General features: G+C 65.5%; 222 protein-coding genes and 1 tRNA gene (2 of these 223 cut by a window edge). 135 read left to right on the forward strand and 88 right to left on the reverse strand.

The genetic code is table 11. From position 1 onward, the window contains the following. The 4 genes from ACLD02_RS01585 to ACLD02_RS01600 form a co-directional block, all read right to left on the reverse strand. Positions 1-284, reverse strand: partial view of an NADPH:quinone oxidoreductase family protein gene (locus tag ACLD02_RS01585; protein ID WP_203104111.1) — the 5' end (the start) only. Its footprint begins 694 nt before the window's first position; the window shows 284 of its 978 coding nt (coding positions 1-284); the start codon lies at positions 282-284; the stop codon falls past the left edge of the window. A 193-nt stretch (positions 285-477) separates the two neighbouring features. Beyond that, complete coding sequence (locus ACLD02_RS01590) at positions 478-3,603, reverse strand: penicillin acylase family protein (protein WP_410297762.1); 3,126 nt, start codon at positions 3,601-3,603, stop codon at positions 478-480. 234 nt (positions 3,604-3,837) lie between these two features. Next, positions 3,838-4,683, reverse strand: coding sequence for a MerR family transcriptional regulator (locus ACLD02_RS01595; RefSeq protein WP_203104107.1), 846 nt, complete (start codon positions 4,681-4,683; stop codon positions 3,838-3,840). A 70-nt stretch (positions 4,684-4,753) separates the two neighbouring features. Next, positions 4,754-6,484, reverse strand: coding sequence for an SDR family oxidoreductase (locus ACLD02_RS01600; RefSeq protein ID WP_410297763.1), 1,731 nt, complete (start codon positions 6,482-6,484; stop codon positions 4,754-4,756). Between the two features lie 305 nt (positions 6,485-6,789). Here ACLD02_RS01600 and ACLD02_RS01605 point away from each other — a divergent pair, with 305 nt between their 5' ends. After that, complete coding sequence (locus ACLD02_RS01605; protein ID WP_410297764.1) at positions 6,790-9,081, forward strand: mechanosensitive ion channel domain-containing protein; 2,292 nt, start codon at positions 6,790-6,792, stop codon at positions 9,079-9,081. A gap of 141 nt (positions 9,082-9,222) precedes the next feature. Here the strand turns inward: ACLD02_RS01605 and ACLD02_RS01610 are convergent, their stop codons facing one another. Then, positions 9,223-10,065: a metal-dependent hydrolase gene (locus ACLD02_RS01610; RefSeq protein WP_203104102.1), complete on the reverse strand. Its 843-nt coding sequence runs from the start codon at positions 10,063-10,065 to the stop codon at positions 9,223-9,225. An 88-nt stretch (positions 10,066-10,153) separates the two neighbouring features. On the opposite strand from ACLD02_RS01610, the gene ACLD02_RS01615 reads away from it, so the two are divergent. Then, positions 10,154-11,140: a hypothetical protein gene (locus tag ACLD02_RS01615; RefSeq protein WP_410297765.1), complete on the forward strand. Its 987-nt coding sequence runs from the start codon at positions 10,154-10,156 to the stop codon at positions 11,138-11,140. Positions 11,141-11,155: 15 nt separating this feature from the next. On the opposite strand, the gene ACLD02_RS01620 is transcribed toward ACLD02_RS01615, so the two are convergent. Next, the gene (locus ACLD02_RS01620; protein ID WP_338015204.1) at positions 11,156-14,023 is read right to left on the reverse strand and encodes an EAL domain-containing protein; all 2,868 of its coding nucleotides are present in this window, start codon (positions 14,021-14,023) and stop codon (positions 11,156-11,158) included. Between the two features lie 156 nt (positions 14,024-14,179). On the opposite strand from ACLD02_RS01620, the gene uvrD reads away from it, so the two are divergent. Together uvrD and ACLD02_RS01630 are read left to right on the forward strand one after the other, a co-directional pair. Continuing rightward, entirely contained in the window at positions 14,180-16,339 is a 2,160-nt protein-coding gene (uvrD, locus tag ACLD02_RS01625; protein ID WP_203104567.1) for a DNA helicase II, read from the forward strand. 63 nt (positions 16,340-16,402) lie between these two features. Beyond that, a complete protein-coding gene (locus tag ACLD02_RS01630) occupies positions 16,403-17,560 on the forward strand; it encodes a TRAP transporter substrate-binding protein (protein ID WP_410297766.1) in 1,158 nt (385 codons plus the stop codon). Positions 17,561-17,590: 30 nt separating this feature from the next. On the opposite strand, the gene ACLD02_RS01635 is transcribed toward ACLD02_RS01630, so the two are convergent. The 3 genes from ACLD02_RS01635 to ACLD02_RS01645 all read right to left on the reverse strand — a co-directional run bounded on the left by ACLD02_RS01635 (position 17,591) and on the right by ACLD02_RS01645 (position 19,976). Continuing rightward, entirely contained in the window at positions 17,591-17,980 is a 390-nt protein-coding gene (locus ACLD02_RS01635; protein ID WP_203104096.1) for an acyl-CoA thioesterase, read from the reverse strand. Between the two features lie 62 nt (positions 17,981-18,042). Further along, positions 18,043-19,422 carry a TRAP transporter large permease subunit gene (locus tag ACLD02_RS01640; protein WP_203104094.1) on the reverse strand — a complete coding sequence of 460 codons (1,380 nt, stop codon included), beginning with the start codon at positions 19,420-19,422 and terminating at the stop codon, positions 18,043-18,045. Then, positions 19,413-19,976 carry a TRAP transporter small permease subunit gene (locus tag ACLD02_RS01645; protein WP_238400965.1) on the reverse strand — a complete coding sequence of 188 codons (564 nt, stop codon included), beginning with the start codon at positions 19,974-19,976 and terminating at the stop codon, positions 19,413-19,415. Before ACLD02_RS01645 ends, ACLD02_RS01640 begins: the two co-directional genes overlap by 10 nt. Before the next feature lie 362 nt (positions 19,977-20,338). Between ACLD02_RS01645 and ACLD02_RS01650 the strand changes: the two genes are divergently transcribed. The 8 genes from ACLD02_RS01650 to arsB all read left to right on the forward strand — a co-directional run bounded on the left by ACLD02_RS01650 (position 20,339) and on the right by arsB (position 27,752). Beyond that, positions 20,339-21,337 (forward strand): substrate-binding domain-containing protein, encoded by a 999-nt coding sequence (locus ACLD02_RS01650; protein ID WP_203104092.1) that lies wholly within the window; start codon positions 20,339-20,341, stop codon positions 21,335-21,337. A 102-nt stretch (positions 21,338-21,439) separates the two neighbouring features. Next, positions 21,440-22,816 (forward strand): phosphate ABC transporter permease subunit PstC, encoded by a 1,377-nt coding sequence (gene pstC / locus ACLD02_RS01655; RefSeq protein WP_203104091.1) that lies wholly within the window; start codon positions 21,440-21,442, stop codon positions 22,814-22,816. Continuing rightward, the gene (gene pstA / locus ACLD02_RS01660; protein ID WP_238400964.1) at positions 22,816-24,177 is read left to right on the forward strand and encodes a phosphate ABC transporter permease PstA; all 1,362 of its coding nucleotides are present in this window, start codon (positions 22,816-22,818) and stop codon (positions 24,175-24,177) included. The genes pstC and pstA overlap by 1 nt, the downstream gene beginning before the upstream one ends. Positions 24,178-24,203: 26 nt before the next feature. After that, positions 24,204-25,007: a phosphate ABC transporter ATP-binding protein PstB gene (gene pstB / locus ACLD02_RS01665; RefSeq protein ID WP_410298622.1), complete on the forward strand. Its 804-nt coding sequence runs from the start codon at positions 24,204-24,206 to the stop codon at positions 25,005-25,007. 25 nt (positions 25,008-25,032) lie between these two features. Further along, positions 25,033-25,749: a phosphate signaling complex protein PhoU gene (gene phoU, locus ACLD02_RS01670; protein WP_203104089.1), complete on the forward strand. Its 717-nt coding sequence runs from the start codon at positions 25,033-25,035 to the stop codon at positions 25,747-25,749. A gap of 118 nt (positions 25,750-25,867) precedes the next feature. Then, positions 25,868-26,209, forward strand: coding sequence for an ArsR/SmtB family transcription factor (locus ACLD02_RS01675; protein ID WP_410297767.1), 342 nt, complete (start codon positions 25,868-25,870; stop codon positions 26,207-26,209). Positions 26,210-26,238: 29 nt separating this feature from the next. After that, positions 26,239-26,733 carry an arsenate reductase ArsC gene (locus ACLD02_RS01680; protein ID WP_410297768.1) on the forward strand — a complete coding sequence of 165 codons (495 nt, stop codon included), beginning with the start codon at positions 26,239-26,241 and terminating at the stop codon, positions 26,731-26,733. Then, entirely contained in the window at positions 26,733-27,752 is a 1,020-nt protein-coding gene (arsB, locus tag ACLD02_RS01685) for an ACR3 family arsenite efflux transporter (RefSeq protein WP_203104083.1), read from the forward strand. Before ACLD02_RS01680 ends, arsB begins: the two co-directional genes overlap by 1 nt. Positions 27,753-27,766: 14 nt before the next feature. Here arsB and ACLD02_RS01690 read toward each other — a convergent pair whose 3' ends face one another. Together ACLD02_RS01690 and ACLD02_RS01695 are read right to left on the reverse strand one after the other, a co-directional pair. After that, a complete protein-coding gene (locus ACLD02_RS01690; protein WP_203104081.1) occupies positions 27,767-28,321 on the reverse strand; it encodes a YaeQ family protein in 555 nt (184 codons plus the stop codon). Positions 28,322-28,340: 19 nt separating this feature from the next. Further along, on the reverse strand, positions 28,341-28,889 hold the full coding sequence (locus tag ACLD02_RS01695) for a TMEM165/GDT1 family protein (RefSeq protein WP_203104079.1): 549 nt from the start codon (positions 28,887-28,889) through the stop codon (positions 28,341-28,343). Between the two features lie 311 nt (positions 28,890-29,200). Between ACLD02_RS01695 and ACLD02_RS01700 the strand changes: the two genes are divergently transcribed. Together ACLD02_RS01700 and ACLD02_RS01705 are read left to right on the forward strand one after the other, a co-directional pair. Next, the gene (locus ACLD02_RS01700) at positions 29,201-29,797 is read left to right on the forward strand and encodes a TetR/AcrR family transcriptional regulator (RefSeq protein ID WP_338015203.1); all 597 of its coding nucleotides are present in this window, start codon (positions 29,201-29,203) and stop codon (positions 29,795-29,797) included. 21 nt (positions 29,798-29,818) lie between these two features. Then, positions 29,819-30,025: a SlyX family protein gene (locus ACLD02_RS01705; RefSeq protein ID WP_203104077.1), complete on the forward strand. Its 207-nt coding sequence runs from the start codon at positions 29,819-29,821 to the stop codon at positions 30,023-30,025. Positions 30,026-30,060: 35 nt separating this feature from the next. On the opposite strand, the gene phoR is transcribed toward ACLD02_RS01705, so the two are convergent. From phoR to ACLD02_RS01725, 4 genes are all read right to left on the reverse strand, one after another. Next, positions 30,061-31,377, reverse strand: coding sequence for a phosphate regulon sensor histidine kinase PhoR (phoR, locus tag ACLD02_RS01710; RefSeq protein WP_410297769.1), 1,317 nt, complete (start codon positions 31,375-31,377; stop codon positions 30,061-30,063). A 36-nt stretch (positions 31,378-31,413) separates the two neighbouring features. Then, complete coding sequence (gene phoB, locus ACLD02_RS01715; RefSeq protein WP_203104074.1) at positions 31,414-32,118, reverse strand: phosphate regulon transcriptional regulator PhoB; 705 nt, start codon at positions 32,116-32,118, stop codon at positions 31,414-31,416. Between the two features lie 89 nt (positions 32,119-32,207). Beyond that, on the reverse strand, positions 32,208-33,095 hold the full coding sequence (gene ubiA, locus ACLD02_RS01720; RefSeq protein WP_203104072.1) for a 4-hydroxybenzoate octaprenyltransferase: 888 nt from the start codon (positions 33,093-33,095) through the stop codon (positions 32,208-32,210). Between the two features lie 3 nt (positions 33,096-33,098). After that, complete coding sequence (locus tag ACLD02_RS01725) at positions 33,099-33,626, reverse strand: chorismate--pyruvate lyase family protein (RefSeq protein WP_203104070.1); 528 nt, start codon at positions 33,624-33,626, stop codon at positions 33,099-33,101. A 228-nt stretch (positions 33,627-33,854) separates the two neighbouring features. Here ACLD02_RS01725 and rd point away from each other — a divergent pair, with 228 nt between their 5' ends. The 4 genes from rd (at position 33,855) to ACLD02_RS01745 (ending at position 36,296) form a co-directional block, all read left to right on the forward strand. After that, positions 33,855-34,019, forward strand: a complete 165-nt coding sequence (gene rd / locus ACLD02_RS01730) for a rubredoxin (RefSeq protein WP_138773523.1) — start codon at positions 33,855-33,857, stop codon at positions 34,017-34,019. A gap of 48 nt (positions 34,020-34,067) precedes the next feature. Next, a complete protein-coding gene (locus ACLD02_RS01735) occupies positions 34,068-35,219 on the forward strand; it encodes an NAD(P)/FAD-dependent oxidoreductase (RefSeq protein WP_203104068.1) in 1,152 nt (383 codons plus the stop codon). Positions 35,220-35,241: 22 nt separating this feature from the next. Then, positions 35,242-35,613 (forward strand): hypothetical protein, encoded by a 372-nt coding sequence (locus ACLD02_RS01740; RefSeq protein ID WP_410297770.1) that lies wholly within the window; start codon positions 35,242-35,244, stop codon positions 35,611-35,613. 80 nt (positions 35,614-35,693) lie between these two features. Then, positions 35,694-36,296 (forward strand): hypothetical protein, encoded by a 603-nt coding sequence (locus ACLD02_RS01745; protein WP_410297771.1) that lies wholly within the window; start codon positions 35,694-35,696, stop codon positions 36,294-36,296. An 87-nt stretch (positions 36,297-36,383) separates the two neighbouring features. Here ACLD02_RS01745 and ACLD02_RS01750 read toward each other — a convergent pair whose 3' ends face one another. The 9 genes from ACLD02_RS01750 to znuC all read right to left on the reverse strand — a co-directional run bounded on the left by ACLD02_RS01750 (position 36,384) and on the right by znuC (position 45,056). Next, positions 36,384-37,691 carry an MATE family efflux transporter gene (locus ACLD02_RS01750; RefSeq protein WP_410297772.1) on the reverse strand — a complete coding sequence of 436 codons (1,308 nt, stop codon included), beginning with the start codon at positions 37,689-37,691 and terminating at the stop codon, positions 36,384-36,386. A 13-nt stretch (positions 37,692-37,704) separates the two neighbouring features. Continuing rightward, positions 37,705-38,454 (reverse strand): GntR family transcriptional regulator, encoded by a 750-nt coding sequence (locus ACLD02_RS01755; protein ID WP_203104060.1) that lies wholly within the window; start codon positions 38,452-38,454, stop codon positions 37,705-37,707. A gap of 117 nt (positions 38,455-38,571) precedes the next feature. Continuing rightward, positions 38,572-39,843 carry a TRAP transporter large permease gene (locus ACLD02_RS01760; protein ID WP_203104057.1) on the reverse strand — a complete coding sequence of 424 codons (1,272 nt, stop codon included), beginning with the start codon at positions 39,841-39,843 and terminating at the stop codon, positions 38,572-38,574. Continuing rightward, entirely contained in the window at positions 39,843-40,409 is a 567-nt protein-coding gene (locus tag ACLD02_RS01765) for a TRAP transporter small permease (RefSeq protein WP_203104055.1), read from the reverse strand. Before ACLD02_RS01765 ends, ACLD02_RS01760 begins: the two co-directional genes overlap by 1 nt. A 9-nt stretch (positions 40,410-40,418) precedes the next feature. Continuing rightward, positions 40,419-41,441 (reverse strand): TRAP transporter substrate-binding protein, encoded by a 1,023-nt coding sequence (locus ACLD02_RS01770; protein ID WP_410297773.1) that lies wholly within the window; start codon positions 41,439-41,441, stop codon positions 40,419-40,421. Positions 41,442-41,711: 270 nt separating this feature from the next. Then, on the reverse strand, positions 41,712-42,578 hold the full coding sequence (locus tag ACLD02_RS01775) for a polysaccharide deacetylase family protein (RefSeq protein WP_203104051.1): 867 nt from the start codon (positions 42,576-42,578) through the stop codon (positions 41,712-41,714). Position 42,579: 1 nt separating this feature from the next. Continuing rightward, the gene (locus tag ACLD02_RS01780) at positions 42,580-43,293 is read right to left on the reverse strand and encodes a fumarylacetoacetate hydrolase family protein (RefSeq protein WP_338015202.1); all 714 of its coding nucleotides are present in this window, start codon (positions 43,291-43,293) and stop codon (positions 42,580-42,582) included. A gap of 184 nt (positions 43,294-43,477) precedes the next feature. Beyond that, the gene (znuB, locus tag ACLD02_RS01785; RefSeq protein ID WP_203104049.1) at positions 43,478-44,263 is read right to left on the reverse strand and encodes a zinc ABC transporter permease subunit ZnuB; all 786 of its coding nucleotides are present in this window, start codon (positions 44,261-44,263) and stop codon (positions 43,478-43,480) included. Next, positions 44,256-45,056, reverse strand: coding sequence for a zinc ABC transporter ATP-binding protein ZnuC (znuC, locus tag ACLD02_RS01790; RefSeq protein WP_203104047.1), 801 nt, complete (start codon positions 45,054-45,056; stop codon positions 44,256-44,258). The genes znuB and znuC overlap by 8 nt, the downstream gene beginning before the upstream one ends. 93 nt (positions 45,057-45,149) lie before the next feature. Between znuC and ACLD02_RS01795 the strand changes: the two genes are divergently transcribed. After that, on the forward strand, positions 45,150-46,025 hold the full coding sequence (locus tag ACLD02_RS01795; RefSeq protein ID WP_410297774.1) for a metal ABC transporter substrate-binding protein: 876 nt from the start codon (positions 45,150-45,152) through the stop codon (positions 46,023-46,025). A 91-nt stretch (positions 46,026-46,116) separates the two neighbouring features. Continuing rightward, on the forward strand, positions 46,117-47,250 hold the full coding sequence (locus ACLD02_RS01800; protein ID WP_410297775.1) for a cellulase-like family protein: 1,134 nt from the start codon (positions 46,117-46,119) through the stop codon (positions 47,248-47,250). Positions 47,251-47,260: 10 nt separating this feature from the next. Here the strand turns inward: ACLD02_RS01800 and ACLD02_RS01805 are convergent, their stop codons facing one another. Further along, positions 47,261-48,184, reverse strand: a complete 924-nt coding sequence (locus tag ACLD02_RS01805; RefSeq protein WP_203104041.1) for a homoserine kinase — start codon at positions 48,182-48,184, stop codon at positions 47,261-47,263. A gap of 107 nt (positions 48,185-48,291) precedes the next feature. On the opposite strand from ACLD02_RS01805, the gene ACLD02_RS01810 reads away from it, so the two are divergent. The 4 genes from ACLD02_RS01810 to tmpT all read left to right on the forward strand — a co-directional run bounded on the left by ACLD02_RS01810 (position 48,292) and on the right by tmpT (position 53,391). Further along, entirely contained in the window at positions 48,292-49,338 is a 1,047-nt protein-coding gene (locus ACLD02_RS01810; RefSeq protein ID WP_410297776.1) for an alpha/beta hydrolase, read from the forward strand. Between the two features lie 103 nt (positions 49,339-49,441). Next, positions 49,442-52,207, forward strand: coding sequence for a DNA polymerase I (gene polA / locus ACLD02_RS01815; RefSeq protein ID WP_410297777.1), 2,766 nt, complete (start codon positions 49,442-49,444; stop codon positions 52,205-52,207). 2 nt (positions 52,208-52,209) lie between these two features. Beyond that, positions 52,210-52,713, forward strand: coding sequence for a hypothetical protein (locus ACLD02_RS01820; protein WP_410297778.1), 504 nt, complete (start codon positions 52,210-52,212; stop codon positions 52,711-52,713). 15 nt (positions 52,714-52,728) lie between these two features. Then, complete coding sequence (gene tmpT, locus ACLD02_RS01825; RefSeq protein ID WP_410297779.1) at positions 52,729-53,391, forward strand: thiopurine S-methyltransferase; 663 nt, start codon at positions 52,729-52,731, stop codon at positions 53,389-53,391. Between the two features lie 44 nt (positions 53,392-53,435). Here tmpT and ACLD02_RS01830 read toward each other — a convergent pair whose 3' ends face one another. Further along, positions 53,436-55,787, reverse strand: coding sequence for a helicase-related protein (locus ACLD02_RS01830; RefSeq protein ID WP_410297780.1), 2,352 nt, complete (start codon positions 55,785-55,787; stop codon positions 53,436-53,438). A 173-nt stretch (positions 55,788-55,960) separates the two neighbouring features. Here ACLD02_RS01830 and ACLD02_RS01835 point away from each other — a divergent pair, with 173 nt between their 5' ends. From ACLD02_RS01835 to ACLD02_RS01850, 4 genes are all read left to right on the forward strand, one after another. Next, a complete protein-coding gene (locus tag ACLD02_RS01835; RefSeq protein WP_410297781.1) occupies positions 55,961-58,048 on the forward strand; it encodes a VIT and vWA domain-containing protein in 2,088 nt (695 codons plus the stop codon). A 324-nt stretch (positions 58,049-58,372) separates the two neighbouring features. Further along, on the forward strand, positions 58,373-58,846 hold the full coding sequence (locus ACLD02_RS01840; protein WP_203104029.1) for a peroxiredoxin: 474 nt from the start codon (positions 58,373-58,375) through the stop codon (positions 58,844-58,846). A 357-nt stretch (positions 58,847-59,203) separates the two neighbouring features. Next, entirely contained in the window at positions 59,204-61,204 is a 2,001-nt protein-coding gene (locus tag ACLD02_RS01845) for a hypothetical protein (RefSeq protein WP_203104026.1), read from the forward strand. A 185-nt stretch (positions 61,205-61,389) separates the two neighbouring features. Further along, entirely contained in the window at positions 61,390-62,217 is an 828-nt protein-coding gene (locus ACLD02_RS01850) for a mechanosensitive ion channel family protein (protein ID WP_203104024.1), read from the forward strand. Between the two features lie 28 nt (positions 62,218-62,245). Here the strand turns inward: ACLD02_RS01850 and ACLD02_RS01855 are convergent, their stop codons facing one another. Then, positions 62,246-62,587: a DUF3301 domain-containing protein gene (locus ACLD02_RS01855; RefSeq protein ID WP_410297782.1), complete on the reverse strand. Its 342-nt coding sequence runs from the start codon at positions 62,585-62,587 to the stop codon at positions 62,246-62,248. A gap of 198 nt (positions 62,588-62,785) precedes the next feature. Here ACLD02_RS01855 and ACLD02_RS01860 point away from each other — a divergent pair, with 198 nt between their 5' ends. Then, positions 62,786-64,246 (forward strand): catalase, encoded by a 1,461-nt coding sequence (locus ACLD02_RS01860; RefSeq protein WP_410297783.1) that lies wholly within the window; start codon positions 62,786-62,788, stop codon positions 64,244-64,246. An 84-nt stretch (positions 64,247-64,330) separates the two neighbouring features. Here ACLD02_RS01860 and ACLD02_RS01865 read toward each other — a convergent pair whose 3' ends face one another. Together ACLD02_RS01865 and ACLD02_RS01870 are read right to left on the reverse strand one after the other, a co-directional pair. Continuing rightward, positions 64,331-65,092: an ABC transporter permease gene (locus ACLD02_RS01865; RefSeq protein ID WP_410297784.1), complete on the reverse strand. Its 762-nt coding sequence runs from the start codon at positions 65,090-65,092 to the stop codon at positions 64,331-64,333. Position 65,093: 1 nt separating this feature from the next. Continuing rightward, the gene (locus tag ACLD02_RS01870; RefSeq protein WP_410297785.1) at positions 65,094-66,029 is read right to left on the reverse strand and encodes an ABC transporter ATP-binding protein; all 936 of its coding nucleotides are present in this window, start codon (positions 66,027-66,029) and stop codon (positions 65,094-65,096) included. Positions 66,030-66,145: 116 nt separating this feature from the next. Between ACLD02_RS01870 and soxR the strand changes: the two genes are divergently transcribed. After that, complete coding sequence (gene soxR / locus ACLD02_RS01875) at positions 66,146-66,631, forward strand: redox-sensitive transcriptional activator SoxR (RefSeq protein ID WP_203104016.1); 486 nt, start codon at positions 66,146-66,148, stop codon at positions 66,629-66,631. Between the two features lie 5 nt (positions 66,632-66,636). Here the strand turns inward: soxR and ACLD02_RS01880 are convergent, their stop codons facing one another. Then, positions 66,637-67,566 carry a hypothetical protein gene (locus ACLD02_RS01880; protein ID WP_410297786.1) on the reverse strand — a complete coding sequence of 310 codons (930 nt, stop codon included), beginning with the start codon at positions 67,564-67,566 and terminating at the stop codon, positions 66,637-66,639. A 200-nt stretch (positions 67,567-67,766) separates the two neighbouring features. On the opposite strand from ACLD02_RS01880, the gene ACLD02_RS01885 reads away from it, so the two are divergent. The 3 genes from ACLD02_RS01885 to ACLD02_RS01895 are packed head-to-tail and all read left to right on the forward strand — an operon-like array spanning position 67,767 to position 72,402. Next, the gene (locus ACLD02_RS01885; protein ID WP_238401024.1) at positions 67,767-68,951 is read left to right on the forward strand and encodes an NAD-dependent epimerase/dehydratase family protein; all 1,185 of its coding nucleotides are present in this window, start codon (positions 67,767-67,769) and stop codon (positions 68,949-68,951) included. A gap of 8 nt (positions 68,952-68,959) precedes the next feature. Further along, a complete protein-coding gene (locus tag ACLD02_RS01890; RefSeq protein WP_410297787.1) occupies positions 68,960-70,573 on the forward strand; it encodes a hypothetical protein in 1,614 nt (537 codons plus the stop codon). Next, positions 70,567-72,402 carry a glycosyltransferase gene (locus tag ACLD02_RS01895; RefSeq protein WP_410297788.1) on the forward strand — a complete coding sequence of 612 codons (1,836 nt, stop codon included), beginning with the start codon at positions 70,567-70,569 and terminating at the stop codon, positions 72,400-72,402. Before ACLD02_RS01890 ends, ACLD02_RS01895 begins: the two co-directional genes overlap by 7 nt. On the opposite strand, the gene ligD is transcribed toward ACLD02_RS01895, so the two are convergent. Then, positions 72,399-73,319: a non-homologous end-joining DNA ligase gene (gene ligD / locus ACLD02_RS01900; protein ID WP_410297789.1), complete on the reverse strand. Its 921-nt coding sequence runs from the start codon at positions 73,317-73,319 to the stop codon at positions 72,399-72,401. The two genes, ACLD02_RS01895 and ligD, sit on opposite strands and share 4 nt — an antisense overlap. Beyond that, positions 73,312-73,923, reverse strand: coding sequence for a DNA polymerase ligase N-terminal domain-containing protein (locus tag ACLD02_RS01905; RefSeq protein WP_410297790.1), 612 nt, complete (start codon positions 73,921-73,923; stop codon positions 73,312-73,314). Before ACLD02_RS01905 ends, ligD begins: the two co-directional genes overlap by 8 nt. A gap of 144 nt (positions 73,924-74,067) precedes the next feature. Between ACLD02_RS01905 and ACLD02_RS01910 the strand changes: the two genes are divergently transcribed. The 3 genes from ACLD02_RS01910 (at position 74,068) to thpD (ending at position 77,469) form a co-directional block, all read left to right on the forward strand. Next, positions 74,068-74,898 carry an HAD family hydrolase gene (locus ACLD02_RS01910; RefSeq protein ID WP_410297791.1) on the forward strand — a complete coding sequence of 277 codons (831 nt, stop codon included), beginning with the start codon at positions 74,068-74,070 and terminating at the stop codon, positions 74,896-74,898. Between the two features lie 84 nt (positions 74,899-74,982). Beyond that, complete coding sequence (locus tag ACLD02_RS01915) at positions 74,983-76,413, forward strand: amidase (protein ID WP_410297792.1); 1,431 nt, start codon at positions 74,983-74,985, stop codon at positions 76,411-76,413. A gap of 120 nt (positions 76,414-76,533) precedes the next feature. Further along, positions 76,534-77,469 (forward strand): ectoine hydroxylase, encoded by a 936-nt coding sequence (gene thpD / locus ACLD02_RS01920; protein WP_410297793.1) that lies wholly within the window; start codon positions 76,534-76,536, stop codon positions 77,467-77,469. Here the strand turns inward: thpD and mmsB are convergent. The 4 genes from mmsB to ACLD02_RS01940 form a co-directional block, all read right to left on the reverse strand. Further along, positions 77,450-78,346, reverse strand: coding sequence for a 3-hydroxyisobutyrate dehydrogenase (gene mmsB, locus ACLD02_RS01925; RefSeq protein ID WP_203104002.1), 897 nt, complete (start codon positions 78,344-78,346; stop codon positions 77,450-77,452). The genes thpD and mmsB overlap by 20 nt on opposite strands. 10 nt (positions 78,347-78,356) lie before the next feature. After that, complete coding sequence (locus ACLD02_RS01930; RefSeq protein WP_410297794.1) at positions 78,357-79,508, reverse strand: acyl-CoA dehydrogenase family protein; 1,152 nt, start codon at positions 79,506-79,508, stop codon at positions 78,357-78,359. A gap of 80 nt (positions 79,509-79,588) precedes the next feature. Further along, the gene (locus ACLD02_RS01935; RefSeq protein ID WP_410297795.1) at positions 79,589-81,094 is read right to left on the reverse strand and encodes a CoA-acylating methylmalonate-semialdehyde dehydrogenase; all 1,506 of its coding nucleotides are present in this window, start codon (positions 81,092-81,094) and stop codon (positions 79,589-79,591) included. Between the two features lie 43 nt (positions 81,095-81,137). After that, the gene (locus tag ACLD02_RS01940) at positions 81,138-82,448 is read right to left on the reverse strand and encodes a GntP family permease (protein ID WP_410297796.1); all 1,311 of its coding nucleotides are present in this window, start codon (positions 82,446-82,448) and stop codon (positions 81,138-81,140) included. Between the two features lie 141 nt (positions 82,449-82,589). Here ACLD02_RS01940 and ACLD02_RS01945 point away from each other — a divergent pair, with 141 nt between their 5' ends. From ACLD02_RS01945 to ACLD02_RS01955, 3 genes are all read left to right on the forward strand, one after another. Beyond that, a complete protein-coding gene (locus tag ACLD02_RS01945; RefSeq protein ID WP_410297797.1) occupies positions 82,590-83,504 on the forward strand; it encodes a helix-turn-helix domain-containing protein in 915 nt (304 codons plus the stop codon). 371 nt (positions 83,505-83,875) lie between these two features. Then, positions 83,876-84,334, forward strand: a complete 459-nt coding sequence (locus ACLD02_RS01950) for a hypothetical protein (protein ID WP_410297798.1) — start codon at positions 83,876-83,878, stop codon at positions 84,332-84,334. A 28-nt stretch (positions 84,335-84,362) separates the two neighbouring features. Then, complete coding sequence (locus ACLD02_RS01955; protein WP_410297799.1) at positions 84,363-85,382, forward strand: ankyrin repeat domain-containing protein; 1,020 nt, start codon at positions 84,363-84,365, stop codon at positions 85,380-85,382. A 124-nt stretch (positions 85,383-85,506) separates the two neighbouring features. Here ACLD02_RS01955 and ACLD02_RS01960 read toward each other — a convergent pair whose 3' ends face one another. The 3 genes from ACLD02_RS01960 to ACLD02_RS01970 are packed head-to-tail and all read right to left on the reverse strand — an operon-like array spanning position 85,507 to position 88,496. Then, positions 85,507-86,922 carry a GTPase/DUF3482 domain-containing protein gene (locus ACLD02_RS01960; RefSeq protein WP_410297800.1) on the reverse strand — a complete coding sequence of 472 codons (1,416 nt, stop codon included), beginning with the start codon at positions 86,920-86,922 and terminating at the stop codon, positions 85,507-85,509. After that, positions 86,919-88,244 carry a DUF2868 domain-containing protein gene (locus ACLD02_RS01965; protein WP_203103982.1) on the reverse strand — a complete coding sequence of 442 codons (1,326 nt, stop codon included), beginning with the start codon at positions 88,242-88,244 and terminating at the stop codon, positions 86,919-86,921. Before ACLD02_RS01965 ends, ACLD02_RS01960 begins: the two co-directional genes overlap by 4 nt. After that, positions 88,245-88,496, reverse strand: a complete 252-nt coding sequence (locus ACLD02_RS01970) for a hypothetical protein (RefSeq protein ID WP_203103980.1) — start codon at positions 88,494-88,496, stop codon at positions 88,245-88,247. 161 nt (positions 88,497-88,657) lie between these two features. Here ACLD02_RS01970 and ACLD02_RS01975 point away from each other — a divergent pair, with 161 nt between their 5' ends. From ACLD02_RS01975 to ACLD02_RS02005, 7 genes are all read left to right on the forward strand, one after another. Then, positions 88,658-89,422 (forward strand): ATP-binding protein, encoded by a 765-nt coding sequence (locus ACLD02_RS01975; RefSeq protein ID WP_203103978.1) that lies wholly within the window; start codon positions 88,658-88,660, stop codon positions 89,420-89,422. A 209-nt stretch (positions 89,423-89,631) separates the two neighbouring features. After that, a complete protein-coding gene (locus tag ACLD02_RS01980; protein WP_410297801.1) occupies positions 89,632-92,427 on the forward strand; it encodes a monovalent cation/H+ antiporter subunit A in 2,796 nt (931 codons plus the stop codon). After that, positions 92,427-92,762, forward strand: coding sequence for a Na+/H+ antiporter subunit C (locus tag ACLD02_RS01985; RefSeq protein WP_203103974.1), 336 nt, complete (start codon positions 92,427-92,429; stop codon positions 92,760-92,762). Before ACLD02_RS01980 ends, ACLD02_RS01985 begins: the two co-directional genes overlap by 1 nt. Further along, positions 92,762-94,243 carry a monovalent cation/H+ antiporter subunit D gene (locus ACLD02_RS01990; protein ID WP_203103972.1) on the forward strand — a complete coding sequence of 494 codons (1,482 nt, stop codon included), beginning with the start codon at positions 92,762-92,764 and terminating at the stop codon, positions 94,241-94,243. Before ACLD02_RS01985 ends, ACLD02_RS01990 begins: the two co-directional genes overlap by 1 nt. Beyond that, positions 94,243-94,728, forward strand: coding sequence for a Na+/H+ antiporter subunit E (locus tag ACLD02_RS01995; protein ID WP_410297802.1), 486 nt, complete (start codon positions 94,243-94,245; stop codon positions 94,726-94,728). The genes ACLD02_RS01990 and ACLD02_RS01995 overlap by 1 nt, the downstream gene beginning before the upstream one ends. Beyond that, the gene (locus tag ACLD02_RS02000) at positions 94,722-94,991 is read left to right on the forward strand and encodes a K+/H+ antiporter subunit F (protein ID WP_203103968.1); all 270 of its coding nucleotides are present in this window, start codon (positions 94,722-94,724) and stop codon (positions 94,989-94,991) included. Before ACLD02_RS01995 ends, ACLD02_RS02000 begins: the two co-directional genes overlap by 7 nt. A gap of 18 nt (positions 94,992-95,009) precedes the next feature. Continuing rightward, entirely contained in the window at positions 95,010-95,342 is a 333-nt protein-coding gene (locus tag ACLD02_RS02005) for a Na+/H+ antiporter subunit G (RefSeq protein WP_203103966.1), read from the forward strand. A gap of 460 nt (positions 95,343-95,802) precedes the next feature. On the opposite strand, the gene yihA is transcribed toward ACLD02_RS02005, so the two are convergent. Next, entirely contained in the window at positions 95,803-96,435 is a 633-nt protein-coding gene (yihA, locus tag ACLD02_RS02010) for a ribosome biogenesis GTP-binding protein YihA/YsxC (RefSeq protein WP_203103964.1), read from the reverse strand. 205 nt (positions 96,436-96,640) lie between these two features. Between yihA and ACLD02_RS02015 the strand changes: the two genes are divergently transcribed. The 5 genes from ACLD02_RS02015 to ACLD02_RS02035 all read left to right on the forward strand — a co-directional run bounded on the left by ACLD02_RS02015 (position 96,641) and on the right by ACLD02_RS02035 (position 101,032). After that, positions 96,641-96,937 carry a c-type cytochrome gene (locus ACLD02_RS02015; RefSeq protein ID WP_203103962.1) on the forward strand — a complete coding sequence of 99 codons (297 nt, stop codon included), beginning with the start codon at positions 96,641-96,643 and terminating at the stop codon, positions 96,935-96,937. Between the two features lie 24 nt (positions 96,938-96,961). After that, positions 96,962-97,618, forward strand: coding sequence for a c-type cytochrome (locus ACLD02_RS02020; RefSeq protein WP_203103960.1), 657 nt, complete (start codon positions 96,962-96,964; stop codon positions 97,616-97,618). A gap of 172 nt (positions 97,619-97,790) precedes the next feature. After that, positions 97,791-98,435, forward strand: coding sequence for a thiol:disulfide interchange protein DsbA/DsbL (locus ACLD02_RS02025; RefSeq protein WP_203103958.1), 645 nt, complete (start codon positions 97,791-97,793; stop codon positions 98,433-98,435). A 17-nt stretch (positions 98,436-98,452) separates the two neighbouring features. Then, positions 98,453-99,352: an endonuclease/exonuclease/phosphatase family protein gene (locus ACLD02_RS02030; RefSeq protein ID WP_203103956.1), complete on the forward strand. Its 900-nt coding sequence runs from the start codon at positions 98,453-98,455 to the stop codon at positions 99,350-99,352. A gap of 117 nt (positions 99,353-99,469) precedes the next feature. Beyond that, the gene (locus ACLD02_RS02035; protein WP_410297803.1) at positions 99,470-101,032 is read left to right on the forward strand and encodes a purple acid phosphatase family protein; all 1,563 of its coding nucleotides are present in this window, start codon (positions 99,470-99,472) and stop codon (positions 101,030-101,032) included. A 5-nt stretch (positions 101,033-101,037) separates the two neighbouring features. Here the strand turns inward: ACLD02_RS02035 and ACLD02_RS02040 are convergent, their stop codons facing one another. Continuing rightward, complete coding sequence (locus ACLD02_RS02040; RefSeq protein WP_410297804.1) at positions 101,038-102,213, reverse strand: helix-turn-helix transcriptional regulator; 1,176 nt, start codon at positions 102,211-102,213, stop codon at positions 101,038-101,040. Between the two features lie 192 nt (positions 102,214-102,405). Between ACLD02_RS02040 and ACLD02_RS02045 the strand changes: the two genes are divergently transcribed. Further along, entirely contained in the window at positions 102,406-103,176 is a 771-nt protein-coding gene (locus ACLD02_RS02045) for an alpha/beta fold hydrolase (RefSeq protein WP_410297805.1), read from the forward strand. Here ACLD02_RS02045 and ACLD02_RS02050 read toward each other — a convergent pair. Further along, positions 103,170-104,522 carry a deoxyguanosinetriphosphate triphosphohydrolase gene (locus tag ACLD02_RS02050; RefSeq protein ID WP_203103952.1) on the reverse strand — a complete coding sequence of 451 codons (1,353 nt, stop codon included), beginning with the start codon at positions 104,520-104,522 and terminating at the stop codon, positions 103,170-103,172. The two genes, ACLD02_RS02045 and ACLD02_RS02050, sit on opposite strands and share 7 nt — an antisense overlap. A 139-nt stretch (positions 104,523-104,661) precedes the next feature. On the opposite strand from ACLD02_RS02050, the gene ACLD02_RS02055 reads away from it, so the two are divergent. Beyond that, positions 104,662-105,336, forward strand: coding sequence for a type 1 glutamine amidotransferase domain-containing protein (locus tag ACLD02_RS02055; RefSeq protein ID WP_203103950.1), 675 nt, complete (start codon positions 104,662-104,664; stop codon positions 105,334-105,336). A 9-nt stretch (positions 105,337-105,345) separates the two neighbouring features. On the opposite strand, the gene ACLD02_RS02060 is transcribed toward ACLD02_RS02055, so the two are convergent. Next, positions 105,346-105,771, reverse strand: a complete 426-nt coding sequence (locus ACLD02_RS02060) for a DUF3617 domain-containing protein (RefSeq protein ID WP_203103949.1) — start codon at positions 105,769-105,771, stop codon at positions 105,346-105,348. A gap of 200 nt (positions 105,772-105,971) precedes the next feature. Between ACLD02_RS02060 and ACLD02_RS02065 the strand changes: the two genes are divergently transcribed. The 18 genes from ACLD02_RS02065 (at position 105,972) to ACLD02_RS02150 (ending at position 120,823) form a co-directional block, all read left to right on the forward strand. Continuing rightward, a complete protein-coding gene (locus tag ACLD02_RS02065; protein ID WP_410297806.1) occupies positions 105,972-106,310 on the forward strand; it encodes a hypothetical protein in 339 nt (112 codons plus the stop codon). A 250-nt stretch (positions 106,311-106,560) separates the two neighbouring features. After that, positions 106,561-107,502: a hypothetical protein gene (locus ACLD02_RS02070; protein WP_410297807.1), complete on the forward strand. Its 942-nt coding sequence runs from the start codon at positions 106,561-106,563 to the stop codon at positions 107,500-107,502. 110 nt (positions 107,503-107,612) lie between these two features. Beyond that, on the forward strand, positions 107,613-107,840 hold the full coding sequence (locus tag ACLD02_RS02075) for a Flp family type IVb pilin (protein WP_238400956.1): 228 nt from the start codon (positions 107,613-107,615) through the stop codon (positions 107,838-107,840). Between the two features lie 59 nt (positions 107,841-107,899). After that, a complete protein-coding gene (locus tag ACLD02_RS02080) occupies positions 107,900-109,294 on the forward strand; it encodes a pilus assembly protein TadG-related protein (protein WP_203103941.1) in 1,395 nt (464 codons plus the stop codon). After that, positions 109,291-110,094, forward strand: coding sequence for a hypothetical protein (locus tag ACLD02_RS02085; protein ID WP_203103939.1), 804 nt, complete (start codon positions 109,291-109,293; stop codon positions 110,092-110,094). Before ACLD02_RS02080 ends, ACLD02_RS02085 begins: the two co-directional genes overlap by 4 nt. Before the next feature lie 2 nt (positions 110,095-110,096). Beyond that, a complete protein-coding gene (locus tag ACLD02_RS02090; protein ID WP_410297808.1) occupies positions 110,097-110,762 on the forward strand; it encodes a hypothetical protein in 666 nt (221 codons plus the stop codon). Next, positions 110,759-110,932 carry a hypothetical protein gene (locus ACLD02_RS02095; protein ID WP_203103935.1) on the forward strand — a complete coding sequence of 58 codons (174 nt, stop codon included), beginning with the start codon at positions 110,759-110,761 and terminating at the stop codon, positions 110,930-110,932. The genes ACLD02_RS02090 and ACLD02_RS02095 overlap by 4 nt, the downstream gene beginning before the upstream one ends. Before the next feature lie 16 nt (positions 110,933-110,948). Further along, positions 110,949-111,842, forward strand: a complete 894-nt coding sequence (gene cpaB / locus ACLD02_RS02100) for a Flp pilus assembly protein CpaB (protein ID WP_203103933.1) — start codon at positions 110,949-110,951, stop codon at positions 111,840-111,842. Then, positions 111,832-113,142: a type II and III secretion system protein family protein gene (locus ACLD02_RS02105; protein WP_203103931.1), complete on the forward strand. Its 1,311-nt coding sequence runs from the start codon at positions 111,832-111,834 to the stop codon at positions 113,140-113,142. The genes cpaB and ACLD02_RS02105 overlap by 11 nt, the downstream gene beginning before the upstream one ends. Positions 113,143-113,148: 6 nt before the next feature. Beyond that, a complete protein-coding gene (locus ACLD02_RS02110; RefSeq protein ID WP_410297809.1) occupies positions 113,149-114,840 on the forward strand; it encodes an ATPase, T2SS/T4P/T4SS family in 1,692 nt (563 codons plus the stop codon). After that, the gene (locus ACLD02_RS02115; protein ID WP_203103927.1) at positions 114,830-115,684 is read left to right on the forward strand and encodes a type II secretion system F family protein; all 855 of its coding nucleotides are present in this window, start codon (positions 114,830-114,832) and stop codon (positions 115,682-115,684) included. Before ACLD02_RS02110 ends, ACLD02_RS02115 begins: the two co-directional genes overlap by 11 nt. Further along, positions 115,677-116,564, forward strand: coding sequence for a type II secretion system F family protein (locus ACLD02_RS02120; protein WP_238400955.1), 888 nt, complete (start codon positions 115,677-115,679; stop codon positions 116,562-116,564). Before ACLD02_RS02115 ends, ACLD02_RS02120 begins: the two co-directional genes overlap by 8 nt. Beyond that, complete coding sequence (locus tag ACLD02_RS02125; RefSeq protein WP_410297810.1) at positions 116,561-116,920, forward strand: DUF192 domain-containing protein; 360 nt, start codon at positions 116,561-116,563, stop codon at positions 116,918-116,920. Before ACLD02_RS02120 ends, ACLD02_RS02125 begins: the two co-directional genes overlap by 4 nt. Then, positions 116,877-117,332, forward strand: a complete 456-nt coding sequence (locus ACLD02_RS02130; protein ID WP_203103924.1) for a tetratricopeptide repeat protein — start codon at positions 116,877-116,879, stop codon at positions 117,330-117,332. The genes ACLD02_RS02125 and ACLD02_RS02130 overlap by 44 nt, the downstream gene beginning before the upstream one ends. Further along, entirely contained in the window at positions 117,329-118,126 is a 798-nt protein-coding gene (locus ACLD02_RS02135; protein WP_203103923.1) for a TadE/TadG family type IV pilus assembly protein, read from the forward strand. The genes ACLD02_RS02130 and ACLD02_RS02135 overlap by 4 nt, the downstream gene beginning before the upstream one ends. 3 nt (positions 118,127-118,129) lie before the next feature. Then, the gene (locus tag ACLD02_RS02140) at positions 118,130-119,119 is read left to right on the forward strand and encodes a hypothetical protein (protein ID WP_410297811.1); all 990 of its coding nucleotides are present in this window, start codon (positions 118,130-118,132) and stop codon (positions 119,117-119,119) included. A gap of 4 nt (positions 119,120-119,123) precedes the next feature. Continuing rightward, positions 119,124-120,305, forward strand: a complete 1,182-nt coding sequence (locus ACLD02_RS02145; protein WP_410297812.1) for a hypothetical protein — start codon at positions 119,124-119,126, stop codon at positions 120,303-120,305. A 41-nt stretch (positions 120,306-120,346) separates the two neighbouring features. Then, positions 120,347-120,823, forward strand: coding sequence for a glutathione peroxidase (locus ACLD02_RS02150; RefSeq protein ID WP_203103920.1), 477 nt, complete (start codon positions 120,347-120,349; stop codon positions 120,821-120,823). 12 nt (positions 120,824-120,835) lie between these two features. On the opposite strand, the gene ACLD02_RS02155 is transcribed toward ACLD02_RS02150, so the two are convergent. From ACLD02_RS02155 to trhA, 4 genes are all read right to left on the reverse strand, one after another. Continuing rightward, entirely contained in the window at positions 120,836-121,243 is a 408-nt protein-coding gene (locus ACLD02_RS02155) for a DUF6691 family protein (RefSeq protein WP_203103919.1), read from the reverse strand. After that, complete coding sequence (locus ACLD02_RS02160; protein WP_410297813.1) at positions 121,240-121,680, reverse strand: YeeE/YedE family protein; 441 nt, start codon at positions 121,678-121,680, stop codon at positions 121,240-121,242. The genes ACLD02_RS02155 and ACLD02_RS02160 overlap by 4 nt, the downstream gene beginning before the upstream one ends. Continuing rightward, positions 121,680-122,015, reverse strand: coding sequence for an ArsR/SmtB family transcription factor (locus ACLD02_RS02165; RefSeq protein WP_410297814.1), 336 nt, complete (start codon positions 122,013-122,015; stop codon positions 121,680-121,682). Before ACLD02_RS02165 ends, ACLD02_RS02160 begins: the two co-directional genes overlap by 1 nt. 133 nt (positions 122,016-122,148) lie before the next feature. Then, positions 122,149-122,808: a PAQR family membrane homeostasis protein TrhA gene (gene trhA / locus ACLD02_RS02170; protein ID WP_410297815.1), complete on the reverse strand. Its 660-nt coding sequence runs from the start codon at positions 122,806-122,808 to the stop codon at positions 122,149-122,151. Positions 122,809-123,070: 262 nt separating this feature from the next. Between trhA and ACLD02_RS02175 the strand changes: the two genes are divergently transcribed. Continuing rightward, on the forward strand, positions 123,071-123,520 hold the full coding sequence (locus ACLD02_RS02175) for a Dps family protein (protein WP_203103911.1): 450 nt from the start codon (positions 123,071-123,073) through the stop codon (positions 123,518-123,520). Positions 123,521-123,752: 232 nt separating this feature from the next. Next, positions 123,753-124,619, forward strand: a complete 867-nt coding sequence (locus ACLD02_RS02180) for a metal-dependent hydrolase (protein WP_410297816.1) — start codon at positions 123,753-123,755, stop codon at positions 124,617-124,619. Here ACLD02_RS02180 and ACLD02_RS02185 read toward each other — a convergent pair. Then, positions 124,616-125,449: a mechanosensitive ion channel family protein gene (locus ACLD02_RS02185; RefSeq protein ID WP_410297817.1), complete on the reverse strand. Its 834-nt coding sequence runs from the start codon at positions 125,447-125,449 to the stop codon at positions 124,616-124,618. The genes ACLD02_RS02180 and ACLD02_RS02185 overlap by 4 nt on opposite strands. Beyond that, positions 125,442-127,427, reverse strand: a complete 1,986-nt coding sequence (locus tag ACLD02_RS02190; RefSeq protein ID WP_410297818.1) for an AAA family ATPase — start codon at positions 127,425-127,427, stop codon at positions 125,442-125,444. The genes ACLD02_RS02185 and ACLD02_RS02190 overlap by 8 nt, the downstream gene beginning before the upstream one ends. A 102-nt stretch (positions 127,428-127,529) precedes the next feature. On the opposite strand from ACLD02_RS02190, the gene ACLD02_RS02195 reads away from it, so the two are divergent. From ACLD02_RS02195 to ACLD02_RS02210, 4 genes are all read left to right on the forward strand, one after another. Further along, complete coding sequence (locus tag ACLD02_RS02195; protein ID WP_203103903.1) at positions 127,530-127,931, forward strand: CBS domain-containing protein; 402 nt, start codon at positions 127,530-127,532, stop codon at positions 127,929-127,931. Positions 127,932-128,010: 79 nt separating this feature from the next. After that, the gene (locus tag ACLD02_RS02200) at positions 128,011-128,511 is read left to right on the forward strand and encodes a DUF962 domain-containing protein (RefSeq protein ID WP_203103901.1); all 501 of its coding nucleotides are present in this window, start codon (positions 128,011-128,013) and stop codon (positions 128,509-128,511) included. A 51-nt stretch (positions 128,512-128,562) separates the two neighbouring features. Next, positions 128,563-129,258 (forward strand): helix-turn-helix domain-containing protein, encoded by a 696-nt coding sequence (locus ACLD02_RS02205; protein WP_203103899.1) that lies wholly within the window; start codon positions 128,563-128,565, stop codon positions 129,256-129,258. A gap of 155 nt (positions 129,259-129,413) precedes the next feature. Continuing rightward, a complete protein-coding gene (locus ACLD02_RS02210; protein ID WP_410297819.1) occupies positions 129,414-130,685 on the forward strand; it encodes an O-acetylhomoserine aminocarboxypropyltransferase/cysteine synthase family protein in 1,272 nt (423 codons plus the stop codon). 18 nt (positions 130,686-130,703) lie between these two features. Here ACLD02_RS02210 and ACLD02_RS02215 read toward each other — a convergent pair whose 3' ends face one another. Continuing rightward, the gene (locus tag ACLD02_RS02215; protein ID WP_410297820.1) at positions 130,704-131,663 is read right to left on the reverse strand and encodes an AraC family transcriptional regulator; all 960 of its coding nucleotides are present in this window, start codon (positions 131,661-131,663) and stop codon (positions 130,704-130,706) included. A 153-nt stretch (positions 131,664-131,816) separates the two neighbouring features. Between ACLD02_RS02215 and ACLD02_RS02220 the strand changes: the two genes are divergently transcribed. The 6 genes from ACLD02_RS02220 to ACLD02_RS02245 all read left to right on the forward strand — a co-directional run bounded on the left by ACLD02_RS02220 (position 131,817) and on the right by ACLD02_RS02245 (position 137,171). Further along, entirely contained in the window at positions 131,817-133,106 is a 1,290-nt protein-coding gene (locus ACLD02_RS02220; protein ID WP_410297821.1) for a flavin-containing monooxygenase, read from the forward strand. A 102-nt stretch (positions 133,107-133,208) separates the two neighbouring features. Next, on the forward strand, positions 133,209-134,054 hold the full coding sequence (locus ACLD02_RS02225; protein WP_203104545.1) for a bile acid:sodium symporter family protein: 846 nt from the start codon (positions 133,209-133,211) through the stop codon (positions 134,052-134,054). Next, entirely contained in the window at positions 134,051-134,986 is a 936-nt protein-coding gene (locus ACLD02_RS02230; protein ID WP_410297822.1) for an SDR family oxidoreductase, read from the forward strand. The genes ACLD02_RS02225 and ACLD02_RS02230 overlap by 4 nt, the downstream gene beginning before the upstream one ends. Before the next feature lie 5 nt (positions 134,987-134,991). Next, positions 134,992-135,771 carry an SDR family NAD(P)-dependent oxidoreductase gene (locus ACLD02_RS02235; protein WP_238401021.1) on the forward strand — a complete coding sequence of 260 codons (780 nt, stop codon included), beginning with the start codon at positions 134,992-134,994 and terminating at the stop codon, positions 135,769-135,771. Further along, complete coding sequence (locus ACLD02_RS02240) at positions 135,772-136,512, forward strand: TSUP family transporter (RefSeq protein ID WP_410297823.1); 741 nt, start codon at positions 135,772-135,774, stop codon at positions 136,510-136,512. A gap of 56 nt (positions 136,513-136,568) precedes the next feature. Continuing rightward, complete coding sequence (locus ACLD02_RS02245) at positions 136,569-137,171, forward strand: GNAT family N-acetyltransferase (protein ID WP_203103885.1); 603 nt, start codon at positions 136,569-136,571, stop codon at positions 137,169-137,171. Positions 137,172-137,383: 212 nt separating this feature from the next. Here ACLD02_RS02245 and ACLD02_RS02250 read toward each other — a convergent pair whose 3' ends face one another. Both ACLD02_RS02250 and ACLD02_RS02255 read right to left on the reverse strand, forming a co-directional pair. Next, positions 137,384-138,028, reverse strand: a complete 645-nt coding sequence (locus tag ACLD02_RS02250; RefSeq protein WP_410297824.1) for a class I SAM-dependent methyltransferase — start codon at positions 138,026-138,028, stop codon at positions 137,384-137,386. After that, positions 138,025-139,122, reverse strand: a complete 1,098-nt coding sequence (locus ACLD02_RS02255) for an esterase/lipase family protein (protein WP_410297825.1) — start codon at positions 139,120-139,122, stop codon at positions 138,025-138,027. The genes ACLD02_RS02250 and ACLD02_RS02255 overlap by 4 nt, the downstream gene beginning before the upstream one ends. A gap of 131 nt (positions 139,123-139,253) precedes the next feature. Here ACLD02_RS02255 and ACLD02_RS02260 point away from each other — a divergent pair, with 131 nt between their 5' ends. The 9 genes from ACLD02_RS02260 to nfi all read left to right on the forward strand — a co-directional run bounded on the left by ACLD02_RS02260 (position 139,254) and on the right by nfi (position 146,019). Next, on the forward strand, positions 139,254-140,330 hold the full coding sequence (locus tag ACLD02_RS02260; protein WP_203103881.1) for an HlyD family secretion protein: 1,077 nt from the start codon (positions 139,254-139,256) through the stop codon (positions 140,328-140,330). A 3-nt stretch (positions 140,331-140,333) separates the two neighbouring features. Next, a complete protein-coding gene (locus tag ACLD02_RS02265) occupies positions 140,334-141,356 on the forward strand; it encodes a DUF2955 domain-containing protein (RefSeq protein ID WP_203103879.1) in 1,023 nt (340 codons plus the stop codon). A 92-nt stretch (positions 141,357-141,448) separates the two neighbouring features. After that, positions 141,449-141,685, forward strand: coding sequence for a hypothetical protein (locus tag ACLD02_RS02270; protein ID WP_203103877.1), 237 nt, complete (start codon positions 141,449-141,451; stop codon positions 141,683-141,685). 271 nt (positions 141,686-141,956) lie between these two features. After that, the gene (locus ACLD02_RS02275; RefSeq protein WP_203103876.1) at positions 141,957-142,556 is read left to right on the forward strand and encodes a hypothetical protein; all 600 of its coding nucleotides are present in this window, start codon (positions 141,957-141,959) and stop codon (positions 142,554-142,556) included. Further along, the gene (locus ACLD02_RS02280) at positions 142,553-143,116 is read left to right on the forward strand and encodes a hypothetical protein (protein WP_203103874.1); all 564 of its coding nucleotides are present in this window, start codon (positions 142,553-142,555) and stop codon (positions 143,114-143,116) included. The genes ACLD02_RS02275 and ACLD02_RS02280 overlap by 4 nt, the downstream gene beginning before the upstream one ends. A gap of 74 nt (positions 143,117-143,190) precedes the next feature. Continuing rightward, positions 143,191-143,481, forward strand: a complete 291-nt coding sequence (locus ACLD02_RS02285) for a hypothetical protein (protein ID WP_410297826.1) — start codon at positions 143,191-143,193, stop codon at positions 143,479-143,481. Further along, the gene (locus tag ACLD02_RS02290) at positions 143,478-143,732 is read left to right on the forward strand and encodes a hypothetical protein (RefSeq protein WP_410297827.1); all 255 of its coding nucleotides are present in this window, start codon (positions 143,478-143,480) and stop codon (positions 143,730-143,732) included. Before ACLD02_RS02285 ends, ACLD02_RS02290 begins: the two co-directional genes overlap by 4 nt. Further along, the gene (locus tag ACLD02_RS02295; protein ID WP_203103868.1) at positions 143,732-145,306 is read left to right on the forward strand and encodes a PepSY-associated TM helix domain-containing protein; all 1,575 of its coding nucleotides are present in this window, start codon (positions 143,732-143,734) and stop codon (positions 145,304-145,306) included. Before ACLD02_RS02290 ends, ACLD02_RS02295 begins: the two co-directional genes overlap by 1 nt. Continuing rightward, positions 145,306-146,019 carry a deoxyribonuclease V gene (gene nfi, locus ACLD02_RS02300; protein WP_410297828.1) on the forward strand — a complete coding sequence of 238 codons (714 nt, stop codon included), beginning with the start codon at positions 145,306-145,308 and terminating at the stop codon, positions 146,017-146,019. The genes ACLD02_RS02295 and nfi overlap by 1 nt, the downstream gene beginning before the upstream one ends. Before the next feature lie 19 nt (positions 146,020-146,038). Here nfi and ACLD02_RS02305 read toward each other — a convergent pair whose 3' ends face one another. The 4 genes from ACLD02_RS02305 to ACLD02_RS02320 form a co-directional block, all read right to left on the reverse strand. Beyond that, the gene (locus ACLD02_RS02305) at positions 146,039-146,905 is read right to left on the reverse strand and encodes a hypothetical protein (RefSeq protein ID WP_410297829.1); all 867 of its coding nucleotides are present in this window, start codon (positions 146,903-146,905) and stop codon (positions 146,039-146,041) included. Positions 146,906-147,074: 169 nt separating this feature from the next. After that, positions 147,075-148,442: a hypothetical protein gene (locus ACLD02_RS02310; RefSeq protein ID WP_203103862.1), complete on the reverse strand. Its 1,368-nt coding sequence runs from the start codon at positions 148,440-148,442 to the stop codon at positions 147,075-147,077. A 605-nt stretch (positions 148,443-149,047) separates the two neighbouring features. Next, positions 149,048-150,490, reverse strand: coding sequence for a pyruvate kinase (gene pyk / locus ACLD02_RS02315; RefSeq protein ID WP_203103860.1), 1,443 nt, complete (start codon positions 150,488-150,490; stop codon positions 149,048-149,050). Between the two features lie 103 nt (positions 150,491-150,593). Beyond that, positions 150,594-150,670 (reverse strand) — tRNA-Arg (locus tag ACLD02_RS02320). A gap of 235 nt (positions 150,671-150,905) precedes the next feature. Here ACLD02_RS02320 and ACLD02_RS02325 point away from each other — a divergent pair. The 4 genes from ACLD02_RS02325 (at position 150,906) to ACLD02_RS02340 (ending at position 155,289) form a co-directional block, all read left to right on the forward strand. Beyond that, complete coding sequence (locus tag ACLD02_RS02325; RefSeq protein WP_203103858.1) at positions 150,906-151,595, forward strand: response regulator; 690 nt, start codon at positions 150,906-150,908, stop codon at positions 151,593-151,595. A 213-nt stretch (positions 151,596-151,808) separates the two neighbouring features. Then, complete coding sequence (locus ACLD02_RS02330; protein WP_203103856.1) at positions 151,809-154,406, forward strand: CHASE2 domain-containing protein; 2,598 nt, start codon at positions 151,809-151,811, stop codon at positions 154,404-154,406. A 134-nt stretch (positions 154,407-154,540) separates the two neighbouring features. Beyond that, a complete protein-coding gene (locus ACLD02_RS02335) occupies positions 154,541-154,936 on the forward strand; it encodes a c-type cytochrome (protein WP_338015199.1) in 396 nt (131 codons plus the stop codon). 2 nt (positions 154,937-154,938) lie between these two features. Next, the gene (locus ACLD02_RS02340) at positions 154,939-155,289 is read left to right on the forward strand and encodes a c-type cytochrome (protein WP_203103851.1); all 351 of its coding nucleotides are present in this window, start codon (positions 154,939-154,941) and stop codon (positions 155,287-155,289) included. Positions 155,290-155,326: 37 nt separating this feature from the next. Here the strand turns inward: ACLD02_RS02340 and rep are convergent, their stop codons facing one another. Then, on the reverse strand, positions 155,327-157,348 hold the full coding sequence (gene rep / locus ACLD02_RS02345) for a DNA helicase Rep (protein ID WP_410297830.1): 2,022 nt from the start codon (positions 157,346-157,348) through the stop codon (positions 155,327-155,329). An 85-nt stretch (positions 157,349-157,433) separates the two neighbouring features. Between rep and ACLD02_RS02350 the strand changes: the two genes are divergently transcribed. Continuing rightward, the gene (locus ACLD02_RS02350; protein WP_203103847.1) at positions 157,434-158,126 is read left to right on the forward strand and encodes a pseudouridine synthase; all 693 of its coding nucleotides are present in this window, start codon (positions 157,434-157,436) and stop codon (positions 158,124-158,126) included. A 9-nt stretch (positions 158,127-158,135) separates the two neighbouring features. Here ACLD02_RS02350 and ACLD02_RS02355 read toward each other — a convergent pair whose 3' ends face one another. Genes ACLD02_RS02355 through ACLD02_RS02365 form a run of 3 tightly spaced genes read right to left on the reverse strand, consistent with a single transcriptional unit; the run spans position 158,136 to position 160,247 of the window. Then, positions 158,136-158,657, reverse strand: a complete 522-nt coding sequence (locus ACLD02_RS02355) for a DUF1415 domain-containing protein (RefSeq protein ID WP_338015209.1) — start codon at positions 158,655-158,657, stop codon at positions 158,136-158,138. A 5-nt stretch (positions 158,658-158,662) separates the two neighbouring features. After that, complete coding sequence (locus tag ACLD02_RS02360; protein WP_203103843.1) at positions 158,663-159,142, reverse strand: MOSC domain-containing protein; 480 nt, start codon at positions 159,140-159,142, stop codon at positions 158,663-158,665. 43 nt (positions 159,143-159,185) lie between these two features. Beyond that, entirely contained in the window at positions 159,186-160,247 is a 1,062-nt protein-coding gene (locus ACLD02_RS02365; RefSeq protein ID WP_410297831.1) for a fatty acid desaturase family protein, read from the reverse strand. A gap of 129 nt (positions 160,248-160,376) precedes the next feature. Here ACLD02_RS02365 and ACLD02_RS02370 point away from each other — a divergent pair, with 129 nt between their 5' ends. From ACLD02_RS02370 to ACLD02_RS02380, 3 genes are all read left to right on the forward strand, one after another. Next, positions 160,377-161,405, forward strand: a complete 1,029-nt coding sequence (locus ACLD02_RS02370; protein ID WP_203103839.1) for an AraC family transcriptional regulator — start codon at positions 160,377-160,379, stop codon at positions 161,403-161,405. A gap of 100 nt (positions 161,406-161,505) precedes the next feature. Continuing rightward, complete coding sequence (locus ACLD02_RS02375) at positions 161,506-162,264, forward strand: SDR family NAD(P)-dependent oxidoreductase (protein WP_410297832.1); 759 nt, start codon at positions 161,506-161,508, stop codon at positions 162,262-162,264. A gap of 53 nt (positions 162,265-162,317) precedes the next feature. Beyond that, complete coding sequence (locus tag ACLD02_RS02380) at positions 162,318-163,205, forward strand: DMT family transporter (RefSeq protein ID WP_203103835.1); 888 nt, start codon at positions 162,318-162,320, stop codon at positions 163,203-163,205. Here the strand turns inward: ACLD02_RS02380 and ACLD02_RS02385 are convergent. Next, a complete protein-coding gene (locus ACLD02_RS02385; RefSeq protein ID WP_410297833.1) occupies positions 163,177-164,664 on the reverse strand; it encodes a YifB family Mg chelatase-like AAA ATPase in 1,488 nt (495 codons plus the stop codon). The two genes, ACLD02_RS02380 and ACLD02_RS02385, sit on opposite strands and share 29 nt — an antisense overlap. 80 nt (positions 164,665-164,744) lie before the next feature. Then, positions 164,745-165,392, reverse strand: coding sequence for a substrate-binding domain-containing protein (locus ACLD02_RS02390; RefSeq protein WP_410298623.1), 648 nt, complete (start codon positions 165,390-165,392; stop codon positions 164,745-164,747). 17 nt (positions 165,393-165,409) lie between these two features. Here ACLD02_RS02390 and ACLD02_RS02395 point away from each other — a divergent pair, with 17 nt between their 5' ends. Further along, positions 165,410-166,309, forward strand: a complete 900-nt coding sequence (locus tag ACLD02_RS02395; protein ID WP_410297834.1) for an alkyl sulfatase dimerization domain-containing protein — start codon at positions 165,410-165,412, stop codon at positions 166,307-166,309. A 108-nt stretch (positions 166,310-166,417) separates the two neighbouring features. Continuing rightward, the gene (locus tag ACLD02_RS02400; protein ID WP_410297835.1) at positions 166,418-169,387 is read left to right on the forward strand and encodes an autotransporter domain-containing protein; all 2,970 of its coding nucleotides are present in this window, start codon (positions 166,418-166,420) and stop codon (positions 169,385-169,387) included. A 24-nt stretch (positions 169,388-169,411) separates the two neighbouring features. Here the strand turns inward: ACLD02_RS02400 and ACLD02_RS02405 are convergent, their stop codons facing one another. Further along, positions 169,412-169,663 (reverse strand): accessory factor UbiK family protein, encoded by a 252-nt coding sequence (locus ACLD02_RS02405; protein ID WP_410297836.1) that lies wholly within the window; start codon positions 169,661-169,663, stop codon positions 169,412-169,414. A gap of 320 nt (positions 169,664-169,983) precedes the next feature. Here ACLD02_RS02405 and glnK point away from each other — a divergent pair, with 320 nt between their 5' ends. The 5 genes from glnK to ACLD02_RS02430 all read left to right on the forward strand — a co-directional run bounded on the left by glnK (position 169,984) and on the right by ACLD02_RS02430 (position 173,887). After that, entirely contained in the window at positions 169,984-170,322 is a 339-nt protein-coding gene (gene glnK / locus ACLD02_RS02410; protein WP_067612559.1) for a P-II family nitrogen regulator, read from the forward strand. A gap of 73 nt (positions 170,323-170,395) precedes the next feature. Beyond that, positions 170,396-171,655 carry an ammonium transporter gene (locus tag ACLD02_RS02415; protein ID WP_203103825.1) on the forward strand — a complete coding sequence of 420 codons (1,260 nt, stop codon included), beginning with the start codon at positions 170,396-170,398 and terminating at the stop codon, positions 171,653-171,655. 280 nt (positions 171,656-171,935) lie between these two features. Further along, entirely contained in the window at positions 171,936-172,577 is a 642-nt protein-coding gene (locus ACLD02_RS02420; RefSeq protein ID WP_203103823.1) for a paraquat-inducible protein A, read from the forward strand. Beyond that, a complete protein-coding gene (locus ACLD02_RS02425) occupies positions 172,561-173,067 on the forward strand; it encodes a paraquat-inducible protein A (protein WP_203103821.1) in 507 nt (168 codons plus the stop codon). The genes ACLD02_RS02420 and ACLD02_RS02425 overlap by 17 nt, the downstream gene beginning before the upstream one ends. Further along, positions 173,045-173,887 carry an intermembrane transport protein PqiB gene (locus ACLD02_RS02430; RefSeq protein WP_203103819.1) on the forward strand — a complete coding sequence of 281 codons (843 nt, stop codon included), beginning with the start codon at positions 173,045-173,047 and terminating at the stop codon, positions 173,885-173,887. Before ACLD02_RS02425 ends, ACLD02_RS02430 begins: the two co-directional genes overlap by 23 nt. A 4-nt stretch (positions 173,888-173,891) precedes the next feature. Here ACLD02_RS02430 and ACLD02_RS02435 read toward each other — a convergent pair whose 3' ends face one another. Both ACLD02_RS02435 and ACLD02_RS02440 read right to left on the reverse strand, forming a co-directional pair. Continuing rightward, complete coding sequence (locus tag ACLD02_RS02435; RefSeq protein WP_410297837.1) at positions 173,892-174,644, reverse strand: SDR family oxidoreductase; 753 nt, start codon at positions 174,642-174,644, stop codon at positions 173,892-173,894. Between the two features lie 22 nt (positions 174,645-174,666). Beyond that, entirely contained in the window at positions 174,667-175,344 is a 678-nt protein-coding gene (locus ACLD02_RS02440) for a histidine phosphatase family protein (RefSeq protein WP_410297838.1), read from the reverse strand. An 88-nt stretch (positions 175,345-175,432) separates the two neighbouring features. Here ACLD02_RS02440 and ACLD02_RS02445 point away from each other — a divergent pair, with 88 nt between their 5' ends. Further along, positions 175,433-176,347 carry a LysR family transcriptional regulator gene (locus tag ACLD02_RS02445; protein ID WP_203103813.1) on the forward strand — a complete coding sequence of 305 codons (915 nt, stop codon included), beginning with the start codon at positions 175,433-175,435 and terminating at the stop codon, positions 176,345-176,347. A 207-nt stretch (positions 176,348-176,554) separates the two neighbouring features. Here ACLD02_RS02445 and ACLD02_RS02450 read toward each other — a convergent pair whose 3' ends face one another. Further along, positions 176,555-177,097, reverse strand: coding sequence for a winged helix-turn-helix transcriptional regulator (locus ACLD02_RS02450; RefSeq protein WP_410297839.1), 543 nt, complete (start codon positions 177,095-177,097; stop codon positions 176,555-176,557). Between the two features lie 100 nt (positions 177,098-177,197). Between ACLD02_RS02450 and ACLD02_RS02455 the strand changes: the two genes are divergently transcribed. Next, entirely contained in the window at positions 177,198-177,923 is a 726-nt protein-coding gene (locus ACLD02_RS02455) for an SDR family oxidoreductase (RefSeq protein ID WP_203103809.1), read from the forward strand. Between the two features lie 23 nt (positions 177,924-177,946). Beyond that, the gene (locus ACLD02_RS02460) at positions 177,947-178,543 is read left to right on the forward strand and encodes a 2-hydroxychromene-2-carboxylate isomerase (RefSeq protein WP_203103807.1); all 597 of its coding nucleotides are present in this window, start codon (positions 177,947-177,949) and stop codon (positions 178,541-178,543) included. Positions 178,544-178,621: 78 nt separating this feature from the next. On the opposite strand, the gene speE is transcribed toward ACLD02_RS02460, so the two are convergent. Continuing rightward, positions 178,622-179,488 carry a polyamine aminopropyltransferase gene (speE, locus tag ACLD02_RS02465; RefSeq protein ID WP_203103805.1) on the reverse strand — a complete coding sequence of 289 codons (867 nt, stop codon included), beginning with the start codon at positions 179,486-179,488 and terminating at the stop codon, positions 178,622-178,624. A gap of 133 nt (positions 179,489-179,621) precedes the next feature. Between speE and speA the strand changes: the two genes are divergently transcribed. Next, complete coding sequence (speA, locus tag ACLD02_RS02470) at positions 179,622-181,499, forward strand: biosynthetic arginine decarboxylase (RefSeq protein ID WP_410297840.1); 1,878 nt, start codon at positions 179,622-179,624, stop codon at positions 181,497-181,499. A 19-nt stretch (positions 181,500-181,518) separates the two neighbouring features. Beyond that, positions 181,519-181,971, forward strand: a complete 453-nt coding sequence (locus tag ACLD02_RS02475; RefSeq protein WP_410297841.1) for a DUF4112 domain-containing protein — start codon at positions 181,519-181,521, stop codon at positions 181,969-181,971. Positions 181,972-181,978: 7 nt separating this feature from the next. On the opposite strand, the gene ACLD02_RS02480 is transcribed toward ACLD02_RS02475, so the two are convergent. Continuing rightward, positions 181,979-182,641, reverse strand: coding sequence for a DUF523 domain-containing protein (locus ACLD02_RS02480; protein ID WP_410297842.1), 663 nt, complete (start codon positions 182,639-182,641; stop codon positions 181,979-181,981). Positions 182,642-182,680: 39 nt separating this feature from the next. Between ACLD02_RS02480 and ACLD02_RS02485 the strand changes: the two genes are divergently transcribed. Both ACLD02_RS02485 and ACLD02_RS02490 read left to right on the forward strand, forming a co-directional pair. Next, a complete protein-coding gene (locus ACLD02_RS02485; RefSeq protein WP_410297843.1) occupies positions 182,681-183,640 on the forward strand; it encodes a D-2-hydroxyacid dehydrogenase in 960 nt (319 codons plus the stop codon). A 17-nt stretch (positions 183,641-183,657) separates the two neighbouring features. After that, positions 183,658-184,080, forward strand: coding sequence for a secondary thiamine-phosphate synthase enzyme YjbQ (locus tag ACLD02_RS02490; RefSeq protein ID WP_203103795.1), 423 nt, complete (start codon positions 183,658-183,660; stop codon positions 184,078-184,080). 93 nt (positions 184,081-184,173) lie between these two features. Here ACLD02_RS02490 and ACLD02_RS02495 read toward each other — a convergent pair whose 3' ends face one another. The 5 genes from ACLD02_RS02495 to ACLD02_RS02515 form a co-directional block, all read right to left on the reverse strand. Then, complete coding sequence (locus tag ACLD02_RS02495; RefSeq protein ID WP_410297844.1) at positions 184,174-184,929, reverse strand: DUF2057 domain-containing protein; 756 nt, start codon at positions 184,927-184,929, stop codon at positions 184,174-184,176. An 81-nt stretch (positions 184,930-185,010) separates the two neighbouring features. Further along, positions 185,011-185,346 (reverse strand): hypothetical protein, encoded by a 336-nt coding sequence (locus tag ACLD02_RS02500; RefSeq protein ID WP_203103791.1) that lies wholly within the window; start codon positions 185,344-185,346, stop codon positions 185,011-185,013. Then, the gene (locus tag ACLD02_RS02505; RefSeq protein WP_202552878.1) at positions 185,343-185,621 is read right to left on the reverse strand and encodes a BPTI/Kunitz domain-containing protein; all 279 of its coding nucleotides are present in this window, start codon (positions 185,619-185,621) and stop codon (positions 185,343-185,345) included. Before ACLD02_RS02505 ends, ACLD02_RS02500 begins: the two co-directional genes overlap by 4 nt. A gap of 45 nt (positions 185,622-185,666) precedes the next feature. After that, positions 185,667-186,020 (reverse strand): DMT family protein, encoded by a 354-nt coding sequence (locus ACLD02_RS02510; RefSeq protein ID WP_203103789.1) that lies wholly within the window; start codon positions 186,018-186,020, stop codon positions 185,667-185,669. Between the two features lie 347 nt (positions 186,021-186,367). Further along, positions 186,368-187,744 carry a cytochrome P450 gene (locus tag ACLD02_RS02515; protein WP_203103787.1) on the reverse strand — a complete coding sequence of 459 codons (1,377 nt, stop codon included), beginning with the start codon at positions 187,742-187,744 and terminating at the stop codon, positions 186,368-186,370. Positions 187,745-187,918: 174 nt separating this feature from the next. Here ACLD02_RS02515 and moaB point away from each other — a divergent pair, with 174 nt between their 5' ends. The 5 genes from moaB (at position 187,919) to ACLD02_RS02540 (ending at position 192,259) form a co-directional block, all read left to right on the forward strand. Beyond that, positions 187,919-188,437, forward strand: coding sequence for a molybdenum cofactor biosynthesis protein B (moaB, locus tag ACLD02_RS02520; protein ID WP_410297845.1), 519 nt, complete (start codon positions 187,919-187,921; stop codon positions 188,435-188,437). 2 nt (positions 188,438-188,439) lie between these two features. After that, positions 188,440-189,657 carry a gephyrin-like molybdotransferase Glp gene (glp, locus tag ACLD02_RS02525; RefSeq protein WP_410297846.1) on the forward strand — a complete coding sequence of 406 codons (1,218 nt, stop codon included), beginning with the start codon at positions 188,440-188,442 and terminating at the stop codon, positions 189,655-189,657. A gap of 24 nt (positions 189,658-189,681) precedes the next feature. Then, positions 189,682-190,452 carry an SDR family oxidoreductase gene (locus ACLD02_RS02530; RefSeq protein WP_203103781.1) on the forward strand — a complete coding sequence of 257 codons (771 nt, stop codon included), beginning with the start codon at positions 189,682-189,684 and terminating at the stop codon, positions 190,450-190,452. Between the two features lie 19 nt (positions 190,453-190,471). Next, on the forward strand, positions 190,472-191,104 hold the full coding sequence (locus ACLD02_RS02535) for a TetR/AcrR family transcriptional regulator (RefSeq protein ID WP_410297847.1): 633 nt from the start codon (positions 190,472-190,474) through the stop codon (positions 191,102-191,104). A 186-nt stretch (positions 191,105-191,290) separates the two neighbouring features. Beyond that, positions 191,291-192,259 carry an NAD(P)H-dependent flavin oxidoreductase gene (locus ACLD02_RS02540; RefSeq protein WP_203103777.1) on the forward strand — a complete coding sequence of 323 codons (969 nt, stop codon included), beginning with the start codon at positions 191,291-191,293 and terminating at the stop codon, positions 192,257-192,259. Between the two features lie 282 nt (positions 192,260-192,541). Here the strand turns inward: ACLD02_RS02540 and ACLD02_RS02545 are convergent, their stop codons facing one another. Continuing rightward, a complete protein-coding gene (locus tag ACLD02_RS02545) occupies positions 192,542-194,161 on the reverse strand; it encodes a glucan biosynthesis protein (RefSeq protein ID WP_410297848.1) in 1,620 nt (539 codons plus the stop codon). Between the two features lie 79 nt (positions 194,162-194,240). Next, a complete protein-coding gene (locus tag ACLD02_RS02550) occupies positions 194,241-195,404 on the reverse strand; it encodes a YbfB/YjiJ family MFS transporter (RefSeq protein ID WP_203103773.1) in 1,164 nt (387 codons plus the stop codon). A 111-nt stretch (positions 195,405-195,515) separates the two neighbouring features. On the opposite strand from ACLD02_RS02550, the gene ACLD02_RS02555 reads away from it, so the two are divergent. Continuing rightward, positions 195,516-196,409: a LysR substrate-binding domain-containing protein gene (locus ACLD02_RS02555; protein ID WP_203103771.1), complete on the forward strand. Its 894-nt coding sequence runs from the start codon at positions 195,516-195,518 to the stop codon at positions 196,407-196,409. Between the two features lie 7 nt (positions 196,410-196,416). Here ACLD02_RS02555 and ACLD02_RS02560 read toward each other — a convergent pair whose 3' ends face one another. The 7 genes from ACLD02_RS02560 to ACLD02_RS02590 all read right to left on the reverse strand — a co-directional run bounded on the left by ACLD02_RS02560 (position 196,417) and on the right by ACLD02_RS02590 (position 203,730). Beyond that, positions 196,417-197,592: a DcaP family trimeric outer membrane transporter gene (locus tag ACLD02_RS02560; RefSeq protein ID WP_203103769.1), complete on the reverse strand. Its 1,176-nt coding sequence runs from the start codon at positions 197,590-197,592 to the stop codon at positions 196,417-196,419. 273 nt (positions 197,593-197,865) lie between these two features. After that, positions 197,866-199,179, reverse strand: a complete 1,314-nt coding sequence (locus ACLD02_RS02565; RefSeq protein WP_203103767.1) for a TRAP transporter large permease subunit — start codon at positions 199,177-199,179, stop codon at positions 197,866-197,868. A gap of 1 nt (position 199,180) precedes the next feature. Beyond that, complete coding sequence (locus ACLD02_RS02570; protein ID WP_410297849.1) at positions 199,181-199,684, reverse strand: TRAP transporter small permease; 504 nt, start codon at positions 199,682-199,684, stop codon at positions 199,181-199,183. A gap of 30 nt (positions 199,685-199,714) precedes the next feature. Next, positions 199,715-200,740, reverse strand: coding sequence for a TRAP transporter substrate-binding protein DctP (dctP, locus tag ACLD02_RS02575; protein ID WP_203103763.1), 1,026 nt, complete (start codon positions 200,738-200,740; stop codon positions 199,715-199,717). A 26-nt stretch (positions 200,741-200,766) separates the two neighbouring features. Further along, a complete protein-coding gene (leuD, locus tag ACLD02_RS02580; protein WP_410297850.1) occupies positions 200,767-201,372 on the reverse strand; it encodes a 3-isopropylmalate dehydratase small subunit in 606 nt (201 codons plus the stop codon). 4 nt (positions 201,373-201,376) lie between these two features. Then, complete coding sequence (gene leuC / locus ACLD02_RS02585; RefSeq protein WP_410297851.1) at positions 201,377-202,780, reverse strand: 3-isopropylmalate dehydratase large subunit; 1,404 nt, start codon at positions 202,778-202,780, stop codon at positions 201,377-201,379. 143 nt (positions 202,781-202,923) lie between these two features. Then, entirely contained in the window at positions 202,924-203,730 is an 807-nt protein-coding gene (locus tag ACLD02_RS02590) for a GntR family transcriptional regulator (RefSeq protein ID WP_410297852.1), read from the reverse strand. Positions 203,731-203,928: 198 nt separating this feature from the next. Here ACLD02_RS02590 and ACLD02_RS02595 point away from each other — a divergent pair, with 198 nt between their 5' ends. From ACLD02_RS02595 to ACLD02_RS02615, 5 genes are read left to right on the forward strand one after another with little or no spacing between them, the layout of a single operon-like run. After that, the gene (locus ACLD02_RS02595; protein ID WP_410297853.1) at positions 203,929-204,801 is read left to right on the forward strand and encodes an oxaloacetate decarboxylase; all 873 of its coding nucleotides are present in this window, start codon (positions 203,929-203,931) and stop codon (positions 204,799-204,801) included. 11 nt (positions 204,802-204,812) lie between these two features. After that, entirely contained in the window at positions 204,813-205,481 is a 669-nt protein-coding gene (locus tag ACLD02_RS02600; RefSeq protein WP_410297854.1) for an isochorismatase family protein, read from the forward strand. Further along, a complete protein-coding gene (locus ACLD02_RS02605) occupies positions 205,478-206,422 on the forward strand; it encodes a polysaccharide deacetylase family protein (RefSeq protein ID WP_410297855.1) in 945 nt (314 codons plus the stop codon). Before ACLD02_RS02600 ends, ACLD02_RS02605 begins: the two co-directional genes overlap by 4 nt. Further along, a complete protein-coding gene (locus ACLD02_RS02610) occupies positions 206,419-207,348 on the forward strand; it encodes a polysaccharide deacetylase family protein (RefSeq protein WP_203103749.1) in 930 nt (309 codons plus the stop codon). The genes ACLD02_RS02605 and ACLD02_RS02610 overlap by 4 nt, the downstream gene beginning before the upstream one ends. Positions 207,349-207,351: 3 nt before the next feature. Next, on the forward strand, positions 207,352-208,764 hold the full coding sequence (locus tag ACLD02_RS02615; protein ID WP_410297856.1) for an FAD-dependent oxidoreductase: 1,413 nt from the start codon (positions 207,352-207,354) through the stop codon (positions 208,762-208,764). Positions 208,765-208,860: 96 nt separating this feature from the next. Here ACLD02_RS02615 and ACLD02_RS02620 read toward each other — a convergent pair whose 3' ends face one another. Then, positions 208,861-209,349 (reverse strand): peptidylprolyl isomerase, encoded by a 489-nt coding sequence (locus ACLD02_RS02620; protein WP_203103748.1) that lies wholly within the window; start codon positions 209,347-209,349, stop codon positions 208,861-208,863. A gap of 162 nt (positions 209,350-209,511) precedes the next feature. On the opposite strand from ACLD02_RS02620, the gene moaA reads away from it, so the two are divergent. Further along, positions 209,512-210,507, forward strand: coding sequence for a GTP 3',8-cyclase MoaA (gene moaA, locus ACLD02_RS02625; protein ID WP_203103746.1), 996 nt, complete (start codon positions 209,512-209,514; stop codon positions 210,505-210,507). Positions 210,508-210,612: 105 nt separating this feature from the next. Beyond that, positions 210,613-211,251 (forward strand): carbonate dehydratase, encoded by a 639-nt coding sequence (gene can, locus ACLD02_RS02630; RefSeq protein WP_203103744.1) that lies wholly within the window; start codon positions 210,613-210,615, stop codon positions 211,249-211,251. Positions 211,252-211,264: 13 nt separating this feature from the next. Here can and ACLD02_RS02635 read toward each other — a convergent pair whose 3' ends face one another. Continuing rightward, the gene (locus ACLD02_RS02635; protein ID WP_410297857.1) at positions 211,265-212,074 is read right to left on the reverse strand and encodes an EAL domain-containing protein; all 810 of its coding nucleotides are present in this window, start codon (positions 212,072-212,074) and stop codon (positions 211,265-211,267) included. A gap of 211 nt (positions 212,075-212,285) precedes the next feature. On the opposite strand from ACLD02_RS02635, the gene ACLD02_RS02640 reads away from it, so the two are divergent. The 6 genes from ACLD02_RS02640 (at position 212,286) to ACLD02_RS02665 (ending at position 217,344) form a co-directional block, all read left to right on the forward strand. Next, a complete protein-coding gene (locus tag ACLD02_RS02640) occupies positions 212,286-213,296 on the forward strand; it encodes a porin (RefSeq protein ID WP_203103740.1) in 1,011 nt (336 codons plus the stop codon). Between the two features lie 33 nt (positions 213,297-213,329). After that, positions 213,330-213,500 carry a YezD family protein gene (locus ACLD02_RS02645; RefSeq protein WP_203103738.1) on the forward strand — a complete coding sequence of 57 codons (171 nt, stop codon included), beginning with the start codon at positions 213,330-213,332 and terminating at the stop codon, positions 213,498-213,500. 76 nt (positions 213,501-213,576) lie between these two features. After that, complete coding sequence (locus ACLD02_RS02650; protein ID WP_203103736.1) at positions 213,577-214,575, forward strand: sulfate ABC transporter substrate-binding protein; 999 nt, start codon at positions 213,577-213,579, stop codon at positions 214,573-214,575. A gap of 9 nt (positions 214,576-214,584) precedes the next feature. Beyond that, positions 214,585-215,403, forward strand: a complete 819-nt coding sequence (gene cysT, locus ACLD02_RS02655) for a sulfate ABC transporter permease subunit CysT (protein WP_203103734.1) — start codon at positions 214,585-214,587, stop codon at positions 215,401-215,403. Between the two features lies 1 nt (position 215,404). Beyond that, positions 215,405-216,298, forward strand: a complete 894-nt coding sequence (cysW, locus tag ACLD02_RS02660) for a sulfate ABC transporter permease subunit CysW (RefSeq protein ID WP_203103732.1) — start codon at positions 215,405-215,407, stop codon at positions 216,296-216,298. Beyond that, positions 216,295-217,344 (forward strand): sulfate/molybdate ABC transporter ATP-binding protein, encoded by a 1,050-nt coding sequence (locus tag ACLD02_RS02665; protein WP_410297858.1) that lies wholly within the window; start codon positions 216,295-216,297, stop codon positions 217,342-217,344. Before cysW ends, ACLD02_RS02665 begins: the two co-directional genes overlap by 4 nt. 8 nt (positions 217,345-217,352) lie before the next feature. Here ACLD02_RS02665 and ACLD02_RS02670 read toward each other — a convergent pair whose 3' ends face one another. From ACLD02_RS02670 to ACLD02_RS02685, 4 genes are read right to left on the reverse strand one after another with little or no spacing between them, the layout of a single operon-like run. Next, positions 217,353-218,075 (reverse strand): copper resistance protein B, encoded by a 723-nt coding sequence (locus ACLD02_RS02670; protein ID WP_203103728.1) that lies wholly within the window; start codon positions 218,073-218,075, stop codon positions 217,353-217,355. Further along, positions 218,075-219,970, reverse strand: a complete 1,896-nt coding sequence (locus tag ACLD02_RS02675; RefSeq protein ID WP_410297859.1) for a copper resistance system multicopper oxidase — start codon at positions 219,968-219,970, stop codon at positions 218,075-218,077. Before ACLD02_RS02675 ends, ACLD02_RS02670 begins: the two co-directional genes overlap by 1 nt. Positions 219,971-220,029: 59 nt before the next feature. Beyond that, entirely contained in the window at positions 220,030-220,395 is a 366-nt protein-coding gene (locus ACLD02_RS02680) for a hypothetical protein (protein ID WP_410297860.1), read from the reverse strand. Between the two features lie 34 nt (positions 220,396-220,429). Beyond that, positions 220,430-221,047 carry an RBBP9/YdeN family alpha/beta hydrolase gene (locus ACLD02_RS02685; protein ID WP_203103722.1) on the reverse strand — a complete coding sequence of 206 codons (618 nt, stop codon included), beginning with the start codon at positions 221,045-221,047 and terminating at the stop codon, positions 220,430-220,432. Between the two features lie 286 nt (positions 221,048-221,333). Between ACLD02_RS02685 and ACLD02_RS02690 the strand changes: the two genes are divergently transcribed. Next, the gene (locus ACLD02_RS02690; RefSeq protein WP_338015196.1) at positions 221,334-221,843 is read left to right on the forward strand and encodes a sigma-70 family RNA polymerase sigma factor; all 510 of its coding nucleotides are present in this window, start codon (positions 221,334-221,336) and stop codon (positions 221,841-221,843) included. Positions 221,844-221,846: 3 nt separating this feature from the next. Then, on the forward strand, positions 221,847-222,777 hold the 5' portion of the coding sequence (locus ACLD02_RS02695; RefSeq protein WP_410297861.1) for a FecR domain-containing protein. Its footprint extends 74 nt past the window's final position; the window shows 931 of its 1,005 coding nt (coding positions 1-931); its start codon is at positions 221,847-221,849; its stop codon lies off the right edge, out of view.

Below are 222,777 nucleotides of genomic sequence, written 5' to 3' on the forward strand. Positions count from 1 at the left end.
GCGAAGGCGCCGTAGCCGGTCAGGCCCATGACCCGCATGCCGGGCTTCAGATGTTTCACATCCGGGCCCACTTCGACGATCTCGCCGGCCATTTCACCCCCGGGGGAGAACGGCAGCTCCGGTTTGATCTGGTACTTGCCCTCGATGATCAGGGTGTCCGGAAAGTTCAGGCCGGCGGCCTTCACCTTTACCTTCACCCCGTCACCGCTCACCTCCGGCGAGGGCACGTCCTCGATGACCAGCTTGTCCGCCGGTCCCAGTTCCTTGCACAGAATGGCGCGCATGCGTCTCTCCCGAACTTTAATACAGTGAAACGGACACGCTAAACCCGGGCCCCGGATTAAACAAATGCATAAGGCTCATCAGGGGGCATGAATGGAATGAATAAAGAAAAGCGATACAGGCGGGCAGGATACAGGATGCAGGAACGGCTCTACGCCATCACTTCATCTTGTATCCCGGCCGCCAGGCCGCTATCTATCGATGGTTGGTGAACTCCACCACCTGCTGGAAGGTGGGCCGGTTCTGCCAGTGAATACCCGGCACCGACGACAGGCCGATGGCCCGGTGCTGGATGTTGTCGGCGCTTTCGTCCACGTCCCAGTTGTCCAGGTTGGCCAGCCCGCCCAGGTCATCCAGGGCCTGGCTCAGGCTCCGGGCGAGGGCCTGGCGGCAGCTTTCCACCTGCTCGCTGTCGGCGCAACGCAAGGCCCGGTAGGGCGTTTCGCTGGTACCCAGCGCTTGCTCCAGCACCCGCTCCAGGTAGCCGTAGTAGCCGCTTTGGTATGCCGAGCCCATGTTCCCGGGCTTGTTGTCGCGGCCCATCAGTGAGCGGTTGTGGCCGCCCACGTCCTCCACGGCGGTGAGCTGGGGCAGCAGGGCGTCGATCATGCGCGGATACCAGGCGTCCATCAGCGCCACCGCCGCTTCCGCGTCGTAGTCGCCGTCGCCGTCCCGGTCGCGCCGGAAGGCGCCGCCGGCGACCCAGTCACGCATCAGCTCCAGCACCGAGGCTTCGTCGCCGGTAAGCGGCGTGGTTTCCAGCAGATCAAGCGCGCGCGGCAGCACCTCCTGGCCACGCAGGTCCACCACCGCCGCGTCGCCCATGGCCTCCACCAGGTTGGCCAGGGTCACGCCGCCTTGATCCACCAGGTCGCTCAGGCGGACTTCCAGCATGTCGTTGCGATGGGTGGGGCCGTAGCTGGCGTTGGCGTCGGCGGCCCACCAGTCCCGGGCCGGGCGATTGTTCCAGCTCGCCAGGTAGCCGCGTGCCGGATTGGCGTCGTTGGGGTGCGCCTCCAGGGGCAGGAAACCACGCCAGTCGAATTGCCCGTTGCCCCAACTGGGCAGTTCCGGATGCACGCCCGGTGCCCGTTGCGGATAGAGGCCGGAATGGAAAAAGGCAATGTCGCGGTCGTCGATGTAGAACCAGTTGAAACTGCCGGTGGTGTTGTTGAAGACCTCCTGGAAGCTGCGCACGTCGTGGACGTCGTTGCGGGTGGCCTGCATGAACGGCAGGGCGGTATCCAGCTCGGCGAAATAGGTGCTGCGCTGCCGGGTCAGGGCCACCGGCTGGCCGCCGACGGCGGCGAAGCCGATCACCGGGCCGTATTCGGCGGTGCGGATCACGCGCCGGTGCACGGCGAAGTTCTGCCCGATGCTGGCCGGGTCGTCGGTGGGCACCGCCAGGTTCCAGCGCGCCGGCCAGCTGTCCTCGATCACGTCGAAGGGCTGGCATTGTCCGTTCACCCGGTAGCCGCCTTCGCCGTGGGCCGGCGGTTCGGCGGGCTGGCACAGCGATACCGCGCGCACGTCGGTGAGGTCGGAGCTGCCCGACGTGGCGCTCCAGGCGAAATCCGGGCCACGACCGATCACCACATAGGGCAGGCCGGTGAAGGTCATGCCCCGGGTATTGATGTCGCCGCCATGCACCGACATTTCCAGCAGCAGTTGCGGCACGAAATAGCTGGTTTGCGGGCCGAATACCGCCAGTGGCCGACCGCTGGCACTGTGTTCGGCGGTCAGCAGCAGGGCGTTGGAAATGGCGTTGGGGAAGCCCTCGCGCAGACCGGCCACGCCGGTGGCCAGCCGTTGCACGCGTTCGCGCACGGCCAGGCGTTGTTCGTCGCTGAGCGCCCCCGGTGCCGGGCTCGCCGCCGGCTGGTCGTGGCCCAGCCGGTCCACCTCGATGCGCACGCGCGCCCAGCGTGCCGCCAGCTCGCCGTCGTCCAGGGACGACAGCGACAACAGGCCGCCGAGCAGATCTCCCACCGCCTCCAGCAGGCCGCCCACCACGCCGGTGCCGGGCAGCGCCGGCAGGTTGCCCGCCGCCGTGGGGCAGGTGTCCTGGCCGGGCCGGCCACAGGGGGCGGTGGTCAGGGGTTCGTAGGGCTGCCAGGTGCCGGCGTCGAACAGCACCGCGCCGGGGAAGCGTCCCGCCAGCTCGCCGGACAGCGGGCACAGATCCTGATCAATGGCCGGTGGTGACTGGGTAGCGAAAGAGCGGTCGGTGGTGACCGTTGAATCCGCATCGGTGGCATGGCGCAAATCCCGCCACAGATCACAAGCGGCCTGGTCGGAGCCGGTTTCCTGGCGCAACGCCTGGAGCAGCAGCACATTGGCCTGCTCGTTGCCGCCACCGCCGGCGAAGATGCCCTGGATCAGGGTGGCGATGGCCACCACGTCCTCGATGACGAACGGCTCCAGTTGCACGCCCAGGCCCAGATATTCGATGGGCGCTTCCAGCAGGCCGCTCTGTACCTTGGCCACGTAGTTGTTAAGCCCTTCCACGTAGTGAACCGCGTCCTGGTAGACCTGGGCCCCGTCGTCGCCGAAGCGGGCCACGGTGTTGGCGATCTGGGCGGTGCGGTCTTCTTCCCGGTAAGGCGCGTCGACGGCAATATCGCGGTCGAAGGAGAAATCCGCCGGGCCCAGGAAGCGGGACAGTTCACCGCGCCCGGCGCGGCGCAACACGTCGAGCAGGAACAGGCGGTCCGCGGCGGTCACGTAGCCAACGCCGAACAGAGCGTTGGCGCGGCTGTCACCGAAAATGTGCGGCACGCCGTAGTCGTCGCGCTTGATGGTCACGGTGCGGCCCTCGCCGCTGACCGTGATCTCGCTTTCCCAGGCGCCGCCGTCCGGGGCGCTCAATGGCGCCGACTTGAAGTAGCCGGTCAGATCGTTGTCGGTGAGCCCCTCCGGGCTGCGTACCAGGGCGTCGTACAGGCCCAATTGGTCGTCGAAGTGAGGTTCCTTGGTGAGCGCCGGTACCAGGCCGGTCTCCGCCACCAGGTCGTCGAGCAGACCGCTGATCAGGTCCGACAGCCCGGGAATGTCGGCGGTCAGGTTGCTCAGGCCACCGTTGTCGTCCTGACCCGGGGGGAGGATGTTGAGCACCCGGCCATAATCCGCGTAGGGGGCGCTTACCGTTGCCGGGCGGTCCTCGGGCAGGGCCGGCTCCTCCGGTTCCTGGGGCTGTTCGGGCTCCTGGGGATCGGGTTCGTTGGGCTGGGGGTCGGCGCCCCCGCCACCTCCACCGCCTCCGCCACAGGCGGTCAGCAGGCCCACCAGGATCAGCCCGAACAATAATGTGGATATTTTCATAGTGCCTCCGGATTTCTTGTTTTTCAGGGAGGGAGTTGGTTATGGACTGATCAGATTTGCACGAACGTGCGAGGAAGGGGAGGCAGTGCAACAAAAGTGCAGCGAAACGCTACCGGTTGTAATACCCGGGGCAGGAATCAAGAGGGGATTGTCGGCGAGGCATCGCGGCTGAAGGCGCTCCTACTAAGGAATGCTCCGATTCGAAGGAGCGGCTTCAGCCGTGATCGGCGTTGATCAGGGTTGCTTGCGTTCCAGATGGTCGAGCACGTTCTCGAGCCGGTCCACCAGCACCTTGTTGATGCTCTTTTCCAGCACCCGGCCCAGCTCGTCGTTGACCACCGCTTCGGCAAGCGGGCGGATACGGGTGATGAACTCCGCCAGCCGGGCCACGTCGTCGCCTTCCGGCAGGCTGTTGGGGCCGTATTTTTCGTCCACCAGATGCTCGACGATCATGTCGATGAAGCGCTCGGCGAGCTTGTCCACTTCACCGCGCACCAGGCGTACATGGGTGAGTACGGCGTCCAGGGGCACGCCGTTTTCCACCAGCTCCTTGCCGGCGTTGTAGATGCGCGGGTAGGGCACCCGCAGGCGCGTGCCCTCGGGGATGATGTAGCCCAGCGTCACCGCCTTGGTCATCACCTCGGGGGTGATGTCCTCGCCGAAATCGTCGATCAGATCCTGGTAGTCCAGGTAGGAGGGCACACTGGGGTTTTGCCAGGAGGTCACCGCCACCTCCAGGCCGAGAATATCATTGAGGTCGCGGCCTTCTTCCCAGGCGCTGAGCAGGTCGCGGATATTGTTGAGCGTGTAGCCGCGCTCCAGCAGGGCGCCGATGATTTTCAGCCGCGCCAGATGCACGTCGGTGTAAATGCCGGTGCGGCCGCGCTTCTCCGGCGGCGGCAGCAGGCCCCGGTCCTGGTAGGCGCGCACGTTGCGCACCGTCGAGCCGGCCTCGCGGGCCAGCTTGTCGATGGTGAATTCCTGGCGCTCCCGGAGCGCCTGATCCACCTCCGGGGTATCCGGAGCATTCTGGGTCAGGCGGCGCAGGATGGCCGCCGGGGATTTGCGGGAAGCAGTCATGCCGAAATCATAGACCGGTTCGTCTTCACGCGCCACGAACGGCGTGGCGACCCATGGGCGGGATGCCGGTTCACGGCGCCACGTCCAGCCGCGCCAGGCGCCGGGCCAGCGGTGGCGCCAGCCGGCCCAGCCAGCGCATGCCGCTGGCCTCCACGCTTACCGGCACCTCGGCCAGGTTGTCCCGCACCGCGCCAACGATTGCCCGGGCCACCCGGTCCGGGGTGAACCCCCGGCGCCGGTAAAGGCGCTGCGCCGCTTCGCGGCGGCGGCTTTGCTCCTCTTCGTCGACGCCGACGAAGCGGGCGCGACCGGTGATCGGGGTGTCGATCAGGCCCGGGCAGATCGCGGAAACGCCGATGCCCTGTTCCGCCAGTTCCGCGCGCAGGCACTCGGTGAGCATCAGCACCGCCGACTTGCTGGTGGCATAGGCGGGCAATGCCCGGGACGGCAGATAGGCGGAGGCCGATGACACATTGACGATATGCCCGGCCTTGACCTGATCGATCATCTGCCGGCCGAACAGCCGGCAGCCGTGGATCACGCCCCACAGATTCACGTCCAGCACCTGCTTCCAGTCCTGCACGCTGGTGTCCAGCAGCGGCCCGGCCAGGCCAATGCCGGCGTTGTTGACCACCACGTCCGGCGCGCCCAGTTCGCGCTCCACGTAGCGGGCCAGCGCTTCCATGGAGCGGGCGTTGGCCACGTCGGTCTTGCGGCTCAGCGCGGTGCCGCCGGCCTGCCGTACCGCCTCGGCGGTGGCCGCCGCCGAATCCGGATCAATATCGGTGCACAGCACGGTGGCGCCGCGCTCGCCGAACGCCAGGGCGGTTTCCCGGCCGATGCCGGAGCCGGCGCCGGTGATCACCACTAGTTTGCCGGCGTCCGGGCCGGCATCGGCGCGTACCCGGGCCCGGGCCAGACGGGCGCTCTCCGGCGCGCCTTCCACGTGGGCGATGAATTCCTTGAGATAGTCGGCGGTCACCGGGGCGTGGGTCAGCAGCGGGCCCCAGTGACCGGTGTTCAGCTCCCGGCGCCACAGCCGGCTGGTCCACTCCGGCAGGTTCTCCAGCAAACCCGGCCCCACATACCGGTCGCGGCGCGCCACCATCAGTTGCACCGGGATATTGGTGCGGCGTTCCCGGGGGCGCAGCAGACGCGGCAGCATGTTGGCGCGGTACAGTGCCACGCCCTGGGCGCCGTCGCGGCTCTGGGTGGCGCTGGGGCTGGCCTTCACGCCCTCGGTGCGGCGCAGCACGCCGGGCCAGGCGTCGCCCAGGCCCAGCTTCCAGGCCAGCGGCGCCAGTCCTGGCAGATGAAAGGCGCCGATGTACCAGCTCTTGGCCAGTTGTCGCAGGCTGGCCAGCGGGTCGCCGGCGGCGCGCAGACTTTGCCCGACATGGTCCAGGCAGGGGCCGGACAGCGTGGTATAGGAGGCGATACGGCGCTCCGCGCCGGGCTCGGTGACCGCCTCCCAGCTCTGGATCGAGCCCCAGTCATGGGCGACCAGGTGCACCGGGCGCTCCGGACTCAGGGCGTCGATTACCGCGAACAGATCGTCGCGCAGTTCGGCCAGGCGGTAGGCGGCCAGGGGGCGGGGGGCGGAGGAGGCACCGGCGCCGCGCACATCATAGGTGACCACGCGGTAGCCATTGCCGAGGGCATCGGCCAGGGCGTCCCACACCTCGCCGGTGTCCGGGTAACCATGCACGCACAGCACCGTGGGCGCGGCGGGGTCGCCACGACCCCGCACGGCCAGATTGATCCCGTCGCGAATCACCGTGCGGTGTTGCCACTGATCCATCATTGATCCTCTTTCGCGTTACCGGCGTGAGGGCCCATTCTGCGGGCTGGGCGCCGGGCGACCATTCGCCGGTGCGCCGGGGTGCGACCGTGAATGAGCCATTGGCCGATGTCAATTTTGCGCTCTTTTACCTTCTGGTGGGAGCCCCGTGAGGGGCGGTTGTGTTCTCGTTGTGCCCTGTATCGGGGCATCGTTCGCGACCGCTCCTTGCCGTGGCCTTCACCCGATGATGCCGCCGGCCTGCTTAGGGTCCCCCCGGAATCACGCTCCGCAAGGCGTACCGTTGAAAAATGAGGAGGGTAAGCGTGCCTACACACCGTCTACTGTGCGCGGGCCTCGCCGGCCTGCTGTCCCTGCTGATCCTGATGTTCGCGCCGCCGGCGCTGGCGGAACCGGCGACCGACGCCGGGCCGGCCTACGGTACCCTGGCGAACCTGCTTGAGGACGAGGCATCGCGCACCGCCCTGATCGAGGAATTGCGCCACCTGGAGGCGGCCCGCACGGAACCGTCTCCGGCGCCGGAAGGCACGCCGCCGCCGGCGGACATCGCCGCCGAAGCGCCCAGTAACCAGCGCCCTGAACAGGTTTCCTTCGCCCGCCGCATGGCTGCCACCACCGGCCATCTGGCCGCCAACATGGGCGACCAGTTCGCCGCGCTGGGGGCCGCTCTGGGCGGGCTGTTCGGCGCCGGCGAGGCGGTCGACGAACGCGCCGGCCTGGCGCCGGTGGACATGCAGGAAGCCGGCGCCGCCGCGGTCAACCTGGCGATTCTGGTGATCACCACCTTCCTGGTGTTCCTGGTGTTGCGCGCGGTGGCGCGCCCCTCATTCCGGGCTCTGAGTGGCTGGGCTCTGCGTGGCTCGGAAAAGTTCGCCATGTTGCGCACCATCATGGCCGTGGCGGTGGCCGCCCTCGTCGATGTGGTGGTGGTGGCGCTGGCCTATCTGGCCGGTGGCTTCGTGTCGTCGTTGCTGGTCAACGAGGTGAACGCCGACGCCACCCGTCTGGCCCTGTTCCTCAATGCCTTCCTGGTGGTGGAGTTGTTCAAGGCCGGCCTGCGCATGCTGTTTTCCTCCGGCTATGAAGGGCTGCGCCTGGTGCCGGTGGCCGCCGATCAGGCGCGCTATTGCAACCGCTTCCTGGCCAGCCTGGCGGGTTTCATCGGTTACGGCATGCTGGTACTGGTGCCGGTATTGAATTTCAACCTGTCGCCGACGCTGGGTTCCGGCGTGGGTACCCTGATCATGCTGCTGGCGCTGATTTACGCGGTGGCGGTGATCCTCCGCAAACGCACCGTCCTGCGTGACCGCCTGTTCGCCCGTGCCGAGCAAGGTTCCGGTCCCGGCGCCTTGCTGTTGAGGCTGCTGGGCCGCCTCTGGCACGTACTGGCCCTGGCCTATGCGGTGCTGGTGTTCGCGGTGACGGTGGTGGACCCGGAGTCGGCGTTGCCCTTCGTGGCCATGGCGACCCTGCTGACGGTGGTCTACGCCGGTCTGGGTCTGTTGATTTCCGTGGTGCTCAGTCAGTTGATCGGCAAGCAGATCCATCTTTCGGAGCGCCTCAACACGGCCATGCCGCGTCTGCAGGCCCGGGTGAATACCTATGTGCCCACCGGGCTGAAGATCATCCGCGCCCTGCTGCTGGTGCTGGTGGCGGTGCTGGTGCTGGACGCCTGGCGGGTCTATGACCTGGCCGCCTGGTATGCCTCCGAGGCCGGCGGTCGCACCGTAAGCGCGGTGATCGACGTGCTGGTGATCCTGGCGGTGGCGGCCCTGGTCTGGATCGGGTTGGCCAGCCTGCTTGAGCACAAGCTCAGCCCCAAGGAGGGCGCCGACCCGGCCGCGGCGGCCCGTGCCGAAACTCTGATGGGCCTGTTTCATACCACCCTTGCCATCGCCATCATCATCATGACCTCGATGATCGTGCTCTCCGAGATCGGCATTGATATCGCGCCGCTGATCGCCGGCGCCGGCGTGCTTGGCCTGGCGGTGGGTTTCGGCGCCCAGAAGCTGGTTCAGGATGTGATCACCGGTGTCTTCATTCAGCTCGAGAACGCCATGAACACCGGCGATTTCGTCAGCGCCGGCGGCAATTCCGGCACCGTCGAGCGGGTCGGCATCCGCTCGGTGGCCATGCGCGATCTGGCCGGCACCTATCACATCGTGCCGTTCTCGGCGGTGGGCGCGGTGTCCAATTACACCCGCGAATTCGGCAACCATGTGGGTGAGTACGGCATCGCCTATCGCGAGAGCATCGATGACGCCATCGTGCAGTTGGAGGCGGCCTTCGAGGAGCTCAAGGAAGGGCCCATGAAGGAGCACATCCTGGCGCCGCTGACGGTGGCCGGCGTCACCGCCCTGGCCGACAGCTCGGTGAACATCCGCGTGGTGATCAAGGCGTCCCCGGGCATGCAGTGGGCGGTGGGCCGTGCCTATAACCGGCTGGTCAAGAAGTACTTCGACGAGGCCGGCATCGAGATCCCGTTCCCGCACACCACGCTGTACTTCGGCGAGGACAAGGACGGCTCCGCGCCGGCCGCCAATGTGCGCCTGCTCGGCGACGGCAGGGTGGTGGATACCCAGGACGGTGGTCGCTGATCCGAGTTTGCCCTCTCCATCCGGGCCGTTACGCTATGGAGGTAGCGTCGCGCGCGATGAACAAAAAAAGCCGGCGTGAGCCGGCTTGGAAAACGGGATCGCCGGGGGGGACGATCACCGGGGGAAAGTGAACCGTCGCGGTCAGGCCGCGTCCTTCAAGGCGTGGGCCACCAGTTCGTCGAACTGCTCCAGGAACTGGCGGTTGTCGTGGTCCCAGGGGTGGAATCCCGGTTTGAACCAGTCCAGCCAGGCCTTGGCGGTGTAGCGGAAGATGCCCCGACGGCCCAGGCTGTGGCGCCAGACCGCGCGCCAGCCCTGGCGGTCGAACAGGCCGCCACTGACCCGTACGTTGTGCAGGTAGAACGGCAGGAACAGGGCGAAGAACACGCTGGTGGAAAGCACCAGGGCGAAGCAGCGCAGTGCATAGGCGGAAGCCTGGTCATCGGTGCCCACCGCGAGCTGGTAAACATCGAATGCCACCGCCTTGTGTTCGGTTTCCTCCAGAGCGTGCCAGTTCCACAGGGCCTTGTAGCCCTCGTCGGCGCCCTCGAGAATGTCCGGCAGACTCAGCAGGCCATCGGCGAGAATGGCGGTGAGGTGCTCCAGGGCCACGGTACCGGAAAGCTGGAACGCCTTGGGCGTGGATTTCTGGATGCTCGCCAGCAGGGCGGCCACCAGTTTTTCCTGGGCGGCGACCGGCACGCCGGCATCGTTGACGTATTGGTTGTATTCCTCGTGCTCGCGGCCGTGCATGGCCTCCTGACCGATGAACGCGGTCACCGCCGCTTTCAGGTCCGGGTCCTGGACGAGGTTACGATAGTGGCGCACGCTGTCGATGAAAAAGCGTTCGCCCACCGGGAAGAACAGGCTCAGGGTGTTCAGGAACTGACTCACGTTGCGCCCGTCCCGATGCCAGGACAGTGCCTTGCTGGCGTCCAACTTGAAGCGCAGGTTGCGGCGCGTGGGGAGAATGTTGATCGCCATGGTTCTGTACCTCTCGTGATTGTTACATTGATCAATGATACATTCTGGCCGCGATAGACGCTTGGCTTTACGTAAAGGAAGGAATGTCGTGACGGCTAATAAACAAAGTAAGGCGGATCGTTTACTTGATGCCCTGGTGGCCCATTTCCAGGAGACCCTGGACCCGGACCGGCTCGATGGCTGGCTGGAGGCGGAACTGGATTTTCTGCTTGAGCAGGCCGGGGCTCTGACCCTCAACGAGGTGGTGAGCGCCGACCAGATTCTGGATACCGCCCGCAAGTACGCGGTTGGCACCGAGTTGGGTGGTGGTATCCCGGAGCTGGTGGGGGAGATGGTGGAGCGATTCTACGATCAGGGTATTCAGGGCGAGCGCCGCATCGGCGAGGTGGTGGATGAGGCCACGGTGACGGCACTGGTGGACAAGGCCCTGGAAATTCCCCTGTCCCGGCGCGGCATCGGCTGGCTGAGCAGCAACCCGGTGTTGCTGGCGGTGCTGGCCGGTGGCACCCAGCTGGGCCTGAAAACCTGGTTCCACCAGGGTGTGCCGGAGTCGGTGCGGGGGCTACTCGGTCGGCGCGTGCCGGAGCGTTGGCGGGCGAGCCTGGAGTTGCGGCTGCAGGATTGGCTGCAGGAGCGGATGGCGGCGCTGCTGGCGGACCCGTGGCTGTACAGCGACGACAACCTGGACGGGTTGCGCGATCTGGTGCTGGTGGCCTGGCAGGACTTCGCCGAACGACCGCTGCGCGACCTGCGTGACCTGCTCGACAGCGAGGACATCCAGGAATTGTTCGTGATCGGTTACGACTTCTGGCGGGATTTCCGCCACAGCGATTATTTCGCCACCCTGCTGGACACCGGCGTCACCGCGTTCTTCGACAAGTACGGCGAGCACACCTTGCGCGAGCTGATTGACGAGGTGGGGCTGACCCGGGAGCAACTGCTCGATGACGCGCTGCGTTTCGGGCCACCGGCGGTGCGGGTACTGCGCGAGCGGGGCATGCTGGAGAACTGGCTGCGCCGGCATCTGGCGCCGTTCTTCGCCAAGCCGGAGACTCTGGCGATCCTGGGCGCCTAGCGGTCTTCGGCCGCCTCAGGCCGGCCCGTCACTGGCCTGGTGATGCTGGTGCTTGAGCAGGGTGAGTAGCTGATCCTCCGCCACCGGGCGGCTGATCAGGTAACCCTGGATGCTGTCGCAGCCCATGTCGCGCAGGATGTTCAGGTGCTGTTCGGTTTCCACCCCCTCCGCCACCACGCTCATGCTGAGGCTGTGCGCCATGTCGATGATGGCCCGGGTGATGGCCGCGTCCTCGGAGCTGTGGTCCAGGTCGGTGATGAAGGTGCGGTCGATCTTGAGGGTGTCCACGGGGAAGCGTTTCAGGTAGTTCAGCGACGAATAGCCGGTGCCGAAATCATCCAGGGACAGCCCCACGCCCCGTTCGCGTAATCGCTCCAGCAGCGCGATGTTCTGCTCCATGTCTTCCATGATCAGGCTTTCGGTGAGTTCCAGCTCCAGCAGGTGGGCGGGCAGCTCGGTGAGGTGCAGAATGCGGTCCACCACGTCCGCCAGGTTGCCCTTGCGGAACTGGTGAGCGGACAGGTTCACCGACACGCGGATATCGCCCAGGCCACGCCGGTGCCACTGTCTTGCCTGGCGGCAGGAGCGTTCCAGCACCAGCTCGCCGATGGCGGAAATCAACCCGGATTCCTCCGCCAGGGGGATGAATTCCGAGGGCGGCAGCAGGCCCATGGTCGGGTGCTGCCAACGCACCAGGGCCTCCACCGAGGAAATGGTGTCGCTGGCCAGGTCCATTTTCGGCTGGTAATGCACCACGAATTCGTTCTTGAAGATCGCCTTGCGCAGGCTGGTTTCCAGGGCCAGCTGTTCCACCGAGGCCATCTGCATGCCCATGCGGTAGAACTGGAAGTTATTGCCGCCGCCGCGCTTGGCCTGGTGCACCGCCATTTCCGCCTGGTTGATCATCGCCTGGGCTTCCTGGGCGGTGCTCGGGAACACGCTGATGCCAATGCTGGCGCCCAGTAGCAGCTCGTGGCCGTCGATCAGGAACGGCTTCTTCATCATGTTGATCAACTTCTGGCAGAGCACGCCAATCTGGGACTCGCCGCCGCAGTCCTCCAGCACCAGGGTGAATTCGTCGCCGCCCACCCGGGCCAGGTTTTCATCGTTGACGCCGCAGGAGCAGATGCGCTCGGCGGCTTGCTTGAGCAACCGGTCGCCGATTTCATGGCCCAGGCTTTCGTTGATCGGTTTGAAGCGGTCCAGGTCGATCATAAGCAGGGCGGCTTTTTCGCGGTTGAGCCGCGCCAGGGTCAGGGCGCGCTGCAGGCGTTCGCGGAACAGGGTGCGGTTGGGCAGGCCGGTAAGACGGTCGTAATTGGAGAGGAACTGCACCCGCTCCTCGGTTTCCTTTCGCGAGGTCAGATCCGAAAGCATGCCCACGTAGCGAATCACCCGCTGCTTCTCATCCAGCACGCTGCTGATCTGCAGCCACTCGGGGAACGGCTCGCCATTGCGGCGCCGCTCGCTGATCTCGCCTTCCCAGAAACCGGTGCGGCGCAGGGCCAGGGTGATGCTGCGGTAGACATCCCGGTTGCGTTCCATGTGCGGGTTGTCGGTCATGGTCAGGCCCAGTACCTCCGACTCGCGGAAGCCGGTGATTTGCTCGAAGCGGGCATTCACCGCCAGGAAACGGAAATGGCGATCGAGAATGAAAATGCCCTCCGGGGCGTTCTCGAACACGGTGGCCGCGAGCCGCTGTTGTTCCTGGGCCTCGCGGGTGGCGGTGATGTCCCGGCGGGTGCCGATCATGCGTAATGCGCGGCCGTTGTCGCTCCACTCCACCACCCGGCCTTCGTCCTCGATCCAGCACCAGGGGCCCTTGGCGTGGCGCAGCCGGTAGAGGGCGTGGTAGCGGTCGGTCTCGCCCTTGAAGTGGGCCACCATGGCGCGGCGGATATTGGGGAAATCGTCCGGGTGCACCAACTGCTGGAGATCGCCGAAGAAGTTGCGGAAGTATTCGCTCTCGTAGCCAAGAATGCGGTCGAAATTGGTGTGATAGTTGGTGCCGGTCTGCAGATCCCAGTCCCACAGGCCGATATTGCTGGCGTCCAGGGCCAGCTGCAGGCGCTCGCCGGTGGCGCTGAGTTCCTTGTTGGCCTGCTCCAGGGCATGGGTACGATCGCTGACCATGGATTCCAGGCGGTCGTTGGCCTCCTGCAGGCGGCGGCGCGCCTCCTTGCGCTCCATGATCTCCTCGGCGAGCTTCTCGTTGAGGGCCTCGGCGTTGGCCCGGGCGCGATCCAGGTAGTCGATCAGGGCGGTATTGCTGGTCTGCAGATCCAGGGCCTGGTGGGTGGTCTGGTTGATACGGCGCGCGGTGATGAACAGAAACCCCAGGGTCGCCAGCAACATGGCGGCCAGGGCCGGCTCATTATCGTGGGTGAGCACCAGTTGCACGCAGGCCGGCCCCAGCAAGCAAGTCTGATAGAGCAGCACGGTGGGCAGGTGGCTGCTATAGGCGGCCAGCGCCAGGATGCTCAGGCCGGTGCCCAGGCTGCTCATGGTCAACTGCGCGTAGAGCATGGATTCCGACAGAATGGTGTCGGTGGGGTTGAACAGGAATCCGGCGGCGCCCATGCACACCGCGCTGGTCAGAATCGACAGCGACACCCGCCACAGATCCCCGGGACCATTACCGTAGCCGGCCCGGGAGACCAGCAACCAGCCCAGCCGTACCGCCACCAGGCTCAGCACCGCCACCGTCCAGGCCACCAGCGAGAAGCGCGGCACCGGGGTACTCCAGTACGCCCACAGCACGGCCACGACGGCGAGGGATTCCAGCACGTTCATGCTCTTCACACCGGTGGTCAGGTGCTGGCACTGAGCGCGGATCACCGCCTTCTGCTGCTTGCTGGTATGTGGCTCGGATGACGTCGACACAGATTCTTCCAGGCTCGTGGCCTCGGGCGCCGCTCGCGGGGCGCGCCGGCTTTTTGTTTGGCAGTTTACCCAGCCCCATCGCTGAGGGAAACCGGATTGCGAGTTACCGTTCACATCTGCCGCGTCCGGGCGGCGGTTCTGATAAACTTCGGCGCCATGGATGACGTGACCCCCCTGATCGAAGGCCTCAACCCCGCCCAGCGTGACGCCGTGACCGCCGAGGACCCGCACCTGCTGGTGCTGGCCGGCGCCGGCTCAGGCAAAACGCGGGTCCTTGTGCACCGCATTGCCTGGCAAATCGCCACTGGCCAGGCGTCGCCGTTCGGCGTGCTGGCGGTGACTTTCACCAACAAGGCCGCCGCTGAAATGCGTGGCCGTATCGAACAGCTTCTGGACATGCCCGCCGGCGGCATGTGGGTGGGCACCTTCCACGGCATTGCCCATCGCCTGTTGCGGGCGCACTGGCAGGAAGCCGGGCTGCCCCAGAACTTCGAGATCCTCGATGCCGAGGACCAGCAGCGCCTGGTCCGCCGGGTGATTCGCGAGCTGGGCCTCGACGAGCAGCGCTGGCCCCATCGTCAGGCCACCTGGTTCATCAACGGCCAGAAAGACGAGGGTTTGCGCGCCGCTCATATGGATATCGGCGAGGGCGACCTTTTTCTTAAGACCATGCAGAGCATCTACCAGGCCTATGAGGATGCCTGTGCCCGGGGCGGGTTGGTGGATTTCAACGAGATGCTGCTGCGGGTGCTGGAGCTGTTCCGCGACAACGATGACCTGCGAGGCCATTACCAGCGCCGCTTCCGCCACCTTCTGGTGGACGAATTCCAGGACACCAATGCTATCCAGTATGCATGGCTGCGGCTGCTGGCCGGTGCCGGCAACTCGGTCACCATCGTTGGCGACGACGATCAGTCGATCTACGGCTGGCGCGGCGCCAAGATCGAGAACATTCACAAATTCAGCCGCGACTTCCCGGACACCCGCACCATTCGTCTGGAGCAGAACTACCGCTCCACGGGCACCATCCTGCAGGCCGCCAACGCGGTGATCAGCCATAACAGCGACCGCCTCGGCAAGGAGCTCTGGACCGACGGCGGGCACGGTGAACCGATCCGCGTATACGCCGGTTTCAACGAGGTGGACGAGGCCCGCTTTATCGCCGCCAAGGTGGAAAGCCTGGCCCAGGAGGGCATGGCTCGCCGGGAAATGGCGGTACTGTACCGCTCCAACGCCCAGTCCCGGGTGCTGGAGGAGGCCTTCCTGCAGGCCGGCATTCCCTATCGCATCTACGGTGGCCAGCGTTTCTTCGAGCGCGCCGAGATCAAGAACGCCCTGTCGTACCTGCGGCTGCTGAGCAACCGGCGCGCCGATTCCGCCTTCGAGCGGGTGGTCAACACGCCCACCCGGGGCATTGGCGCCAAGACCCTGGAAGCGTTGCGTCAGATTGCCCGGGAGCGCTCGCTGCCACTGTGGGACGCGGCGGCGGCGATGATCAACGAGCGCCTGCTCAGCGCCCGCGCCGGCAACGCCCTGCTGGCGTTCCTGCAACTGGTTGACCGTCTCGCCGAGGAGACCGCCGGGCTGGATCTGGCGGAAACCGCCGAACACGTGATCGCCGCCAGCGGCTTGCTCGAATTCCACGGCCAGGAGAAAGGCGAAAAGGGCCAGCAGCGCCAGGAGAACCTGCGCGAACTGGTCTCCGCCACCCGCCAGTTCGGCGATGAGGAAGGCGACGACGATCCCCTGGCCGCCTTCCTGGACCACGCCGCTCTGGAGTCCGGCGAAGGCCAGGCCGATGCCCACGAGGACGCGGTGCAGATGATGACCCTGCATTCCGCCAAGGGTCTGGAATTTCCGGTGGTGTTCATCTCCGGCGTGGAGGAGGGGCTGTTCCCGCACCAGATGTCCGCCGAGGACCCGGCCCGGCTCGCCGAGGAGCGGCGGCTGTGCTACGTGGGCCTGACCCGCGCCATGCGCGAGCTTTATCTCACCCATGCCGAGAGCCGCCGGCTTTACGGCAATGAGACCTTCAACCCGCCGAGTCGCTTCCTGCGCGAGATCCCCGGCGAACTGGTGGAGGAAGTGCGTGCCCGTGCTGGCGTCAGCCGGCCCATGGGCGGTGGCGGTGGGACGCTGCGCCAGGAGGACGCCAATGGTATTGTGCTGGGGGCGCGGGTGCTGCATCCGAAATTCGGCGAGGGCACGGTACTGCATTTCGAGGGCCAGGGCCCCAACGCCCGCCTGCAAATCAACTTCGATGGCGCCGGCACCAAGTGGCTGGTCAGCCAGTACGCGCGCCTGGAAGTGATCTGACACCACCCGCGATCAGTGGCATAACAACCAGTCGCACAACAACAATACGATCGGGAGATACCAATGGATCGTCGTAAATTCGTTTCCGCCCTGGGTCTGGGGCTTGGCGCCGCCGCGCTGGCCGGCTGTGGCCAGGATGACAACAACACCACCAAGGACGCCGCCCAGGCCGGTGCCGCCACCGACGGCGCCGGGAGCGGCGCCGCCGAGACCATGGAGTGGAAGCTGGTCACCGCCTGGCCGAAGAACTACCCGGGCCTGGGCACCGGCGCCAACCGCTTCGCCGAGCGGGTCACCGCCATGTCCGGCGGCCGCCTGAAGGTAAAGGTCTATGGTGCCGGCGAGCTGGTACCGGCCATGGGCGTGTTCGACGCGGTTCGTGACGGCAGCGCCGAAATGGGCCATTCCGCTTCCTATTACTGGAAGGGCAAGCACCCGGCCACGCCGTTCTTCACCGCCGTTCCGTTTGGCCTCACCGCCCAGGAAATCAACAGCTGGATGAACTTCGGCGGTGGCCAGGAACTGTGGGACGAGCTGTACGGCGAGTTCGGCATCAAGCCGCTGCCCTGCGGCAACAGCGGTACCCAGATGGGCGGCTGGTTCCGCAAGGAAGTAAACAGCCTGGAGGACATCAAGGGTCTGAAGATCCGGGCCCCCGGGCTGGCCGGCGAGATCATGCAGCGCATCGGCGCCACTCCGGTTCAGATGCCCGGCGGCGAGGTGTTCACCTCCATGCAGACCGGTGCCCTGGACGCCGCCGACTGGGTCGGCCCCTACAACGACCTGGCGTTCGGCCTGCACAAGGTGGCCGATTACTATTACTACCCGGGCTGGGCCGAGCCGGGCGCCATGCTGGAAATGATGATCAACAAGGACAAGTGGGAGGCCCTGCCGGATGACCTCAAGGCGATCGTGAAGAGCGCCGCCGAGGCGGAAAACCAGCACATCTATGACGAGTTCACCGCCCACAACGCGGAGGCGTTGCGGCAGTTGGTGGACGAGCATGGCACCCAGCTGCGCCGTTTCCCGGACGAGGTGCTGATGAAGCTGCATGAAACCAGCGAACAGGTGATCCAGGATCTGGTGGCCGGCAACGATCAGGCGCGCCGCATCTACGAATCCTACAAGAGCTTCCGGGAGTCGGTGGTGCCCTATGTGGCGGTGGCCGAGCAGTCGGCGCTCAACGTCCGTTCCATGGTGCTGGGCCAGAAAACGCCCTGAGCCGACAGGCGCCCTTCGGGCGCCGATTTTTCAGTCCCTGGGCACCGAGCGGGTGCGGCCGTTCTGGTCGATGGCCACGAAGGTGAAATGCCCCTCGGTGACCTTGGCCAGCTCACCGCTGTCCTCCACGATCCACACCTCCACCAGAATCTGCATGGAGCTGCGGCCGATGTCCTGCATGCGCGTGTAGCAGCTCACCACGGCGCCCACGGGCACCGGGCGCAGGAACGCCATGGAATCGATGGCCACGGTGGCCACCCGGCCTTTGGCGCGGGCGCGGGCGGTCACCGCGCCGGCCAGGTCCATCTGCGAAACCAGCCAGCCGCCGAAGATGTCGCCGTTCCAGTTGGCGTTCTCCGGCATGGCGATGGTTTGCAGGGCCAGGGTGCCCTGCGGCCGAGGAGTGTCGTCGTTGGTCATGTTATTGGAATCCGATGCGTGTCGTATGCGTTGATGTCGGGATTGTCTGAATCATAATTGTCCTAACCATACAGCACGCCCGGCAGCCAGGTGGCCAGTTGAGGGAAAAGGGCCAGGATGCCGAGCATGAGCAGTTGGATAAGGATAAAGGGTATCACGCCTTTATAGATGTGCGCGGTCGGCACTTCCGGCGGTGTCACCCCGCGCAGGTAGAACAGCGCGAAGCCGAACGGCGGAGTCAGGAACGAGGTCTGCAGGTTCAGGGCGATCATCACCCCCAACCACACCGGGTCCACGCCCATGGCCAGCAGCACCGGGCCGACGATGGGCACCACCACGAAGGTGATCTCCATGAAGTCGAGGATGAAGCCGAGCAGGAACACGATCAGCATCACCACCAGGATGGCGCCCACGGTGCCGCCGGGCAGGGCGTCGAACAGGTGAGCCACGGTTTCGTCGCCGCCAAAGGCGCGGAACACCAGGGAAAACAGGCTGGCGCCGATCAGGATCATGAACACCATGGCGGTGACGCGGGTGGTGCCGCGCACCGTCTCGCGCAGGATATGCCTGTCCAGCTGGCGGTTGAGGGCGGCCAGCAGCAGCGAGCCGAAAGCGCCCACGCCGGCGGCCTCGGTGGGCGTGGCGTAGCCCGCGAGGATCGAGCCCAGCACCGCCACGATCAGCAGTAGCGGCGCGACCAGGCCGCTGAGCAGGGAAGCGCTCTCGGGCACGCCGTCGACGCGGGCATCCTCGCGTTTCATGGCGGGGGCCATTTCCGGGCGCAGGGTGCTGATCGCCAGCACATAGAGCAGGTACAGACCCACCAGGATCAGGCCGGGAATCAGCGCGCCCACGAACAGGTCGCCCACGGACACCGTGTCCAGGGACCAGTTGCCCTGGCGTAGCTGGGCCTCCTGGTAGGCGGTGGACAGCACATCGCCGAGCAACACCAGGGCGATGGACGGTGGGATGATCTGGCCCAGGGTGCCGGTGGCGCAGATCAGGCCGGTGGCCAGCCGTGGGCTGTAGCCATGGCGCAGCATGGTGGGCAGCGACAGCAGCCCCATGGTGACCACGGTGGCGCCGACGATACCGGTGCTGGCGGCCAGCAGCGTGCCCACCAGCACGATGGCCAGACCCAGGCCGCCCGGGAATACCGCCAGCAGGCGGCCCATGCTGGCCAGCAGGCGCTCCGCGACCCTGGATTTCTCCAGCATCACGCCCATGAACACGAACAGGGGCACCGCCATCAGGCTGGTGTTCTCGATGATGCCGAACAGGCGACCGGGCAGGAAGGTCAGCTCGGAGACACCGAACTGGCCGGTAAGCAACCCGCCGATGCCGAACATCAGCGCCACGCCACCCAGGCAGAACGCCACCGGGTAACCGCTGAGCAACACCACGCCCACCGCCAGGAACATCAGCAGGGGGATCAACTCCATGCGTCCCCCTCATCCTCCAGTTCCGGCTCCGGCGCACGGGTGCCGGCCAGGGTCAGGCCGTTGTGAATCAACTCCGCCACGGCTTGCACGGTGAGCAGGGCGGGCAGGGCCAGCAACAGGCTCTTGAGCACGAACACCAGCGGCAGGCCGCCGTTGTCGGAGCGCTCCAGCCCGGCCCAGCTGCGCAGCACGTACTGGAAGCTCAGGGCGAAGATGGCGATGCACAGCGGCAGCAGCAACAACAGGGTGCCCAACAGGTTGACCAGGGCTTTGCGGCGGGGGCTGAAGTGCTGGTAGAAGACGTCCACCCGCACATGCTCGTCCAGGGCCAGGGTATAGGCCGCGCCGAGCATGAACAGGGCGCCATGCAGGTAGGTGATGCTCTCCTGGAGGGCGATATTGCCGATGCCAAAGCCGTAGCGGAGTACCACCACCAGCACCATCAGCAACACCATGGCCATGGCGAACCAGGCGCAGAAATGGCCCACCCCGCAGGTAAAGGCGGTCAGCCGCTGCTGCCAGCGCATCAGAATGCGTTGTTGTCGTGAAGTCAAAATTGCCTCGCCGGGTCCCGGGTCCGGCGCGAATTATACGGATGATGGGCCTTCAGGTCAGCAAACACGCGGCCTGCGCGTCATTTTCGTATCACTTTGGCCGGTTGGCGGCGGTTCCGGGGGGTGATTTGTCATCTTAGTGTCATTTGCCGGTTGCATACTGCCCCGCGACTGGAAAACCGGGTGGCGACCGTCGCGAACCGTGTCACAGTTCCACCGTGTCACATTGTTGCAATGGTCCTTGCCCACAATCGACCTCCCCTGGCCCGGGCACCGTCGGGGGATCCGGATCAGCGAGCCCGGGCAAGGGCGGCATCGAGGGCGATGTCGCTCCATTCGCAGATGCAGACGAGGATTCAACAATGCGTTTCAAGAAAGCTCTTGGTTTGGCCTTCGCCGCCGCTTCCATGACCGCCGCCGCGGCGCCGGCCATGGCCCGTGACACCATCCAGATCGCCGGTTCTTCCACCGTGCTGCCCTACGCCAGCATCGTGGCCGAGCAGTTCGGCAACGCCTTCCAGTTCAAGACCCCGGTGGTCGGCTCCGGCGGTTCCAGCGGTGGCCTGCGTCAGTTCTGCCAGGGCGTCGGTGAAAACACCATCGACATCGCCAATGCGTCCCGCCCGATCAAATCCAGCGAGATCGAGAGCTGTGGCAAGGCCGGCGTGAAACAGATCCTGGAAGTTCGTTTCGGCTACGACGGCATCGTGTTCGCCTCCAACGCCAGCAAGGGCACCTTCAAACTCAAGCCTGAATACGTGTACAAGGCGATCGCCGCCGAAGTGCCGAAGGACGGCAAGATGGTCTCCAACCCGTACACCAACTGGTCGCAGATCGATAAATCCCTGCCCGATCAGGAAATCGTACTGGTGATCCCGGCTTCCAACCACGGCACCCGTGAAGTGTTCGAGGAGAAAGTGGTGGAAGAAGGCTGCACCGCGAAGGATGAGGACGCCTGCCTGCAGTTCCGTCAGGACGGTCGTGTGATCGAGATCTCCGGTGACTACACCGAAACCCTGGCCCGTCTGCAAGCACAGGCCGACGCGGTGGGTGTATTCGGTCTGGGCTTCTACGAGCAGAACCGTGACCGCCTGAAAGTGGCCACCATCGACGGCGTGACCCCGAGCCTGGAAACCATCGGTTCCGGCGAGTACCCGGTATCCCGCCCGCTGTTCTTCTACGTGAAGGGCGAGCACATCGGCAGCATTCCGGGTATCGAGGAATACGTGCAGTTCTTCCTGAGCGAAGACGTATCCGGTTTCGGTAGCCAGCTCGAGGAAGCCGGTCTGATCCCGCTCAACGACGAAGAGCGCGAGCAGGCGGTCGCCAACTTCGAAGACCGTAAGGTCGTAAGCAAGTAACATAGGCGCCCATGCCGATCCTCGGCCCCCGTCGGCAAAACGCTTACGGGGGCCGTTGTTTACCTGGCTTGAAGCATCGGAACACGGGTTACTGGAGTCACGATGGATAACATGACGCTGATCGTTCTGCTCCTGATCCTGATGGGCGTGGCCTATCAACTGGGTCTGACGCGGAGCCGCGCGATCGCTCGCAACACCACCGGGCGCATGAACTCCCGCCCCGGCTACTACGGATGGCTGGTGGCGCTTTGGTGCGGCCTGCCGGCGCTGTTGGTATTCATCCTCTGGACCCTGCTCGAGCCCTCGGTAATCCGTTCCGTGGTGCTCAATCAATTGCCGCCGGAGATGGCGGACCTGACCGCGCAACAAGCGGATAGCCTGATGCGGCGGCTCAATGACATCGCCAGTGGTTACGGCGTCGCCGGTGATCCGGCCGCCTACGAAGTGGCGGCGGCGGAAACCCTGTCGCGGCTGCGCTCCATTGGTGAGTTGGCCAAGATCGCGGTGATGGCGTCCCTGGCGCTGGCCGGGCTGTTCCTGGCCCGGGGTCGTATTCATGCCGACATGCGCGCCCGCAATCATGTGGAAAAGGTGATCAACGTCGGCCTGCTGCTATGCTCCGGCGTGGCGATCCTGACCACGGTGGGCATCGTCTTCTCCATGTTCGGCGAGGCGATGCGCTTCTTTTCGTTCGTGCCGCCCACGGACTTTTTTTTCGGAACCAACTGGAACCCCCGCTTCAGCAGCACCGGTGGCAACGCCTACGGTGACTTCGGCCTGCTGCCGCTGCTCTGGGGTACCTTGATGGTCAGCATCATCGCCCTGCTGGTGGCGGTGCCGCTGGGCCTGATGACCGCCATTTTCATGGCTGAATACGCGCCTGGCTGGTTGCGCTCGTTCGCCAAACCGGTGATCGAGGTGCTGGCCGGCATCCCCACCATCGTCTACGGCGTGTTCGCGCTGATGGTGGTGGGCCCGTTCTTTTCCGATCTGGGTGCCCTGGTGGGTATCCAGGTCCGTTCCACCAGCGCTCTCACCGCCGGCTTCGTGATGGGCGTGATGATCATCCCGTTCGTGTCGTCGCTGTCCGACGACATCATTACCCAGGTGCCGCAGTCGCTGCGCGACGGGTCCCTGGGCCTGGGCGCCACCAAGTCGGAAACGATCCGCCAGGTGGTGCTGCCGGCGGCCTTGCCCGGCATCGTCGGCGCCTTCCTGTTGGCCGCCAGCCGCGCCATCGGTGAAACCATGATCGTGGTGCTGGCCGCCGGCAACAGTCCGATTCTGCATGCCAACCCGTTCGAGGCGGTCTCCACGGTGACGGTGACGATCGTCAACCAGCTCACCGGCGACACCGACTTCGCCAGCCCGCAGTCCCTGGTGGCGTTCGCGCTCGGCCTGACCCTGTTCGTGATCACGCTGGGCCTGAACGTGGTGGCCCTGTACATCGTCCGTAAATACCGGGAGCAATACGACTGATGAGCAGCACGATGGATTCGGCGGCGGACAAGCGCGATCAGATACAGAGCCGGGTGGCCAGCAGTCTGCGGCGCCGTCACGCCAAGGAAAGACGCTTCAGGATGTTCGGCCTGGCGGCGGTGATGATCGGCCTGGCGTTCGTGGCGGTACTGTTCGTCAGCATCTTCTCGCGGGGGCTGCCGGCGTTCTGGCAGTCCAGCATGACCCTGGACGTCTACTTCAATCCGGAGATCCTCGATGTCGGTCCGGCGCCGGTGCGGCAGCAGGATGAATCGCCCCGGGACTTCGAGCAACGTCAGCAGTCATGGCGCACCCGGCTCACCATGGCCAACTGGAACAAGGTGATGCAGGACGCGCTGATCGCCGCCAAGCCGGAGCTGGAAGAACACCGGCGCTCGCTGCGCAAGTTGTTCACCAACGGCGAGAAATACCGGCTGCGCGACATGGTCGCGGAAGACCCGTCGCTGATTGGCCAGACCCATTCCGTCAAGCTGCTCGCCGACGCCGAGGTGGATGTCTGGGTACGCGGCAACATCGACCGCAGCCTGCCGGACTCGCGCCTGCAACTGAGCCCGGAAGTGCGTCGCATCGCCGATCAGTTGCATGACGAGGGCATCCTCAAGGTGGCGTTCAGCACCGTGCTGTTCACCAACCCGGATTCGCGCAGCTCACCGGCCTCCGCCGGTCTGGCCGGCGCTTTCATGGGCTCGCTGTTCATGATGATGGTGGTGATCTGTCTGGCGGTGCCGGTGGGCGTGGCCAGCGCCATCTACCTGGAGGAGTTCGCGCCACAGAACAAGTTCGTGGACCTGATCGAGGTGAACATCAACAACCTGGCGGCGGTGCCTTCCATCGTGTTCGGTCTTCTGGGTGCCTCGATCTTCATCAACTACCTGAGGCTGCCGTTGTCGGCGCCGCTGGTGGGGGGGCTGGTGCTGAGCCTGATGACCCTGCCCACGGTGATCATCACCACCCGCTCGGCGCTCAAGGCGGTGCCCCCTTCGATCCGCCAGGCGGCGCTGGCGCTGGGCGCCTCGCGGGTGCAAACGGTGTTCCAGCAGGTGCTGCCGCTGGCGGTTCCCGGCATTCTCACCGGCTCCATCATCGGCATCGCCCAGGCGCTGGGCGAAACGGCGCCGCTGCTGCTGATCGGCATGAACGCCTTCGTGGCCAATATCCCGGCCACCCCGTTTGAACAATCCACGGCCCTGCCGGTCCAGATTTATCTCTGGCAGGGTAATGAAATGCGCAATTTCTTCGAGGCGCGCACCTCGGCGGCGATCATCGTGCTGGTGCTCCTGATGATCACCCTCAACGCGCTCGCCATCTGGCTGCGCAAGAAATTCGAGACAAGGTGGTGACAATGAAGATGGTTGATCCGGATGTAATGGTGCGCCGCGATGACGACCGGCAATCGCAGCGCGCGGCGTCCCAGGGCGCCAAGATGAGCGCCCGCGATGTGAAGGTGTTCTATGGTGACAACGAAGCCATCAAGGGCATCGATCTGGATATCATGGAAAATGAGGTGATCGCTTTTATCGGCCCTTCCGGCTGCGGTAAGTCCACCTTCCTGCGCACCCTCAACCGCATGAACGACACCATCGAGAATTGCCGCATCGAAGGCAAGGTGACGCTGGACGGCGAGGATATCTATGATCCGTCCCTGGACGTGGTGTTGCTGCGCGCCAAGGTGGGCATGGTGTTCCAGAAACCGAACCCGTTCCCAAAGTCGATCTACGACAACATTGCCTACGGCCCGCGTCTGCATGGCCTTGCCAAGCGTAAGTACGATCTCGATGAGATCGTCGAGAGCAGCCTGCGCAAGGCCGGCCTGTGGGAAGAGGTCAAGGACCGTCTCGATCGTCCCGGCACCGGCCTGTCCGGCGGCCAGCAGCAACGTCTGTGCATCGCCCGCGCCATCGCCGTGAGTCCGGAGGTGATTCTCATGGATGAACCCTGTTCGGCACTGGACCCGATTGCCACCGCCAAGATCGAGGAACTGATCGACGAGCTTACCGAGTCCTACACCATCGCCATCGTCACCCATTCCATGCAGCAGGCGGCGCGGGTTTCCCATCGCACTGCTTATTTTCACCTGGGTGAGCTGGTGGAAGTGAACGACACGGAGACGGTCTTCACGAATCCGGAACACGAGCTCACCGAGGCTTACATCACCGGCCGCTTCGGCTAATACCGCGGTTCCCAGGAGAACAAACATGGATCGCATGCATTTTGGTCAGCACAGCTCCTCGCAGTTCAATGAAGCGCTGGAGTCGATTCGTAACCGCCTCATGGAAATGGGCGGCCTGGTGGAAAAGCAGGTGGTGGACGCTCTGGAAGCGTTGCTGCGCGCGGACTCCGGCCTGGCCGAAAAGGTGCTGCAGACCGAGGACCGGGTCGACCAGCAGGAAATCCTCATCGACGAGGAATGCGCCCGGGTGCTGGCCCTGCGCCATCCGGCGGCCTCGGATCTGCGCCTGATCATCGCCGTCTCCAAGGCGGTGTCCGACCTGGAGCGTATCGGCGACGAGTCCGCCAAGATCGCCGCCATGGCGTTGCAGCTGGCCGAGGAAGGCGAGTCCCCGCGAGGCTACGTGGAAGTGCGCCACATCGGCAACCATGTGCGCAACATGCTGCGCGACACCCTGGATGCTTTCGCCCGCTTCGATGCCGACAAGGCGGTGGAAGTGGCCGCCGAGGACTCCGAGGTGGATCTGGAATACCGCTCCGCCATGCGCGCCCTGGTCACCTTCATGATGGAAGACCCGCGCGCCATTTCCCGGGTGCTCAACATCATCTGGTCGCTGCGCGCCCTGGAGCGCATCGGCGACCACGCCCGCAATATCGGCGAGCAGGTGATCTTCCTGGTGAAGGGCACCGACGTGCGCCATATCTCCGTCGATGAGATGGAGAAAGAGGTGAAAAAGACCTGATTGACCCGTAGCATGGCGCTGTTTTCTGCCATAAAAACTTCATGGACCCGGCCTTGCGCCGGGTCTTTTTTCGTCTAATATATTCGTATATCCGAATATAAAGATATGAGGAAACAGAATGCACGCCGTTCAAGCCGCCCCCGTCCCGCTCTCCGTCGCCGGCCTCTGCAAATGCCTCGGCGACGAGTCGCGCCTGAGCCTGCTTTGCCTGATGCGCGTGGACCGGGAGGTGTGCGTGTGCGACCTGGTGGCTGCCCTGGATGCGCCGCAATCGACCATCTCCCGGCACCTGGCGCAGTTGCGCCAGTGTGGCCTGGTGGTGGCGCGACGGCAGGGCACCTGGATGCATTACCGGGTCAACGACGAACTTCCTGAGTGGGCGCTTACTACCATCGAAACCCTTGTGAATGAAGCGCGGGACCAGCTTGGCCTGCAACCGCAACAAGTGCGATGCAAGTAGTGTTAACAGGCCCTAACAGGAAGACCGACATGAAAACGCCGCTGAAAATACTGTTCCTGTGCACCGCCAACTCCTGCCGCTCGATCCTCGGCGAGGCCCTGGCCAACCATCTGGGCGAGGGGCGCTTGATCGCGCGCAGTGCCGGCAGCTACCCCTCCGGCCGGGTTCATCCCCGGGCCCTGGCGGTGCTGGAGCGCCACGGGGTGCCGGTGGGCCGACCGGTTTCCAAGTCCATGGATGACCTGGAAGACGAGTGGTTCGACGTGGTCATCACGGTGTGCGACGCCGCCGCCGGGGAAGCCTGCCCGGTGTGGCTGGCCGAATCCGCCAAGGTGCACTGGGGCATCCCCGATCCGGCCGCCGCCGAGGGTGACGAGGCCGATATCGAAGGGGCGTTCGAAACCACCTACCAGCGGCTGCGCGGCCGGTTGGAGAAGCTGGTGGCGCTGGAGCTGGAATCCATGACGCCGCCGGGGCTCACCGCCTCCCTGCAAAAAATCCACCGGGAAGCGGGCGAGCACTGATGCCGTTCTTCGAGCGTTTTCTGAGTGTCTGGGTGGCCCTGGCGATCGCCGTCGGTGTCGCCCTGGGACTGGCTACGCCGGGCCTGTTCCAGGCGGTGGCGGCCTTCGAGGTGGCCCATGTGAATCTGGCCGTGGCGGTGTTCATCTGGGTGATGATCTACCCGATGATGATCCAGATCGACTTCGCCGCCATGAAGCAGGTGGGCGACAAACCCAAGGGGCTGCTGCTGACCCTGGTGGTGAACTGGCTGATCAAGCCGTTCACCATGGCCGCCCTGGGCTGGCTGTTCTTCAAGGTGCTGTTCGCCGACCTGGTGGACCCGGCCACCGCCAGCGAATACATCGCCGGTATGATCCTGCTGGGCGTGGCGCCCTGCACCGCCATGGTGTTCGTGTGGAGCCAACTGACCCGGGGCGACGCCAACTACACCCTGGTGCAGGTGTCGGTGAACGACATCATCATGGTGTTCGCCTTCGCCCCCATCGCCGCCCTGTTGCTGGGGGTCAGCGACATTACCGTGCCCTGGGATACCCTGGTGTTGTCCACCGTGCTGTACGTGCTGCTGCCGCTGGCGGCCGGCGTGATCACCCGGCGCGCCCTGAGCGGGCGCGGTGGCGATGCCGCCGTGGACGCCTTCGTGCACCGGCTCAAGCCGGTCAGCGTGCTCGGCCTGCTGGCCACCGTGGTGCTGCTGTTCGGCTTCCAGGCGGAAACCATTCTCGCCAAGCCCCAGGCCATCGTGCTGATCGCCGTGCCGCTGCTGATCCAGACCTATGGCATCTTCCTGATCGCCTTCGTCGCCGCCCGCTGGCTGCGCCTGCCCCACCGTATCGCCGGCCCGGCCTGCCTGATCGGCACCTCCAACTTCTTTGAGCTGGCGGTGGCGGTGGCCATCAGCCTGTTCGGCCTGTCCTCCGGCGCCGCCCTGGCCACGGTGGTGGGCGTGCTGGTGGAGGTGCCGGTGATGCTGTCGCTGGTGGCCATCGTCAATCGCACCCGACACTGGTTCGAGGCGTAGTTGTAACGTTCAACTTATAACCAGGCAGCGCCGGCGTACCAGGTGGCGAGGCCCACTTCGGTGGAGCCGGCGGTGTCGCCGAACCAGAGCTGGCCGTCCTGGATCATCGCCTGCAGTTGCATGGCGCGCTGGCAGTAGCCGGCCAGCGCCGCTTCACTGGCGGGGTCCACGTGGACGATGCGCAGGTTGCCGAAACGCCGGACCTTGTCGCGCATGCCTTCCCACCATACCTGGGGGCTCCGTTGTCCGTAGACGTAAACGGTGACCCGGCGCGCCAGGCCGCAGGCCTTGCGCAGCCGCTTTTCGTCGGGCATCCCCAGCTCAATCCAGTGTGCCAGGGTCTGATCCGGATCGTGTTGCCACAGGTCCGGCTCCTCGGTGCTGGAAAGGCCCCGGGTAAACGACAGGTCCTCGTGGGCATTCAGGGCGAAGGCCATCAGCCTCAGCATCATGCGCGACTCGGTCTCGGACGGATGCAGCGCCACGGTCAGGTTGTGGGTGGCGTAGTAGTCGCGATCCAGGTCCGAGACGGTCAGCTCGGCTTTGTGAATGGTGGCGGTCAACGCCATCGATGGCTCCCCTCTTGGTTCAAAGCAGCGCCCAGACACCGAATACGATGAACAGGGCGGCGCTGATTCGGTGCGCCCAGGTTTCGAAACGCTCGCTGGCGAAGCGGTGCGCCACCCAGATCACCGGCAGGTTGGCGGCGATCATACCCGTGGTGGTGCCCAGAAGCACCGGCCAGAATTCCTGGAAGCGCACCGCCAGGGCCACCGTGGCCACCTGGGTCTTGTCGCCGATTTCGGCGATGAAGAACAGTACCAGGCTGGTCAGGAAGGGGCCGAAGCGGTATTTGTCGCCGACCTCTTCGTCCTTGTCCGGAATCAGCATCCACAGGCCCAGGGCGATGAAGCTCAGACCGAGAATCCACTGCAGCCAGTTTTCCGGGATGGCGCCTGCCAGCCAGTCACCGAACCAGACGCTGATGCCGTGGTTGATCAGGGTAGCGACGATCACGCCGGCGAGAATCGGCCAGGGTTTGCGGTAGCGCACCACCAGGGCCAGCGACAACAATTGGGTCTTGTCACCGATTTCGCCCAGGGCGACCAGCAGGGTAGAGGTAAAAAAGGCGTCCAATGGAGTTCCTTAGGGGGGCGGGATCGACCAATAACCGGAGACATCGCCCGTCGATCCCGCCCCCGCGGAATACGGACAATGCCTCAGGTCTCGTCGATACCGCCTGCACGGTGATGCGTGCGGCGGGACACGATCGCCATGCGCATTGAGGCGCAAATATGTTGACGACCGTCCAGAGCGGGGTGGCTCGGCGACTACTCCCCCAAGACGGCGCCAACCATAGCCGGGTGCGCCGGGCATGGCAAGTCCGGCTGCGCCGGCGCGGCTTCATGTGTAGGCTGTGAACATCTCGAGATGGAGGAGCCGAAAGCGTGTCCACATACCACCATGGCAACCTGCGCCCGGCGCTGGTGGAAGAGGGGCTGGCGTTGCTGGCGGAAAAGGGCGGCGACGGCTTCAGCCTGCGCGAGCTGGCGCGCCGGGTGGGTGTCACCGCCAACGCCAGCTATCGGCATTTCGCCAACAAGGAGGCCTTGATGCTGGCCCTCGCCGCGGAGGGATTCCGGCGCCTGCGCGCCGCCCAGGAGGCCGCCGAGGCGGCGGCCGACAGCCCCGGGCGGCAATTGCTGGCCGGTGGTCTCAGTTATCTGCGCTTCGCCCATGCCAACCCGGCCCTGTTCCGCCTGATGTTCGGTGCCGCCGCCGCCGCCCGGCGTGGCGGTGACGATGATGATCCCGAGCTGACCGATACCTCCAACGCCGCCTTCGAGACCCTGCGGCGGGCGGTGGCCCGCGCCGGCGACGCCGACGAAGCCACGGTACGACGGACCGCCCTGCGTGCCTGGGCCATGGTGCATGGTTTCAGCCAGTTGCTGCTGGATGGACAGCTCGATCATCTTGGCGACGATCCCCTGGCCGAGGCGGAAGCCGCGCTCACCGACGCCATTCGCGCCGCCGGCCCGGTATAATCCCGCTCCCGGAGGAACCCCATGAGCGAAAACCGTTTTCTTGATATCGAAACCAAGCTGGCCTACCAGGAGGATCTGGTGGCCAGCCTCAATCGCATCGTCAGTGACCAGCAGCGCAAGCTGGACGAGATGGAAGCCGCTTACCGGAAATTGGTCGACCGGGTGGTGGAGCAGGGCGAGGAGCTGGCGGCGCTGCGTATCCAGGACGCGCCGCCGCCGCATTACTGATGCCCCGTCCCGCCAGGATGGCTGTAGGAGCGGCTTCAGCCGCGAATCGGCGTGTCAGCGGGCGGCCCCGCCACCCGGGCCGGCGGGAAGTGACAGGTGAAGGTGCTGCCCTTGCCCAGGGTGCTCTGGATTTCCAGTTTGCCGTCGTGACGCAGCATCACGTGCTTGACGATGGCCAGGCCCAGGCCGGTGCCTCCGGTCTGGGTCACGCGGCTGTTGTCCGGCCGGTAGAAGCGTTCGGTGAGCCGCGGAATGTGCTGCGGATCAATGCCGGGGCCGTCGTCGCTGACCGAGAGATGGCCGCCCTGGTTGTCCTGGCGCCATTCGATGTGAATGTGCCCCTGGGCCGGCGTGTATTTGACCGCGTTGGTGATCAGGTTGCCGAAGGCGCTTTCCAGCTCCGCCGGATTGGCCACCAGGCGCGCGTCCTCGGGCACCGTCAGGGTAATCTCGTGATCCTTCTCCCGGGCCAGGGCCAGGGCGTTTTCGCGCATGCGGTGCAGCATGCCGTGCACCGCCACGGTCTGGCCGGTGTTGTCCGCCTTGGTGTTTTCCAGCCGTGACAACAGCAGCAGGTCGTTGACCAGCGCCTCCATGCGATGGCTCTGGGTATCCATGTGATACAGCGCCCGGCGCAGGCGGGTCTGCTCCTCGGGCACGGTGTCGAGCAGGGTCTCCAGGTAACCCTTGAGCACGGTGAGCGGCGTTTTCAGCTCGTGGCTGACATTGGCCACGAAGTCCTTGCGCATCTCTTCCAGGTGGTGGAGCCGGGTCATGTCCCGGGCCAGGATCAATTGGTCGCCCTCACCGAACTCGGTGATGCGGAATTGCAGGATGCGGTTGTCGTCCACCGGCGCCGGGATTTCCAGCGGCTCGTTAAAGCGGCCCTTGGCGAGATAATGGGTGAAGCGCGGGTGGCGGATCAGGTTGGTGAGCGGCTGGCCCAGATCCTTGTCCGGGCGCAGGCCAAGGTGTTTCTGGGCGGCGTGGTTCCAGTATTCCAGGTGGCCGTGCTGGTCGATCATCACCACCACGTCTTCCAGGGCGTTCACCGACTCCTGGGCGCGCTGGATGATGCCCTGAAGGTTGTCCTGGGCGCGCCGTTCCTGGCGGAACAGATGCTCCAGGCGGGTGTAGAATTCGCCCCACAGGCCGCCGGCGTCCGGCGGGTCGGTGTGCTCCTCGCGCACCAGCCAGGTGTACAGGGCGAACAGTTGCCGGGTGCTCCAGATGATGTACAGCCCCAGGCCCGCCACCAGCGGCCAGATGGTTCGCCATAGCAGACACAGCAGCAGGGAGGCCGCCACCAGGATCAGGATGCGGTTGACTTCCTTGGCCAGACTGGCCCTCATTCCCGAGGGGTGCTTCATGCAATGAACCTTAAACCATCAGGATGCCTGGCTGGTCTTCACCGAGAACCGGTACCCCGTGCCGCGCACCGTTTGAATGAAACCGTCGAAGCCGTGCGGTGCCAGGGCCTTGCGCAGGCGGCGGATGTGCACGTCGATGGTGCGGTCCTCCACATACACGTTGGCGCCCCACACCTGATCCAGCAACTGGGTGCGTGAGTAGGCGCGCTCCTGGTGGCTCATGAAGAACTCCAGCAGCCGGTATTCGGTGGGGCCCATGTCCACCGGATTGCCGTGGGCGCTGATGCGGTGACTGACCGGGTCCAGGCACAGGCCCTCCACGTCGATGGCCTTTTCCGCAGCGGCCACCGAGGAGCGCCGCAGCACCGCCTTGATGCGGGCGATCAACTCGCGGGTGGAGAACGGCTTGGTGATGTAGTCGTCGGCGCCCACATCCAGGCCCTGGATCTTGTTGTCTTCCTCGCTCTTGGCCGTGAGCATGATGATCGGCACCTCGGTGGTGGCGTCCTCGCGCTTGAGGCGGCGTGCCAGCTCGATGCCGCTTACCGACGGCAACATCCAGTCCAGCAGCACCAGATCCGGGCGCTCGTCGACGATGCGCTCATGAGCGACCTGGGCGTTCTCCGCCTCCAGTACATCGAAGTCGGCCAGTTCCAGGGCCACGGCCACCATTTCGCGGATGGCCGGTTCATCGTCAACGATCAGAATGCGGTTTCGGGACATGGCTGCAATCTCTAATTTTTCGCCGTTTTTGAATTGTCCCCTATTACATTGCCTTTTTATGACATCCCGATGACAAATTTGCACCCTTTTCAGCTTCCACCGGCAACCAGGTATTGCAGGTACAGCCCAATGAACACGCAGCCTCCGGCCCAGTGGTTGCTCAAAAAGGCGTGGAAGCAGGGCCAGCGCTCGCGGTAACGAATACGCCATTGTTGATGCACGAAACTGGCCGCCATGGCCGCCAGTCCCAGATACCAGGGCCAGGCGAAACCGAGCCGCTGGCCCACCAGCCAAAGCGCCACCAGGGTGAGCCCCTGCAGCACGCCGATGATCAGCTTGTCCAGGTCGCCGAACAGAATCGCGGTGCTCTTGATGCCGATCTTCAGGTCGTCCTCCCGGTCGCACATGGCGTACTCGGTGTCATAGGCCACGGTCCACAGCAGATTGGTGGTGAACAGCAGCCAGGCGATCTCCGGCACGGCGCCGGTTTCCGCGGCGAACGCCATCGGCACCGCCCAACTGAAGGCGGCGCCCAGAAACAGCTGGGGCAGATAGGTGAAGCGTTTGGTGAACGGGTAGAGCAGAGCCAGCCCCAGGCCGCCGAAGGACAGCAGAATGGTGAAGCGGTTGAGGAACAGCACCAGCACGAAGGCCAGTAACCCGAGCCCGGCGAACAGCGCCAGAGCCTGCTTCGAGGACAGCGCGCCGGTGGCCAGGGGGCGCCCCTCGGTGCGCTCCACATGGCCGTCGAAGTCCCGGTCCGCGTAGTCGTTGATCACGCAGCCGGCGGCGCGCATCACGTACACACCGAGCACGAAGATGATGATGTGCTTGAGGCTGGGGGTGCCGTCGCCGGCGATCCACAGCGCCCACAGAGTAGGCCACATCAGCAGCATGCTGCCGATGGGTTTCTCCAGGCGCATCAGCTGGATCCAGGGCCACAGGGCCGGGTAGCGGTGTTCCACGAAAGCGAGCATAGGTCAGCGGTCCGGTTCGAGCAGCAAATCCCAGAGCGCGGGCAGGAAATGCTCGGCCACCAGCAGCGGCCGACCGCGCTTCACGAACCGGGATTGTCGCCCCCAGCACGGCCCCTGGCCAGAGGGGCTGTCACCGAAGCGTACCCATACCTGGTCGCGGTGGGCCGCCGGTCGCCGGTACAGCTCGCTGCCCAGGGAGCGGCTGCCCATGTGCGCCAGGCTGCGGTTGGCGCCGGCCAGGGTGGTCAGCGGCAGCACGCTGCGGGCCTCCACCACGGGGCGCTCGTGCACCAATAAGGTGACCTCGCGGATCAGGGCATGGCGCCGGCCCACCTGGCCGAGCTGGCGCTGCTCCTCGAGGTCCGGCGCGCCGATCAGGCGCCGCGACGGCGCCACCCGGAACGGGCCCAAGCCTCGCAGCCGTCGGGTCAGAGAGCCGGGGTCGGCCAGCCAGTCGCGGATCAGCGGGGGCAGCACAAGGCGTTCCTGGGCGCGCCAGCGGGCATCGGCGTGCAAGGCGGTATCGGGCATGATTCGGGCTCGGTCGCGACGGGCGCGGGGACTATGGCCCAGGATGACCGTTCAATCAAGCATCGGCACGAACCCTGCTTATCGCTACGGCGGCGGCTCATCGTGACCCGAGGGCAAAGTTGCCATTACTGACTGTCATTGATTTTTGTAACGCCCGTGGCTACGTTAGCGGGCCCCTGGAACGGCCCGTTTACCCGGGCCCGGATTCCGACGAAACGAGGTTTTAGCATGAAGAAATGGGAATGCGTGGTGTGTGGCTTCATCTACGATGAAGAGGAAGGCCTGCCCGAGGAAGGCATCGAACCCGGTACCAAGTGGGAAGACGTCCCCGAGGACTGGGTGTGCCCCGACTGTGGCGTGGGCAAGGAAGATTTCGAGATGATCGAGATCTGAGCCGCGCTCCCAGCCCGTCCCTCCCTTTCCCCGATCTAAGGACCCGCCATGAACCCCATCGTCGTCATCGGATCCGGCCTGGCCGGTTTCAACACGGTCAAGGAATTCCGCAAGCTGGACAAGGAGACCCCGGTGGTGGTGCTCACCGCCGACGACGGGCGGAATTACTCCAAGCCCATGTTGTCCACCGGTTTCACCAAGGAAAAGAGCGCCGACGAGCTGGCCATGGCCACCCCGGAGCAGGTGGCCGAACAGTTCAATGTCACGGTGCGCACCGGCGTGCACGTGGCCGGCATCGACACCGGCAAGCAGCGCGTGCTGCTGCCCGATGACCACCTGGACTACAGCGCTCTGGTGCTGGCCCTGGGCGCCGATACCTGGACGCCCCCCCTGGAAGGTGACGCCGTGGGCGAGGTGTTCTCGGTCAACGACTTGATGGACTACGGTCGCTTTCGCCAGGCCCTGGACGGCAAGAAGAGCGTCACCATTCTGGGCGGCGGCCTGATCGGTTGCGAGTTCGCCAACGACCTGTGCAACGGCGGTTTCCAGGTGAATCTGGTGGAGCCGCTTGGCCGCTGCCTGCCCATGCTGCTGCCGGAAGCCGCCTCCGCCGCCGTGGGGCGTGGCCTGGAAAGTCTGGGCGTGAACTTTCACTTCGGCCCCCTGGCCAAGGCGGTGCATCGCAACCGGGACGGCGAGGGCCTGGTCACCGAGCTCTCCGACGGCACCCACCTGGAGTCCGACGTGGTGCTCTCCGCCATCGGCCTGCGCCCGCGTATCGACATCGCCAAGGATGCCGGCCTGCGTACCAACCGGGGCATCCTCACCGACCAGCAACTGCGCACCAGCGCCGATAACGTCTATGCCCTGGGCGACTGCGCCGAGGTGGAAGGCCATGTGCTGCCCTATGTGCTGCCGCTGATGGCCGGCGCCCGGGCCCTGGCCAAGACCCTGGCCGGCGAGCCCACCCCGGTGAGCTACGGCGTCATGCCGGTGACCATCAAGACGCCGGCCTGTCCGGTGGTGGTGTGCCCACCGCCGGAAGAGCTGGACGGCGACTGGGAGGTGGAGGAAGACGGCGACACCGTGCGCGCCCTGTTCCGCGACCGTGACGGCGCCCTGCGCGGCTATGCCCTCACCGGCGAAGCGGTCAAGGAGAAGCTCAAACTCAACAAGGAACTGCCGGCGCTGATGCCGTGAACCGCGGTCACCTGGAGAGCCGATGAAATTCCGTCTGATCCTGCTGTTGCTGGGCTGGCGTCTGGCCTGGCTGGCCCGCCGCCACCCGGGATTCCGCCAGCAGCTCGAGCACCGTGACGTGGTCATGCAGTGGCGCACCTTCGACGGCCGCGCCGCCCGCTGGTATCACTTCCAACCGGGTCGGGTGCGCCGCCACGCCGGGCTGCACCCAAGCCCCACGGTGACGCTTAACTTCAAGGACGCGCGGTACGCCTTCCGCACCCTCAAGGCGTCCGGTAAGAACCAGATGGTATTCATGGAGGGCATGCAGGCCGGTGACATCAAGGTGGAAGGCGACCCCGGCCACTTGATGTGGTTCATGACCCTGATGAAATTCATCATCGGCAAGGCCTGAATCGCGGGCGCTTGATACAGGTCGGTTGCGTCCCCCGGCGGGACGATTAGGATGGGGGCATTCAACCCAAAGGAAGCCCCATGATTGCTCTGCGACGTACCGTTCTGGTCCTGCTGACCCTGGCCCTGGCCGCCTGCGCCACTCCCACCGAGGTGAGATCCGGCTGGAACCCGCCCGCCGGCGAGCGCCCGCGTTTCGAAAACCTGTTCGTGATCGCGCTGGTCAACGACAACCAGGGCCGCGTCGCCGTGGAGGACGCCCTGGGCGACGCCCTGCGCGACCGCATCCGCCACGTTTATCTGGCCCACCGGCAACTGGACGCCGCCAACGATGGCGACGACCTGCGCCAACGGGTGGAAAAAGCGGTGGCCCGCACCGGCACCGACGGCGTGCTGGTGGTTTCCTTCCTCAAGGCCGAAGTGCGCGCCGACTATGTGCCGCCCCGCCTGCAGGGCTTCGGCCCGTCACTGGGCGCCGGTTACGACACCGTCTACGCGCCGGGCTATTACACCGAAAGCCGGGACTACTACCTGCAAAGCACGCTCTACCAGGTGGGCCTCGACAGCCCGGTGTGGCAGGCCCAGTCCAGGGTGATCAATCCCACCAGCCTGCGTAACGCCGTGCGCGGCTACGCCGGCGACCTGGCCAAACGGCTGCACGAGGACGGCGCGCTGGCCCGCTGATCCCTGACCCATCGCGGCTGAAGCCGCTCCTACCGCGCACCTTGTAGGAGCGGCTTTAGCCGCGATCGCGCCGTGCGGATTTCCGCTTCAGCCGCGATCACGCCGCCGCCAGACCAGCGCCATCAGCAGCCCCCGGCTCGCCATCCAGACGTTCATGGCCAGCCACAGTCCGTGATTCCCCCAGCCGGTGGTAAGCCACCACACCGGGAAGAACAGGGCGGTGGCCACCACCATGGTATTGCGCATGGCCCGGGCCCGGGTGGCGCCCACGAACACCCCGTCCAGCCAGAAACCGGCGCTGGCGGTGAGTGGCAGCAGCAGCATCCACGGCAGATAGGTGGTGGCGGTGTCACGCACCGCCGGCAGGTCGGTGAGCAGGCGGATCAGTGGCGCGCCGCCCAGGGCGAACACCGCCAGGGCCAGGGCGGCGACCAGAACCGTCCAGCGTCCGGTGGCCTTCACCGCCGCGTCCAGGGCGCGCCGGTCGTCGCGACCGGTGGCGTCGCCCACCAGCGCCTCGGCGGCGTTGGCGAAGCCGTCCAGGGTGTTGCTGAGCAGCAGCAGGAAGGTGATCAGCACCGCGTTGGCGGCCAGGATGGTGTCCCCCAGCCGCGCCCCCTGGGCGGTGAAAAAGAAAAACACGGTGAGCAGGGCGAGGCTGCGCAGGAAGATATCCCGGTTCACCGCCAGCAGGCTCAGCATCGGTGCCAACCGCCGCAATGCCCCGGCGGGCAGGGCACGCCAGGCGTCGCCGAAGATTTCCCGGCGCAGCCAGAACAGCCCACCGGCCAGGCCCAGGTATTCGGACAGCGCACTGGCGGTGGCCACGCCGCGCACGTCGAAATGCCACACCTGCACCAGCAGAAAATCCAGCAGGGCGTTGCTGGAATGCATCAGCACCGTCATCTTCAGCGGCACGCTGGTGCGGTGCAGGCCGATGGCGAAGCCGATCAACGCGAAGTTGCCCAGCGCCGCCGGCGCCCCCAGGATGCGGATGCCGATGTAATCCCGGGCCAGATCCTGGACCTCCCCGCTGCCGCCCAGCAGCCACAACCCCAGCTCCCGCAGCCCCGGCTGCAGCACGATCAGCAGCCCGCCCAGCACCGTGGACAACAGCAGCGCCCGCGCCAGCACCATCAGGGTCGCCTCGCCGGCGCCGCGTGCCTGGGAAGTGAAGCCGGTGGTGCCCATGCGCAGGAAATTGAACGAGAAATACAGGAACATGAAGAAGTTGGCGCCCAGCGCCACCGCCGCCAGATACACCGGTGAATCCAGATGCCCGACCACGGCGGTGTCCACCAGCCCCAGCAACGGGGCGGTGATGTTGGACAGCAACAACGGCCAGGCCAGCGCCCAGATGCGACGGTTCAGGTGGGTGTCGGCGCCGGTACGCAAGGGCGACGCCCGATCAGAGCGGGTGGTCGTCGCGCGCCGGCTGATCCTTGGCGGCCAGTGCCCGGACGATCCCTTTGCGCACGCCGATCACGTGGTTGAACATGCGTTCCTCCGCCTCCTTGGGGCGGCGGGCGAGAATCGCTTCGTAGATCAGGCGATGTTCCTGACCGCGCTTTTGCACGTCCTCCAGGGTGAAGGCCATCACATTGCGGGTGAGCGTTTGCGGAATGCGGTGGCACAGGGCGATCACGTCGGACACCAGCCGGGAACCGGCGGCGGACTGGATCACGCTGTGGAACAGCTCGTTGGAGCGACTGTAGAGGTGACGGGCCTGCTCGATGTCGGTGCTTCGCAGGGCTTCGTCGGTCAGGCGGAGCGATTCATCCAGTTCCAGCTCCTCGTGGGCGGACAGGCCGCGCTCGGCGGCCAGGCGCGCGGAGAAGGCTTCCGCCAGCGCGCGCATCTCGAAGGCGTCCAGCACCTCCGAGAGATTGAATTCGCGAACGAAATAGCCACGGTTGCGGATATAGGTGATCAGGCCTTCGCCGGCCAGCACGTGCAACGCCGCCCGGATGGGCGTTCGTGACACCTCCAGCCGCTGTGCCAACTGGCCCTCGTTGATGCGCGAGCCAGCGGCGAGATCACCGTCCAGAATGGCATTGCGGATGGTCTCAATCACATGATCGTTGGGGAGCTCACCGGCGCCGGACCGTCGATCGCGCCTTGTCGGTGTCGCGGAGGAGTGATTCGGCTCCTTGGTCATGCGTTGTTCTCCATGGTGGTCTGGACGACGCGCCGGTCGGGTGGCGATCGTCCCTTTCGCGGCAGGCATGATAATGGAAGCACAGCCAGGATTCGATCACCACGCCGCCGCCCTCAATCAGCCCAGATGGGCCGGTAGCCACAGGATCAGCTCCGGGCTGAGATTGATGATCAACAGCGTGATCAGCGCCAGCAGGATGAATGGCAGCGTGCTCTTCACCAACTGGATATAACTCACATTGAAGGTCACCATGCCCACGAAAATATTGATGCCGAAGGGCGGCGTGATCATGCCGATGGCGATGGTCATGGTGACCACCGCGCCCAGATGCACCGGGTCCATGCCCAGTTGCATGGCCGCCGGGTAGACGATCGGGGTGAGCACGATCACGGTGGAATTGGGGTCGATGAACATGCCCGTGACCAGGAATACCAGGTTCAGGTAAAGCATCACCTCGAACGGTGAGCGCCCGGCCAGCAGCTCCGCCACCAGGCCCGGGATATTCTCGAGGGTCAGGTAGTAGCTGAGCGCCGCGCCGGCGGTCAGCAGGATCATGATACCGGCGATGATGCTGGCGGACCCGGTGGAAACCTTCAAAAGGCTTTTCAGATCCAGATTCCGGTATACCACGCACTCCACGAAGATCGCGTACACGCAGGCGCAGGCGGCGGCCTCGGTGGGCGTGAACACGCCGGAATAGATGCCGCCGAAAATGATCAACGGTAACCCCAGTGCCCAGCCGGCGCGGCGTAATGCCTCCAGGCGCTGATGCCAGCTTTGCCGCTCGGCGCCGCGCAGCCCCTTGAGACGCGCATAGACGTAGGCGTACAGCGACATCACCAGAATAAACAGCAAACCGGCGGCCAGCCCGGCCAGGAACACATCGCCCACTGAACTCATCGACTGCAGAGAATAGAGAATCATGGCGATGCCCGGCGGGATCAACATGGACAACGTCGAGGCACACAGCAAAAGCCCCACGGAGAAGCCGGGACTGTAACCCTGGCGGATCAGTAGCGGATAGACGATCGGGCCGATGCTGACGATAGCGGCCTGGCCGATGCCGGAAAGCGCGCCGAACAGACCGCAGCTGACGATGGTGGCGATGGCCACGCCACCGGTGAGATGGCCGAGACAGCTTTCCACCAGCGCCACCAGCCGTTTGCCGATCTGCCCATTAGAGATGATCGCCGCCGCGTAGATGAAGAGCGGCACCGCCAAAAGGCTGAACTTGTTGATGCCCTGAACCATCTTCTGAACCAGGGTGAAGGCGGGCAGCCCCGGGCCGAACAGGTCGAAGGTCAGCAGGGTGGGCGCCAGAATCGCCACGAACACCGGCACGCCCACGGCCAGCAGAATGGCGGCGCCGATCAAAAGAACGAACGGCATCAGAGCGCTCCTTCGTTAAAGTCTTCGGCTTGCGGGTCATCGGGCCGGGCCTCACCGGCCAGAGCTCGCAGCGTGGCGCAGGCGAACGCCAGAGTGATCAAGCCACACCCCACCGGTACCGGCAGATAGAAGTGCGCGGTTTTTATCGGCAGCAGCTGGTCCATCTGTCCGGATTGAAAGCGCTGCACCGTGTAGGTGTAGCCCAGCCAGGCAAGATAGCCCGTGGTGATCATCGACAGCGTGCCGGACAACGCCATCAGCCCGCCGTACCAGCGGGCCGGTACCAGCCGGGGCACCATGTCGACCACGATGTGGCTGCCCGAACGCGCGGTCAGGTAACCGCCCACGAACGTCAGCCAGATCACCAGAAGACGGGCCAGGGAAGAACCGCCTTCGTAGGAAACGCCCAGGGTTCGACCCAGGGCGTTGAAGAACAGAATCGCCGCCACCAGCAGCAGAGCCAGCGCCATCGCCACGCCGAGTACCCGGTCGAGCACCCTCAGCGGCGCGTCGAGGGCTCGGGCGGCGGTGGCGAAAACGCGGCGGGATCGGACCAGAGCACTCATGGCGCGCCTTTAAAGGTTGGAGAATTCGTCTTCGAAGGCGTCGACGATGGCCTTGCCCCGGTCGCCGTTTTGCTCGATGTAGAAGCGCTTGACGCCCGGCAACACCTGATCGCGCATGGCGGCGAAATTCTCATCGCTCACCTCCACCACCCGGGTGCCGGATTCACGGATCGCCGGCAGCGCCTTCTCGTCGATCATCTTGTAGACCAGCTTGGCGGTCAGCGCGCCGCCATCGGCCACCGCTTCGCGCACCGCGGTCTGGCAGCCGCCGTCGAGCTTGTCCCACCAGAGCTTGGAAACCATGATCACCTGATCCAGCGTGCCGTGGTTGCTCAGGGTCAGGTAATCCTGGACCTCGTGAAACCGCATCAGGTAGTTGGTGACCACCGGATTTTCCTGGGTATCGATGGCGCCGTTCTGCAAAGCCACATAGGTCTCGGAGAACGGCATGGCCACCGGTTGCATGCCCAGCAGCTTGTCCTGTTCACGGATGATGGCGGAGGGCATTACCCGTGCCTTCAGGCCCTTGTACGCCGCCACGGTGTCCAGAGGCTTGTTGGCGGTCCAGGATTTGTAGCCGGTGTGCCATACCGACAACGACACCACGCCCTTCTCCTCGGTGGTGTCGAGCAGCTTGCGCATGGCGTCGCTTTCGATGACGGTTTTCAGCTTGTCGTAGTCGGTGGGCCAGAAGTACGGGAAATCCATGATGCCGATCAACGGCTGAAAGCCGACCAGAAACGAGCCGGGCAGAATCGCCACTTCCAGGGCGCCGGTCTGCAGGTTCTCGATCAGGTCCGTGGTGCCGCCCAATTGGGAGTTCGGGAACACCCGGGCATCGATATTGCAGCGTTCATCGTTGCTGACTTCCTTGGCCATCAATTCCGCGCCCTGGCCGCGCGGCGCCTCGCCGGGTACCAGGTGGGCGATCTTCATCGGCGTGGCGGCCTGTACGGTGCCGGCCAGACAGGCCCAGACGGGCAGGGTGGCGAGCAGAATTCTGGCGGTGCGAAACAAATAATCGTGCTTCACGGGCTGTTCCCCTTGTATCACATGCATTCCCAAAAAACGTAAATTGTATACGTTTTTCCTGTGGATCAAGTAATAGCAGTAGGAAAAGTGCCTGTAAAGCTTTATTGGATTCAATCTGTGCTTATAAACAGAAGCTCGTATTGTGTTGCTTTATTCTGGTGCCGGATTGCATCCCATTTGCTCTGTTTGCCCCTTTCGGGGGCGCGATGAACAAAAAAAGCCCTTCCAGGGGAAGGGCTTTCGGTGAAGCGTGAGCGCGGGTGAACGCCATCAGCGCTGCTGTTGGTACCAGTCGAAAATTTCCTCGCCGGTCATGAAGCACACATCCTCCCGGGCGGCGATGTGTTCCAGCGCCTTGCGGAAGTAGGGGGCCCGATGGGGCGCGCCCATGATGTAAGGGTGCACCACCAGCGCCATGACACGGGCGCCGTCCTCGGCGTCCTCGTGGATCTGTTCGAACTGATCAATGGCCCGCTGGGCGTACTCCGAAGCCGGGTGATGCTGGATCAGCATCATCGCCACGTCATTGCATTCCTGGGTGTAGGGCACATTGACGATGGGGTCGGTGCGGGTCTTCAGGACCACCGGTTGATCGTCGAGCACCCAGTCGCACACATAGTCGTACCCTTCTTCCACCAACAGGTCCGGGGTTTCCCAGGTTTCGGTGAGGCCCGGTCCGAGCCAGCCACGTGGCCGCTTGCCAGTGAATTCCTCGATGGCCCGGGTGGTCTTGCGGATGTCGTCGTGTTCGTTCTCGACCTTCTGCATATTGCGCTGGGTGTAGCCGTGGCCCATGAATTCCCAGTCGCGATCCAGGGCCGCCTGGCTGATCGGCGCGTAGCTGTTCACCGCGGTGCCATTGATGGCCAGCACGGCACGGATCGACAGCCGGTCCAGTGTTTTCAGCAAACGCCAGAACCCTACCCGGTTGCCGTATTCATGCCAGGCCCAGTTGGGAATGTCCGGCGAGGGCGCGCCACCGGCGGGAGGCGTCAGGACGGTACGCGGCATCGGCGAATTGATGTCCCACTCTTCAATATTGACGATCACCCACACCGCCATTCGCTTGCCGTCGGGCAACGACAGGCGGGGGCGGTCGGTGATCGCGGAATAATCAATGCGTTGTTTCGGCTCCATGTCAGGCTCCTTGGCTGAGAGGCGGGTCGATGCGTACGTGCAGGTCTTCGAGGCCATCGATGCGGGCCACCAGCTGGTCGCCGGGGGACACCGCGGCGACGCCGGCCGGCGTGCCGGTGAAGATCAGATCACCAGGCTTGAGTTCATACTGGGTGGACAAATTGGCGATGATTTCGTCCACGTTCCAGATCATCAGCTCCAGCTCACCGGCTTGGCGCGGCTCGCCGTTCACCTCGACGGAGATGGCACCGGAAAGCACATGCCCCTCGGCGGCGGGGCGCAAGGTGCCGCAGGGGGCCGAGTGATCGAATGATTTGCCCATTTCCCAGGGGCGCCGCATATCCCGTGCCTCGAACTGACGATCCCGCCGGGTCATGTCCAGGCCGACGGCATAGCCGAACACCTGGTCGAGAGCCTGCTCCCGGCTCAGATCCCGGCCGCCGCCGCCAATCGCCACCACCAGCTCCACCTCATGCTGAAAGTCCTGGGTGTCCTGGGGGTAGGGAATGGCGGCGCCGTCGGTGACGATGGCGTCGGTGGGCTTCTGGAAAAAGAACGGCGGATCGCGTTCGTCGCCTTCTTCCATCTCTCGAATGTGGGCCACGTAATTGCGGCCGACGCAGTAAATGCGGCGCACCGGGAAGCGGCGCCGGTCGCCGGATACTGGCAGGGAGGGTTGGGGCAGGGCAAAGAAACTGCCTTCGGATTGGGTCACATTGGCTCCATTGTCTGGCCTGGGGGTGAATCAGCACAAAATCCACGTCAAAAGCAGGCTATTAAAATACGATAATATTTGTCAAACGATTAATCGTATACGATTTTGGGCGAAAGGACGTGGATCGACCCCCTGTGGCGGCGGAGCCGCCATGGGTCTGGGAGGGAAAGCGGGTTGAAAAGCGCTAGGAGGTGGGGCGGCGCAGCAGGGTCAGGCCGAACAGCACCGCCGCGGCCACCACGATGGAGGGGCCCACCGGCGTGTCCGCGTGCCAGCTCAGGGTCAGCCCCAGCATCACCGACACCAGGCCGATCAGGCTGGCGAAGCCGGCCATCTGCTCCGGGGTACGCGCCAGCCGGCGGGCGCCGGCGGCGGGCATCACCAGCAGGGAGGTGATCAGCAGCACGCCCACGGTGCGGATGGCGCCGGTGATCAGCAGCGCCAGCAGCAGCATCAACAGCAGGCGGGTGGCCGGCACGGCCACGCCTTCCACCCGGGCCAGATCCTCGTTGACGGTGATGCTCAGCAATGCCCGCCAGCGCCACGCCAGCAGCGCGAGGATCACCGCGGCGCCGGCCCACAACACCACCACGTCGCGCCAGTCCACCGCCAGCAGGTCGCCGAACAGGTAGGCGAACAGGTCCACCTGCACGCTGTCCTGCAGGCTCAGGGCGATGATGCCCAGGGCCAGGGTGATGTGGGCAACGATGCCCAGCAGGGTATCGTCGGCGATCTGCCGCTGGCGCTGCAGGCCCACCAGGGCCACCGCCACCACCAGGCAGGTGGCGATCACCGCCAGGTAAAGATTGACCTGCAAGGCCAGGGCCAGGGCGGCGCCGAGCAGGGCGCTGTTGGCCATGGTGTCGCCGAAGAACGCCATCCGCCGCCACACTACGAAGGCGCCCATGGGACCGGCCACCAGGGCCACCGCCAGCCCGGCCAGCAGGGCCGGGGCGAGAAGCTCAATCATGGTGGTGCCCCCCATCATGGCTCGCGCCATGGTCATGGGCGCCGTGATGATGCTCGCCGCCGTGCACGTCGCCACTGAGATCGTGGTCGTGATCATGGTGGTGGGTGTAAAGGGCCAGGTTGGCCATGCCGTGGGTGCCGAAAAGGCGCTGATAGGCCGGGTCCCGGCTTACCGCCTCCGGCGTGCCCGAGCAGCACACATGGTGGTGCAGACACACCACTTCGTCGGTACGCGCCATTACCAGATGCAGGTCATGGGAAATTAGCAGGATACCGCAGCCGGTTTCGTCGCGGACCTGGCCGAGCAGGCCGTAGAGGGCATCCTGGCCAGCCACGTCCACGCCCTGGGCGGGCTCGTCCAGCACCAGCAGGTCCGGTTTGCGCAGCAACGCCCGGGCCAGCAGCACCCGTTGCATCTCGCCGCCGGAGAGCTGGCGCACCGCGCGCCGGCGCAGGTGGGCCACGCCGGTACGCTGCAAGGCATCGCGGCGGGCCCGGGTATGGCCCGGCGCCGCCAGCCACAGGAAGCGGTCCACGGTGAGCGGCAGGCTTTCGTCCACGCGCAGATGCTGGGGCATATAGCCCAGGGTCAGCCCCGGGCGGCGTATTACCCGGCCCCGGTCGGGGCTCGCCAGGCCCAGCACCAGCCGCGCAAGGGTGCTTTTGCCGGCGCCGTTGGGGCCGATCAGAGTGGTGATGCGCCCCGGTTCCAGGGTCAGGGAGACGTTTTCCAGCACCGCCTGGCCGCCCAGGGTAAGGGCGGCGTCTTCCACGGTGACCAGTGCTTGGGTCATAACAACGAAGTTCCGGCCAGGCCAAAGAGGTAATGATATACTATTTCATTCGTCAAACGCCCGCCGTCTCCACGCGGCTTGCAGGAAGTGCTCATGCGTTATTCCATCATTGCCCTGCTGCTGATTCTCAGCGCGCCCCTTTCCGCCCGCACCCTGGTGGCCAGTGTCGAACCCGTGGCCATGGTGCTGCGGGATCTGTACGGCGACAGCGCCCAGGTGGAAACCTTGCTCGCCCCCAACCAGAGCCCGCATAACCCGATGCTTTCGCCGCGTCAGATGCTGACGTTGCGCCGGGCCGACCTGGTGGTCTGGTTGGGCGCCGAGGCGGAACCGGCGGTAGCGGATCTGATGGCGCGCCGCGAGGGGCCCTCGGTGGCGCTGCTGTCGCTGGCCGGCGTGACCCGACGCCAGGGCGGCCACGATCACGGTGACGAGGATCATGGCGCTGACGATCACGATCACGGCCATGACCACATGGCACGTCTGGACCCGCACCTGTGGCTGGACCCGGCCAACATGGCGGCGCTGGCCCGGGGGCTGGCGGAACGGGACCCCGACGGCCTGCCGGAAGGGCAACCGGCGGCGTTCCTGGCCGGCCTGGAGCGCGCCACCGAGGCGGCCCGAGCCCGGCTGGCGCCGCAGGCCGGGCGCGCCTGGCTCAGTTTCCACAATCCCTGGGGCTATTTTCAGCATCGCCTGGGCCTGCGTGAGCCGGTCACCGTCAGCGAACAGCTCGGCGCCGGCCCCGGCAGCCGCCGCTTCGTGGCCCTGGCGGATCAGGTCAAGACGCAGCAGGTGCATTGTGCCATCGCCGAGCCCGAGGCCCAGCGCGAGATGCTGGCCCGGCTGTGTCCGGACTGCCGGCGCGTGGACCTGGACCCGCTGGGTCGCGACCACCCCGGCTCCGGGTATGGTGCCTGGCTGGATGGCGTGGTGGCCGCCGGCTTCCAGCGCTGTCTGGCACCCTGAACCGGGTTCCGCCGCCCTTCGGCCAACGGCGCCCATTGAGCCGGCGCCCGAAACCGTTATCCTGAACCGTTTCTTGGGTTGAGGTGACTACATGGGGCAGCGGCAGGGAGAGACCGGGCGTCTCGCCATCACATGCTGGGATTACGCCTGGCCGCTGGGTCCCGCCTACGGCGCGGTGCCGGGCGCCGTTGAGGCACGCCTGGATGACGTGGTGGCGCGCGGCTTCAACGCCGTGCGGCTGGACCCCTACCCCCATCTGCTGGCCACGCCGGCCAATAGCGTTCATCTGGACCACTGCGAGATTCTGGCCGAGCCGGACCGGCGGCGCGGTTTGCCCGGTGGCGCCGTCACCGTGCCCATCCGCAAGGCGTTCCGGCGCCTGCTCGATGCCGCCGCCGAGCGCGATCTGAAACTCTGGTTGAGCGGCTTTTTCCTGCCCGACAGCCGCGCCCGGCGCTCCTTCGTGAGGCGGCCCGGTGATTTCGTCGACGTCTGGGTGGAAACCCTGGATCTGATTCGCCAATGGGGGCACCTGGATACGGTGGTGGCGGTGGATTTCTGCCACCATTTTCCCTTTCCGCCCTGGAGTCACGGTCCGGTTCGTCGCCTGTTTGGCCAGTCCGGCCAACGACCGTTGCCGGAACGCTGGAGCCGCGATCAGGAGGCCGGGGTGGAGCGATACTTGCTGGAGGTGCCGCGGGCTCTGCGCGCCCACTTCCCGGAGATTCGTTTCGGGCTCAGTGCCGCCGTCGCCGACAGCGAGCACCTGCGGCAGTTGGACACCAGTGAACTGGATTTCCTCGATCTGGGATTGTGGCTGGACGACGATCCGCGCTTCCGTCTGGCCACCGGCGCCGATCTGCCCGTGCCCGGCGTCCTTGGCCGGCGCCTGGCCGGTCCGCTGCGTGGCGCGCTGTTGGATGTCAGCGGTGATCACTGGCGCGGTCGCCTTCAGGAGCAACTTAACCGCAGGCTGGCGTTCGCCCGGGTGCGGCGGCTGCAGCCGGTGCTCGGCGAGGGCTGGCTGACTTCTCCGGGCGACCCGGGCCGTCTGCCCCGGCGCTGGGCGGGCTTCACCGAAACCGTGGTGGCCCAGGCGGTGGCCGGCGGCGTCGGCGCGCTCACCCCCACCAGTCTGGCGGCGCCGCACAACGACTGGTTATGGCGGGAGGCGGACTGGCTCGCCCATCTCAACCATCTGATTCTGACCGGCCCGGGCCGTTAACCGCGTTGCTTTACAGCTCGCCCAGCGCGTCGAACCGGTAGCCGAAAATGCGCGCGAACTCCGCCGGGTCCTTGCTGCCCTGGCCCTGGGCCTCGTCGGACACCGGGCCGACCAGCCGTGACAACCAGAAGCGCAGCGCCGCCACCGCCATGGCCAGGTTCAGCACCTCGGCGTCCCAGTCGCCGCCGGCATCCCGGTAGCCTGCCAGCAACGCCGCTTCGCGGCGCGGTACCGGGCGGCCTTCGGCGGCCACCGCCCAGTCGTTGAGCGCCACCGCCAGATCGTACTCCGGCCGTTCCAGGCAGGCGTTGTAGAAATCCAGCACACCGGTAAGCCGGCCCTGGCGGTCGAACAGGGCGTTGTCGCGGAACAGGTCGGCGTGCACCAGGGTGTCGCCGGGCTTGATGTCCCGCCAGCGTGCCAGTACTTGCTCCGCGTGGCGCTGGTCGCCGTCGTTCAGGCGGCACAGATGGCGGGCGAACTCCGCCAGCCGCTCGCGCTCGTCGGGCAGCGCCCGGGCGGGCTCGGCGGGTTGGCGGTGCAGGTCGGCCAGCAGGGCGCCCAGCTGGCGGCAATGCTCCGCTTCCGGCTGGAAACAATGGGCGCCGGGCAGGCGCGGCACCAGCACGGCGGGTTTGTCCGCCACCCGGCGCAGCACCTTGCCGGCCCGGTCCGCCAACGGTGCCGGCACCGGCAGCCGGGCTTCCGCCAGGGCGGTGAGCAGATCCAGATAAGGGCGCAGGGTGTCGGCGTCGAAGCGCTCGAACACGGTGAGCACCACCGGCCGGTCGCGATCGAGGCCGTCCCGGGCATCGATCAGCCAGGTGCTGTTCTCGATGCCGTGGCGGGCCGCCTCGGCGGCCTCCAGGCGCAGGTCATAGGCGGCCAGCAGCGAAGCCAGCGCATCGTCGTCGAGACGGGTGTAAACGGACATCAATTGATCCTGGAGAGAAAAAAGGCCGGGGATGACCGGGCCCAGTACCTCCGGCGATGGTATAACCCCGGACATTCCGTGAACAGGCCCGTTTTTCGAGGAGCACCATGTCCCTGCAAGAGAAGATAGAACGTACCTCGGTGCGCGCAATGATGGCCCTGCCCGCCCCCGTCGCGGGTCGCCTGGCCGGCCTGGTGGAGAAAGTCGACCGCTCCACCCTGGACCCGCGTCTGCGCCTGCTGCTGGCCCTCGCCGATGGCCGCAAGGGCTTCCATGAACTGCCTCTGCCCAAGGGGCGCGCCCTGTACGGGCAGATGATCGGCATGCTCGACGTACCCGAGGAAGCGGTGGCCGAGGCGCGTGACATCCAGGTGCCGGTGGCGGGCGGCACCATCCTGGTGCGCCTGTACCGGCCCAAGGAACGGGTCGGGCCGGCCCCGGCGAACGGCGCTCCGGCGATCCTGTTCTGCCACGGTGGCGGCTTCACCATCGGCAGCGCCCGGGAATACGACCGGTTGTGCCGTCATATCGGCAACGCCACCGGCGCGGTGGTGCTCAACGTGGATTACCGGCTGGCCCCGGAACATCCGGCGCCCACCGCCGCCGATGACGCCGTCGCCGCCTGGCGCTGGCTCACCGGGCAGGCCCGCGACCTGGGCATCGACCCGGACCGCATGGCGGTGATGGGCGACAGCGCCGGTGGCAACCTGAGCGTGGTGGTCGCCCAGCAGGCGCCGCTGCAAGGCCTGCCGGCACCGAAGCTGGTGGTGGCGGTGTATCCGAAAACCGACGGCGAGAACCGGATGCCCTCCGCCACCGTGCTCGGCGGCGGCCAGGGCGGTCTCGACCGGGACATGATCGACTGGTTCCACAATCACTACGTCCAGGACGAAAGCCTGGTGGAGGACTTCCGCGTCTCGCCCCTGCGTAACCCGGACCTGGCCGGCCACCCGGACACCCTCCTGATCACCGCCACCGATCCCCTGCGCGACGAGGGCCTGGCCTACGGCGAACGGCTGCGCGAAGCGGGTGTGCCGGTGGTCAACCTGGACTACCCGAAACTGGTGCACGGTTTCATCACCATGGGCGGCGCGCTGCCCGCAGCTCGCCGGGCGGTGGACGAGATCCTCGCCCACGCCCGCGAACGGCTGTAGGAGCGGCTTCAGCCGCTCCTACGATATCCGCACCCCGACCCTGACCCGGGACCTTGGTGGCGCTACACTGTGGCTTTCCGAATTTGCCCGACCAAGGACCCCCATGGCCGACCCCAAACCGATCATTCTCGTCGATGGTTCTTCTTACCTGTACCGTGCCTTTCACGCCCTGCCGCCGCTGACCACTTCCGGCGGCCGGCCCACCGGCGCGGTGCGCGGCGTGGCCGCCATGCTGCGCAAGATGATCAAGGACTATGAGCCCGACTACATGGCGGTGGTGTTCGACGCCAAGGGCAAGACCTTCCGCGACGAGCTGTTCGAGCAGTACAAGGCCAACCGGCCGCCGATGCCCGATGAACTGCGTGAGCAGGTGCAGCCGCTGCATGACCTGATTCGCGCCATGGGGCTGCCGTTGATCATCGAGGAAGGGGTGGAAGCGGACGACGTGATCGGCACCTTCGCCCGCCAGTTCGGCGCCGAGCAAAAAGCGGTGCTGATTTCCACCGGCGACAAGGACATGGCGCAGCTGGTGAACGACCACGTCACCCTGATCAACACCATGAACGACGCCCTCTACGACGTCGAGGGCGTGAAGAAGAAGTTCGGCATCGGCCCGGAGCTGATCATCGATTTCCTGGCGCTGATGGGCGACAAGGTGGACAACATCCCCGGCGTGCCCGGCGTCGGCGAGAAAACCGCCCTTGCCTTGCTCAAGGGCCTGGGCTCGCTGCAAAACATCTACGACAACCTGGACAAGGTGGCGGAGCTGGAATTCCGTGGCGCCAAGAGCATGGGCAAGAAGCTCGAGGAACACCGCGAGCAGGCGTTCCTCTCCTATGAACTGGCCACCATCAAGGTGGATTGCGAACTTCATGAAGGGCTGGACGAGCTCAAGCTGCGGCAGCCGGACACCGGGCAACTGGCCCGTTATTACCGCGACCTGGAGTTCAAGGGCTGGTTGACCGAGCTGCTGGAAGGGCAGGACCCGACCGCCGAAGGGCTCGCCGGCGACGCGGCCCTGGACGACGAGGCCGGCATCGATCGAAGCGGCTATGAGACGGTGCTCACCGAGGATGCCCTGGACGCCTGGCTGGACAAGCTCAAGCAGGCGGAGCTGTTCGCCTTCGATACCGAAACCACCAGCCTGAACTACATGGACGCCGCCCTGGTGGGTGTCAGCGTGGCCACCGCCCCCGGCGAGGCCGCCTATATTCCGTTCGGCCATGACTACGCCGGCGCGCCCGAACAGCTCGACGAAAAAACCGTGCTCGAAAAGCTCAAGCCGCTGCTGGAAGACGATGGCCTCAAGAAAGTCGGCCAGAACCTCAAGTACGACATGAGCGTGCTGGCCAACGCCGGCATTACCCTGCGTGGCGTGCAATTCGACACCATGCTGGAATCCTACGTGCTGGATTCCGTGGCCACCCGCCATGACATGGATTCCCTGGCGCTTAAATACCTGGGCCACAAGACGGTGAGTTTCGAGGAGATCGCCGGCAAGGGCGCCAAGCAGCTCACCTTCAACCAGGTGGGCCTGGAGGAAGCCGGCGAGTATGCCGCCGAGGACGCCGACGTCACCCTGCGTCTGCACCAGACCCTGTGGCCGCGCCTGGAAGAGATCGACGGCCTGAAGAGCGTGTTCGAGAACATCGAGATGCCGCTGCTGCCGGTGCTCAGCCGCATTGAACGCAACGGCACCTACGTGGATGCCGACATGCTGCGCAAGCAAAGCCAGTCCCTGGCCAAACGCATGATGGAACTGCAGGAACAGGCCTACGAAGTCGCCGGCCAGGAATTCAACCTGGGTTCGCCCAAGCAACTTGGCGAGATCCTCTACCAGAAACTGGAAATCCCGGTGATCAAGAAGACGCCCAAGGGGGCGCCGTCCACCGCCGAGGCGGTGCTTCAGGAACTGGCCCTGGACGGCCACGCCCTGCCGGAAGTGATCATGCAATACCGGGGTGTTTCCAAGCTCAAGAACACCTACACCGACAAGCTGCCGGAGCTGATCAACCGCCGCACCGGCCGCGTGCACACCTCCTACCATCAGGCGGTGGCGGCCACCGGCCGGCTCTCCTCCAGCGACCCCAACCTGCAGAACATTCCGGTGCGCAGCGAGGAAGGCCGCAAGATCCGGCTCGCCTTTTCCGCGCCCCCTTCCGATAAAACAGGGCGCCGCAAGATCGTTGCCTGCGACTACTCACAGATCGAACTGCGCATCATGGCCCACCTGTCCGGCGACAAGGGCCTGCTCGACGCCTTCGAACACAACCTGGACATTCACCGCGCCACCGCCGCCGAAGTCTGGGGCAAGACCCTCGACGACGTCAGCGACAATGAGCGGCGCAACGCCAAGGCCATCAACTTCGGCCTGATCTACGGCATGAGCGCCTTCGGCCTGGCCCGCCAGCTCGGCATCCCGCGCGGCGAAGCCCAGGAATACATCGACCGCTACTTCGAAAAATACCCCGGCGTAAAACGTTACATGGAAAACACCCGCGCCGACGCCGCCGACAACGGCTACGTGGAAACCCTGTTCGGTCGCCGCCTCTACCTGCCGGAAATCAACAGCCGCAACGGCCAGCGCCGCCAAGCCGCCGAACGCACCGCCATCAACGCGCCCATGCAGGGCTCCGCCGCCGACATCATCAAACGCGCCATGGTCCAGGTGGACAGCTGGCTCACCGACAGCGACTTCGACGCCCTGATGATCATGCAGGTGCACGATGAGCTGGTGTTCGAGGTGGCGGAAAGCCAGGTGGACGCCCTGGTCAAGGAAGTGAAGCAACGCATGGAAGCGGCCGCCGACCTCAAGGTGCCGCTGACCGTCGACGCCGGCACCGGCGATAACTGGGAAGAGGCACACTGACCATGACATTGAAATCCCGCGTGCCCTCCGCGCGCACCCTGAACCTGCTCTGGTTCGTGACCCTGTCCGCGCCCCTGGTGATCGGCGTGGCGTTGTGGGGGCTGATCCGGTTCGCGGACTATCAGTCCGCCGGCGAGCTGCTGCCCCAGGAGATGCTCTGGCAACTGGCCCTGGGCGCCATGGCGCTGAGCCTGCTGGTGGCCCGGCCGCTGCGCAATTTCATCATGAGCCCGGAGGCGGTGGCCCGCCGACCGCTCACCGGCCGCAAGGCGGACACCGATCCCTCGGCCCTGGCCGCCGCCAAGGTGCACACCAGCATGTTCGTGCTGCTGGGCATGCTGGACGCGGTGGCGTTCATCATCGTGGCGTTCAGTTTTCTCCACTCCGACGCCGCCCTGGCCCTGCTCAACGGCGTCTATGCCCTGGTGCTGGCGGTGATCGCCAAACCGGATTTCGTCACCCTGACCCGCGACACCGAACGGGCCCTGCGGCAAGGGACCCCCTGACTCACTGGAGACCCCATGGAATCAGCGTTCTGGAAAGAAAAATGGCAAAAGCAGGAGTTGGGTTTTCACCTGCCGTTCGTGAACCCGGTGCTTAAGCGCAACCTGTCGGCCTTTGACCTGGCGGCGGGGGCCCGGGTGTTCGTGCCGTTATGCGGCAAGACCCTGGACATGGGCTGGCTGCTGGCCCAGGGCCACCGGGTGGTGGGCGCCGAGCTCAGCGAGCTGGCGGTGCGCCAGTTGTTCGAGGAGCTGGGCGTGGCGCCGGAGGTGGACGACTGGGCCGGCGGCCAGCGCTGGCGCCACGGCGAACTCACCGTGTTCCAGGGCGACCTGTTCCAGCTCACCGCCGAGCAACTGGGCCCGGTGGATCTGGTTTACGACCGCGCCGCCCTGGTGGCCCTGCCCGAGGCCATGCGCGCCCGCTACGCGCCGCACCTGCGCGCCCTCACCGGCGCGGCGCCGCAACTGCTGATCGCCTTCGAATACGACCCGGCGGAAATGGACGGCCCGCCGTTCCCGGTGTTCGCCGAGGAAGTGCGCCGCCTCTACCAGGACCATTATGCCCTGCGGGAACTGTCCCGCCAGGACGTCATCGAGAACCAGGACCGCTTCAAGGAAGCCGGCGTCACCGCGTTCGTGCAGGTAGCCTGGAAGCTGAATCCGCTAGCGGCTGTTTGAAGAAATCCAGAGGGCTTGGCGCGGTTCCCCATCATTAAACCATCTCACACCACGTCCACCACCCGGCTGGCCTTGCGGTAGCGCACCCGCCAGCCGGACCAGGCGGGCAGCTCCCAGCGGCGCGGGGCGGCCTTGCGGTTGCCGCTCTGGTGTTCCAACTCCACCCGCCGTTGGGCAATTTGGTAGTGCACCCGCATGTTCAGATCGCTGAGCGTCACGAAGCGCGGGTACTTCTCGTCGAAGCGCTCCCGTTCCCAGTCCGGGATGCCGGGGAAGCACAGGTCCTCCGGTTCCAGGAGGGCACGGTCATCCAGGCTTTCCACTCCCATTTCCGCCAGGCGTTGTTCCAGCCAGGGTGCTGGTTCCGGGGCTTCTCCCTGATCGTGGCCCAGGGCCAGGTACAGGCGCCAGGCGTCCAGGTCGTCCATCAGCCGTTCGCCGGCCGGGGCCAGGCATTCGCCGTCCAGGATCAGGTGGGCGAGCACCTGGCGGGCGGCGGCGCCCTCCGGGCGGGTGGTGTCGGTGTGGATGCGCCGACCGGCGTAGCACCAGTGACGGGTCACCACCGGCTCGCCGCCGTGCCATTCCACGTCGCCGGTTTCCGGCTGCGCCAGGCCCTGGGTTACCAGCTCGAGCACGGGCACCGGCGCCAGGCAGGTGGCCAGGGTCAGGGTTTGGCGGGTGCCCTTGCCGGGCAGGCTGTGGCTGTCCAGCACCAGGGCCGCCTCGGCGTCCTCGGGGAAGCGGGAATCCTCACCGACGCGGACTTCCTCGCCGCCGTTGCCCATGGCGTCCCGGCGGCGTTCTTTTTCCCGGCGTAGAAACACCGCCCGGGGATTGGCGGCGATGGCGGCGGCGAGGATCGCCGGCACGTCCTCGTCCAGGGAGGCGGGCAGGGCGGGCAGATCGAGCAGGGCGCGCATCCGGGTGGCGAGCTGGCGCGCTTCGTCCCGGGCCGCCCGGTTCGGTTTGAGGCTCTCCGGCGGCGCCTGGCGCACCGCCCGCACCAGGGTGGTGGCGTCGCAGGGGCGCGGCTCCCAGTCCGCCAGGGCGCGGCGGCCGTCCTCGTCCCGGGGCAGGGTGAGCGGCCGCTGGCGGGCGCTCAGGGCGGCGGCCAGGTCCACCATGAAACCCTGGGCGGTGGCGTCCGGCATGGCCACGATCAGGTGCGCGAAGAAGGTGTCCACCGGCAGGGCGAACAGGGCCCGACCGCGCTCCGTGGCCAGGTCGTGGTCGTCCAGAGCACCGAGCCGGTGCAGTTGCTGGCGGGCTCGTTCCAGGGTGTGCGCCGGTAGCGGGTCGGGGAAATCCAGCGCCGTCGCCGGGCTACCGGCGCAGGCCGCCGCCAGCACCAGCTCGCCGAGTTCCTCGCGCTGAATCTCCGGCGGCGTGAGCGCCTCCAGGGGCGCGTTCTCGCCCCACAGCCGGATCACCCGGCCCGGCGCGGTGCGGCCCGCCCGCCCCCGGCGCTGGTCGGCGCTGGCCTGGGAAATCGGCGTCAACGACAGCACGGTGCGGCCGTTGCGCTGGTGGGTGCGGCGCTCCAGGCCGGCATCCACCACCAGGGTGACGCCAGGGATGGTGAGCGAGGTCTCCGCCACGTTGGTGGCCAGGATCACCCGGCGCCGGGGGCCCGGGGTCAGGGCGTGCCGCTGCGCCTCGCCGGTGATGCCGGCATGCAGCGGTAGAATGTCCGCGTTCAGGTCGCCGAGGGCGGCGGCGGTGCGTTGGATTTCACCACGGCCGGGCAGGAACACCAGCACGTCCCCGTCGTCCCGCGCCACCAGGCCGTTGCGTACCGCCACGCGTACCCGGGCGGGCAGGTCGCGGGCATCGGGCATGCGGCGGTCGTTGTCGGCGTGGTGGTGGACGCTCACCGGGTAACCCCGGCCCTCGGAATGCAGCGCCGGGGCGGCCAGGTAACGGGCCAGGGCGGGGCCGTCCAGGGTGGCGGAGGTGACCACCAGGCGGTGGCCGCCGTGCTGTTTGAGCAGGGCGAGCAGCAGGTCCGTGTCCCAGCGCCGTTCGTGGAATTCATCCAGCATGATGGTGGTGAACCGGGCCAGCCGCCCCTCCTGCAGCCAGCGCAGCGCGATACCCGGGGTCACGAATACCAGCCGGGTCCGGTCCGTGCAGGCCTGGTCGAAGCGCACCGCATAGCCCACTTCGTCGCCCGGGGCCTGGCCGCGCTGGCCGGCCAGGAAGCCCGCCAGGGCGGTGCAGGCCACTCGCCGGGGTTCCACCACCAGCACCGGGCCGCGCGCCATCGCCCACACCGGCAGCCGGGTGGACTTGCCGGAGCCGGTGGCGGCGGATACCACCACCGGGCCCTGGTCCAGGGCGTCCAGGAAGCGCTCCTTGAGCGGGTCGATGGGCAGGGTGTCGGCGTGGCTCATGGGCTCCAGGGGGCGGTCCGTCGTGGGCGGCAATGGTAACGGGCGCCGCCGGCGCCGGCCAACGGGCCGGCTGTTGAACACCCGATGACACATCCTGTTAATGAACAGTGTTTAGTAAAAGGTGCCTTCTCCTGTATCAATTGAACGGCGTTTAATAACTACAGGAGAACGGCATGGTTTCCTTTACCTCTTGGGCGCGGCGCCTGGCCGGTGGCCTGGTGTTGCTGCTGGCTGCCGCCACCGCCCAGGCGGCGGGCCTGATGACCCCCACGGACGGCGGCGTGCCGCCACTGAAGCTGCGTGAGCAGCATGTCACCGTGGATGTGGAAGACGGCTACGCCATTACCGAAGTGGAGCAGGTGTTCCACAACCCCAATGATCGGGACCTGGAAGCCCACTACCGTTTCCCGGTGCCGGCCAAGGGCACGGTGGCGGAGTTCACCGTGTGGATTGATGGCAAGCCGGTGGTCGGTGAGATCCTGCCTCGGGACAAGGCCCGCCAAGTGTATGAACAGGAAAAAGCCGCCGGCCGTGAAGCGGGACTCACCGAGAAGGACGAGTACAAGGCGTTCGACGTGCTGGTGAACCCGGTGCGCGCCGGCGGCGACACCCGGGTGCGGCTGGTCTACATGCAGCCCGCCGGGGTGGACACCGGCGTGGGCCGCTACGTTTATCCCCTGGAAGAGGGCGGGGTGGACCAGCGGCAACTGGACTTCTGGACCGCCAACGAACGGGTCGAGGAGCACTTCACCTTTACTCTCAACCTGCGCGCCGGCTATCCGGTGGCGGCGGTGCGGGTGCCGGACCAGCCCGGTGCCGCCATCACCCAGCAGGGCCCGCGCCAATGGCGGGTAACCCTGGACAACCGGGCTGCTGCGTCGCAAGCCGGGGGGACGGCCAGAGAGCAGGGCATGGAGCAAGGCGCCGAGCGGGAAACCGCCGCCGGCGACGGCAAGCCGGCGTTCCAGCTGGATCGGGACGTCGTGGTCTACTGGCGCCACCCGAAGGACCTGCCAGGCACCGTGGATCTGGTGGCCTACAAGGCGCCGGGCTCGGACCGGGGTACCTTCATGATGAGCCTGACCCCCGGTGATGATCTGCCGCCGGTCAGCGGTGGCCGCGACTGGGTGTTCGTGCTCGACGTGTCCGGTTCCATGGCCGGCAAGCTGGCCACCCTGGCGGACGGCGTCGGCAAGGCCCTGGGCCGCCTTCGCCCGGAGGACCGCTTCCGCATCGTGCTGTTCAACGATGGTACCCGGGAGCTCACCAACGGCTTTGTGGCGGTGACGCCGGAGGCGGTGAACGACTACGTGAAGCGGGTGGCCGGCCTGCAGTCTTCCGGCGGCACCAACCTGTACGACGGCCTGAAAAGCGGCCTTAAGTCCCTGGACGCGGACCGCCCCACCGGCATCGTGCTGGTCACCGATGGCGTCGCCAATGTGGGCGTCACCGCGCAAAAGCGCTTCCTGGAACTGCTCGATAAGCGGGATGTTCGCCTGTTTACCTTCATCATGGGCAACAGCGCCAACCGTCCGCTGCTCACCGCGCTCACCGATGCCAGCAACGGCTTTGCCCTGAGCGTCTCCAACAGCGACGACATTGTTGGCCGGCTGATACAGGCCACCGGCAAGCTCACCCACCAGGCCATGAACGACGTGCGCCTGGACATCGACGGCGTGAAAACCGCCGACCGTACACCGGCGCGCATCGGCTCCGTATACCGGGGCGAGCGCATCGTGGTGATGGGGCATTACTGGGGCGACGGCCCGGCGGATGTGACCCTGAACACCCGGGTGGGCGGCCAGGAACGGCAATACCGCAGCCGCTTCACCTTCCCGAAAGAGGGCGGCGACAACCCGGAACTGGAACGGCTGTGGGCCTACGCCACCATCCAGAATCTGGCCCGGGAACGGGATAACTTCGGCGCCGACGCCGACCTGGAGGACGCCATCACCGACCTGGCTCTGGAGTACGGCCTGGTCACCGATTACACCTCCATGGTGGTGCTGCGCGATGAGGTGTTCGAGAAATACGGCATCGAGCGCCGCAACGCCGACCGCCGCGATCTCGAGCGGCTCGCCAAGGCCCGCCGCGAAGCCAGCGCGCCGGCCTCCAACCGGGCCGACCAGAGCCAGCCCATGTTCCAGCAACCGCGCGCTTCCATGGGCGGCGGTGGCGGCAGCGGCGGCGCCGCCGGCCCCTGGTCCTGGCTGCCGTTCCTGGTCATGGCCGTGGCCGGCCTGCTGCGCCGCCGGCGCTAGCCCAGCCAGTCCGGAAAATTACCGATCGGGAAAATTTGCGCCTGCAGGACATGCAATCAGCGAAATATTCCCGGTCGGTATGATTTTCACCAGGGCAGCACCGAGCCGTCGGAGTGCCAGAAGGTGCCGGTGTTGTCCAGGTTCAGCTCGTCCATGCGCTGCACCAGGCGATGGGCGGCCTGCTCCGGGGTGATGTGGCCGGCGGCGCCAACGGCAACACTCTTTTACGTTGCGGGCTCCGCCTGGACGGCTGGCCGGGCTCGGCGCGGCGGGCCCGGGTCTGGTACATTCGAGGTCCTTTTCCGCAAACCACAGGACACGACCATGACCATTGCCGTAGGCGACAAACTCCCCGACGTGACCATCAAGACCAACGGCGCCCAGGGCCCGGAGGATCTGTCCACCGGTGAGTTCTTCAAAGGCCGCAGGGTGGTGCTGTTCGCGGTGCCCGGCGCGTTCACCCCGGGCTGTTCCAACACCCATATGCCCGGCTTCGTGGTGCACGCCGACGAAATTCTGCAGAAGGCCGATGCCATCGCCTGCATGGCGGTGAACGATGCCTTCGTGATGGGCGCCTGGCAGGACAACCAGAACGCCGAGAAAATCACCATGCTGGCGGACGGCAACGCCGAGCTGACCAAGGCCCTGGGCCTGGAGCTGGACGCCTCCGGCGCGGGCCTGGGCCTGCGCTGTAAGCGTTTCGCGCTGATCGCCAACGATGGCGTGGTGGAATACCTGGGCGTGGACGCCAAGGGCGTGGAAGAGAGCAGCGCCGAGACCGTGCTCAAGCAGCTCTGAGCGCCACGGCCGCGATAGAAAAACGGCGCCCGGGGCTTCCCGGGCGCCGTTTTTCATGACGCGGCGATTGTGGTTGCACGACAGTGCCAGAATGGGTGATGCCTTAACACGAAAATGGTTATAAAGAAGGGGTTCTTCAGCACGTCATAATATTTTGGCCCGATCGGATCGTAAAAGACGACAAAATTGTTACACGCCGCACACCGTCCGGTTTCCTTATGTTGCGGTTGAGTGCCCCCGTAACAGCTCTTAAAGCACGGTCTACATAGTTTCATAGCCACCCTTTGTACATTCCATTCATGCATTACCGGCGCGTGGGGCGTCAGGCGATGGATTCCTTTCATGGAGGGTGGAAACATGGTCAGCTCACTGGCTAAACAACTATTACTGATTCTCATGGTGGCGGCGTTGGCCGCCTGTGGTGGCGGTGGCGGCAGCAGTGGCGGCCCCAGCGACAACGGCGGCGGCGGAAGCTCGGAAACGCCGAACACCCCGGACAATCCCGATAATCCGGATAACCCCGACAATCCGGATAACCCCGACGACCCGGACAATCCGGATGAGCCTGGCGACCCCGACGACGGTCTGGACGACGAGGAACAGGCCGAAGCGCTGTCCCTGATCGACACCAGCAACCATTTCACCGCCTCGGTTTGCCCGGGCACCGTGCTGGACGTGCCCCTGGGCAACGCCATCGACACCGTGACCTGCGAGAACGAAGCGCTGGAGAACATTTCCCTGGGCAACGACAACCTGCTCGGCCTGGTGTGCGCGGATACCGTCGCCGGCACCGACACCGCCTTGGTGGAGAGCCTGGCGGACGTGGAGTTCCTGCCCAACTGTGTGATGGAAAGCACCGTTTACCTGAAGGACACCATCACCGGCCTGCTTGATGGCACCAGCCCGGTGACCCAGGAGCTGTGCCCGGACGCGGACAACCCGGTGACCTGCGTGGTGGACGTGCTGGAAACCACGCCGGAAACCCTGCAGAGCGTGTTTACCGTGCTCGGTTGCGAGGATGCTCTGAATCCGCAGACCTGCCTGACCGGCGTGGCCAACAACCTGGCCAGCGGCGAACTGCTGATCACCACCGCCAACACCTTGTCCACCGCGGTCTGCCCGGTGGCCAGCAACGAAGGCGAGTTCGATCCTCAGGCCTGTGTCACCGAAGTGCTGCAGGGCGTGGGTTCGGTGCTCAACCTCAGTGGCCTGCCCGGCGTGGACGAAATCTGCGGTGATACCGCCGACCCGCTGACCTGTCTGCTGGCGTCCGGTGAATTGCTGGCGCCGGTCACCGATGCCCTGGGTGGCGTGCCGGTGGTGGGCGAACTGGTCAACAGCCTGATGGGCGCCATCGAAACCGACCCGGGCAACCTGGACCTGCTGGAAACCCTGCCCGGGCTACTGGCCAATATTCCGGTGCTTGGTGATCTGATCGGCGATGCCCTGGCCGGCGGTGGTGGCGGAGACGCCAACCCCTTGTTCGCCCTGCTCGAACAGCTTCAAGGCCTGCCGGAACTGGTGGCCGAGGTACCGGTGCTGGGCGATCTGCTCAATGGTCTGGCCGGTGGCGACAGCGGCGGCCTGCCCCTGGATCAGCTCGACCTGGAAGCGCTGGCCGCGGCCCTGACCAGCGGCGACTTGAGCCAGCTCAGCGCCCCGGTGCAGGAACTGCTTGATCAGGTGCCGGTACTCGGCCCGCTGGTCGGCCAATTGCTGGGCGCGGTGAACTGCGAGTCCGGCGACCCGCTTACCTGCCTGACCTCGGCCAGCGACCAGCTCGGGCAAATCGGTGACCTGGTCGGCCAGGTGCCGGTGCTGGGCGACCTGCTCAACCCCCTGATCGCGACCCTCCTGGACGCCACCGGCGGCGGTGAAGGCGGCGACCCCCTGGCCGCGCTCACCGACGCCCTGGAGCAGCTGCCGGTGGCCGGCGATCTGCTTAACCAGGTGCTCGGCACCCTGTTGGGCGGTGAAGGTGGCGTGGACCCGTCCAACCCCGGTGATCTGCTCAGCCCGGCCACCGATTTGCTCGGCCAGGTACCGGTACTCGGCGAGCTGACCACGAACCTGCTCGGCGGGTTGATGGACGGCGGCGCCCTGGAAGGCGAAGCCGGCCTGGAAAACCTGCTCGGCGGTCTGATTGGCGACAATGGCGCCCTGATTCCGGCCCTGGGTGATCTGCTGGCGCAGATTCCCGCCCTCGGCGAGCCCCTGGTGACCGTGCTGGATGCGGTGGCCGGCGATGACGGCCTGCTGGAACAGCTGCTCAACCCGATTGCCGACGTGTTGGAAGGCATTCCGGGCCTGGGTGACCTGCTCGGCGGCCTGCTGGATGGCCTGTTCGGCTGGACCTGATCCTCTTTGCCTCACTGAAGTGCTGTTATGCCCCGGCTCCGCCGGGGCTTTTTTTTGTGTAGCGGTAACACGGTAGGAGCGACCGGGGGGCGTCATTTGTAAAATGCGGCGCGGTATCTGGACAGCGGCGCCGGGCTCCGTAAGGCTTAACGCTTTCTTCACGGCTTGAACGGAGCACGCATCTGATGGACGACTACATGGGGCAGTTGCAAACCTTCTTTAATGAGAACCTGGTGCCCTACGCCTGGAACATCATCGCCGCCCTGCTGATCTTCGTGATCGGCCTGTGGGTGGTGGCCAGGCTGAGCAAATGGCTGCAAAACCTGATGGGCAAGCGGCTGGATGGCACCATCGCCAAGTTCCTGGGGCGCATTATCCACGTCACGTTGTTCCTGTTCGTGGTAATCGCCGCCCTGGATCGTCTGGGCGTGAAGACCACCTCCCTGGTGGCCATTCTCGGCGCCGCCGGCCTGGCGGTGGGCCTGGCACTGAAGGACTCGCTGAGCAACTTCGCCGCCGGCGTCATGTTGATCCTGTTCCGTCTGTTCCGGGAGGGCCATTACGTGGAAGTGGCCGGCACCAGCGGCACGGTGAAGGAAATCCGCATTTTCGCCACGGTCCTCACCTCGCCGGACAACAAGGTCATCACGGTGCCCAACGCCGAGATCCTGTCCAACAACATCGTCAACTATTCGGAGAAGCCCACCCGCCGCGTGGACATGGTGTTCGGCGTCTCCTACGACGCCGATATGAGTCAGGTGAAAAAAATCCTCGAGGAAGTGGTGGCCGAGGACGAACGCTGCCTGAAAGACCCGGCGCCTACCATCGTGGTCGGCGAGCTGGCGGACAGCTCGGTGAATTTCCTGTGCCGGCCCTGGGTGAACAGCGCCGACTACTGGGCGGTGAAGTGGGGCATGACCGAGGAAGTGAAGCGCCGTTTCGACGCCGCCGGCATCGGCATTCCTTACCCGCAGATGGATGTGCACCTCAACAAGCTGGACGCCGAACAGTAACCACCAACCACCGTGTCGCCCGGGCCGGTCAGTGAAGCTGATCCGGCTCGGGGCTGAAACGGTGGGGCGGCAGGGTGACGCGAACGACCCGGTCGCCGGCCACCAGCGTCTCGCCCCGGTAGCGCTCGCCACCGGTGACCGTGAATTCGAACTCGTAGAACCGCCACAGGCGCAGCCGGCCTTCGCCATCACGGCGCAGGCGCAGGCGCTTGAGCCCCACGGTCTGATCCAGCAGAAGCACCTCCTCCCGCTCGCAATGCCGGCGAGTGACGCGCAGCGCCGTCTCACGGATGCGCTGCGCCCGCCAGAACAGGGCCGCTCCGATCATCAGGGCGGCCAGCAGCAGAAGGTCGGTGAGAGCCAGGTTCACGTCGGTTTCAATCCGCGGTCGTCGTTATCGGTTCATGGTAAGCGCCGCCCGCGGGGAAGGAAACCTGCACCAGCCCCCGGTGCTGAAGATCAAACTTTGTAAAGCTCGCCATGGGCCCCTTCCCGGTCCCGCGCCACCTTGAGACGTTAGGGGAATTCCCCGACAGATCATGCGGACTTCAAGGAAGGTGACAGCACCATGAGCGATCAGCATCGTAATCCGACCACCAACGACGCCGGCAACCCGGTGGCCAGCGACGAACACGCCCTCTCCGTGGGCGCCGACGGTCCCATTGTCCTCCATGACCACTACCTCATGGAGCAGATGGCCGCCTTCAACCGGGAAATGATTCCCGACCGTCAGCCCCATGCCAAGGGCGGCGGCGCCTTCGGGTATTTTCAGGTCACCCAGGACGTGAGCCGTTATACCAAAGCGAAATTTCTGCAAAAGGGCACCAGGACCGACGTGGTGATCCGTTTCTCCACCGTGGCCGGCGAGGCGGGCAGCCCGGACACCTGGCGCGACCCGCGCGGGTTCGCGGTGAAGTTCTACACCGAGGACGGCAACTTCGACATGGTCGGCAACAACACCCCGGTGTTCTTCGTGCGCGACCCGATGAAGTTTCAGCACTTCATTCACTCGCAGAAGCGTCGCGCCGACAACGGTCTGCGCGACAACGACATGCAGTGGGATTTCTGGACCCAGTCGCCGGAGTCCGCCCACCAGGTGGCCTGGCTGATGGGTGATCGGGGCGTGCCCGCCACCTGGCGGCATATGAACGGCTATTCCAGCCACACCTACATGTGGGTCAACGAGGCCGGTGAGCGGTTCTGGGTGAAGTACCACTTCAAGACCGACCAGGGCATCAAGTGCATGACCCAGGAGCAAGCCGATCAGATGGCCGGCGCCGACGCCGATTACCACCGGCGGGATCTGTTCAAGGCCATCGAGCGTGGCGATCACCCGAGCTGGACCCTGCACGTTCAGATCATGCCCTTCGAGGACGCCAAGACCTATCGCATCAACCCCTTCGACCTCACCAAGGTGTGGCCCCACGAGGACTATCCGCTGCACGAAGTGGGCAAGTTGACCCTGGACCGCAACCCCACGGACTTCCACAGCGAGATCGAACAGGCCGCGTTCGAGCCCAACAACATGGTGCCCGGCACCGGTCTGTCACCGGACAAGATGTTGCTGGCCCGTTCGGTGTCCTACGCCGATGCCCACCGGGCAAGACTGGGCGTCAATTACAAACAGATTCCGGTGAACGAACCCAGGTGCCCGGTGCACAGCTACAGCAAGGGCGGTGCCATGCGCATCCGCAAGGTCGCCGATCCGGTGTACGCGCCCAACACCAAGGGTGGCCCGGCGGCGGACCCGCATCGTTATCCGGAGCAGGCGGTGTGGTCCGCGGACGGCGAGCTGGTGCGCGCGGCTTACACCCTTCGCCCGGACGATGGCGACTTCAACCAGGCCCACGACCTGGTCACCAAGGTCATGGATGACGCCGCCCGGGAGCGGCTGGTGAACAACGTCACCGGCCATGTGCTTGACGGCGTGGAAGAGCCGGTGCTGTCGCGGGTGTTTGAGTACTGGCGCAACATCGACCAGGACATCGGCGAGCGCATCGAAAAGGCGGTGCGCGCCAAAAAGCAATAAAGGCCCAATCCGTAGGAGTGGCTTCAGCCGCGATCCCGCGATCCGGCAATCGCGGCTGAAGCCGCTCCTACAAATATCAGGCGATCAATCGCGCAGCCGGTAACCGGTTTTGAAAATCCAGGTGATCAATCCGGCGCACACCAGCATGAACACCAGCGTCATGGACAGGCTGACGCCAAGGTGTACGTCCGCCACACCATAGAAACTCCAGCGAAAGCCACTTACCAGATACACCACCGGATTGAACAACGTCACCGTCTGCCAGAATGGTGGCAGCATGGTCACCGAATAGAAGGTCCCGCCCAGGAAGGTCAGCGGCGTGACGATCATCATGGGAATGATCTGCAGCTTCTCGAAGCCGTCCGCCCACACCCCGATGATGAAACCGAACAGGCTGAAGGTCACTGCGGTGAGCGCCAGGAAACCGACCATGGCGAACGGGTGGGCAATCTGATAATCCACGAACAGCCGCGACGTGGCGAGAATCAGCAGGCCCAGAATGATCGACTTGCTGGCGGCGGCACCCACGTAACCGAGCACGATTTCCAGCGGTGAGATCGGCGCCGACAGTACTTCGTAGATGGTGCCGGTGAACTTGGGCATGTAGATGCCGAACGAGGCATTGGAAATGCTCTCGTTGAGCAGCATCAGCATCACCAGGCCCGGGATGATGAAGGCGCCGTAACTGATGCCGTCGATTTCCACCATGCGCGAGCCAATGGCGGAACCGAACACCACGAAATACAGGGAGGTGGAAATCACCGGCGAAGCGATACTTTGCAGCAGGGTGCGCCAGGTGCGCGCCATCTCGAACCGGTAGATGGCCTTTACGCCGTGCAGATTCATGTCAGTCTCCCTTGCCGCCGTTGTGGACCAGGTCCACGAAAATTTCCTCCAGCGAACTCTCGCGGGTGCGCAGGTCGCGGAACTCGATGCCAAGGTCAGCAAGCCGGCGAAGCAGGCCGGCCACATCGCCCTGATCGCGCCGTGCGTCGAAACGGTAAACCAGTTCGTGGCCATCCTCCTCCAGGCTCAGCGACAGCCCGTCCAGGGCTTCGGGCAGTGTCTCCAGGGGAGAGGTAAGCTGCAGGCGCAGCTCCTTGCGGCCCAGCTTTTCCATAAGATCCCGGGTCCGTTCCACCAGTATGATCCGGCCGTGGTTGATCACTCCCACCCGGTCCGCCATTTCCTCCGCCTCCTCGATATAGTGGGTGGTTAGGATGATGGTCACGCCCCGCTCGCGCAGGCCGCGTACCAGGTTCCACATATCCCGGCGCAGCTCCACGTCGACGCCGGCGGTGGGTTCATCAAGGAACAGGATGTCCGGTTCGTGGGCCAGGGCCTTGGCGATCATAACGCGCCGCTTCATGCCGCCGGACAGCGCCATGATCTTGTCCTTGCGCTTGTCCCACAGGGACAGATCGCGCAGAACCTGCTCCACATAGGCCGGATTGGCGGGTTTGCCGAACAGCCCGCGGCTGAACGTCACCGTGTCGCGCACGGTTTCGAAGGCATCGGTGGACAACTCCTGGGGCACCAGGCCGATGCGCGCCCGGGCCGCCCGGTAGTCGCGGCGGATGTCATGGCCGTCGGCGAGCACGGTGCCCGAGCTGGCGTTGACGATCCCGCAGATAATGCTGATCAGCGTGGTCTTGCCGGCGCCGTTGGGGCCCAGCAAGGCGAAGATCTCTCCTTTGCGAATACTCAGGTTGATGTCACGCAGCGCGGTAAAACCGGATTCATAGGTTTTGTTGAGCCGCTCGATCTCGATGACGTTGGACACGAAAGCTCCTTGCCAATGGGCTGGACCCGACATTCTAGAGAGGTCTTGTGAATCGGGCGAGGAGTGTGCAGCATGCAACCTAAACCATTGTTCAGGTCAATCTTCGGAGCCTTTCCATGAGCAGAGTCACCGCCGCCAACATCGACAAGGCCCTCACCGTGGGTGAAGTGGCGGAACGCAGCGGCGTGGCCGTCTCGGCGCTGCATTTCTATGAACGCAAAGGGCTGATTCACAGCCAGCGCAGCGCCGGCAATCAACGCCGCTACCATCGTGACGTGTTGCGTCGGGTGGCGGTGATCAAGGTGGCGCAGCGCATCGGCATTCCGCTGGCGGAGGTGGCGCGGGCGCTGGCCGGTTTGCCGGAAGCACGCAGCCCCAATGCCCGGGACTGGTCACGGCTGTCGGAACGCTGGCGCCAGGAACTGGACGAACGCATCCAGCGCCTGACCCAGCTGCGTGATCAGCTTAGCGACTGCATTGGTTGTGGTTGCCTGTCGATGACCGCCTGCCGGTTACGCAACCCGGGTGATGAGTTGTCCGAGCAGGGGCCGGGCGCACGCCGTTGGGAGGGGCCGCGAGAGCAACCCGGTGATGCCGGCTAGCGGTATCAAAGCAGCCCGATACGCAGTTCAAGACCGGCCAGGGTGCCACGGTAATCCTTGATCGACACCGTGGACAGGTTGGTTTGATAGCCGAGATAGGCGTTCAGGAAGAGGCGTTCACTCCAGGTTCTTTCCAGGCCCAGTGTCAGCCGCAGGCGGCGGTCGCGCCGCTCGCCGTCATCATAATGGCGGCTGAACAGGCCAACGCGGGGCACCAGCTCGGTCCGCTCGTCGAGGCGGCGCCGTAGTGCCAGCCGCGTGCCCGCCTCATCGTAGCTGAAGCGGTCCGCGTCCGCGGAGCGCCGCTCCACGTACAGGAAGGCGGCGCTGCGCCAGACCCGCTCCGCGCCGCGCCACAGGTGCATCATGTCCAGCAGGTATTCGCTCTGGTCGTAGCCGGGAAAAGTGTTCGCATCATTTTGTTCGCGGTAGCCGAAGCGGGTGCGAAATTGCAGGATCTGGCGAGGCGCCGGGGTCAGTCTGAGCGCTGGGGCCAGCCGTATCCGTGAATAGACTTCCCGGGCGGGGTCGCGGGCGTGGCGCGCCTCGGCGGCGAAACGGAACTGATCCCAGGGCCCGTGTCGCCATGGCGCGGCATGCAACAGAGCGGCATCGTAGAACAGACGATCATTGTTGTCGGCATCCGGAAATCGTTCGCGCATGACACCAAGATCGACCCGGGTCCAGCGTCCGGCCTGGCCGTCGAAACGCCGCCATGCGTTCAGGCCGTAACCGAAACGTGTCTCGATACGCAGGTCTTCCGGGCCCAGGTCGTAAAGCGGGGCGCGGCCGGCCTGCAGCAGCGCGTCGAGGTGCCAGTCCTGGTCGGCCCTTGCCACGGAGGACGGACCAAGGGCAACCAGCAGCAGAGTCGCGAACCAGGTTCGCCGGAAAGCGGGTCTGTTGGTAACGCCTTCACGTTTCCCTCCCTTCATTCCTTATAAAACCTCCATGAAAAAAGTCGCAAATTATTTCGCCGGGGTTTTACGGCAAGCGGCTGGACCAATATCGGTAAAGCGGCTGCTCTTCGCACGCGAAGGCAATATATATATGATCCCCGTCCGCTGAAAGCTCGCTGTTTTTTTGTTTTATGAAAATAAATTGTTATTAAGAGGTTGATGTGTCGCGTTCCGTAATGGTGTTGGGTGGCGATGGTTTTTGTGGTTGGCCCACCGCGTTGTCGCTGTCCAGCCGGGGGTGCGATGTAACCATCATTGATAATCTTTCCCGTCGGGGGATCGATGCTGAATTGCAGGTGTCGAGCCTGACACCGATCACTTCGATGGAAGAACGTCTGATCGCCTGGGAAGAGGTGTCGGGTAAACGCATAGCGTTCCACAATCTGGATATCGCTCGGGACTACGAGGGGCTGCGGGAGGTTCTTGACCGCCGCCGGCCGGAGGCCATCGTCCACTTTGCCGAGCAGCGCGCCGCGCCCTATTCCATGAAGTCGCCGCGAACCAAACGCTACACCATGGATAACAACATCAGCGCGACGCACAACCTGCTGGTGGCGCTGGTCGATCTGCAACTCGACAGTCACCTGGTGCACCTCGGCACCATGGGCGTTTACGGTTACGACCAGGCGGACACGGAAATTCCGGACGGTTATCTGGACGTCAAGATGCCTGGCCCCGGGGGCGAATGGCAGGATCGCCAGATCCTGTTCCCCACCACTCCGGGCAGCGTCTATCACCTGACCAAATCCATGGATCACCTGATGCTGCAGTTCTACGCTCGCAACGATGGGCTGCGCATCACCGACCTGCATCAGGGCATTGTCTGGGGCACTCAGACCGAAGAGACCCGGAAGGACCCGCGATTGGTTAATCGCTTTGACTACGACGGCGATTACGGAACCGTGCTTAACCGCTTTTTGATGCAGGCGGCGATCGGCCACCCGCTGACCGTGCACGGTTGTGGCGGGCAGACCCGCGCTTTCATCAATATTCAGGACACTACTCGCTGCATCGGCATCGCTCTGGACAATCCGCCTTGCCGGGGCGAGCGCGTGCAGATTTTCAATCAGGTGGCGGAGACCCTGCAGGTGCAGGGCCTCGCCGAGCTGGTGGCCGAACTGACCGGCGCCGACATCGCTCACGTCCCCAACCCGCGCAAGGAAGCCGCGAAGAATCATCTTTGTGTTTCCAACGCTGGTTTTCGCAGTCTCGGCTTTGAGCCGATCCTGTTGCGTGAGCAGTTGTTGGAGGAAACCGTCGAGATCGCCCGGCATTACCAGGCACGTTGCGTGGAAGAAGCGATCCCGGCCCGCTCGCTGTGGACCCCGGACAACCAATCCGGTGTTCTCGAAGGGGAGTAACCGGAATCATGAATGAGTTCGTGCGGCTGATCGCGCTGGCCATTGTCACCTTTCTGGTCGCCATGGTGGTAACCATCATTTCCAACCCGGATCTGGCCCGCGCGGTGGCGGCCCGGGTCGGGTTCGAGTATGGCGTTGACGATGAATTCGGCGCGCGCATGCCCGTACCTTTGATCGCTGGCGAGCAGGTGCTGCCGGTGCGCCGTCCGCGCCCGGATCATTGGGTGGGCGTGGCCGGTTTTCCCGACAGCGCGGAAGTGCGTTTCCCGCTGCCGCCGGATACCGGCGTGGTGGAGGGGCAGCTGCAACTGGTGCTCAATAGCCAGATGGTGGAGGGCGGGGACGGGCAGCTTTCCGTCTGGATCAACGGCGTGGAACGGGACGTGGTGGTGATCCGGCCTGGCGAGGAACGGCGCACCCTGGTGTACCGGCTCTCCGACCTGGACCTGAGCGGCGCCGCGGTAAGGGTACGGCTTAGCGGCGCCGGCAGTACCAACCGGGGACGAATCTGTCCCGCGCACACTACCGACCTGGGCGTGGCGGTGGAGATTGATCCGGCCAGCGCTTTGATGCTCGATCTCGGCGAGCGCCGGCTGGGGGCCGATGGCGTGCTGGCCACCCGGGTGGCGCCCCTGTGGCTGGCGGGCGCCGGGGATGACGAGGCCGGCGCCATGGCGCTCTGGGCGGCGCAATACCTGCCCCGCCTGGGCGTGCCGGCGGGGCTCGATGACCGGCCCGGGTCGGTGCGGCTGGAGGCGGGGGCGACCTCTCTGCTTACTCTGGACCGGGACGGCGGAGTGCGCGTCCAGGCGTCGCCGGACGGCATTGACCGGGTGGCCCGATTGCGCGGTGGCGCCCTCCCGCCGCTGTACCAGGCGCGGTGGCCGGTCTCCGCCACCGTGCTGGGGGCGGACACGGATACCCTCAGCTTTCGTGGCAGCCGCCGCTGGACACTGAACTATCGCCTCGCCGATCTGCCGGGGGGCATCGCGCCGGATCGGCTCGATCTGGCGTTGGCGGTGAGCCGCCTTCCGGAGCCCAACGACTGGAATTTGCGTGTCACCCTGAACGGGGCGCTGGTGCACTCCTCCAGCGCCGATGGGCGCGGGGATCGTATCGAGCGCGCCGTGCCGCTGCCGGCCTGGCGCCAGGCGCTGACCAACACCATCGAAATCACCCTGGTGGACCCGACGCCGAATCAGGGTATTTGCCGCCCCGGCGCGGATGCCGCGGCCCAGCTTCTGGCCGCCAGTGAAATGCACTGGGTGGGCGCCGATCCGGTCAATCCCCGCGAGGCGTTGGTGCGCTCGCTGGCAACCGCCGATACCGTCAGCCTGGTGGTTCCCGCCGCGCTGAAGCCGGCGATCACCCGGTCCGCGTCGGCGCTGCTCGGCCAGATCCTGCCATTGCACACGCGACCGGAAAGCGGTGGCGCCGGCCCGCGCATCACGGTGCTGGACGCCGAGACCCTTGATCAGCACCCGGAACGGGACCTCGTCACCCGTTTCCTGGTCCGCGGTGGCCTGGCCGGCCAGCCCGGGGCCAGGGTGGAGCGGCTTGAATCGGGGCAGTCGTTGCCCGCCCCCGCTCCGGGTGAAGCCGCGCTGTTGATCGAATGGTGAATCGCGGCGCGCCACCATCGAGTCATCACAAGGCGCTGTCGCGGGAGCAGTTTGCCTCGGTGGACAGCGCGCCGCGCCGGTTAACCCGGCGCGTGCCCGTGCATGCCGGCGTCCAGGTACTGAGCGTTACCCTGATCCTGGCGATGATCGGCACCTGTCTGCTGCACCAGGTGCCTGCTCTGATCCGCCTCTTTCCGGAAGGCGACCTGTATCTGTCCCGCTATGAGGGTGCGTACACCATCCCGATACGGCTGTTCCTGTTCAGCTTTTACATCGCCTACGCCAGTGCCATGGCGGCCTCGATAAAGGGGCGCGTGCTGTATGCCGTGGACCTGTGTCTGACCTTCGCCCTGGTGTGCGTGATTTTTGACTGCCTGGCGTTGCTGGCGCGGCTGCACCTGGGTGTTCCGATGCATCTCTACATGGCTCTGCCGATTTCGGGGCTGGCCGGGCTGTTGATTTTTTCCGCGCGTATTCTTCGTCACGGTGACATGCCCCGCCGCGATGACAGTCCGTTGCGCAAGCGGATTCATCCCACCCAGTTCCTGGTGGCGTCGGCCACCGTGTCGCTGGCGGCGGGTTGGTCCATGGCGGTGGCGCGGCAGGAGCTGAGCGGCGTGGAGCAATTGCGTCATCTGGCATTGCTGGGCGGCATCGGTACCGGTGTGTTCCTGTTCCTGCCGTTGCTGTTCGTGTTGCTGAACTGGGTGGCGGCGTTTCATGCGCTGCTGTTCCCGCCGGGCCGGTTCGCGCCGCCGTTGACGGTGATCGTGCCGGCCCATAACGAAGCGCACATCATTGCCGAGACCATCGCTTGCCTGGATGCCGCCGCCCTCCGGTATGACAACAGCGTGCTGTTGCTGGTGGTGGACAATAACTCCCACGATGGCACCGGAGAGGTGGCGCGCGCCGCGCTGGCCAGCGCGCGCAAGATCCAGGGGCGCGTGGTGATCGAGCGGGAGCCGGGTAAGGCCCATGCCCTGAACCGGGGCGTGGCGGAAACGGACACCGAGTTCGTGGTGCGCATCGATGCCGATTCCCAGGTGTCGCCGGAGGCGCTGGCCCGGGTCATGCGGCACTTCTCCAATCCTTTGGTGGCGGTGGTCGGTGGGCTGGCACTGTCTCCCGGCGGCGGTCTCTTCGACGGCGTGCGCATGCTTGAGGTGATTCTCAAGGTGGGCCTGGACCAGGTTGCCTACGGCGCGGCGGATGCCATCATCGGCATCCCCGGAATGTTCGTGGCCTACCGCATAAAAGCGCTGCGCGCGGTGGGCGGGTTCGCCAGCAACATGAACGGCGAGGACACCGACGCGGCGACGCGAATCGGCGAATCCGGCTGCCGGTTGGTGGTCGATCCCACCGCTACCTTCGTGTCGGAGGTGCCGCGCACCTTCGAGCACATGCGCGAGCAGCGCCACCGCTGGTTCCGCTCGTTGTTTCATGTCATGGCCCGCAACCGTCAGCATTTCCAGATGCGTAATTTTTCCATTCGCAGCAAGCTGCTCATGCCCTACATGCTGATCAACACCGCGCGGCGGGCCATCGCCCTGCCGTTTTTGTTGTTCGCGCTGCTGTTCCTGCTGATGTCGCCGGACCCGCGTAGCACCATCAGCACCCAGGCCATCCTCGCGTTTTTGATGGGCGCGCCGATGGTCATGGTCATTTTCTCCGCGCTGGTGATGCTGCGATTCCGGGCGCTGCTGAGCCTGCCACAGTATCTGCTGTTCCGGATGTACCGCTCCTACCTGACCCTGGAATCCATGTTGTCGATCACCTTCAACGGTTTCAGTGAACGCTGCCAGGGCCGCCGCCGGGGACGAAAGCGCTAGCCCTGGTCCCATTCCTCCAGGGCGTGTTCCAGCACCGCCGGGTCCGCCGCGTGGCGGGCCATGCCGGCCCAGGGGTCGTCCTTCTGGCCGAGCCGGCGGAACAGGTTGCCGAGGGTGTAGCGGCGCGGGCCCAGGGCCGGGTCGTCCAGTTCGTGCCAGTCCAGGGGCGTGGCCACCGGCGCGCCGGGGCGGGCGCGCACCGCGTAGGGGGCCACGGCGGTCTGCCCGAAGGCGTTGCGCTGGATGTCCAGGTAGAGCCGGCCGCGCCGTTTGTTCTTGCGTTGCTCGGTGGTGAGCTGGTCCGGGTGGCGCGCCGCCAGATGGTCCGACAGCCGTCGGCAGGCGCGCCGTATCCGGTCGAAATCGGCCACCGGTTTGAGCGGCGCCACCACGTGCAGGCCCCGGGAGCCGGTGGTTTTCAGAAACGGGGTCAGGCCGGCCTGGCGCAAGGCGTCGCGCACCTGGCGAGCGGCCTGGCGTACCGGCTCGAAATCGTCGCCGGGCGGGTCCAGGTCGAGCACTAACTGGTCCGGCCGGCGCGGGCGGTCGGCGTGGCTGAGCCAGGCGTGCAGGGTGAGGGTGCCCTGGCCGGCCAGGTAGACCAGGTCGGCGGGCCGTTGGCACAGGATATGGTGGACCACGCCGGTGGCGCCGCCATGGTCCAGGCGCCGGCCTGGCAGCCAGTCCGGGAAGTGGTCGCCACGGTTTTGCTGGTAGAAGCCGTCCGCGCCGATGCCGTCCGGGAAGCGGTGCAGGGTGAGCGGCCGCTCGGCCAGATGCGGCAGCATCACCGGCGCCACCCGGCGATAGTAGTCCGCCAGGTCCGCCTTGGTCAGGCCGTCGTCCGGGAACAGCACCTTGTCCGGGTGGGAGAAGGGTACGGCGCGGCCGTCCACATCCAGGGTGGCGTCAGTCATGGTGGTCTCCCTCGTCCTGTTCCCGCCGGGCCTCCCGGGCGATGCCCGCCAGGGTACGGCCGCTTTTCACCGAGCGGTTCTCGGTGGACACCGGGTTGCGCCGGGCGTCCGCCTGCTCGTCGTCCATCTTGATCAGCAGCCATTGGGGTTTGTCGCCGTCGCGGAAGCGCTTCAGGGCATAGCCGCCGCGCAGCTTGTCGCCCTCCAGCCACACCTCCAGCAGGCCGTCGCGCCAGCCCTCGGCCATGGTTTTCGGCGGGTCCTTGTCGGCCAGCAGATTCCGGTAGTCGCCCCGGTCCCAGACCATCACGGTGCCGGCGCCATAGTGGCCCTCGGGGATCACGCCCTCGAAGTCGGCGTAGTCCAGGGGGTGATCCTCCACCTGCACCGCCAGGCGCTTGTCGCGGGGATCCGTGGACGGCCCTTTGGGCACCGCCCAGGATTTCAGGGTGCCGTCGAAGGCCAGGCGGAAGTCATAGTGGAGGTGGCTGGCGTCGTGTTTCTGGATCACGAATCGCGGCGCCCGGTCCTCGCCGCCGGCGGGTTCGCGGCTGGCCTCCAGGTTGCGTTTGCGGCGGTAGTCTTGAAGCCGGTCCTTGCTCATGGAAGGAGCATAGAACGGGGGCGCGGGAGATCGCCAGCGACGCGCGTCAAGAAAACCACTTCGCGGTCCGTCTTCACGCCGCTGTGGTACCGTTGGGCTTCCGGCATGGCACCCGTGCCGGTGGGCACAAGGAGACCCGCGACCATGAGTATCCTGCAATTGCCACACGCGCCGCCGGCGGCCGTTCTGATCGACTGGCACGCCACCCTGGTGGATACCCACGACGCCATGTACCACGCGGTGGACGATGTTCTGCCGCGCCTGGAGGAGCTGGGCCTGTGGGAGCGGCTGCTGACGCCGGAGCAGTCCAAGACCATCGAGGACGCCAAGCTGGTCAAGTACGTGCGTGAGCATCATCGCCTGCACCCCAAGATCACCGCCCAGCGCAAGATTTCCCGCACCGATATCTTCGAGGTGCTGTTCGGCGCCGACGGCGACGCCAAACGCCGCATTCACCGGGCTTTCGACGAGTGCTACAAGAACTACGTGGATGAAGTGCATCCCCTGGAGCCGGACATTCGCGTGCACCTGGAGCGATTGCGCGCCGCCGGCGTGCCGGTGGGCGTGATCTCCAATCGCAAGAGGGACTTTTTTGAACACGAACTGGCCATTGTCGACGGCACCGGCTGGCGGGATCTGTTTGACGTCACCGTGTGTGGCGATGACGTGGCGCACCGCAAACCGGCCCCGGACATGCTCTTCAAGGCGCTGACGGAACTCGGCCTGGAACCTTCCGAGCGTTGCTGGTACGCCGGCGACAGCACCACCGATGTGATCGCCGCCAAGGACGCCGGTGTCACGGCGATCTTTTACAACGGCGCGCACTGGTCCCAGAGCTGGCTGGACAAGATCTTTCCCGGCACGGTGAGCCATCCGCACCGTCCGGACGCGGTGGTTGACAGCATCGGCGAGCTCTCCCGGTTGGCGCGCCGGATGCTGGCCAACGGCAAGCGGGTGGAGAGGGCGCGGGCCTGACCGCGAATTGGCCCGTTCTGAATTTGGCACCATGGTACAGTCCCGGCTCCTGGCGACATCGAATAACACCAAGGAGCCTCGACCATGGGAACCCCAATGAACGACCCGAGCTGGCGCCTGCATGCCTTCACCGACGACGCTCTGGGCGAGGACGACGCCACCGCGCTGGCGGAGCGAATCCGCCGTGGTGAGCGGAGTGCAAAGGAAGTGGCGGAAGCGGCCCTGGAACGCATCGGGCGGGTGAACCCGGTGCTTCAGGCGGTGGCCTGCCAGGCCTGGGACCGCACCGTTGAAGAAGCCGCCGGACCGGGTCGGGGCGCGTTCGCCGGCGTGCCCACCCTGATCAAGGACAACATCGATGTGGCGGGCATGCCCAGCGGCCATGGGTCGCGAGCCGTGCGGCCGCGGGTGATGGAAAAGGACAGTGACTTCGCCCGCCAGTTTCTCGACCAGGGCTTTACCCTGTTGGGCAAAAGCCGGCTGCCGGACTTCGGTTTCAGCGCCAGCACCGAGTTCATGGATCAGCCCCCGACCCGCAACCCCTGGCACACCGACTATTCCTCCGGCGCTTCTTCCGGTGGCGCCGCCGCTCTGGTGGCCGCCGGGGCCTTGCCCATCGCTCATGGCAACGACGGCGGCGGCTCGATCCGTATTCCCGCCGCCTGCTGTGGCCTGGTGGGCCTTAAACCCACCCGTGGCCGGCTGGTGAAATCGGAAGCCTCCCAGGCCCTGCCGGTGGATCTGATCGGCGAGGGCGTGTTGACCCGCAGCGTGCGGGACACGGCCCGTTTCTTCGCCGCCGCCGAGCGCTACTACCGCAACCCCGCGTTGCCGGCCATCGGCGACGTCACCGTCCCGGGCAAACGGCGTCTCAAGGTCGGGCTGGTGGTGGATTCCATCACCGGTCGCGCCACCGATGCCGAGACCCGGGCGGCGGTGGAAGACGCCGCCCGCCTGCTGGCGGATCTGGGGCATCATGTGGAGGAGGCGCCGATTCCCCTGAAGCCGTCGTTCATCGACGACTTCGTCACCTACTACGGCATGATGGCGTTCATGGTGCGCACCTTCGGCAAGCGGCTGTTCGGGCCCGGCTTCGACCGTGCCCGGCTGGACGATCTGACCCTGGGGCTGGCCGCCCATTACCGCAAGCGCATGCTCAAAACACCGGCGGTGCTTTACCGGCTGCGGCGCAGCTGGCGGGAGTACGCCCGCGCCTTTGACGATTACGATGTGGTGCTCACGCCGGTACTGGCCCACACCACGCCCGAACTCGGCTACCTGAGCCCCACCCAGCCGTTCGAAACCCTGATCGAACGGCTGATCCACTACGCCAGCTTTACCCCGGCCAACAACGCCTCCGGCAGCCCGGCGATCTCCCTGCCCCTGGGGGCCACGGCGCAAGGGCTGCCCATCGGCGTGCAACTGGCGGCGGTGCAGGGCGGCGAGCGTACCCTGCTGGAGCTGGCCTACGAGGTGGAGGCGGCCCGCCCCTGGCGACGCATTCAGGACGCCTGATCGCGCCCCTTGAAACCGCTTTCAGCGTCTTTATATTCACTCCGCGAGGTCGGTTCCGGGATCCCTGAGCCGGCTTTAACATCGTTGCCAATCTGATTCCAAATCTCAGGAGGTGATTTGATGTCAGCGCAGACGCAAGCCCGCCCCGCCCAGGTCGACGCTCGGCGGGATGATCCATACCCCACTCGCCTGTCTCGTCGCCCGGACCTGCCTTGGCTGAGCCGTCGCGAGCCGGTGGTCAAGGGCCGGCCCGAGGACGGACCACTGAGCCGGTCGCAACTGGATGAGTTTGAACGTCGGGGCTTTCTGTTCGAGCCCGGTTTCCTGGACGAACGGGAAGTCGCGGACCTTACCGGTGCCCTGCATGATCTGCTTGGTCGTGATGACTTCCGAGGCCGCGATTTCAGTGTTACGGAACCGGGCAGTAAGGAAATTCGCTCCCTGTTCGCCGTGCATGTCTTGTCTGAACGATTTCGCGAACTCGCCGAGGATCCGCGCCTGCTCGGTCGGGTACGCCAGATTCTTGGCGGCGACGTTTACGTGCACCAGTCCCGCATCAATTACAAGCCCGGTTTCCATGGCAAGGGCTTCAACTGGCATTCGGATTTCGAGACCTGGCATGCCGAGGACGGGATGCCCGCCATGCACGCGGTGAGTGCCTCCATCGTGCTCACCGACAATCACGCCTTCAATGGGCCGCTGATGCTGATCCCCGGCTCACATAAGGTGTTCGTACCTTGCCTGGGAGAAACCCCGGACGACCATCACAAGCAGTCCTTGAAAACCCAGGAGTTCGGCGTGCCCGATAACCAGGTGCTCCGCGAGCTGATCGACCGGGGCGGCATCGAGGCGCCTACCGGCAAAGCCGGCGGTTTGCTCCTGTTCGATTGCAACACCCTGCACGGGTCCAACGCCAATATGTCGCCGGATCCACGCAGTAATGTGTTTTTCGTCTACAACCGCCGTGACAATGTCTGCGTGACGCCCTACGGGGCCCGTCGTCGGCGGCCCTGGTTCCTGGCCCACGAGCCCGGCGCTAGTCGTCCTTGCGCTTGAACTGGGCCAGGATGCTGGAGAAGTCCTTGTCGCCATGGCCCTGGTTGGCGTGGCCGGCGTACAGGCTGCGCGCCAGGGCGCCCATGGGCGTGGCCGAGCGGCTGGCCAGGGCGGCGGTGAGGGCCAGGCCCAGATCCTTGTTCATCAGATTGACGCCGAAGCCGCCCTCGTAGTTATTGGACGAGGGCACATTGGGCATCACCCCGGGCCAGGGGTTGTACACCTGCAGTGACCAGTTGTTGCCGGAACTGGCCTTCATGATCTCCGACAGCACCGCCGGATCAAGACCATGGTCGGCGCCCAGTTGCAGCGCCTCGGCGGTGCCGATCATGTGTACCGCCAGCAGCATGTTGTTGCAGATTTTCGCCACCTGGCCGGCGCCGCTGTCGCCGGCGCGGAACACATTCTTGCCCATGCATTCGAGTATCGGGCGGGCCTGTTCCACCGCCGCCTCCGGACCGCCGCAGATAAAGGTCAGGGTCCCGGCCCTGGCGCCGCCCACGCCGCCGGACACCGGCGCGTCGATCATGGCGAGACTCCGTTGGGCCGCCGCGTCCGCCACCCGGCGGCTGGTGTCCGCGTCGATGGTGGAGCAGTCGATGATCAGGGTATCCGCGGCGATGCGTTCCAGTAGCCCGGGCTCGTCGCCGCCCAGATAGAGGCCGGTGACCGCCGCCGCCGAGGGCAGCATGCTGATCACCACCTCGGCGCCTTCCACCGCCCGCGCCGGTGAATCGGTGGTGTGCACGCCGCCTTCCTCGGCGGCCACCAGCAGGGCCGGTACCAGATCGAAGGCGGTGACGTCGTGGCCGGCGGCGGCCAGATTGGCGGCCATCGGGCCGCCCATGTTGCCGACACCGAAAAATCCGATCTTCATGTTTTTCTCCTTATAAAAATGACAAGTCCTTGAGCACCCGGCGGGCGATGATCACCCGCATGATTTCGTTGGTGCCCTCCAGAATCTGATGCACCCGGCTGTCACGCACATAACGTTCCAGCGGGTACTCCTTGATGTAGCCGTAGCCACCGTGCAGCTGCAGCGCCTGATTGCAGACGTCGAAACACAGATCGGTGGCGAGCCGCTTGGCCATGGCGCAGTAGGTGCTTTTGTCCGCGTCGCCCTGATCAAGCTTCCAGGCCGCCAGGCGCACCATCTGTTGCGCCGCCACCAGATGGGTGGCCATATCCGCCAGGGCGAACTGGGTGTTCTGGAACTCGGCGATGGGCTGGCCAAACTGCTTGCGCTCGCCTACGTAGCCCTGGGCCTGGGTGAGCGCGGCGGTGGCGGCGCCCAGGGAGCAGCTGGCGATGTTGATGCGGCCGCCGTCCAGGCCGGCCATGGCGATGCGGAAGCCCTGGCCCTCGTCGCCGATGCGCTGGTCCGTCGGCACCCGCACGTTCTCCAGAGTAATGGCCCGGGTGGGCTGGCTCTTCCAGCCCATTTTTTCCTCGTTGCGGCCATAGCTGACGCCGGGCGCGTCCGCCGGGATCGCGAAGCAGGAAATGCCGCCGGCGCCGGTGCCGCCGGTGCGCGCCATCAGCACCAGCACATCGGTGTCGCCGGCGCCGGAGATGAACACCTTGGCACCGTTGATGACATAGTCATCACCGTCGCGCTTCGCCGTGGTGGCCAGGGAGGCGGCGTCGGAGCCGGCGTTGGGTTCGGTGAGGCAGTAGGAGGCCAGCGCCTCGCCGCTGATCAGTGGCGCCGCCCAGCGTGCCCGCACCGCGTCGCCGCCGAAGCGGGTCAGCATCCAGGTGGCCATGTTATGGATGGTGATAAAGGCGGTGGTGGAGGTGCAGCCGGCGGCCAGCTGCTCGAACACCAGCGCCGCGTCCAGCCGGCTCAGTCCCAGACCGCCATGTTCCTCGTCGCAGTACAGGGCGCAGAAGCCCAGCTCGCCGGCGCGGCGGATGGTGTCCTTGGGAAACACACTGCCGGCGTCCCAATCGGCGGCGAATGGCGCCAGTTCCTTATCGGCGAACTGGCGCGCGGTGTCCCGGAACGCCAGTTGCTCTTCGGTGAAGGCGAAATCCACGTTATTGATCCTCGGGATTCGCGGCTGAAGCCGCTCCTGCAATGGGGGAGCCCCCGTAGGAGCGGCTTGCGCTGCGATTCTTATTTCAGGTTAATGGTCATGTTCGGTCCGCCGTGGGCGGCGTCCGGAATGTCGTCATCGAACCAGCGGCTGGTGACGGTCTTGGTTTCGGTATAGAAGCGCACCGCCTGTTTGCCGTAGGCGTGCTGGTCGCCGTAGAAGGACCCCTTCCAGCCGGTGAAGCTGAAGAACGGCAGCGGCACCGGAATCGGCACGTTGATGCCCACCTGTCCCACTTCGATGCCATGCTGGTAGCGGCGCGCGGCGGCGCCGCTGGCGGTGAAGATGGAGGTGCCGTTGCCATAGGGGCTGTTGTTCACCAGCTCGATGGCCTCCTCCAGGGTGTCCACGCACACGCAGCACAGCACCGGGCCGAAGATCTCCTCCCGGTAGAGGGCCATCTCCGGCTTCACGTCGGTGAACAGGGTGGGGCCCACCCAGTTGCCATCCGGCAGGCCGTCCACGCTGCAGTCGGAGCCGTCCAGCAGACAGGTGGCGCCTTCCTCCTTGCCCTGCTTGATCAGGTCCAGCACCCGGTCCCGGGCCTTGGGGCTGATCTGCGGGCCATAGGCGGCCTTGTCATCGTCCCAGGCGCCGGGCCGGATGGCGGCGAACTCGTCTTTCAGTTCCTCGATCCACTGTTGGGAATCGCCCACGAACACCGCCACGCTGATGGCCATGCAGCGCTGCCCGGCGGCGCCGCAGGCGGAACCCACCAGGTTGCTGATCACCTGGTCCTTACGGGCATCGGGCATCACCACCATGTGGTTCTTCGCGCCGGCGAAGCACTGGGCGCGCTTGAGGTGATCGGTGGCGGTGCGATAAACGTGCTGGCCCACCGGCACCGAGCCGACGAAGGACACTGCCTTGATGTCCGGATGAGTGAGCAGGGTATCCACCTGCTGCTTGCCGCCGTGGATCACTTGTAACAGGTTTTTGGGGGCGCCGGCATCCAGGAACAGCTCGGCGAGAATGTTGGGTGTCATCGGGTCCTGCTCGGAGGGCTTGAGCACGAAGCTGTTGCCGCAGGCGATCGCCATGGGGAACATCCACAGCGGAATCATCGCCGGGAAGTTGAACGGCGTGATGCCGGCGCACACCCCCAGCGGCTGGGTCCAGGAATGGCTGTCGATGCCCCGCGCCACGTTCTCCACGGTCTCGCCCATCATCAGCGAGGTGATGTTGGCGGCGTGCTCCACTACTTCGATGCCGCGCCACACGTCGCCCTTGGCATCGGCGAACACCTTGCCGGTTTCTTTCGCCAGCACCTCGGCGATCTCGTCGTGGCGCTCCTTGAGCAAGTGCTGGTAACGCAGCATCAGCCGTGCCCGCTCGGACACCGGCACCTCGCGCCACTCCAGAAAGGCCGCCTTGGCGGCGGCGATGGCGCGTTCCATTTCGGCGGCGGTGGCCGCCGGCGCTTCGCACAATACTTCCTGGGTAGCCGGGTTGGTCACCGGGATCCAGGTGTCGGTGTCACTGGGGCGGAATTCACCGTCGATCAATTGGGGCAGTCGGGTGGTCATGGGGCTCTCCATCATTATTGGCCGTATAGGGAAGCCGGTGTCTCTACACCAGCGTATATAGAACCACCGCCATTACCAGTACCACCGAGGGCACCAGCACACTGGCGATGAACACCGTCGGGTAGGCCCGCTGGTGGGTTTCCTTGCAGATCGCGCGAATGGTGGTCACCACGTAGCCGTTGTGCGGCAGGGAATCCAGCCCGCCGGAGGCCAGCGCTGAAATACGGTGCATGGCACCGTTGTCCAGCCCCATGCCCTGGTAGATCGGTGCCAGGATCGGTAGCGCGATACCCAGGCCGCCGGAAGCGGACCCGGTAATGCCGGCGATTACCGTTACCGCCATGGCCAGGCCGGCGTACTCCAGGCCGGGCAGGTCGGTGAGCACCGCCACGATTTCCTTGAACGCCGGCGTCAGCGCCGCCACCGCGCCAAACCCGACCACCGCGCAGGTATTGGCGGTGGCCACCAGCGCGTTGTCGGCGCCGGTGCCCAGGGTGCGGGCACGCTCATGCAAATGGCGATGAAACAGCACGAAGCCGAGCAGCAGGCTGGCGCCCATGGCCACCAGCAACGCTTCCACCGGGCGCATGCCCAGCGCCAGCGACAGCAGATTAAAGCCGCCCACCAGCACCAGCAGCGGCAATAACGCCGCCCAGGTGGGCACCTGCGCGCCGTCGCTCTGCTCGTGCAACTGGCGCGCCGCCGCCGGCGGATCGAAAGTCTCGCCAGCGTGCACCGCCCGCCGCACGCAGCGACGGATCGCCCAGGCGCCCAGCACCAGAATGGTGAGCGCGCAGATCACCCCGATCACGCCGCCGGCCACCGCGGTGGTGCCGAAATGCTCGGTGGGGATCAGGTTCTGTACCTCCGGCGACCCGGGCGAGGTCATGGTGAACGAAATCGACCCGAACACCATGGCGCCGGGGATGAAGCGGTGCGGCAGGTTGGCGTGCTTGAACAGTTCGAAGGCGATCGGGTAGACGCTGAAGCCGACCACGAACACGCTCACCCCGCCGTAGGTAAGGATCGCGGAGGCGCCCACCACCGCCATGATGGCCCGCTTCTCGCCGAACCAGCGGCTGGACTGGCGGGCGATGGCCTTGGCGGCGCCGCTGTCGTCCATCAACTGACCGAAGATGGCGCCCAGCAGAATCGCCGGGAACCAGGTGGTGAAGAAGCCGGTGAAGCCGGCCATGTAACTGTCCAGCATGGCGTCGTTGAGGGGCAGGCCGCTGCACACCGCCACCAGCATGGCGCAGAGTACCGCTGAGATGATGATGTTGACGCCGCGCATGGTCAGCACCACCAGTAAGGCCAGGCCGGCGAACAGTCCGAGGAAGCTGGCTACAAGCATGAGCTCTCCCTGTTTCTCGTGTTGTTGTTCTGGTGGCATGCCGGACCCGGCAACACCACGTTTTTCAATTATTGCTATGGTGTACCACAGCGTAATGCTGGATAAGATGGCTTTAATTGATTGATGATGGATAAAATTGCGATGCGCGGAACCAGTCCACAGGTGGAAACGTCCCGTTGGCCATTACCGGAAAGCGGCCGGCGCGTGGTGATCCCGCAGAATCTGGTGGCGGAGCTGGCGGGGCACCCCTTGTGCCGTGATTGCCTGCCCCACGGCGCCGGGTTCTATCCCAGTGCCGCCGGACATCACATGGACCGTGACGCGCCCCGCGACCACTTGCTGATCTACTGCCTGGCCGGCTCCGGCGAAGCGGAGCTAGAAGGTCGCCGCCAACCGGTGGAGGCCGGTGATGCGCTGCTGTTCCGGGAAGGGCGGCCGCACCGCTACCGGGCCAACCCGGACGATCCCTGGACCATCTATTGGGCGCACCTGGGCGGGGACCGGGTGGATGATTACTTCGACGCGGTGCTGGAGGGCCCGGATACCTTCGTTGCCCCGGTGGGCTTGCACCCCCGCCTTACCGAGGACCTGGACGCCCTACTGGCAACAGTTACCCGCTTTCGCGGCCACCACCTGATCTACGCCGCCAACTTGCTGAAAAGCCTGCTCAGCTACATGGCCCTGATGCGCCGCCAGCGCGAGGACCGCAACGACGCCCTGGACGTGGCCCGGGTGCAAGCCTGGCTGCGCGCCCGGCTCCATCAACGGGTGGACCTGGATACCCTGGTGGCGGCCACCAGTGACCTGTCGCGCTACCACTTTATCCGCGCTTACAAGCGCCAGACCGGGCAGACCCCGATGCAGGCGTTCCAGCACCTCAAGATCAGCCGTGCCTGCTACTTGCTCGATATCACCGACCTGAGCGTGGCGGACATCGCTCAGCAAATGGGCTTTGACGATCCGTACTATTTTTCAAGGATGTTCAAGAAAGTGATGGGCATGGCGCCCCGGGACTACCGGCGGGAGCACCTGGCCGGCGGCCAACTTCCTACATAATATTAAGAATGATTTTTCTTTGCATTTGCACTTGTGGATTCTCTGATGTATTTTTTATTGCTGACCGTCCTGCTGGTCGAATTTTGGTTGTGGTTTTAATCAACGGCATCCCGGAGTTTATATAATTATAATGTGAACGGGTTTTGAAATGAAGGTAATCGACCAATAAGTGTGCCGATTCCGCTAATGTTTGGTTTTCAAAGAATTTTGCTGGGCTACGATAAATGATAAACCTTGCATGAGGGTGGGTCGATAACGAAAATGATTTTGTTTTGTCAATATTTCGAGGTTCTTGCCGATGGATGTACTTTAGTTGATGTTCTAATATAGAAATAAAATTTACCACCATAAAAAATAAAGAGGATTTTTGAATGAACGGAATCGTTATACCTGTTAATAATATTACAGAGGATGATGCTGATAAGGGGGTGACCAGGAGAGACTTCGTGGTTCTGGGTGCTTCTGTTCCGGTATTGTCGGCGCTGTTATCGCTTAGGAATGAGGCGCATGCGGGCAAAAAGAATTATACAAGTGGCGCTGTGAGAATGCTTAGTGTCCTTTGGGATGTGGTAGAGAGCTTTATAGAAGATGGAGAGAGTCATGAAGGAGAGGATGAGAACGGGAGTTCTCCGGGGCCATATGTAAAAGTTGGAACGGGAATTCATATAGAAAATAATATTGAGGTTAATGTTTATATTAATAAGACGGAGTGTATACACTGCCAAGCATGCGTGCTCGAATTCGTTGAACCAGATCCGGATGATTGCTGTAATGATCTGCCTGCAACTCCTGCAACTGTTTGCCCGGTAGATTCTTTTTATATGGAATAATTATGAGTGTTATTGCGGGGGATGTGGTATGCCCAGTTTAGGTTTTTTTTCCTTTATCATTGTCATTGTGTGTGCAGCTTTTTGGGGTGGCTTTTTCTGGGGGCAAGACTTTGAAGGTGGTCGCAACGAAGGAAGATCTAGCCAAGATGGTTATCTTTCTTCTAGCTATTCCATCGATGAGAATAAAAAAATACCGCCGCCTCGTGGTGATGGCTTCGTCGGTGATGTTAAGGGGGCTTGGTTTTCTAAGACGTTTCAAGGTGACACCCTTTTACATATAGCTGCTAAGGTAAGCAACGAAGAACTAATTAATGAGTCATTGAATGCTCGGATGATTGTCGATGAAAAGAACGGTCGAGGAATGACACCTTTGGTGTTGGCGTTTAAGTACGGAAGCATGGAGGCGATAGACAAACTAGTGGGAGCCGGGGCGAATTTAGCTGTGACTGCGGATGGCCACGATATGATGTGGTTCGCCCAATATTGTCAGTGCGACTCGGATTTGAGGGCAAAAAAAATCGAATTTTTATTGGGCCGGGGCTTTCCGGTTATTGGTGCGGGCCGAGCTGCTGAACTGCTGCCATTGATAAAAGATGAAAAAATAAAAGCCTTTTTGGTGGCTGAAATTAATCCTAACGAAAAGGGGCCTAAGGGTGAGGATAATTTTACAAAAGCAATACGCGGTGGAGCCGATGAAGAAAGCTTAAGGGCTATGATGTCGGCCGGCTATGACTTGCATAACACCATTTTAGGCTTTAGCGCTTTGCACGCGGGTGTTATGAGAAATGCGGAGGTCTCTGATGAATTTTACAGGGAGATGATCGAGGCCGGAGCCCCCGTAAATAGCCGAATAAAGGGTGTGGGTATCACTCCATTGATGTACGCTGTTTCTCGTGGAAATTTATCTAAAGCGCGAATGTTGTTGAACTATGGTGCCGATCCTCGGGCTCAAGATTCTAAGGGACTGTCCGTCGTCGATTACGCTGAAAAAATAAGAAATAACAAAGAAAGAGAGAGTATGCGAAGTCTAATTTATGGGTTTATGTAGGGGCTTTCCTCTTGTTATATTTAAAAGCTTGGCTCGGCATGATATGAGCTGGCTCGTCAGTTATTCCCCCCGCTTTTTGGGGCACTGATTTGACAGAATAGTAAGGAGGCCTGGGCGGTATCGGCTACTTTTCCCGCCATTCCAGAAACGCGGCGCCGGCGTTTTCCACGGCCTGCTCCAGGGCTTGGCGGCGCTTGCCGTCGCCGGGGTGGCGGGGCGGGTTTTGCAGCGCTTTTTGCAGGCGCTGGCGGTCGCCGCGCGGCAGTTGTTCGAGCCAGTGGCGGTCGCCCTGGTCGAGGGTGAGCGGGTCGCGGCCGGCGTGGTTGCGGTGGCTGACCTGGAACCAGTGCTCCAGGGCGCGGCCGAGCACCACATAGCCGAATTGCGGGTCGCGCACCGGGCCGAATTCCGCCCGGCGGCCGCCGCCGGTGAGCGGTGCCAGCAGTTTCAGGGCGGCCAGTTTGCCGGCGTATTTTTCCCCGTAGTAGAGGCTGCCGGCGGCGCCGAGCACGCCGCCGATCAGCGCGCCGGTGCCCAGGGAGTGGCCGGCGGCCAGGGCGTCCACGCCGGCGCCGCCCAGGGCGCCGGCGCCGAAGCCGGCGGTGGCCAGGTAGGCGCGGCTCACGCCCCAGGCGCGGCGGGTCTGTTCGCTGAACAGGTCGCCGCCTTGCCAGTCCAGGGCTTGCTCGCGGCGGTGCAGGTGGCGGTGTTGGTAGAGGGCTTCCACGTCCCGCCGCAGGTGCTGCTCGCGCTGGCGCTGTCGGTCCCGCCAGCGCCGCGCCAGGTCGTGTTTCAGGGCGTCGCGGTTGGCGTCGTCGGCGAGGCGGGCGCTTTCCACGTGCAGCAGCATGTCGGTGAGCGCTTCGGCGATCAGAGCCATGGCCCGGTGTTGGCGATGGCCGCGCTGGTCGCGCAGATAACCCACCGCTTCTTCCAGGGGCGCTTCCCATTCCGGGGCCAGCTGGCCGAAGCCGCGCAGCAGGCTCAGGTGGGTTTCGAAGGGGGCGTGCACGGCGTCGAAGTCGCGCACGATCTGGAAGTACTGACCGAGAGCGGCGCGCCAGTCGTCCAGGTGGTCGCCTTCGCCGATGCGGTTGATCAGCGCCAGGCTGGGCCGGCCGGTCCAGCGCAGGATCTCCATCTCCGCTTCCTGTTCCGGGCTATAGGGCACGGCGCCGTCCACCACGTAGAGAATGCCGGCGCCTTCCAGAATCGGTGTCAGCAGTTCGCATTCGTCATGGAAACGCGGGTCGTCGCGGTGCTGGGTGACGAAGGCGCGCACCGTGTCCGCCCGGTCCGAGGCGCTGGCGCTGTGGGCCTGCAGCCAGGCCAGCACCCTGCGCGGGCGCTGGAAACCGGGGGTGTCGATCAGCTCGTAGAGCGGGCGATCGTCCACGCTCAGCGGGTAGCGTTGGCTGTTGCGGGTGGTGCCCGGTTCCAGGGCGATGGCGATGCCGTCGTTCTGGGCCAGGGTGGCGACGATGCTCGATTTGCCCTTGTTGGGATGGCCGACCACGGCGAAGCGGGGCAGGGTGGTCATGGGCGCGCCTCCTCGCTGACCGGCGCCGGCGGCGGGCACAGCAGCAGGGCCGCATCGCCCCGGCGGGCGATAAAGCGGCGCCAGGGGGCCAGGGCGGTGTCGTTGTCCGCCAGGGGCAGCACCGCGATGGGGGTGTCCGGCCCCCAGTGGGCGCGGGCGTCATCAAGAAAATCCGCCAGATCGCCGGTGGGCGGTTCCCAGGCGCGCACCAGCAACCACACCGGTCGCGTCGGGTCGGCCTGGTTGAGGGTGTCCCGGTCCTGCTCCAGGCTGGCGCTGCCGCCGGCGTCCAGGACTCGGGGCGGGCGCCCGGGCAGGGGATGGTCGGCGCCGGCCCAGCGGATCAGGGTGCCGGCGTCGTCCGGCGGTGCCGGTGCCGGGTTGTCGCCGAGCCGTGGTGGTGGCGCGCTCGCCGGCCCATCGTCGCCGCTGTCCACCCAGGGAGTGGTGAGACGCTCGCGCAGGGCGGCATGGCCGGGGTGGTCGCGCAGCAGGCGGCGGGCCCGCCGGTTCAGGTGCCAGCGGCTGAGCACCAGCAGCGCCAGCCGTGGCAGTACCACATAGCACAGCCACAGCATGGTCAGGAACGGCCACCAGCCACCCAGCAGCGCCGGGTCCGTCGTCGCCCCGCCCTCCAGGCGGAAATAGCGGGACTGGGCCACCAGCTCGGGGCCGGGCACGGCGGCGGGCAACCAGGCCCGCCAAGGCCAGGCCAGGGTTTCCATCAATTGCTGGTAGGCCGGTGCCGAGGTTTGCAGGGTGGTGCTCCAGCCGAAGGCCAGGTCGCGTATCAGCACCTGGATCAGCAGGGTGGCCAGGGCGGTGAGCGCGAACGCCAGGCCGCCGGCCTGGGCCGCCCGGGCCGCCAGTTGCGGTTGCAGTTGCCGCAGTACGGGTGCTTCGCCGTCTTCGCCTCGGTCGAACAGGGCGCCCCAGGGGCGCCAGCCAGCCAGGGCCTGGCCGGCGGTGGCCAGGGCCAGCATCAGTTGCAGCAGGGCCAGGGCCACGAACAGGGTCACGTTGATGCGCGCCGGGCCGGTGACATAGAGCAGGCCGAGCATGGTCAGCACGCCGAGCACCGCGCCGGCGGCGGTGAATGCCAGGGTGGCCCGGCGCCAGCGGCGCAGTGGCCGCTGGTCGTGGCGGTCGCCGGCGTCCACCGCATGCAGCCAGTCCGTCACCGACAGTGCCCCGGCGCCGCGTTCCTGCCGGGCCAGGGCCAGGCGCCGGTCACGGCGATGCAGGAACGCCGGCGTCTGGTTCCGGTCTCGTTGGTACTGGGCGTCGAAATCCAGCAGAAGCGACAGGGGCGAGCGGGACAATTAACGTGTCTCCCCGTCCTCGGGCAGGGTGTAGTAGACGCCGTCCTGGCCGCAGGCGTGGCAGGCGTTGCCGAACTTGCCGACCTGCTTGCCGGTTTTGTCGTAGCCGATGGCCGGGCGGTACTCCATGGTACAGGCCTGGGGGCGGGGCTCCGGACAGAGGTTGGCGTCGGCCGGCGGCGCCACGGCCTGTTGGGCGCAGCCGGTGGCGAGGGCGGCCAGGCCGCCGAGCAGGGCAATGGAACGCAGCATCGGAATACTCCCTTGGACAATGAAATCTGGCCGCCATGGTACCGCGTGAACCGGCGTCGTGGCGCGGTCATTGCGGAGAACGGATCAAGACGGGTGCCATGACAAGCCTATTGACCCTATCATTGTCCGTCTGTGTAAACGGTGAAAAGGAAACAGGCATCATGAACGAGGTGGACTGGCGCGACGAGGTGGCGGCGATCTGGCGGCCCCGACAACAACGGCTGCGTCCGGTGCGGCATCTGGACCCGGTATCCCTGGATGACCTGCTTGGCATCGAGACGCAGAAGGCCAAGCTGATCCAGAACACCGAACGTTTCCTGGCCGGCAAGCCCGCCAATCATGCGCTGCTGTGGGGCAGTCGCGGCACCGGCAAGTCTTCGCTGGTGAAAGCCTTGCTCAATGCCTACGCACCCAAGGGGCTGCGCGTCATCGAGGTGGAAAAGCACGACCTGGTGGATCTGCCGGAGATCGTCGACGACATTCGGGAACGCTCCCAGCGTTTCGTGATCTACTGTGATGACATGGCGTTCGAGGACGGCGACAGCCATTACAAGCACCTCAAGAGCGTGCTGGAAGGCTCCCTGGAGCTGCCGCCCTCGAACGTGAAGCTCTACGCCACCAGCAATCGGCGCCATCTGGTCAGTGAGTATCTGAGCGACAATGAGCAGAGCCGGGTGGTGGGTCGTGAAATTCACCACGGCGACGTGGTGGAAGAGAAGATCTCCCTGGCGGACCGTTTCGGCCTGTCGCTGAGCTTCTACCCGATCAACGAGGAGCGTTATTTCGAGATGGTCGACCACCTGTTCGGTCCGGTGGCCGATCCGGAGCAACTGCACATTCGCGCGCGCCGCTTCTCCATGGAGAGAGGGGTGCGTTCCGGGCGCACCGCGCGCCAGTTCTACAATCAGTTCGTCGGCGAGTTCTGACAGACCCCCGGGGCTCGTGGCATACTGTCGATCCACATTCGAAGAGTCCCGTCCATGGCGCGTCATTCGCTGTACAACAGAATGATGATCACGCCCGCGCATTGTCCTCGCCGCGGGCGTCGCCCCTATTTTCCCGATCCGCCCGTTGTTGCCGAGTCTTGACCTGTTAAGCTCAAAGCGGCTTTGCCGCGACGGATAACGGATACTCTATGAATCTTGCCATTCTGGTGCTGTTGCCCTTCCTGGGCGCGGTGTTGCCGCCTCTGGCCGAGCGGCTGAGGGCGCCGCGTACCCTGCTGGCTCTGAGCGCGGCCCTGATGCCGGCGCTGGCCCTGGTGCTGCTGATCACGCCCGCCGGCCAGGTGTTCGATGGCCAGACCGTGCGCAACAGCCTGAGCTGGATGCCCAGCCTGGGGCTGGCGCTGGCGTTTCGCCTGGACGGTTTGGCGCTGCTGTTCGCGTTGCTGGTGCTGGGCATCGGCCTGCTGGTGATCCTCTACGCCCGCTATTACCTTTCCGCCAAGGAAAAGGCGGGTCGCTTTTACGCCTTCCTGCTGTTGTTCATGGGCGCCATGCTGGGCGTGGTGACCAGCGACAACCTGCTGCTGCTGGTGTTGTTCTGGGAGTTGACCAGCCTCAGTTCCTTCCTGCTGATCGGCTTCTGGTCGCACCAGAGCGCCGCCCGCAAGGGCGCGCGCATGGCGCTCACCGTTACCGGCATGGGCGGCCTGGCGTTGCTTGCCGGGGTGTTGCTGATCGGCCAGGTGGTGGGCAGCTATTCCCTGGATCAGGCCCTGGCCAGCGGCGATCTGATTCGCGCCAGCGGGCTCTATCCATTGATTCTGGTGCTGGTGTTGCTGGGCATCTTCACCAAGAGCGCTCAGTTCCCATTTCATTTCTGGCTGCCCCACGCCATGGCGGCACCAACGCCTGTGAGTGCTTACTTACATTCCGCCACCATGGTCAAAGCCGGGGTCTTCCTGCTGGCCCGCTTCTACCCGATGCTGGCGGGCACGGATCTTTGGTTCGATCTGGTCACGCTGGCGGGCATGGCCACCTTGCTGTGGGGGGCGGCGGCGGCGCTGTTCCAGCACGATCTGAAGGGGCTGCTGGCGTACTCCACCATCAGTCATCTGGGGCTGATCACCCTGCTGTTCGGCCTCAACACCGAGCTGGCGGCGGTGGCGGCGGTGTTTCACATCATCAACCACGCCACCTTCAAGGCATCCCTGTTCATGGCCGCCGGCATCATCGATCACGAGACCGGCACCCGGGACATGCGGCGTATCAACGGCCTGTGGAAGTACATGCCCTACACCGCGGTGCTGGCCATGGTGGCCTCGGCGGCCATGGCCGGGGTGCCCTTGCTGAACGGCTTCCTGTCCAAGGAGATGTTCTTCGCCGAGACCCTGCAGTCCGGTCGGCTGGGCGCCATGAGCTGGGTGCTGCCCTTGGGCGCCACCCTGGGCGGGGTGTTCTCGGTGGCTTATTCGGCGCGCTTTATCCACGACGTTTTCTTCAATGGCGAGCCGGTCAATCTGCCCAAGTTTCCGCCCCACGAGCCGCCGCGCTACATGAAGGTGCCGGTGGAGATCCTGGTGGCGTTGTGCGTGGCGGTGGGCGTGTTGCCCTCGATCACCGTGGCCGGGCTGCTGGCGGTGGCCGGCCGCGCCACCCTCGGTGGCGAGCTGCCGGACTATCATCTATCGATCTGGCATGGCTTCAATATCCCGCTGCTGATGAGCGTGGTGGCGCTGGTGGGTGGTGTCGCCGTGTACAGCCTGCGCCGCTGGCTGTTCGCCCAGTACGACCGATTGCCGGCGATCAACGCCAATCTGATCTTCGAGGGGCGGGTGCAGGCCCTGGTCCGGGCCGCGACCGCGCTTGGTGGCGCCCTGCGCAACGGCTCGCTGCAAAGCTACGCCGCCTGGCTGCTGGCGCTGGTGGCCCTGGTGTTGTTGGTGCATCTGTCGCCGGCGGTCATCGATGGCACGCGGTCAATGCTGCCACTGGACGGGGTGGCGCTGCTAGCCGGGACCATGCTGGTGGTGGCGGCCGTGATCACGGCGGTGCTGCACCGTCACCGCATGACCGCGATCATGTCGGTGAGCGTGGTGGGCCTGGTGGTGTCGCTCACCTTCGTGCGTCTGTCGGCGCCGGATCTGGCGTTGACGCAGCTGTCCGTGGAAGTGGTCACGGTGTTGCTGTTGATGCTGGCCATGTACTTCCTGCCGGTGCGCACGCATATGGAGTCCGGCGCCTTGCGGGTAACCCGGGACCTGGTGCTGGCGGTGGTGATCGGTGGCGGCGTGGGCCTGATGGCATTCGCCATGATGACCAGTGATCTGCAGAGCATCAGTGGCTATTTCCTGGATAACGCCAAGCCTGGTGGCGGTGGTACCAACGTGGTCAATGTGATTCTGGTGGATTTCCGTGGTTTCGATACCTTTGGCGAGATCACCGTGCTGGGCATCGCCGCCATGGGCATCTACGCCCTGCTGCGCGACCTGGACCTGCTGTCCGCGCCCAGCGATTCGATGGGCCGCCCCTGGGCCCGGGATGCCCATCCCCTGGTACTGGTGACCATCTCCCGGCCGCTGTTGCCGCTGGCGCTGCTGATCTCGGTGTACATCTTCCTGCGCGGACACAACCTGCCCGGCGGTGGTTTCATCGCCGGCCTGATCACTTCGGTGGCGCTGCTGTTGCAGTACGTGGCTTCCGGGGTGGAATGGGTGCACCGGCGCATGCCTGGCGATTATCACCCGGTGGTGGCGGTGGGGCTGCTGCTGGCCGGCATCACCGGGCTGGGCTCCTGGTTCTTCGGCCATCCGTTCCTGACCAGCACCTTCGACCATGTGCACTGGCCCCTGGTCGGTGAATTCGAGCTGGCCAGCGCCATGTTGTTCGATACCGGGGTGTTCCTCACCGTGGTGGGGGCGACACTGTTGATGCTGGCCAACCTGGGCAAGTTGTCCTTGCTGGACGATAAGAAGGGAGGGGCGTGATGGAAGCCATGGTCGCCATCATGATCGCGGTGCTGGTGGGCACCGGAGTCTATCTGGTGCTGCGCGCGCGCACCTTCCCGGTGATTCTGGGTATTACCCTGCTCAGCTACGGGGTCAATCTGTTCGTGTTCGCTTCCGGTCGGCTGGCGCTGGATCAGGCGCCCATCGTCGGCGGTGGGCCCTCCACCGACCCGCTGCCCCAGGCGCTGGTACTCACCGCCATCGTCATCGGTTTCGCCATGACCGCCTTTCTGGTGGTGCTGGCCCTGCGTGGCCAGGGGGAGACCGGCACCGACCATGTGGATGGCGACGCCGATGAGGGAGGGGAGCGCTGATGGAACACTTGATCATCGCGCCGATCCTGATTCCCGCCTTCGCCGGCATGTTGCTGCTGCTGGAGGTGCGTGAGCGCCAGCCGCTGCGCCGTCTCACCGGACTGGTCTCCGCCCTGGCACTAATCCCGGTGGCGGTGTCGCTGTACTTGCGGGCCGCCGGCGGCGATATCCAGGTCTATCAGCTGGGTGACTGGGCGGCGCCGTTCGGCATCGTACTGGTGCTCGACCGGCTCAGCGCCCTGATGGTGCTGCTTACTTCGTTGCTGGCGTTGCCGGCGCTGCTGTACGCGAGCCGAGCGGACGATAAGCGTGGCGCTAACTTCCATGCCCTGTTCCAGCTCCAGCTGATGGGCATTAACGGTGCTTTCCTGACCGGCGACCTGTTCAATCTGTTCGTGTTCTTCGAGGTGTTGTTGATTGCCTCCTACGGGCTGGCTCTGCACGGGCGCGGCCCGGCCCGGGTCAAGGCGGGCATCCATTACGTGGTGCTTAACCTGATCGGTTCGGCGTTGTTTCTGGTGGCGCTTGGGCTGGTGTATGGCACCACCGGCACGCTCAACATGGCGGATTTCGCCGTCAAGCTGGGCCAGCTCGACGGTGGCGCCCTGGAGCTGGCGCGCATCGCGGGCCTGCTTATGTGGGTGGTGTTCGGACTCAAGGCGGCGCTGTTCCCGCTCTATTTCTGGTTGCCGGCCGCCTACGCCAATGCCACCGCCGGGGTGGCGGCCCTGTTCGCGATCATGACCAAGGTGGGGGTTTATGCGATCGCCCGGGTCCAGGGACTGGCGTTCATGGACGGGCCCCTGGCCGGTCTGGGCCGCGATGCGCTCTGGGTGTTGGCGTTGCTGACCCTGCTGCTGGCGGCCATTGGCGTGCTCGGCGCCCGCCGCCTGGGGGAGATGGTGGCGTACCTGGTGGTGATGTCCGTGGGCACGTTGATGGCCGGTCTCAGTTGGGGCTCGCCGGAGGCCATGGGGGCCCTGCTGTATTACCTGATCCATTCCACCCTGGTGTGCGGCGGTTTGTTTCTGCTCGCCGATCTGGTGGCGCGGGGGCGCGGCAAGCTGGGCGATCAGTTGGTGGCCGGGCCGGCGCCGGCGGGCCGGGCCGGGCTGGCGGCGCTGTTCTTCCTGGGCGCTATAGCGGTGATCGGGTTGCCGCCGTTGTCCGGGTTCATGGGCAAGGTGGCGTTGCTGCAGACCGTGCCGTCGCCGTTGTACTGGCTGTTTTTGCTGGGCGGCGGCCTGCTTGGCGTGGTGGGCATGAGCCGCGCCGGTTCCACCCTGTTCTGGCGCGCCACCGGCGATGGTCGGGCGCGGCGCCTGGACCGGCCGCGCCTGGTGGCCACCGTGTTGCTGCTGGGCGCCGCGCCGGTGCTGGCGATCTGGGGTGAGCCGGTGCTGGAGGCCACGGTGGCGGCGGCCGCCCAGTGGGCCCGGCCGGAACTGTATATCGAGGCGGTGCTGGGAGGAGGCGCGTGATGAGTCGTTTACTGCCGTTTCCAATGCTGAGCCTGCTGCTGTGGTTATCCTGGCTGCTGCTCAATGGTTTTTCCTGGGGGCATGGCCTGCTGGGGCTGGTGCTGGCGGTGGTGCTGCCCCTGGGCACCCGGCCATTCTGGCCCAACGTGCCGCGGCTGCGGGATTTCCCCAAGCTGGTGCGCTTCGTGCTGGTGGTGCACTGGGACATCATCACCGCCAATCTGGTGGTGGCGCGCCTGATTCTGGGGTCGCCGCGCAAGCTGCGACCCGCGTTCGTGGAGATGCCGCTGGAGCTAACCGATGACTTCGCCATCACCCTGCTCACCAGCACCATTTCCCTGACCCCGGGCACCGTCAGCGCGGATGTCAGCGAGGACCGCCGCACCCTGCTTATCCATGCCCTGGATATGGACGACGAGGCGGCATTGGTGGCGCAGATCAAGCAGCGCTACGAGCGGCCCCTGAAGGAGATCTTCGAATGCTAGCCATCGCGTTACCGGTGGGGTTCGGCCTGATCGTACTGGCCCTGCTGCTCAACCTTTACCGGCTTTTGCGCGGCCCCACCCTGCCGGACCGGGCCCTGGCCCTGGACACCATGTACATCAACGCCATCGCGTTGATCGTGCTGTACGGCATCGCCACCGACGGCAAGCTGTACTTCGAGGCGGGCATGTTGATCGCCCTGATCGGCTTCGTGTCCACCGTGGCGGTGGCCAAATACATGACCCGCGGCGATATCATCGAATAGCGGTCGGGAGGAAAAATCATGAACCAAGTGGTTGAGTTTCTGGTCAGTGCCGCCATCCTCGTGGGAGGCGTATTCGCCCTGGTGGGGTCGATTGGCCTGGCTCGCCTGCCGGACTTCTATTTGCGGCTGCATGGGCCGACCAAGGCCACCACCCTGGGCGTGGGCGGGACCATTCTGGCCTCGCTGTTGTTTTTCTCCTGGCGGGAGCAGGCGTTGCAGTTGCAGGAAGTGTTGATTGCCCTGTTCCTGTTCATCACCGCTCCGGTGTCGGCGCACATGCTGGCCAAGGCCGCCATGCACCGCGAGCTGAAACGCCGCGAGGACACCCGCGGGCGCCCCTGGAAACAGTAACCCCGGGGTGGCCAGGGCGCCTGAACAGAGAAGGTTTCGGAGACGAAAAGTGAAATTTGTAAAAGGTGAAAGCACCGGGAAACTTTTTCGAAAGGCGGCCGGTCCTAACTAATGGCTACGGACCGGTACCCCCGATCCCCCAGTACCCTCGCCGGTTCGTAGCTTCTGGACACCCCGGTCTCTCCCCCAGGAGGCCGGGGCGGCAAGCCTCCCTGGCAGCGCAGTCGTTCCCTTCCCCCCACTTGCTGCCAGGGATTTTTTTTGCCTGCTGAAAAGCAGGTGCCGGCTCCGGGCCGGACTTTTCCCCTATCCATCCTATCTATAGCAAACCCCGTGCCGTACCGGCCGATACAGAAAAACCGGATACAAATCATGAGGTTACGGTATCGGAACCGGAATGGACCCGTGTTGACGGGAATCAATATAGTGCCGAAAAGCGTCGAAAGTGTGACAGAGAGGGTCAGTTGCCCTCGGCCGGTGGCGGCACCCGCAGCCAGTCGCCGAGACGGTCCCAGGCTTCGTCGCAACCGGTGCCCGCGGTGGCGGAGAACAACTGGGCGCTGAGCGGCGCCGGGTGGTCCTTGAGGGTCTTGCGCACCTGCAGGAGGGTGGATTTGGCGGCGCCGAATTTGAGCTTGTCGGCCTTGGTGATGAGAAGGTGCAGCGGCATGCCGGCCTTGGCGGACCAGTCCAGAATGAGCCGGTCGAAGTCCTTGAGCGGGTGGCGGATGTCCATCAGCAGCACCAGGCCCGCCAGGCAGGCCCGACGGGCCAGATAGTCATCCAGGTGATGCTGCCATTGCTGGCGGGTCTGTTTGTCCACCTTGGCATAGCCGTAGCCGGGCAGATCCACCAGCCGGCGCTCTTCATCCAGCTCGAAGAAGTTCAGAAGCTGGGTGCGACCGGGTGTCTTGGAGGTGCGCGCCAGGCTGCGTTGACCGGTGAGACGGTTGATGGCGCTGGATTTGCCGGCGTTGGAGCGGCCCGCGAACGCCACCTCGTAGCCCTCGTCCGGTGGGCATTGCTCCACGGTCTGGGCGCTCTTGAGGAAACGGGCCTGGTGCAGCAGGCGCTGGGTCGGGTGTTGGGGCATGGGCCGGGTCTCACACTGGGCGGATTGGAAAAACCGCACCGTTAATAAGGCATATGACGGGAGCGGACCTCTGGTATATAATGCGCGCCGTCGCGCGTTCGCCGCGTGGCCGACGTTCTACAGGTCTTTGTCTTTAAAGGCAAATACCGGATAAAGACCACAATAAAGCCAGCAGCATGTCGCCAGCTCCACGGGGAGATACCGCATGAAAGGTTTGATCGCAGGGCTCGCCCTGACTCTGGCCTTGGGCCTGACCACCGGTGCCCAGGCCGATGCCGTTAAGGAACGCTACGATCAAAGTTGCACCTACTGCCATTCCAGCGGCGCCGCGGGCGCACCCAAGACCGGTGACCAGGCCGCCTGGAAACCGCGCCTCGAGAAAGGCATGGACACGCTGCTCAAGCACGTCAAAGAGGGTTACAACGCGATGCCGCCGGGGGGCATGTGCGGAGACTGCTCCGACGAGGAATACCGCGCCCTGATCGAACACATGTCGAAGTAAGTCGCTGTTTTTGAAGGAAAGGCCATGAAGTGTATCAAGCTGATCGTGCTGCTGGCGGCCGTGGTTGCCGCCCCTTTCGCACTGGCTGAGGGGAACCCGGAAGCCGGCAAGGAAAAATCCCAGCCGTGCGCCGCCTGCCACGGCCCGGACGGCAATTCACCGTCCGGCATGTACCCGAGCCTGGCGGGCCAGGGGCAGAAGTACCTGCTGGAACAGCTCAAGGCGTTCAAATCCGGCGCCCGGGAAAACGCCATCATGGCGGGCCAGGTGGCCAACCTGAGCGAGCAGGACATGCAGGATCTGGCGGCGTACTTCGCCGAACAGGCGATCACCACCGGTCAGGCCAGCCCGGACTGGGTCGAGCAGGGCGAGCGGCTCTATCGTGGCGGTGACGTGCAGGCCGGTATTCCCGCCTGCTCCGGTTGCCACGGCCCGGCGGGTCAGGGCATCGACGCCGCCGGTTTCCCGGCGTTGGCGGGCCAGCACGCCGACTACGTGGAATCGCAGCTCAAGGCGTTCCGCGCCGCCGGCAGCGAGGCCATCGGTGACATGGCCAAGCGCGCCAACGATCCGCAGGCGATGATGCGCACCGTCGCCGCCAAGATGAGCGATGCTCAGATCAAGGCGGTGGCGAGCTTCGTTTCCGGGCTCTCCGCGGACGAAGGTGGCGCCGGGGAATAAGCCCCGACCCGCCGGCAACAACAAAAAAGGCAGCCAGGGGCTGCCTTTTTTGTTGCCTGTCTTTATGCAAGAGGGCGAAGTTGTGGTCATAATGAAGATCTTTCCGATCGTCGGGAGCATTTTCGCCCCGGGACGGTCACAGAGTGGACTAGCCTACAACAAGGAGAATTTCATGTTGCGTAAGCTCATGACGGCAGCGGCTTTGCTGGTGGGTCTGGGCCTGGCCGGCGGGGTCGGGGCGGCGGAATCCGGCGGCCATGCCCGCTATGCGGAAGGGACGCATTACAAGGTGCTCGAAGCGCCGGGTAGCGTGGAAAACCCGGACAAGGTGGAAGTGCGCGAGTTCTTCTCCTACATCTGCCCGCATTGCTACAGCCTGGAACCGCTGGTTCACGAGTGGCTCGAAAACAAGCCGGATAACGTGGACTATGTGCGCACCCCGGTGACCTTCCTGCGCAATGCCGAGCCGTTGGCGCGGGCCTACTACGTGGCCGATATCCTGGATATCGTCGACAAGGTGCATCAGCCCGTTTTCGACGCTATCCACAAGCACCGGGAACCGTTGTTCACGCCCACCGCGCTGGCTGATTTCTTCGCCAAGTACGGGGTCGACAAGGATGAGTTCAACCAGCTTTACGGCTCCTTCGGGGTGTCCACCAAATTGCGTCAGGCGGATGCCCTGGCCCGGGACTATCAGATTCGTGGCGTGCCCTCCTTCGTGGTCAACGGCAAGTACCTGATCCTGCGCGACGGGCTCAAGAGCAACGCGGAAATGTTCGACGTGATCGACTACCTGGTCGAGCAAGAGAGCAAGTAACCGGAGTCCGAGCGTCCATGCTGCTGGACCGCGCCCGTATCGCCTATCAATCCTGGAAAGCCCGCCCGGCGGGCTTCTCCCTGGCCCGGGAAGGGCACCGGCGCACCCGGCGGGTGCGCGAGGTGACCCTGCCCGAGGACAGCCTCAAGCTGCTCAGTTTCAACATCCAGGCGGGCATCGGCACGAGCCGCTTCCGGGAGTACCTCACCGGTAGCTGGAAGCACCTGGTGGCGCACCCGCGCAGCGTCGAGACCATCGAGCAGATCGCCGAGGTGGTGCGCCACTTCGACGTGGTGGGCCTGCAGGAGGTGGATGGCGGCAGCCTGCGCTCGCGCAACGTCAACCAGCTGGTGCACCTGGCCTCGATGGCGGACTTTCCGTTCTGGCACCAGCAGCTTAACCGTAACCTGGGCCGGCTCGGGCAATTCAGCAATGGTTTCCTGAGCCGCCTCACGCCGTTCGCGGTGGAGGACCACACCTTGCCCGGCCTGCCCGGTCGCGGCGCCATCCTGATCAAGTTCGGCCATCCGATACAGCCACTGGTGGTGGCGGTGGTGCATCTGGCCCTGGGCGAGAAGATGCGCAACACCCAGCTTGGTTATGTGGGCCGGTTGCTGCGCCCCTACCGCTACACGGTGGTGATGGGGGATTTCAATTGCCGGCTTGAGCACCTCGCCCATTCGCCCCTGGCGGAACTGGACCTGGTGCCGGTTGAAGGCGAACTGTTCACCTTCCCGAGCTGGGCGCCGGACCGGCACATCGACCATATCCTGCGTTCGCCGGAGCTGGAGGTGCGCCACACCCGCGTGCTCACCGACTGCCGGCTCTCCGATCATCTGCCCCTGGCCACGGAAATCCGCATCCCCGACGCGGTGCGCGCGGCCACCCTGGAACACCGCCTGCCCCTGATCGACTGAGCCCGTTTACAAGGCCTCACTGAACGCTACCAAAAGCCCACCGTCGCGGCGGGGTATTGTCAGCCAACCGACATATGCAGCGGCCATGCTCCCGGCATTTCGCCAAGGAGCACAACGATGCAGCGTGATGACGAACGTTTCCCGACCGGTCTCGACCACCGGCGCCGGTGGTTGCTGAAGGGCATGGCCGGTTCCGCGGTGGTGTTGGCGGGTTGCGGCGGCGGTGGTGGCGATGGCGACCAAAGCGCGTCGTCTCCCGGGGCGCCCGCGCCGAACCAGCCGGATGCGCCGGACCCGACCACCCCGGGCACGCCGGGCCCGACGCCGGAACCGGCTACCCATCCGCCCCGGGGGCTGCATGTCAGTGTGCAGGACAACAGCAACCGCACCCGCACCCTGACCTGGTTCACCGATGGCGCCGAGGCGCCCCGCCAGCGGCTCGAATACGATCAGCCCGATGGGTCCTGGGATGAGGCGCGTATTCAGAGCCGACCGTTGCTGAAGTGGGTATACGCTTTTTCCGAGCAGACCTTCGGCGTGGACGCTCGTACCCATCGGGCCATGGCGCCGGCCCTGGACCCGGACAAACCGTTCCGCTATCGGGTCGGCTCGCCGGAGGGCGGCTGGTCCCGGGTTTACTGGCTCGATGCCATCCCCAGGGACAACTGGGCCTTCATCCACTATGGCGATGTGGGGGTCAACGAGCGTGCCCGCCGCGTGATCGACGAGAGCCAGCGCCATCAACGGGATCTGCTGGTGCTGGCCGGTGACCTGTCCTACGCCAATGGCGATCAGCCGGTGTGGGACCAGTGGTTCGACATGGCGGAACCATTGCTCGCCAGCACCCTGACCATGGCGGCGGCGGGCAACCACGAGGGCAAGGACGGCCAAGGGCTGACCGCCGGCAAGGCGTTCAAGAGCCGGCTCACCCATCCGGACCCGCTGCTGGACAATCTCAACCCCAATCCAGGAAGCACCTACTACGCCTTCGACATTAATCGCGTCCATTTCTTCGTCAGCAGCGCCGGCGCTCTGATCGAGGATTTTTCCCTGGCCGAGGAACTGGTCAATCTGGAAATCGATCTGGCCAAGGCCGCCGCGCGCCGCGCCCGGGGCGAAATCGATTTTATCGTGCTGGTTCAGCATTATCCGATCTGGACCGATCAGGATGGCCGCAGCCCGGCCAACTTCGCCCTGGTCACCCTGCAGGAGAATATCCTGCTGCGTTATGGCGTGGACCTGCTGCTGGTCGGCCACGACCACGTCTATCAGCGTTCCAGGCGCATGGCCTACGGCGTCGAGTCGTCGCTGGGATATGTGCAGGTGCTGTGCGGTACCGGCGGTGCCTCGGTGCGTCTGTTCGACGAGGCTCCCCAGGGATGGTCGGCGAAACAGTTCGTGGGCATCGGCCTGGTGCGTTACCAGGTGGAGCCGGGCCGTATCACCGGGGAGTTCTGGGGCGCGGCGCCGGAAGGGCTGGAGGACGACAAGCGCCAGATCGTCACCGCGCCCTTCCGGTTGGAGGACCGGTTCGTGGTCGAGAAACGGGACCATCTGGCCTGCCTGGAATGCGTGCAGCCGGCGCGCCCGGCGTCATGGCTGTTGCGTGACTATCCCAAAGTCGTGGCGCACACCCGGGAGCGTAACCGCCGCCATCTGATGGAGGAGCACGGCGGCTGACGGAGTCAGGCCAGGCTGATCGGTGGGGGCTCCGCCGGTCTCAGGGCGGGAGATTTCAGAATGCGGGCGGCCAGTTCATTCTGGCGCGAGGTGCCGGTTTTACGGAACACCGACTTGAGCTGGCCGCGCACCGTCTCGATGGCGACGCCCTGGTCGCCGGCCAGGGAGGCGAGGTCGCGGCCCTCCGCCACGCCCCGGGCGACCCGGGCTTCCGCCGGGGTAAGGTCGAACAGAATGGCGACCTGCTGTTCATCCACCCGTGCTTCCTGCTCCGGAAGATGGAAATAGACCAGCGCCCGCCCGCTGCCGGGCAGCAGGGCGCGGCTCACTTCCGGCGCCAGCGGGCTGACCACGCACACCAGCGGCCGCTGGCCGGGGCGGGGCACGGCCAGCGCGCCACCGGCGTGGTTCCAGCCACGGCCGGCACCGGCCAGTACGCCGTCGAGGAGCTGCTGAAAGCGGCCTCGCAGGGCCGGCTGGCGCGGAGTCAGGCGGCCATGGTGATGCACCAGCTCCGGTTCGTTGGCGATCAGCGCCTCCGCCCGCTCACACAGATACTCCACCCGTCCGGCGGCGCCCACGATGGCGTAGGGCCGGTGGCCGGCCAACGAGCCCGCCTCGCCACGCCAGCGCAGACGTTCGCCATGGCGGGTCAGCTCGATGGCGCGGCGAACATGGGGAACCAGGTGGTTGAACCAGTCCGTGTCGGACTGATCATAGGGGCCCTGGCCGCCGGTGCGCTGGACCAGGAGTTGGATGGTGTGCTCCCCGGCCTGGTGGACGGTGCCGCAGACGCCGTGATGGATGTCCAGTTGCCGGGCCCAGTCGTTGTAGAACTCGGTATGGTAGAAGCGTTTTTGGCGGCAGGAGAAATCCAGGTAGGTGGAGTACAAACGTCCGTCGGGTTTGTCGCGAAGTTCCGGCCGCCAGGGGCAGGCATTGACGAAATAGTCCACGTAGTCGCGGTGGGCACCGTCGTCGATGTTCACCTTGGCGCTGGAGGTGACCTGCTCGGCGGCCCGATCAAGCACCAGCATGCGCGCTGAGCGGGAGCGGCTGATCCGCACCAATTGCTCCAGGAAGGCGGGCCAGCATTGCTGGTCCACCGGCGTGGCGTAGAGCGTGTCCAGAAGCTGTTCGTAGGCCGCTCCGCGATATGGAAGGAGTCTTGACGCTTCCATGTAAATCCCCGATGTATCCTTGTTCCCCGATGTCGACTATGTCACAAATTAATCGTTGCCACGAGAACCAGGTAACAAAACGCTACGCTCCCGGGGGCGTTCATCAGGGCAGTCGTGCGCGGCACCATGTTGAACGGGGAGCTCAACCATGGCTTGCCAGGCCTTTGCCTGAACCGTTTTGGGGAACACGGAATGATTGAAACCACTGTCACCCTTTCCGATGGCCGGGCGCTTCGAGCGTCGGAAACCGGCGCCGGCGCCGACCTGGTGGTGCTGCTGCACGGCTGGACCTGCCGACGGGGCCATTGGGACGCCTTCCTGGAGGGGCCGGGGCGTGATTACCACTGCCTGGCGCCGGATCTGCCCGGCCATGGTGATTCGGCGACCACGGACGGCGTGTTCAGCGTTGCCGGGCTGGCCGCCGACGTGGCCGATCTGGTGGCTTCCAGGCGACCGGCGCGGGTGGTGCTGGTGGGGCATTCCATGGGCGGCGCGGTGGCCATGGAGGCGGCCACCCGCCTGCCCGATGTTGCCGCCGTGGTGTTGGTGGATACCTTCGTCATTCCCTACGGCGACCTGGCCGAAGCGGATGCTTCCGCCATCGAACGGGGCTTTCGGGAGGATTTCGAATCGGCGCTGGATCGGTTGGTCGACACCAATGCCGCCAGCGGTATGCGTCGGGGCGCCAAGGACGAGCTCGCCAACGGTATGAAGGAAACGAACCCGGCCCGCATGTTGCCGTTGTGGTCGGACTTGCTGCGCTGGGACCCGGAGCCCGCCTTCCAGGCGCTACGGGCGCCGCTGCTGGCGATCAACGGCGACCTGATCCCGGACGCCTCCCGGCGGCGTTGCGCCGGGCGCGTGGACGAGCAGCGGCTGCCCGGCGCCGGTCACTTTCCGCAACTGGAAATGCCGGAGGTCTTCAACCGGGCCCTGGAGGATATTCTGCGGCGGGTTCAGTAACGCGTCTCGGCCATGCCCGAGAATTGCTTGGCGAGATAGGTGGCATAGTTGTCGGTCATGCCGGACAGGAAATCCAGCGCCCGCATGATGCACTGGTAGATTCGTTCCTGCTCGCCCAGCGCCGTCAGGCCGTCGGGGAAGCTGTGACGACCGATCAGGTCGATGATGCGCTCGTGTCGGTAATTGCGGGCGGTGCCCCGGGCATGGGACAGGGCCGCCTCGATCAGGCCGTCGAGCAGCGCGCCCATCACCTCGAAGGCGCCGATCTCCAGTTCGATTTTGCGTGGGTGTTCGAACACCTTGCCGCGGGCCAGTTGCTTGGCGTTTTCCACCACGTCGTGGACCGCCGGTTCGCAATGATGCAGCAGGTCCCCGTCCATGGTGCCGTCCAGAAGCGCCTGGTGGTTGGCGACGAAGGCTTCCACGCCAGCCTCGATGAACCGCTCGATGATCTTGCCGCGCAGCAGCGCCGCCTTGCGGCCGTCGCGCATTTCCGAGCGCACCAGATGGCGTACCTCGGCGTTGTCCGGCAATGCCGGCGAGAGCAGGGCGTACACTTCGTCCCAGTGCAGCAGGTCCATCTCCAGACCGTCTTCCAGATCGATGATGGCGTAGCAGAAGTCATCCGCCGCTTCCATCAGGTAGGCCAGCGGGTGCCGGCAGTGGCGGCCCGGCGCCAGCTCGCGTAGCCCGGTGGCCTGGCATACTTCCGCGAAGGGCGCCGCTTCCGCCAGGAAAGCGCTGTATTTGCCGGGCTTGGCACCGTCCTCGCCGGCCCGGGATGACAGCCAGGGGTATTTCAGGAAGGTGGCCAGGGTGGCGTAGGTGAGCCGCATGCCGTCGTCGTATTGGTGGTACTCACTTTTGGTGAGGATGCGAAAGCCCTGGGCATTGCCCTCGAAATAGATCAGATCGCACTGCTGGGCCGGCGTCAGCAACTCCAGATAGCGCTGGCCGCGTTCCTGGAACCAGGCGCGGATGGCGCGCTCTCCGGTGTGACCGAACGGCGGGTTACCGATGTCATGGGCCAGGCAGGCGGACTGCACGATGTCGCCCAGGTCGGTGGCGTTGACACTCTCCGGCAGGTGGCCCAGGCGCGCCAGCCGCTCGCCCACGCGAATACCCAGGGTGCGGCCCACGCACGAAACCTCCAGGGAATGGGTCAGCCGATTGTGGACATGGTCGTTGGTGGCCAGGGGATGGACCTGGGTTTTGCGCGCCAGGCGCCGGAACGCGCCGGAGAAGATGATCTTGTCATGGTCGCGCAGAAAGGCGGTGCGACCGGTCTCGTCCTTGGCATCGCGCTGGCCCAGCCGCGCCTTGTTCAGCAGTTGTTCCCAGTTCATGGTCACCGTGTGTTGAAAAGAGGGCTTAAGCCCCCAGGGCTGCGTGTATTGATCCCATCTTGATGCCGAACCCGTCGGCGTCAAGCGAAATCTCAAACCCCCAAGGGGGAATCCAACCCGGGAGAGTGAAGGAGTCACTATGAACTTGGACAAACCTCTTTTGATGCTGGTGACCAGTGCGTCCCAGATGGGCCAGGGCCAGCAAACCGGCCTGTGGCTGGAAGAGTTCGCGGTGCCCTACAAGGTATTCAAGGACAACAACATTCCGGTGCGGGTGGCGAGCCCGTCCGGCGGCAAGGTGCCCATCGACCCGCGTTCGGTGCCCGACGACGACCAGAAGGAAGCATGGCGGGAAGCCATCGCCGAGCTGGAAAACACCCGCCCCCTGGAGGAGATCTGGGAAGACGGCTTCGTGGCCGTGTTCGTGCCCGGTGGCCATGGCGCGATGTTCGACATGCCCGACAACCCGTTGGTGGCCGGCGTGTTGGAGCGCACCTGGGCCCAGGGTGGCGTGGTCAGTGCCGTCTGCCACGGCCCCGCGGCGCTGGTGGGTGCCCGGGACGAAAACGGCGTGCCGCTGGTGAAGGGCCGCGAGGTGGCCTGCTTCACCAACGAGGAAGAACGTGAGGTGGGGCTCGACGAAGTGATGCCCTTCCTGCTGGAGACGCGGCTGGCCGAGTTGGGCGCGGAGTTGCGCAACAAGGGCAAGTTCGAGCCCCAGGCGGTTACCGATGGTCGCCTGGTCACCGGCCAGAACCCGCCTTCCAGTCAGGTCACCGCCGAGGCGGTGGTCGAGGTGCTGTACTCCGAATGAGCGCGATGCTCAGGAATCGCAGGGGCCGGTCCAGCGGGCCTCTGCCTTGATCGTCATCCCGCCCTGCGGCGTGCCGGTGGTGATTTCCGTGGTGTAATGCTCGTCATCCTTCACGGTCATGGTGCCGCTGGAATCCAGCGTGCGTTCCCCGGCCTGGCACTGGGTGCTCCATTCCAGGGTATCGCCGTCCCACTCGGTCTCCGGGCTTTTGCAGCCGTTACGCAACCAGTTCTGGCGCAGGGTCTTCTCGATGTCCTCCGCTTCCTTGGCGGTTACGCAGCGTGTGCGCGTCTTTTCCTGGTCCATGCCCGGGGGGACCTGGTCGCCGACCGCCCGTTGCTTGACTTCCCACTTGCCCGGCTTGAGATCGGCGGCCAGGGCCGGCCCGCTCAGCACGGCCAGGGCGAAGGCGAGGGTGATGCTGGTTTTTTTCATGGTCCATCCTTAATCAATGAAAAAACGGCGCCCAGTGTAACCGGGCGGTGCGCGGTGGAACCATGCCATCTCCTTTACAAAGCGGCGTTGTGCGCAACCGGTCACGTTTCCCGCCGGTAGGAGCGAGCAGGCCGGACGTCTCCGAAACACGGTGGTAAGGTTTGCGCCTTCTTCCCGTTACCGACGTCAAGGAGAAACCCGTGAGAAGAAAAGCCGTTGTGGCCGCCGCCCTGCTCACCCTGGCCGGCCCGGTGGCCGCCGTGGATGACGATACCTGTGTTCGTATCGCCAAGGCGGTGTCCGATGTGGAGCTGGCCATGGTCGGCATGGGCGAGCTGGGTAGCGCGCGCCAGGAGCTGGTCTCGCTGCGCGATGCGACACCGTCCATGCGTGATGAGCTGGACGCCATGGTGCGGGTGGCGGAGAAGGCGGAGAACAGCAAGCCCGGCGAACCGTCCCATCCGATCAACACCGGTGAATACGATAAGGCCGACGCCGAATACCAGAAAAAATACCGAGAAGAGTGCGGCGAACTTTAAGTATTAATTGCCAGGAGCGCGGCATCGAGCGCCGCGTTCCCTGGTGTTCGACACTTCAAAAAACCCTATAAAAACAAGCTGTTTACCATCTTTTCCGTTCGTTCAATTCCTCACCGTCAACGCCAACTGGTTCCGGTTTTGGGGCCAATCTCTGTGACCTGGTTAATAAAAAAAGGGACGGTCATCTTCGGTTAATGGAAACCGCGACGCCGGTTCTCTATGTTCGCGGGCTCATGACGAGGGGCTTGCGATGAATCGGGTACTGGTACTGTTTCTAACCACCTTGGCGGTGTCCGCCTGCGACGGCGGCAACACCTCGCCGTCCGATGACGGTGGCGAGCGGAGCGATCGCCTGTCCGGTACCTATCGCGCGGCGCAGCGTTGCAACGGCCTGGGCCCCGCCGGGGTGGATTTCACCGCCCGCGCGCAGGGCAGCAATTATTACCTGCTGGTTCGCGGTGAAGGGGAACAGCCTGTTTATGCCGCCGTGGATCGTCTTGAGGTACCGCCTTCCTGGAACAGTGATCAAACTGACGTTGAAACCAGCGCCGAGGGTCTGCCGCTGCACGAATGGCACGCCCGCCTCACCAAGGAAGCGGGATGGCTGAAGGACGGCGAGGGGCGTGCCCAGCTGCCCGACGACGCGCGCCTTGCCTATGACGCGGATAACGACCGGTTTTTCTTCGTGCCGCCGACCTGCGAGGGAGGCGCCGATTCCGCCGACCATATTTTCCAGCACCAGGACCAGCGGCTGGTTCTGCATGAGCTGAACGTGGCTCTGGCCGGCGAGCGTGACCGGATGTATCGCGACGCGGGCCAGCGCTATATCGAAAAACGCCGTGATTACCAGGGTGGCTCCGGTGCCGGGGGCGTGACCACCGGGCACGAGGATCGCAATCAGCATCTGCTCAACGTGGCCGCTTTGATGAAGGCGGACGCGGAACAAGAAGTGCCGGGGCTTGCCCGGCTGGTGGCGGAGCATCAGCCGGCGGATGCCGCGGCGGCGCGACGCTACCACGAAGAACTGCCGGCGTATCTGCGTGCCGCGGCCCGAGCCCACGCACGCTGGTACATCGACGCGGCGGAGATTCGCCTGGACTGGTTCCATGGAACCTATCCGGACGGCGAAGCCGCGATCAAGGAAGGGATGGCGGAATTGGAAAACGCCTACCTTCAATTGGCAGAGCAGTAGGCGCGGGCGCGCTTTGATCACTGTATTCACCGCCGCTTGCCGGTGACTTTTAAATGACCCAATCAAGAGAGGGGAGTATGAAACTTCGCAATCGTCAGCTAGGACAAGGCATGACCGAGTACATCATCATCGTGGCACTGATCGCCGTCGCGGCAATCGGCGTGTACCGCCTCTTTGGTGACACCCTGCGGAACCAGACCGCCGGTCTTGCCAAGGAAATGTCCGGTCAGGAAAGCGATCAGGAAATCAGCAAAGCCCAGACTTCGGCGAACGATGCCTCCACGCAGGCTGCTTCCGCCAAGGATCTGAGCAACTACGGCGAAGGGAACCAGAAGTAAGAGAACAACGGGTGTGCCCGCGCTAGCGGGCACACCGTTTCTTTTCTCCGGGGGAAATCATGAAGCGCCGCTATCAGACCGGGCAGATGACCGTCTATGTCCTGGTGATGTTGTTTGCCGTGGCCGCCGCGGTCTACTTCGTCTATGACGCCTACAACATCAGCAATGAAAAGACCCGTCTGCAATCCACGGCGGACGCCGCGGCCTACAGCGTGGCGGCGGTGGAAGCGCGCAATCTCAATGTCCAGGCTTACGCCAACCGCGCCATGATCGCCAACCATGTGGCGGTGGCTCAGGCGGTGACGCTGGTGAGCTGGACGCGCTGGTTGCACAACACCACACGCAACATTTCCCTGGTCACCAAATGGATTCCCTACCTGGGGCAGGCGATGGCCGCCCTGGAAAAAATTCTGGACCGCAGTGCCGAGGTGATCGAACGGATCATGCGCGTGGCGGTGAACGGTCTGGATAAAGTAATCGGTCTGATATCAGGCATTCAGGATTTCTCCCACATTCAGACGCTGGCGTTGGCACAGCAGGTGTTCGAAGAGGTGGTCGAGGAGAATGATCCTCAGGTCGATACCGCCTACACACTGACCTCGCTGGCGTCCTTCGCGAACGCGCACAACGCCATGGTGGGCCGTTTTAACCCGGATCGCGCCCACGACTATCGCGGGCGGCGCGGCAATGAAGATGACCGCGCGCGCAGCGACGAATTCCGCAACGTGCTTTTGAAGAGCCGTGACAACTTCACCACCGAGCGCAACCAGGACCTGGATGTGGTCAACTTCTTCGGCCTGTTCGGTGTCGAGATTCGCAAACGTGGCGGCACCGAGCTGGCGCGAACCAGCGACCGCAAGGGTGACTACTACACCTGGTCGGCGGTGGACACCTTGTCCATCCACACCTGGGCGCTGACCCCCTGGGGCAAGGAACACGAGGAAATTCCGGTGGGCTGGGCTTCGTCACAAAGCGCGCAGAGCAATACCGGGCGCCAGTACAATCTCAGTGGTATTCACGGCGGACAGGGATACTGGCGCGACAACAGCCGCGCCTCGCGTCTGGCAAATTGGGAATACCGGCGCTCCAACGTACAGTACAACTACCGGGGCATGCGCCGCTTCAGCGCGCTCAAGAAGGACGGCCTGCTCAATGAAGGCCCGGGCATCATCATCACCCTGACCAAACCCTCCGGTTCCAAGGGCGTGGAAACCGCCTCGGACATCACCGGTTCCGAGGAGCGAATGAAGTTCGGCGGTCAGGAGCATTTTCTCAATGGTCGGATGGCGTCGATTTCCAAGGCTCGGGTTGAGTTCCATTACCCCAACGATCTGTTCCCCCGGCTGGATGGCCGGCGTGAATACGGCAGCCTTTATAACCCGTTCTGGCAGCCCTCCCTGGCGGCGCTGACCCGCGCCGAAAAACTGGTGGCAATGGGAGAGCTGGGCCTGTGAGACACGCACAGCGAGGGCAGTCCGTGGCCGGTTTTCTGGTCGCCGCGACCTTCATTCTGCTGCCGGCCTTTATCGCCCTGACCCTGCTCGCCAAGACCGGTGATATGAAATTCCGGGCCCAGGAGGCGTCGCGCTACGCGGCCTGGGAAAAAACGGTCTGGAAGTCCGAGGGGCACGCCAAGGGCGATACCGAGATCGGCTGGGAAGTGCGCAACCGCGTGTTTGCCCGGGCCGAAGCGGCCCTCGATTCGGAAAAGGACAAGCTCAGCGAGGACAACCAGAGCCTGGACACCATGGCGTATACGACCTATGGCGATGAGCGCGGTCGTCGACCGATGCTCGCCAATCTCTCCGACGGCAACTCTGGCGTGCAGGTCAATACCACGGCGCTGGCGCCGGGTGGCACCCTGGCGACACTCAACGAAAAAGCCGCCGACATTCTCAAGCTGGAAAGCAAGGGTTATCGCCAGGCATCGGTGCAGATATCCCTGATACGGCCCAATCAGGATTACCTGCCCATCGAGCCACTCACCATGGATACCCGTTATGTGCTGCTTGATGACGCCTGGAACGCCGGTTCGCCGCAGCGCGCGCGGGAGTCGATACGCCGCCTGGTGCCGACCACGCTGCTCGACAGTGATGTGATTCGAACCATCCAGAGCATTGTCGGCTTCGTGTTCGATGACCTGAGCCCGGAAAACTTCCAGCTCGGCAAGGTGGATGTGGAAGTGGCGCCCTGTCAGCGTCTGGCGCGCTACGAGAAAGGCAAGACCGACGCGCCGAAAGCCTGTCTGGAGTAACCATGACACGGATTCTGATCGCCCTCGCTCTGTTACTGAGCGGCGTGTGCGCCGCCGATGACTGGCCGGATGTGCCGGTTCCCGGCGGTGTGAAAAAGGAATGGGTCGCCGACCGCATGGTCTTCAACGGCGTCGCGATGCGTATCTTCACCTACAACTACGACGCCGGCGTGGACGCGCTGCGCGATTTCTACATCAACGCCTGGGACCGTGACGGCCAGGACCACAAACAGAGTCGTCAGGGCAAGTGGTGGGTGCTCAGCAGCCTGCGGGGCGACTACTACACCACGGTACAGATCACCGACCTGGGCGGGCACGCCTACGCCCAGGTGGGAGTAAGCCGCATCAGCGACCTGCAAACCTCGGCGCCCCCGGGCGAAGGTTTCCCGGTGCTGCCGCGCAGCCAGATCATCAGCGACATCACCGCGGAGGACGCCGGCCGGCCCTCGCGCACCGTGATTGTCAGCAATCAGCACTCGGTGGGCAGTAATTACAACTACTACCTGAACCGTTATCGCAGCAAGAACTGGACCGTGGTGCGCAAGAACCTGGATCAGGCGCGCCGTGGCGCCAGTATCCATCTGGCCAAGGATGACCGGGAAATGAGCATTGTCATAAAGAGGGAAGAAGGCAGCGTCAACATCCTGTCGGTGGAGGTTCGCCCATGAAGAAACAGCAGCGAGGCCAGGCCTATGTGGAATACCTGGTGGGCGCGGTCCTGGTCATCGGGGCCCTGTTCGCGCCGGTGTTCGGCGGTGATAGCGCCATCGGTCTGTTGATGAAGGCGTTCCAGGCCAATCAAGAATCGTACATCTGGGCCATGTCGGTCCCTGGCTAACGGGTTTCATAAAGCAATGAAGAAATACACCGCAATCATCATGCTGGTGATCGCCGTCGGTCTGGCCGTTCTCGCCGGCTGGCTCGGTCTGACCTATCTGGAGAACCGCGAAGCCTCGATTCGCAGCGAACTGGCGCGACAGAAAGAGCCGGTCCAGGTGGTGGTCGCCGCCCGCGACCTCTATCCCGGTGATCCGATCGATGGCAGCACCATGGCGATCCGTGAAATCCCCAGGGAATTCGTGCCCTCCGGTGCCATTAATGTTGGCCAGTATGACGGCGTGTCCGGGCTGCGCCTGAAAATGCCCATGAAGGAAGGAACCGCGCTGATCTCGGCATTCATCGCTGGCATGCAGGGCGTCGGTTCGTTCTCCGAATTGCTGCGCCCCGGCGAGCGGGCCATCACCGTCGATGCCAGCCCGCTCGATTCCGCGGAAGGTCTGCTGCAGGCCGGCGATCACATCGATTTGATCAGCGTCAGCGATCAAAACGATTCCTTCTACATGGAAAAGCTGCTCGACAACGTGACGGTACTGGCCACCGGGCCACGCACCATGGCCGACATGGGCTTCGGTGCCGACGGTCAGGCGTACTCCTCGATCACGGTGGGCGTGCCGGTTCAGGACGTGGCCAAAATGCTGCGTGCGCGTGCCGCTGGGGAACTGGGCTTCCTGTTGCGCCATCCGGACGATGAACGTGCCGCCAACTACGGGCAGGCGCAAAGCCGCAATGGCATCGAGGTGCTGGCCGGTGGGGAAGCCGATCAGGGGCAGCTCAATTCGGGCGTCTATCGCGCGGGCGACAGTGAACGTAACTATTGGAGCAGGCAAACCGCCGGGGACGGCCGCGTTTATCAAATGGCGGCCGACGCATGGGATACGGAGGCAGTGAGTGAAAGTAATGAGAAGTAGCATTGTCGTGGCGCTGCTGGCCGCCAGTCTGTGGTCGTCGCTGGCGTCCGCCGGCACCCGCTATCTGGATCTGTACGCCGGCGAGGCGCGCTCCTTCGCTCTGGGCACCATTACCCGGGTCGCGGTGGGCAGCCCCAGTGTGCTCAATTATAAAGTGCTCGACGACGGCTCCCTGTTGTTGATTGGCGTCGACGAAGGGGTATCCAACGTGTCCGTTTGGAAGCGCGGTGGTCGCAAGGAGACCCTTGAAGTAACCGTCTCTCAATTGCCGGTGGATCGTCAGCTCAGTGTTTCCAAGAAACTGGCGGGGCTGTTCAACGGCCTACAGGTTGAACAGGTCGGCAAGTACGTGGTGTTCAAGGGCCGCGTCGAGGAGCGTTTCCTGGAGATCATCAAGGATCTCAGTGAGCAGATGCCCAACGCCATCAATATGGTGCGTGGCGATGGTTTCGAGGTCTCCGAGATGGTTCGCATGGATGTGAAGATCGTCGAGATCGGGCGTCAGGATCTGCAGCGTCTTGGTATTCGTTGGGACGATCAGATTGGCGGCCCCGCTTACGGCATCCATTCCGCGGCGACCACCAACCCCATTTTTGGTGTCTACAGTGCCGCCGAGAATGGCCTGCCGGGGGAGATCGCCGAGGCTCTGGAAAACGCCAACTTCAATTTCGACAGCTACGATACCTTCCAGTATTTCGGTATCACCTCGGGGATCAGCTCCACCATTGATGCCCTTGCCGAGGTCGGCGACGCGCGCATCCTGTCGGCGCCGCGCCTGGTGGCGCGCAGCGGCGACGAAGCGGAGTTCCGGTCCGGCGGCGACTACCCGATCCCGGTGATCAACCAGGACGGCTTCATTGACGTTAACTTCCGCGAATACGGGATCATCCTCAATATCCTGCCGGTGGTGTCCGGTGATGACATCAAGGCCACCGTGGAAGCGGAGGTCAGCAACATCGACCTTTCCACCCAGGTGAACGGCGTGCCCGGGGTATTGGTTCGGCGCGCGCTGACCACCATCAACGTCAAGGATCAGGACACCATCGTTATCTCCGGTCTGGTGGCCGGTAACCTCTCCAAGCAAACCCAGAAAGTGCCCTTCCTCGGCGACATACCGATTCTTGGCAAGCTGTTCAGCACCACCGAGGACCGCATCGACGAAAGCGAAGTGCTGATCATGGTTACTCCGCGCATCGTCGACGCCAACGAGGAAACCAACCGGCAACTGGTTGAGCGGGTGCGAGGGGAAGTGGAGTCGATCCGCAAGGATATGGAAATCGACGCTTTGTTGATGGAGTAACGGAAAATGTTCAGCGTTCTGGTCAAAACCAAAAAAGGCACCCTGGTGGGCAGCTACACCTGCGAGCGGATTGAATGCGTGCTCGGCAAGGAAAAGGAAAGCCTGGTGCCCATGGCCGGCTGGAAGGTGGCGGGGCTGCACGCGCGCCTGCAATGCCGCGAGGACGGCCTTTACGTGATCGATCAGGGCCATCGTACCGGCACCAGCGTTAACGGCCGCAAGGTGGAGGAGTACGGGCCGCTGGACGAAGAGGACGTGGTCGAGATCAGTGATTACCGGCTCAGTTGCCGTCTGCTCAACACGCCGTCCGAGCTGCGCCGGCCCGCCTCCGAGGCGGCGCCGGGGGCGGCGGAACCCGAACAGACCACGAACCGCTACGAGCCGGATGAAACGCCCCGGTCCCATGAGCATGAGGCCCGTGTTACCCATTGGCGCGAACGTATCCGTCGCTCCCTGGTGGACTACATGGACCTGCGCCGGGTCAACGTGGCGGACATGAGCGATCAGGAGCTGCGGCAATTCACCGCCGGGGCCATCGACAAGATCATCCGTGATCAGGGCGGTATCGACGCCGATATAGACAAGGACGAACTGGCGCGCCAGGTGCTCGCCGAGGCGGTGGGTCTGGGCCCGCTGGAGCCATTGCTGGCCGATGACAGCATTTCCGAGATCATGGTCAATGCCCGCGATGAGATCTATTACGAGCGCAATGGCCGTCTCAATCAGTCCCGGGTGACTTTCACCGATGATACCTCGGTGATCTCCGCCATCGAGCGCATTGTCTCGCCGCTGGGCCGGCGTATCGACGAAAGCTCACCAATGGTGGATGCCCGGCTCAAGGATGGCTCGCGGGTCAACGCGGTGATCCCGCCGCTGGCTCTCAAGGGGCCCAACCTCACCATCCGTAAGTTCATGAAGGAGCGCCTTACCGCGCAGCACATGCGCCGGTTCGGTTCGCTCAGCGACGAGATGGTGGCGTTCCTGGAATTGGCGGTGCGCAACCGCAAGAACGTGGTGATTTCCGGTGGTACCGGCTCGGGCAAGACCACTCTGCTCAACGTGCTGTCCAATTTCATTCCCGATAGCGAGCGGATCATCACCGTGGAGGATGCCGCCGAGCTGAAGCTTTACCAGCCTAATCTCGTGTCCCTGGAAGCGCGACCCGCCAACCAGGAAGGCCGTGGCGCGATCACTATCCGCGATCTGGTGAAGAACTGTCTGCGTATGCGTCCGGACCGCATCGTGGTGGGCGAATGCCGTGGCGGTGAAGCGCTGGACATGCTGCAAGCGATGAACACCGGCCACGATGGCTCGCTGACCACCATCCACTCCAACTCGCCGCGGGATTGCATCTCGCGTCTTGAGGTGCTGGTACTGATGTCCGGCATGGATCTTCCGGTGCACGCGATCCGCGAACAGATCGCCTCGGCGGTGGACATCATCGTTCAGCAGACCCGCTTTGCCTGCGGCAGCCGCAAGGTGACCAGCATCGCCGAGGTCACCGGCCTGGAAGGCGGGGTGATCCAGTTGTCCGAGATTTACCGCTTCCAGCAGAAAGGCTATGACCAGGAAGGCCGGGTGCGCGGTGATTTCGTCGCCACCGGCGCGGTCCCGGATTTCGTCGAGGAGATGCGCGAGCGGCACATCGAGGTGGACATGAACCTGTTCCGTAACCGGGAAGAGGCGCATGACTTTTAGCATCCTGCTGTTCGCGTTGCTGCTGGCCGTCAGCGTATTCCTGTTCGCGCTGATGGGCTACCGCCTGTTTACCCAGGCGGCGGTGCGGTACGAGGAGCGCTTTCGTGAGAGCGCGGAGGCGAACCTCAAGGATCTGTTCATCTTTATCGATCCCCAGAAGCTGTTTTTATTCAACCTGGGAATTCTGGTGGTGTCGGCGTTCCTGATTTGGGCGATGTCCGGCAATCTGCTGGTCAGCCTGCTGTCGGCGGCGCTACTGGCCGCCTGTCCGCGCATGGTGTATTCGGTGCTGCGTGCCCGCCGCGAGCGCAGTTTTAGCTATGCGCTGCCGGACAGCATGGCGTCGGTGGCTTCAATGCTGCGTGCCGGTTCCAACCTGCAGTCGGCGCTGGAGCTGATGGTCAAGGAATCCTCCGGGCCGATCCGCCAGGAGTTCGGGCTGCTGCTGCGAGAGCTGAAGATGGGCGTGGATTTCAATGAGGCGCTCGACAACATGCAGGAGCGCATGCCCGGCGAGGACCTGCGCATGCTCACCGCCGGCATGAAGATCGCCCGTGAAGTGGGCGGCAGCCTGGCGGACGTGTTGGCGCGGCTGGCCGAGACGCTGCGCCGCAAGCTGGAGATCGAAGGCAAGATCAAGGCGCTCACCGCCATGGGCAAGGCCCAGGGCTATGTGATGGCGCTGCTGCCCCTGGCGGTGGGTTTCGCCATCGCCCAGATCGAACCGGAGGCCATGGGCAAGCTGTTCACCACCATGGCGGGTTGGGCGGTGTGTGCCGTGGTCGTGGTGCTCGAGCTGCTCGGGTTCTGGTTCATCAAGAAGATAGTGTCCATCGATGTTTGATTCCGGAGCGTTTTACGCCATCGTCGCCGTGGGGCTGCTGCCGGTGGCCTTCATCCTGATGTTTCTGGCGATCAGTCGGGCGCGCAAGGAAGTGGAGCGTGACGAGCGGGAATTCATGGACCCGCTGCCGTTCATGCTGCGCCTGATTTGGCCACTGGTGGAATTCTTCGCCCACTACCTTGGCAGCCTTATGCGGGTGGAGCAGATCGCTCGCGGCAACCGCCTGCTGGCGCAATCCGGGCAGGGTTTCATGATGAACGCCCAACAGTTCTTCGGGCTGCAGGTGGTGTCTTCACTGTTGTTCATGCTGGGCACCTGGCTGTGCCTGCTGATGCTCGATTACAGCGACGGCCTGTGGGTCCTGATCGCCGGCCTGATCGGTTTCGCGTTGCCCTATCTCAATGCCCGGGAAAAACGCAAGAAACGGCGCGTGGAGATTCTTCGTCAACTGCCGGTTTTTCTCGATTATCTGGCCATGAGCATCCAGGCCGGGGCCAACTTCACCGGTGCCATCCGTCATTCCGTGGAGAAAGGGCCGGAAGGCCCCATGAAGGTGGAGCTGAACAAGGTGATGCGCGACATCCGTGCCGGCATGGGGCGCTTCGACGCGCTGCGTCTGATGGCCGACCGGGTCGACGTGGACGCCGTGCAAACCTTCGTCAACGCCGTGGTGCAGGCGGAGCGTACCGGCGCCAGCGTTGGTGACGTACTCAAGGGGCAGGCGGACCAGCGCCGTACCGAGCGCTTCCAACTGGCCGAGAAGCTGGCCATGCAGGCGCCGGTGAAGCTGATCCTGCCGCTGGTGGCGTTCATCTTCCCGACCACCTTTTTGATCATCGGCTTCCCGATCGCCATGAAGTTGTGGGAGGTGTTCCGGTGAAGCTGCGGATCGACGGGCGCGAGGCGCCGGTGCGGGTGCAGGCGGCACGCCGCTACCGGCAGCGGCTGGTGGGGCTGATCGGTCGGCGCCATCTGGCCACGGACCAGGCGCTTTGGATACCGGCCTGCCGCTCGATCCATATGTTTTTCATGCGTTTCGCCATCGACGCGGTTTTTCTCGATGGCGAGGGCCGGGTGCTGACCGTGCGAGCCGGCATCCGGCCCTGGCGTACCGCTACCGTATGGCGCGCCCGGTCGGTGCTGGAACTGGCCGCCGGCGCCGCCGCCACTCTCGGAATCAAGGAGAACAGCCATGTACAGATTGTTGCTGACGCTGCTGTTGGCGGCGGCGCTTAGCGCCTGCGCCGCCACGGCTCCGTCCCGCGATGGCGAGGCCAGCGCGGATAAACTCAGGCTCGCCGAGAAAGCCTATCAACAAGGCTTGTTCGTGGAAGCGGAATCCTACTATCGGGAGCTGGTTTCCGATAACCCGGAGCTGTATGAAGGCTGGTTCCGGCTCGGCAATATCTATGCCCGTACCGGCCAGCTCGATGCCGCCATCACCATGTATGAGCGTTGCCTGGATCTGGACCCGGATCAGGCGCGGGCCTGGTACAACCTGGCCCTCGTGCGCACCCGTCAGTCCTTGCGAACCCTGGCGGACGCGGAGCAGCGGTTCGCCGACCGGCCGGCGGATCAACGCCGTCTCGGCGCGCTGCGCCAGCGGCTTGTGGAAGCGCTGACCAGCAAGGATGGAGAAGCGCAGTGAGGGCCCGTCGGCGCGCGCAAGGCGGGCAGGCTCTGGCGGAGATGCTGATCACCTTCGCCTGGGGGGTGCCGCTGCTGCTCGCCATCATTCAGCTCGGGCTGATGTACCGCGCCAAGGCAACGCTTAACGACGCCACCTTCCGTGCCGCCCGCGCCGGTAGCCTGCATCACGCCTACACCAGCGACATGAAGCACGAGTTGGTGCGCAGCATGGTGCCGACCCTGTACGCGGTGCCCCCCGGCGAGACGCCGAGTCTGGCCACCTATACCGTGCGGCGCGAAGCCCTGGATGCGCTTTATGGCATCGAGGCGCACCCGATCGCCAAGGTGGACGTGGTCTCGCCCACCGCCAAGGGGTTCCGCGAGTTCTCGAAGCCCGCCTGGGGGCTGACCAGCGATTGTGGGCGTGGTGGCTGCCCCAACGGTGGCGACTATCGCGAGGTGGATGCCGACCAGCGACTTTATGAAATACCCAATGACAATCTGGAGCAGCGCCCCACCACCCTGGTGGATGTGGACGGCCGCAAGATCAATGTTCAGGACGCCAATCTGCTCAAGATTCGAACCCTCTGGTGCCAGGAGATGAAGGTGCCGGGCATCAACCGTCTGGTCTGGGAGGCGGTCAATCTGAGCGGCCTGTTCAACTCCGCGGACTGGCGCCGTTGCAGCCTGCTGCGTGCCGCTCAGGGCGGCTACTACTTTCCATTGTCCAGCCATGCCGTGGTGCGCATGCAAACGCCGGTGCGTTGCGAAGGCAATCCGCGGGGCAACACCAACTGCAAGAATCTGAGGTAAAGAATGATCAAGCGAATGCTGCCGGCGATGGCGTTGATGGCCCTGGCCGGCTCCGTGGAGGCCTTGCAGCCGCAGGCGCTGTTCGAGCATGAAACGGTAATGGCGCGCACCTACCAGTCGCGCGCCAACCTGGTGCTGCCCAGCTCACCGATACGCTACCTGGACAATGAGAATCGTCAGGGGTACGCCTCCGGCGGCGAGATTCATGTGGTCGGGCGGATGCGCCGCCTGGTGCTCGATCATCCCCCCGCCGACAGTGATCTGAGCATCATCGACCATTACCGCGGCCGGCTCACGGGCGCCGGTTACCGGGTCGCGTTCGAGTGCCACCAGGACGATTGCGGTGACGCCGCCGGTTGGCGGCTGATGCTGGGCAAGGGCGTGATCGGCGACAGCACCAGCCAGCATTACCTGCTGGCCCACAAGGGCGCCCAGGCCGAGCGCGGCGACTATGTGGCGGTGTACGTCAATGAAGTGGACGACCTGCCGCGCAGTGTGGTGGTCAGCATGGAAAACGCCCGGCTCACCCGGGTCCGAACCCTGGCCGCGGAACCCGGTAAACAGCAACTGTTCTTCGCGCTCAACGACAGCCGCCTGAGCCTGGCCGATCTGCTGCGTGTGGACCGCGTGGCCACCGCCCTGCGCGAACAGGACGACCTCCAGGCCGCCGTCACCGGCTACGCCGATGGCGCCGGTGACGGCGCCACTGAAAACGGCCGTGACAGCAATCGCCGGCTGGCCCGGGAGCGCGCCGACCGGGTCGCTACTTGGCTCGCCGACCACGCCGACGCCGGCGACCGGGTCGCCAACCACGGTGGCCAGGTCCAGGTGCCGCCGCCGGGCGAGGACGGCCACCACTGGCGCCGGGTGGATCTGATCCTGGAACAACGGCCCGAGCCGGCCCCCACCCCCCAGGCGGACGCCGAAACGGCGCCGCCTCCGTCGGATCCGGCCCCCACCGGCGACGGCGCAACCCAGCCCCAAGGAGATTAAGACGATGAAACGGATTCGGTTTGACCGCGCACCGGCCCGGGCCGGTCTCACCCTGGCCCTGGCCGGCGTGCTCGCCGCCTGTGGCGGCAGCGGCGGTGGCGGCGGTGGCGGTTCCACCCCCGGCGGCGGCGGAGACGGCGGCGACACCCTGCCGCGCTCGCTCTCCGAAGTGCCCGCCGCCACCTTCGATAGCGCGGAAACCGTGGCCCTGTTGGCGCCGGGTTCCGTCTACGGCAGCACCGTGGGCATGACCGCCGCCGGGCTCTCCCTGTTCGGCATGCTGGGCGGTGATGTTGAGGAGAGCCGGGTAGTGCGGACCCAGGACTGCTCCGACGGTGGCCAGGTGGTTTTTCTCGGCCGTGCCGATGAGGACCTGGGGTCACCTTATACCGGCAGTCTTTTCGATGTGGTCACCACCGATGAACAGGGTTGCCAGGAAGGCGACTTGTCCGATCCGTCCGAGTTCCTGGAGACACACACCGAGGGCGAGCGACGCATCGGCTACCCGGTGAACGCCGATCCCGCCAATGCCGATGTGTTCGTGGCCTATGAACTCTCTGGCGTCAGCCTGGACGATCCCTATACCGCGGTTCTGAACACCGAAGACGGACCCGTCCTGGACTGGTCCCGGTACTGGGACGGCCATGTGGAGATACGGCGGGGCACCGCCCAGGACAGCCAACTGGGTGATGGCGGTGGCGCCACCGAGCTGTACCAGGTGAGCCGCATCCGCAGCGGCGGCAGTGACGGTATCGGCTACGATCTGCAGACCGGCACCGGCGCCAACGACCGCTTCGTGATGAGCTATGATGCGAAGAATGACCGGTCCGCCTCCGAGTACCGGGAAGAGCGTTACAGTGGTGTGTTCGGCCGCCGTTTCCTGGACAGTGACGGCCAGCCCATCGGGGGTGAGTGTCCGGTCGGTCGCTATCAGGTCAGCACCGATGGCCTGACCGTGGACCAGGAGCGCGACAAGGACGAGGCTCTGTTCGTGCCCGGTGACACCCAGTCCATCGTTTCCGGCGGGCTGACCATGGAAGACCAGGCGGGCAATACCGCCCAGGTGGAATATGATGGGAATGCCGGTATCGTGACGGTGACGCTGAACAACGAGACGGCCGAGTCATTCACTTACCAGGAATTGAACGACGCCCTGCTGGCGCGCTGCTTTTCGGCGCGCCGCTGATCCGGGGCGCCGTTCGACCTTCACCCAGGAGGGAGGCGCCCATGAGCATCTACGACTATCAGGCACGTACCCTGGACGGCGAGGAGAAACACCTCGCCGATTTCCGGGGCAAGGTGATGTTGATCGTCAACACCGCCAGCAAATGCGGCTTCACGCCCCAGTACCAGGGCCTGCAGAAGCTCTATGACAACTTCGCCGATCGTGGCTTGGAAATTCTGGGCTTCCCCTGCAATCAGTTCGGCCATCAGGAACCCGGCGACGCCGGCGAAATCGGCGCCTTCTGTGAAAAGAACTACGGCGTCGGCTTCCCCATGTTCGACAAGATCGACGTCAACGGCGACGACGCCCACCCCCTGTTCCGCTTCCTCAAGGCCGAGGCCCCCGGCGTGCTGGGCACCGAGGCCATCAAATGGAACTTCACCAAATTCCTTGTGGACCGGGACGGTCGCGTGGTGCGGCGTTACGCGCCCAAGGACAAACCGGAAAAGATCGCCGACGACATCGAGGCGCTGCTGTAGCAACCCGGGGCGTCAGCCCCGGGTCAGGCGGAACAGCCCCATCCCCGCCAGCATGGCGGCCACGAACAGCAATGCCTGGCCCTGGCCGGCGCCGGCCGCCACCAGCGCCGGGCCCGGACAGAAGCCGGCCAGCCCCCAGCCGGCGCCGAACAGCAGCGCCCCGATTACCAGCGGCCGGTCGGCGCGGTTGGCCGCCGGGCGCCGCATGGGCTCGCCCAGCAGCGACCGCCGCCACCTCCGTGACAGGCTGAAAGCCACCAGGCCCACCGCCACGGCGCCGCCCATCACCAAGGCCAGGGACGGGTCCCAGGCGCCGGCCAGATCCAGAAACGCCAGCACCTTGGCCGGGTTGGCCAGTTGCGACACCAATAAGCCAAGGCCGAATACCAGGCCGACCAGAAACGCCACCAACCGGTTCATGACCATCCTCCCAGCAAATGCCGTGTCACATAGACGGTGGTGAACCCGGCACCCATGAACAGCAGGGTCGCCACCAGCGAACGCGGTGACAGCCGCGACAGGCCGCACACGCCGTGGCCGCTGGTGCAACCCGACCCCAGGCGGGTGCCATAGCCGACCAGCAGGCCGGCGATGATCAACACCGGCGTGGAAGCGGTCACCGTTAGCGGCGCCGGCCCGGCCACCAGGGTGTACAGCCAGGGCGAGACCAGCAGGCCGGCGAGAAACGCCAGACGCCAGCCGAGATCACCGGACTCCGGCTTCAGCAGCCCGCCGAGAATGCCGCTGATGCCGGCGATACGGCCCACCAGCAACCACAGGGCGGAGGCGGCAACGCCGATCATCAGCCCGCCCGCCAGAGCGGTCCAGGGGGTGAAAGCGGTCCAGTCCACGGTCATCACCGGGTCTCCTGATCAGGGCAAAACAGACTGTGCAGGGTTTGCAGCAGGGTCAGCACGCGCGGGTCGGCCACCCGGTACAGGCGGCGGCGTCCATCGGCACGGCTCACCACCAGGCCCTGGCGGCGCAGCAGGCCCAACTGCTGGGACAGACTGGGCTGGCCCAGGCCTACCCGTGCTTCCAGCTCCCGCACCGAGCACTCGCCCTGGCTGAGCTGACACAGCAGCAGCAGGCGGTCCTCGTGGGCAAGGGCGCGGAGAAAGCCGCAGGCGTCACCGGCGCCCTCGCGCAGGGCGGCGAGGGCGGCGTCGGTAAGAGCGGGGGAGTCGGTCATGGTTGGGAGTCGGTCATGGTTGGCGCGGGCCGTCAGGGCTAATGGTTAAGGTAAAAATATTATATTTATTTATATAATAAATGCGCAAGCCCCCGAGGCTGGCGCTGCCCGCCGGGGGATAAATCGGGTCGATTCAGGCGGGCAGGACGCCGTAGTAGACGGCGGCGAAATGGCAGGCGCTGCCGCCCACCACGAACAGGTGCCAGATGGCGTGGTTGTAGGGCAGCCGGTCGGCCAGATAAAACACCACGCCGGCGGTATAGGTGACGCCGCCAGCGACGATCAGCCAGAAACCCAGGGCGTCGATGCTGTCCACCAGTTCTCCGGAGGCGAACAGCACCAGCCAGCCCATGGCCAGATAGATGGCCACCCGGGCCAGCTTGTAGCGATTGCCGAACACCAGTTTCAGAACGATGCCGATGGCCGCCAGCCCCCAGATCACGCCAAACAGGGTCCAACCCACCGGGCCGCGCATGTTGACCAGCAGGAAGGGGGTATAGGTGCCGGCGATCAGCGCGAAAATGGCGCAGTGATCCAGCATTTTGTAGGCGGCCCGAAGGCGCGGCCTCCGGCTGCCGTGGTAAAGCATGCTGGCGGCATAGAGCAGCGCCAGGGTGGCGCCGAAGACACTGAAGCCGACGATCTTCCACGGGTCGCCGAGCAGGCTCGCCGCGGCCACCAGCACCGCCGTGCCGATCAGGCTGAGCACCAGGCCCAGGCCATGGGTCAGACTGTTGAGCAGTTCTTCCAGCAGGGAATAGTCCGCCGTCGCGGCGTCATGCCGTGAGGCCATGGTGTCTCCTCGGATGATTGCCAGTGGGGGAACGGATTGCCCGGGCCTATGACCATGATTCGTGGAATCTGTTCGCCGTCACCGGTCAGCGTGCTTATGCTTTTACTAACAAAGCAAACAAGCATCATCAAGGTAAACAAGAGCCGGCACAAGCGGCGTACTGAACGGAAGGTTGATGTCGCTCAGCTTGTGAAAACGGAAAAAGGGCGCATTCTATGAAGGTCCGTTTCACGGCCTTCAGGGCCCTCAAGGAGGTAAATCGATGATTGAACACAGCAAAGAGGTCGCTCAGGAACTGAGCAAACTGCTCGCCGAGACCTACACCCTTTATCTGAAAACCCATAATTACCACTGGAACGTCACCGGCCCCATGTTCCACAGCCTGCACCTGTTGTTCGAGGAGCAGTACACGGAGCTGGCCACCGCCGTGGACACCATCGCCGAGCGCATTCGTGCCCTGGGCGAGAAAGCGCCGGGCAGCTATGCCGCGTTCGCCAAACTGTCGTCCGTGAAAGACGCTGAAGGCGATCCGGACGCCGCCGAGATGATACGTACCCTGACCGCCGACCACCGCACCGTGGCGGAACGCGCCAACAAGGTGCTCAAGCTGGCCGGCGAACACGAGGATGAGGGCAGCGCGGCGATCGCCAGCGACCGCATCGAGATTCATGAGAAAGCGGCCTGGATGCTGTCCGCCCACCTGGGCGACTGAACCTGGCCCGATCCCCCAAGCGCTCACCCGGACCGCGCGCAAGGACGCGCTCCCGGTCCCCGCATTCCTGATTCCCCCCTAAGCCGGCACCCCGCCGGCATTTTTTTGCGCGCCGGCCCGTTGGGGCCAGGCGAAGGTCTGAAAATGGCACGGCCTGCACTAGCGTACCGACTCGCCGGTGGCCCATATTGACGGCTGTCTCCAGCGACTCCAGGCAAGGGGAGTGCTTGCTATGAATGCCAAGGCCACACTGCGCCGTACCAACCGCAGTGACATACAACCACGGCGGATGGATTTCACCTTCGATCCGGACCTGCCGCGCTACTGGTTCGGTAACGACCAGTTCAAGACATTGCTGCTGACCGCCCTGTCATGCACCTTCCCGGAGGGTGAGCGTTTCTTCGTGCGTTCCGTGCGCTATTACCAGAAGAACATCACCGATCCGGATCTGCGCGAACGGGTGAAGGGCTTCATCGGCCAGGAAGCGCATCACGGCAACGAGCATGAGCACTTCAACGCCTTCATGGAAAGCAAAGGCGTGCCGACCCGGAAAGTGCATGATTACGTGCACGAGGGCATGAAGTGGATCGCCAAGAAATTTTCCCCGGAGCGGCAGTTGGCCAAGACCTGTGCCCTGGAACATTTCACCGCCATGCTCGCCGAGCTGATGCTCGAGGAACCGGAATTCCTGGAAGGCATGGACGAACGCATGCTGCCGCTGTGGTTGTGGCATGCGGTGGAGGAAAGCGAACACAAGGCGGTGGCGTTCGATGTTTACCGTGATCAGGTGGACAACTACTGGGTCCGTACTTCGGAAATGGCGCTGACCACGGTGGAATTCATTGGCTTCACCATCTTCCACTACATCCAGCTGCGTGAGGACATGGACGACAAGCGCGATCCGCGCTCGGTGCTCAACGGCGTCAACTGGTTGCTCGGCAAGCCCGGTTGGTTGCGTCGTCTGGGCCGCTCTTACCTGGCCTACTACAAGCCCGGCTTCCACCCTGAGAAAAAGGACAGCCGCGCGGCGCGCGAGCGTGCCCTGAAGAAACTCGCCGAGATGCTCGACCGGCCGGAGCTGGCGGCGGACGCCGCCTAGTCCGGGACGACTTCCCCGCGCAGTTCCCGGGGGCGGGCGATGCCCCGTTCCCGGAACAGCGCGGTCACCCTCAGAACCAGGTCGCTCTGGAACGCTTTCTCATAGTGCACGTCGAGCACGTAGGCCTTGGCGCGTAGACGAATCGCCAGATACTCGGCCACCGCCACTTCCTCGATGGCGAATGTCACCGGCTTCTTCAGAAAGGCGTAGCGGCTGGTGACGATGACTTCCTCGATGATATCCCGTGCCGCCTCCAGATCCGCGTCCAGGCCGACGTGGAAATCGGTGACCACCATCATGTCCAGCTCGCCGGCGTTACCGGACGCCACCACGTCGGTGATGAAGCGGGCGTTGGGGATGGTCACCAGGTTGTCGTCCAGGGTCTGCACGCGCACCGCCCGCAGCCCCATGGAGACGATTTCGCCGTAGGTATCGTCGAAAGTGATGCGGTCGCCGACCTGGAACGGGCGGTCGAACAGCAGCAACAGGCCGGCCACCAGGGAGGCGGCCACGTCCTTGAGGGCGAAGCCCAGGGCCACGGCGACGGAGCCGGCGGCGGCGAGGATGAACTCCCGAGGCGGATTGAGCACCCCCAGGATCAAGGCGCCGGTGCCCAGGGTATAGATGGCGAAGCCGATCAGGGTGGTCAACTGCAGGATCAGAAAGCGGCGCGCCGGCACCCTCTCCATCAGCGAATGGCCCAGGTGCTGGATGCCCCAGTTCAGCGCCCACAGGCACAGGCCCCCCAGCGCCAGCAGGGCGAGTACGGAAAGGTCGAACAGGTCCAGCACCATGGCCAGATCGCCGACCAGATCGCCGCTTTCATTCATGGAGCAGGTTCTTCCTGTTCAGGTGAGTGATCATGGCGTGGTACCACAGTGGCACCAGGCGGTAGCGTCCGTCGTCCTCGCTGGAACGGATGAAGCCGGCGTCGAAGCCGGCCTTGAGCGCGTAGCGCACCACGTTTTCCGACAGGTGGGTGACCGCCACGATTTCGTCGCCGGACAGGTTCTCGTGGGTGGCGATGGCGGCGTACACGAACAGCAGGTTTTCGCCGGCCTTGTCCATGGCGGAGCTGGGCGGCAGTGACGGTAGCCCCACCACCACCTCGCGCCGGCCCACCTTCACCGAGGTCTGCCATAGCCGCAGGGCGGTCATCGGGTTGCCCCGACAGGCGTCCCACAACAGGCTGAAATAACGTTGCTCGGCGTTGCGCACGTTGCCGGCGTCCGGGCCCCGGGAAGACAGCAAGACCTCATCGTAGCGCAGCCGAAGCTCGGTACGGTGGTGGCGCGAGAGGATCAGCGAACGGATCTCCGCCGGGCTCCAGCGCTTCACTTTCAGGGCGTTGCGGAACTGGTATTCGCGGCCGAATACATTGCACAGGTAGGCCCAGCTCTGGTTGTTGAGCAGAATCAGCCAGAACAGGTTGTCCAGGCGCGCGTTGGTGAGCCGCAGCAGGGTGCGCCAGCCGTCCAGGCCACCAATTCGGGAGAGAAACACGTTCTGGCACTCGTCCAGTACCAGCAGGGTGGGCGTGCGGTCGGCGTCGTTCTTGACCAGGCTGGCGGGTCCTTCAGCAAGGTCTTCGTTCAGGGCCTCGGCGATCAGGTCGGTGAGTGCCTCCGGCGACAGGGTCTTGGGCGGGACTTGCAGCGAGACCACGCGCAGGTCCGGGTCGTCCTTGGCCAGGTTGGCCACCAGGCGGCCGGCGGCCAGACTTTTGCCGCTGCCTTTTTCGCCGGCCACCAGCAGGGTGTTCTCGTCGGTGCGGTCCTCCCGCCAGCGGCGGATCGACTTGCCCATGGCATCGAGCAGGCCGGTATCGATGAAGGGCGCCGGTTCATCATCGGGCAGTTCGGCGGCGAACCAGCGCTGGTAGTCCTGGGCCGCCTGGCTCTCGTCCACCTCGGCATCCTCGTCCTCCTCGCTCCGGTTGCGCAGCCGGAACCAGCGCGCCTTGAGGCGCAGATAGGCGTCGAAGCCGGCGAACAGCCGGTCCAGATAACGGGTGGTGAAATAGACCAGCGCCACCGGCAGCAGCAGCGGCGCGGTCCAGTGGAACAGGCCCCGGCGCAGCAGGATCCCGGCGAGCGGGTCCAGCCGCGAGGGCAGGATGCTCTGCAGGCACAGCACGTATTCCTCCGCCCGGGGCGCCAGCAACCTGCCCAGCGCGGCGTACAGCGATAGCGCCACCAGCGCCGCCAGGGCGGCGTGCACCGCGCCCTCCGGGCGCACCTGGGAAACCACCAGGAACAGGCCCCAGGGCAGCAACAGCGCCAGTGAAAGGCGGCGGGCGCGCAGCCCGGCCTGGTCGGCCTGGTCGCCTTGCATATAGTGGCCGGCCCCCTGGGCCACACGCAGGATCAGCCATTCGCCGATCAGTCGCTGGACGCCATACAACACGTACAACCAGGCCAGGGGCAGGGCCCAGTGCAACCACCGGGTCGACGGCGACCGCTCCAGTAACGGTGCCGCCAGCGTCAACGCCAGTGCCAGGATCAACCAGGGCAGCAGCGGCGCCAGCCCGGCCACCAGCCGGCTCAGATTCCACAGCCAGCGGCGCTCGCTGCCTAACTGGAGTATCCGTCCGTGCAGTGCCAGCAAGGCGCCCCGCGCCCGCTGGCTGCCTTTTGCCAGCAGCACGAACAACGCCACGCCGATCAGCAGCGCCAGGGCGTTACCGGCCAGGTTGAGCGTGGTGGTGTCGGTGATGCCGTAGAACGACCGCAGCGCCTCGATCACTTCCCGCGGCGCCCGCGTCCAGGAGAACCCCATGGTGCGTCCCTTGCCTCTGGTTTTGGCCATTGTATGGGGCTGCGTCGCGGGCGTCATCCGAGGGGCGCCAGCCGTTCGGCGAGGGTGCTATAGTCGTGGTAACAGCGGCATGAAAGGCGAAGGAGAGAGGGCATGGCTTCATTGCTGGTTAAGGATTTGATGGTGCGCCACCCGCTGGCGATTCAGCAGGGCACCGAACTCACCTCCGTGGTGGCGACCCTGTTGCAGAGCCGCTACAGCGGTCTGCCGGTGGTGGATCGGGAACGCCATGTCATCGGGTTCGTGTCCGAGCAGGACTGCCTGCGTCGCCTGCTGGTCACCAGCTATCACCAGGAAGGCAGTGTGCGGGTGGAGGAACTGATGCACGACGACCCTCTCACCGTGCTCGAAAACCAGTCCGTGGTGGATATCGCCGAGATGATGATCAAGCAGAAACCCAAGATCTATCCGGTGCTCGACGAGGGTGGCCGGCTCACCGGCCTGCTTACCCGGCGCATCGTGCTGCGCGCGCTCAACGACAGCCGCCGGGCCTGACCGCTTCGTACAAGTTTGCGCGGTGTTGGTACGCTAGTGTTAAGGCGCAATGACCCAATAACAAAAAGGAGTGCGTGCCATGCGCGATCTCGCTACTTTTCTCGCCGATTACGGTGAAAGTCACCGCCACCCCGTGAATCAGTGGGTGCACATCGTCTGCGTACCGATCATCTTCGTCGCCACCCTGGGCCTGTTCTGGCTGATTCCGGTGGGGCAATGGCTGGGCCTGGAAGGCGCCGCCGCCTACTGGATCAACGGCGGCACCCTGCTGGCCCTGGTCTGCATGCCGTTCTACCTGCGGCTGTCCATGGGCATCTCCCTGTTGATGCTGGGCTGGCTGCTGGCCTCGCTGTGGCTGATCACCACCGTGGATCGCAGCCCCTTGTCGCTGGGGTGGAGTGCTCTTGCGCTGTGGCTGGGTGCCTGGGCGGTGCAGGTCTGGGGCCACAAGGTGGAGGGCAAGAAGCCCTCGTTCGTGGATGATCTGGTGTTCCTGCTGGTGGGACCGGTGTTCGTCAGCCTGGAGCTGCCGTACAAGCTGGGCCTGACCCGCACCCCCGGCCACGGCAAGCCTTCCTGACACGTGACCCCGCCGCGATCGCCCCTGTATTTGTGGGAGGGCGGCTGGTGCATGCTGGCGCCGCACCTGCATAACCGGCCCCACCGGCATGTGGCCGCGTCCCTGCTGGTGGGGCTGGCGGCGCCAATCCGCGTGCACCTGGCCGGTCACCGGGTCACCGCCAAGGCGGTGTGGGCGGCGCCGGATCTGGAGCAGGCGCTGGACAGTGACGGGCCGGTGGCGGTGCTGCACCTGGATCCGGATCACCGCGCCTGGCGGGCCTTATGCTTGCAGGGCCCCGGCGGTGAATTCGACCTGGCCCGCCATCCGCGTTTCGCGACCGCCCTGACCGCTCTGGCGGCGTCCCCCTCGGTGCCGGGGGCGCTGGCATTGCGTGCCGCTCTGGAAGCCGGTGAGCCCCGCCCGCTGGATGCGCGCGTCCGTGCCGCCTGCGATACCCTGCGCCAGGGCGACGGCGAGGTGGGTGGCGCCGCCCTGGCGGCGTCCGTGGGCCTTTCCGAATCCCGCTTCCGGCACCTGTTCCGCGAGGAGCTGGGGGTCAACCTGAAGCGCTTTCAGCTTCACCTCAAATGTCAGCGGGCGCTGACCCTGTGGCGTGACGGCATGAGCCTCACCGATCTGGCCCTGGCCGCCGGCTTCTATGATCAGCCCCATCTCAACCGCACCCTGCGTGCCATGTTCGACACCCTCCCTTCCCGCTATGCTAGGGCCTTTCCCGTTCGGGTCGAGCATCTGGACCCGGCATAAACACCTTCACCTTGTGCATGCACGGTGCTGGACGCGGCCCGCAACCCGGTGTTCGATACGGACCTGAATGACGTTCCCCGCGACTTCGGTTTCTGGCCGGGGCCGCGCTTAAATAACAGAGCCGCTCAAATAACAGAAAAGCAGTGAGGACCCCGATGAAACGAGAAACGATCGCCATCCATGGTGGTTTCGCCGGTGACCCGGAAACCCATTCCGTGGCGGTGCCGGTCTATCAGACCACCAGTTATTACTTCGACGACACCCAGCACGGCGCCGATCTGTTCGATCTGAAGGTGCCGGGCAATATCTACACCCGCATCATGAACCCCACCAACGCGGTGCTGGAGGAACGGGTGGCGCAGTTGGAAGGCGGTATCGGCGCCCTGGCCATGGCGTCCGGCATGGCCGCCATCACCGCCGCCATCCAGACCCTGGCCCGGGCCGGCGACAACATTGTCTCGGTGAGCCAGCTCTACGGCGGCACCTACAATCTGTTCGCCCATACCCTGCCCAACATGGGCATTCGCGTGCACATGGCCGATGGCCGTGATCTGGACGCCATCGCCGCCGCCATCGACGACGACACCAAGGCGGTGTTCTGCGAATCCGTGGGCAACCCGGCGGGCAACATCGTCGACCTGGCCGGCCTGGCCAAGGTGGCCCACGACGCCGGCGTGCCGCTGATCGTCGACAACACCGTGGCCACCCCGGCCCTGTGCCGGCCGTTCGAGCACGGCGCCGATATCGTGGTGCATTCGTTGACCAAGTACATGGGCGGACACGGCACCACCGTGGGTGGCGCCATCGTCGATTCCGGCCGTTTCCCGTGGAAGGACAACCCGCGCTTCAAGAGTTTCAACGAGCCGGACCCCAGCTACCATGGCGTGGTCTACACCGAGGCCATGGGCGAGGCGGCCTTTATCGGCCGGGCCCGGGTGGTGCCGCTGCGCAGCACCGGCGGTGCCCTGTCGCCGATGAACGCCTTCCTGCTGCTGCAGGGCATCGAGACCCTGAGCCTGCGTATGGAGCGCCACTGCGAGAACGCCATGAAAGTGGCCCGCTACCTGCGCGACCACGATAAGGTGGAGTGGGTGAACTTCGCCGGCCTGGACAGCGACCGCGACCACGCTCTGGCCCAGCGCTACATGGACGGCGGCGTGCCGGCCTCGATCCTCAGCTTCGGCATCCAGGGCGGCCGTGACGCCGGCGCCCGTTTCATCGATGCGCTGGGCATGATCAAGCGCCTGGTGAACATCGGCGACGCCAAGTCGCTGGCCTGCCACCCGGCCACCACCACCCACCGCCAGCTCAATGATGAGGAACTGCGCACCGCCGGCGTCAGCGCCGATCTGGTGCGGCTGTCCATCGGTATCGAGCATATCGACGACATCCTGGCGGATATCGATCAGGCCCTGGCGGCGGTTTAAAAGGGGACAAAAGGTTCCCTAACGACGAAACCGGGCCGGCGTTTCGCCGGTCCAGCGCTTGAACGCCTTGGCGAAGGCGCTCTCATCGGAGAAGCCCAGCGCCTCGGCCAGTTCGGCGCCGCGGCGCCCTTCGCGCAGGCCCCGCTCGGCTTGTTCGCGCAGCAGGGTGTCGCGCAATAACTTGAAGCTGGTGCCCTCATCGGCCAGCTTGCGGATCAGATGCCGACCGCTCATGCCGAGCCGGTCGGCGATCCGCTCCTTCCCCCAGCCCGGATTGTCACGGATCAGCTCGCTCACCCGCGCCCCCAGGGAACGGTCGTCCAGCCGTGCCAGCAGTTCGTCGGCCAGCCCGCGCAGGTGCCGGCACAGGGCCGGATTGGCGTGCACCAGGGGCAGCGTCAACTGGTCGGCGCCGAACACCAGGGCATTGTGATCCGCCTCGAAGGTGACCGGTACGCCCAGCTTCTCCTGGTAGCGCCCCGGCGCCGCCTGGGCCGCGTGACTCAGGGTAAGGGCCCGGGCCTGGAACGCCTCGCCGGTGCTCCAGCGGGTCAGATTGAGGAGGCTGGCCAGCACCGCCTCCACCCGCGCCGGCCGTCGGGTGGCGTAACGTGGCCGGTAGCACACCGCCACGACATCGCCATGGCGGGCCACCTGAAAATCGCCGCCCTCGCCGACGATGGGGTGATAGTCGAGCAGGGAGTCCAGGGCCTCGTCCACGGTTTCGCAGCTCATCAGGATCATGCCGGCGGTGTCGAGATGCCCCACCTGCAGGGCCAGGCCCAGTTCCAGGCCCACCAGGGGGTCGCCGGCGGCCTGGCAGAAGTGATCCCAGAGGCGGTCCTGGCGATCCAGGTCCACCCGTTCCCGATCCGACAATTCCGCCGCCAGCGCCGCCGGCAACGGCAGGTCCAGCCGCCGGGCCGCCTGCACGATGGCCTGGGAAAAATGGACGGTAACCGTGGGGGTATGGGACATGGGCATCGCGGCTGAAGCCGCTCCTACGGGCTTTGTGGTTGGCCGCGACCGGCGGGCATGTCCTGAATTAACCGGTCGCGGGTCGCGAATCCGCCGTGCCCCGGCTTCGGGCCAGGGCTAGTCTTGCAAGCATAACAATAAACCGGAGCAACCATGTACGCAGTGATCGGCGCCGGGCCCATGGGTCTGGCCACCGCCCGTAATTTGCAAAAACAGAATCTGCCCTTCGTCGGCTATGAGCTGCACGATGACGTGGGTGGTCTGTGGGACATCGACAACCCCCACAGCACCATGTACGAAAGCGCTCATCTGATTTCCTCCAAGCGGATGACCGAATTCCGGGAATTCCCGATGGACGACCGGGTGGCCACCTACCCCCATCATCGGGAGATGAAGCGTTATTTCCATGATTACGCGGACCACTTCGACCTGCGCCGTCACTATCGTTTCGGCGCCCGGGTAACGGCACTGACGCCGGCGCCGGACGGTGGCTGGGAACTCACCGCCGAGCAGAATGGCGCCACCGATACCCGGCATTTCGACGCCGTGCTGATCGCCAGCGGTACCCTGCACACGCCAAACCGGCCGACGCTGCCCGGTGACTTCGCCGGTGAGTTGATGCACGCCAGCGACTACCGCCACGCGGATTGTTTCCGCGACAAACGGGTGCTGATCGTCGGTTGTGGCAACTCCGCCTGCGACATGGCGGTGGACGCGGTGCACCGTGCCGCCCGCGTGGATTTGTCGGTGCGGCGGGGCTATTACTTCCTGCCCAAGTTCATCGGCGGCCGGCCCGCCGACGCCATTGGCGGCAAGCTCAAGTTGCCGCGCCGGCTCAAGCAGTGGCTGGACGCACGCCTGATTCGTCTGATCGTGGGGCGGCCCAGCGATTATGGCCTGCCGGACCCGGACTATCGCATGTACGAATCCCACCCGGTGGTCAATTCCCTGGTGCTGCACCACCTGGGCCACGGCGACATCACCCCGCGCCGGGATATTCGCGCGGTGGATGGTCACACCGTCACTTTCAGTGATGGGGAGCGCGCCGACTACGACCTGATTCTCATGGCCACCGGCTACAAGCTGGATTATCCCTACATCGACGCCGCCCACCTGAACTGGCACGGCGACGCGCCCCGGCTGTACCTGAACCTGTTCCATCCGGAGCGCGACGACCTGTTCATGATGGGCATGATCGAGGCCACCGGCCTGGGTTGGGAAGGGCGCAACGAACAGGCCGAGCTGGCGGCGCTGTATCTGCGCCGGCTCGCCGAGGGGCATCCGGCGGCGCGGAATCTGCGCCGACTTAAACGGGAACGCGCCGGCCACAACCTGGACGGCGGCTATCACTACCTGAAACTGGCGCGCATGGCCTACTACGTCCACAAGGACAGTTACCGGGCCGAGGTGGCCCGGCACGTGCGCGCGCTCCGCGCGGAATAATAACAATACCGTCCGGCGATACGCCGGCGAGGAGGACGGGTGCAGACCACCATCGAATTCAACACCGGCAGCCTGATCGTGCTGAACGCCATCCTGGCGTGCATGATGTTCGGGGTGTCGTTGACGTTGCGCGCCGATGACTTCAAGCGCGTGCTTGCCAGGCCGGCCGCGCCGGTGGCCGGTTTGCTGGCGCAGTTCCTGCTGTTGCCGGCGCTCACCTGCGCCACCACCTGGTGGCTGGAGGTGGACCCGCAACTGGCCCTGGGCATGATCCTGGTGGCGTCCTGTCCGGGCGGTACCTTTTCCAACATCATGACCTGGCTGGCGCGCGCCAACGTGGCGGTGTCGGTGAGCATGACCGCGGTGTCCAGCCTGGCCGCCACCGTGCTCACGCCACTCAACTTCGCGCTCTACGGCTGGCTCAACCCGCATACCCGGAGCCTGGTCACCGACATCGATCTGGATGCCGGCAACATTCTGCTGCTGGTGGTGGCGGTGCTGGCGGCGCCGCTGCTGCTGGGCATGATCTGCGGGCATTACTTTCCCGGTTTCGCCCGGGCCGCGCAGAAGCCCATGCGGGTGTTCACCCTGCTGGTGCTGTTCACCTTCGTGGGTCTGGCGTTCGGCAACAACATGGACGTCTTTCTGGCCAACGCGGATCGCATCGTTGGCCTGGTGGTCGGCCAGAACGCTCTGGCCCTGGGGTTGGGCGCCGTGGCCGGGTTACTGGTGGGCCTTAGTCGGGCGGACCGTCGGGCGGTGACCCTGGAGGTGGGCATCCAGAACTCCGGCCTGGGGCTGTCGATCCTGTTCACCTTCTTCCCCCAGGCGTCGGGCATGATTCTGATCGCCGGCTTCTGGGGCGTCTGGCACCTGGTCAGCGGGCTTGCCCTGTCGCTTTGGTGGGGGCGTGGCGCCAACCGTCCCCGACGGGAGGGGGCGCCATGAGCCGTATCCTGATCACCGGCGCCGGCGGTTACATCGGTCGCCAGCTCGGCGAGCGGCTGGCCGCCGACCACGCGGTGCTGGGCCTGGACGTGCGCGTGCCGGAGGGGCTGGCGTTTGAATGCCGGCGCGGCGATATCCGTGACCCGGCGCTGGCGGAACTGCTGCGCGCGCATCGCGCCCAGGTGGTGATTCATCTGGCGGCGGTGCTGGAGGATTCCGGCGACCGGGTCCGGGACCATGACATCGACGTAAACGGCACCCGCAATGTACTGGAGGCCTGCCTGGCCGCCGGCGTGCGGCAACTGATCGTGACCAGTTCCGGCGCCGCCTATGGCTACCATGCGGACAACCCGGACTGGATCGACGAGGACCAGCCGCTGCGCGGCAATCCGGAATTCGCCTACTCGGACCACAAGCGCCTGGTGGAGGAACTTCTCGCCGACTACCGGTGCCTTCATCCGGAACTGGGACAATTGATTCTGCGCCCCGGTACGGTGCTCGGTGCCGACACCCGCAACCAGATCACCGCCTTGTTCGAGCGGCGCCGTATTCTGAGCATCGCCGGCTCGGCTTCGCCGTTCGTGTTCATCTGGGACCAGGATGTGGTGGGGGCCATTGTCCACGGCGTGCAAACCGGTGCTACCGGCGTCTACAACCTGGCCGGTGATGGAGCCTTGCCGATCCAGCGGGTGGCCATGCTGCTTGGCAAGCCGCGCCTGGTGGTGCCCGCCTGGCTGCTGGCCGCGGGCCTGGCGGTGGGGCACCGGCTGGGGCTGACGCCGCACACCCCGGACAAGCTGAAGTTCCTGCGTTATCGCCCGGTGCTCGACAACCGCCGCCTCAAGGAGGTGTTCGGTTACCGACCGGCGAAGACCTCCGAGGAAACCTTCCGCTTGTTCATCGATCACGCCCGACAAAGGGGGCAATTGTGAAAACCATGCTGATCACCGGCGCCGCCTCCGGGCTGGGCTGGGCCCTGGCGCTCGCCGCCCGGGAACGGGGCTGGCGGCTGATTCTGGTGGACCGGGACGCCCATGCCTTGGCGGACAAAAGCGCCCGGCTGGCGGGCACCGATACCGACATCGTGCGCCAGCGCGCCCTGGACCTCACCGACGCCGAGGCGCGCGCGGCGCTGATCGCGGAACTGCGCGATGAGCCCCTCCATGCCCTGGTCAACAATGCCGGTATCACCCACCGGTCGCCGGCGGCGGCCACCGATCTGACGGTTTTCCAGCGGGTCATGGCGGTGGACTGGGAGGCGCCGGTGGCGCTCACGCTGGGCCTGTTGCCGGCGTTACGGAAGGCCGGTGGCACGGTGATCAACATTGGCTCCATGGCTGGTTGGATGCCGGTGCTGGGCCGCGCCGGTTATTGCAGCGCCAAGGCCGCCCTGGCGCAGTTCTTCGAGGTGCTGCGCGCCGAGGTGGCCGATGACGGGATCGGCGTGTTGATGGTCTATCCCAGCTTTCTGGCCACGCCCATCGAGCGTAACGCCCTGGGCTTCGATGGCCGGCCCGCCGCCCACGCCCGTTCCTCGGTGGGCCGGGTGCGCGACGCCGACTGGATGGCGGCACGCACCCTGGATGCCCTGGACGCCGGCCGGCGGCGCCTGTTTCCGGATCGCTTCACCCTGTTCGCCAGCCTGCTGTGGCGAATCGCTCCGGACCTGTACCATCGTTTGATGCGTCGCCGTTTCGCCGTCGAACTGGAATCCTGAATGCTTGAGCTGCTTGCCTCGCCCTGGGCCCTGGTGGCCCTGTTCGTGCTGTTCGCCTACACCACCGAGGCGATGACCGGTTTCGGCTCCATCGTCATCGCCCTGTCGTTGAGCGCCCTGGTGCTGCCATTGGACGTGCTGATGCCGGTGCTGGTGCCACTCAACCTGGTACTCAGTGGTTACCTGACCCTGCGCTATCACCGGCTGGTGGACTGGCGGCTGTTGCTCACCGGCATTCTGCCGATGATGGCGGCGGGTACCCTGGCCGGTTTTCTGGCCCGTCCCTGGTTGGACCAGGGTATCGCGCGGCCGCTGTTCGGTGCCCTGGTGGTGGCGTTCAGCGTGCGCGAACTGTGGCGCCTGCGCCACGCGGTGACGGTGGCCGCCCATGGCCGGTTGCAAAGCCGTTTCTGGATGCTGATGGCCGGCCTCACCCACGGCCTGTTCGCCTCCGGTGGCCCGCTCCTGGTCTACGCGCTCAGCGGTATCCAACTGGACAAGGGTCGCTTCCGGGCCACATTGGTGCTGGTCTGGTTCAGCCTCAACAGCCTGCTCACCCTGGGGTTTCTGGTCAGCGGAGAACTGGGTGCCCAGGGCGGTCACCTGCTGGCGCTGGTGCCCGTGGTGCTGGTGGGTATCGTGCTCGGCGAGGCGTTGCATCACCGGGTCGACGAGCGGCGCTTCCGGCAGGTGTTGTTCAGCGTTCTGCTGCTCGCCGGTGTCGCCCTGCTGGTTCGTTAGCTGGTCTTTCCCCGGCGCAGCCCCTAGCATTTGGGACAGGACAAAGGGAGAGCATTATGTCGGCGGTGGAAATTCGACCGGTCAGCGGTATCGCGGTGGAACCCTGGCTGGATGAACTGGCGGATCTGCGCATCCGCGTGTTTCGGGATTACCCCTATCTGTACGATGGCTCTCCGGCCTATGAGCGCGATTATCTGGACCGTTACGCGCGTTCCGAACAGAGCCTTTTCGTGCTGGCGCTGGAATACAACCGGCTGATCGGCGCCGCCACCGCGTTGCCACTGACGGACGCCGATCCGGAGTTCCAGGCCCCCTTCGAGCGGCACGGTCCGGCCCCGGAGCGGGTGTTCTATTTCGGCGAGTCGGTGCTGCTGCCGGATTATCGTGGCGAGGGCATTGGTCACCGCTTCTTCGATTTACGGGAACTCTACGCCCGGGACTTTGGTTTCGAGCTGACCGCCTTCTGCGCGGTGATCCGTGATCCGGAACACCCGGCGCGACCGGGCGACTACCGTTCCCTGGAGCCATTCTGGGAAAAACGGGGCTATCGACCGGCGCCGGCCTTGATCGCCCGCTTCCCGTGGCGGGATCTGGGCGAGGACGAAGACACCGAGAAGACCCTGCAATTCTGGCTGCGCGAGGCGGCGGACGGCGAATAGCCGGCACCGTCTTTGTAAAAAATCGTAGCTCTCATACCTTTGGGCCATGAAGAGGACGTGAAGACCGGTCTACAGTCGAGTCCTTCGGAGGCTCGATTATGCACTGGTCCTATTGGCTTGGCCGCGTCACCCGCGGTCTCATCATCATCATCCCGCTGGCGTTGATCGCCGTGCTGGCGGCACTGCTGGTCGCTGGCTGAAGGCCGTCGCCTTCAGGTGCCTTCCCGGCGCCGCAGCAACACCACCGGATTGGCCAGGTGCACCACGTCCCAGCCGTCCCGGTTCGCCAGCCAGCGGAAGGTGTGTGGCTGCCAGAAACACACATGGGTGGGGTCGCGCCGATAGTGCCAGCGCGGGAAATGGCCGTCATCGGTGAGAAACCGGGTCATGACGCCCAGCCAGCCGCCGGGCGCCACCAGCGTCTGGAACCGGGCCCACTCGCGGGCCGGCTGATGCAGGTGTTCCAGCACCTCCGTGCAGGTGACGAAATCATAGGGGCCGGCCAGGGCATCCGGCTGGTCCGCGTAAATCGGGTCCCAGACCCGCATCGCGAAGCCCGCCTCCTCCAGCATCCTGGCCAGGGCCGGCCCTGGCCCGCAGCCGAAATCCAGCCCCCGCGCCCGCGCCGGCAGGCGTTCCATCAGTGGCTCCGCCAATTGACCAAGAAAGCGTCGGTACCCGGCATCATCCGGATCGTTGCGGTGCAGATCGTATTGGCGTTTTTCCTCGGCCCGGTCGGGCAACTGGGCACGGCTCAGGAAGGTCAGCCGGCAGGCACCGCAGCGCAGGTAACGCCGGCCTTCCACGGTGGCGAACAAGGTGGTGTGAGGGTGCCCGCACAGGCAGCAAGCGGTCATGGGCGCGGTAGCCACTCCTTCAGGCAGTCGTAGGTGCGCGGGTCTTCGAGCATGGCCATGTGGCCCATGCGGTGGAGCAGCCGGCGGGTCAGATTGGTGGCGCCCGGGTAGAGGCGTTCGGCCAGGGCGCTGTCCACCCGCACCAGCCAGTCGCCCAGCGGCGCGGCGCTGCTTTCGTCGCTGAGGCTGCCGGCCAGAAACAGCTGTTCCACATCGGGGTCCAGGGGCACCTTGAGGCTGGGGCGGGGCTCGTCCAGGGGGCGATCGCGCCATTGCTCCTCCAGCACATAGCCAAAGCGCAGGTCACGGATACCGTCGGAACGCAGATTGCCGAGCCGCATTAGCGGGCGGGAGTAGGGCGTCAGTCCCAGCAGGCGGTTGGCCTGGTTGCCCAGCCGTTCCAGCACCGCGCCCTGGTGGGGCGAGCCCAGGCAGGCCAGATGGCTGACCTTGTTCACCCAGGTATCGCCGCGGGCGCGCCCCTGATGCAGGGCGCTACGGGAAACCAGGCCGCCCATGCTATGGCCTACCAGAATCAGCCGCTCGGGCAGGGCGGTACCGCGCAGCAGGTCGGCCAGGGCCAGGCCGTTCTCGGAAATGTGCAGGCCGGTGTTGTAGCGCAGAAAACGGGTGTGGGCGTCCAGAGCCGGCCCCGCCCAGCGCTGGAAATCGGTCGCGGCGGGATTGTCCCAGCAACGCTCGTTGAGACACAGGCCGTGCACGAACAGCACCAGAGTACGGCGCTCCAGGGACGGTGGCGCCGGTAGCAGAGCCAAGGGCAGCGCATAATCGCTGCCCTGGAGGTCCAGTACCTGGCCGAACACGCCGTTGACCGCGCTGCGCAGATCCAGGCCGCCGTCCGCCTCGTGCCGTGGATCGGCGGCCACGCGGGCCAGGGTGGCCAGCCGGCCCGCTTGGTGCAGGCCGTAGCGGATCGAGCCGTACACCAGAGGCGCGGCGGGGCGGTCGCGCCGGACGGGCATGAACGGACGGGCAATGGCACCGTGCATGTCCTGCACCACCCGGGTTACCTCGCCGCCCAGGGCGGTGGCCAACTGGGCCAGGCCGCCCACCTGCTCGCCAAAACCTTTCATGGACACTCCTTTTTCGCGCTCCGATGTTAGGGCCTGCCCGGCGTAAATGCGATGCCCCGGGGCGCTGACCAATTGGTCACACCAAATTGGTTTCATTTGATACAATATTCATTCCAGCCTTGGAGAGTGGAATGACCCCTGAACAGCGTTTCGGCCGCTGGGTGCGCCTGGCCCTGGCGGCATTTTTCTTGATTTTTATCTATGTGGTCTGGATGGACCTCCACGCGCCCATGACCACTCTGGCGCGGGCGCAGCGTTATGTGGTTCAGGTGGCGGCCCAGGTGGACGGCCAAGTGATGGACGTGCCGGTGGCCGACGGCGACCGGGTACGGCGGGGCGAGGTGCTGTTCCGGGTCGATGAACGGGACTACCGGCTGGCCCGGGATGCCGCTGAGCTGGCGGTGGCCAGTGCCGCTCAGGACAACACGGTGATGCTGGCGGAGTTGGCCGGCGCCCGGGCCGGGGTGGCCGGTGCCCGCGCCACCCTGGAAGAAGCGCGGCGTAAACAGCGGCGCCTGGACAATCTGCATCGCAGCGGCGCGGTATCCCGGCAGCAATGGGAGGAAGTGCGCGTGGCCGTGGAGCAGGCGCGGGCGGAGCTGGAAGCGGCACGGGCGGAAGCCACCAGGCTGAGCACCCGGCTCGGTGATGGTGACCGGGACAATCTGACTCTGGCGCGGGCCATGAACCAGTTGGAAACCGCCAAGCTGCAACTGGGGCGTACCGAGGTGAAAGCGCCGCTCGCCGGCGTGGTCACCGATCGGCAACTGCAGGTGGGCCATTACGCCCGGGCGCGGGAGCCGGTGCTCAGCCTGGTGTCCGACGAGCCCGCCTGGGTGGCGGCGGATTTCCGCGAAAAGAGTCTGCGCCATACCCGTGAAGGTGACCGGGCCGAGGTGGTGTTCGACGCGCTCCCGGGGCGAGTGTTTCAGGCCCGGGTGGGCACCCGGGGCTGGGGCGTTCGTCAGGGCCAGGGTACGCCGGACGGTACTCTGGCCCTGGTTGAAGACAGCGATCGCTGGGTGCGCGACGCCCAGCGCGCCCGGGTACGGCTGGTGCTGATCGATCCGCCCTCGCAGCGGGCGCTGATGGTGGGCGCGCGGGCCACCGTGCAGCTCTATCCCGACGGCGGCGTGGCCGCCGCCGTGGCCCGTGCCTGCGGCTGGGTGCAGATCCGTGCCCTGGCCCTGTTGCATTACCTGTACTGAACCATGAACGACGATCAACTGCGCCATTGCCTGCGCATCAGTCTGGGTTCGCTGGCGGGTTATGTGTTCATGCATCTGACCACCTGGACCACCGGGTTGTTCTTTTGCGTGTATCCGGTGCTGCTGCTGGCCATGGTGCCGCGCATCAACCTGCACGCCAGCTTCCAGTTCATCGCGGCGGCGGTGATCAACATCGTGGAGGTCTATCTGATCAGCGGACTGTTCGGCGACCGCCCGCTGTTGATCACGCCGCTGGTATGGATGCTGTTCGCGATTCGCTTCCGGTGCATGGCCAGCGGCCCGTACTTCCTGTTTGGTGCCCAGGGGCTGGTGGCCGCCAGCGTGCTGTTCCACTTCGCCAGTTACCCGGACCTGGATGTCACCGGGATGGCCAAGGCCAACCTGGCGGCGGCCCTGTTCACCGTGGCTCTGGCCTGGCTGCTGGGCACGTTGTTGCCGCCGCGCCAGGCGACGCCGCCACCACCGGAGGAAGCCAAAAGCGATGCTCAACGGCGTCATCAGGTGTTGCTGGGCGCCACCGTGGCCACGGTCAGTTTCGTGGTATTCCAGACCTTCTCGCTGAGCGATTCTCTCTCGGCCCAGGTCACCACCTTGCTGATGCTGTTCCCGATGAGCTTCGCCGGCGCCGCCGAATACGGTGGCCGGCGGGCGGTGGGGGTGCTGATCGGCTGTAACCTGGCGCTGGTGATCCAGCTTGTGCTGTACAATTGGTACGGTTACTGGATGCTCTCGGCGCCGCTGTACTGGGTGGCGATGATGGTGTGCGCCCGGCAGCATTTGCTGGAGGGGCGCTCCGGTGCCGGCTTCGCCGCTTGTACCACCATCGCGGTGATTTTCGGGCAGTATCTGACGCCGTCGGGCGACGCCATCTACGCCACTCTGTACCGGTTCAGTTCCATTGCCGTGGCGGTGCTGGTGGCGCTCACCGTGATCTACCTGGTGCACAAGGTTCTTAACCTTTCGCCATTGACCCGCTACCGGGTCGGCGTCGCGGAGGATTCGTAAAATACAGGAAAATCCGGGGGGCTCTCTCTGTTCAGGCGTCGATCGTGACGCTAGATTGCTCATCAACGTTCACGACACGTCGAGGAGTGACCATGCGTACGTTCAGCAAAGGACTTGTAGCCATCATGTTTGGCGCCATGCTCGGCCTGGCCGGTTGCGACCAGCAAGGCCCGATGGAGAAAGCCGGCGAGAAAGCCGACAATGCCGTCGATGAAGTCACCGAACAAGGCCCCATGGAGGAGGCCGGTGAAGAGATGGGTGATGCCTGGGATGAAACCAAGGAAGCAGGCGAGGAAATGGGCGAAGCCATGGATGGGGACGGTAAGTAACCGTCGCTTTTTCGCCATGAAAAAAAGAGCCGCTGGGGGATGCTGTCCCCCGGCGGTTTTTTTTGTCCGTTTGGTCCGGGCCGGGCGACCGGGGTGCGAATAATTTGGCGGCAATTTTTTGCGTTGGGATACATTCCACTACATCCCTTCACGCAATCCTGACCGTTTGTGTCTTTGGTGCCCCCGCGTCCACTGGATAGAGTATTCAGGTTGCTCGGGCGGCGGTGATTTTCGCTTCCGCGTCGACCTTATCAATAAAGGGAGTTGCCCGATGGGAACCCAGGTGAAGTGGGCAGGGCCGGAGTCGTCGCCCCGGCTGGCCGTGGACGCGGTGGAGAACCGGGCCCTGGCGTTGCGTGAGTATCTGGTGGTGTACCGGGCGGGCGTGGGCCCGCGTCGTGGCCGCCAGCAGCGGCTGCGTGAATTACGTTACGACATCGCCCGCCTGCAAGCCTGGGGTTGGTATCTGCGCGCCGGCGAGCGGCGCCCGCTGTGGTGGCGGTTCCTGCACATGCTGGGCGGCTGGTTTGGCGCGGGGCGCAAGGAACGGCCCGGGCGCCGCCATCAGCGCCGCGCGGGCATTCAGCGTCTCAGCGCGTTCAGCGTGGTCGACCGCGCCTATGTGGCGCAGATCGAGGATTTCCAGGGGCGTTTGTTGACCCTGGGGCTCAGCCATCCGCCGCTCAGCGAGGAACTGCGGCGTTGCAGCCGGGTTCTCGAAGAGAATGTACGGCATCTCAGCGACGAGCGGGACCGGTTGACCGCCGAGGCCGGTCGCATCGCGGTGGTGTGCTGGCTGCTGGGTCGCTTGTTGAGGGTACGCGGCTGGCTTGGTCTCAATAACAGCGCCAGCCGGGCGATGGATCCATGAGCGGCCTGCTGGAGGGTGGCCGCCTGCCCATGGTGTTCACCCTGGCGGATCTGAAACAGCAACTCGATGGTGACGAGAACGCCGCCATGGAATTGGCGCGTCGCTGGTTGGAAAGCGGCCAGGTGCGTCAGGTGGCGCCGCCGCGACCGGTGTTCATCCGCCTCAACGGCGCTGAAGTACCGGAGGAGCCCCATCTCTGCCTGGCCTTGGCCCGCACCTTTCCGTCCGTGGTGGTGGTGGGCGGCTCGGCGCTGTGGCGACAAGGCGCCAGCCGGCAGCGCGATGCCCTGTTGCATTGCGCGGTGAGTGAATCGGTGGAACAACTGATGCTTCCCGGCGTGCGCCTGCATCAGCGCCCCGCCGGTTGGTTGCAGGCGGTGTCCCGCGCCGATGGCCTGCAAGGCCAGCTCCATGAATTGCCGTTGCTGACCGCTGAGATGGCGGTGGCGGATGCCGCCCGCTTCGCCGATGTCTGGGTGCCTGACCGGGACCAGTTGGACGGCGCCGGGCTGGACGCGGCGCGGGTGGCCGCCGCGGAACAAGCACTGGCGTCGCTGTAACCGGCCTTCCATTGACCGGGCAGGCCCGGGCGCGTATAAATGCGAATCGTTATCAAGATCCCCGTGCGCGCCTTATGCTGCTTCTTCTCTCCGCCGTGCTGCTCGCCGGCACCTTCCTGCTATATCTCTCCGATCGCCAGCAACGGGCGCTGGACCGCCCGTTACCACCGGCTGCCCGGCTCGCCGGGCTGGTGATGGTGGCCGGCGCTTTCGCCGGTTGGGGTTGGCACCTGGGGCCCGGCGTGGGGCTGTTCACCGCGCTGTGGGTATTCGCCCTGGGGGCGATGGGGCTGCCAATGCTGGTCGGCCATTGGGTGGACAGTTACCGGGCCGGTCGCCGCAAGACCTCCGGGGGGCGGGCATGAGGGGCTTGCTGGGCTCCGTGCTGGGCTTGCCCCTGGCGATGATGCTGTGCGGTCTGCTGGCCGCCATATTGCCGATTGACTGGCGCGACTGGCTGGTGCTGATGATGCTGCTGTCGCTGCTGGTCTGGGCGCTTTTGATCGTGCTCTCCGGCATGGCGCGCACGCCCTGGCGCGCCGGCATTGGCCTGCTGGCGGCCAACGGCCTGGCCTGGCTGTTACTGCAAACCACCAGCCTGTACGGGGGAACCTGATGCGCGCGGAGACCCTGAAACGCCATATTGATCTGCACGCCTGGGCGGGCATTCTCACCGGGTTGGCGCTGTTCGTGGCCTTCTTCGCCGGTGCCCTGAACATGTTCCATCACGAGCTGCATCACTGGCAGGAGCCGGCGGCGCGGGAAGCCGCCGCCCCGGACGCCAACATGCAGGCGTTGCTGGACACCGTGGTGGCCAACAATCCGGACGCCGGTCAATGGATGTTCCTGGTGCCCGGCGACGACCCCTCCGCCATCTGGCGGGACACCGTGGACGGCGAAGGTGTCTGGCGTACCGAGCACGCCTCGGACTTCAACGATGCCGGCGAAAAGGTGGCGCCCCCCGGCGGCTCCGGGCTGTCCGATTTCGTCAACGAGCTGCATTACGAACTGGCTATTCCGAAGTTTGGCCTCTACGTCATGGGCATTGTTTCGGTGCTCTATGGCGCCGCCCTGATCGGTGGGCTGGTGATCCACTGGTCGCGGCTCAAAAAGGAATTCTTCGCCCTCAAGCACCAGGGCAACCTGCGCCGCTACTGGAAGAACCTGCACAACCTGGTGGGCGTGATCAGCTATCCCTTCCATGTGATTTTCGCCTGGACCGGCGCCGCCATGGGCTGCCTGGCCATCGTCACCCTGGTGATGGGGGCCCTGGTATTCGGCCCCCGGTTCCAGTCCGTCTTCACCGAGGCCACGGAAGCCTGGCCCACCCCTGAAGCCAGTGGCACCCGCGTCGCCATGGCCAGCATCGACGACTACCTGGCCGGCGCCCGGGAAGCGATGCCGGAACTGGATGTGGGCTGGATCGAGCTGCAGCAGTACGGCGATGAGAACGCGGTGGTGGACGTGGGCGGTTCGGTGCACGGCAAGGTGGCGCACTATTCCCATGTGGTGATGCGCGGCGACAACGCCGAGCTGCTCACCGTCAGTGGCCCCGGCCAGCGCTCCTTCAACCATTTCCTGATGGCACCGGTGTATTCCCTGCACTTCGGTGACTATGGCGGCCTGTTCGTGCGGCTGATGTATTTCGCTCTCGCCCTGTTGGGCTGCCTGCTGTTTTTCTCTGGCAATATCATGTGGTGCGAGCGGCGCACCGATCGTCAGGGTCCGAGCCGCTCCGCGGCCTTCATGCTCAGGCTGACCCTGGGCGTTACCTTTGGCGTCATGGCCGGTCTGGCCATGGCGTTCATCGTCAGCAAACCGATGCTGTATTCACCCTGGCAGGCGTGGACCGCCCCGGCGGAAAAAATTGCCTTTCTGGCCACGCTACTGGTCGCCCTGGTCGCTGCCTTCCGGGCCGCGCCGCTGACCACCGCTGGGCTGTGGCCGAAGCTGTGCGCCGGTCTCTATATCCTGGCGCCGCTGGTTCAGGGGGGCATCGAAGGCTTCCACACCTGGCTGGAGCCGGACTTCCTGCTGGTTAACGGCGCTCTGCTGGCGGTGGCCGCCAGCCTGATCCTGGTGGATCGCCTGCGCCGGCGCCGTATGCGCCGGGCCGCGCCGCACCCGCTCTGGGTGGGCGCCGCCCATCCGGTGACGGCGGCCAATCCGGTGGACCCGGATCCGGCCTGATGGCCATCATTGACGCGCACCAGCTGCAAAGGGACTGGGCGGACATGACGCCGGCCCGTGCCCGCGCCCTGCAACGCGAAAGCGCCGCCCGGGTCCGGTTGCGAACGGAAGTGGTGTTGCCGCCGGACACCGTGGCCGGCGTGGACGTGGGCTTCGAAAACGGCGACACCGCCCGGGCCGCGGTGGTGGTGCTGCGTTACGCGGACCTGGAGCCGGTGGACTACGCGCTGGCCCGGCTGCCGGTGACTTTCCCCTACGTGCCCGGCCTGCTGTCGTTTCGTGAATGCCCGGTGATTCTGCGTGCCCTGGAGCAACTGCGCGTGGCGCCGGACCTGCTGCTGTGCGACGGCCACGGGGTGGCGCACCCTCGCCGCCTGGGCATCGCCGCCCACCTGGGTGTGCTCACCGGCCTGCCCACCGTGGGGGTCGCCAAGAAGAGGCTGTGCGGGCGCCATGGCGCGGTGCCCGAAGGGCGGGGTGAATGGACTCCGCTGAAGGACGGCGACGAGACCCTGGGCGCGGTGCTGCGCACCCGGCCCGGGGTCAAGCCGTTGTTCATCTCACCGGGCCACCGGCTGGATCTGCCCGCCGCTCTGGAACTGGTGATGCACTGCACCACCCGCTACCGGCTTCCGGAGACCACCCGCTGGGCGGACGGCCTGGCGTCCAACCGGGGCCAGCGCTGGTTGGCCCGGCTTGATCAACTGCGCTGACGTCGCGGGCGGATCAGGATCAGGGCGCCAGGGAGAGGCGGTGATCCGGCCCGGGCGCGGCGCCGCTGACCGGTTCGATTCTGGACAGCGTGGCGCCGACCCACTCGGCCACCTTCGCCTTGCCCACCACCTCGCCGGCGCGCCACGCCACCACCTGACCGGTGGGGGTGCGCACCGGCCGGCCCGGTTCGCGTACCTCCAGTACGGTGCCTTCCGCCAGGCCGTTGACGCGGCCGGCGGCGATGTACAGGGCATTGCCCTCGCCCTGGAACGGGCGCGCTGACCAATCCGCCGTGGCGGCCTGGCTGGCCAGGCTATCGAGCAGGCGGGCGGCGCCCTGATCGTTGTTGGCGACGCGCTCGGTGAGTTCCTTGTCCAGCGCCGTGTCCCATACCCGGACGGCGACCCGGCCGCCGTCCTCGGCGCGGGCCTGGACCAGCAGGCGGGCGCCGGGGTAGAGCGCCAGTGCCGAGCGGCAGGCCTGGCTGGCGAGATCGTTGCATTCGGCGGTGTGGGCGATGGCGTCCTGGACCAGACCCTTGGGCAGGATCAGCAGGCCACGGTCCGCCGCCTCGGCGGTCAGTGTTTCAGGCAGAGCGGCTTCCACCGGCCCTTCCATCACCAATGCCACGTTGGCGAGAGGTTGATCGCGCCGGTTGAAGCTGACGGCACGGGGCTCGCCGCCGTTATTATCGGCGGGTTGAGCCTGGCTCCACCGTTCCCAGAAAGGCGTGTCCCAGTCCGGTTGGGGCGTATTCAGGTTGGAAGGGCCGTTGGCGATCTCCAGGGCTTGCTCCGCTTCGGCGTCGGTGAGGGCGCAGCCACTCAGGCTGAAGGCGGCGAGAGCGCTGGAGAACAGCAGGGTTCTGGTAGTGAGCTTGATCATGAAAGTAGTTCCGTATCAGAAAAGCGGGAGCGGGGACCACGGAGTTTGGGCAACCGGCAAAGACTTTGTCCAGTGGTGGAGTGGAGGAGCGGGGCGTGCGTCCCGCAAATGAAATCGGGGCGACCAAGGTCGCCCCGATTTCGTGCCTGACAATGCAGCCCGTGGGCGTTTAGAAGCTCACGCTCATGTTCAGGCTGGCGGCTTTCACATCGTCCTCGGCGAAGGTGGCGCCGGAGGTGCTGCCGATCAGGTCGTTGCCGCTCAGGGTGGCCACGTCGTTCTCCTCGATCATGCCCACGGACAGCCAGGTACGCAGGCTCTTGTTGGCCTGGTAGGCGAACTGCAGGTCGTAGACCATGCTGTCGTCGTCGGCGGTGCCGTTGTCCACGGAAAGCTGGCCCACGGCGCCGGTGATGGAGAATTTCGGCGTCAGGTTGAACTTGGCGCGCGCGATCAGCAGGTCCTCATCGAAGTCCTTCATGCCCAGGGTGCCGCCCATGCGGTACAGGCTGCTGGCGCTCTGGGTGGCTTCCGGGTTGGAGTTGATCAGGCTGGACCAGGTATCGAAGCCGGGGGAGATCAGACCACCGTCACGGGTGGCGGCGTACTGAACACCCAGGTCGACGATGCCCACGTTGGTGCCCAGACGCAGGTAGGCGGACGGTGCGTCTTCCTGGAAGAAGCGGTCGTCGCCGGGCACGCCGGTTTCAACGTTGCCGTTGGTGAACAGGTTGAAGCCCACGGCCAGATCCAGGGCCTCGCCGATGGAGCCGTCCAGGTAACCGGAGAACAGGGTGGTGTTGGACAGCGGGTAAGCGGTCGGGGTCGTGGTGAGCGGGCCCTCGGAGTTGTTGTACCACTGTACCCACAGCACGCTGGCGTCCCAGTCACTGACCTTGGTGGTCAGGCCAAGAAGGGACATGTCGCCGTTGTCCACGTCGGAATAGCTGTTGCTGTCGCGGCGGCGGTCATAGCCGGCCACCACGCTGGTGGTCTTGCTGAACGGCTGAACCACCAGAATCCGGTCACGACGGTCGTCGCACACCAGGAAGCAGTTGTTGTAGCTGGTTGCCTGGCGGCCGACCCGGAATACGGTGTGGCCCACCGGAATCTGTACATAACCCAGGTCCAGGCGAACGGAGTCACCGCGGCTGGTGCTGTTGTAGGAGGGGCCGTAGCTGGTTCCATGATCGTCGCCGCCCCAGCGGTCGCCGGCCACTTCCACGCTGGTGTACACGGAGATGCCGGTATCCTCGTCGAGGAAGTTGCTCTTCACGCGGATCAGGTGGCCGAAACCATTGTCGCTATCCTTGCTGGCACCGGCGGGCAGGCCATCTTCATCGAGCTGGTTGGCGAATGCGGTGGCACGGTACTCCAGGCCGAAATCGGTTTTGATGGCCTGGGCCATCGGGGACAGCGCGGCGGTGGCGCCGAACACGGCCGCCATGCCGATGGCTTTGGTCAGTTTGGAAAGGCGGGGCTGGTCAGAATGACTGTTCAGCGCTCCCTGAGCGTCTTTGGTCCACTTAAGTGCCATTGTTTTTGTCCTGTTTCTTCGAAGTTTATTGGTATGTCAGAGGGTCGTACTCCGGTCATCCATCACCGGCCACCACCCCCGGGGTGACAAACCCGTTTCAGGCGATGAACGATGAAACCCTCTCGTATGCCCTTCCCAGGGCATCGTCTCCCGAGCGGACACGTTCGTGGTGAACAAGTCCACTAGACTTTTGGCGAAGCGCCGTGATTACACGGTTTCACCCCACCGTCACGGGCTATCTTAGAGCCCCTTTTGTCGCCGAAGCAATACTGTAAAGCGGCAAAATACCGGTTGGTATGTTGGCGCCGAGTGGAATCCGTCACGCCCACCGGGTGAGAAAGTGAACACTGGTTGATTTTTGGTGAGTGGCCGGCGGGTTTTAAAGGTCACCGGGAATCGGCTGACGGGGGCGGGGCCCCGCCGCCTCTCTGGAATCCACTATAGTGACGCCGCCACCGATCCTGAAAAATGAAACGTCCTGCCTCCGGGTGTTCCATTTTTCGAAATGGAAACAGTTGTTCACTCGTTCAGGTTGGTGGGGAACCGGGTCCGGGGCCGGCCGAGAAATACCCTGAAAATGTTGCGAGATGTGTCCGCGCGGGTGCTCAGGGTTCGCCCACGGTGACGATTTTCAGTGTGTTGGTGCCGCCACCCACGCGCACGGCGTCTCCCCGGGTGAGAATGACCCGGTCTCCGTCGGCCACCTGGCCGGCCTTGAGTAATTGGCGGACCGCTTCTTCGTTGGCCCGGTTTTCGGGGTGCGAGCCGAGATCGAAGCGGCGTGGCTCCACGCCCCGATAGAGGGCCACCCGGCGCTGGGTGCGCGGGTCCGGCGTGAAGGCGAAGATCGGCATGCCGGAGCGCACCCGGGACATAAGTCGCGCGGTGGTGCCGGTTTCGGTCATGGCGATGATCGCCTTGACGCCGTCCAGATGGTTGGCCACATGCATGGCGGCGCGGGCAATGGCCTCGTCGGTGCGCTGCATGGCCAGTTCCGGGCGGTGGTTGGGTGGCCGGTTCTGGTAGGTGCGCTCGGCGCCGAGAATGATGCGGTCCATGGCTTGTACCGTGGCCACCGGATAATCGCCCACCGCGGTTTCCGCCGACAGCATCACCGCGTCGGTGCCGTCCAGCACCGCGTTGGCCACGTCCGAGACCTCGGCGCGGGTGGGCTGTGGGCTGTGGATCATGGATTCCATCATCTGCGTGGCGGTGATCACGAAGCGATCCAGGTCCCGGGCCCGGCGGATGATGTGCTTTTGCACGCCCACCAGCTCGGCGTCGCCGATTTCCACCGCCAGATCGCCGCGCGCCACCATGACGCCGTCGGACGCCTTGATCAGGGCGTCCAGGGTGTCCGGGTCGGCCACCGCCTCGGCGCGCTCGATCTTGGCCACCATGTCGCCGTGGCCGCCGGCGTCCCGGTACAGCCCACGGGCCTGGTGAATGTCGTCGGCGTGGCGCGGGAAGGACAACGCCAGGAAATCCAGGTCCAGCTCCGCCGCCAACAGCAGGTCACGACGGTCCTTGTCGGTGAGAGTGTCGGCATTGAGGCCACCCCCCAGGCGGTTGATGCCTTTATTGTCGGACAGCTCGCCGCCCACGGTGACGTGGCAGCGCACGCGGGAGCCCTCCACGGCGTCCACTTCAAGCTGAATCAGGCCATCGTTGAGCAGCAACACGTCGCCGGGCCGGCAGTCCTCGGCCAGGCCGGCGTAATCGGTGCCCACCGCGTCGCCGTCGCCGGCGTCCTTGTCCAGGGCGGTATCGATGGTGAAGGGGGCGCCGGCGCGCAGCATCACCGGGCCGTCACGGAATCGGGCCACGCGGATCTTGGGGCCCTGCAGATCGCCAAGCAGGGCAACGGTGCGGCCCAGGCGTTCCGCCTGTTCGCGTACCCGAGCCGCCACGCTTCGGTGGTCGTCGGCGCTGCCGTGGGAGAAGTTGAGGCGGAACACATTGACGCCGGCGTCGATCAGGGCGGCGAGGGTGTCGCTGCCGGAGGAGGCGGGGCCAAGTGTGGCAACGATCTTGGTGCGTCGGAACATCGCGAGCTTTCCCGGAACGATGGAGAGTGATGACGCTATTGTGGCAAAAAAGGGTGACGGTTTGGGGGCGACGGACAGCGATAGGAGGAGAGGGAAAGGAAAATGGCCCGCCCGTCAGGATTCGAACCTGAGACCTTCGCCTCCGGAGGGCGACGCTCTATCCAGCTGAGCTACGGGCGGATATCGGCGTGCCACGGGCCTGGGCCGGCGGGCTGCCGATAAGTGGCGCGCATGATAGCGGGTTGCGGCGGGGGAGTCCATGGGAAGAGCGGGGTTTGGGGCCGGCGTCCCGGGCCGGTATGATGGCGCCCGCCGAACGGTGGTGCGCTCGGCGCGGCGGCATTTTACAATCTTTTCCCGCCAACCGGAGTCCGTTTGGTTACCCTCTTGCAGCATTGGGATGGAGTAAAAAACGGTGCGTATTGCTTACCTAGAAGACGATCACGCCCAGGCCGAGCTGGTCACGCACTGGCTCAGGGAATCCGGGCACACGTGCACGCATCTCTCCAGTGGGCGGGAATTCATGAGCCTGCTGCGCAGGGATACATTCGATTTGCTGGTGCTCGATTGGGAAGTCCCCGATATGAGTGGCTACGCCGTCCTGGAGGAGGTGCGCGCCAGCGGCAACAAGACGCCGGTGCTGTTCGCCACCCAGCGTGACGACGAGTCCTCCATCGTTGGGGCGCTCAGCCAGGGGGCCGACGACTATATGGTTAAGCCTGTGAAACAAGCGGAACTGCTTGCCCGCCTCACCGCATTGGGGCGGAGGGCGGGCGTGGCCGACATGGATGATCAAGGAATGATGACCGTGGGACCCTGGACGATCGACCGTGGTCGGCGCCAGATTTTTCTCGACGAGGAACCCATCAAGCTCACCGACAAGGATTACGAGCTGGCCTGCTATCTGTTCCAGAACGTGGGCAAGCTGATGTCGCGGGCGCACCTGCTGGAGAAGGTCTGGGGCATTATGACCCCGATCGAATCCCGCACCGTGGACGTGCATATCAGCCGCATTCGTCGTAGTCTGCAAATCCGGCCCGAGCGTGGCTATCGGATCAAGACGGTATACCAGCACGGTTACCGCCTGGAGCCGGTTGACGAGTAATCGTCCCGGCTCCTTTTTGGCCCGGGCGCCACGCTACGGTGTCCCGCCGATCGTTCCGAAACGCTGCCCCGGCCGGGCTGTCAGCGTATTATTGACTCTCCGTCGTCCCGCCACCGGCTTGCGCCGGGGGTGCGGGGTGGCACGGCCCGGAGCGGGCCGGAGGCGCATAACGATAGGGCTGGCGGCGGCGCAGTAACGACTTTCAGGGGCACCATGGCGAACCCGGGTTCCGAGCAAAAACGCTATTTCATCGAGCACCTCTCGGTGCTGCTGGTCGTGGCGGGGCTGTGCGTGCTCCTGTCGATCAGCGGCGCGCTTTCCTTTTTTAACCGTTATGTCTACGACAGCATGATCGGATGGCTGCCCATGGAGCCCTCCGGCGACGTGCTGATCGTCGGCATCGACGAGTACAGTCTGCGCGAGATCGGGCGCTGGCCCTGGGACCGGCGGGTGCATGCGCAACTGCTGGACCAGCTTCACAAGCAGGGCGCGCGGGCCATTCTCATGGATCTGATCCTGTCCGAGCCGGACCGCGCCCGACCGGAGTCTGACCGCGCCCTGGTGGACGCCATCGGCAACGCCGGCAATGTCTATCTGCCCGTGCACGTGGAGCAGTTGCGCTCCGGTGGGCAACTCACCGAGGTGCTGCCCCATGCCCCCTTCGCCCGGGCCGCCAAGGGGCTGGGCCATGTGGACCTGGAGCTGGACGGCGACGGTGTGGCCCGGTCGGTGTACATGCGCTCGGGAATCGGCCAGCCCTGGTGGCCGCACATCACCCAGGCGGTGTTGGAAGGCGAGGGGCTGCTGTCCCCGGATATCTATCCGGCCGGGGACGGCGAAGGCTTCTCCGGGCTTGCCAACGTGCGCAAATATCCGCGTTACATTCCCTTCGTGGGCCCCGCCGGCACCTATCCCCAGGTATCCGCGGTGGACGTGCTCGAAGGCCGGGTGCCGGATCAGTTGATCAAGGACCAGTTCGTGCTGATCGGCGCCACCGCCGCCGGCCTCGGCGACGTGTTGCCCACGCCGCTGGCCGGCCAGGGTGAATTGATGGCCGGGGTGGAAATCAACGCCAATATTTTCGATGCCCTGCGCAGGGGCGAGCTGATTCAGGGCCTGTCGCCGGTACCCACCATGTTGCTGGGGGTGTTCCTGGCACTGCTGGCGCCGCTGGCGTTACCGCTGGTGTTGCCGCGCTGGAGCATTCCGCTGGTGCTGGCGTCCCTGGGGCTGACCCTGGCGGTGTGCTATGGCCTGCTGGCGCTGTTCGGCCTGTGGTTCTCCCCGGCGGCGGCGTTGCTGTCGGCGATCGTGGCCTATCCACTGTGGACCTGGCGCCGCCTCGAATACTCCATGGCTTATATGCGCAACGCCCTGGCGCGTCTGTCGGAATACAGTGATCTCAACCGCCGCCTCACCGAGCCGGCGCCCATGTCGCGTATGCTCAGGATGCTTGATCAGGTGTTGCCGGTACGGGCCTGGCGCATGCAGACCCAGGGCGGCGCCCCGGTGTCCGGCGGTGAACAGCTGGCGCCGGTGGACTGGCGCGGCCCGCTGGCCCGTCGCTATCCGTTCCGCCACGAGGGCAAGCGCTACGAACTGTCGGTGGCCTGGCGCCAGGGCCTGGATGCCGACACCTACGATTACTGGATTCGCGCCATGCTGGCGCGCACCGAGGCGCGTGGCCGCAGCGGCGGCCCGCGTTACGAGGTGATCGAGAAGCACGTGGAAAAGCTGCGCAATGAGGAACAGCGTCAGCAGGCGCTGACCCGCTTCTTCCAGGTGGGGCTGGCGCAGATGAGCGAGGGCGTGCTGATCTGCGACGCCTGTGGCGGGGTGGTGTTCATCAACCCCCAGGCCGCTTACCTGCTCAGCCTGGAGGGCGTCGGCCAGGACACCCTGGGGCTGGCGGACATCGGTCGCGAGCTTGAATTCAGTGGCGAACGCCAGTGGGTGGATCTGGTGCAGACGGTGCTGGCCGATGGCCGGGTGCAGAAAGAGTGCCGCAACCGGCGCGGCATGGACCTGTATCTGGACATGATTCTGGTGCACGCCGGGGATCAGCCCGGACGCATGCTGATCATCAGTCTCAAGGATATCTCCGACGTCAAGCAGGCGATGCGTACCCGTACCGAGATGCTCGACTTCCTGTCCCACGATCTGCGCTCGCCGATGGTGTCGGTGCTGGCATTGATCGGCAAGATGCGCCATGGCGAGGAGGGTGAGCGCCTGCGTGACTTCCTGGACAACGTGGAGCATTACGCCCAGCGTAACCTGAATATCGCCGAGCAGTTCCTGCAGCTGGCCCGGGTGGAGTCCGAGGAAGCGGTGGAAATGATCGAGCAGGACATGCTCGACGTGGTGGAATCCGCCGTGGACCAGGTCCAGATTCAGGCCCAGGCCCGGGATATCCGCCTGCGTTTCGATTACAACGAGGACGAGGACGTCTGGGTGCGCGGCAACAATGAGCTGCTTGAGCGGCTGGTGGTCAACCTGCTCACCAACGCGGTCAAGTACAGCCATGAAGGCGGCGTGGTGGACGTGCGTCTGTATGCTGGTGACGACCGGGTGCTGTGTCAGGTCCGCGACCACGGCGTGGGGATTCCGGAGGCGTTCCAGGAGCGCCTGTTCGAGCGCTTCAGCCGGGCCAGCACCAGTGGCGGCGCGCGTACCCGCGGCGCCGGCCTGGGCCTGCGCTTCGTCAAGGTGGTCACCGAGCGCCATGGCGGCGATATCACGGTACAGAGCGAGCCCGGCGAAGGCAGCTGTTTCACCCTGTCGCTGCCGCGTATCAGGGTGGATCATCTGTAACCTTTTTCCCCGTGTTTTCTACGGGTATAATCCGGCGGCCCCCGGGGCAAGTCGCAGCTATCAGAGGTGTCATTGTGAAAAAACTGCTGTCAGCCAGCCTGGTTCTCCTGGCCACCCTTTTTGCCGGAACCGCCGTGGCGGCCGAGAATTCCTCCTACCCGCTGGGTCAGCGTTCGATTTTCAGTGACCGCGCCACCGCCGAGCGTCTGGCCCCGGTGGGCAGCGTCTGCGTCGAAGGCGAGGAGTGTGGCGCCCAGGTAGCCGCCGCCGAGGCTGGCTCCGGGGAGCCGCGTTCCGGTGAGCAGGTCTATAACAGCGGCTGTGCCGCCTGCCACGCCAGCGGTGCCGCCGGCGCGCCCAAGCTGGGCGACAGCGCCGCCTGGGCGCCGCGTATCGACAAGGGCATCGATACCCTGGTCAAGCACGCCTACGAAGGCTTCAACGCCATGCCGGCCAAGGGCATGTGCGCCGATTGCTCCGAGGAAGAGATTCACGCGGCGGTGGAATACATCGTCGGTCAGAGCAAGTAACCATGCGCGCCGCCGGCGCCCTGGCGCTGGCCTTGGCGCTGGCCGGCTGCGGCGATCCGGAGTCGGCGCGTGACGTCGGCACGAAGACCGCCGAACCCCGCCCACCTTCAGCCATTTATGGCCGCTACTGCGTTAATTGTCATGGCCGCGGCGTGGCCGGAGCGCCCCGGGTGGGGCCGGCGTTCCGGCCGCTCTGGTCGGACAAAGTCGAGCAAAAGGGTCTGGAATATCTGTTCCGGGTGGCCATCGAGGGCCGGATGGGCATGCCGCCCAGGGGGACCTGCTTCGACTGCAGCGACCAGGAACTGGAAGCCACCGTCATCCATATGCTCAAGAGGAGCGGCGCCCGGTAGCGGCTAAAGCCGCTCCCACGGCAATACGGCGCGGTGCTCAGTCAAGCAGAGCCTTCAGGTTGGCGATGCTGTTTTCCGCCACCCGGTCCTCCACTTCCTCGTCCTTTTCCACCCCTTCCCCGATACGCATCAGGTCGTCCAGGGGCAGTTCGTCCAGAAAACGGCTGGCGATGGTGTCCACCTTCTCGCCGTACTGCTTGCGGGTCAGCGCCTGGGTCAGCGCCAGGCTTTCCCGGGCCCGGGTGATGCCCACGTACATCAGGCGGCGCTCCTCGACGATATTGTCGTCCTCGATGCTGGCCCGGTGCGGCAGCAGTTCTTCCTCCACGCCCATCATGTAAACATGGGGGAACTCCAGCCCCTTGGAGGCGTGCAGCGTCATCAGCTGCACCCGGTCGGAGTCGTCTTCCTCTTCCTGCTGCTCAAGCATATCCATCAGTACCAGCTTGCCGATCACCGCTTCCAGGTCGGAGGCGCCGTCGTCCTCTTCTTCCTGTTTTTCCAGCATGCGCTGGATATTGCGCACCAGCTGCCAGACGTTCTCCATGCGCTTCTCGCCGATGCGCGGGCTGGAGGCGTTCTGCATCACCCAGCCCTCGTAGTCCATCTCGGTGATCAGTTCGTGGATTGCCTGCAGGCTGTTGTGGCCGAAACAGGCGCGGCGCTTCTCATCCAGCCACTGTTTGATGCCGCGCAGCTTCTCCGCCGCCTTGCCGGGCATCACTTCGCCCAGGGCGAAGTCATCGCAGACGTGGTACAGGCCCTGGTCCCGTTTCGCCGCCCAGCCGGCCAGCTTTTCCAGGGTGGCGGGGCCGATCTCCCGGCGCGGGGTGTTGATCACGCGCAGGAAGGCGTTGTCATCGTCCGGGTTGACCAGCAGCCGCAAGTAACACATCAGGTCCTTGATCTCGCCCCGGGCGAAGAAGCTGGTGCCGCCGGACACCTTGTAGGGAATCTGCAGGGATTGCAGCTTCATCTCCAGAATTCGCGATTGGAAATTGCCCCGGTAGAGCACCGCGAAATCCTTCCAGCGCAGGTTGCCCTGCAGGCGCCGGTGGAAGATGTCGCCGGCGATCCAGTCGGTCTCGGCGTCCTCGTCGCGCAGCGCCGCCACGCGGATCGCCTCGCCGTAGCCGTGGTCGGACCAAAGGCTCTTCTCGAACACATGGGGGTTGTTGGCGATCACCGTGTTGGCGGCTTTGAGAATGCGACCGGTGGACCGGTAGTTCTGCTCCAGCTTGACCACCCGCAGCGCAGGCCAGTCATCCTGCAGGCGGGCCAGGTTTTCCGGGCGGGCGCCACGCCAGGCATAGATCGACTGGTCGTCGTCACCGACCACGGTGAAGCGGCCCTCCGGCTGGGTAAGCATGCGCACCAACTCGTACTGGGCGCCGTTGGTGTCCTGGTATTCGTCCACCAGCAGGTACTGGATACGGTGACGCCATTTGTCGAGGATGCGCGGCTGCTCCCGGAACAGGTGCGCCGGCAGCAGGATCAGGTCGTCGAAGTCCACCGCGTTGCAGGCCCGCAGCATGCGGCTGTAACCCTCGTAGGCCATGGCGGCGCGCAGCTCGGCGGCGTCCTCGGCGCGGCTGATCGCTTCCTGGGGCAGGATCAGCTCGTTCTTCCAGTCGGAGATGCGCTTTTGCACCGCGTCCACGGCGTTCAGGTCCTGCTCGGATTCGCCCTGGCGCAGGATCTCCTTGAGGATTTCCTTGCTGTCGGTCTGGTCGAGGATCGAGAAGCCCCGGCGCAGGCCGCTGGCGGCCAGTTCCTGCTTGAGGATACGCAGCCCCAGGTTGTGAAAGGTGGAGACGATCAGGCCCCGGGTCTGGCCCCGGTCCACCAGGCTCTGCACCCGCTCCTTCATTTCCCGGGCCGCCTTGTTGGTGAAGGTGACGGCGGCGATGCGCCGCGCCGGCAGGCCCTTCTCCTGGATCAGCCAGGCGATCTTGCGGGTGATCACGCTGGTCTTGCCCGAGCCCGCCCCGGCGAGCACCAGCAGGGGGCCATCGGTGTACAACACGGCTTCCTGTTGACGGGGGTTCAGCGTCGACATAGAGCTCCGGCGATCAGGGTCGGGAAAACGCGTATCATACCAGCGAATAGCCACCCCGTAGCAGGGATCATTCGACGAGGAGCCGATGCGGCTGGATCGCTTTCTGGCGCTGCACACCGACCTGGGCCGGCGCGGCGCCCGCCATGCCCTGGCCCAGGGCCGGGTGACCCTGGACGGGCGCACCGTCACCGACGGTCACTGCCCGGTGGACGATTTCAGCCCGGTGGCGCTGGACGGCGGCAGCCTGCGCCGGCGCCGACCGCGCTATCTGATGCTCCACAAGCCCGCCGGCTGCGTCAGCGCCACCCGCGACCCGGTGCATCCCACGGTACTGGATCTGATCGACGAACCGGAGGCCGACAAGGCGGAGCTGCATCTCGCCGGGCGCCTGGATTTCAATTCCACCGGGTTGCTGCTGCTCACCAATGACGGCCTTTGGTCACGGCGCCTTACCGAGCCCGGCGCGGGTCATGACAAGGTCTACCATGTGCGTACCGAGGACCCCATCGGCGCCGATTACGCGGCGGTGTTCCGGCGCGGCCTGTATTTTCGCTACGAGAATCGCGTCACCCTGCCCGCCGGGCTGGAGATCCTTGGCGAGCGCGAGGCCCGGGTGACCCTGCGCGAAGGCCGTTATCATCACATCAAGCGGCTGTTCGGGCATTTCGATAATCGGGTGGTGGCGCTGCACCGTGAACGTATCGGCGCCATCGTGCTTGACCCGGCCCTGGCGCCGGGACACTACCGGCCGTTGACCGAAGCGGAGATCGCCGGCTAGCGGCGCGCCCTACCAGTGAGCGAACAGGGCGCGCAGATGGCGGGCGCCGATCCGGTTGAGGGTATCGATGTTGCGCTCGGGGATCGCGTCGGCGTCCGGGTAGGCGGCCAGGGCCCGTTCCAGGCTGTCCTCGCGGAGCAGGTGCAGAATCGGGTAGGGCGCGCGGTTGCTGAAATTCTCCGCGTCTTCCGGGGCGGTGCCGGCGAACTGATAGTGCGGGTGAAAGCTGGCCACCTGATAGACCCCGCCGCCGCCATGCTCCGCCATCAGTGCATCCACCGGGTCAAGCAGGTCGTTGTAGTCGAGGAAGTCCGCCAGGGCCAGCGGCGTCACCAATAGCGTGGTTTCCACCGCCGGATGGTCGTCGAGATGAAGAAGTTCCCGGTGCAGGTCGGCGAGCACCGTTTCCCCATCCCGGGCCGTGCTGACCACCAGCCGCACCCGGCCCTGGTCATAGGGGCGCCGTGCGAAGGGGCACAGTTTCAGGCCCAGCACCGCGCCTTCCAGCCAGGCGCGGGTGCGCCGTTCCACGGTGTTCAAACGTTGTGCTCCGGCGTGACGGTGGCCTCGATGGTGTCGCCCTCGCGCAGCACGCCGGAGTCGAGGATTTCCGCGCGCAGGCCGCCCCGGCCCATCAGGGCGCGAATCACCTCGCTGGGGCTCAGGCCCGGGCGGGCCAGCAGCCGGCCCACCACGGCGCAGGGCTCGCACAGCTCGATGCCGCGCATGCGCACGCCGCCGACGCTGAATTCCCGGCCTTCCAGGGCGTTCAGATCAATGCCCTCGGTGATCAGATTGCGGCGCAGGCTGCCCGGCTCAACCTCCAGACCGTACTCCTGGTTGAATGCCGTCACCCGTTCACTTTCGATCAGGGTGATCTGTTCCGCCGGCGGGGTGTCGCGGCGGTAGCGCCGGTCGCCGACGATGCCACGGCCGGCGTCCACTTTCACCGCCGGCTGACGGCTGACCGGGCCGCGCTTCTCGGCGGCGATGTAGAGGGCTTGAACGGTGGCCATGCCGGCTTCCCCTAGCTGTGCGACGAAGACGGCCAATGGTACGTCAGCGCAGCTCGCTTTGCAGCGCCATCACGTCCACGGTGCGTTCGCGCCGCAGCGGATCGATCAGGGTGTGGGCATCGCGGTACACCCGGGGCGTGCGGTAGAGCATCACCAGCGCCCGCCAGTGGCTGGGGCACACGTAACGGTCGGGCATTTCCCGTTGCAGCCAGGTACGCACCCGGGGGGCCTGGTCGGAGCCCAGTTTCGGGAACAGGTGGTGTTCCACATGGTGGCTGAAGTGGAAGTGCAGCGGGTCCAGCCAGCGCCACTGGCGCACGCTCATGGAATTGTCCACCGGGTGATTGTTGTCCAGCTGCGGGCGCAGCATGTGGTTGGTGAGGATGTAACCCTGTCCCAGGGCATTGGCCACCATCAGTGGAATCAGCACGGTGAACGGCGCCAGCGGGCCGGACACCACCGCCAGCAGCAACCAGGCGGCCGCGCAGGTCAGCGATTGACGGATCGCGCGGGCACGATCGAAGCCCCGGAACTCCTGGCGCCGCCGGGTTTGCATCCACAGCACCAACTGGGCGTGGAAGACGAACGAATAGAACAGGAAAAAGTAGCTGTACCAGGTGCCCGAGCCCGGCGCCAGACGGGTGAAGTTGGCCAGCTTGGGGTGCTTGCGGTAGCGGTGCTCGGTGCCGAACGAATCCGGGTCCTGGTCACCCAGGTTGGTGTGGGCATGGTGGGCCACGTTGTGCCAGCGTCGCCAGAATTCCGGTGGTACCAGCAGCGGGCCGAAACCGACCCAGCCGAGCAGGTTCTGGGTACGCCGGCTCAGTCCCAGGGCACCGTGCAGCACCTCGTGGGCGAGCAACGCCTGGCAACCCAGGGTGTGGCCCACCAGCAAGGCGGTCAGCAGGTTGCCCCACCAGGGCAGATCCAGGGTCAGAATGGCGGCCAGACCGACCACCACCAGGGCGCTCATGGGCAGGAACCACAACGCGCGCCAGGGGCGCGGACGGAACGCCTCCGGGCCCAGATCGCGCTTCACCGCGTCGCGGATGGCACGGGCATCGTCGGCGCCGAACTGGCGCTGGTAGCCGGAGGAAGAAGTCATCGGGGGATCTCCGTGATCATGACAGGGCGCCGCCATTTTCGTTGGCCGGCGGCGCCGGAACGAAGAGCCGGGGCGGACACTGTCCTGTCATTTTCGGACAAAGCCGAGAACGGTTGTATTCTTAGCGTCATGAATACCGATGGCACGGACCTCAATGACCTGGCCGGTGATCGCACGCCGATCCCGGTCAACTATGTGCGCAACCTGCTGGAGCTGATCCAGGAGTTCGGGCTGGACACCGAACGGCTGCTGGCCGAGGTGGGGCTCAGCGAGGACGCCGTTTACGGCGCCGAACCGGCGCTGCGCTTCGACCAGTTCCGCCGCGTCATGGAGGGCGCCCGGGCACTCAGCGGCGATCCGGCCATCGGTCTGGCCCTGGGCCAGCAACTCACCGTCACCGCCCACGGCCTGCTCGGCTACGCGGCGATCAGCAGTGCCGATCTGGGCGAGGCCCTGGAATTGCTGGAGCGCTATTTCCGCACCCGCACCCGGTTGTGCTTGCCGCGCCTGCGGGCGCATCCGCGCTGGGTGCGTTTCTGCCTGGCGGAACCCTACGACTTGGGAGACATCCGCGAACCCTACCTGGAAGTGGTCACCGCCGCTCTCGTGGGCGGCCTGCGCTACCTGCTTGGTGAGCGCTTCCGTGACGCCACCCTGGAGCTGCCCTATCCGGCGCCGCCCCACGCGGAGCGCTACACCGAGGTGCTCGGCATGCCCGTGACCTTCGGCAAGCCGGTGGCGGCGCTGCGTTTTCCGGCCCGCCTGATGAGCGAGCGCTTCACCCTGGCCGACCCCACCTCCCGGCGCATGGCGGCGCAGAAATGCGAGGAGGAGTTGCAGCGCCTGGAAGCGGACCAGGACTGGGCCTCGCGGGTACGCTCCCGGCTGATGCAGGCCGAGGGCATGTTGCCCAGCCTGGAACAGCTCGCCGCCAGCTTCCATCTCACCTCGCGCACCCTGCGCCGGCACCTCGCCGCCCTGGGCGTAAGTTACCGAAACCTGCTCGAGGAGGTACGCATGGCCCGGGCGGTGCGTTACCTGCGCGCCAACCAGCCGGTGCAGAAGGTGGCCGACCTGCTCGGCTACGCCGACCCCAGCAATTTCACCCGCGCCTTCCGCCGCTGGACCGGCCACCCGCCCAGCTACTACCGCGACTGAGCCGCCGTCCGGCGCAGCGATCCCCGTCGTTTTCCGTTACAGTAAAGTCTTTTGACCGAATCGTTGTGCCGACGCTCCGGCGACGGCTGAGGAGAGAATCATGAGTGACCGCTGTTTCGACATTTCCGGCAAGCGCATCCTGATCACCGGTGCCTCCAGTGGTTTTGGCGCCCATTTCGCCCGGGAACTGGCGGAGCGCGGCGCCGATCTGGTGCTCGCCGCCCGGCGCGTGGAGAAGCTCCAGGAAACCGCCGAGGCGGTCCGCGCCCAGGGCCGTGACGCGGTGGTGGTGCCCATGGATGTTTCCGATCATGCCAGCGTGGAGAAGGCCTTCACGGAAATGCCGGCCCTGGACGTGGTGATCAACAACGCCGGCATTACCCGCGAAGGTGGTCTGGATACCCTGGAAGAAGAGGACTGGAACGCGGTTGTCGACACCAACCTCAACGGCGTCTGGGCGGTGAGCAAATTCGCCATCCAGCAATGGCGCCGCGACGGCCGTCCCGGCAATATCATCAATATTGCCTCCATTCTCGGCCTGCGGGTGGGAGCCCTGCTGTCGCCGTACACCGCCTCCAAGGCCGCCGTGGTGCAGCTCACCAAATCCATCGCGCTGGACTACGCGCGCCACGATATCCGTTGCAACGCGATCTGCCCTGGCTACGTGGAAACCGACATCAACCGGGACTTTTTCCAAGGGCCCCACGGTGAGAAGCTGATCAAGCGCATTCCCTACCGGCGTCTGGGACGCATCGACGAACTCATGGGGCCGCTGTTGCTGCTGGCGTCCGACGCCTCCTCCTACATGAGCGGCGCCGCCATCCCGGTGGATGGCGCCCATCTCTGCAACAGCCTCTGAGCGTTCCGTAATCACTGGCGGGGCCGGTTGGCGCCCGTCTCGAGGAGTTCGTTTTGGCCTACCTGTTTCCGCTGGCCGCGGTGATGCTTTGGTCGGGCAACAACGTGGTCAACAAGCTGGTCGCCGGGGTGCTGTACCCGGCGGAGATCGGTTTCTATCGCTGGCTGCTGGCCGGCGCCCTGCTCACCCCGGTGATGCTGCGACCGCTATGGCGCCAGCGCCACGCCATCCGGCCGTGGCTGTGGCACAACGTGGTGCTTGGTATTCTCGGCATGGTCGCCTACCAGACCCTGGCCTACTACGCCGGCATTTCCACCAGTGCCACGAACATGGGCATCATTCTCTCGTTGATGCCGCTGCTGGCGCTGCTGTTGTCAGCGCTACTGCTCGGCCAGCCGCTCACCCTGGGCGCGGTCACCGGGGCGCTGATCTCCCTGGCCGGGGTGATCGTGGTGGTGTCCTCCGGCGACCCGGCCGCCCTGATTCACCAGGGCGTCAACATGGGCGATCTGTTGATGTTGTTGGCGACACTGTCCTACGCGGTCTACGGCGTGTTGCTGAAGCGCTGGCGGCCGGACCTGCCGGCGCTCACCCTGCTTTACCTACAGGTGCTGGTGGGCATCGTGGTGCTGCTGCCACTGATGTTGCTGTCGCCGCGTCAGGGGCTGAGCACCGAGGCGCTGCCGCTGATCGCCTACGCTGGCGTGGCCGCCTCCATCGCCGCGCCCTGGTTGTGGATGAATGGCATCACCCGGCTCGATCCCAGTCGTGTCAGCCTGTTCTTCAATCTGGTGCCGTTATTCACCGCCGCCATCGCCGCCGTGGTGCTGCGCGAGCAGCTTACCTGGGCGCATCTGTTCGGTGGTCTGCTGACCCTGGCCGGGGTGATGCTGGCGGAACTGTGGCGGCGCTTCAGTCCGGCTCGCTCTCCCGATAGCTGAGTGCCTCGCGCAGGTGGGCGCGCTCCACCTCGTCGCTGGCGGCCAGGTCGGCGATGGTGCGCGCCACCCGCAGGCTTCGGTGCAGGGCCCGCGCGGAGAGATCAAGGCGCTCCATGACGCCGCGCAGCCAGGCGCGGTGGACGCGCAGCCCCTGGTTCAGGGCGTCCGACGGCAGGTCCCGGTTAAGGCAACCCTGGCGGGTCCATTGTCGCTCCCGGGCGATCGTCACCCTGGCTCTTACCGTGGCGCTGGGTTCGCCGTCACCGTCGGCGAGCAGGGTGGCCGCGTCCACCGGCGGCACCGTCAGGTGCAGGTCGATGCGATCCAGCAGCGGGCCGGACAGCCGCTGCCGATAACGGCGCGCCTTGTCGCAGCGGTAGCCGCAGCCTTTGTTCGGGTCGTCCAGATAGCCGCAGGGGCACGGGTTCATGGCCGCCACCAGTTGGAAGCGGGCCGGGAAGCGCAGTTGCTCGGCGGTGCGCGCGATGTGCACCTCGCCGGTTTCCAGGGGCTCGCGCAGTACCTCCAGAACCTGGCGGCCAAACTCCGGCAGCTCATCCAGGAACAGTACGCCGTGGTGGGCCAGGGAAATTTCCCCGGGCCGGGGCCGGCCGCCGCCGCCTACCAGCGCGGTGGCGGAGATGGTGTGGTGCGGGCTGCGGTAGGGCCGGGTCAGGAACGCCGACGCCGGCCTCGCGGTGCGCAGGGAATGCACCGCCGCCACTTCCAGTGCCTCTTCCCGAGCCAGCGGCGGCAGCAGCCCCGGCAGGCGTGCGGCCAGCAGGCTCTTGCCGGCCCCGGGCGGGCCGCACAGCAACAGTGAGTGGCCCCCGCCGGCGGCGATCTCCAGCACCCGCTTGCCGGCGGGCTGACCGCGTACATCACTCAGGCAGGGCAGGGCGGTGGGTGGCGAGGCCGGCACCGCCGGTGCCGGGTGCGGGTCCAGGCGTTCAGCGCCGCGCAGATGGGCGCACAACGCCGCCAGGCTGGCCGGCGCCAGGGTGTGGGCACCGGCCAGGGCGGCTTCGTCGGCGTTGTCCGGCGGCACCACCAGGGTGTGGCCGGCGCGGGCACAGGCCAGGGCCGCCGGCAGCAGGGCCGGCACCGGGTTGAGCCGGCCGCTGAGGGCCAGCTCGCCGACGAATTCCAGCCCGCCGGTGTCCACCCGCCCCAGCTGGCCGCTGGCCAGCAGGATGCCGAGGGCGATGGGCAGGTCGAAGCGTCCGCCGTCCTTGGGCAGATCCGCCGGGGCCAGGTTCACGGTGATGCGCCGCTGGGGGAAATCAAAGCCGGCGTTGACCAGGGCCGAGCGCACCCGGTCGCGGCTCTCCCGCACCGCCGTGTCCGGCAGGCCGACGATGGTGAAGCCGGGCAGGCCCGGGGCCAGATGGGTTTCCACGCGCACCGGCACGGCGTCGACGCCTCGGGCGGCGCGGCTGTTGAGGCTGGTGATGTTCATGGGCCCAGCTTAACGCGGCGGGCCGGTGTGGCCTGTGCGAGATGCGCCCGTCGTGGTGTAGGTGTTTTGCCCGTTGGCGGTTAAAGGCGGCCCACGCTGCGTTCGATCAGGGCCAGCGCCTTCTCCGCCGCCGGCGCCAGGGTGCGCTGGGCCAGCCGGGCCACGGCGAATTCCACCTTGGGCCGCACCCGATCCAGGTCCAGCCGCACCAGGCGACCGCGCGCCACCTCCTCTCGGCACACCGAGGGGGTGGCGCTGAGTACCGCGTCGGTGCGCGTCACCACCTCGCGCAGGGCGATCAGGTCGTTGCACTCCAGGGCCAGCGGCAAGGCCTCGCCATGGGCCAGGCCCAGCTCCCGGCCGAGCCGCTCCCGGGCCGCCGCCGGCAGCGGCACCGACACCAGCGGGTAGGCGCGCAGATCGGTCACCGCCAAGCCAAGGCGCGCCGCCAGCGGGTGGCCGCCGCGCACGTACCAGCCGGCGGACTCCACCGCCAGCAGGCGGGTTTCCAGGGCCGAGTCCGGGGGCACGGTGCGCCGTTCCACCACCGCGAAGTCCAGCTGTTCCGCCTCCACCTTGCGCAGCAGGCCGGCCCATTCGCCCACCTCCACCCGCACTTTCAGGCGCGGGTGGGCGTTCAGCAGGTCGGCCAGCACCCCGGGCAACAGCACCGCCGAGGGAAAGGCGCCGGCGCCGAAACGCACCTCGCCCAGGTCCTGCTGGCGGATACGGCGACCGCAGCGATGTGCTGTTCGCCCAGCACCACTGGCCTACCTGGGGCGGCGACAACATCCGCGAATTTCTCGCCGACCAGCGCGATATGTACGCCTTCCTCAACGACGAAACCCTGCGCCTGCTCAACCACGGGCTGACGCCGCTGGACATCGCCGATCGTCTGAAACGCCTGCCGGAGCCCCTGGCCAGCCGCTGGTACGCCCGCGATTACTACGGCTCGGTGAGCCACAACGTGCGCGCGGCCTACCAGCGCTTCATGGGCTTTTACGATGCCAACCCGGCTCACCTGAACCCGTTGCCGCCGGTGGACAGCGCCCGCCGCACGGTGGCCTGGATGGGTGGCGCCGCCGCGGTGCTGGAAAAAGCGCGGGTGGAGTTCGAGCGCGGTGAGTACCGCTGGGTGGCCGAGGTGGTCAACAAGGTGGTGTTCGCCGAACCGGACAACCGGGACGCCCGCGAACTGCAGGCCGACGCTCTGGAGCAGCTGGGTTATCAGTGTGAAAACACCACTTGGCGCAATGCCTACCTGACCGGCGCCCAGGAGCTGCGCCTGGGCGTGCGCCGGGTGGGCGGCGGCCAGGCCCCGGATCTGGTGCGCTCGATGACGCCGGATTTGTTTTTCTCGTTCCTGGCGGTGCGTCTGAATGGCGAGCGCGCGGCGGGCGAGGAACTGGTGCTGAACTGGACCTTCCCGGACCTGGACGCGCCGGAGCAGCACCGCTTCGCCCTGACCCTGCGCAACGGCGTGCTCACCCATCTTGCCGGCCGCCACCACCCGCACCCCCGGGTGTCGGCAACCATGAACAAAACCGACCTGGACCGGGTGGCCATGGGGCGCCTGTTCGCCCTGCTCGACGAATTCGCCCCGGGTTTCGACATCGTCACGCCTTCCGCTACGAGTATGGACTGATACCGTCGACACGCCTCCCCGGTAATAATGCACAAAAATGGTGTGAACCAGATTGCAAAACCAATATGCCGGTTGGCGCATTTTTGTTGTGGGTTATAGGGGATAACAATGACATCTTTCCAGGCTTGCTACCGTCTAACGGGAGCCGGTGGCGCTCTTGTTCTGTGTTGGGGGCTGGCCGCGGCCGGCCCGGCGCTGGCGGCGCCGGTGGACTATCTGATCGACGACGGCGAGGTGGTCGAACTGCCCGGCGACCGCCCCGATCCTTGGGATACCGGAGGCCATTTGTTCGTTGGCTTCGACGGCGTCGGCGAACTGACCGTGGCCGATGGGGCCGAGGTCAACGCCGGCTTCACCATTCTCGGCAACCTCGATGACTCGGCGGGCACCCTTACGGTGACCGGCGCGCAAACCCGGTTCAACAGCGCCAACGGCATGGTGTTCGGCGCGCTCGGCAGCGCCGATGTGCGGTTCGCCAACGGCGCCACCATCTCCTCCAACGGCTCCACCCTGGCCCAGGAAGAGAGCGGCGAGGCGGTGATGAGGGTGGAAGGCGCGGACACCGATTGGAACGTGGCCGCGACCCTGACCGTGGGTCAGCGCGGCCAGGCTGACCTGACTATCCAGAATGCGGATGTGCACTCCGACAGCTATCTGGTGCTGGGCCGCTACACCACCGGCAAAGGCACGGTGCACCTGGACGGCGGCCAACTGAGCAATGCCTTCTATGCCGCCGTGGGCCAGGCCGGTGAGGGCGTGGTCACCATGAGCAACGGTGCTCGCGTGCACACCGCCCAGGGCCTGCTCGGTTGGGAAAGCACCGCTCGTGGCGAGCTCCACATGACCGGCGCCGACACCCTCTGGTCCGGCCAAGGCTATCTGTTCGTGGGCTACCAGGGCGAGGGTCTGGCCACCGTGGCCGACGGCGCCACCGTGCGTATTGCCCCGGCGGGGGAGACACCGTCCCTGGTGATTATCGGCGGCCATCAGGATGCCCGCGGGCGTGTCTACCTGGGCGGCGAGACCACAGCCACCGGCGCCGGCTTTCTGGACGTGCAGGAAGTGCGTTTCTCCGGCGGTGACGGCGCCCTGGTGTTCAACCACACCGACCAGGGCTATGAGTTCCTCCCGGTGTTCAACGGCAATGGCCTGATCGAACACCGGGCTGGCGACACCGTCCTCAATGGCCAGTCCACCGGCTTCAGCGGCACCGCCAGGCTCACCGGCGGCACCCTGACGCTGGCCGCCGACCAGGCCTTGGGCAGCGGCACCCTGGAATTGGACGGCGGCACCCTCGCCACCCGAGGCACCGTGACCCTGGGCAATGCCCTGCGCCAACTCGCCGACACCACGCTGTGGGCCGGTGCGGGCACCGCTACCTTTACCGGCGCCCTGGACCTGGGTGACCACCTGCTCACCGTGGACGGTGACGGTGATACCGTCTTCTCGGGCGATATCAGCGCCGGCGCCGGTGCCCTGGAGAAAGTGGGCGGCGGCCGCCTGTCCCTGCTCGGCGATGCCAGCGCCTACGCCGGTCTGCATGAAGTGCGCGCTGGCGTGCTGGCGGTGGACGGCGCGCTCGGTGGCGAATTGACCGTGTTCAGCGGTGGGCGCCTGCAGGGCAATGGCCAGGTGGGCAGCACCGAAGTGCGCGCCGGCGGTATCCTGGCACCGGGCAATTCCATCGGCGCCCTGACGGTGGACGGGGATCTGACCCTGACGGACGGCGCCGCCTTCGAGGTGGAGGTGGACCCGGCCGGTAGCGCCGCCGATCACCTGCACGTTACCGGCCAGGCGACCCTGGCCGGCTCCGTAGTGCACATCGGCGAAGCCGGTGAATATCGGCCGATCAGCCGCTACCGCATTCTTACCGCCGACGGTGGGCTGGTGGACGGCTTCGACCAGGTGGCCTCGGACTTCCTGTTCCTGGACGCGGCGCTGCTCTATGACGCCAATAACGTGGACCTGGAACTGCGCCGTAACGACCTGAACTTCGCCGCCGTCGCCGAAACCGACAACCAGCGGGCGGTGGCCGCCGGGGTGCAGAGCCTGGGCGCCGGCAACGTGCTGCACGATACGGTGGCGCTGCAGACCGGCTCGCCGGCGGCGTTGGCCGCCGCCTACGACAGCCTCAGCGGTGAGGTGCACGCCAGTGCCGCCGGGGCGCTGCTGGAAGACAGCCGGCTGCTGCGGGACGCGGCCCTGGAGCGCTTCGGCGACGACGACCGGCTGGCCGCCGGCACCACTTTGGCGCGGGGCCAGGGCGTCACTGCCTGGCTGCGAGCCTACGGCAACGTGGGGCAGACCGATGGCGAGCCCGGCACCGCGGATCGTGACCGCGACACCCAGGGTGCTCTGCTGGGCGTGGATCGGGTGTTCACTGGCGGCGGCCGTGCCGGCGTTCTGCTCGGCGCCGGCCGTACCGATCTGAACCTGGCGGACCAGCGCGGCAGCGCCGACATCGACAGCGTCCACGCCGGCCTGTTCGGCGAGTACCGCCACGGCCCGGGTGCCCTGCGTGGCGGCCTGTTCTACAGCCATCACCGCATCGACACCCGTCGTCGGGCGGTCATGGGCGGGCTCAATGAATCCCTGGCCAGCGACCGGGACGCGGATACCTGGCAGGCGTTCGTGGAGGCGGCGCACCGTTTCGGGACCACTCGCAGCGTGGAACCGTTCGTGCGGCTGGCGCAGGTGCGCACGGTATTGCACGGTGGCGACGAGCACGGCGGCGACGCTGCCCTGCACGGCGCCCGGGAAACCCTGGACACCACCTTCAGCACCCTGGGGGCGCGGCTCTCCACCACCCTGGCCGGTGAGCCCACCACTCGCCTGTACGGCAGCCTGGGCTGGCAACATGCGTTGGGGGACACCACGCCGGAGGCGTCACTGCGTTTTGCCGGCGGTGGAGCCTTTACCGTTGAAGGGGCGCCACTGGCCCGCGATACCCTGGTGATGGAAGCCGGCTTCAGCTGGCTGCTGGCCCCGCGTGCCACCCTGACTCTCGGCTACCTGGGCGAGACCGGCGACGGCCGGGCCGACCATGGCGGCCAGGCCCGCTTCGGCTGGTCGTTCTGATCGCTTACCCGATGCCTTCCTGGCTCAGGGCTGATCGGCGGCGCTTTCCAGCGCCGCCACTTCCTTCTCCAGAGCGTCCAGCTTGGCGCGGGTGCGTTCCAGCACCTGGCGCTGCACTTCGAATTCTTCCCGGCTGACCAGATCCAGGCGTGTCAGGGTTTCGTTGAGTACCGCGCGCACGCTGTGCTCCACGTCCTGGCGCAGGCGACCCAGGTCGCCGGGCAAATGACGGCTGATGTCGGCCATCAAACGATCGATAAAGGCTTGGCTTTGCATGGCCGGAGGCTCCACTATTTCGGGGTCGGGCGAATCGGCGTCCGATGGTAGCACGGGCGCTCCGCCGTGGAGCACCGTAACGGCGTGCACCGTTTTGGGTTGTGGTCCAAACTGGTGCACTATAATGCCGCAAATGACCCGGCAGGACGCCAGGAACTAAGTTCTAACCCCCTGAGTTTGCGTGACTTTTTAAAACTGGCATGGGTCGTGCACAAAATGGGCTAGAGCGTTCGCGCGAGTGGATGGATCGGGAACCAAAGCGGGGCCTGAAACCCAACGAACGTCAACGGACGCGGTATAAGCGTTTGAAGGAGATAGAAATGAAACTGGTTACAGCCATTATTAAGCCGTTCAAATTGGACGACGTGCGTGAAGCACTGTCCGAGATCGGCGTCCAGGGCATCACCGTTACCGAGGTGAAGGGCTTCGGGCGTCAAAAAGGCCACACCGAACTGTACCGCGGCGCGGAATATGTAGTGGATTTCCTGCCCAAGGTGAAAATCGAAGTGGCGATCGCGGAAGCCAGCCTGGATCAGGTGATCGAGGCGATCACCAAGGCGGCCAATACCGGGAAGATTGGCGACGGCAAGATTTTCGTCACCACCCTGGAACAGGCCATTCGCATCCGCACCGGCGAGACCGGCGAGGACGCGATCTAAGTTTCAAAGCAACGTGTAATACGACCCATGCCAAGGTCCTGAACACGCTTCCAAATTCTCGGAGGGTTGCAACGTGGAAAATCAAATTTTCGAACTTCAGTACGCCATCGACACCTTTTATTTTCTGGTGTGTGGCGCGCTGGTAATGTGGATGGCCGCCGGCTTCGCCATGCTCGAGGCGGGTCTGGTTCGCGCCAAGAACACCACAGAGATTCTTGCCAAGAACGTGGCGCTGTTCGCCATCGCCTGCATCATGTACCTGGTGTGCGGCTACGCCATCATGTACGACGGTGGCATCTTCCTGAATGGCATTGAGTCCTTCGATCTGGCCGGCGTGCTGGCGGATTCCGCCTCCAACGGCTTCGACGGCGATTCCGTGTATTCCGCCGCGTCCGACTTCTTCTTCCAGGTGGTGTTCGTGGCCACCGCCATGTCCATCGTTTCCGGCGCCGTGGCTGAACGCATGAAGCTGTGGGCGTTCCTGGCCTTTGCCGTGGTCATGACCGGTTTCATCTATCCGATGGAAGGTTCCTGGACCTGGAACGGTGCCGACGTGTTTGGCATGTACAACCTGGGTGACCTGGGCTTCTCCGACTTCGCCGGTTCCGGCATCGTGCACATGGCCGGCGCCTCCGCCGCCCTGGCCGGTGTGCTGCTGCTCGGTCCGCGTAAAGGCAAATACGGCCCCAACGGTGAGATCCACGCGATCCCCGGTGCCAACCTGCCGCTGGCGACCCTGGGTACCTTCATCCTGTGGATGGGCTGGTTCGGCTTCAACGGTGGTTCCGTTCTGAAGCTGGGCGACGCCGCCAACGCGCACTCCGTGGCCATGGTGTTCCTGAACACCAATACCGCCGCCGCCGGTGGCGCCGTGGCCGCCCTGATCGTGGGCCGCTTCCTGTTCGGCAAAGCCGACCTGACCATGCTGCTCAACGGCGCCCTGGCCGGTCTGGTGACCATCACCGCCGAGCCTTCCACCCCGACCGCGCTCACCGCCACTCTGTTCGGTGCCCTGGGCGGCGTGCTGGTGGTGTTCAGCATCGTGGCCCTGGACAAGATGAAGATCGACGATCCGGTGGGCGCCATTTCCGTGCACGGTGTCGTGGGTCTGCTGGGCCTGCTGCTGGTGCCGCTCACCAACGACGGTTCCACCTTCACCGGCCAGATCGTTGGCGCCATCACCATCTTCGTCTGGGTGTTCGTGGCCAGCCTGATCGTGTGGGGCATCCTCAAGGCGGTCGTCGGTATCCGTGTCTCCGAAGAGGACGAGTACGAAGGCATGGACCTGGTGGACTGCGGCATGGAGGCTTACCCGGAATTCGTGAAAAGCTGATTCTGTTTCCTTCCTTGGAACAACCTTGGGCGCCTTCGGGCGCCCTTTTTTGTTCATCGCGGATTCTCCACGGGCGGTTGCGCTGGTATTGCCGTAGGAGCGACTTCAGTCGCGATGAAAAGGGCACCGCCGCTGATCGCGACTAAAGTCGCTCCTGCACCACGCTTCCGCGTTCTTCGCGAATATCCGGCGCCGCACCCAGGTGATCTTTTTGCGCTCTTTTACCCCCTGGTTACGTTCCGTGCCTGGAGTGGCCGGAGCGGGCTGCTAGAGTGAGTTCATGTCCGACTCACTCTCCCGGCCCTCCGGCCCGGCGGTGGTATGCCATGATTGCCACCTGCGTCTGGCGCGGCCCGGCGCCGACCGGGGCCATTGGTATTGCCCGCGCTGCGGCGCCCGCCTGGGCTCGCAGCACCGCTTGCGAGCCCAGGCGGTGATCGCGTTGGCGGCCACCGCCCTGGTGCTGTGGCTGCCGGCGATCAGCTTGCCGCTGGTTTACGTGGACCAGTTTGGCGCCGCCGGCTCGGTGACCGTGCTGTCCAGCGCGGCGGCGTTGTTCGGTGATCGGTACGGCCTGGTGGCCGCGGTGGTACTGGGCACTCTGGTGGTGATGCCGGCGGCGCAGATGACCGCGCTGCTGGTGGCCATGGCCCGGCTTCACGCCGGAGGCCGGCCGCGCCGCTGGTTGTGGTGGTACCGCCAGGGGCGGGAGTGGGCGATGCCGGAGATCTTCCTGCTTGGCGCGTTGATCGCCACCACGGAACTGGGTGAAAACACCAGCCTGCGGCTCGGTACCGGCCTGTTCTTCCTGCTGGGCCTGGTGGTGGCGCGCTGGGTGGCGGAAGGGCTGGCGGACCCGGCGGTGCTGGATCGTATTCTTGAACAACGGGACGCGGAGGCCGGTGATGCCGCCCGCCTCTAGACGGCTGGCCGCCTGGGCCCTGCTTGGCGCCGCCGCGGTTTGGCTGGTGCCCGCCAATCTGTTGCCGATCATGACCTTCGAGAGCATTGGCCGTGAGCAGTCCGGCACCATCGCCGATGGCGTGGTGCGGCTGGTGCAGTCGGGCATGCCGGTGCTGGCGTTGGTGGTGTTCACCGCCAGCCTGCTGATCCCGATTCTCAAGATTCTGGTGCTGGCGGTGGTGTACTGGCGCACGCCGGCGCACCCGTCCCCACGGGCGGCGATCCGTGCTTATCGTCTGGTTTACTGGATTGGCCGCTGGTCGATGCTGGACGTGTTCGTGGTGGCGTTGCTCGCCGGGTTGATGCGCTTCGGCAAGCTGGCCACCGCCAGCGCGGAGCCGGGTATTACCGCCTTCGCGCTGGCGGTGGTGCTGACCATGCTGTCCGCGCATGTTTTTTCCACTTCGCAACTCTGGGACCCCGACCATGGAAACGGTGCAAACCCGTAGCAGCCGCTGGCCCTCGCCAATCTGGCTGGTGCCCTTGATCAGTATCGTGCTGGCCGGCTGGCTGCTGTATCAGGAATTCCTCAGCAGCGATCGCCAGGTGGTGATCACCTTCGCCAATGGTGGCGGCCTGAAAACCGGGGTGCCGGTGAAGTATCGGGGCGTGCCGGTGGGTAAGGTGGACGAGATTCGCCTCAGTGACGATCTCAAGCAGGTGGAGGTGCACGCCAGCCTCAACCAGGACGCCAGGGAACTGGCCCGGGAGAACAGCCGCTTCTGGATCGTGGAGCCGGAAATCGGCGTGGCCGGCGCGCGCAACCTGGATACCCTGGTGGAAGGCAAGTACATCGCCGTGAAACCCGGCGACGGTGAGCCGGCCACCCGCTTCAAGGGGTTGTCGGCGCCGCCGGAGCAGCAGCCGGAATCCGGCCTCAAGCTGACCCTGGTGGCGGACACCCTGGGCTCGTTGAAGCAGGGCCGGAAGGTGTTCTACCGGGATCTGCCGGTGGGCACCATCGGCGAAAGCAAGCTGGCCCGGGATGCCCGCCACGTGGAAATCGAAGTGGTGATCAAACCGCGTTACGCCAAGCTGGTGCGCACCAACTCCCGGTTCTGGAACAGTTCCGGGTTGGATGTGGATTTCGGCTTGTTCAGTGGCGCCGACATCCGCGCCAGTTCGCTGGAGAATCTGCTGCGCGGCGGTGTCAGCTTCGCCACCCCCGACGAGGCCGGCCCCCTGGCCGGCGCCGGGCGTCGTTTCGAGTTATACAGGGAAGCCGAGGACGAGTGGCGGGAATGGGCGCCGGTGCTGGGCTGGCAGTAGCCGGTCAGGTCAGCCGGCGCACCATGGACAGAGGCAGAATGCGCATCGCCAACCCCAGGGGCGCCCAGGGCCAGGACGGCACGCAGGCCTTGGCGGGCTCCCTGTCGATGGCCGCCACCAGGGCCTTGCAGCCGGTTTCCGTATCGACCATGAACGGCGCTTTCTCCACTTTCTCGTTGATCTCCGAGCGGATATAGCCGGGATAGATGGTGCTGATTCTGATCGGTTTGCCCAGCATCTCCATGCGCAACCCTTCCGCCAGGCTGGCGACCCCGGCCTTGGTGGCCGCGTAGGTGTTGATGTTCTTGCGCATGCCGCGCATGGCGCTCATCGAGGACATCACCACCAGATGGCCGGCGTTCTGGGCGCGGAAAATCTCCATGGCCGCCTCGCACTGCGCCAGGGCGGCCACGAAATTGGTCTCGGCGGTCTGGCGGTTGGCGTGGAAGGCGCCGGTGCCCAGTGGCTGCCCCTTGCCCAGGCCCGCGTTGACGATGATGCGGTCCAGTTGACCCATTTCTTCCTTGAAGTCATGAAACACCTGGAATACCTGGTCGTAGTCGTTCACGTCCAGGGGCTTGATACGCACGGAGATCGACGGATTGATGCTTTCCAATTCGGCTTTCAAGGCTTCCAGGCGGTCCAGCCGCCGGGCGCACAGCGCCAGGTTACGGCCCTGGGCGGCGAACAGCCGGGCCATGCCGGCGCCCAGGCCGGAGCTGGCACCGGTAATCAGGATGTTGTTGCGGGTGGTCATGGGCGATTCCTTGGCGCGGCGATTACCGATAGGTGAGCAAATCACCGCTCAGGTGTAAATGCTCATTGAGGGTCGCCAGGCGCAGGCGCCCGGTGTTCACCAGCAGCCGGGTGACACTGGTGTTCACCAAACCCCGATTGAAGGTGATCAGCGCCTCTTCGTCCAGTTCCAGCAGGTGCTGGATGGCCACGCTGATGGCGCCGCCGGAAGTGAATACCAGGGCGCTGTCGCCACTTTCCAGGCCGTTGGCCAGGCTGTATAGCGAGGCCAGCACCCGTTCGCGGAACGCCGGCCAGCTTTCCGGGTAGTCGTCCTCGCCGCGCTGCCAGCGTCTCAGGGCTTCCTCGAAGCGGGCCTGGAAGGCGCGGCGGGGTTGCGGCTGTTCGCTCATCCAGCGGGCCAGGACGGCGCGGTCCTGGGATTCCGGCCAGTGCACCCGCATCAGGCTCTGGTGATCATACTCGTTGAAGCCGGCGTCGGTGTGCCATTCCGTCGGCAGGCCAAGGGCCTGCAAGGCCGCCTCGGCGGTTTCCCGGTGGCGCTGCATGGCGCCGCACAGCACCCGGGGGGCGCCCAGGTTCTGTTCACGCAGATGCCGGCCCAGCACCCGGCTCTGTTCCCAGCCATGGTCGGACAGGGCATCGTAATTCGCGGCGCCGAAGCTGGCCTGGCCGTGACGTATCAGGTAAATGACGGGCATGAGAGCTCCTGCACACTGCTTGACCTCATGCTAGGGAGCGGTTTTGAATAAATCGAATGAATCTTGAAAATAATCGCGGATAAATCGGATGCATGTATCGCGCTTTGACCTGAACCTGTTCGTGGTCTTCGACGCCATCTATACGGAAGGCTCCCTGACCCGGGCGGCGCGGGTGCTCAACCTTACCCAGCCGGCGGTGAGCCATGCGCTTGGCCGGCTGCGAGAGCGGCTCCAGGACCCGCTTTTCGTGCGCCAGGGCGCGCGCATGGTGCCCACCAGCCGGGCCCGCGCCATGGTCACGCCGGTGCGCCACGCGTTGGGCGGCCTGCAGCGCTGCCTCAGCGACGAAGGTGGTTTCGACGTGGCGGAGGCGGAACGCACCTTCGTGCTGGGGTTGCGCGACGGTCTGGAGGGGTGCCTGTTGCCGCCGCTGATCGCCGGGCTGGTGGATGAGGCTCCGGGGGTCAAGCTGCAGTCGATGACGGTGCCTCGCCGGCAACTGGCCACCGAACTGGCCAGTGGCCGTCTGGACCTGGCCGCCGATGTTCTGCTGCCGCTGCCGGAATCCGTTGAGCATCGGCCGGTGGTCAGCGGCCCGCTGGTGGTACTCATGCGCCCTGGTCATCCGCTGGCCGGGCGACTTGATTTGCCGGCTTATCTGGCCGCCCAGCACGTGCTGGTTTCATCGCGGCGGGAAGGTCCGGGGATGGAGGATTTCGGCCTTTCCCGGCTCGGTTATCGCCGCAACATACGGTTACGTTGCCAGCATCACATGGCCGCGCTGGCCACGGTAATGGGGTCAGACCTTTTACTGACGCTTCCCGGCCTGCTGGCGCGGCTGCTGGCGCCGCCGGGCAGTCACCTGGAGCCATTGCCCGCCGACGTTCCGGGCCTTGAATTGCACTTGTACTGGCACCGCGACCAGAGTGCCGATCCCGGGCATTCCTGGTTGCGCCAGCGGGTCATGGCGATGCTCGCCGAGCAGCAGGCTCTGCAAGCCTGACCGTAAATATACGTACCGCTCTTCACGTCCCCGTCACGCCTTCGCCGTATTGCGTGGCCCGCCCCTCCGGCGCAGGATCAAAGTGTGATATGTGTCACATTTTGGTTGTGCAAAAAATGAGTAAGAGATCCCGGGGGGGACCCAAAATGAGCCTTTTCAAGGAATTGGCGTTGGTGGATTGGAATACGGTGGGACGTCGCGTCGCGCTTATTCTGATTCTTGGCGTGGTGGCATGCGCTCTGGCGGTGATGGTGGGCGGTTAGCGCCTCCGCCGGTTTCCGGCGCGGGCAATAGGGTGTCCGTGAACGCCGGGTTCTGACGCACGCGAACGTCGCGGGGGGCGACCGGTTCGCCGCATGCGCCGCAGGTCAGCCTGGCTTCCAGGCGGTGTCCGCACGTCCGGTGCTCATGGAGCAGCGGTGCGCCGCGTTCGTCCGCCAGATAGCGATCACCCCACTGTACCAGGTGCACGATGACCGGGTGCAGCGCCCGCCCCATGTCGGTAAGCCGGTATTCCTCGCGACGGGGACGCTCCTGATAGGCGGCCTTTTCCAGCACGCCCTGGTGGACCAGCTTGCGCAGCCGATCGCTGAGCACATGGCGGGTCACGCCCAGGCGTTCCTGAAAATGGTCGAAACGGCGCACCCCCAGAAAGCAATCGCGTAGCACCATCAGTGTCCAGCGGTCGCCGATCACGGCCAGGGCGCGGGCCAGGGAGCAGGGTTCTTGGTTCAGGTCTTGCCAGCGCACGTGGCCTCCAGCCTCGAATAGGGGTGCCCAGTTTAGCGAATTGACAGGTTCTGAAAAAGAACCCACTATCCGGTGCCAAAACAACCGTGAGGACAACACCATGAGCCAGGCCGCCATGCTGGTGATCGGTGCCGGTGATGCCACCGGTGGCGCCATTGCCCGCCGCTTTGCCCGGGAGGGCTACACCGCCTGTGTCACCCGTCGCCGCGAGGCGGCGCTGAGGCCGTTGGTGGAGCGGATCGAGAGCGACGGCGGGCGCGCCCGGGCCTTCGGGTGCGATGCCCGGGACGAGCAGGCGATGGTAACCCTGTTCGATACCGTGGAAGAGGAGGTGGGGCCCCTGGAGGCGGTGGTGTTCAATATTGGCGCCAACGTGAATTTTCCCATCCGCGATACCACCGCCCGGGTCTACCGCAAGGTTTGGGAGATGGCCGCCTTCGCCGGCTTCCTGGCCGGTCGGGAGGCGGCCCGGGTGATGGTGCCCCGGCAAAAGGGAACGCTGATTTTCACCGGGGCCACCGCTTCCCTGCGCGGCGGCGCCGGTTTCAGCGCCTTCGCCGGCGCCAAGTTCGCGTTGCGGGCGCTGGCCCAGAGCCTGGCCCGGGAGCTGGGGCCGGAAGGCATTCATGTGGCCCATCCGGTGATCGACGGCGCCATCGACACCGCTTTTATCCGCGACAACTTTCCCGACCGCTACGCCCTCAAGGACCGCGACGGCATCCTTGATCCGGAACACATCGCCGACCAGTACTGGATGCTGCATTGCCAGCCCCGGGACGCCTGGACCCATGAGCTGGATCTGCGGCCCTGGATGGAAACCTTCTGACCCCGCCGATACGAGGCCCGATCATGACCGAGACCCTGGAATTCTTCTTCGACGTGGGCAGCCCCGCCTCCTACCTGGCCTGGACGCAACTGCCGGCGCTCGCCGAGCGCACCGGCGCCGTGATCCGCTACCGGCCGATGCTGCTGGGCGGTGTTTTCAAGGCCACGGGCAACGCGTCGCCGGCAGCGGTACCGGCCAAGGGCCGTTATACACACCATGACATGCAGCGCTTCGCGCGCCGCTACGGCGTCACCCTGACCATGAATCCGCACTTTCCGGTCAATACGCTGATGAGCATGCGGCTGGCCACGGCGGCGCTCGACACGGAACACCGGGACGGCATGCTGAGCGCCCTGTTCGAGGGGATGTGGCGCCGCGAGCGGGATCTGGCCGACCCGGCGGCACTGGCGGCGACCCTGGCCGAGGCCGGCCTGGACGCGGAGTACTGGGCGGCCCGGGCCCAGGACGTCGAGGTGAAGGAGGCGCTTAAGGCCACCACCGAGGAGGCGGTGACGCGCGGCGTGTTCGGCGCGCCCACCTTCTTCGTGGAGGAGGAAATGTATTTCGGCCAGGACCGGCTGGATTTCGTCGAAGCGCATCTGAACGGCGAGCCGGTGTGAGCCGCTCCTACCGTGGGTTTTGGCACGAACGCCACCGGAACGCGGCGGGAGCGGCTTCAGCCGCGATATCTTTCCACCTCAGTCGAGATCCGACAGGGCATCCTGCATGAACGGTGGTAGAACCAGCGCCGCCTTGTGGATGTCGGCGCTGTAATACTTGGTGGCGAAGCCCTTGCCGGTGGCGTCGCTCTGGCGGAACCCGCCCACGTCATGGTTCTTGCCCGCCAGGGTGCAGCTCCACCAGCCGCTGGGGTAGACCGGTTGCGGGAACGGCAGGGTGCGGGTGTGGCTGAAGCCGGCCTCGCGCATGTTGGCGTGCAGGTCGCGGATGATGGTGTCGCTGTGCAGCAGCGGTGATTCGGACTGCTGCACCAGCACGCCGCCCTCGGCCAGGGCACGATGGCAGTGCTGGAAGAACTCCGCCTTGAACAGCCCTTCCGCCGGGCCCACCGGGTCGGTGGAATCGACGATGATCACGTCGAAGCGGCCTTCCTCGCACTCCTGCATGAACTTGACGCCGTCCTCGAAGCGCAGCTCGGCGCGCGGGTCGTCATTGGACTCGCACAGCTCCGGGAAATATTTCTCGGAGAAGCGGGTCACCTGTTCGTCGATGTCGATCTGGATCGCCTTGGCCACGCCGTCGTGGCGCAATACCTCGCGCAGGGTGCCGCAATCACCGCCACCGATGATCAGCACGCTGGTGGCGCCGGCGTGGCTGAACAGGGCCGGGTGAGCCATCATCTCGTGGTAGAGAAAGTTGTCCCGGGTGGTGAGCATGGTGGCCCCGTCGATGGTCATCAGGTAGCCGAAGGTCTCGGTGTCCCACATCTCGATGTGCTGGTAGGGCGTCTTCGCCTCTTCGAGCTTGCGCTTGAGACGCAGGCCGAAGGCGGTGCCGGCGGAGTCGAAATGCTCGATGAACCAGTTGTCGTCTTGGGTAGCCATAACGGGAATCCACAGCGTGAAGGGAAACAGGGTCGGCATTGTACGGTGGCATGGATGATTTGCCACCGTGCGTGCAGGCATAATGCCCGCAACGACACCGCCAATACCACCGCCGCCCTTGAAGGAAGCGACCATGACCGACACGCCCACCCCGTTCGATGCCATCTATAACGTGGATCGCTGGGGCGATGGCTATTTCCGGATCGGCGCGGATGGCCACCTGCGGGTGCGGCCGAAAGGCGAGGTCGGCGGTGAGGCCACCCTGGAAGCGGTACTGGCGGCGTGCCGCGCCGCCGGCCTGCGTACTCCGGTGCTGGCCCGTTTCTCAGGCATTCTGCGCGACCGGGTACGGCGCCTCTCCGGAGCCTTCCGCGACGCCATCCAGGCCCAGGGTTACGGGGGGCATTACACCCCGGTCTACCCGATCAAGGTAAACCAGCAGCGCCGGGTGGTGCACGAGATCCTGCGCGCCCGGGATGAAGGCGAGCGCATTGGCCTTGAGGCCGGCTCCAAGCCCGAGTTGCTGGCGGTACTGGCACTGTCCAACCCGGGCGACACCGTGGTTTGCAATGGTTACAAGGACCGCGAGTACCTGCGCCTGGCGTTGATGGGCGAGAAGCTTGGGCTGCAGGTGCAGATCGTGGTGGAGAAACTGTCCGAGCTGCCCATGCTGCTGAGCGAGGCGGCGGCCCTGGAAGTGGCGCCGCGCATCGGCCTGCGCGTGCGGCTGATGAGCATCGGCAAGGGCAACTGGCAGAACACCGGCGGCGAGAAATCCAAGTTTGGCCTGAGCGCGCCACAACTGATCGAGGCGGTCGAGCACTGTCGCCGGGCCGGCAAGCTGGATTGCCTGCGCATGCTGCACTTCCACCTCGGCTCGCAGATCGCCAACATCCAGGACATCAAGGCGGGCATGCGTGAGGCTGCCCGCTATTACACCGAGCTGCGCGGCCTGGGCGCGGCTTTGGACACGGTGGACGTGGGCGGCGGTCTGGGGGTGGATTACGAAGGTACCCACTCGCGTTCCTACTGCTCCATGAACTACAACCTGGCGGACTATGCCTGGCACATCGTTCAGACGCTGTCCGAACAATGCGCGCGCCACGGTCTGCCCGAGCCGCATCTGATCTCCGAATCCGGGCGCGCGCTCACCGCTCACCACGCGGTGCTGCTGCTCAATATCACCGACGAGGAACGCCAGGCGCCGGTGTCGGTGGCGGCGCCCGGCGATGACGATTGCGTGGAGCTGCACGAGCTGTGGCGGTTGAACCGTCTGCTGGAAGGTGGCGGCGTCAATTTGCTGGAGATTCATCCGGAGTTGCTGGGCGCCTGGCAGGACCTGCACCGGCGCTATCTCAATGGCGAGCTGGATATCCGTGGTCGCGCCGTCGGTGAGCAGCTTTACATGAATGGCCTGCTGGCGCTGCGCGGGCGACTCGATCCGCGTCGCCGTCAGCAGCGCGAACTGCTCGATCGCCTCAACGAGCTGCTCGCCGACAAACTGTTCGTCAATTTCTCCGTGTTCCAGTCGGTGCCGGATGTGTGGGGCATCGATCAGGTGTTCCCGGTGCTGCCGCTGTCCGGCCTGGACCAGCCCGCCACCCGTCGCGGCGTGCTGCAGGACATCACCTGTGATTCCGACGGCCGTATTGATCAGTACGTGGACGGCGAGGGCGTGGAGGCCAGCCTGCCGCTGCCGGAAACCCTCAACGGCCACCTGGCGATCTTCATGGTCGGTGCCTACCAGGAAATTCTCGGCGACATGCATAACCTGTTCGGCGACACGGATTCCGTGGACGTGAACCTCAACGACCAGGGGGGCATCGAGCTGACCCATGCCATTCAAGGCGACACCGTCAGTTCGGTTCTGCGTTACGTGAACTTCGATCCGGAACGGTTGCTCGGCACCCTGGAAGAGCGCTGCCATCAGTCCCAGCTTCGCGACGACGAGCGCCAGCGATTCCTGGGCGAGATCCGTGACGGCCTGGCCGGCTACACCTATCTGGAATAACCCACCGGGGAAACACACCATGGATGAACAACGCAAAGCCCGCCAGGAAGCGGTGCTGAAACGGCTCGACCGGTTCAGCCGCTTCACCGATTCCAGCCTCCGGATTCCATTCACTCGCTTCGAGCTGGGCGCGGAAGCGATCATCGGTCTGATTCCCGGCATCGGCGATCTTGCCGGGCTGGTACTGGCCGGGTACGTGCTGGTGGAAGCGCGGCGCGCCGGCGCCAGCGGCGCCACTCAAAGGCGCATGGTGCGCAACATGCTGATTGATTTCCTGGGCGGTCTGGTGCCGGTGGTGGGCGATGCGTTCGACGCTATCTACAAGGCCAACACCCGTAATACCCGGCTGCTGCGCAAGGAACTGATGCGTGACCTGGGGCGCGAGGAGAAAAAGCCGTTTCCCTGGGCTACCCTGGTGGGCCTGTCGATTCTGTTCGGTGCCATCACCGCCGTGGTCGCGGCGCTGCTCTGAACGGAACTCAGGGCGTGGCCCGGGCCAGCCGGTCCAGAAAACGACGGGTACCGGACAGCAGCGGCTCGCCCAGGGTGGCACTGCGGTGGCGCAGCATCCTCAGGGCGGCGTTACCGCCAGCGCGCCAGTGATGATGGCAGAACACCCGCAACACGAAGGCTCGGGCGAACAGGGGATCATCGAGATCACAGTCGTTGGCCATCGGCAGGCGCGGGTGGCGGGCCGCCAGGGCGTTGGCGAAGGCGCCATCACCCAGCCCCCGGGCGGAGCCCCGGGTATCGTGCACCGGCGTGGTCCCCAGTCCGCAACTCGGCGAGCGGCTTTTCAGTACGAAACCGCTGAGCGACCCGGGCAGCCGCCCGGCCTGCTCGCTCAGGGCCTCGGTAAAATCCTGGTCGGGGTCGGCCACGCCGCGCACCCGGCGTTGGTTGTTTAACTCCACCACCTGGATCGGTGGTCGCGGCACCGGCAGGCCAATGCTCACTTCCGGACATACCGGCGTTACCCGCACCAGCGCCACCAGCTGGTCATGGACCAGCGCATGCCGGCGGTGATCGCCATCATGGCGCACCGGCTCGCCCATCAGGCAGGCGCTCACGCCGATCACGGGTTTGTCGATGTCGCGGCGGGGCGTTTCGAAGCCCATTTGCCGCAGCAAATCCGGTAGCATGGAAGACCTCCCGGTCCCAACCAACGGCGATAGTGTTTCATGAAAGGTGTCATTCTCGACAGTCAGACCCTCAAGCCCACGGAGCTGGATTTCTCCGCCCTGGAGAACGAGCTGCCGCACTGGACATACTACGAGCAAACCGGCCCTGACGATGTAAAAAACCGTTTGCATGGCGCCACCGTGGCGATCACCAACAAGGTGGTGATCGACGAGGAGGCCCTGGCGGCGGCGCCGGATCTCAAGCTGATTGGCATCTCCGCCACCGGCACCAACAACGTGGACCTGGACGCTGCCCGCCGGCGCGGCGTGGTGGTCTGCAACGTCAGCGGTTATGGCACCGAAACCGTGGCCCAGCACACCCTGGCGCTGGCACTGGGGCTGGCCACCCGCTGGCACCAGTACGACCGTGACGCCCGCCAGGCGTGGCCGCGTTCCACCATGTTCTGCCGCATGGATTACCCGGTGTTCGATCTCAGCGGCAAGACCCTGGGGCTGATCGGCCATGGCGCCCTGGGTGGTCGCGTGGAAGAACTGGCCAAGGCGTTTGGCATGCGCGTGCTGGTGGCCCGTTCGATGCGCCCGGACGCGGTGCCGGACCCGGCCCGGGTGCCCCTGGAACAACTGCTGGCGGAAGCCGATCTGATCAGCCTGCATTGCCCGCTGACCGAGCACACCGACAAGCTGGTGAACCGGGATTTCCTGGCCGCCATGAAGGCGGGTGCCGGGCTGATCAACACCGCCCGGGGCGGCTTGGTGGACGAGCCGGCCCTGGCCGAGGCGTTGCGCTCCGGCCACCTGGGCGGCGCCGCCCTGGACGTGCTCAGCCAGGAGCCGCCGCCGGCGGATCACCCGCTGCTGGCCGATGACCTGCCCAACCTGATCATCACGCCGCACAGTGCCTGGGTCAGCACCGAGTCCCGCCAGCGGTTGCTGGATGGCGTGGTCGCCAACCTGCGCGCCTGGAAGGCGGGCCGGCCGATCAACGTGGTGAACGGCTGAGCGGGGAGGTTCGAGGTATGTGGCAACAACGGATTCTACGGCTGGCGCCCCGGTCCCGGGGCTTCCATCTGGTCACCGGGGAGGTGCTGGAGGAGATGCCGGAGATCGCCGAGCTGCGCGTCGGCCTGCTGCATCTGTTCATCCAGCACACCTCCGCGTCCCTGGCCATCAACGAGAACGCGGACCCGGACGTGCGCGGGGATCTGGAGCGGCACTTCAACGTCATGGTGCCGGAGCGCGCGCCCCATTATGAGCACACCCTGGAAGGGCCCGATGACATGCCGGCGCACATCAAGACGGTGCTGATCGGCGAGAGCCTGACGGTGCCGATTCGCGATGGTGCCCCGGCGTTGGGCACCTGGCAGGGCATCTATCTGTGCGAGCACCGCGACCACGCCGGTGGCCGGCGGGTGGTCGCCACCCTGCAGGGCGAACGGTAGGAACGACTGTGCGGCGTTCCGCTCCAGTCGCGATACCAAGCGTCGATGATCGCGACTGAAGTCGCTCCTGCAGCCGTTCTTGCAGCCGTCTTCTTACCGGGACAGCCACTGCAGGAACTGGCGGCGTTCCTCCGGGGTGGCCTGATTCCACTGGGCTTTCAGGGTGTCCAGGTAACCGCCGCCCTGGGCGCCTTGCGCGGCGGCGGGAGCCGGGGCGGCGGCTTGTGGCTGCTCGCTTTCCGGTGCCACGGTGGTGGCTTTGCGGGGCCGCGCGCGCACCGGCTGATCGGTGCCGCCACCGCCCTGGGGCGCGACGCTGGCGGACGCGGCGCTTTCCACATTGGTGCCGGTGATGGGCGCCAGCAGGCCACGGTTGAGTACCAGGCCGCTGTCCTCGGAGGGAGTCTTCTCGCCGGTCTGCATGTTCTCCACCCAGCCGGAGAAGTCGTCGGCCAGCTCACGGGCCTGCTCCGGGCCTTCCGGCCGCTTGAAGCCGAGCCGGTAGAACTCACCGCCCTGACCGTCCACCACGAACTTCGCGGGGTCGGATTTCATCACCTCGTGATTGTCCGGATCGAGATCCCAGAGGCGCTTGTAGAAGGCAACGATCTCGTAGCGACCGGGGGTCAGTTTGAGGTCTTTGTAGCCGCTGCTGAAGAAGGTGTTCACGCCGTCGATTTCACGGCCATTGATGGTGAACACCTCCAGGTCGGACGGCACGCGCACCGTCAGAACCTGGGCGTCCGGTTTCTGGGCGCCATCATAGAGCTGCACCACGGGACTGCGGGCGCAGGCGGCCAGCAGCAGAGCCGAACCCAGAAGCAAAACGAACGAACGCAATAAAGCCATGTTGGTCTCCCGATTGGCGGACCCGCCAGTGTGAGCGGGGCCGGTAACGATTTTATGACACTGATCCGATAACGGGGCGGATCAGAAGCCCCAGCTGGTCAGGTTCGCCGGCGGCTGCCCCCGGCCCAGACTGCGTAGCCCGCGGATGCAGCGCACCAGCCACCACACGCCGATCACCACCAGCAGCAGCCAGCCGATCAGCGCCAGGGTGGTGATGCCGGCGATCAGGTAATAAAGCAGGCCGATCCAGAAGGTGCGGTACTGGAAGCGGTAGTGGGAGCGTTCCGGCTCCCCCGCCTCCGGCGCGTTCAGGTGGGCGATCACCGCCCCCACCAGGGCGGTTACCCCACCGGTGAGCAAGCCGATCAGCAGCAGGGCATAGACCACCCTGAGCAATTGCCGGCTCTGCTCGTTCACGGCATTTCTTTCCCTTGCAGGTTTGGTGCCGGGGCGTAACAGCTTGCCATGCAGCTATCCATTGTCTCGAACGGTACGCTGCCCTCGCAGCCGCCCCAGGTGAATTCCTCGCAGCGGTCGGTTTCCGCGTTGTAATAGTAGCGTGGCACCGCCGCGCGGCACTGGCCGGCGTCCGGTTCCTGGAAGCAGGCCTCCGGCAGCGGGTGAGCGGTGCGCCCACTCTGGCAGCCGGCCAGCGCCAGAGCGCCGCCCAGCACGATCAACAACATGCGCATGGTCATTCCTCCTTGGATGTCGCCGGCCATCATAGCAGGCCCGGCCTAACCCATCAGGCGCCCGCGAAACAGAAAGAACACCGCCCCCATCAGGCAGAGCCCCGCCCACAGGTAGTCCCAGCTCAGTTTCTCCTTCAGGTAAAACAGGGAAAAAGGCACGAACACCGCCAGGGTAACCACCTCCTGGGTGATCTTGAGCTGACCCACCGTGAGCACCTGGTGGCCGATACGGTTGGCGGGCACCTGCAGCAGGTACTCGAACAGGGCGATGCCCCAGCTCACCAGCGCGGCCACGATCCAGGGCTTGTGGGCCATGTTCTTCAGGTGGCCGTACCAGGCGAAGGTCATGAACACATTGCTCAGGGTGAGCAGGCACAGGGTGGTCAGAACAGGCTTCATGGCGGGCCTCCGCGTCAGCGGCAGTGTTTCCGGTCCGACGGCAAGTCGTCGCCGCGCAACAACGACGACAACCCGAACGCCCCCAGCACCACCGCCAGGGACAGCAGAATCTTCACGAAAAAGGCGGACATAACCAACCCGACACCGTCACCGGAAAAGGCCACAGTCTACCCCCGCCACCCCCCACCTCAAACAACCCGGCGGTGATGTTTTCCATGAGAGAGAAGGGCCGTGCCGGGGCCGGCCGGGACCGTTGGAGGCAGGGACGCCGGAAACGAGCTACAGGGATGTACTTGCCGCGTGTCCCGGCCGGCCCCGGCACGGCCCTTCTCGCCCCCGCTGGAGAATCAACGCCGGGCGATCTCCACCGGCAAGCCATCCTTGGGCATCGCCAACGGCACCAACTGCACCGGCATCTCATACCCCTCCCGTACCGCCACCCGATAACGGCGCAGGAAATGGAACAGAAAGGTCTTGGTCTGGATCTCCGCGAAGTTCAGCCCCAGGCACTTATGGTGGCCACCGCCAAACGGAATCCACTGGAAATGGTGGCGCTTGTGCTCCGCCCGGGCGTCGCTGAAGCGCTCCGGATCAAAGCGCTCCGGATCACTCCAGTACTCGGGCATGTAATGAGTAAACAGCGGCGACAGGTTCACCAGCGTATTACGCGGAATCCGGTAGCCCTGGAATTCCACGTCCTCGGCGGTGCGGCGCGGGAAGGTGGTGAGTGCCGGTCGCAGCCGCAAGGTCTCGCGGAACACCCAGCCGGTCTCCACCATCTTCTCCAGATCCTCGTAGCCCGGCTGGTCGCCGGCCATGTCCTTCGCCACCCGGTCCATCTCCGCCGCCAGCCGCTGCTGCCATTCCGGGTTCTGGCAGAGCAGATAGATCAGCGAACACAGCGTGCTGGTGGTGGTGTCATGGGCGGCGAACAACAGAAAGATCATATGGTTGGCCACGTCCTGATCGGTGAGGCCGCCTTCCTCCTCCGCCGCCTTGCACAGCTCGCTGAAGAAGTCCGGGGACCGAGAACGGCGCTTCTCGGCGATCGACCCGGCGATAAACTCCTCCAGGAAACGCCGGCCACGCAGGCCCCGGTACCACAGCGTGCCCGGGATCGGCACCCGCAGCACCGCCAGGGAGGCGTCCGCCGCGTCGATGAAGGATTGGTTCACCCGTTCCGCCCGGGGCCCCATGTCCAGGCCCAGGAAGATTTGCGCGCCCACGTCCAGCAGCAGGCTCTTGATGTGGTCGAAGAAGGTGAAGGTCTCGCCCACCGGCCAGTCGGCCACGCCCTCGCGGATGCGCGGATTCATGCGCTCCAGGTAGCTGGCCAGGGCCGGCTTCTTGAACGCCTGCTGCATGATGCGGCGGTGGAACTTGTGGTCAGCGAAATCGCGCAGCATCAGGCCGTCGGTGAACAGCCGCTCCAGCAACGGGTTCCAGGCGGCGCGGCTGGAAAACACATGCTCCTTGTCGCGCAGCACGAACTCGTTGGCCTCGGGCCCCAGCAGGGTGACGCCACGCTGGAACATGACGCTGCCCTTGTGCACCGGCCCGTAACGGTCCGCCTGCTCGCGCACCAGGCCCTGGTAGTCACGCAGAAAGGCCAGGGTCTGGCCCAGGAGCGGCCAGCCATAGTCGCCGGGAATATGGCTCAGTTCGCGCTGGGGCATGCGCGGCAGCAGGGCCGCGCGGGCCCGGGCTTCTTCCATGGATGTCATGGCGTACTCCGATAAACAGGCTGTATATACCGGCAAGGTAATCGGGCCGGTGCCCCTCGACCAGGGGATGTCGGCAGCGGTCAAGCGGTGCTGTTCCGGCGGGTACGATGGGCCGTGGATGCCGCCGGACCACGGCGCTGGTAACATCGCGGGTCCGCAAAGGAGGAAACCGCCATGGCTCATCACGACACCGACTTCCAGCCCCTGGCGCTGGCGGTGCTCACCGTCAGTGACACCCGCACCCCGGACAACGACACCTCCGGCGATCTGCTCGCCGACCGCGCCCGTCAGGCCGGCCACGAGATGGTGGCCCGGGACCTGGTGCGTGACGATATTTACCAACTGCGCCGGGTCGTCTCCGCCTGGATCGCCGACCCGGCGGTGCAGGTGGTGCTGGTCACCGGTGGCACCGGGTTTTCCGGTCGGGACAGCACCCCGGAGGCGCTCGGCGTGCTGTTCGACAAGGAAGTGCTGGGCTTTGGTGAACTGTTCCGCCAGGTCAGCCTGGACGAGATCGGCCCGTCCACCATCCAGTCCCGCTGCCTGGCGGGGGTCGCCAATCGCACCCTGATCTTTTGCCTGCCCGGCTCCAACAACGCTTGCGCCACCGGTTGGGACAAGATCATCGCCAACCAACTGGACAGTCGCACCCGGCCCTGCAATTTCGCGGGCCTGGTACGTCGCGAGGTCTGATCATGTCTTTGATGCCGGTGGATGAAGCCCGTGCCAGGCTGCTGGACAGCGCCCGTCCTCTGGGTCGGGTGGCACGCCTGCCGTTGGCCGAGGCTCGCGGCGGCTGGCTGGCGGAGCCGGTGGCCGCCCGGGTCACGGTGCCGCCCCACGACAATTCGGCGGTGGATGGCATCGCCGTGCGCCACGTCGACCTGGGAGACGGCTCGGTGACGCTGCCGGTGACCCTGCGGGTGCCCGCCGGTGATCCCCCCGGTGAGTTGGCCCCCGGCGGCGCGGCGCGTATCTTCACCGGCGCTCCGGTACCCGCCGGCGCCGATACCGTGCTGATGCAGGAAGACTGCGAGTTCGGCGAGGGCACGGTGACGCCGCCACCGGCGGCGCGGGCCCAACCTGGCCAGAACATCCGCCCCGCCGGCCAGGATGCCCGCGAAGGGGACACCGTGCTGGTCGCCGGCACCCGGGTTTCCGCCCGGGTCATCGGCCTGGCCGCGTCCGTGGGTGCGTCGGAGCTGGCGGTGCGCCGGCCCCGGGTGGTGGTGCTGAGCAGCGGCGATGAGCTGCTGCCCGCCGGCGCGCCACCGGCGCCGGGCAAGATCTACAACAGCAATGGCCCGCTGATGGAAAGCCTGCTGGCGGACAGCGGCTTTCCGGACGTTACCGCCCTGTGGCTGCCGGATGATCGCGGGCGCACCCGGGAGGCCCTGGACCAGTTGCTGGCCGATCCGCCGGATCTGGTGATGGCCAGCGGTGGCGTTTCCGTGGGCGAGGAGGACCACCTGCGGGCGGTGCTCGAGGAACGTGGCGATCTGGATTTCTGGCGCCTCGCGATCAAGCCCGGCAAGCCGTTTACCTTCGGTCGCCTGGGCGACGCCGGCGTGCCCTTCTTCGGCCTGCCGGGTAACCCCTCGGCGGTGCTGGTCTGTTACCTGATGCTGGTGTTGCCCTATCTGCGGCGCTGTCTGGGCGCCGGGCCGGTGCTGCCGGCACCTTACCGGCTGCCGGCGGACTTCGCCGTCAAACCGGGCCCGCGCCAGGAATACCTGCGCGTGCGCCGCGTGGCGCGCGACGGTGGCGCGGTGCTGGAGAAGCATCCCAACCAGAGCTCCGGCATGCTCAGCTCGGCGGTATGGGCGGACGGTCTGGCGGTGGCGCCGGTGGGGCACGGCCAGGCCGCCGGTGAACCGCTGGACTACTACAGCTTCGCCGACCTGCTGGCCTGACGTGACAACAACAAGGATTTCGTCATGAGTGAATCGAACCCCGCCGCGCGCAAGGTGGCCATCGTCACCGGTGCCGGCACCGGCATTGGCAAGGCCTGCGCTCTGGCACTGGTGGGGGCCGGCTATCGGGTGGCCTTCGCTGGCCGTGACGCCGAGCGCCTGGCGCGCACCCTGGCGGACGCCGGGCTGGACGCCGACCAGGCCCTGGCGGTGGCCACCGACGTGGGTGATCCGGAGCAGGTGAAAGCACTGTTCCAGCGCACCGTCGACGCCTGGGGCAGGCTCGATCTGCTGTTTAATAATGCCGGCACCGGCGCACCGCCGGTGCCCCTGGAAGAGTTGACCCCGGCGCAGTGGCAGCGGGTGGTGAACACCAACCTGTCCGGTGCTTTCTACTGCACCCAGGAGGCCTTCCGCATCATGAAGGCCCAGGACCCCATGGGCGGGCGCATCATCAACAATGGCTCGATCTCCGCGCAATCACCGCGTCCCAATTCGGCGCCCTACACCGCCACCAAGCACGCCATGACCGGCCTCACCAAAGCCACTTCCCTGGACGGTCGCCGCTACCGGATCGCCTGCGGGCAGATCGATATTGGCAACGCCGCCACCGAGATGACCGAGCCCATGAAGCGCGGTATTCCCCAGGCCAATGGCGAGATTCTGGTCGAGGACCGCATGGACGTGAGCCATGTGGCCGAGGCGGTGGTGCATATGGCGGCCCTGCCGTTGGACGCCAATGTGCAGTTCATGACGATCATGGCCACCCGCATGCCCTTTATCGGGCGCGGCTGACCCCTTCACGGAGCACGCCTTGGCCAAGAAGCCGAAATCGGAACAGGAGGTGGCGGCTTTTCGCGAGCGGGTTCGTGACGCCGCCACCCGGCTGTTTCTGGAGCGCGGGCCGGATAACGTGACGATGCGCCAGATCGCCGCGGAAATGGGTGTCAGCCCGATGACCCCATACCGTTATTTTCGCGATAAGGACGAAATCCTGGCGCTGGTGCGCGCCGCCGCCTTCAATCAGTTCGCCGAGAACCTGGAACAGGCGGTGCGCGCCGCCGGCGATGCCCGCGCCAAGGCCCGGGCGGCGGGCGCCGCCTACCTGGATTTCGCGCGCCGCTTCCCGGACACCTACCAATTGCTGTTCGAGCACACCCAGGACGACGAGGACCGTTATCCCGAGCTGGTCAAGGCCCATGCCCGGGCCAATGAGGGCATGGCCGGTTACGTGCAGGAGATGATCGACGCCGGCCTGGTGCGCGGTGACGCCAAGCTGATCGGTTATATGTTCTGGGCCACCATGCATGGCACCGTGGTGCTGGAGCAAAGCGGAGCCCTGGGGCCTGACATGGATGTGGATTTTTTGCGCCAGACCACCATGCGCACCCTGTTCGCCGGCATGGGGGTGTTGCCGCCCTACTGGGACGATGGTGATCGCGACTGAAGTCGCTCCTACGGCTCATGACTGTAGGAGCGACTTCAGTCGCGATCGGGTGCTGGCCAGAATCACCAGCCCGTTGACCGTAAAGGTCACCTTCGGAGCGTTTCCGGGGTTGCCGGGACGCGCTTTTACGGCATAAAGTATACGCCGTAAATTATTGGACCCATTTGCCCTTGGAGAGAGTCCGACATGGCTTTACCCGCGCATTTGGCGGACCGGCTGCGTTTGCCGGTGATCGCCTCCCCACTGTTCATTATTTCCAATCCGGACCTGGTGATCGCCCAGTGCAAGGCCGGCATCGTCGGTTCCTTCCCGTCGCTGAACGCGCGGCCGGTGTCGCAGCTGGACGAATGGCTGCACCGCATCACCGAGGAACTGGCCGCCTGGGACCGGGACAACCCGGATACCCCGTCCGCGCCGTTCGCCGTCAACCAGATCGTGCACAAGACCAATGACCGCCTGGAAGAAGACCTGGCCCTGTGCGAGAAGTACAAGGTGCCCATGGTGATCACTTCCCTGGGCGCCCGGGAAGACCTCAACAAGGCGGTGCACGGTTGGGGTGGCATGGTCATGCACGATGTGATCAACGACCGCTTTGGCCGCAAGGCCATCGAGAAGGGCGCCGACGGCTTGATCGCCGTGGCCGCCGGGGCGGGCGGTCACGCCGGCCAGCTGTCGCCGTTCGCCTTGATCCAGGAACTGCGCCAGTGGTTCGAGGGGCCCATCGCTCTGTCCGGTTCCATCGCCAATGGCGCTTCCATTCTCGCTGCCCAGGCGATGGGCGCGGATCTGGCCTACATCGGCTCCATGTTCATCGCCTCCAAGGAAGCCAACGCGGTGGAGGGTTACAAGCGGATGATCGTGGACAGCAGCGCTTCGGATATTGTTTACAGCAACCTGTTCACCGGGGTGCACGGCAACTACCTGGCGCCGTCCATCGTCAACGCCGGCATGGACCCGGCGAATCTGCCGGAGAGCGATCCTTCGAAGATGAACTTCGGCTCCGGCGGCGGCAGCAAGACCAAGGCCTGGAAGGACATCTGGGGCTGCGGCCAGGGCATCGGCGTGGTCGACGACATCCTGCCCGCCGCCGAGCACGTGGCGCGCCTGACCCGCGAATACGAAGCGGCCAAGGAAGCCCTTCGCGCCAAGATGTAAGGTTCATCGCGCTTTACATCGGTGCTGGAGGTCTCTATCCGGGACGCGGATCTGTGTGGGTGCCTTCCGGGATCGCTCAAGCCGTCCCTGGGCGCTCCCGTTTTTGGCATCCCTGCCAAAAAGGGTCCCGGAAGGCACCCACACAGCTCCGCTTCGAGGTGGCGGAACCGTTCCGGGTGCGAACAACGATGAACCAGGGTGGGTTGAGGGGCGGCTTCGTAGAGCCGGTGGCGTCGAGGATCACTGCTAAGCGGCTCAGGGCGCGACGTACTTTCGTTTCGGTTACAGGTGCCCCGGGTTGCGCAAATCGCGCTCCTCCATGGGCGGCGGTGACCACTGGTAAATCCAGGTCTCGGTGAGCGGCGCGCCGTCGCTCTTGCGCTTGAGAAACAGGCGCAGGTTGATCGGCGTGAGATCGTCGTCCGGCGGCACCAGGTCGAACATGGCCCGGTAGCCGTCGATCTCGTGCAGCGGCCGCGCCGAGGTGATTTCCACCCGGCCCGCGCTACTGTCGATCACCGGCTCCACCTCGCCCATGCCGGGCAGTTCGCCGGCGGAGATCGGCCCGCCGCGGAAGTCCACCACGAAGCGCCAGCTGAAGTGCTCCCGGGGTTGTCCCACTACGCCGCCCAGGCCGGTGCGGGTGGCCACGCAGCGGGCCAGGGGCGGGCGGGGTGGCCGGCCGGTCCAGGACAGCCGGTAGCCGAACAGATATTCCCGTCCCGCTTGCACCGGCTCTTCCGGGCGCCAGAACGCCACGATATTGTCGAAGGTCTCGTCCAGGGTGGGGATCTCCACCAACTGCACCGCGCCCTTGCCCCAATCGCCCCGGGGTTCCACCCACAGACTCGGGCGCCGTTCGTAGAACACGCCGTCGTCCTGATAATGATCGAAGTCCTGGTCGCGTTGCAGCAAGCCGAAGCCGCGCGGGTTGTCATCGCTGTAACTGTTAAAACGCAGTTGGGGCGGGTTCACCAGGGGGCGCCAGAGCCATTCGCCGCCGCCGGTGTGCATGCCAAGGCCGTCGGAATCGTGGATCTCCGGGCGCCAATCCCAGGCTACCCGGCGGCTGTTCTCACCCACCTGGTACATGCTGGTCAGCGGCGCCACGCCGAGGCGTTCGATGGCCCGGCGCGGGTACAGTGCCGCGTCCACGTCCATGATCAGGTCGCCTTTTTCCCGGGCGATGGTGAACCGGTAGGCGCCGGTGACGCTGGGAGAATCCAGGAAGGCATACACCCGCACCTGGTCCGGGTCGGGCAGATGCTCGAACCAGAAATGGGTGAATTCCGGAAACTCCTCCGGTTCCGGCAGGGCGGTGTTCACCGCCAGGCCCCGGGCGGACAGGCCGAACTGGCGCGAGGCGCTGGTGGCGCGGAAGTAGCTGGCGCCCAGGAAAGCCGCCACGTCACGTTCCCAGTCACTGTGATGGAGCAGGCGGAAGCCGGCGAAACCGAGCCCCTCGGGCAGGTCCGCCGGGTCCACGTCACTGTCGCTGAAGTCGAACAGATCGGTGCGGTAGGGGATCGGCCGGGCCTCGCCGTCGACGATCTCGTGAATCTTCACCGGCGTCTTGAAGTGCAGGCCCAGGTGGAAGAACTGAAAGCGGAAGTCGGCGTCCGGGCGGTCCGCCCAGAGAGCGTGGTCGGGCCGGTAGCGCAGTGCCTGGTACTGGTCCCAGGTCAGGTCACGGATCGCCTTGGGCAGGGTTTTCGCCGGGTCCCGCCAGGGGCGCCCGGCGAAGTGCCGGGCCATACCCTTGAGGCCGGCGTAACTGAACGGTTCGCCCCGGCCTTCGCGGCCCACGCCGGGGGCCTCCAGGGCCCGGGCCAGGGCCGGCGCCGCCGGTAGCAGGGCGGTGCCGAACAGCCCCAGGGCTTTCAAGACGTCGCGTCGATCCATGCCGTTCTCCGCTGTCGTTCCATGATGTCCATGCAGGTTGGAGCCGGTGACGCCGGCCCCGGTTCCTGATGGTACACGGCTAGCGACGGGCGAGGAGACCGGAAATCAGCAACAACAGGGCGGCGGCCAGCAGGGTGGCGCCACCGATGCGGAAGATCAGCGGCCCGGGGTGGTGGGCGTACGCCGCCGCCATGGCGTAGGCGGCGCCGGCCTGCCCCACGGCGAACAGGGCGGTGGCGCGGCCCCAGGTCTGGGTGGCCAGGCGCGGCGGCACCAGCTCCGCGGTGCGGCCCATCACCGAGGACACCATGGCCGGGATCATCGCCCCCACCAGATAGGACGACAGGGTCACCGCGGCGAGCCCGCCCACCGTCACCGGCAGCAACACGGCGCCGCCCTTGACGGTGAGCGCGCCGATCAGGGTGCGGTGCCAGCCCAGGTGGCGGGCGGCGGCACCGGCCAGGAAAGGCCCGCTGATCGCGCCCACGGCGAACACGCCCCATTGCAGGGCGCTGGCCCAGGTACTGAAATCCCGTTGCCGTTCCAGATAATCCACCCAGAACACGGTGTGCGGTACGAAGCCCACGGCGTCCAGCAGGTAGGCCAGATAGACCGCCACCAGCAGCAGCCCGGCGCCCTGGCCGGGGCCGGCCTCGGCGCCCTCGCCGGTGGGCATGGGCGGCCACTGCCGCCACAGAAGCCACAGCGGTGGCAGGCACACCAGCGCCAGGCCCAGCCAGGCCCGTTCCAGGCCGCTGTCGATGAGCAGCGGCACCAGGGTGGCGGAGAACAGCACGCCCAGGCCGACACCGGCGAAGATCCAGGTACTGCCGCGCTTGCGCATGGACAGTGGCAGTTGCTGGGCGATCAGCGATGGCGCCAGCACCATCAGGAAGGCGCCGGTGACCCCGGCCACGAAACGCCACAGGCTGAACCACCACACCGGCGCCGGCCAGGCGCTGGCGGCGAAGCCCACCGCCACCAGCAGGGCGGATAGGCGGATCACGCGGCCCGGGCCCAGCCACTGGCCGGCGCGACCGGCGACCACCGCGCCCACCAGGTAGCCGAGCAGGTTGGCGGCGCCCACATAGCCGGCGTCCGCCTCGCTCAGCCAGCCGGCCTTGATGACTCCGGGCAGCAAGGCGGCATAGGCGAAGCGGCCCAGGCCGATGCCCACCAGCGTGGCCGAACCGGCCATCACCACCAGGCGAATCGGGGAGGGAAGCGAAGGGTCGCGGGTCATACGCAGCTCCAGCCGGGACGATGCAAAGCGACAGTAAAGCAGAGCACTGGTATCACTAGAAATGATTTTTTAAGATTGGACTCATCACTTCCAATGAAGCCGAGGCCGGCGATGCTGATACGTTCCCTGGAAATCTTCCGCGCCGTGGTGGACTCCGGCAGCTTCAGCGCCGCCGCTGATCGTCTGCACACGGTTCAGTCCAACGTCACCGCCCACATCAAGAAACTGGAGACGGAGCTGGGAGCACGCCTGCTGGAACGCCGCAATCCGGTGGTGGCCACGCCGGCCGGGCGCCAGTTACTGCACTATGCGCGGCGCATCGTGGAACTGCACGACGATGCCCTGTCGCGTTTCCAACCCGGGGGCGAGCCCCTTGGTGAGTTGCGTTTGGGCAGCATGGAAACCAGTGCCGCCGTGCATTTGCCGCCCCTGCTCACCGACTTCAGCCAGCGCTGGCCGCAACTCAGCGTGCACCTGCACACCGGTACCACCGGTGAACTGATCGAGGAGGTACGGACCGGGCAACTGGACGCCGCCTTCGTGGTGGCGGAGAACGCCGGCGACGATCTGGCCCTGCGCCCGGTGTTCCATGAGCGCCTGGTGCTGGTCAGCGGGCGCCCGCTGAAGAGCTTTCCCGGACGGGCGGAGCTGGCGCGTACGCCGTTTCTGGCGTTCCGGCCAGGATGCGGCTACCGCACCACCATCGAGGTGCTGCTGGCGGACATGAAGGTGGCGGCGCCGCGCATTCATGAATTCGGTAGCCTGGATGCCATCGTCGGCTGCGTGGGGGCGGGCATGGGGCTGGCGCTGCTGCCGGCTTCCACGGTGCGTCAGTATCGGCGCCGCTTCGACCTGCACACTCTGGCGTTGCCCGGTGACCGGGGCAAGGTGACCACGGTGATCGCCACCCTGCAGCGGCCCAGCTGGAGCCGGGCCCTGGAGGTATTCATGGAAGGGGTGCCATCCCCGGATCGGGCCGAAACGCCGATCCGGGACGCGGGCTGAGGGCGTCTCAGAAGTTGAAACGCACCATGCCCTGCAGGCGCACGGCGTCGCCTTCCCGGCCATCCACTTGCTCGCGCGTGTGGTAGCCGGCTTCCACGCCGTAGGTGAGGTAGGGGTTGGTGGACCACAGATAGTTGATGGTGCCGCTGGTGTAGCGCTCGTCGGCGGTACCGGCGATGGCGCCGTCCCGGTAGGCATCGTCCACGTCGGCCTGGGCCACGCCATAGGCCAGGGTCAGCAGGCCCGGGCCGGTCTTGGCGCTGAGGCTGACGCCGCCGCCGGTGCCCTCGATGGTCTCCAGCTTGCCGCTGCTGCTGACGTAACCCGGGGCCGCCGGGCTCAGATACAGATAGCCGCCGATACCGTCACCATGGGTCACCGAGCCACGCAGGGTGAGGGTATCGGTGAGCTGGGCGCGGGCTTCCGCCATCACACCCCAGCCCGTGGCGGAGTCGTCGCTCCAGGCGCTGTTGCTGACGGTCTCGCCTTCCGCGTCATATTCCAGGAAGCGCACCAGCGCCGCGGTGGCGAATTGCACCGGCCCGGCGGTGTTCTGGTAACGGGCGGTCAGGTCCGGGAAGCGGAACTGGTTGGTGTCCTCGGCGATCACCTCGCCGCCGGCGTGGCCGGTGCCGGTGCCTTTCGGGTCTTCCACGGAGAACGAGAACGGGCCGGTGGTGTAGCGAAGCTGCGCCTGGCGGCCGCCGCCCTGGCCCAGGTCGCGGTTGAAGTCGATGGTCTCGTAGAGGCTCAGCACATTGCCGAAGTTGGTCCAGGTCTGGCCGGCCAGTAGACCCTTCCATTCACCGTAGGCGTGGCGCAAACGCAATTCACCACCGCCGTCGGCGAAGCCGCCGCCGCCGTAGAAGTCGGTTTCGATCACGGTGCGCAACACATCGCCGTCGATCAGGGTGGACGTGGTGAACCCCAGCCGGCTTTCGAAGGCGTGCATGGTCAGGTGCCCGTCGGCGCCGGGTTCATGGTCGAGCGGAATGCGGTTGCGCAGAACCGCATTGCCGAGATCCGCGTCGAGATCGTAGATCACATCCAGCTTGGCGTAGCCATACAGATCCACATCGGTGTTGCCGGCCTTGAATTCCACCGCCTGGGCGGTGCCGGCGAGGGCGGTGAAAACGGCGCCCAGTGACAGAGTCGAGAGTTGTTTCGAAGTTATGATTTTCATGGGTTCCCCTCGGGTAACGCCGGGCTACCCGCTGTCAGTTTGTTGGAAGGGATGGGTGTTTTATATGTAATCTTTATAAGACATTTAAATGTATTCTAAACAGGTCTTTGCGGAGATTGCAAACCGCCTGCGCGGGGGCCGGGGTGTTCTTCCGTAGGAGCGGCTTCAGCCGCGATAGCGGGCGTGGATGATCGCGGCTGAAGCCGCCCCTACGAAGTTCCCTGAAGGGAACGATCTCCGCGGGAGCGGCCGCCGTTGACCAGCGTCGGGCGTTTAGCCCGACAGGGATGGGAGCCAGGTGACGATGGCGGGGAAGGTGGTCAGCAGGGCGAGCAGCAACAGCGAGCACAGAATGTAGGGGATCGCCGACAGATAGATTTCGCGCATGCTGGTGCCGGCCGGTGCCACGCCCTTCATCACGAACAGGTTCAGCCCCAGGGGGGGCGTGGAGAAGCCGATTTCCAGGGCGATCAGGGTGACCACGGAGAACCATACCGGGTCGAAGCCCAGGGTTTGCGCCAGGGGGAAGAAGAACGGCACCGTGATCATCATGATTGAGATCGCCTCCATGAAGGTGCCCAGTACCAGCAGTACCAGCAACATGGCGCCGAGCATCAGCAACGGGTGCAAATCGAAGTGGGTGGCCCACTGGATCAGGCCATGGGAAGCGCCTGAGAACGCCAGTAACTGGCTGAAGGTGGCCGAACCGAACACGATCAGATAGGCCATCAGCGTGACCTTGAGGGCGCCGGTCACCGACAGTTTGAACGCCTCCCAGGACATGCTGCGGAACACCAGCGCCAGCACGATCACGCCCAGGGCGCCGAAGGCGGCTGATTCCGACGGCGTGGCGAAGCCGGTGAGCATCATCACGATGATCATGACGATGATGCTGAGCATGGGCAGGATGTCCCGACCCAGGGTTTTCAGTTTTTCTCCCAGAGGAAGGGCGGGCACGTCGTAGGCCGGCGCCGAATCCGGCTTGAGGCGGGTCTTCAGCCAGATGGTCGCCATGTACAGCGAAGCCAGCAGTACGCCGGGCAGGACGCCGCCGATCAGCACGTCGCCGATGTCGATCTTGGCCAGGGTGGCGAGCAGCACCGCGATCGCCGACGGCGGAATGATGATGGCCAGGCCGCCAGTGCCGAGGATCGGCCCGATGGACATGTATTTCTTGTAGCCACGACGCTCCATTTCCGGCACCAGCAGGGAGCCGAGCAGGGCGGTGGACCCCATGGAGGAACCGCTCAGGGTGGAGAAGGCGGTGCCGCCCACCACGGTTACGTAGGACAGGCGCCCGGGCACCCGGCCCATCAGGTGGTCGATGGCGTTGAACATGCGCATGCCCAGCCCGGTGCGGAAGAACAGCTCCCCCATCAGCAGGAACAGCGGAATCGGCACCAGGCTGAAGCTGGACAGGGCACCGAAGCCGTTGTTCAGCAACTGGATCAGGCCGGCATCGCCGCGCATGAATACCCAGGCGCCGATCAGGTTGGCGCCGATGAAGGCGATCGCCACCGGCACGCCGATGAACATCAGAATCAGAACGGAGGAAAGCAGAAACAGCAGAGCGAGATGCCAGTCCATGTCAGAGCGCCTCCGTCTGGTTGCCGTGATAGGTATCGCGGGAGAACACGAAGCGCAGGAACTCCAGGCCCATCAGAGAGAAGCTGATCGGGTAGGTGATGGTCAGCATCCACATCGGGAAGTAGTAGGTGCGCACGTCGTAGTCCACGCGGTCGATGTTGGTGGCCACCAGCTCGGTGCCCTTGACCGCCAGCACGAAGCAGATCACCGCGCAGATCACCATCACCAGCCGGCTGAGCAGTCGCTGGACGGTCTCTGGCAGTTGATTGATGACGATCTCGATGTAGACGTGCCCTTTTTCACGCACCAGCCAGGGCGCGCCAAGCAGGGTCAGGTAGAACATGGAATATTCGGTGGACGAAAACAGCCAGGCCGGTGATTGCACGCCCAGGTTGCGGATCACCACGGACAGCACGATGGCCACCATCAGCCACACCAGCAGGGTGGCGGCGATGAACGCCATGGCGTCGATCAGCCGGTTATAGATACGGGTCAGGGAAGACATAGCGGCACTTATTCGGGTTATTGGTTCGGGTTATTGGTCGGATGGTTCAACGGACGGCTCGTTGAACTTGTCGATCAACTCCTGGTAATGGCTCAGCCCCCCGGGCTGATGCTTCATATAGCGCTTCATGCGCCGCCAGGAGGCTTCACGGGCGGCGTCCAGATAGTTCCGGGCGGCTTCGCCCTGGAGCACGAACGGCGTCATGCCGTTCTGTTCCAGTTCCTTCTGTTGTTGGCGCGCCGCCTTGGCGAACCGCAGGGCGCTGTCGCGCTCATGCTCGATGGCCACTCGCTGCAGGATGGTCCGGGCTTCCGTGCTGAGCTTGTTCCAGCTTTCCAGGTTGACGATCACGCCCATGTCCGTGGAGTAGAACGCCGGGTCGATGCGGTAACGAAGGAACTTGTCCCAGCCCAGATCACTCATGCCGATCTGGGTCCAGCCGGTGGCGTTGACCACGGAGCGTTCCAGGGCGGAGTAAACGTCGGTGGTGGGCAGGCTGATCGGCTGGGCTTTGAGGTAGTCGGTAAAGAAGGCGTCGTACACCGGATTGCTGCGCAGACGCAGACCGGGTAGCGCCAGATCGCCGTTGTCGTCCACCGCCGGCTTATTGATGGTGTAGAGGTTGTACTTGATGCCGCTGTCGAACCAGCCCAGGTAGTAGACCCCCATCTTGCGCTGGTGGATGCGATTGAGCAGCTCGATGCCGCCGCTTTGACGGGCATGGATGGCGTTGCTGTTGGAGGAGATCAGGGCGTCCCGCTCGGGGAGGGTCCCGGCGTAGAAACTGGCGGCGGTGTAGGCCATGTCCACCACGCCGTTGCGTACCGCGTAGGGTTGTTGGGACAAGCCGATCACCTCGGGGCCGCCGAGCACGTTGATGCGGATCACCCCTTCCCCTTCCCGGTTCACGTCGTCGACGAACTCCAGGAAGCTCTGCGTGTAAATCAGCGATGGCGGAAAGGCGTGCAGCGCGGTGATCACCTGCTCCTGGGCATGGGCGGCGTACGCCCAGAGCAGAGCAAGGCCGGCGACGGCCATGCGCGAATATCTGTTCATGGAAACCTCGTTTCTTGGTGTTCTTGCTATTCAGGCCGCGTCCAGGGATGGGCGGCGGTGTAGGCGTTCCGGAACGCCTCGATTTCATCGTGGCGGGCCCGGGTCAGGTCGATGTCGTCCCAGCCATTGAGCAGCTTGATCTTCCAGGTGGCGTCGATCTCGAACGGAAACGACTCGCCGAAAGCGGTAATACGTTGTCGCTCCAGATCTACGTGGATTTCATCGGGCCCTTCATCGAGCAAGGCAAGCAGTCTTTCCGCGTCCTGTTCGGACACCACCGCCGGTAGCAGGCCGTTGTTCACCGAATTGGATGAAAAGATGTCGCCGAAGCTGGGGGCGATCACGCAACGGAAACCGTAGTCCACCAGCGCGTAGACCGCCGCCTCCCGGGATGAGCCAGCGCCGAAATTGCGGCGGGCAACGAGGATCTCGCTGCCCTTGGCGCGGGGGTGATTGAGAACGAAATCGGTGGCCGTGCCGTCCTCGTCGAAGCGCATGTCGTGCAACAGGAAACGGCCATAGCCCTTGTCCCGGGATTCCTTCATGAAGCGCGCCGGGATCAGGCGGTCGGTGTCCACGTTTTCCAGGGGCAGCGGGCAAGCGAGCGCGGAGAGTTCGGTGAAAGGCGTCATGGGATTACCTCGTCAACTCGCGGAGGTCGGTGAGATGGCCGGTCAGCGCCGCCGCCGCCACCATCGCCGGCGACATCAGATGGGTACGCGCGCCGGGGCCCTGGCGGCCTTTGAAATTACGGTTGGTGGTGGAGGCGCAGCGTTCGCCGCTGGCGACCTGATCACCGTTCATACCCACGCACATGGAACAACCGGATTCGCGCCATTCCAGGCCGGCTTCGGTGAAAATCCGGTCGAGGCCTTCTTCCTCCGCCTGCCGTTTCACCAGGGTCGAGCCCGGTGAAACGATGCCCGGCACCTTGCAGCGCTGGCCCTTGAGTACTTCGGCGGCGGCGCGCAGATCCTCGATACGGGCGTTGGTGCAGGAACCGATAAATACCGAGTCCACGGTCACCTCGGTGAGAGGCTGGCCGGGGATCAGGCCCATGTAGTCGAGGCTGTCGCGGATGCGCGCCGCCTCCGCCTGGGAAGACGCCAAGGCCGGGTCCGGCACGCGGGCGTCGATGGGCAGGGCTTCCTCGGGCGATACGCCCCAGGTGACCTGTGGCGCGATCTCCTCGCCACGCAGGGTGATTTCCCGGTCGAAACGGGCGCCCTCGTCGGTGTTGAGGGTGCGCCAGTATTCCACCGCCCGCTCCCAGTCCTTGCCGCCGGGTGCCAGGGGGCGACTCTTCAGGTAGGCCAGGGTTTTTTCGTCCGGCGCGATCATGCCGCAGCGACCGCCGCCTTCGATGGAAAGGTTGCACAGGGTCAGGCGGGCTTCCACGCTCAGGTCGCGGATCACCTCGCCAGCGTACTCGATGGCGTAGCCCCGGGCGCCATCGGCGCCGAGCCGGGAAATCCAGGCCAGAGCGATGTCCTTGGCGCCGACACCGGGCCGCAGCCGGCCTTCCACCTTGATGCGCAGGCGCTTGGGTTTGGTCTGCCAGAGTGTCTGGGTAGCCAGCACGTGGGCCACTTCCGAGGCGCCAATGCCGAACGCCAGGGCGCCCAGGGCACCGTGAGTGGAGGTGTGGCTGTCGCCGCAGACCATCACCAGGCCGGGTTGGGTGATGCCCTGCTCCGGGCCCACCACATGGACGATGCCCTGGCGCGGATCGTCCAGGCCAAACAGCGATACGCCGTGCGCGCGGGTGTTGTGCTCAAGCTGCTCGATCACCGAACGTACCTTGTCGGTAACCACCTTGATGGAGCGGCCCCGGGTAGGTACGTAATGGTCGGCGATGCCGGTGGTGCGTTCCGGATGGGCGACCTTGAGGCCGCGATCATTGAGCTTGTTGAAGGCGTGGAAGGAGCCCTCGTGGACGAAATGCCGGTCGATCCAGAGCAGGCTCTGCCCGCTCTCGTTACGCAGGATTTCGTGGGCGTCCCAGATCTTATCGAACAGGGTTCTCGGTAGTTGTGTCACGGCCGTGCCTATGGGGTATGCGCCTAGGGGGCCGGAACCGCGGGCCCGCCCCGAGGATGTATTTATCTGTATCTGATATATGTATTAAATGTACTACAGATAAAGCAAAGATAGACGCCCCCCACGGGCATGTCAAACCGGAATCACAGCCCCCCTTCCGGGTTGCCGCCGGCCAACGGTTCCCAATAACGGGAGTCTTCGTCGCCGGTACGGTTCAGGTCGATCTGGAAGCGGTAGCGGTCCGGCCGGTAGAGAGCGTCCAGATGCTCCACGCCCTTGCCGTTCTGGTCGTAGACCACCCGGGTCAGGGCCAGCAGGGGCGAGCCCACCGCCACTTCCAGGGCCTCCGCTTCGGGCTGGGTGGCCAGGGTGGCGGAAATCGTCTGGGTGGCGTGATCGATGGTCACGCCGCTTTGTTCGAGCAGCACGAACAGCGGCGTATGGGCCAGGTCGGATTCGCTGTAATGGTGGGCGATGCTGGCCGGCACATGGGTGGTCAGATAGGAAAACGGCCGGTCCTCCACTTGCCGCACCCGCACCGAACGTTGGGTTTTCTCGCCATCCTCCAGCTTCAGGCGCTGGCGGATCGGCGCTTCCGGCGTCACATAGCTGAACTCCAGCAGCCGCACCTTGGACGACTGGCTCATCTTCAACATGTTGGGCAGCAGGTTGGACACGCTGGCGGTCATCACCGTGGCCTCCAGCGGCTGCTCCAGCACCACCGTACCGACCCCGGGGCGCCGCGCGATCAGCCCGGCCTGGCGCAGCGCGTCCATGGCGCGCCGCACGGTGACCCGGGACACCTTGTACTGCTCGGCCAGCTTGAGTTCGCCGGGCAGCTTGTCACCGGGGCTCAGCCGCCGGCTCAGAATGGCGTCGCGCAACAGCAGGAACAGATTGTGCGATTTGGTGCCGCTGACGGCGGTGTGGAGAGGGTTGTTGTCATTCATGTGAGCTTCCCACGGGCGTCGGGTAGGGGCGGGCCATGGCTTGACGCCGTTCGTCTTTAAACATATAAATGTATTATATATAAGTCATTTTGATGTTTGGTGCTGCGCGCATTGTAGGCCAGTTACGGATGGCTGTTTAGTCCGTCGCCCGCTTTGGCACCACCCCGAGGACCAGTAATGTCAGTAATGAGAGGACCGATGAGCCAAGCAGGTAGTAATTTCAAGGAGCAGCTTCTTCAGGATGATATCGTGGTGGCGCCTGGCGTATACGATGCGCTGAGCGCGTCGATCGCCGAGCAGACCGGCTTCGGTACCGTGTATCTGTCCGGCGCCAGCATCGCCTATACCAAGCTGGGCCGCCCGGATATCGGCCTGACCAGCTTCACCGAGGTGGTCGACACCCTGGCGCACATTCGCGAGCGCTCCGAGGTGTCCATCGTGGTGGACGCCGATACCGGCTTCGGCAATGCCATGAACGTGGGCCGCACCGTGCGCCTGATGGAGGCGGCGGGCGCCAATGCGATTCAGCTTGAAGACCAGACCTATCCCAAGCGCTGCGGGCACCTGCGTGGCAAGAGCCTGGTGCCCAAGGGCGAGATGGTGGGCAAGATCAAGGCGGCGGTGGACGTCCGTCGCGACGAGCGCACCCTGATCGTGGGCCGCACCGACGCGCTGGCCGTGGACGGCCTGGAGGCGGCCCTGGAACGGGCCGAGGCCTACCGGGAGGCGGGCATCGACCTGCTGTTCGTGGAAGGCTTGCGCGGGGCCGACGACATCGACGCCATCCTGGGCCGTTTCAAGGGACGGGTGCCGGTAATGGCGAACATGGTCGAAGGCGGCGACACGCCGATCCAGGATGCCGCCTCGCTGCAGGCCCTGGGTTTTTCCATGGTGATTTTCCCGGGCGCTCTGGTACGCGCCTTCACCTTCATGGCCAATCGGTTCTTCGGCACGCTGAAGAGTGACGGTACCACCGACAACTTCCGCGACCACATGCTCGACTTCAAACAACTCAACGAATTCCTCGGCACGGAACGGCTTCTGGCCCAGGGCAAGCAATACGAAAACTAGGCGGAGAGATCATGATCACCACCGACAAAACAGCCAAGCAGATTTTCCAGGACGTCATCGCCAACCCGCAGCGGGTACCCTTCGGGTTTGGCAAAAAGGCCGTGCTGGTGAACGTGGACCCGCAAAAAGCGTACACCCGCACCGACCTCTACAAGACGGCCTACGAAACCGACCCGCGCCAGCTCGAGTACGTCAACGCGCTGGCCGAACGCTTCCGCGCGCTGGGCTGGCCGGTGGTCTGGACCCATGTGGCCTTCCTGGAGTCCGCCGAGGACGCCGGCGTCTGGGGCACCCGCACCGACACTCCGGACTCGCTGCAGAACATCAAGTACGGCTCCGACCGCGCCGTCTTCGATGAGCGCGTCCACATCGATCATGACCGCGACGTGATCTATACCAAGCGCATGCCGTCGGCGTTTTTCGAGACGCCGCTGCAGTCGCTGCTGGTATGGCACCAGGTGGACACCGTGATCATCACCGGCGGCTCCACTTCCGGCTGCATCCGCGCCACGGCGGTGGAAAGCCTGTCGCGGGGCTATCGCACCATCGTGCCCCAGGAGTGCGTGGCGGATAAGCACGAGAGCTACCACTACGCCAACCTCACCGACCTGCATCTCAAGTACGCCGACGTGATGAACGTGGCCGACGTGCTGGCCTGGCTGGACGGTGAAATCGCATGAAGGAAAGTCTCGGCGTTTACGATTACTGGCCCTACGAGGACCGCCCCAGGCTGGAGTGGCCCAACGGCGCCCGGGTGGCGTTCTGGGTGGCCCCCAATATTGAGTTCTACGAACTGGACCCGCCGGCCAACCCGCACCGCAAGGCCTGGCCGCAGCCGAGCCCGGCGGTGCCCGGATACAGCATCCGCGATTACGGCAACCGGGTGGGCCACCGCCGGCAGATGGCGTTGCTCGACAAGTACGGCATTCGCGGCTCGGTGTCCCTGTCCGTGGCGCTGTGCGAGCATCACCCGGAGATCATTGATATGTGCCGGGAGCGGGATTGGGAGCTGTTCAGCCACGGCATCTACAACACCCGCTACACCTATGGCATGAGCGAGGCCCAGGAACGGGCCATGATCCGTGATGCCATGGAATCCATCCATCGCCACACCGGCCAGAAGTGCGCCGGCTATCTGGCGCCGGCGTTGTCCCATTCCGAGCGCACCCTGGACCTGTTCGCCGAGGTGGGCAGCGAGTTGTTCGGTGACGAGGGCGGCTTCTACACCTGCGATCTGTTCCACGACGACCAGCCCACGCCGGTGTCGGTGCGCAACGGCAAGCGCTTTATTTCGGTGCCGTACTCCCTGGAGATGAACGACACCATCGTCTACGCCGTCAACAAGGTGGAGCCGCGCCATTACGCCACCATGCTCAAGCGTCACTTCGACCGGCTCTACGAAGAAGGCGCCGAGTCCGGCACGGTGATGTGCATTCCCACCCACAACTACCAGGTGAGCTGTCCGCACCGCATCAAGGCGCTGGAAGAAGCCCTGGAATACATCACCGGTCACGATGACGTCTGGGTCACCACCGGCCGGGAGGTCGCCGAGCACTACCTGGCCCACCATTACGACACCGCCGTGGCGGACATCGAGAAACGCAAAGGAGGCGCGCGATGAGCCTGGACGACGCCTATTTCGACTACCCATGGCGCCGCCATGGCTACGACCACGAACGCTATGACTGGTCCATGCTCGCCGACCGCCCGGCGATCAACTGGCCGGAAGGCAAACGACTGGCGGTGTGGGTCAACCTGTCGCTGGAGTTCTACCCGCTCAACCAGCGCGGCGAACCCTTCCCGGTCCCCAACGGCATGAAGATGCCATACCCGGATCTGCGTCATTTCACCTTGCGCGACTACGGCAACCGGGTGGGCGTGTACCGTTGCCTGAAAGCCTTCGACCGCCATGACGTGCGCCCCACGGTGGCGATCAACAGCCAGTTGGCCCGGGATACGCCCTACCTGATTCAACGCCTGGTGGAACGCGACACCGAGCTGCTGTGTCACGGCTGGAACATGGATCATCTCCATTACGGTGGTCAGGACCCGGAGCAAGAACGTGAGCTGGTGAAGCGCTCCCTGGACACCCTCAACCAACTGGCCGGGCGCCCGGTGCGCGGCTGGCTCAGCCCGGCGCGCAACCAGAGCTGGCACACGCCGGACCTGCTCGCCGAGCACGGCGTGGATTACTGCGCCGACTGGGTCAACGACGACATGCCGTACCGGTTCAGGACCGGGCATGGCCCGCTCACCATGATGCCGCTGTCCACCGAAATCGAGGACCAGTTCGTGATCGGCCAGAACCTGCACTCCGAGGATGCCTGGGTGGAACAGGTCAAGGACGCGGCGGATTTCCTGATCGAGGAAGCGCGCCAGCAGGGCGGGCGCATGCTGGGCCTGAGTCTGCACCCCTGGATGATCGGCCAGCCGCACCGCATCGCCTGCCTGGAGGCGGTACTGGCGGACCTGATGGGGCGCCCGGAGGTCTGGCAGGCCACCGCCGGCGAGATTCTGGACGTCTTCAATGCGCAATCGAAGGCCTGAGCCGTGGTTACCCTGAAAACGGACGGCGGCCACATCGGCTTTGATCTCAGCCTGCCGGTGGTGGTGATCGGTGCCGGCGCCTGCGGCCTGGTGGCGGGCCTTGCCGCCAAGGCCCGGGGCCTGGACGTGGTGGTGTTGGAACGGGACGCGGAGCCCCGGGGCAGCACCTTCATGTCCTCCGGCTTCGTGCCCGCCGCCGATACCCGCTTTCAGCGCCAGGCCGGGGTGGAGGACAGCGCCGACATCATGGCCGCCGACATCCAGGGCAAGAACCACGGCCAGGCGGACCCGGACATCGTCGCCACCCTGGCATCGCGATCCGGTGCCGTGATCGAGTGGCTGGCGGACCAGCACGGCGTGCCCTTCGAGCTGGTCCAGGGCTTTCTGTACCCGGGACACAGCCGCCTGCGCATGCACTGCACACCGCGCCGTACCGGGGAAGAACTGATGGCCTGCCTGCTCAACGCGGCCCGGGCGGCGGAGCTGGACGTGCTCACCCAGGCCCGCGTCACCACTCTGCACGTGGACGACGGTAACCGCGTGCGCGGCCTCACCTACCTCCGTCCGGACGGCGCCGAGGAGCGTCTCGGATGCGACACCCTGGTGCTGGCCTGCAATGGTTTCGGCGGCAACCCGGATCTGATCGAGCGCTATATCCCTTCCATGAAGGACGCGCTCTATTTTGGCCACGAGAGCAACCAGGGCGAAGCGGTGCGCTGGGGCGAGGTCCTGGGCGCCAGCCTCAAGGACATGGGCGCCTATCAAGGGCATGGTTCCCTGGCCTGGCCCCATCAGACGCTGATTTCCTGGGCGCTGATGATGCAGGGCGGCGTGCAGGTGAACCGGCTCGGTGAACGGTTCTCCAACGAGCACGGCGGTTACTCGGAGCAGGCCGCCCGCGTGATCGCCCAGCCCGAAGGCGTGGCTTTCAACCTGTACGATGGCCGTATTCACGAGCAGGCATTGGCTTTCGAGGACTACCGCAACGCCCGGGACACCGGCGCGGTGCGCACCTTCGACAGCCTGGAGGCGTTGTCCGAAGGGCTGGGGCTGCCGCTGGCGGCGCTGTGCGGGACCTTCGCGGAGATGAGCGCCCGCGCCGGGGACGGTGAGCCGGATCGTTTCGGCCGGCGCTTCGAGCCGGTGCACCGGCTGACGCCACCTTATTACGCGATCCGCGTTACCGGGGCGCTGTTCCACACCCAGGGCGGGCTGGAGATCGACACCCGCGGGCGGGTGCTGGATACCGGCGGGCGTCCGTTTCCCAATCTGCTCGCCGCCGGTGGCGCCGCGCGGGGCGTATCCGGTGCCGGCGACGACGGCTATATGTCGGGCAACGGCCTGCTCAGCGCCGTGGTGATGGGGGCCCTGGCCGGCGATACGGCGGCTGAGCTGGCCGGCGCGAGCCACGGCTGAAACGAAAAAAGGCCCCGTTTGGGGCCTTCTTTCGTTTCCGGCTCGCCAGGAACGACGCCGGCGCGGGCCAGCGATGTTCCCGGTGGCGCCGGGCGATCAGTGCTCGTGGCCGTCCGGGCCGTGCACGTGACCGTGTTCCTTCTCTTCGTCGGTGGCCTCGCGAACCTCGGTGACTTCCACGTCGAAGTTCAGGGTCTCACCGGCCAGCGGGTGGTTGCCGTCCACGGTCACTTCATCACCCTCCACGGCGGTGATGGTGAAGATACGCGGGCCGGCCTCGGTCTGGGCCTGGAACTGCATGCCCGGCTGCAGCTCGCCGCCGGCGCCTTCGAAGGCGGAGGCGGGAACCTGCTGGATCAGGCCTTCATGGCGCTCGCCATAGCCTTCTTCCGGGGCCACCTTCACTTCCAGCTTATCGCCGGCTTCCTTGCCCACCAGCGCTTTCTCCAGGCCCGGAATGATGTTGCCGTGGCCGTGCAGGTAGTTCAGCGGTTCTTCCCGCTGACGGGAGGAATCGATGGTCTGGCCGGCTTCGTTGGTCAGAGTGTAGTGGAAGGCCACTACCTTGTTGTCTGCGATTTGCATGGATGCCCCTTTGGGGTTGAATGTATGGCGGATGAATGCCGGCGCGAAACGCCGTGATCATCTATGGTAACAGTCCCGCCAAGGGGCTGACCAACCGCCGCCGGTGGCTGGCTCGAAATGACCATCATTCGGGGGGCGTGCTCCGCCGCGCTTTCTGGCATCATGGCAGCCATGCTCGAAGACCGTTTTGGACGCATCATTGATTACGTACGGCTGTCGGTGACCGACCGCTGTGATTTCCGCTGTGTGTACTGCATGGCGGAGGACATGACCTTCGTGCCCCGTGCCCGGGTGCTCACCCTGGAGGAGATGGCGCGGCTGGGCCGCGTGCTGGTGGCCCAGGGCGTGCGCCGCATCCGTCTCACCGGCGGCGAACCTCTGGTGCGCCGCAACCTGACCTGGCTGGCCCGGGAGCTGGGCGCCCTGCCCGGGCTGGAGGAGCTCAACCTGACCACCAACGGCGCGCGGCTGGGCCGCTATGCCGGAGAACTGCGCGACGCCGGCGTCACCCGGGTCAACATCAGCCTCGACTCCCTGCGCCCGGACCGCTTCCGGGAGCTGACCCGCACCGGCCGCCTCGAGGACGTACTGGAGGGCATCGAAGCGGCCCGCGAGGCGGGCTTCCAGCGCATCCGGTTGAACAGCGTGGTGATGCGGGGCCGCAACGAGGATGAAGTGAGCGACCTGGTGGGCTTCGCCCTGGAGCGGGGCCTGGACATCGCCTTCATCGAGGAAATGCCGCTTGGCCAGATCGGCGAGCACAGCCGCCAGGAAGCCTTCGTGTCCTCCGCGGAACTGCGCGAACTGATCGGTGAGCGCTACCCGCTGGTGCCCCTGGCCGCCGGTACCGCCGGTCCGTCGCGCTATTGGCGCGCCGAGGGCCACCCGGGTAGCCGGGTCGGTTTCATCTCGCCGCACTCCAATAACTTCTGCCACGCCTGCAACCGGGTGCGGGTCACCGCCGAGGGGCGCCTGCTGTTGTGCCTGGGCCATGAACACAGCCTGGACCTGCGCGGCATCCTGCGTGCCCACCCGGACGACGACCAGCCGTTGATCGATGCCCTGCACCGGGGCATGGAGATCAAGCCCGAGCGCCACGAGTTCAATCTGGCCGAGGGCGAGCAGCTGGTGCGCTTCATGAACATGACCGGCGGCTGAACCGCCGGCCGGCTGGGGCGCCGCCGCCAAACTTTGAAAGACTTTTCACGTTGCAGCCCGCTGCCATTTCGGCATCATGGGTCGATTCCGAATGGGAGCTGATTCGTGAAAACCCTGCCTGAACTGTTTCAAAAGAACGAAGAGTGGCGCCGCGACATCGAGCTGGATAACCCCGGCTTCTTCAAAACCCTGGAAAACCAGCAGAGCCCGCGCTTCCTGTGGATCGGTTGCGCCGATTCCCGGGTGCCCGCCAACCAGATCGTCGGGCTGCTGCCCGGCGAGCTGTTCGTGCACCGTAACGTGGCCAACCTGGTCAACCACACCGACCTCAATCTGCTGTCCGTGCTGCAGTTCGCCGTGGACGTGCTAAAGGTGGAGCACATCATGGTCGTCGGCCATTACGGCTGCGGCGGCGTGAATGCCGCCATGGACGATCAGCCCCACGGGCTGATCGACAACTGGCTGCGCCAGGTCCGTGAACTCTACCTGCGTAACCGCAGGGCTCTCGCGGAACTGCCGAACGACAGCGCCCGCCTGGATCGCCTGTGCGAACTGAACGTGGCCCGCCAGGTGATCAACGTGGCCAACACCACCGTGGTCCAGGAAGCCTGGCGCCGTGGACAGCCGCTCAGCATTCACGGCTGGATCTACTCCATCGCCAACGGCAAGCTCAGCGACCTGGACCTGGGCGTGCAGACCAATCAGGAACTGCGCGACCTGGAAGCGGAAAGCTATCAGGACTGACCCGCTCTTCGCTTTACGGGAACAGGGCCCGCCGCCAGGTGGGCCCGACCAGTGCTTGCGCCGGTGCCGCCACGGCCCGGCTCTGCACATGGCTGAGCCCGTGGCTCCGCGCCATGGCGGCGTCCGCGCCCAGCAGTAGTGCCGCCGCTCCTCCCAGGCGCGGGCGAGCCGCCAGTACCGCCTCCCTGGCGCCGCTTCGTTCCGCCAGATCCGGATGCAGTTTGATCAGGTCCGGCGGGCGCGCCGCCCATACCTTGTCATCCGGTGGTGTCGTGATCCGGTCCAGAGCGATGCGATAGCCATAATCCCGATAGCTGTCCACCGCCGTGGCCAGGGCCCGACTGTCCCGGTACGGGTCCGGCTGAATCTCCAGCATCACCCGCGACGGCTCCAGCCCGCACTGACGCAGAATCCGCTCGAACGCCAGGCCGTGCTCGCGGCGCACGCCGGCCAGATGGCGAGGATGCACGTTCAGCGACAACAGCCCGCCCACGCTCGGTTGCAGTAAAAAATTCAGTGCGTGCAGGGTCCGGCACAGGCGGTCCAGATAGACGATCTCCTCGGCGGTGCTTGCCAGCATGAACAGCGATGAGGGCGTCAGCCGGCCGCCCCGACCGGTGACGCTGAGCAGTGCCTCGTGGCCACAAGGCTGCTCCGGCTCCACCGGCAGCATGGGCTGGAACAGGGTGCCCAAACGCAGGCCGGCGTACTCGGCCACCACCCGACCGTTGCGCATCCGCAGGGCGTCGCGCAGTGCCAGCCGCTCGCCATACTGGCGCACCTGTTCGCGGTTGAAGTAATCCAGAAGTTCGCTGATCGGCATGGGGACCTCCGCCCGCCAGTGACATTTCCAGGCAGGGTAACGGCGACCCGCTTATATTTAAAAAGAATAATTCAATAGAAATATATTACTTTATGATCTTTTGGGCCGGCTCTTAGGATAGCTCTCATCGCCGAATGGTTCGGCACGGCCCACCCGACAGCGGGAGGCGCGATTCGCTTGTTGAGTTTCACGCTGTCTGGAGAACACCGCTATGAAGAACGGGATCGTGCTGGCCTCCGCCGCGCTGCTGGGGAGCCTGCCCGCCGTCGTCGGCGCCGCCGGCCCCACCCTGTACGGCAAGGTAAACCTGTCCCTGGAGAACATCGATTTCGAGGGCGCCAGCCTGGCCGGTCCGCGCGTCGCCGAGGGATGGGAACTGAATTCCAATAATTCGCGGATCGGGATCAAAGGCGATTTCGATCTGGACGTGGGCAATCTGAAAGCCGTTTACCTGGCCGAATTCGGCATCGACGTGGACGAAGGCGACAGCGGTGGCGAGACCTTCAGCCAGCGCAATGTCTACGCCGGCCTTCAAGGCGCCTACGGCACCGTTATCGCCGGCAAATTCGATACCCCGCTGAAGCGTATCGAGGGGCCGGTGGATCAGTTCAACGACCTTTACGGCGACCTGGACACCTTCATCGGTGGCCAGAACCGTAGCAACAACATCATTCAGTATCAGACGCCGGTACTGTGGAACGGGCTCACCGTGAAGGCGGCCTTCTCGCCGGCGGAGCAGGACGACGTGGACGGTGATGGCGACGAGGAGGACGGCCTGGCCGATACCGTTTCCGCCTCTTTGGAATGGCAGCGCGATGGTCTCTACGCGGCGCTGGCCTACGAGACCGACCAGGCGGCGCGGCGCTCGGTGGACGGCATCGACCGCGCCGACCTGCTGCGCGCCAGCCTGTCCTACCGGCTCGGCGCCCTGGAGCTGGGCGCCCTGGCACAGCGCGCCGAGGACGCCAGCCCCGGCGGTGACCTGGAGGATCGCAGCGTGCTGGCCAGCGCCGCCTGGCATTTCGAGCGTCTCACCCTGAAAGCCCAGGGCGGGCAAACCAAGGGCGAGGAAACCGGGGAACAACTGAAGCTGTGGGCGCTGGGCGCGGATTACCGCCTCGGCGCCGGCACCCTGGCTTACGTGTACTTCTCGCAACTGGAGCGGGACGACGCCGGCACCGAGGACCGGGCCGCCGGTACCGGCCTGGCGTTTAAATTCTGAACCCCAGGGTCTGAACCATAAGGAGGGATCGACATGAGTGATCCGAACGCACAGCGCACGCCGGCGCCGGACGACGGTGACCTCGCGGCGCTGATCGCTTCACTGATCAAGGATCTGCGCTTCGGCGCGGTGGAGATCACCGTCCACGAAGGGCGCGTGGTCCAGGTCGAGCGCAAGGAAAAGTACCGTTTCGACAAACGCTGAGGCTCGACGCGACATCGGCTGACCGGACCACCGGAGGCCTCCATACCGTTATTGAAAGCACCCTTGGAGGCTGAACATGAATTGGAAAACCTGGCTTGCCGCCGCCACCCTGGGCCTGGCCCTGGGCCAAACCGCCCTGGCGGACCGCGAGATACTGAACGTGTCCTACGATCCCACCCGGGAGCTGTACGAGGCATTCAACAAGAAGTTCACCGAACACTGGAAACAGGAAACCGGTGAAACCATCACCGTGCGCCAGTCCCACGGTGGTGCCGGCAAACAAACGCGGGCCATCATCGACGGCCTGGAGGCCGACGTGGCCACCCTGGCGCTGGCCTACGACATCGATGCCATCTCCGAGAAGACCGGCATCATCCCCGGGGACTGGCAGACCCGCCTGCCACACAACAGCGCGCCGTACACCTCGACCATCGTATTCCTGGTGCGCGAGGGCAATCCCAAGAACCTGAAGGACTGGGACGACCTGCTCAAGCCCGGCGTCGAGGTGATCACGCCGAACCCCAAGACCTCCGGCGGCGCGCGCTGGAACTATCTGGCGGCCTGGGCCTACGCGGAGAAAAAGTACGGTTCCGAGGAGAAAGCCCGGCAGTTCGTCGGCAAGCTTTACAAGCAGGTTCCAGTGCTGGACTCCGGGGCGCGGGGCGCCACCACCACCTTCGTGAAACGTGGCATCGGTGATGTGCTTCTGGCCTGGGAAAACGAGGCGTTGCTGTCCATCAACAAGCTGGGGCGCGGTGATTTCGAGATCGTGGTGCCGTCGATTTCCATTCTCGCCGAGCCGCCGGTGACGGTGCTCGACAAGAACGCGGAGAAACACGGCACCACGGACATCGCCAAGGCCTATCTGGACTATCTGTACAGCCCGGTGGGCCAGGAGCTGGCGGGCAAGAACTACTACCGTCCGGTGGATCCGGAGTACGCCAGTAAGTACGCCGGTACCTTCCCGGAGGTGAATCTGGTCACCGTCAACGAAGCCTTTGGCGGCTGGCAAAACGCGCAGCGCACGCACTTCAATGATGGCGGTGTGTTCGATCAGATCTACAAGCCTGAGTGAAGCGCAATCATGGCCAAACGAGTCATACCCGGCTTCGGGTTGTCCCTGGGCTTCGCGACCTTCTACACCAGTCTGATCGTGTTCATCCCCCTGGCGGCGTTGTTCGCCAAGGGGCTGTCCCTGGGTGGCGCCGATCTGTGGCGGGTGGTCAGTGATCCACAGGCGCTGGCCAGCTACAAGCTCAGCTTCGGCGCCGCCCTCGCCGGAGCGCTGATCAACCTGTTGTTCGGGGGGCTGGTGGCCTGGGTGCTGGTGCGCTATGCCTTCCCCGGCAAACGTATCGTCGACGCCCTGGTGGACCTGCCGTTCGCGCTGCCCACGGCGGTGGCCGGTATCGCGCTCACCGAGCTATATGGCCGCAACGGCTGGTTCGGCGCGCCACTTGGCGAGCTGGGCCTGAAGGTCGCCTACACGCCGATCGGCGTCACCGTGGCGCTCACTTTCATCGGCCTGCCATTCGTGGTGCGCACGGTGCAGCCGGTACTGGCCGGCCTGGATCGTGAACTGGAGGAGGCGGCGGCAAGCCTTGGCGCCGACCGTTGGCAAACCTTCCGGCGGGTGCTGTTCCCGGCATTGCTGCCGGCGGCGCTTACCGGTTTCGCACTGGCGTTCGCCCGGGCGGTGGGAGAGTACGGCTCGGTGGTGTTCATCAGCGGCAACATGCCGTTCCGCACCGAAATCACGCCGCTGCTGATCTACAGCAAACTGGAACAGTACGACTACGCCGCCGCCTCCGCCCTGGGCATGGTCATGCTGCTGTTCTCCTTTGTCCTGCTGCTGCTTATCAACGGTCTGCAGTTCTGGACCGTGAAACGGGCAGGAGGCTGATATGGCGACCCTCGAGATCAATGTTTCCCGTGTTACCGAGCGCGCGGTGAGCGAGGCGCCATGGCTGCGCCGGCTACTGGTCGGCATTGCCCTGGTATTTCTGCTGGCGTTCCTGCTGGTACCGCTGTTCCTGGTGTTTCGGGAGGCGTTCTCCCAGGGTGCGCGGGTTTATCTGGCGGCTCTGTCCAACCCGGATGCCCGACACGCCATCAAGCTCACGCTCACCGCGGCCGCCGTGGCGGTGCCCTTGAATGTGATCTTCGGTCTGGCCGCCGCCTGGGCGATCAGCAAATTCCGCTTCCGTGGCAAGCAAGTGATGATCACCCTGATCGACCTTCCGTTCGCCGTGTCGCCGGTGATCGCCGGTCTGATCTATGTGCTGTTGTTCGGCAGCCGGGGCTGGCTGGGTCCGTGGCTGGAGAACAACGGCCTGCACATCATCTACGCGGTGCCCGGCATCGTGCTGGCCACCGTTTTCGTGACCTTTCCGTTCGTGGCCCGGGAGCTGATCCCGGTGATGCAGGAGCAGGGCGTCACCCACGAGGAAGCGGCGCTGACCCTGGGCGCCGGCGGCTGGCAGACGTTCTGGCGCGTGACCCTGCCGTCGGTGAAGTGGGGGCTGCTGTACGGGGTGATTCTGTGCAACGCCCGTGCCATGGGTGAATTCGGCGCCGTGAGCGTGGTGTCCGGCCACATACGCGGCAAGACCAACACCCTGCCGCTGCATGTGGAGATTCTCTACAACGAATACGAGTTCGCCGCCGCCTTCGCCTGTGCCTCGCTGCTGGCGCTGCTCGCGGTGGCCACGCTAATCGCCAAATCGGCCCTGGAATACAAGCACCAGCGGGATCGTGAGCGGTCGCTGCGCGCCGCCGCCCGCCAGGAGGAACCATGAGCATTGAAGTCCGCGACCTGAGCAAACGGTTCGGCGCCTTCCAGGCGCTGGGCGATGTATCCCTGACCTTCAACAGCGGCGAACTGGTGGCCTTGCTGGGGCCCTCCGGCTGCGGCAAGACCACCCTGTTGCGCATCATCGCCGGCCTGGAATACGCCGATACCGGCGCCGTATTGCTGGCCGGCGAGGATGCTACCGCCACCCATGTGCGAGAGCGGGGCGTGGGGTTCGTGTTTCAGCATTACGCCCTGTTCCGTCACATGACGGTGTTCGACAACGTGGCCTTCGGCCTGTCGGTACGGCCGCGCCGCCTGCGCCCGGATAAAGGGGACATCACCCGCCGCGTTCATCGCCTGCTGGAACTGGTGCAACTGGACTGGCTGGCGGACCGCTACCCGGATCAGCTCTCCGGCGGCCAGCGCCAGCGCATCGCCCTGGCCCGGGCCCTGGCGGTGGAGCCCCGGGTGCTGCTGCTGGACGAGCCCTTCGGCGCGCTCGACGCCCGGGTACGCAAGGACCTGCGCGCCTGGCTGCGGCGCCTGCATGACGAACTGCACGTGACCTCGGTGTTCGTCACCCACGATCAGGAGGAGGCGCTGGAAGTAGCGGACCGGGTGGTGGTGATCAACCAGGGCAGGGTGGAGCAGGTGGGCACGCCCCAGGAGATTTACAACTCGCCCGCCACGCCGTTCGTGTACGGTTTTATTGGCGACGCCAATCGGTTGAGCGGTCAGGCCGCCGCTGGTTGGGCCGATTTTCATGGGCTGCGGGTGGCGGCGCCGGAGTTCGGGCAAAGCGAGCCCCGGCCGGTGACTGGTTACATACGTCCCCATGATATCGAGCTGAAAAGCGAGGGCGGGACCGGTGTGGCGGGTCGCGTGGAAAGCGTCGCGCAGGTGGGCGCGGCGCTACGCATCAGCGTGCGCGTGGGAGAAAGCGCGCCGTCGCTGCAGGTGGAATTGCCCCACCATGGCGGCCACTGGCCGTTCGCGGTGGGGCAGGCGGTGCACGCTCGGCCTCGGGCCGGGCGTGTGTTCGCGGGCTGAATGGCCGCTCAGAACCAGAGTCGCACGCCGGCCACCAGGGTGGTCTCCTCCACCTCGCCGCCGGCGACGCGGGTGCGCGACGCGGTGTCACCGAATTGCCGCTCCCAGTTCACGCCGATGTAGGGCGCGAACTCCCGGCGGATTTCGTAGCGCAGCCGCAGGCCGGCCTCCAGGTTCATCAGGCCGTCGCCGGTGTTCAGCTCGTCGTCCGCCTTGCCGGCCAGGTTCATTTCCAGGGCCGGCGCCAGGATCAGCTTCTGGGTGAACAGCAGCTCGTACTCGGTCTCCAGGCGCAGCTGGGTGAGGCCGTCCTCGCCGATGAACAGGTTGACGTCGGTTTCGAACCGGTAGGGCGCCACGCCCTGCACGCCGATGCTGGCCCAGTCCCGGTTGGGGTCGTCCGGCTGCCAGTCCCGGCGCGCGCCCAGTTGCCAGTCCCAGAATGGCGCGAAGGCATGGCTCCAGGCCAAACGGGTCTCGAACGACTCGGTTTCACCGCCCTGGTCCATGAGCCGCTCGCCTTCGGTGCTCAGGTACAGTTTGTCGATGTCGCCGCCGTACCAGGCCGAGGCCTCCCACACCGCCAGGGTGCCTTCGTCCACGTCGCGGGCCTCCAGCTCGTCGATGATCACGCGGCTGAAGGCCGGCTCACGCATGTCCATGCCATGGGCGCCGCTCCACAGAGCGAGCCCCGCCACGGCCAGGGCCGGGGTCAGTGCTTTTGTCTTCATCAGTGATGCCCCCCGTGTTGATGGCCGTGGTGCGGGTCGCCGTGGTCGGGCGCGGCCGCTTCCACCACGCGCACTTCCCGGAACATGCCCGCCTGCATGTGGTACAGCAGATGGCAGTGGTAGGCCCAGCGACCGGGAGTGTCGGCGCGCACCAGGTAGCTGAGTTTCTCGCCGGGCTTCACGGTGATGGTGTGCTTGCGCAGCAGGCGTCCGTCGCCCAGTTCCAGGTCGCTCCACAGGCCATGCAGATGGATCGGATGGGTCATCATGGTGTCGTTGACCAGGGTGATGCGGGCGCGCTCGCCGTGCCGCAGTTCCAGGGGCACGGCGTCGGCGAACTTGATGCCGTTGAAGCTCCACATGTAGCGGTCCATGTTGCCGGTCAGGTGCAGCACGATCTCGCGGTCCGGGTGGGAGCTGTCCGGGGCGCCGCCGGCGGTTTCCAGGTCCGCGTAGGTGAGCACCTTCCAGGGCCTTTCACGCAGGCCGATGCCCGGATCGTCCAGCAACGCCGCCGGCGCCGTGGCGCGCATGTCCACGCCGGGACCGTACTCGGAGTCCAGGTGCTCGGTGGCGTTGGCGCGGGGCGCCAGATCCGGATTGCCGGGCACGTTGGCCAGGGGCACGTGCCCGCCCGGCGCGGCGCCGTGATCCGTGCTCCCGTGCGCCATGCCGTTCATGTCGCCGCCATTCATGTCGCCATGCCCCATGTCGGCGTGGCTCATGCCACCATGGTTCGCGGCGCCGTGGCCCATGCCCGCCATGGCGCCCATGCCCATCTCCGTGTGACCGAGCAGCGGCGGCGGGTCCATGGCCGGCACCTCGGCGCGCAGGGCCGGGTCCGGGGTCAGGGTGCCGCGGGCGAAGCCGGAGCGGTCGATGCTCTGCGCGAATACGGTGAACGCCTGCTTCTCCTCCGGGGTGACGATCACGTCCAGGGTTTCCGCCACGCCCAGCCGGCACTCGTGAAAGCGCACCGGCTTCACCGGCTGGCCGTCCATGGCCACCACGGTCATGTCCAGGCCGGGGATACGGATGTCGAAGAAGGTCATGGCGCTGGCGTTGATAAAGCGCAGGCGAACCCGCTCGCCAGGTTTGAACAGGCCGGTCCAGTTGCCGTTGGGGCTATGGCCATTGAGCAGGTAGGTATAGGTGTAGCCGGTGACATCGGCCAGGTCGCTCTGGCTCATGCGCATGGTGTTCCACATGTGCCGGTCCTTGAGCGTTCGGGCCACGCCTTTTTCGCGGAAATCGCGCAATGTGTCGAATACCGTGCGTTCGTTGAAATTGTAGTAGTGGCTGAGCTTTTTGAGGGTGGCGTAAAGCTGGTCCGGGGATTCGTCGCTCCAGTCCGAGAGCACCATCACGTAGTCCCGGTCCACCGGGTGCGGCTGTGTTTCCGCCGGATCAATGACGATGGCGCCGTACAGGCCGGTCTGCTCCTGGAAGCCGGAATGGCTGTGATACCAGTAGGTGCCGTTCTGTTTCACCGGGAAGCGGTAGGTGAAGGTCTCGCCGGGGGGAATGCCGTCGAAGGACAGGCCCGGCACGCCGTCCATCTGGAATGGCAGCAACAGACCGTGCCAGTGGATCGAGCTGGTCTCCGGCAGGCGGTTGGTCACCGCCAGGGTGACGGTGTCGCCTTCGCGCCAGCGCAGGGTGGGCGCCGGCAGGCTGCCGTTGACCAGGGTGGCTGGGCGGTGGCGGCCGGTGAGGTTCACCGAGGCGGTGTCCAGGGTGAGATGGAAATCCGTGCCGCTCAGTTCGGCGGCGCCGGTCTGGCCCTGCCTGGCCAGCAATTGCCGGGGCGAAAAGCCCAGGCCGAGGACGGCGCCGCCCAGGGCAAGGCCCTGCACGAAGCGACGTCGCCCCAGGGACGGGGTGTTCGAAGTCATGTCGAAACTCCTGATGCGTTTTTAAAGGCCGCGCATGGCGCGACCGGTATCACGGGCGATCAGGAAGGCAGGGACGGTGGTCGCCAGGGCGGCGAGGAAAAACCGGCGAGCGGGTTGTCCGGCAGAGGGCTGGCGGTGCCGGGGCCGGTGCGTTCCGTGCCATGCGGGGAGGCACTCCAGGGCAGGCTGGCGGACTGGCAGGCCGGTGGGCAGGGGCAGGCACCGGTGTGTTGCTCGCAGCCCGAGGCGTGGGAGGGTGCCCGGGAGGGGGTGTCGGCACGGGGCGCCATCATCGCGCCCGTCGCGGCGGGGGCGTGGTGGGCCTGGTGCGCGAGGCTGCCAGTCACGGCGGCGGCGCCGGTCTGGGCAAGCAGGCCAAGACCGGCCACCCATCCCAACAGGCACAGCAGCACGAATCGATTCATAGTGGGAGCATAAAACCCCGGGGTGGCCCGGGGGTCAAGCGTGCTGTCGGTTTGGCTCGTCGCGTTGGGTCAGTAGCCAGCGCAGATCCTGCAGCCCCTGGCGCCATTCGCCGACACCGGAGGCGGCGTTGATATGCCCCAGGTCGCCGCCGTTGCGGAAGGCGGCGCCCCAGTGGCGGGCCAGCCGCCGGCTGTCCTCCAGGTCCATCCAGGGGTCCGTGGTGCTGGCGATCACCCGTGCGGGCACCGGCAGCGGGCCGGCCAGATCGTCGATGCACAGCGGCGCCGGGCACGCCGGCGCCACCAGCAGCAGGCCGGCCACCCGTTCCGGCCGCGCCATCGCGTAGGTGGCGCAGGCCAGGCTGCCGAAACTGTGGCCGATCAGCACCGCGGGCTCCGACAAGGGGGCCAGGGCCCGCTCCAGGGCTACCTGCCAAAGGGCCAGATCCGGTTGGCTCCAGTCCTCCAGTTCGATGTGCCGGAGCCAGGGCATGTGCTGGCGCCAGCGGCTCTGCCAATGGTGTTCGTCGCTGCCGTTCAGCCCCGGCACCAGGATGCCCTGGAAGGGGCCGTCGCTCTCGGCGGGGCGAACCCGGGCGGACACCGGCGCGCGCCGGGCCGGGCCGACGGACGGTGAGATTACCGCTGACATGAAGCTCTCCTTGGCGATTCAGGAACCGGCGCGGGCCGGAAACGGCGCGAACCATAAGCGGGCGCGCGTGAGGAACGCGCCATAGCATGGGGTCGCGCCCTCGCCCGGGAAGGCTAAGGGCGAAGGTTTATGATTGTTTTACCGATGCTGGACGATTCGGTGACAACCCGGCTGTCGTGCCGGGCGTGTGCTTGCTCCGGATCGCTCTTGTGCATAGAATGAGAACGATTCTTATTATTGTAAGGGCCCCGGGTCGATGATCATCGCCGGGGGGTTGGGAGGGCATGTGTCGACCACCGAACTGGCCCGGCACGAGGGCATCACGGTGCTGTATACCGAGCACCATGGCTGGCTGCTGCACTGGCTGCGGCGGCGTCTCGGCGATGCCGGCGTTGCCGATGATCTGGCTCAGGACACCTTTGTCAGCCTGATGAATTCCGGCAACGCGTCGGACATTCGCCAACCCCGTCCTTTTCTGGCCACCATCGCCCGTCGCTTGATCGCCCACCGACACCGCCGCCAGTTGCTGGAGAACAGCTATCTGGATTATCTGGCCACGTTGCCGGAAGAGGTGGCGCCGCCGCCGGAGCGGCGGCTGCAGGCACTGCAGGCGTTGCAGCAAGTGGACCAGGCCCTCGATGGTCTGCCGGCCAGGGTACGGGAGGCCTTTCTGCTCGCGCACCTGGAAGGACTGCGCTACGCGCAGATCGCCGAGCGGTTGGGGGTGTCGGCCAGCTCGGTCAAACAATACCTGACTCGCGCTAACCGGCAGTGCCTGTTCGCGTTGGCGTTCTGAGCCATGAGCGATTCCGATTCCGTGCACGCCGGCCCCATGGCCGAGGGCCAACCGTTGGATGAGGCCGTGGCATCCCAGGCGGCGGAATGGCTCACCCTGCTGATGTCCGACCAGGTGGATGAAGCGGACCGGCGACGTTGGCGGCACTGGCGCCGCGCCCATCCGGATCACGACCGGGCCTGGAGGCATATCGAGGCCGTTACCGGCCGGTTCCAGGAGATGGTTCCCGGCGCCGCGTACCGTGCCCTGTCGTCCGAGGATAAAGGGCCCTCGTCACCGGGGCGTCGCAAGGTACTCGGCGCATTGCTGATGGTCGGTGCCGGCGGAGCGTTGGGGGCGTATTCCGGAAGCTGGCGCCGATGGAGCGCCACCTACGCGACCCGGATCGGAGAGCGCCAGGCCTGGACGCTGGCCGACGGGACCCGGGTAACGCTCAACACCGGCAGCGCCCTGGATGTGGATTTCAGTGCCGGCCAACGACGTTTGCGCTTATTGGCCGGTGAGGTGTGGGTGGTAACCACGCACGCCGTGGGTGGCGAGGACCCGCGCCCGCTGACGGTGGATACCGTGCAAGGGCGGTTCCGCTCCCTGGGTACCCGCTTCAGCGTTCGTCAGGAGCAGGGCCGCACCCGGTTGGTGGTGAGCGAGAGCGCGGTGGCGGCTCGCTCATGGTCGCCAGCCGAGGCTCCCCGGGTGGTACGCGCCGGGCAGACGGCGGTGTTCAGCGACGCGGGGCTTGAGACCCTTGAGACGGTGGCCCCCGCGGAACCCGGCTGGGTGCGTGGCCAGATCGTGGCCGACGATATGCCGCTGGATGAATTTCTTGATGAACTGAAACGATACCGGCCAGGGCTGCTGCGCCACGATGACTCGTTAGCCGGACTGCGCGTCTCCGGGGTGTTCCCGCTGGATGATACGGACCGGATTCTGGAAA

The sequence above is a fragment of the Alloalcanivorax sp. C16-2 genome, from assembly GCF_046507615.1.
Taxonomy (GTDB): domain Bacteria; phylum Pseudomonadota; class Gammaproteobacteria; order Pseudomonadales; family Alcanivoracaceae; genus Alloalcanivorax; species Alloalcanivorax marinus_A.

Bases quoted from the DNA above. Each gene is read 5' to 3' on its own strand.
- ACLD02_RS01590 (WP_410297762.1), bottom strand. From the start codon at position 3,603: ATGAAAATATCCACATTATTGTTCGGGCTGATCCTGGTGGGCCTGCTG.
- ACLD02_RS01595 (WP_203104107.1), bottom strand. From the start codon at position 4,683: ATGACTGCTTCCCGCAAATCCCCGGCGGCCATCCTGCGCCGCCTGACC.
- ACLD02_RS01600 (WP_410297763.1), bottom strand. From the start codon at position 6,484: ATGGATCAGTGGCAACACCGCACGGTGATTCGCGACGGGATCAATCTG.
- ACLD02_RS01610 (WP_203104102.1), bottom strand. From the start codon at position 10,065: ATGGCGATCAACATTCTCCCCACGCGCCGCAACCTGCGCTTCAAGTTG.
- uvrD (WP_203104567.1), top strand. From the start codon at position 14,180: ATGGATGACGTGACCCCCCTGATCGAAGGCCTCAACCCCGCCCAGCGT.
- ACLD02_RS01630 (WP_410297766.1), top strand. From the start codon at position 16,403: ATGGATCGTCGTAAATTCGTTTCCGCCCTGGGTCTGGGGCTTGGCGCC.
- ACLD02_RS01635 (WP_203104096.1), bottom strand. From the start codon at position 17,980: ATGACCAACGACGACACTCCTCGGCCGCAGGGCACCCTGGCCCTGCAA.
- ACLD02_RS01640 (WP_203104094.1), bottom strand. From the start codon at position 19,422: ATGGAGTTGATCCCCCTGCTGATGTTCCTGGCGGTGGGCGTGGTGTTG.
- ACLD02_RS01650 (WP_203104092.1), top strand. From the start codon at position 20,339: ATGCGTTTCAAGAAAGCTCTTGGTTTGGCCTTCGCCGCCGCTTCCATG.
- pstC (WP_203104091.1), top strand. From the start codon at position 21,440: ATGGATAACATGACGCTGATCGTTCTGCTCCTGATCCTGATGGGCGTG.
- pstA (WP_238400964.1), top strand. From the start codon at position 22,816: ATGAGCAGCACGATGGATTCGGCGGCGGACAAGCGCGATCAGATACAG.
- pstB (WP_410298622.1), top strand. From the start codon at position 24,204: ATGGTGCGCCGCGATGACGACCGGCAATCGCAGCGCGCGGCGTCCCAG.
- phoU (WP_203104089.1), top strand. From the start codon at position 25,033: ATGGATCGCATGCATTTTGGTCAGCACAGCTCCTCGCAGTTCAATGAA.
- ACLD02_RS01675 (WP_410297767.1), top strand. From the start codon at position 25,868: ATGCACGCCGTTCAAGCCGCCCCCGTCCCGCTCTCCGTCGCCGGCCTC.
- ACLD02_RS01680 (WP_410297768.1), top strand. From the start codon at position 26,239: ATGAAAACGCCGCTGAAAATACTGTTCCTGTGCACCGCCAACTCCTGC.
- arsB (WP_203104083.1), top strand. From the start codon at position 26,733: ATGCCGTTCTTCGAGCGTTTTCTGAGTGTCTGGGTGGCCCTGGCGATC.
- ACLD02_RS01690 (WP_203104081.1), bottom strand. From the start codon at position 28,321: ATGGCGTTGACCGCCACCATTCACAAAGCCGAGCTGACCGTCTCGGAC.
- ACLD02_RS01705 (WP_203104077.1), top strand. From the start codon at position 29,819: ATGAGCGAAAACCGTTTTCTTGATATCGAAACCAAGCTGGCCTACCAG.
- phoR (WP_410297769.1), bottom strand. From the start codon at position 31,377: ATGAGGGCCAGTCTGGCCAAGGAAGTCAACCGCATCCTGATCCTGGTG.
- phoB (WP_203104074.1), bottom strand. From the start codon at position 32,118: ATGTCCCGAAACCGCATTCTGATCGTTGACGATGAACCGGCCATCCGC.
- ubiA (WP_203104072.1), bottom strand. From the start codon at position 33,095: ATGCTCGCTTTCGTGGAACACCGCTACCCGGCCCTGTGGCCCTGGATC.
- ACLD02_RS01725 (WP_203104070.1), bottom strand. From the start codon at position 33,626: ATGCCCGATACCGCCTTGCACGCCGATGCCCGCTGGCGCGCCCAGGAA.
- rd (WP_138773523.1), top strand. From the start codon at position 33,855: ATGAAGAAATGGGAATGCGTGGTGTGTGGCTTCATCTACGATGAAGAG.
- ACLD02_RS01735 (WP_203104068.1), top strand. From the start codon at position 34,068: ATGAACCCCATCGTCGTCATCGGATCCGGCCTGGCCGGTTTCAACACG.
- ACLD02_RS01740 (WP_410297770.1), top strand. From the start codon at position 35,242: ATGAAATTCCGTCTGATCCTGCTGTTGCTGGGCTGGCGTCTGGCCTGG.
- ACLD02_RS01745 (WP_410297771.1), top strand. From the start codon at position 35,694: ATGATTGCTCTGCGACGTACCGTTCTGGTCCTGCTGACCCTGGCCCTG.
- ACLD02_RS01755 (WP_203104060.1), bottom strand. From the start codon at position 38,454: ATGACCAAGGAGCCGAATCACTCCTCCGCGACACCGACAAGGCGCGAT.
- ACLD02_RS01760 (WP_203104057.1), bottom strand. From the start codon at position 39,843: ATGCCGTTCGTTCTTTTGATCGGCGCCGCCATTCTGCTGGCCGTGGGC.
- ACLD02_RS01765 (WP_203104055.1), bottom strand. From the start codon at position 40,409: ATGAGTGCTCTGGTCCGATCCCGCCGCGTTTTCGCCACCGCCGCCCGA.
- ACLD02_RS01775 (WP_203104051.1), bottom strand. From the start codon at position 42,578: ATGGAGCCGAAACAACGCATTGATTATTCCGCGATCACCGACCGCCCC.
- znuB (WP_203104049.1), bottom strand. From the start codon at position 44,263: ATGATTGAGCTTCTCGCCCCGGCCCTGCTGGCCGGGCTGGCGGTGGCC.
- znuC (WP_203104047.1), bottom strand. From the start codon at position 45,056: ATGACCCAAGCACTGGTCACCGTGGAAGACGCCGCCCTTACCCTGGGC.
- ACLD02_RS01795 (WP_410297774.1), top strand. From the start codon at position 45,150: ATGCGTTATTCCATCATTGCCCTGCTGCTGATTCTCAGCGCGCCCCTT.
- ACLD02_RS01800 (WP_410297775.1), top strand. From the start codon at position 46,117: ATGGGGCAGCGGCAGGGAGAGACCGGGCGTCTCGCCATCACATGCTGG.
- ACLD02_RS01805 (WP_203104041.1), bottom strand. From the start codon at position 48,184: ATGTCCGTTTACACCCGTCTCGACGACGATGCGCTGGCTTCGCTGCTG.
- ACLD02_RS01810 (WP_410297776.1), top strand. From the start codon at position 48,292: ATGTCCCTGCAAGAGAAGATAGAACGTACCTCGGTGCGCGCAATGATG.
- polA (WP_410297777.1), top strand. From the start codon at position 49,442: ATGGCCGACCCCAAACCGATCATTCTCGTCGATGGTTCTTCTTACCTG.
- ACLD02_RS01820 (WP_410297778.1), top strand. From the start codon at position 52,210: ATGACATTGAAATCCCGCGTGCCCTCCGCGCGCACCCTGAACCTGCTC.
- tmpT (WP_410297779.1), top strand. From the start codon at position 52,729: ATGGAATCAGCGTTCTGGAAAGAAAAATGGCAAAAGCAGGAGTTGGGT.
- ACLD02_RS01830 (WP_410297780.1), bottom strand. From the start codon at position 55,787: ATGAGCCACGCCGACACCCTGCCCATCGACCCGCTCAAGGAGCGCTTC.
- ACLD02_RS01835 (WP_410297781.1), top strand. From the start codon at position 55,961: ATGGTTTCCTTTACCTCTTGGGCGCGGCGCCTGGCCGGTGGCCTGGTG.
- ACLD02_RS01840 (WP_203104029.1), top strand. From the start codon at position 58,373: ATGACCATTGCCGTAGGCGACAAACTCCCCGACGTGACCATCAAGACC.
- ACLD02_RS01845 (WP_203104026.1), top strand. From the start codon at position 59,204: ATGGTCAGCTCACTGGCTAAACAACTATTACTGATTCTCATGGTGGCG.
- ACLD02_RS01850 (WP_203104024.1), top strand. From the start codon at position 61,390: ATGGACGACTACATGGGGCAGTTGCAAACCTTCTTTAATGAGAACCTG.
- ACLD02_RS01860 (WP_410297783.1), top strand. From the start codon at position 62,786: ATGAGCGATCAGCATCGTAATCCGACCACCAACGACGCCGGCAACCCG.
- ACLD02_RS01865 (WP_410297784.1), bottom strand. From the start codon at position 65,092: ATGAATCTGCACGGCGTAAAGGCCATCTACCGGTTCGAGATGGCGCGC.
- soxR (WP_203104016.1), top strand. From the start codon at position 66,146: ATGAGCAGAGTCACCGCCGCCAACATCGACAAGGCCCTCACCGTGGGT.
- ACLD02_RS01880 (WP_410297786.1), bottom strand. From the start codon at position 67,566: ATGAAGGGAGGGAAACGTGAAGGCGTTACCAACAGACCCGCTTTCCGG.
- ACLD02_RS01885 (WP_238401024.1), top strand. From the start codon at position 67,767: ATGGTGTTGGGTGGCGATGGTTTTTGTGGTTGGCCCACCGCGTTGTCG.
- ACLD02_RS01890 (WP_410297787.1), top strand. From the start codon at position 68,960: ATGAATGAGTTCGTGCGGCTGATCGCGCTGGCCATTGTCACCTTTCTG.
- ACLD02_RS01895 (WP_410297788.1), top strand. From the start codon at position 70,567: ATGGTGAATCGCGGCGCGCCACCATCGAGTCATCACAAGGCGCTGTCG.
- ligD (WP_410297789.1), bottom strand. From the start codon at position 73,319: ATGACTGACGCCACCCTGGATGTGGACGGCCGCGCCGTACCCTTCTCC.
- ACLD02_RS01905 (WP_410297790.1), bottom strand. From the start codon at position 73,923: ATGAGCAAGGACCGGCTTCAAGACTACCGCCGCAAACGCAACCTGGAG.
- ACLD02_RS01910 (WP_410297791.1), top strand. From the start codon at position 74,068: ATGAGTATCCTGCAATTGCCACACGCGCCGCCGGCGGCCGTTCTGATC.
- ACLD02_RS01915 (WP_410297792.1), top strand. From the start codon at position 74,983: ATGGGAACCCCAATGAACGACCCGAGCTGGCGCCTGCATGCCTTCACC.
- thpD (WP_410297793.1), top strand. From the start codon at position 76,534: ATGTCAGCGCAGACGCAAGCCCGCCCCGCCCAGGTCGACGCTCGGCGG.
- mmsB (WP_203104002.1), bottom strand. From the start codon at position 78,346: ATGAAGATCGGATTTTTCGGTGTCGGCAACATGGGCGGCCCGATGGCC.
- ACLD02_RS01935 (WP_410297795.1), bottom strand. From the start codon at position 81,094: ATGACCACCCGACTGCCCCAATTGATCGACGGTGAATTCCGCCCCAGT.
- ACLD02_RS01940 (WP_410297796.1), bottom strand. From the start codon at position 82,448: ATGCTTGTAGCCAGCTTCCTCGGACTGTTCGCCGGCCTGGCCTTACTG.
- ACLD02_RS01945 (WP_410297797.1), top strand. From the start codon at position 82,590: ATGCGCGGAACCAGTCCACAGGTGGAAACGTCCCGTTGGCCATTACCG.
- ACLD02_RS01950 (WP_410297798.1), top strand. From the start codon at position 83,876: ATGAACGGAATCGTTATACCTGTTAATAATATTACAGAGGATGATGCT.
- ACLD02_RS01955 (WP_410297799.1), top strand. From the start codon at position 84,363: ATGCCCAGTTTAGGTTTTTTTTCCTTTATCATTGTCATTGTGTGTGCA.
- ACLD02_RS01960 (WP_410297800.1), bottom strand. From the start codon at position 86,922: ATGACCACCCTGCCCCGCTTCGCCGTGGTCGGCCATCCCAACAAGGGC.
- ACLD02_RS01970 (WP_203103980.1), bottom strand. From the start codon at position 88,496: ATGCTGCGTTCCATTGCCCTGCTCGGCGGCCTGGCCGCCCTCGCCACC.
- ACLD02_RS01975 (WP_203103978.1), top strand. From the start codon at position 88,658: ATGAACGAGGTGGACTGGCGCGACGAGGTGGCGGCGATCTGGCGGCCC.
- ACLD02_RS01980 (WP_410297801.1), top strand. From the start codon at position 89,632: ATGAATCTTGCCATTCTGGTGCTGTTGCCCTTCCTGGGCGCGGTGTTG.
- ACLD02_RS01985 (WP_203103974.1), top strand. From the start codon at position 92,427: ATGGAAGCCATGGTCGCCATCATGATCGCGGTGCTGGTGGGCACCGGA.
- ACLD02_RS01990 (WP_203103972.1), top strand. From the start codon at position 92,762: ATGGAACACTTGATCATCGCGCCGATCCTGATTCCCGCCTTCGCCGGC.
- ACLD02_RS01995 (WP_410297802.1), top strand. From the start codon at position 94,243: ATGAGTCGTTTACTGCCGTTTCCAATGCTGAGCCTGCTGCTGTGGTTA.
- ACLD02_RS02000 (WP_203103968.1), top strand. From the start codon at position 94,722: ATGCTAGCCATCGCGTTACCGGTGGGGTTCGGCCTGATCGTACTGGCC.
- ACLD02_RS02005 (WP_203103966.1), top strand. From the start codon at position 95,010: ATGAACCAAGTGGTTGAGTTTCTGGTCAGTGCCGCCATCCTCGTGGGA.
- yihA (WP_203103964.1), bottom strand. From the start codon at position 96,435: ATGCCCCAACACCCGACCCAGCGCCTGCTGCACCAGGCCCGTTTCCTC.
- ACLD02_RS02015 (WP_203103962.1), top strand. From the start codon at position 96,641: ATGAAAGGTTTGATCGCAGGGCTCGCCCTGACTCTGGCCTTGGGCCTG.
- ACLD02_RS02020 (WP_203103960.1), top strand. From the start codon at position 96,962: ATGAAGTGTATCAAGCTGATCGTGCTGCTGGCGGCCGTGGTTGCCGCC.
- ACLD02_RS02025 (WP_203103958.1), top strand. From the start codon at position 97,791: ATGTTGCGTAAGCTCATGACGGCAGCGGCTTTGCTGGTGGGTCTGGGC.
- ACLD02_RS02030 (WP_203103956.1), top strand. From the start codon at position 98,453: ATGCTGCTGGACCGCGCCCGTATCGCCTATCAATCCTGGAAAGCCCGC.
- ACLD02_RS02035 (WP_410297803.1), top strand. From the start codon at position 99,470: ATGCAGCGTGATGACGAACGTTTCCCGACCGGTCTCGACCACCGGCGC.
- ACLD02_RS02040 (WP_410297804.1), bottom strand. From the start codon at position 102,213: ATGGAAGCGTCAAGACTCCTTCCATATCGCGGAGCGGCCTACGAACAG.
- ACLD02_RS02045 (WP_410297805.1), top strand. From the start codon at position 102,406: ATGATTGAAACCACTGTCACCCTTTCCGATGGCCGGGCGCTTCGAGCG.
- ACLD02_RS02050 (WP_203103952.1), bottom strand. From the start codon at position 104,522: ATGAACTGGGAACAACTGCTGAACAAGGCGCGGCTGGGCCAGCGCGAT.
- ACLD02_RS02055 (WP_203103950.1), top strand. From the start codon at position 104,662: ATGAACTTGGACAAACCTCTTTTGATGCTGGTGACCAGTGCGTCCCAG.
- ACLD02_RS02060 (WP_203103949.1), bottom strand. From the start codon at position 105,771: ATGAAAAAAACCAGCATCACCCTCGCCTTCGCCCTGGCCGTGCTGAGC.
- ACLD02_RS02070 (WP_410297807.1), top strand. From the start codon at position 106,561: ATGAATCGGGTACTGGTACTGTTTCTAACCACCTTGGCGGTGTCCGCC.
- ACLD02_RS02075 (WP_238400956.1), top strand. From the start codon at position 107,613: ATGACCGAGTACATCATCATCGTGGCACTGATCGCCGTCGCGGCAATC.
- ACLD02_RS02080 (WP_203103941.1), top strand. From the start codon at position 107,900: ATGAAGCGCCGCTATCAGACCGGGCAGATGACCGTCTATGTCCTGGTG.
- ACLD02_RS02090 (WP_410297808.1), top strand. From the start codon at position 110,097: ATGACACGGATTCTGATCGCCCTCGCTCTGTTACTGAGCGGCGTGTGC.
- ACLD02_RS02095 (WP_203103935.1), top strand. From the start codon at position 110,759: ATGAAGAAACAGCAGCGAGGCCAGGCCTATGTGGAATACCTGGTGGGC.
- cpaB (WP_203103933.1), top strand. From the start codon at position 110,949: ATGAAGAAATACACCGCAATCATCATGCTGGTGATCGCCGTCGGTCTG.
- ACLD02_RS02105 (WP_203103931.1), top strand. From the start codon at position 111,832: ATGAGAAGTAGCATTGTCGTGGCGCTGCTGGCCGCCAGTCTGTGGTCG.
- ACLD02_RS02110 (WP_410297809.1), top strand. From the start codon at position 113,149: ATGTTCAGCGTTCTGGTCAAAACCAAAAAAGGCACCCTGGTGGGCAGC.
- ACLD02_RS02115 (WP_203103927.1), top strand. From the start codon at position 114,830: ATGACTTTTAGCATCCTGCTGTTCGCGTTGCTGCTGGCCGTCAGCGTA.
- ACLD02_RS02120 (WP_238400955.1), top strand. From the start codon at position 115,677: ATGTTTGATTCCGGAGCGTTTTACGCCATCGTCGCCGTGGGGCTGCTG.
- ACLD02_RS02130 (WP_203103924.1), top strand. From the start codon at position 116,877: ATGTACAGATTGTTGCTGACGCTGCTGTTGGCGGCGGCGCTTAGCGCC.
- ACLD02_RS02140 (WP_410297811.1), top strand. From the start codon at position 118,130: ATGATCAAGCGAATGCTGCCGGCGATGGCGTTGATGGCCCTGGCCGGC.
- ACLD02_RS02145 (WP_410297812.1), top strand. From the start codon at position 119,124: ATGAAACGGATTCGGTTTGACCGCGCACCGGCCCGGGCCGGTCTCACC.
- ACLD02_RS02150 (WP_203103920.1), top strand. From the start codon at position 120,347: ATGAGCATCTACGACTATCAGGCACGTACCCTGGACGGCGAGGAGAAA.
- ACLD02_RS02155 (WP_203103919.1), bottom strand. From the start codon at position 121,243: ATGAACCGGTTGGTGGCGTTTCTGGTCGGCCTGGTATTCGGCCTTGGC.
- ACLD02_RS02160 (WP_410297813.1), bottom strand. From the start codon at position 121,680: ATGACCGTGGACTGGACCGCTTTCACCCCCTGGACCGCTCTGGCGGGC.
- ACLD02_RS02165 (WP_410297814.1), bottom strand. From the start codon at position 122,015: ATGACCGACTCCCCCGCTCTTACCGACGCCGCCCTCGCCGCCCTGCGC.
- trhA (WP_410297815.1), bottom strand. From the start codon at position 122,808: ATGGCCTCACGGCATGACGCCGCGACGGCGGACTATTCCCTGCTGGAA.
- ACLD02_RS02175 (WP_203103911.1), top strand. From the start codon at position 123,071: ATGATTGAACACAGCAAAGAGGTCGCTCAGGAACTGAGCAAACTGCTC.
- ACLD02_RS02180 (WP_410297816.1), top strand. From the start codon at position 123,753: ATGAATGCCAAGGCCACACTGCGCCGTACCAACCGCAGTGACATACAA.
- ACLD02_RS02185 (WP_410297817.1), bottom strand. From the start codon at position 125,449: ATGAATGAAAGCGGCGATCTGGTCGGCGATCTGGCCATGGTGCTGGAC.
- ACLD02_RS02190 (WP_410297818.1), bottom strand. From the start codon at position 127,427: ATGGCCAAAACCAGAGGCAAGGGACGCACCATGGGGTTCTCCTGGACG.
- ACLD02_RS02195 (WP_203103903.1), top strand. From the start codon at position 127,530: ATGGCTTCATTGCTGGTTAAGGATTTGATGGTGCGCCACCCGCTGGCG.
- ACLD02_RS02200 (WP_203103901.1), top strand. From the start codon at position 128,011: ATGCGCGATCTCGCTACTTTTCTCGCCGATTACGGTGAAAGTCACCGC.
- ACLD02_RS02205 (WP_203103899.1), top strand. From the start codon at position 128,563: ATGCTGGCGCCGCACCTGCATAACCGGCCCCACCGGCATGTGGCCGCG.
- ACLD02_RS02210 (WP_410297819.1), top strand. From the start codon at position 129,414: ATGAAACGAGAAACGATCGCCATCCATGGTGGTTTCGCCGGTGACCCG.
- ACLD02_RS02215 (WP_410297820.1), bottom strand. From the start codon at position 131,663: ATGTCCCATACCCCCACGGTTACCGTCCATTTTTCCCAGGCCATCGTG.
- ACLD02_RS02220 (WP_410297821.1), top strand. From the start codon at position 131,817: ATGTACGCAGTGATCGGCGCCGGGCCCATGGGTCTGGCCACCGCCCGT.
- ACLD02_RS02225 (WP_203104545.1), top strand. From the start codon at position 133,209: ATGATGTTCGGGGTGTCGTTGACGTTGCGCGCCGATGACTTCAAGCGC.
- ACLD02_RS02230 (WP_410297822.1), top strand. From the start codon at position 134,051: ATGAGCCGTATCCTGATCACCGGCGCCGGCGGTTACATCGGTCGCCAG.
- ACLD02_RS02235 (WP_238401021.1), top strand. From the start codon at position 134,992: ATGCTGATCACCGGCGCCGCCTCCGGGCTGGGCTGGGCCCTGGCGCTC.
- ACLD02_RS02240 (WP_410297823.1), top strand. From the start codon at position 135,772: ATGCTTGAGCTGCTTGCCTCGCCCTGGGCCCTGGTGGCCCTGTTCGTG.
- ACLD02_RS02245 (WP_203103885.1), top strand. From the start codon at position 136,569: ATGTCGGCGGTGGAAATTCGACCGGTCAGCGGTATCGCGGTGGAACCC.
- ACLD02_RS02250 (WP_410297824.1), bottom strand. From the start codon at position 138,028: ATGACCGCTTGCTGCCTGTGCGGGCACCCTCACACCACCTTGTTCGCC.
- ACLD02_RS02255 (WP_410297825.1), bottom strand. From the start codon at position 139,122: ATGAAAGGTTTTGGCGAGCAGGTGGGCGGCCTGGCCCAGTTGGCCACC.
- ACLD02_RS02260 (WP_203103881.1), top strand. From the start codon at position 139,254: ATGACCCCTGAACAGCGTTTCGGCCGCTGGGTGCGCCTGGCCCTGGCG.
- ACLD02_RS02265 (WP_203103879.1), top strand. From the start codon at position 140,334: ATGAACGACGATCAACTGCGCCATTGCCTGCGCATCAGTCTGGGTTCG.
- ACLD02_RS02270 (WP_203103877.1), top strand. From the start codon at position 141,449: ATGCGTACGTTCAGCAAAGGACTTGTAGCCATCATGTTTGGCGCCATG.
- ACLD02_RS02275 (WP_203103876.1), top strand. From the start codon at position 141,957: ATGGGAACCCAGGTGAAGTGGGCAGGGCCGGAGTCGTCGCCCCGGCTG.
- ACLD02_RS02280 (WP_203103874.1), top strand. From the start codon at position 142,553: ATGAGCGGCCTGCTGGAGGGTGGCCGCCTGCCCATGGTGTTCACCCTG.
- ACLD02_RS02285 (WP_410297826.1), top strand. From the start codon at position 143,191: ATGCTGCTTCTTCTCTCCGCCGTGCTGCTCGCCGGCACCTTCCTGCTA.
- ACLD02_RS02290 (WP_410297827.1), top strand. From the start codon at position 143,478: ATGAGGGGCTTGCTGGGCTCCGTGCTGGGCTTGCCCCTGGCGATGATG.
- ACLD02_RS02295 (WP_203103868.1), top strand. From the start codon at position 143,732: ATGCGCGCGGAGACCCTGAAACGCCATATTGATCTGCACGCCTGGGCG.
- nfi (WP_410297828.1), top strand. From the start codon at position 145,306: ATGGCCATCATTGACGCGCACCAGCTGCAAAGGGACTGGGCGGACATG.
- ACLD02_RS02305 (WP_410297829.1), bottom strand. From the start codon at position 146,905: ATGATCAAGCTCACTACCAGAACCCTGCTGTTCTCCAGCGCTCTCGCC.
- ACLD02_RS02310 (WP_203103862.1), bottom strand. From the start codon at position 148,442: ATGGCACTTAAGTGGACCAAAGACGCTCAGGGAGCGCTGAACAGTCAT.
- pyk (WP_203103860.1), bottom strand. From the start codon at position 150,490: ATGTTCCGACGCACCAAGATCGTTGCCACACTTGGCCCCGCCTCCTCC.
- ACLD02_RS02330 (WP_203103856.1), top strand. From the start codon at position 151,809: ATGGCGAACCCGGGTTCCGAGCAAAAACGCTATTTCATCGAGCACCTC.
- ACLD02_RS02340 (WP_203103851.1), top strand. From the start codon at position 154,939: ATGCGCGCCGCCGGCGCCCTGGCGCTGGCCTTGGCGCTGGCCGGCTGC.
- rep (WP_410297830.1), bottom strand. From the start codon at position 157,348: ATGTCGACGCTGAACCCCCGTCAACAGGAAGCCGTGTTGTACACCGAT.
- ACLD02_RS02350 (WP_203103847.1), top strand. From the start codon at position 157,434: ATGCGGCTGGATCGCTTTCTGGCGCTGCACACCGACCTGGGCCGGCGC.
- ACLD02_RS02360 (WP_203103843.1), bottom strand. From the start codon at position 159,142: ATGGCCACCGTTCAAGCCCTCTACATCGCCGCCGAGAAGCGCGGCCCG.
- ACLD02_RS02365 (WP_410297831.1), bottom strand. From the start codon at position 160,247: ATGACTTCTTCCTCCGGCTACCAGCGCCAGTTCGGCGCCGACGATGCC.
- ACLD02_RS02370 (WP_203103839.1), top strand. From the start codon at position 160,377: ATGAATACCGATGGCACGGACCTCAATGACCTGGCCGGTGATCGCACG.
- ACLD02_RS02375 (WP_410297832.1), top strand. From the start codon at position 161,506: ATGAGTGACCGCTGTTTCGACATTTCCGGCAAGCGCATCCTGATCACC.
- ACLD02_RS02385 (WP_410297833.1), bottom strand. From the start codon at position 164,664: ATGAACATCACCAGCCTCAACAGCCGCGCCGCCCGAGGCGTCGACGCC.
- ACLD02_RS02400 (WP_410297835.1), top strand. From the start codon at position 166,418: ATGACATCTTTCCAGGCTTGCTACCGTCTAACGGGAGCCGGTGGCGCT.
- ACLD02_RS02405 (WP_410297836.1), bottom strand. From the start codon at position 169,663: ATGCAAAGCCAAGCCTTTATCGATCGTTTGATGGCCGACATCAGCCGT.
- glnK (WP_067612559.1), top strand. From the start codon at position 169,984: ATGAAACTGGTTACAGCCATTATTAAGCCGTTCAAATTGGACGACGTG.
- ACLD02_RS02420 (WP_203103823.1), top strand. From the start codon at position 171,936: ATGTCCGACTCACTCTCCCGGCCCTCCGGCCCGGCGGTGGTATGCCAT.
- ACLD02_RS02425 (WP_203103821.1), top strand. From the start codon at position 172,561: ATGCCGCCCGCCTCTAGACGGCTGGCCGCCTGGGCCCTGCTTGGCGCC.
- ACLD02_RS02430 (WP_203103819.1), top strand. From the start codon at position 173,045: ATGGAAACGGTGCAAACCCGTAGCAGCCGCTGGCCCTCGCCAATCTGG.
- ACLD02_RS02435 (WP_410297837.1), bottom strand. From the start codon at position 174,644: ATGACCACCCGCAACAACATCCTGATTACCGGTGCCAGCTCCGGCCTG.
- ACLD02_RS02440 (WP_410297838.1), bottom strand. From the start codon at position 175,344: ATGCCCGTCATTTACCTGATACGTCACGGCCAGGCCAGCTTCGGCGCC.
- ACLD02_RS02445 (WP_203103813.1), top strand. From the start codon at position 175,433: ATGCATGTATCGCGCTTTGACCTGAACCTGTTCGTGGTCTTCGACGCC.
- ACLD02_RS02455 (WP_203103809.1), top strand. From the start codon at position 177,198: ATGAGCCAGGCCGCCATGCTGGTGATCGGTGCCGGTGATGCCACCGGT.
- ACLD02_RS02460 (WP_203103807.1), top strand. From the start codon at position 177,947: ATGACCGAGACCCTGGAATTCTTCTTCGACGTGGGCAGCCCCGCCTCC.
- speE (WP_203103805.1), bottom strand. From the start codon at position 179,488: ATGGCTACCCAAGACGACAACTGGTTCATCGAGCATTTCGACTCCGCC.
- speA (WP_410297840.1), top strand. From the start codon at position 179,622: ATGACCGACACGCCCACCCCGTTCGATGCCATCTATAACGTGGATCGC.
- ACLD02_RS02475 (WP_410297841.1), top strand. From the start codon at position 181,519: ATGGATGAACAACGCAAAGCCCGCCAGGAAGCGGTGCTGAAACGGCTC.
- ACLD02_RS02480 (WP_410297842.1), bottom strand. From the start codon at position 182,641: ATGCTACCGGATTTGCTGCGGCAAATGGGCTTCGAAACGCCCCGCCGC.
- ACLD02_RS02485 (WP_410297843.1), top strand. From the start codon at position 182,681: ATGAAAGGTGTCATTCTCGACAGTCAGACCCTCAAGCCCACGGAGCTG.
- ACLD02_RS02490 (WP_203103795.1), top strand. From the start codon at position 183,658: ATGTGGCAACAACGGATTCTACGGCTGGCGCCCCGGTCCCGGGGCTTC.
- ACLD02_RS02495 (WP_410297844.1), bottom strand. From the start codon at position 184,929: ATGGCTTTATTGCGTTCGTTCGTTTTGCTTCTGGGTTCGGCTCTGCTG.
- ACLD02_RS02505 (WP_202552878.1), bottom strand. From the start codon at position 185,621: ATGCGCATGTTGTTGATCGTGCTGGGCGGCGCTCTGGCGCTGGCCGGC.
- ACLD02_RS02510 (WP_203103789.1), bottom strand. From the start codon at position 186,020: ATGAAGCCTGTTCTGACCACCCTGTGCCTGCTCACCCTGAGCAATGTG.
- ACLD02_RS02515 (WP_203103787.1), bottom strand. From the start codon at position 187,744: ATGACATCCATGGAAGAAGCCCGGGCCCGCGCGGCCCTGCTGCCGCGC.
- moaB (WP_410297845.1), top strand. From the start codon at position 187,919: ATGGCTCATCACGACACCGACTTCCAGCCCCTGGCGCTGGCGGTGCTC.
- glp (WP_410297846.1), top strand. From the start codon at position 188,440: ATGTCTTTGATGCCGGTGGATGAAGCCCGTGCCAGGCTGCTGGACAGC.
- ACLD02_RS02530 (WP_203103781.1), top strand. From the start codon at position 189,682: ATGAGTGAATCGAACCCCGCCGCGCGCAAGGTGGCCATCGTCACCGGT.
- ACLD02_RS02540 (WP_203103777.1), top strand. From the start codon at position 191,291: ATGGCTTTACCCGCGCATTTGGCGGACCGGCTGCGTTTGCCGGTGATC.
- ACLD02_RS02545 (WP_410297848.1), bottom strand. From the start codon at position 194,161: ATGGATCGACGCGACGTCTTGAAAGCCCTGGGGCTGTTCGGCACCGCC.
- ACLD02_RS02550 (WP_203103773.1), bottom strand. From the start codon at position 195,404: ATGACCCGCGACCCTTCGCTTCCCTCCCCGATTCGCCTGGTGGTGATG.
- ACLD02_RS02555 (WP_203103771.1), top strand. From the start codon at position 195,516: ATGCTGATACGTTCCCTGGAAATCTTCCGCGCCGTGGTGGACTCCGGC.
- ACLD02_RS02560 (WP_203103769.1), bottom strand. From the start codon at position 197,592: ATGAAAATCATAACTTCGAAACAACTCTCGACTCTGTCACTGGGCGCC.
- ACLD02_RS02565 (WP_203103767.1), bottom strand. From the start codon at position 199,179: ATGGACTGGCATCTCGCTCTGCTGTTTCTGCTTTCCTCCGTTCTGATT.
- ACLD02_RS02570 (WP_410297849.1), bottom strand. From the start codon at position 199,684: ATGTCTTCCCTGACCCGTATCTATAACCGGCTGATCGACGCCATGGCG.
- dctP (WP_203103763.1), bottom strand. From the start codon at position 200,740: ATGAACAGATATTCGCGCATGGCCGTCGCCGGCCTTGCTCTGCTCTGG.
- leuD (WP_410297850.1), bottom strand. From the start codon at position 201,372: ATGACGCCTTTCACCGAACTCTCCGCGCTCGCTTGCCCGCTGCCCCTG.
- ACLD02_RS02590 (WP_410297852.1), bottom strand. From the start codon at position 203,730: ATGAATGACAACAACCCTCTCCACACCGCCGTCAGCGGCACCAAATCG.
- ACLD02_RS02595 (WP_410297853.1), top strand. From the start codon at position 203,929: ATGAGCCAAGCAGGTAGTAATTTCAAGGAGCAGCTTCTTCAGGATGAT.
- ACLD02_RS02600 (WP_410297854.1), top strand. From the start codon at position 204,813: ATGATCACCACCGACAAAACAGCCAAGCAGATTTTCCAGGACGTCATC.
- ACLD02_RS02605 (WP_410297855.1), top strand. From the start codon at position 205,478: ATGAAGGAAAGTCTCGGCGTTTACGATTACTGGCCCTACGAGGACCGC.
- ACLD02_RS02610 (WP_203103749.1), top strand. From the start codon at position 206,419: ATGAGCCTGGACGACGCCTATTTCGACTACCCATGGCGCCGCCATGGC.
- ACLD02_RS02620 (WP_203103748.1), bottom strand. From the start codon at position 209,349: ATGCAAATCGCAGACAACAAGGTAGTGGCCTTCCACTACACTCTGACC.
- moaA (WP_203103746.1), top strand. From the start codon at position 209,512: ATGGCAGCCATGCTCGAAGACCGTTTTGGACGCATCATTGATTACGTA.
- ACLD02_RS02635 (WP_410297857.1), bottom strand. From the start codon at position 212,074: ATGCCGATCAGCGAACTTCTGGATTACTTCAACCGCGAACAGGTGCGC.
- ACLD02_RS02640 (WP_203103740.1), top strand. From the start codon at position 212,286: ATGAAGAACGGGATCGTGCTGGCCTCCGCCGCGCTGCTGGGGAGCCTG.
- ACLD02_RS02645 (WP_203103738.1), top strand. From the start codon at position 213,330: ATGAGTGATCCGAACGCACAGCGCACGCCGGCGCCGGACGACGGTGAC.
- ACLD02_RS02650 (WP_203103736.1), top strand. From the start codon at position 213,577: ATGAATTGGAAAACCTGGCTTGCCGCCGCCACCCTGGGCCTGGCCCTG.
- cysT (WP_203103734.1), top strand. From the start codon at position 214,585: ATGGCCAAACGAGTCATACCCGGCTTCGGGTTGTCCCTGGGCTTCGCG.
- cysW (WP_203103732.1), top strand. From the start codon at position 215,405: ATGGCGACCCTCGAGATCAATGTTTCCCGTGTTACCGAGCGCGCGGTG.
- ACLD02_RS02665 (WP_410297858.1), top strand. From the start codon at position 216,295: ATGAGCATTGAAGTCCGCGACCTGAGCAAACGGTTCGGCGCCTTCCAG.
- ACLD02_RS02670 (WP_203103728.1), bottom strand. From the start codon at position 218,075: ATGAAGACAAAAGCACTGACCCCGGCCCTGGCCGTGGCGGGGCTCGCT.
- ACLD02_RS02675 (WP_410297859.1), bottom strand. From the start codon at position 219,970: ATGACTTCGAACACCCCGTCCCTGGGGCGACGTCGCTTCGTGCAGGGC.
- ACLD02_RS02680 (WP_410297860.1), bottom strand. From the start codon at position 220,395: ATGAATCGATTCGTGCTGCTGTGCCTGTTGGGATGGGTGGCCGGTCTT.
- ACLD02_RS02685 (WP_203103722.1), bottom strand. From the start codon at position 221,047: ATGTCAGCGGTAATCTCACCGTCCGTCGGCCCGGCCCGGCGCGCGCCG.